The sequence below is a fragment of the Streptomyces sp. NPDC101110 genome, assembly GCF_044759525.1.
Taxonomy (GTDB): domain Bacteria; phylum Actinomycetota; class Actinomycetes; order Streptomycetales; family Streptomycetaceae; genus Streptomyces.
Window position 1 is genome coordinate 1 of the sequence record NZ_JBIVZM010000015.1, and the last position, 227557, is coordinate 227557.

At 71.2% G+C, this 227557-nt stretch carries 195 protein-coding genes, 6 tRNA genes, 1 other RNA gene, 4 pseudogenes and 1 riboswitch (1 of these 207 cut by a window edge); of the genes and pseudogenes, 92 read left to right on the forward strand and 114 right to left on the reverse strand.

Going from position 1 to position 227557, the window contains the following annotated elements; translation table 11 throughout:
* Positions 1 to 338 precede the first annotated feature (338 nt).
* From desA to ACIQU3_RS29810, 4 genes are read left to right on the forward strand one after another with little or no spacing between them, the layout of a single operon-like run.
* Positions 339 to 1781 (forward strand): lysine decarboxylase DesA, encoded by a 1443-nt coding sequence (desA, locus tag ACIQU3_RS29795; RefSeq protein ID WP_403726606.1) that lies wholly within the window; start codon positions 339 to 341, stop codon positions 1779 to 1781.
* Entirely contained in the window at positions 1765 to 3042 is a 1278-nt protein-coding gene (locus tag ACIQU3_RS29800; RefSeq protein WP_403726609.1) for a lysine N(6)-hydroxylase/L-ornithine N(5)-oxygenase family protein, read from the forward strand. The genes desA and ACIQU3_RS29800 overlap by 17 nt, the downstream gene beginning before the upstream one ends.
* A complete protein-coding gene (locus tag ACIQU3_RS29805; protein ID WP_403726612.1) occupies positions 3039 to 3590 on the forward strand; it encodes a GNAT family N-acetyltransferase in 552 nt (183 codons plus the stop codon). Before ACIQU3_RS29800 ends, ACIQU3_RS29805 begins: the two co-directional genes overlap by 4 nt.
* The gene (locus ACIQU3_RS29810) at positions 3587 to 5356 is read left to right on the forward strand and encodes an IucA/IucC family protein (protein WP_403928654.1); all 1770 of its coding nucleotides are present in this window, start codon (positions 3587 to 3589) and stop codon (positions 5354 to 5356) included. Before ACIQU3_RS29805 ends, ACIQU3_RS29810 begins: the two co-directional genes overlap by 4 nt.
* 160 nt (positions 5357 to 5516) lie before the next feature.
* On the opposite strand, the gene ACIQU3_RS29815 is transcribed toward ACIQU3_RS29810, so the two are convergent.
* Complete coding sequence (locus tag ACIQU3_RS29815; protein ID WP_403928657.1) at positions 5517 to 7106, reverse strand: beta-N-acetylhexosaminidase; 1590 nt, start codon at positions 7104 to 7106, stop codon at positions 5517 to 5519.
* 94 nt (positions 7107 to 7200) lie between these two features.
* Between ACIQU3_RS29815 and ACIQU3_RS29820 the strand changes: the two genes are divergently transcribed.
* A complete protein-coding gene (locus ACIQU3_RS29820; RefSeq protein ID WP_403726622.1) occupies positions 7201 to 8082 on the forward strand; it encodes a DUF4429 domain-containing protein in 882 nt (293 codons plus the stop codon).
* A 9-nt stretch (positions 8083 to 8091) separates the two neighbouring features.
* Here the strand turns inward: ACIQU3_RS29820 and ACIQU3_RS29825 are convergent, their stop codons facing one another.
* Entirely contained in the window at positions 8092 to 9657 is a 1566-nt protein-coding gene (locus ACIQU3_RS29825) for a fibronectin type III domain-containing protein (protein ID WP_403928659.1), read from the reverse strand.
* 186 nt (positions 9658 to 9843) lie between these two features.
* Here ACIQU3_RS29825 and ACIQU3_RS29830 point away from each other — a divergent pair, with 186 nt between their 5' ends.
* Entirely contained in the window at positions 9844 to 10101 is a 258-nt protein-coding gene (locus tag ACIQU3_RS29830; protein WP_030838058.1) for a hypothetical protein, read from the forward strand.
* Positions 10102 to 10113: 12 nt separating this feature from the next.
* On the forward strand, positions 10114 to 11931 hold the full coding sequence (gene glmS / locus ACIQU3_RS29835; protein ID WP_403726631.1) for a glutamine--fructose-6-phosphate transaminase (isomerizing): 1818 nt from the start codon (positions 10114 to 10116) through the stop codon (positions 11929 to 11931).
* Between the two features lie 506 nt (positions 11932 to 12437).
* On the opposite strand, the gene ACIQU3_RS29840 is transcribed toward glmS, so the two are convergent.
* Complete coding sequence (locus ACIQU3_RS29840) at positions 12438 to 12965, reverse strand: universal stress protein (protein ID WP_403726636.1); 528 nt, start codon at positions 12963 to 12965, stop codon at positions 12438 to 12440.
* A 306-nt stretch (positions 12966 to 13271) separates the two neighbouring features.
* Here ACIQU3_RS29840 and ACIQU3_RS29845 point away from each other — a divergent pair, with 306 nt between their 5' ends.
* From ACIQU3_RS29845 to ACIQU3_RS29865, 5 genes are all read left to right on the forward strand, one after another.
* Positions 13272 to 13604 carry a hypothetical protein gene (locus ACIQU3_RS29845; protein WP_403726639.1) on the forward strand — a complete coding sequence of 111 codons (333 nt, stop codon included), beginning with the start codon at positions 13272 to 13274 and terminating at the stop codon, positions 13602 to 13604.
* 373 nt (positions 13605 to 13977) lie between these two features.
* A complete protein-coding gene (locus tag ACIQU3_RS29850; protein WP_366709056.1) occupies positions 13978 to 15222 on the forward strand; it encodes a helix-turn-helix domain-containing protein in 1245 nt (414 codons plus the stop codon).
* Positions 15223 to 15326: 104 nt separating this feature from the next.
* Positions 15327 to 15929, forward strand: coding sequence for an oligoribonuclease (gene orn, locus ACIQU3_RS29855; RefSeq protein ID WP_403726645.1), 603 nt, complete (start codon positions 15327 to 15329; stop codon positions 15927 to 15929).
* A 114-nt stretch (positions 15930 to 16043) separates the two neighbouring features.
* Positions 16044 to 16116: transfer RNA gene (locus ACIQU3_RS29860), tRNA-His, on the forward strand.
* A 101-nt stretch (positions 16117 to 16217) separates the two neighbouring features.
* Positions 16218 to 17408: an MFS transporter gene (locus tag ACIQU3_RS29865; RefSeq protein WP_403928664.1), complete on the forward strand. Its 1191-nt coding sequence runs from the start codon at positions 16218 to 16220 to the stop codon at positions 17406 to 17408.
* A 146-nt stretch (positions 17409 to 17554) separates the two neighbouring features.
* On the opposite strand, the gene ACIQU3_RS29870 is transcribed toward ACIQU3_RS29865, so the two are convergent.
* Positions 17555 to 18610: a LacI family DNA-binding transcriptional regulator gene (locus tag ACIQU3_RS29870; RefSeq protein ID WP_403928667.1), complete on the reverse strand. Its 1056-nt coding sequence runs from the start codon at positions 18608 to 18610 to the stop codon at positions 17555 to 17557.
* A 408-nt stretch (positions 18611 to 19018) separates the two neighbouring features.
* Here ACIQU3_RS29870 and ACIQU3_RS29875 point away from each other — a divergent pair, with 408 nt between their 5' ends.
* From ACIQU3_RS29875 to ACIQU3_RS29890, 4 genes are all read left to right on the forward strand, one after another.
* A complete protein-coding gene (locus tag ACIQU3_RS29875; RefSeq protein WP_403726658.1) occupies positions 19019 to 20347 on the forward strand; it encodes an ABC transporter substrate-binding protein in 1329 nt (442 codons plus the stop codon).
* A gap of 5 nt (positions 20348 to 20352) precedes the next feature.
* The gene (locus ACIQU3_RS29880; protein WP_403928670.1) at positions 20353 to 21363 is read left to right on the forward strand and encodes a carbohydrate ABC transporter permease; all 1011 of its coding nucleotides are present in this window, start codon (positions 20353 to 20355) and stop codon (positions 21361 to 21363) included.
* An 11-nt stretch (positions 21364 to 21374) separates the two neighbouring features.
* Positions 21375 to 22280, forward strand: coding sequence for a carbohydrate ABC transporter permease (locus ACIQU3_RS29885; protein ID WP_403726665.1), 906 nt, complete (start codon positions 21375 to 21377; stop codon positions 22278 to 22280).
* 93 nt (positions 22281 to 22373) lie between these two features.
* Positions 22374 to 23810: a GH1 family beta-glucosidase gene (locus ACIQU3_RS29890; RefSeq protein ID WP_403726669.1), complete on the forward strand. Its 1437-nt coding sequence runs from the start codon at positions 22374 to 22376 to the stop codon at positions 23808 to 23810.
* A 115-nt stretch (positions 23811 to 23925) separates the two neighbouring features.
* Here ACIQU3_RS29890 and ACIQU3_RS29895 read toward each other — a convergent pair whose 3' ends face one another.
* The 5 genes from ACIQU3_RS29895 to ACIQU3_RS29915 form a co-directional block, all read right to left on the reverse strand.
* The gene (locus tag ACIQU3_RS29895; protein ID WP_403928673.1) at positions 23926 to 24813 is read right to left on the reverse strand and encodes a carbohydrate ABC transporter permease; all 888 of its coding nucleotides are present in this window, start codon (positions 24811 to 24813) and stop codon (positions 23926 to 23928) included.
* A complete protein-coding gene (locus tag ACIQU3_RS29900; RefSeq protein ID WP_403726675.1) occupies positions 24810 to 25793 on the reverse strand; it encodes a carbohydrate ABC transporter permease in 984 nt (327 codons plus the stop codon). Before ACIQU3_RS29900 ends, ACIQU3_RS29895 begins: the two co-directional genes overlap by 4 nt.
* A gap of 32 nt (positions 25794 to 25825) precedes the next feature.
* Positions 25826 to 27139, reverse strand: a complete 1314-nt coding sequence (locus tag ACIQU3_RS29905; RefSeq protein ID WP_403726678.1) for an ABC transporter substrate-binding protein — start codon at positions 27137 to 27139, stop codon at positions 25826 to 25828.
* Between the two features lie 187 nt (positions 27140 to 27326).
* Positions 27327 to 28724 carry a sensor histidine kinase gene (locus ACIQU3_RS29910; RefSeq protein WP_403726681.1) on the reverse strand — a complete coding sequence of 466 codons (1398 nt, stop codon included), beginning with the start codon at positions 28722 to 28724 and terminating at the stop codon, positions 27327 to 27329.
* Positions 28721 to 29419 carry a response regulator transcription factor gene (locus tag ACIQU3_RS29915; protein WP_403726685.1) on the reverse strand — a complete coding sequence of 233 codons (699 nt, stop codon included), beginning with the start codon at positions 29417 to 29419 and terminating at the stop codon, positions 28721 to 28723. Before ACIQU3_RS29915 ends, ACIQU3_RS29910 begins: the two co-directional genes overlap by 4 nt.
* Positions 29420 to 29550: 131 nt before the next feature.
* Here ACIQU3_RS29915 and ACIQU3_RS29920 point away from each other — a divergent pair, with 131 nt between their 5' ends.
* Positions 29551 to 30060 (forward strand): hypothetical protein, encoded by a 510-nt coding sequence (locus tag ACIQU3_RS29920; protein WP_403726688.1) that lies wholly within the window; start codon positions 29551 to 29553, stop codon positions 30058 to 30060.
* A gap of 43 nt (positions 30061 to 30103) precedes the next feature.
* On the opposite strand, the gene ACIQU3_RS29925 is transcribed toward ACIQU3_RS29920, so the two are convergent.
* Entirely contained in the window at positions 30104 to 30973 is an 870-nt protein-coding gene (locus ACIQU3_RS29925; RefSeq protein WP_403726691.1) for a spermidine synthase, read from the reverse strand.
* Between the two features lie 66 nt (positions 30974 to 31039).
* Entirely contained in the window at positions 31040 to 31441 is a 402-nt protein-coding gene (locus tag ACIQU3_RS29930) for a hypothetical protein (RefSeq protein WP_403928676.1), read from the reverse strand.
* A 296-nt stretch (positions 31442 to 31737) separates the two neighbouring features.
* Between ACIQU3_RS29930 and ACIQU3_RS29935 the strand changes: the two genes are divergently transcribed.
* The gene (locus ACIQU3_RS29935; protein WP_403928679.1) at positions 31738 to 33189 is read left to right on the forward strand and encodes a hypothetical protein; all 1452 of its coding nucleotides are present in this window, start codon (positions 31738 to 31740) and stop codon (positions 33187 to 33189) included.
* 4 nt (positions 33190 to 33193) lie between these two features.
* Here ACIQU3_RS29935 and ACIQU3_RS29940 read toward each other — a convergent pair whose 3' ends face one another.
* Entirely contained in the window at positions 33194 to 33787 is a 594-nt protein-coding gene (locus tag ACIQU3_RS29940; RefSeq protein ID WP_403726700.1) for a histidine phosphatase family protein, read from the reverse strand.
* A 187-nt stretch (positions 33788 to 33974) separates the two neighbouring features.
* On the opposite strand from ACIQU3_RS29940, the gene ACIQU3_RS29945 reads away from it, so the two are divergent.
* The 8 genes from ACIQU3_RS29945 to ACIQU3_RS29980 all read left to right on the forward strand — a co-directional run bounded on the left by ACIQU3_RS29945 (position 33975) and on the right by ACIQU3_RS29980 (position 40695).
* On the forward strand, positions 33975 to 34985 hold the full coding sequence (locus ACIQU3_RS29945) for a phosphatase PAP2 family protein (RefSeq protein WP_403928682.1): 1011 nt from the start codon (positions 33975 to 33977) through the stop codon (positions 34983 to 34985).
* A complete protein-coding gene (locus ACIQU3_RS29950; protein WP_403928868.1) occupies positions 34936 to 36108 on the forward strand; it encodes a hypothetical protein in 1173 nt (390 codons plus the stop codon). Before ACIQU3_RS29945 ends, ACIQU3_RS29950 begins: the two co-directional genes overlap by 50 nt.
* On the forward strand, positions 36099 to 37691 hold the full coding sequence (locus ACIQU3_RS29955; protein ID WP_403928685.1) for a hypothetical protein: 1593 nt from the start codon (positions 36099 to 36101) through the stop codon (positions 37689 to 37691). Before ACIQU3_RS29950 ends, ACIQU3_RS29955 begins: the two co-directional genes overlap by 10 nt.
* Complete coding sequence (locus ACIQU3_RS29960) at positions 37688 to 39022, forward strand: AAA family ATPase (protein ID WP_403928688.1); 1335 nt, start codon at positions 37688 to 37690, stop codon at positions 39020 to 39022. The genes ACIQU3_RS29955 and ACIQU3_RS29960 overlap by 4 nt, the downstream gene beginning before the upstream one ends.
* Positions 39019 to 39153, forward strand: coding sequence for a hypothetical protein (locus ACIQU3_RS29965; protein ID WP_403726711.1), 135 nt, complete (start codon positions 39019 to 39021; stop codon positions 39151 to 39153). Before ACIQU3_RS29960 ends, ACIQU3_RS29965 begins: the two co-directional genes overlap by 4 nt.
* 188 nt (positions 39154 to 39341) lie before the next feature.
* Positions 39342 to 39710 (forward strand): hypothetical protein, encoded by a 369-nt coding sequence (locus tag ACIQU3_RS29970; protein ID WP_234847858.1) that lies wholly within the window; start codon positions 39342 to 39344, stop codon positions 39708 to 39710.
* Positions 39711 to 39842: 132 nt separating this feature from the next.
* Positions 39843 to 40628 carry a bifunctional DNA primase/polymerase gene (locus ACIQU3_RS29975; protein WP_403928691.1) on the forward strand — a complete coding sequence of 262 codons (786 nt, stop codon included), beginning with the start codon at positions 39843 to 39845 and terminating at the stop codon, positions 40626 to 40628.
* A tRNA-Lys gene (locus ACIQU3_RS29980) sits at positions 40619 to 40695 on the forward strand. Before ACIQU3_RS29975 ends, ACIQU3_RS29980 begins: the two co-directional genes overlap by 10 nt.
* Before the next feature lie 82 nt (positions 40696 to 40777).
* On the opposite strand, the gene ACIQU3_RS29985 is transcribed toward ACIQU3_RS29980, so the two are convergent.
* Positions 40778 to 42073: a M6 family metalloprotease domain-containing protein gene (locus ACIQU3_RS29985; protein WP_403726717.1), complete on the reverse strand. Its 1296-nt coding sequence runs from the start codon at positions 42071 to 42073 to the stop codon at positions 40778 to 40780.
* Positions 42074 to 42350: 277 nt separating this feature from the next.
* On the opposite strand from ACIQU3_RS29985, the gene ACIQU3_RS29990 reads away from it, so the two are divergent.
* On the forward strand, positions 42351 to 44216 hold the full coding sequence (locus ACIQU3_RS29990; RefSeq protein WP_403726721.1) for a putative bifunctional diguanylate cyclase/phosphodiesterase: 1866 nt from the start codon (positions 42351 to 42353) through the stop codon (positions 44214 to 44216).
* On the opposite strand, the gene ACIQU3_RS29995 is transcribed toward ACIQU3_RS29990, so the two are convergent.
* The 4 genes from ACIQU3_RS29995 to ACIQU3_RS30010 form a co-directional block, all read right to left on the reverse strand.
* The gene (locus ACIQU3_RS29995; protein WP_403726724.1) at positions 44129 to 45298 is read right to left on the reverse strand and encodes an LLM class flavin-dependent oxidoreductase; all 1170 of its coding nucleotides are present in this window, start codon (positions 45296 to 45298) and stop codon (positions 44129 to 44131) included. The two genes, ACIQU3_RS29990 and ACIQU3_RS29995, sit on opposite strands and share 88 nt — an antisense overlap.
* Positions 45299 to 45388: 90 nt before the next feature.
* Positions 45389 to 45658: a hypothetical protein gene (locus ACIQU3_RS30000; RefSeq protein WP_403726726.1), complete on the reverse strand. Its 270-nt coding sequence runs from the start codon at positions 45656 to 45658 to the stop codon at positions 45389 to 45391.
* A 341-nt stretch (positions 45659 to 45999) separates the two neighbouring features.
* On the reverse strand, positions 46000 to 46731 hold the full coding sequence (locus ACIQU3_RS30005; protein ID WP_403726729.1) for an aspartate/glutamate racemase family protein: 732 nt from the start codon (positions 46729 to 46731) through the stop codon (positions 46000 to 46002).
* Entirely contained in the window at positions 46728 to 47543 is an 816-nt protein-coding gene (locus ACIQU3_RS30010; RefSeq protein ID WP_403726731.1) for a decarboxylase, read from the reverse strand. The genes ACIQU3_RS30005 and ACIQU3_RS30010 overlap by 4 nt, the downstream gene beginning before the upstream one ends.
* Positions 47544 to 47740: 197 nt before the next feature.
* Here ACIQU3_RS30010 and ACIQU3_RS30015 point away from each other — a divergent pair, with 197 nt between their 5' ends.
* The gene (locus tag ACIQU3_RS30015) at positions 47741 to 48688 is read left to right on the forward strand and encodes a D-2-hydroxyacid dehydrogenase (RefSeq protein WP_403928694.1); all 948 of its coding nucleotides are present in this window, start codon (positions 47741 to 47743) and stop codon (positions 48686 to 48688) included.
* A gap of 17 nt (positions 48689 to 48705) precedes the next feature.
* Positions 48706 to 50124 carry an amidase gene (locus ACIQU3_RS30020; protein ID WP_403726736.1) on the forward strand — a complete coding sequence of 473 codons (1419 nt, stop codon included), beginning with the start codon at positions 48706 to 48708 and terminating at the stop codon, positions 50122 to 50124.
* On the opposite strand, the gene ACIQU3_RS30025 is transcribed toward ACIQU3_RS30020, so the two are convergent.
* Positions 50105 to 50599 (reverse strand): DUF3830 family protein, encoded by a 495-nt coding sequence (locus ACIQU3_RS30025; protein ID WP_403726740.1) that lies wholly within the window; start codon positions 50597 to 50599, stop codon positions 50105 to 50107. The two genes, ACIQU3_RS30020 and ACIQU3_RS30025, sit on opposite strands and share 20 nt — an antisense overlap.
* Positions 50600 to 50706: 107 nt before the next feature.
* Here ACIQU3_RS30025 and ehuB point away from each other — a divergent pair, with 107 nt between their 5' ends.
* From ehuB to ACIQU3_RS30060, 7 genes are all read left to right on the forward strand, one after another.
* Positions 50707 to 51636, forward strand: a complete 930-nt coding sequence (gene ehuB / locus ACIQU3_RS30030; protein WP_403726743.1) for an ectoine/hydroxyectoine ABC transporter substrate-binding protein EhuB — start codon at positions 50707 to 50709, stop codon at positions 51634 to 51636.
* Positions 51633 to 52349, forward strand: a complete 717-nt coding sequence (gene ehuC, locus ACIQU3_RS30035; protein ID WP_403928697.1) for an ectoine/hydroxyectoine ABC transporter permease subunit EhuC — start codon at positions 51633 to 51635, stop codon at positions 52347 to 52349. The genes ehuB and ehuC overlap by 4 nt, the downstream gene beginning before the upstream one ends.
* Positions 52346 to 52996: an ectoine/hydroxyectoine ABC transporter permease subunit EhuD gene (gene ehuD, locus ACIQU3_RS30040; protein ID WP_403726750.1), complete on the forward strand. Its 651-nt coding sequence runs from the start codon at positions 52346 to 52348 to the stop codon at positions 52994 to 52996. The genes ehuC and ehuD overlap by 4 nt, the downstream gene beginning before the upstream one ends.
* On the forward strand, positions 52986 to 53783 hold the full coding sequence (gene ehuA, locus ACIQU3_RS30045) for an ectoine/hydroxyectoine ABC transporter ATP-binding protein EhuA (RefSeq protein ID WP_403928700.1): 798 nt from the start codon (positions 52986 to 52988) through the stop codon (positions 53781 to 53783). The genes ehuD and ehuA overlap by 11 nt, the downstream gene beginning before the upstream one ends.
* Before the next feature lie 208 nt (positions 53784 to 53991).
* Entirely contained in the window at positions 53992 to 54750 is a 759-nt protein-coding gene (locus ACIQU3_RS30050) for an IclR family transcriptional regulator (RefSeq protein WP_403726761.1), read from the forward strand.
* 130 nt (positions 54751 to 54880) lie between these two features.
* A tRNA-Lys gene (locus ACIQU3_RS30055) sits at positions 54881 to 54954 on the forward strand.
* Between the two features lie 67 nt (positions 54955 to 55021).
* Complete coding sequence (locus ACIQU3_RS30060) at positions 55022 to 59731, forward strand: caspase family protein (protein ID WP_403928703.1); 4710 nt, start codon at positions 55022 to 55024, stop codon at positions 59729 to 59731.
* Here ACIQU3_RS30060 and ACIQU3_RS30065 read toward each other — a convergent pair.
* The 5 genes from ACIQU3_RS30065 to ACIQU3_RS30085 form a co-directional block, all read right to left on the reverse strand.
* Positions 59621 to 61303: a long-chain-fatty-acid--CoA ligase gene (locus tag ACIQU3_RS30065; RefSeq protein ID WP_403928871.1), complete on the reverse strand. Its 1683-nt coding sequence runs from the start codon at positions 61301 to 61303 to the stop codon at positions 59621 to 59623. The genes ACIQU3_RS30060 and ACIQU3_RS30065 overlap by 111 nt on opposite strands.
* 150 nt (positions 61304 to 61453) lie before the next feature.
* Positions 61454 to 61948, reverse strand: coding sequence for a hypothetical protein (locus tag ACIQU3_RS30070; RefSeq protein ID WP_403726770.1), 495 nt, complete (start codon positions 61946 to 61948; stop codon positions 61454 to 61456).
* A gap of 98 nt (positions 61949 to 62046) precedes the next feature.
* Entirely contained in the window at positions 62047 to 62652 is a 606-nt protein-coding gene (locus ACIQU3_RS30075; RefSeq protein WP_403726773.1) for a lytic polysaccharide monooxygenase, read from the reverse strand.
* A 101-nt stretch (positions 62653 to 62753) separates the two neighbouring features.
* The gene (locus tag ACIQU3_RS30080; protein WP_403928705.1) at positions 62754 to 63875 is read right to left on the reverse strand and encodes an SPFH domain-containing protein; all 1122 of its coding nucleotides are present in this window, start codon (positions 63873 to 63875) and stop codon (positions 62754 to 62756) included.
* A 143-nt stretch (positions 63876 to 64018) separates the two neighbouring features.
* Complete coding sequence (locus ACIQU3_RS30085) at positions 64019 to 65332, reverse strand: peptidoglycan-binding protein (RefSeq protein WP_403726779.1); 1314 nt, start codon at positions 65330 to 65332, stop codon at positions 64019 to 64021.
* A 198-nt stretch (positions 65333 to 65530) separates the two neighbouring features.
* Here ACIQU3_RS30085 and ACIQU3_RS30090 point away from each other — a divergent pair.
* The 4 genes from ACIQU3_RS30090 (at position 65531) to ACIQU3_RS30105 (ending at position 70693) form a co-directional block, all read left to right on the forward strand.
* Positions 65531 to 65604: transfer RNA gene (locus ACIQU3_RS30090), tRNA-Lys, on the forward strand.
* A 112-nt stretch (positions 65605 to 65716) separates the two neighbouring features.
* Complete coding sequence (locus tag ACIQU3_RS30095) at positions 65717 to 66430, forward strand: FadR/GntR family transcriptional regulator (RefSeq protein ID WP_403726783.1); 714 nt, start codon at positions 65717 to 65719, stop codon at positions 66428 to 66430.
* Positions 66431 to 66755: 325 nt separating this feature from the next.
* A complete protein-coding gene (locus ACIQU3_RS30100; RefSeq protein WP_403726786.1) occupies positions 66756 to 68756 on the forward strand; it encodes a glycosyltransferase family 2 protein in 2001 nt (666 codons plus the stop codon).
* A complete protein-coding gene (locus tag ACIQU3_RS30105) occupies positions 68753 to 70693 on the forward strand; it encodes a galactose oxidase-like domain-containing protein (RefSeq protein WP_403726789.1) in 1941 nt (646 codons plus the stop codon). Before ACIQU3_RS30100 ends, ACIQU3_RS30105 begins: the two co-directional genes overlap by 4 nt.
* A gap of 127 nt (positions 70694 to 70820) precedes the next feature.
* Here ACIQU3_RS30105 and ACIQU3_RS30110 read toward each other — a convergent pair whose 3' ends face one another.
* The 7 genes from ACIQU3_RS30110 to ACIQU3_RS30140 form a co-directional block, all read right to left on the reverse strand.
* Entirely contained in the window at positions 70821 to 71858 is a 1038-nt protein-coding gene (locus tag ACIQU3_RS30110) for a glycoside hydrolase family 6 protein (RefSeq protein ID WP_403726792.1), read from the reverse strand.
* A gap of 164 nt (positions 71859 to 72022) precedes the next feature.
* Positions 72023 to 72598, reverse strand: a complete 576-nt coding sequence (locus tag ACIQU3_RS30115; RefSeq protein WP_403928708.1) for a hypothetical protein — start codon at positions 72596 to 72598, stop codon at positions 72023 to 72025.
* Positions 72599 to 72844: 246 nt separating this feature from the next.
* A complete protein-coding gene (locus ACIQU3_RS30120) occupies positions 72845 to 73630 on the reverse strand; it encodes a class F sortase (protein WP_403928711.1) in 786 nt (261 codons plus the stop codon).
* A 2-nt stretch (positions 73631 to 73632) separates the two neighbouring features.
* Positions 73633 to 74307, reverse strand: coding sequence for a hypothetical protein (locus tag ACIQU3_RS30125; RefSeq protein ID WP_403726801.1), 675 nt, complete (start codon positions 74305 to 74307; stop codon positions 73633 to 73635).
* Positions 74308 to 74434: 127 nt separating this feature from the next.
* Positions 74435 to 75214 (reverse strand): HAD-IIA family hydrolase, encoded by a 780-nt coding sequence (locus ACIQU3_RS30130; RefSeq protein WP_344454027.1) that lies wholly within the window; start codon positions 75212 to 75214, stop codon positions 74435 to 74437.
* 162 nt (positions 75215 to 75376) lie between these two features.
* A complete protein-coding gene (locus ACIQU3_RS30135; protein ID WP_403928714.1) occupies positions 75377 to 76162 on the reverse strand; it encodes an LPXTG cell wall anchor domain-containing protein in 786 nt (261 codons plus the stop codon).
* 139 nt (positions 76163 to 76301) lie between these two features.
* Positions 76302 to 77624 carry an ROK family protein gene (locus ACIQU3_RS30140; protein WP_403928873.1) on the reverse strand — a complete coding sequence of 441 codons (1323 nt, stop codon included), beginning with the start codon at positions 77622 to 77624 and terminating at the stop codon, positions 76302 to 76304.
* Between the two features lie 96 nt (positions 77625 to 77720).
* Here ACIQU3_RS30140 and ACIQU3_RS30145 point away from each other — a divergent pair, with 96 nt between their 5' ends.
* From ACIQU3_RS30145 to ACIQU3_RS30155, 3 genes are all read left to right on the forward strand, one after another.
* A complete protein-coding gene (locus ACIQU3_RS30145) occupies positions 77721 to 78812 on the forward strand; it encodes a Gfo/Idh/MocA family oxidoreductase (RefSeq protein WP_403726807.1) in 1092 nt (363 codons plus the stop codon).
* On the forward strand, positions 78809 to 79348 hold the full coding sequence (locus ACIQU3_RS30150) for a heme-degrading domain-containing protein (protein WP_403726810.1): 540 nt from the start codon (positions 78809 to 78811) through the stop codon (positions 79346 to 79348). Before ACIQU3_RS30145 ends, ACIQU3_RS30150 begins: the two co-directional genes overlap by 4 nt.
* Positions 79349 to 79422: 74 nt before the next feature.
* Positions 79423 to 80289: an LLM class F420-dependent oxidoreductase gene (locus ACIQU3_RS30155; protein ID WP_403928716.1), complete on the forward strand. Its 867-nt coding sequence runs from the start codon at positions 79423 to 79425 to the stop codon at positions 80287 to 80289.
* 97 nt (positions 80290 to 80386) lie between these two features.
* Here ACIQU3_RS30155 and ACIQU3_RS30160 read toward each other — a convergent pair whose 3' ends face one another.
* From ACIQU3_RS30160 to ACIQU3_RS30170, 3 genes are all read right to left on the reverse strand, one after another.
* Positions 80387 to 81244 carry a fumarylacetoacetate hydrolase family protein gene (locus tag ACIQU3_RS30160; RefSeq protein WP_403928719.1) on the reverse strand — a complete coding sequence of 286 codons (858 nt, stop codon included), beginning with the start codon at positions 81242 to 81244 and terminating at the stop codon, positions 80387 to 80389.
* Positions 81245 to 81384: 140 nt separating this feature from the next.
* Positions 81385 to 82095, reverse strand: a complete 711-nt coding sequence (locus ACIQU3_RS30165; RefSeq protein WP_403928721.1) for a YidC/Oxa1 family membrane protein insertase — start codon at positions 82093 to 82095, stop codon at positions 81385 to 81387.
* Positions 82096 to 82186: 91 nt separating this feature from the next.
* Complete coding sequence (locus ACIQU3_RS30170; protein WP_403726824.1) at positions 82187 to 82498, reverse strand: DUF6412 domain-containing protein; 312 nt, start codon at positions 82496 to 82498, stop codon at positions 82187 to 82189.
* A 223-nt stretch (positions 82499 to 82721) separates the two neighbouring features.
* On the opposite strand from ACIQU3_RS30170, the gene ACIQU3_RS30175 reads away from it, so the two are divergent.
* Complete coding sequence (locus ACIQU3_RS30175; protein WP_403928724.1) at positions 82722 to 84197, forward strand: beta-1,6-galactanase; 1476 nt, start codon at positions 82722 to 82724, stop codon at positions 84195 to 84197.
* Between the two features lie 145 nt (positions 84198 to 84342).
* Positions 84343 to 85359 carry an SEC-C metal-binding domain-containing protein gene (locus tag ACIQU3_RS30180; protein WP_403726830.1) on the forward strand — a complete coding sequence of 339 codons (1017 nt, stop codon included), beginning with the start codon at positions 84343 to 84345 and terminating at the stop codon, positions 85357 to 85359.
* 341 nt (positions 85360 to 85700) lie between these two features.
* Here the strand turns inward: ACIQU3_RS30180 and ACIQU3_RS30185 are convergent, their stop codons facing one another.
* On the reverse strand, positions 85701 to 86291 hold the full coding sequence (locus ACIQU3_RS30185) for a hypothetical protein (protein ID WP_403727222.1): 591 nt from the start codon (positions 86289 to 86291) through the stop codon (positions 85701 to 85703).
* Between the two features lie 29 nt (positions 86292 to 86320).
* Positions 86321 to 86713 (reverse strand): annotated as a pseudogene (locus tag ACIQU3_RS30190) (MrcB family domain-containing protein); the annotation flags it as partial.
* Between the two features lie 283 nt (positions 86714 to 86996).
* Between ACIQU3_RS30190 and ACIQU3_RS30195 the strand changes: the two are divergent.
* Positions 86997 to 90161 (forward strand): DUF3427 domain-containing protein, encoded by a 3165-nt coding sequence (locus ACIQU3_RS30195; RefSeq protein ID WP_403928876.1) that lies wholly within the window; start codon positions 86997 to 86999, stop codon positions 90159 to 90161.
* Positions 90162 to 90239: 78 nt separating this feature from the next.
* On the opposite strand, the gene ACIQU3_RS30200 is transcribed toward ACIQU3_RS30195, so the two are convergent.
* Positions 90240 to 90830, reverse strand: coding sequence for an ATP-binding protein (locus tag ACIQU3_RS30200; protein ID WP_403726835.1), 591 nt, complete (start codon positions 90828 to 90830; stop codon positions 90240 to 90242).
* A gap of 198 nt (positions 90831 to 91028) precedes the next feature.
* Between ACIQU3_RS30200 and ACIQU3_RS30205 the strand changes: the two genes are divergently transcribed.
* Positions 91029 to 91874 (forward strand): helix-turn-helix domain-containing protein, encoded by an 846-nt coding sequence (locus ACIQU3_RS30205; RefSeq protein WP_403726838.1) that lies wholly within the window; start codon positions 91029 to 91031, stop codon positions 91872 to 91874.
* Complete coding sequence (locus ACIQU3_RS30210) at positions 91874 to 92089, forward strand: DUF397 domain-containing protein (RefSeq protein ID WP_403726841.1); 216 nt, start codon at positions 91874 to 91876, stop codon at positions 92087 to 92089. The genes ACIQU3_RS30205 and ACIQU3_RS30210 overlap by 1 nt, the downstream gene beginning before the upstream one ends.
* Positions 92090 to 92101: 12 nt before the next feature.
* Here the strand turns inward: ACIQU3_RS30210 and ACIQU3_RS30215 are convergent, their stop codons facing one another.
* The 5 genes from ACIQU3_RS30215 to ACIQU3_RS30235 all read right to left on the reverse strand — a co-directional run bounded on the left by ACIQU3_RS30215 (position 92102) and on the right by ACIQU3_RS30235 (position 94991).
* Positions 92102 to 92452 carry a hypothetical protein gene (locus tag ACIQU3_RS30215; RefSeq protein ID WP_403726844.1) on the reverse strand — a complete coding sequence of 117 codons (351 nt, stop codon included), beginning with the start codon at positions 92450 to 92452 and terminating at the stop codon, positions 92102 to 92104.
* Between the two features lie 106 nt (positions 92453 to 92558).
* A complete protein-coding gene (locus ACIQU3_RS30220) occupies positions 92559 to 92963 on the reverse strand; it encodes a VOC family protein (RefSeq protein ID WP_403928727.1) in 405 nt (134 codons plus the stop codon).
* A 124-nt stretch (positions 92964 to 93087) separates the two neighbouring features.
* Positions 93088 to 93888: an alpha/beta fold hydrolase gene (locus ACIQU3_RS30225; RefSeq protein WP_403928730.1), complete on the reverse strand. Its 801-nt coding sequence runs from the start codon at positions 93886 to 93888 to the stop codon at positions 93088 to 93090.
* Between the two features lie 94 nt (positions 93889 to 93982).
* A complete protein-coding gene (locus ACIQU3_RS30230; RefSeq protein WP_403726856.1) occupies positions 93983 to 94441 on the reverse strand; it encodes a DUF2267 domain-containing protein in 459 nt (152 codons plus the stop codon).
* 124 nt (positions 94442 to 94565) lie between these two features.
* Positions 94566 to 94991 (reverse strand): Hsp20/alpha crystallin family protein, encoded by a 426-nt coding sequence (locus tag ACIQU3_RS30235; RefSeq protein WP_403726859.1) that lies wholly within the window; start codon positions 94989 to 94991, stop codon positions 94566 to 94568.
* Positions 94992 to 95160: 169 nt separating this feature from the next.
* Between ACIQU3_RS30235 and ACIQU3_RS30240 the strand changes: the two genes are divergently transcribed.
* Positions 95161 to 95463, forward strand: a complete 303-nt coding sequence (locus tag ACIQU3_RS30240) for a hypothetical protein (protein ID WP_403726862.1) — start codon at positions 95161 to 95163, stop codon at positions 95461 to 95463.
* Positions 95464 to 96346: 883 nt separating this feature from the next.
* Here the strand turns inward: ACIQU3_RS30240 and ACIQU3_RS30245 are convergent.
* The 6 genes from ACIQU3_RS30245 to ACIQU3_RS30270 form a co-directional block, all read right to left on the reverse strand.
* Complete coding sequence (locus ACIQU3_RS30245) at positions 96347 to 96679, reverse strand: DUF2752 domain-containing protein (protein ID WP_403928733.1); 333 nt, start codon at positions 96677 to 96679, stop codon at positions 96347 to 96349.
* Between the two features lie 92 nt (positions 96680 to 96771).
* The gene (locus ACIQU3_RS30250) at positions 96772 to 97197 is read right to left on the reverse strand and encodes a CD225/dispanin family protein (protein ID WP_403726872.1); all 426 of its coding nucleotides are present in this window, start codon (positions 97195 to 97197) and stop codon (positions 96772 to 96774) included.
* A 28-nt stretch (positions 97198 to 97225) separates the two neighbouring features.
* The gene (locus ACIQU3_RS30255; protein ID WP_403726877.1) at positions 97226 to 97657 is read right to left on the reverse strand and encodes a hypothetical protein; all 432 of its coding nucleotides are present in this window, start codon (positions 97655 to 97657) and stop codon (positions 97226 to 97228) included.
* On the reverse strand, positions 97638 to 99614 hold the full coding sequence (locus ACIQU3_RS30260) for a CHAT domain-containing protein (RefSeq protein ID WP_403726879.1): 1977 nt from the start codon (positions 99612 to 99614) through the stop codon (positions 97638 to 97640). Before ACIQU3_RS30260 ends, ACIQU3_RS30255 begins: the two co-directional genes overlap by 20 nt.
* 408 nt (positions 99615 to 100022) lie before the next feature.
* Positions 100023 to 101519 carry an MFS transporter gene (locus tag ACIQU3_RS30265; protein ID WP_403726882.1) on the reverse strand — a complete coding sequence of 499 codons (1497 nt, stop codon included), beginning with the start codon at positions 101517 to 101519 and terminating at the stop codon, positions 100023 to 100025.
* Between the two features lie 67 nt (positions 101520 to 101586).
* Complete coding sequence (locus ACIQU3_RS30270; RefSeq protein ID WP_403928736.1) at positions 101587 to 102960, reverse strand: DUF445 domain-containing protein; 1374 nt, start codon at positions 102958 to 102960, stop codon at positions 101587 to 101589.
* Positions 102961 to 103125: 165 nt separating this feature from the next.
* Between ACIQU3_RS30270 and ACIQU3_RS30275 the strand changes: the two genes are divergently transcribed.
* Positions 103126 to 104460 (forward strand): SGNH/GDSL hydrolase family protein, encoded by a 1335-nt coding sequence (locus tag ACIQU3_RS30275; RefSeq protein ID WP_403928739.1) that lies wholly within the window; start codon positions 103126 to 103128, stop codon positions 104458 to 104460.
* 108 nt (positions 104461 to 104568) lie between these two features.
* Here the strand turns inward: ACIQU3_RS30275 and ACIQU3_RS30280 are convergent.
* The 4 genes and pseudogenes from ACIQU3_RS30280 to ACIQU3_RS30295 all read right to left on the reverse strand — a co-directional run.
* Positions 104569 to 105258: pseudogene (locus tag ACIQU3_RS30280) on the reverse strand (DUF1707 domain-containing protein); the annotation flags it as partial.
* Positions 105259 to 105291: 33 nt separating this feature from the next.
* Entirely contained in the window at positions 105292 to 106329 is a 1038-nt protein-coding gene (locus ACIQU3_RS30285) for an ATP-binding cassette domain-containing protein (RefSeq protein ID WP_403928742.1), read from the reverse strand.
* 1 nt (position 106330) lies between these two features.
* Positions 106331 to 107152 (reverse strand): ABC transporter permease, encoded by an 822-nt coding sequence (locus ACIQU3_RS30290; protein ID WP_403726901.1) that lies wholly within the window; start codon positions 107150 to 107152, stop codon positions 106331 to 106333.
* Entirely contained in the window at positions 107145 to 107945 is an 801-nt protein-coding gene (locus ACIQU3_RS30295) for an ABC transporter permease (protein ID WP_403928878.1), read from the reverse strand. Before ACIQU3_RS30295 ends, ACIQU3_RS30290 begins: the two co-directional genes overlap by 8 nt.
* A gap of 470 nt (positions 107946 to 108415) precedes the next feature.
* On the opposite strand from ACIQU3_RS30295, the gene ACIQU3_RS30300 reads away from it, so the two are divergent.
* Positions 108416 to 110824 carry a transglycosylase domain-containing protein gene (locus tag ACIQU3_RS30300; RefSeq protein WP_403928745.1) on the forward strand — a complete coding sequence of 803 codons (2409 nt, stop codon included), beginning with the start codon at positions 108416 to 108418 and terminating at the stop codon, positions 110822 to 110824.
* Positions 110825 to 110836: 12 nt separating this feature from the next.
* Here ACIQU3_RS30300 and ACIQU3_RS30305 read toward each other — a convergent pair whose 3' ends face one another.
* The 3 genes from ACIQU3_RS30305 to ACIQU3_RS30315 all read right to left on the reverse strand — a co-directional run bounded on the left by ACIQU3_RS30305 (position 110837) and on the right by ACIQU3_RS30315 (position 112044).
* Positions 110837 to 111157 (reverse strand): DMT family transporter, encoded by a 321-nt coding sequence (locus ACIQU3_RS30305; protein ID WP_403726907.1) that lies wholly within the window; start codon positions 111155 to 111157, stop codon positions 110837 to 110839.
* A gap of 34 nt (positions 111158 to 111191) precedes the next feature.
* A riboswitch (guanidine-III (ykkC-III) riboswitch) is annotated at positions 111192 to 111258 on the reverse strand.
* A 55-nt stretch (positions 111259 to 111313) separates the two neighbouring features.
* Positions 111314 to 111670 carry a co-chaperone GroES gene (locus ACIQU3_RS30310; RefSeq protein ID WP_104779699.1) on the reverse strand — a complete coding sequence of 119 codons (357 nt, stop codon included), beginning with the start codon at positions 111668 to 111670 and terminating at the stop codon, positions 111314 to 111316.
* A gap of 44 nt (positions 111671 to 111714) precedes the next feature.
* Complete coding sequence (locus ACIQU3_RS30315; protein WP_366714917.1) at positions 111715 to 112044, reverse strand: DUF3618 domain-containing protein; 330 nt, start codon at positions 112042 to 112044, stop codon at positions 111715 to 111717.
* Between the two features lie 95 nt (positions 112045 to 112139).
* Here ACIQU3_RS30315 and bcp point away from each other — a divergent pair, with 95 nt between their 5' ends.
* The 4 genes from bcp to ACIQU3_RS30335 all read left to right on the forward strand — a co-directional run bounded on the left by bcp (position 112140) and on the right by ACIQU3_RS30335 (position 113949).
* Complete coding sequence (gene bcp / locus ACIQU3_RS30320; protein WP_403726912.1) at positions 112140 to 112607, forward strand: thioredoxin-dependent thiol peroxidase; 468 nt, start codon at positions 112140 to 112142, stop codon at positions 112605 to 112607.
* A 155-nt stretch (positions 112608 to 112762) separates the two neighbouring features.
* Positions 112763 to 113368, forward strand: coding sequence for an HNH endonuclease (locus tag ACIQU3_RS30325; RefSeq protein WP_403726916.1), 606 nt, complete (start codon positions 112763 to 112765; stop codon positions 113366 to 113368).
* Entirely contained in the window at positions 113365 to 113859 is a 495-nt protein-coding gene (locus ACIQU3_RS30330) for an HNH endonuclease (protein ID WP_403726921.1), read from the forward strand. Before ACIQU3_RS30325 ends, ACIQU3_RS30330 begins: the two co-directional genes overlap by 4 nt.
* Positions 113860 to 113874: 15 nt before the next feature.
* Positions 113875 to 113949 (forward strand) — tRNA-Leu (locus tag ACIQU3_RS30335).
* 44 nt (positions 113950 to 113993) lie between these two features.
* On the opposite strand, the gene rdgB is transcribed toward ACIQU3_RS30335, so the two are convergent.
* The 4 genes from rdgB to ACIQU3_RS30355 form a co-directional block, all read right to left on the reverse strand.
* Positions 113994 to 114596 (reverse strand): RdgB/HAM1 family non-canonical purine NTP pyrophosphatase, encoded by a 603-nt coding sequence (gene rdgB / locus ACIQU3_RS30340; RefSeq protein ID WP_403726925.1) that lies wholly within the window; start codon positions 114594 to 114596, stop codon positions 113994 to 113996.
* A 137-nt stretch (positions 114597 to 114733) separates the two neighbouring features.
* On the reverse strand, positions 114734 to 115132 hold the full coding sequence (locus ACIQU3_RS30345) for a hypothetical protein (RefSeq protein ID WP_104779695.1): 399 nt from the start codon (positions 115130 to 115132) through the stop codon (positions 114734 to 114736).
* A gap of 156 nt (positions 115133 to 115288) precedes the next feature.
* Positions 115289 to 116026, reverse strand: coding sequence for a ribonuclease PH (rph, locus tag ACIQU3_RS30350; RefSeq protein WP_403726932.1), 738 nt, complete (start codon positions 116024 to 116026; stop codon positions 115289 to 115291).
* 104 nt (positions 116027 to 116130) lie between these two features.
* The gene (locus ACIQU3_RS30355) at positions 116131 to 116364 is read right to left on the reverse strand and encodes a glucose PTS transporter subunit EIIB (RefSeq protein WP_221756120.1); all 234 of its coding nucleotides are present in this window, start codon (positions 116362 to 116364) and stop codon (positions 116131 to 116133) included.
* A 227-nt stretch (positions 116365 to 116591) separates the two neighbouring features.
* Between ACIQU3_RS30355 and ACIQU3_RS30360 the strand changes: the two genes are divergently transcribed.
* Complete coding sequence (locus ACIQU3_RS30360) at positions 116592 to 117905, forward strand: PTS transporter subunit EIIC (RefSeq protein ID WP_403727215.1); 1314 nt, start codon at positions 116592 to 116594, stop codon at positions 117903 to 117905.
* Between the two features lie 177 nt (positions 117906 to 118082).
* Complete coding sequence (locus ACIQU3_RS30365; RefSeq protein ID WP_403928748.1) at positions 118083 to 119345, forward strand: PTS transporter subunit EIIC; 1263 nt, start codon at positions 118083 to 118085, stop codon at positions 119343 to 119345.
* A gap of 98 nt (positions 119346 to 119443) precedes the next feature.
* Here ACIQU3_RS30365 and ACIQU3_RS30370 read toward each other — a convergent pair whose 3' ends face one another.
* On the reverse strand, positions 119444 to 120196 hold the full coding sequence (locus ACIQU3_RS30370) for an MBL fold metallo-hydrolase (protein ID WP_403726939.1): 753 nt from the start codon (positions 120194 to 120196) through the stop codon (positions 119444 to 119446).
* Between the two features lie 213 nt (positions 120197 to 120409).
* Between ACIQU3_RS30370 and ACIQU3_RS30375 the strand changes: the two genes are divergently transcribed.
* A complete protein-coding gene (locus ACIQU3_RS30375) occupies positions 120410 to 120856 on the forward strand; it encodes a type II toxin-antitoxin system PemK/MazF family toxin (protein ID WP_403726942.1) in 447 nt (148 codons plus the stop codon).
* 108 nt (positions 120857 to 120964) lie between these two features.
* Here ACIQU3_RS30375 and ACIQU3_RS30380 read toward each other — a convergent pair whose 3' ends face one another.
* The 7 genes from ACIQU3_RS30380 to clpS all read right to left on the reverse strand — a co-directional run bounded on the left by ACIQU3_RS30380 (position 120965) and on the right by clpS (position 125833).
* Positions 120965 to 121915, reverse strand: coding sequence for a PLP-dependent cysteine synthase family protein (locus ACIQU3_RS30380; protein WP_403928751.1), 951 nt, complete (start codon positions 121913 to 121915; stop codon positions 120965 to 120967).
* A gap of 6 nt (positions 121916 to 121921) precedes the next feature.
* Entirely contained in the window at positions 121922 to 122200 is a 279-nt protein-coding gene (locus tag ACIQU3_RS30385) for a MoaD/ThiS family protein (RefSeq protein ID WP_403726948.1), read from the reverse strand.
* Positions 122201 to 122324: 124 nt separating this feature from the next.
* Complete coding sequence (locus ACIQU3_RS30390; RefSeq protein WP_403928754.1) at positions 122325 to 122420, reverse strand: putative leader peptide; 96 nt, start codon at positions 122418 to 122420, stop codon at positions 122325 to 122327.
* Positions 122421 to 122529: 109 nt separating this feature from the next.
* A complete protein-coding gene (locus ACIQU3_RS30395; protein ID WP_403928757.1) occupies positions 122530 to 122952 on the reverse strand; it encodes a Mov34/MPN/PAD-1 family protein in 423 nt (140 codons plus the stop codon).
* Positions 122953 to 123084: 132 nt separating this feature from the next.
* Complete coding sequence (locus ACIQU3_RS30400) at positions 123085 to 124509, reverse strand: amino acid permease (RefSeq protein WP_403726959.1); 1425 nt, start codon at positions 124507 to 124509, stop codon at positions 123085 to 123087.
* 365 nt (positions 124510 to 124874) lie between these two features.
* Positions 124875 to 125483 (reverse strand): DUF2017 domain-containing protein, encoded by a 609-nt coding sequence (locus ACIQU3_RS30405; RefSeq protein WP_403928760.1) that lies wholly within the window; start codon positions 125481 to 125483, stop codon positions 124875 to 124877.
* Positions 125484 to 125515: 32 nt separating this feature from the next.
* Positions 125516 to 125833: an ATP-dependent Clp protease adapter ClpS gene (clpS, locus tag ACIQU3_RS30410; protein ID WP_010039975.1), complete on the reverse strand. Its 318-nt coding sequence runs from the start codon at positions 125831 to 125833 to the stop codon at positions 125516 to 125518.
* Between the two features lie 185 nt (positions 125834 to 126018).
* On the opposite strand from clpS, the gene ACIQU3_RS30415 reads away from it, so the two are divergent.
* A complete protein-coding gene (locus ACIQU3_RS30415) occupies positions 126019 to 127365 on the forward strand; it encodes a nicotinate phosphoribosyltransferase (protein ID WP_403726969.1) in 1347 nt (448 codons plus the stop codon).
* A gap of 133 nt (positions 127366 to 127498) precedes the next feature.
* The gene (locus tag ACIQU3_RS30420) at positions 127499 to 128089 is read left to right on the forward strand and encodes a nicotinamidase (RefSeq protein ID WP_403726972.1); all 591 of its coding nucleotides are present in this window, start codon (positions 127499 to 127501) and stop codon (positions 128087 to 128089) included.
* A gap of 24 nt (positions 128090 to 128113) precedes the next feature.
* Here ACIQU3_RS30420 and ACIQU3_RS30425 read toward each other — a convergent pair whose 3' ends face one another.
* A complete protein-coding gene (locus ACIQU3_RS30425) occupies positions 128114 to 128458 on the reverse strand; it encodes a hypothetical protein (RefSeq protein ID WP_403726975.1) in 345 nt (114 codons plus the stop codon).
* Positions 128459 to 128580: 122 nt separating this feature from the next.
* Positions 128581 to 130929, reverse strand: coding sequence for an immune inhibitor A domain-containing protein (locus ACIQU3_RS30430; RefSeq protein WP_403726978.1), 2349 nt, complete (start codon positions 130927 to 130929; stop codon positions 128581 to 128583).
* Positions 130930 to 131406: 477 nt separating this feature from the next.
* Between ACIQU3_RS30430 and ACIQU3_RS30435 the strand changes: the two genes are divergently transcribed.
* Complete coding sequence (locus tag ACIQU3_RS30435; protein WP_403726981.1) at positions 131407 to 131679, forward strand: hypothetical protein; 273 nt, start codon at positions 131407 to 131409, stop codon at positions 131677 to 131679.
* Positions 131680 to 131723: 44 nt separating this feature from the next.
* Here the strand turns inward: ACIQU3_RS30435 and ACIQU3_RS30440 are convergent, their stop codons facing one another.
* Both ACIQU3_RS30440 and ACIQU3_RS30445 read right to left on the reverse strand, forming a co-directional pair.
* Entirely contained in the window at positions 131724 to 132458 is a 735-nt protein-coding gene (locus ACIQU3_RS30440; protein WP_403726984.1) for an RDD family protein, read from the reverse strand.
* A 61-nt stretch (positions 132459 to 132519) separates the two neighbouring features.
* Positions 132520 to 134313 carry an RDD family protein gene (locus tag ACIQU3_RS30445; RefSeq protein WP_403726989.1) on the reverse strand — a complete coding sequence of 598 codons (1794 nt, stop codon included), beginning with the start codon at positions 134311 to 134313 and terminating at the stop codon, positions 132520 to 132522.
* A gap of 246 nt (positions 134314 to 134559) precedes the next feature.
* Between ACIQU3_RS30445 and ACIQU3_RS30450 the strand changes: the two genes are divergently transcribed.
* Positions 134560 to 134970 (forward strand): SsgA family sporulation/cell division regulator, encoded by a 411-nt coding sequence (locus ACIQU3_RS30450; RefSeq protein ID WP_403726991.1) that lies wholly within the window; start codon positions 134560 to 134562, stop codon positions 134968 to 134970.
* Between the two features lie 5 nt (positions 134971 to 134975).
* On the opposite strand, the gene ACIQU3_RS30455 is transcribed toward ACIQU3_RS30450, so the two are convergent.
* Positions 134976 to 136391, reverse strand: coding sequence for an FAD-binding oxidoreductase (locus ACIQU3_RS30455; protein ID WP_403726993.1), 1416 nt, complete (start codon positions 136389 to 136391; stop codon positions 134976 to 134978).
* A 92-nt stretch (positions 136392 to 136483) separates the two neighbouring features.
* On the opposite strand from ACIQU3_RS30455, the gene ACIQU3_RS30460 reads away from it, so the two are divergent.
* Positions 136484 to 137920: a tetratricopeptide repeat protein gene (locus ACIQU3_RS30460; protein ID WP_403928763.1), complete on the forward strand. Its 1437-nt coding sequence runs from the start codon at positions 136484 to 136486 to the stop codon at positions 137918 to 137920.
* A 165-nt stretch (positions 137921 to 138085) separates the two neighbouring features.
* Here ACIQU3_RS30460 and hppD read toward each other — a convergent pair whose 3' ends face one another.
* Positions 138086 to 139231: a 4-hydroxyphenylpyruvate dioxygenase gene (gene hppD, locus ACIQU3_RS30465; RefSeq protein WP_366714874.1), complete on the reverse strand. Its 1146-nt coding sequence runs from the start codon at positions 139229 to 139231 to the stop codon at positions 138086 to 138088.
* 122 nt (positions 139232 to 139353) lie between these two features.
* On the opposite strand from hppD, the gene ACIQU3_RS30470 reads away from it, so the two are divergent.
* The 7 genes from ACIQU3_RS30470 to ACIQU3_RS30500 are packed head-to-tail and all read left to right on the forward strand — an operon-like array spanning position 139354 to position 144321.
* Entirely contained in the window at positions 139354 to 139824 is a 471-nt protein-coding gene (locus ACIQU3_RS30470) for an Lrp/AsnC family transcriptional regulator (protein WP_053669862.1), read from the forward strand.
* 19 nt (positions 139825 to 139843) lie between these two features.
* A complete protein-coding gene (locus tag ACIQU3_RS30475; RefSeq protein ID WP_234845622.1) occupies positions 139844 to 140491 on the forward strand; it encodes an ABC transporter permease in 648 nt (215 codons plus the stop codon).
* Positions 140484 to 141746 carry a betaine/proline/choline family ABC transporter ATP-binding protein gene (locus ACIQU3_RS30480; protein WP_403726999.1) on the forward strand — a complete coding sequence of 421 codons (1263 nt, stop codon included), beginning with the start codon at positions 140484 to 140486 and terminating at the stop codon, positions 141744 to 141746. Before ACIQU3_RS30475 ends, ACIQU3_RS30480 begins: the two co-directional genes overlap by 8 nt.
* Positions 141743 to 142543: an ABC transporter permease gene (locus ACIQU3_RS30485; protein ID WP_403727001.1), complete on the forward strand. Its 801-nt coding sequence runs from the start codon at positions 141743 to 141745 to the stop codon at positions 142541 to 142543. Before ACIQU3_RS30480 ends, ACIQU3_RS30485 begins: the two co-directional genes overlap by 4 nt.
* Positions 142540 to 143505 carry a glycine betaine ABC transporter substrate-binding protein gene (locus ACIQU3_RS30490; RefSeq protein ID WP_403928765.1) on the forward strand — a complete coding sequence of 322 codons (966 nt, stop codon included), beginning with the start codon at positions 142540 to 142542 and terminating at the stop codon, positions 143503 to 143505. The genes ACIQU3_RS30485 and ACIQU3_RS30490 overlap by 4 nt, the downstream gene beginning before the upstream one ends.
* Positions 143506 to 143552: 47 nt before the next feature.
* Complete coding sequence (locus ACIQU3_RS30495) at positions 143553 to 144140, forward strand: ArsR/SmtB family transcription factor (RefSeq protein ID WP_403727218.1); 588 nt, start codon at positions 143553 to 143555, stop codon at positions 144138 to 144140.
* A 10-nt stretch (positions 144141 to 144150) separates the two neighbouring features.
* Positions 144151 to 144321 carry a hypothetical protein gene (locus ACIQU3_RS30500; protein ID WP_403727007.1) on the forward strand — a complete coding sequence of 57 codons (171 nt, stop codon included), beginning with the start codon at positions 144151 to 144153 and terminating at the stop codon, positions 144319 to 144321.
* Here ACIQU3_RS30500 and ACIQU3_RS30505 read toward each other — a convergent pair.
* The 5 genes and pseudogenes from ACIQU3_RS30505 to ACIQU3_RS30525 all read right to left on the reverse strand — a co-directional run bounded on the left by ACIQU3_RS30505 (position 144318) and on the right by ACIQU3_RS30525 (position 150520).
* Positions 144318 to 145109, reverse strand: coding sequence for a S16 family serine protease (locus ACIQU3_RS30505; RefSeq protein WP_403727009.1), 792 nt, complete (start codon positions 145107 to 145109; stop codon positions 144318 to 144320). The two genes, ACIQU3_RS30500 and ACIQU3_RS30505, sit on opposite strands and share 4 nt — an antisense overlap.
* Before the next feature lie 289 nt (positions 145110 to 145398).
* Entirely contained in the window at positions 145399 to 146040 is a 642-nt protein-coding gene (locus ACIQU3_RS30510) for an IclR family transcriptional regulator (RefSeq protein ID WP_031106728.1), read from the reverse strand.
* 363 nt (positions 146041 to 146403) lie between these two features.
* Positions 146404 to 148203 carry a DEAD/DEAH box helicase gene (locus ACIQU3_RS30515; protein WP_403727013.1) on the reverse strand — a complete coding sequence of 600 codons (1800 nt, stop codon included), beginning with the start codon at positions 148201 to 148203 and terminating at the stop codon, positions 146404 to 146406.
* Positions 148204 to 148340: 137 nt separating this feature from the next.
* Positions 148341 to 148607 (reverse strand): annotated as a pseudogene (locus ACIQU3_RS30520) (type II toxin-antitoxin system death-on-curing family toxin); the annotation flags it as partial.
* Between the two features lie 92 nt (positions 148608 to 148699).
* Positions 148700 to 150520 (reverse strand): MFS transporter, encoded by a 1821-nt coding sequence (locus ACIQU3_RS30525; protein WP_403928768.1) that lies wholly within the window; start codon positions 150518 to 150520, stop codon positions 148700 to 148702.
* Positions 150521 to 150846: 326 nt separating this feature from the next.
* On the opposite strand from ACIQU3_RS30525, the gene ACIQU3_RS30530 reads away from it, so the two are divergent.
* Positions 150847 to 150918 (forward strand) — tRNA-Cys (locus ACIQU3_RS30530).
* A gap of 87 nt (positions 150919 to 151005) precedes the next feature.
* On the opposite strand, the gene ACIQU3_RS30535 is transcribed toward ACIQU3_RS30530, so the two are convergent.
* Positions 151006 to 151494 (reverse strand): DUF6083 domain-containing protein, encoded by a 489-nt coding sequence (locus tag ACIQU3_RS30535; protein ID WP_403727018.1) that lies wholly within the window; start codon positions 151492 to 151494, stop codon positions 151006 to 151008.
* 161 nt (positions 151495 to 151655) lie between these two features.
* Here ACIQU3_RS30535 and ACIQU3_RS30540 point away from each other — a divergent pair, with 161 nt between their 5' ends.
* A complete protein-coding gene (locus tag ACIQU3_RS30540; RefSeq protein ID WP_403928771.1) occupies positions 151656 to 152948 on the forward strand; it encodes a hypothetical protein in 1293 nt (430 codons plus the stop codon).
* Between the two features lie 37 nt (positions 152949 to 152985).
* Here the strand turns inward: ACIQU3_RS30540 and ACIQU3_RS30545 are convergent, their stop codons facing one another.
* The 10 genes from ACIQU3_RS30545 to ACIQU3_RS30590 form a co-directional block, all read right to left on the reverse strand.
* Positions 152986 to 154152, reverse strand: coding sequence for an SUKH-4 family immunity protein (locus ACIQU3_RS30545; protein ID WP_403727024.1), 1167 nt, complete (start codon positions 154150 to 154152; stop codon positions 152986 to 152988).
* Positions 154153 to 154550: 398 nt separating this feature from the next.
* A complete protein-coding gene (locus tag ACIQU3_RS30550) occupies positions 154551 to 156869 on the reverse strand; it encodes a xanthine dehydrogenase family protein molybdopterin-binding subunit (protein WP_403727026.1) in 2319 nt (772 codons plus the stop codon).
* Entirely contained in the window at positions 156866 to 159172 is a 2307-nt protein-coding gene (locus tag ACIQU3_RS30555; RefSeq protein WP_403727028.1) for a 2Fe-2S iron-sulfur cluster-binding protein, read from the reverse strand. The genes ACIQU3_RS30550 and ACIQU3_RS30555 overlap by 4 nt, the downstream gene beginning before the upstream one ends.
* Positions 159169 to 160062 (reverse strand): FAD binding domain-containing protein, encoded by an 894-nt coding sequence (locus ACIQU3_RS30560; RefSeq protein WP_403727030.1) that lies wholly within the window; start codon positions 160060 to 160062, stop codon positions 159169 to 159171. Before ACIQU3_RS30560 ends, ACIQU3_RS30555 begins: the two co-directional genes overlap by 4 nt.
* Positions 160063 to 160321: 259 nt before the next feature.
* Entirely contained in the window at positions 160322 to 161944 is a 1623-nt protein-coding gene (locus tag ACIQU3_RS30565) for a beta-N-acetylhexosaminidase (protein ID WP_403727033.1), read from the reverse strand.
* 1 nt (position 161945) lies between these two features.
* Positions 161946 to 162791 (reverse strand): carbohydrate ABC transporter permease, encoded by an 846-nt coding sequence (locus ACIQU3_RS30570; protein WP_403727035.1) that lies wholly within the window; start codon positions 162789 to 162791, stop codon positions 161946 to 161948.
* Complete coding sequence (locus ACIQU3_RS30575; RefSeq protein ID WP_403727220.1) at positions 162788 to 163735, reverse strand: carbohydrate ABC transporter permease; 948 nt, start codon at positions 163733 to 163735, stop codon at positions 162788 to 162790. The genes ACIQU3_RS30570 and ACIQU3_RS30575 overlap by 4 nt, the downstream gene beginning before the upstream one ends.
* A gap of 56 nt (positions 163736 to 163791) precedes the next feature.
* Positions 163792 to 165090 carry an extracellular solute-binding protein gene (locus ACIQU3_RS30580; protein ID WP_403928774.1) on the reverse strand — a complete coding sequence of 433 codons (1299 nt, stop codon included), beginning with the start codon at positions 165088 to 165090 and terminating at the stop codon, positions 163792 to 163794.
* A 210-nt stretch (positions 165091 to 165300) separates the two neighbouring features.
* Positions 165301 to 165576, reverse strand: coding sequence for a DUF3039 domain-containing protein (locus ACIQU3_RS30585; RefSeq protein ID WP_362038518.1), 276 nt, complete (start codon positions 165574 to 165576; stop codon positions 165301 to 165303).
* A gap of 29 nt (positions 165577 to 165605) precedes the next feature.
* Positions 165606 to 166178: a YqgE/AlgH family protein gene (locus ACIQU3_RS30590; RefSeq protein ID WP_403727043.1), complete on the reverse strand. Its 573-nt coding sequence runs from the start codon at positions 166176 to 166178 to the stop codon at positions 165606 to 165608.
* 252 nt (positions 166179 to 166430) lie between these two features.
* Between ACIQU3_RS30590 and murA the strand changes: the two genes are divergently transcribed.
* Complete coding sequence (murA, locus tag ACIQU3_RS30595; protein ID WP_234845601.1) at positions 166431 to 167771, forward strand: UDP-N-acetylglucosamine 1-carboxyvinyltransferase; 1341 nt, start codon at positions 166431 to 166433, stop codon at positions 167769 to 167771.
* A 283-nt stretch (positions 167772 to 168054) separates the two neighbouring features.
* On the opposite strand, the gene ACIQU3_RS30600 is transcribed toward murA, so the two are convergent.
* From ACIQU3_RS30600 to ACIQU3_RS30670, 15 genes are all read right to left on the reverse strand, one after another.
* On the reverse strand, positions 168055 to 168336 hold the full coding sequence (locus ACIQU3_RS30600) for an HU family DNA-binding protein (RefSeq protein ID WP_003990598.1): 282 nt from the start codon (positions 168334 to 168336) through the stop codon (positions 168055 to 168057).
* 345 nt (positions 168337 to 168681) lie between these two features.
* Positions 168682 to 170115 carry an NAD-dependent malic enzyme gene (locus ACIQU3_RS30605; RefSeq protein ID WP_403928777.1) on the reverse strand — a complete coding sequence of 478 codons (1434 nt, stop codon included), beginning with the start codon at positions 170113 to 170115 and terminating at the stop codon, positions 168682 to 168684.
* Positions 170116 to 170446: 331 nt separating this feature from the next.
* A complete protein-coding gene (locus ACIQU3_RS30610) occupies positions 170447 to 172744 on the reverse strand; it encodes a HelD family protein (protein WP_403928779.1) in 2298 nt (765 codons plus the stop codon).
* Between the two features lie 125 nt (positions 172745 to 172869).
* The gene (locus ACIQU3_RS30615; protein ID WP_403727053.1) at positions 172870 to 173700 is read right to left on the reverse strand and encodes an anti-sigma factor family protein; all 831 of its coding nucleotides are present in this window, start codon (positions 173698 to 173700) and stop codon (positions 172870 to 172872) included.
* Positions 173700 to 174221 carry a sigma-70 family RNA polymerase sigma factor gene (locus ACIQU3_RS30620; protein ID WP_010039908.1) on the reverse strand — a complete coding sequence of 174 codons (522 nt, stop codon included), beginning with the start codon at positions 174219 to 174221 and terminating at the stop codon, positions 173700 to 173702. The genes ACIQU3_RS30615 and ACIQU3_RS30620 overlap by 1 nt, the downstream gene beginning before the upstream one ends.
* 352 nt (positions 174222 to 174573) lie before the next feature.
* Positions 174574 to 175167, reverse strand: coding sequence for a CGNR zinc finger domain-containing protein (locus ACIQU3_RS30625; RefSeq protein ID WP_403928782.1), 594 nt, complete (start codon positions 175165 to 175167; stop codon positions 174574 to 174576).
* A 248-nt stretch (positions 175168 to 175415) separates the two neighbouring features.
* Positions 175416 to 176564 (reverse strand): uroporphyrinogen-III synthase, encoded by a 1149-nt coding sequence (locus tag ACIQU3_RS30630; RefSeq protein WP_403727060.1) that lies wholly within the window; start codon positions 176562 to 176564, stop codon positions 175416 to 175418.
* Between the two features lie 194 nt (positions 176565 to 176758).
* Entirely contained in the window at positions 176759 to 178144 is a 1386-nt protein-coding gene (locus ACIQU3_RS30635; protein ID WP_403727062.1) for a nitrate/nitrite transporter, read from the reverse strand.
* Positions 178145 to 178302: 158 nt separating this feature from the next.
* Positions 178303 to 179265 (reverse strand): hypothetical protein, encoded by a 963-nt coding sequence (locus ACIQU3_RS30640; protein ID WP_403727064.1) that lies wholly within the window; start codon positions 179263 to 179265, stop codon positions 178303 to 178305.
* Between the two features lie 85 nt (positions 179266 to 179350).
* Positions 179351 to 180550, reverse strand: coding sequence for an acyltransferase (locus tag ACIQU3_RS30645; RefSeq protein WP_403928785.1), 1200 nt, complete (start codon positions 180548 to 180550; stop codon positions 179351 to 179353).
* Complete coding sequence (locus tag ACIQU3_RS30650) at positions 180547 to 182739, reverse strand: bifunctional polysaccharide deacetylase/glycosyltransferase family 2 protein (protein WP_403727069.1); 2193 nt, start codon at positions 182737 to 182739, stop codon at positions 180547 to 180549. The genes ACIQU3_RS30645 and ACIQU3_RS30650 overlap by 4 nt, the downstream gene beginning before the upstream one ends.
* Before the next feature lie 334 nt (positions 182740 to 183073).
* Positions 183074 to 183943: a hypothetical protein gene (locus ACIQU3_RS30655; protein ID WP_403727071.1), complete on the reverse strand. Its 870-nt coding sequence runs from the start codon at positions 183941 to 183943 to the stop codon at positions 183074 to 183076.
* A 318-nt stretch (positions 183944 to 184261) separates the two neighbouring features.
* Positions 184262 to 185227 (reverse strand): LysR family transcriptional regulator, encoded by a 966-nt coding sequence (locus tag ACIQU3_RS30660; RefSeq protein WP_403727073.1) that lies wholly within the window; start codon positions 185225 to 185227, stop codon positions 184262 to 184264.
* Positions 185228 to 185277: 50 nt separating this feature from the next.
* A complete protein-coding gene (locus ACIQU3_RS30665) occupies positions 185278 to 186129 on the reverse strand; it encodes a hypothetical protein (RefSeq protein WP_403727076.1) in 852 nt (283 codons plus the stop codon).
* Positions 186130 to 186141: 12 nt separating this feature from the next.
* A complete protein-coding gene (locus ACIQU3_RS30670; protein ID WP_403727078.1) occupies positions 186142 to 186387 on the reverse strand; it encodes a hypothetical protein in 246 nt (81 codons plus the stop codon).
* A 248-nt stretch (positions 186388 to 186635) separates the two neighbouring features.
* Between ACIQU3_RS30670 and ACIQU3_RS30675 the strand changes: the two genes are divergently transcribed.
* Complete coding sequence (locus ACIQU3_RS30675) at positions 186636 to 187844, forward strand: MFS transporter (protein WP_403727080.1); 1209 nt, start codon at positions 186636 to 186638, stop codon at positions 187842 to 187844.
* Between the two features lie 76 nt (positions 187845 to 187920).
* A pseudogene (locus ACIQU3_RS30680) lies at positions 187921 to 188358 on the forward strand (alpha-xylosidase); the annotation flags it as partial.
* 61 nt (positions 188359 to 188419) lie between these two features.
* On the opposite strand, the gene ssrA reads toward ACIQU3_RS30680, so the two are convergent.
* The 5 genes from ssrA to ftsE all read right to left on the reverse strand — a co-directional run bounded on the left by ssrA (position 188420) and on the right by ftsE (position 192321).
* Positions 188420 to 188808, reverse strand: a transfer-messenger RNA (tmRNA) gene (gene ssrA, locus ACIQU3_RS30685).
* Positions 188809 to 188907: 99 nt separating this feature from the next.
* Positions 188908 to 189390 carry an SsrA-binding protein SmpB gene (gene smpB, locus ACIQU3_RS30690; RefSeq protein ID WP_403727082.1) on the reverse strand — a complete coding sequence of 161 codons (483 nt, stop codon included), beginning with the start codon at positions 189388 to 189390 and terminating at the stop codon, positions 188908 to 188910.
* A gap of 45 nt (positions 189391 to 189435) precedes the next feature.
* Positions 189436 to 190605, reverse strand: coding sequence for a S41 family peptidase (locus ACIQU3_RS30695; protein WP_403727085.1), 1170 nt, complete (start codon positions 190603 to 190605; stop codon positions 189436 to 189438).
* 68 nt (positions 190606 to 190673) lie between these two features.
* Positions 190674 to 191591, reverse strand: a complete 918-nt coding sequence (gene ftsX / locus ACIQU3_RS30700) for a permease-like cell division protein FtsX (protein ID WP_403727087.1) — start codon at positions 191589 to 191591, stop codon at positions 190674 to 190676.
* A gap of 40 nt (positions 191592 to 191631) precedes the next feature.
* Positions 191632 to 192321, reverse strand: coding sequence for a cell division ATP-binding protein FtsE (ftsE, locus tag ACIQU3_RS30705; RefSeq protein WP_003990615.1), 690 nt, complete (start codon positions 192319 to 192321; stop codon positions 191632 to 191634).
* A 269-nt stretch (positions 192322 to 192590) separates the two neighbouring features.
* Here ftsE and ACIQU3_RS30710 point away from each other — a divergent pair, with 269 nt between their 5' ends.
* The gene (locus tag ACIQU3_RS30710) at positions 192591 to 192782 is read left to right on the forward strand and encodes a hypothetical protein (RefSeq protein ID WP_266456471.1); all 192 of its coding nucleotides are present in this window, start codon (positions 192591 to 192593) and stop codon (positions 192780 to 192782) included.
* A 128-nt stretch (positions 192783 to 192910) separates the two neighbouring features.
* Here the strand turns inward: ACIQU3_RS30710 and ACIQU3_RS30715 are convergent, their stop codons facing one another.
* The 4 genes from ACIQU3_RS30715 to ACIQU3_RS30730 form a co-directional block, all read right to left on the reverse strand.
* Complete coding sequence (locus ACIQU3_RS30715; RefSeq protein WP_403727090.1) at positions 192911 to 193582, reverse strand: hypothetical protein; 672 nt, start codon at positions 193580 to 193582, stop codon at positions 192911 to 192913.
* A gap of 291 nt (positions 193583 to 193873) precedes the next feature.
* Entirely contained in the window at positions 193874 to 194980 is a 1107-nt protein-coding gene (prfB, locus tag ACIQU3_RS30720; protein WP_403727092.1) for a peptide chain release factor 2, read from the reverse strand.
* Positions 194981 to 195039: 59 nt separating this feature from the next.
* On the reverse strand, positions 195040 to 196287 hold the full coding sequence (locus ACIQU3_RS30725; RefSeq protein WP_403928788.1) for a serine/threonine-protein kinase: 1248 nt from the start codon (positions 196285 to 196287) through the stop codon (positions 195040 to 195042).
* A 122-nt stretch (positions 196288 to 196409) separates the two neighbouring features.
* Positions 196410 to 198113, reverse strand: coding sequence for a serine/threonine-protein kinase (locus ACIQU3_RS30730; protein WP_403928790.1), 1704 nt, complete (start codon positions 198111 to 198113; stop codon positions 196410 to 196412).
* 362 nt (positions 198114 to 198475) lie between these two features.
* On the opposite strand from ACIQU3_RS30730, the gene ACIQU3_RS30735 reads away from it, so the two are divergent.
* From ACIQU3_RS30735 to ACIQU3_RS30775, 9 genes are all read left to right on the forward strand, one after another.
* Entirely contained in the window at positions 198476 to 202546 is a 4071-nt protein-coding gene (locus ACIQU3_RS30735; protein WP_403928793.1) for an FtsK/SpoIIIE domain-containing protein, read from the forward strand.
* Between the two features lie 176 nt (positions 202547 to 202722).
* The gene (locus tag ACIQU3_RS30740) at positions 202723 to 204135 is read left to right on the forward strand and encodes an ABC transporter substrate-binding protein (protein WP_403727100.1); all 1413 of its coding nucleotides are present in this window, start codon (positions 202723 to 202725) and stop codon (positions 204133 to 204135) included.
* A gap of 4 nt (positions 204136 to 204139) precedes the next feature.
* Entirely contained in the window at positions 204140 to 205486 is a 1347-nt protein-coding gene (locus ACIQU3_RS30745) for a carbohydrate ABC transporter permease (protein WP_403727102.1), read from the forward strand.
* Between the two features lie 91 nt (positions 205487 to 205577).
* The gene (locus ACIQU3_RS30750; protein WP_403727104.1) at positions 205578 to 206438 is read left to right on the forward strand and encodes a carbohydrate ABC transporter permease; all 861 of its coding nucleotides are present in this window, start codon (positions 205578 to 205580) and stop codon (positions 206436 to 206438) included.
* A gap of 142 nt (positions 206439 to 206580) precedes the next feature.
* Positions 206581 to 208842, forward strand: a complete 2262-nt coding sequence (locus ACIQU3_RS30755; RefSeq protein ID WP_403928795.1) for a CDP-glycerol glycerophosphotransferase family protein — start codon at positions 206581 to 206583, stop codon at positions 208840 to 208842.
* Between the two features lie 180 nt (positions 208843 to 209022).
* Positions 209023 to 211221 carry a CDP-glycerol glycerophosphotransferase family protein gene (locus ACIQU3_RS30760; RefSeq protein ID WP_403928798.1) on the forward strand — a complete coding sequence of 733 codons (2199 nt, stop codon included), beginning with the start codon at positions 209023 to 209025 and terminating at the stop codon, positions 211219 to 211221.
* Positions 211222 to 211229: 8 nt separating this feature from the next.
* The gene (locus ACIQU3_RS30765; protein ID WP_403928801.1) at positions 211230 to 213470 is read left to right on the forward strand and encodes a CDP-glycerol glycerophosphotransferase family protein; all 2241 of its coding nucleotides are present in this window, start codon (positions 211230 to 211232) and stop codon (positions 213468 to 213470) included.
* A complete protein-coding gene (locus ACIQU3_RS30770) occupies positions 213467 to 215266 on the forward strand; it encodes a hypothetical protein (protein ID WP_403928803.1) in 1800 nt (599 codons plus the stop codon). The genes ACIQU3_RS30765 and ACIQU3_RS30770 overlap by 4 nt, the downstream gene beginning before the upstream one ends.
* A 276-nt stretch (positions 215267 to 215542) precedes the next feature.
* A complete protein-coding gene (locus ACIQU3_RS30775) occupies positions 215543 to 217123 on the forward strand; it encodes a hypothetical protein (protein ID WP_403727116.1) in 1581 nt (526 codons plus the stop codon).
* Here the strand turns inward: ACIQU3_RS30775 and ACIQU3_RS30780 are convergent.
* The gene (locus tag ACIQU3_RS30780) at positions 217113 to 217526 is read right to left on the reverse strand and encodes an organic hydroperoxide resistance protein (RefSeq protein WP_062927183.1); all 414 of its coding nucleotides are present in this window, start codon (positions 217524 to 217526) and stop codon (positions 217113 to 217115) included. The genes ACIQU3_RS30775 and ACIQU3_RS30780 overlap by 11 nt on opposite strands.
* 122 nt (positions 217527 to 217648) lie before the next feature.
* Between ACIQU3_RS30780 and ACIQU3_RS30785 the strand changes: the two genes are divergently transcribed.
* The 3 genes from ACIQU3_RS30785 (at position 217649) to galE (ending at position 222520) form a co-directional block, all read left to right on the forward strand.
* Positions 217649 to 218167 carry a MarR family winged helix-turn-helix transcriptional regulator gene (locus ACIQU3_RS30785; RefSeq protein WP_403928806.1) on the forward strand — a complete coding sequence of 173 codons (519 nt, stop codon included), beginning with the start codon at positions 217649 to 217651 and terminating at the stop codon, positions 218165 to 218167.
* Positions 218168 to 219770: 1603 nt separating this feature from the next.
* Complete coding sequence (locus ACIQU3_RS30790) at positions 219771 to 221453, forward strand: glycosyltransferase family 2 protein (protein WP_403928809.1); 1683 nt, start codon at positions 219771 to 219773, stop codon at positions 221451 to 221453.
* Positions 221454 to 221539: 86 nt separating this feature from the next.
* Entirely contained in the window at positions 221540 to 222520 is a 981-nt protein-coding gene (galE, locus tag ACIQU3_RS30795; RefSeq protein ID WP_403727122.1) for a UDP-glucose 4-epimerase GalE, read from the forward strand.
* Between the two features lie 22 nt (positions 222521 to 222542).
* Here the strand turns inward: galE and ACIQU3_RS30800 are convergent, their stop codons facing one another.
* Positions 222543 to 223169 carry a TetR/AcrR family transcriptional regulator gene (locus ACIQU3_RS30800; RefSeq protein ID WP_403727124.1) on the reverse strand — a complete coding sequence of 209 codons (627 nt, stop codon included), beginning with the start codon at positions 223167 to 223169 and terminating at the stop codon, positions 222543 to 222545.
* A gap of 184 nt (positions 223170 to 223353) precedes the next feature.
* Here ACIQU3_RS30800 and ACIQU3_RS30805 point away from each other — a divergent pair, with 184 nt between their 5' ends.
* The 4 genes from ACIQU3_RS30805 to ACIQU3_RS30820 all read left to right on the forward strand — a co-directional run.
* Positions 223354 to 224274: an ABC transporter permease gene (locus ACIQU3_RS30805; RefSeq protein ID WP_403727126.1), complete on the forward strand. Its 921-nt coding sequence runs from the start codon at positions 223354 to 223356 to the stop codon at positions 224272 to 224274.
* A complete protein-coding gene (locus tag ACIQU3_RS30810; RefSeq protein ID WP_403928812.1) occupies positions 224267 to 225199 on the forward strand; it encodes an ATP-binding cassette domain-containing protein in 933 nt (310 codons plus the stop codon). Before ACIQU3_RS30805 ends, ACIQU3_RS30810 begins: the two co-directional genes overlap by 8 nt.
* 79 nt (positions 225200 to 225278) lie before the next feature.
* Positions 225279 to 227480, forward strand: coding sequence for a CDP-glycerol glycerophosphotransferase family protein (locus ACIQU3_RS30815; RefSeq protein WP_403928815.1), 2202 nt, complete (start codon positions 225279 to 225281; stop codon positions 227478 to 227480).
* On the forward strand, positions 227477 to 227557 hold the 5' end (the start) of the coding sequence (locus tag ACIQU3_RS30820; RefSeq protein WP_403727134.1) for a glycosyltransferase family 2 protein. Its footprint extends 1566 nt past the window's final position; only the first 81 of its 1647 coding nucleotides appear in the window; the start codon lies at positions 227477 to 227479; the stop codon falls past the right edge of the window. Before ACIQU3_RS30815 ends, ACIQU3_RS30820 begins: the two co-directional genes overlap by 4 nt.

The following is a 227557-nucleotide window of genomic DNA, read 5'->3' on the forward strand; positions in this document are numbered from 1 at the left end:
GCTGGACTGGTACAACTACCACCGACCCCACACCGGAATCAGCGGCCACACCCCAGCCAGCCGCGTCACCAACCTGTCCGGTCAGCACACCTAGGACCTGTCGTTTGGATCATGCCGGCCCGAGCGGGGCGGCACAGCCACTCTCGGCCGACCTGATCCAAGCGACAGGCCCTCACCGCAACTCGCCGCGGCTACGCCGGGGCTGGAGTGACACGAGTGACCACAGTCACGGCGGAGCCCGCCGACCCCTCGATCAACTTAGGTTAGGCTTACCTAAGTTCTGGACGCCGGAGATCCGCCCGTCCCACACCGGACTGTCCCCACCGGAGGACCCCCACATGCGCTCGCACCTGCTCAACGACACCACCGCGGAGCAGTACCGCCGCTCCGTGACCGACGGAGTCGAGCGGGTGGCCGCCAAACTCGCCGCCACCGACCGGCCGTTCACCGGCATCAGCGTCGACGCCCTCTCCCCCCGCATCGACGAGATCGACCTCGACCGGCCGCTGCACGACACCGCCGCGGTGCTCGACGAACTGGAGGACGTCTACCTCCGGGACGCGATCTACTTCCACCACCCCCGCTACCTGGCCCACCTGAACTGCCCGGTCGTCATCCCGGCCGTGCTCGGCGAGGCCGTCCTGTCCGCCGTGAACTCCTCCCTCGACACCTGGGACCAGTCGGCCGGCGGCACCCTCATCGAGCGGAAACTGATCGACTGGACAACCGGCCGCATCGGTCTCGGCCCGGCGGCCGACGGCGTGTTCACCTCCGGCGGCACCCAGTCCAACCTCCAGGCGCTGCTGCTCGCCCGCGAGGAAGCCAAGAGCGACAGCCTGGCGAAACTGCGCATCTTCGCCTCCGAGGTCAGCCACTTCAGCGTGAAGAAGTCCGCGAAGCTGCTCGGGCTCGGCCAGGACGCTGTGGTCTCCATACCCGTCGACCACGACAAGCGCATGCAGACCGTCGCGCTCGCCCGGGAGCTGGAGCGCTGCGCGAAGGACGGCCTCGTCCCCATGGCCGTCGTCGCCACCGCCGGCACCACCGACTTCGGCTCCATCGACCCGCTGCCCGAGATCGCCGAGCTGTGCGAGCAGTTCGGCACCTGGATGCACGTCGACGCCGCCTACGGCTGCGGCCTGCTGGCGTCCCTGAAGCACCGGGACCGCATCAGCGGCATCGAGCGCGCCGACTCGGTCACCGTCGACTACCACAAGTCCTTCTTCCAGCCGGTGAGTTCCTCGGCCGTGCTCGTCCGGGACGCCGCCACGCTGCGCCACGCCACCTACCACGCCGAGTACCTCAACCCGCGGCGCATGGTGGAGGAGCGCATCCCGAACCAGGTCGACAAGTCCCTGCAGACCACCCGCCGTTTCGACGCCCTGAAGCTGTGGATGACCCTGCGGACCATGGGCGCCGACGGCATCGGGCAGCTCTTCGACGAGGTGTGCGACCTGGCCCGGGAGGGCTGGCGGATGATCGCCGCCGACCCGCGCTTCGACGTCGTCGTGGAGCCGAGCCTGTCCACCCTCGTCTTCCGCTACATCCCGGCGGCCGTCACCGACCCCGCCGAGATCGACCGCGCCAACCTCTACGCCCGCAAGGCCCTGTTCGCCTCCGGTGACGCCATCGTCGCGGGCACCAAGGTCGGCGACCGCCACTACCTGAAGTTCACCCTGCTCAACCCCGAGACGCAGGCGTCCGACATCGCCGCCGTCCTCGATCTGATCGCCGGCCACGCCGAGCAGTACCTGGGAGAGTCCCTTGACCGCGCGTCCTGAAAACCCGACCGCTACCCATGACTTCGTGGGCATCGGGCTCGGCCCCTTCAACCTCGGCCTGGCCTGCCTGACCGAGCCGATCGACGAGCTCGACGGCGTCTTCCTGGAGTCGAAGCCCGACTTCGAGTGGCACGCCGGCATGTTCCTGGACGGTGCCCACCTCCAGACGCCGTTCATGTCGGACCTGGTCACCCTCGCCGACCCCACATCCCCGTACTCCTTCCTCAACTATCTGAAGGAGAAGGGCCGGCTCTACTCGTTCTACATCCGCGAGAACTTCTACCCGCTGCGCGTCGAGTACGACGACTACTGCCGCTGGGCCGCGGGCAAACTGAGCAGCATCCGCTTCGGCACGACGGTCGCCGAGGTGACGTACGAGGACGAGCTCTACGTCGTGAGCACCACCGCCGGCGACACCTACCGGGCCCGTCACCTGGTCCTCGGCACCGGCACCCCGCCCCACATACCGGAGGCCTGCCGGGATCTGGGCGGCGACTTCCTGCACAACTCCCGCTATCTCGCCCACAGGGCGGAGCTGCTGAAGAAGGACTCGATCACCCTGGTCGGCTCGGGCCAGTCGGCGGCCGAGATCTACTACGACCTGCTCAGCGAGATCGACGTGCACGGCTACCGGCTGAACTGGGTGACCCGTTCGCCGCGCTTCTTCCCGCTGGAGTACACCAAGCTCACGCTGGAGATGACGTCCCCGGAGTACGTCGACTACTTCCGCGAGCTGCCCGAGGCGACCCGCTACCGCCTCACGGCCGAGCAGAAGGGCCTGTTCAAGGGCATCGACGGCGACCTCATCAACGAGATCTTCGACCTGCTCTACCAGAAGAACCTCGGCGGTCCGGTCCCCACCCGACTGCTCACCAACTCCACGCTGCACAGTGCGCGGTACGAGAACGGCACGTACACGCTCGGCTTCCGCCAGGAGGAGCAGGGCAAGGACTTCGAGCTGGAGTCACAGGGCCTGGTCCTGGCGACCGGCTACAAGTACGCCGAGCCGGAGTTCCTGGCCCCCGTCAGGGACCGCCTGGTCTACGACTCGCAGGGCAACTTCGACGTCGCCCGCAACTACGCGATCGACGTCACCGGCCGGGGCGTCTTCCTGCAGAACGCAGGGGTCCACACGCACAGCATCACCAGCCCCGACCTGGGCATGGGCCCGTACCGGAACGCGTACATCATCCGCGAGCTGCTCGGCAGCGAGTACTACCCGGTGGAGAAGACGATCGCCTTCCAGGAGTTCGCCGTATGAGCACCGGAACCGGCATCGGAACGCTCACCGTCCGCCCCCTCGACCCGCTGAAGGACGCCGAGCTGCTGCACGCCTGGGTCACCCACCCCAAGGCGGCCTACTGGATGATGCAGGACGCACAACTCCAGGACGTCGAGCGCGAGTACATGCGGATCGCCGCGCACGAGCACCACGACGCCTTCATCGGCCTGCACGAGGGCCGGCCCGCGTTCCTGATGGAGAAGTACGACCCCCGGTACGTGGAACTGGTCGGACTGTACGACCCGGAGCCCGGGGACGTCGGCATGCACTTCCTCGTCGCGCCGACCGACCGGCCGATCCACGGCTTCACCCGGGCCGTCATCACCACCGTGATGGAGGAACTGTTCGCCGACCCGCGCACCCGCCGGGTCGTGGTGGAGCCCGACGTCGCCAACAAGGCAGTACACGCGCTCAACGAGGCCGTCGGCTTCGTGGCCGAGCGCGAGATCGACAAGCCGGAGAAGCGCGCGCTGCTCAGCTTCTGCACGCGTGCACAGTTCCTGGCCGCCCGAGGAGTAGCCGTATGACCCTGTCCGACGCCGTAGCGCATCTGTCCCCCCACCGCTGGGCGCGGGCCAACCGCCTCCTGATCCGCAAAGCTCTCGCCGAGTTCGCGCACGAGCGGCTGATCACCCCCGAGCAGGACGGGGAACAGTACGTCGTCCGCAGCGACGACGGCCTGACGAGCTACCGCTACACCGCCACCCGCCGGGCCCTGGACCACTGGCAGGTCGACGCCGACTCGATCACCCGCCACCGGGACGGCACCGAAGTCCCGCTCGCCGCACTGGACTTCTTCATCGAGCTGCAGAAGTCCCTCGGCCTGAGCGACGACATCCTGCCGGTCTACCTGGAGGAGATCTCTTCCACCCTGTCCGGCACCTGCTACAAGCTCACCAAGCCGAAGGCCACGGCGGCCGAACTGGCGCGCGCCGGCTTCCAGGCCATCGAGGCGGGGATGACGGAGGGCCACCCCTGCTTCGTCGCCAACAACGGCCGGCTCGGCTTCGGCATCCACGAGTACCTGTCCTACGCGCCGGAGACGGCGAGCCCCGTCCGCCTGGTGTGGCTGGCCGCGCACCGGTCGCGCGCCGCGTTCACGGCCGGTGTCGGTATCGAGTACGAGTCGTTCCTGCGTGACGAACTCGGCGCGGAGACCGTCGAACGCTTCCACGGCGTTCTGCACGAGATGGATCTGGACCCCGACGACTACCTGCTGATCCCGGTCCACCCCTGGCAGTGGTGGAACAAGCTCAGCGTCACCTTCGCCGCCGAGGTGGCCCGCCGGCACCTGGTGTGCCTGGGCGAGGGCGACGACGAGTACCTGGCGCAGCAGTCCATCCGGACCTTCTTCAACCGGACCAGCCCCGAGAAGCACTACGTCAAAACGGCGCTGTCGGTCATCAACATGGGCTTCATGCGCGGCCTCTCGGCCGCCTACATGGAGGCCACGCCGGCCATCAACGACTGGCTGGCCCAGCTCATCGAGGGCGACCCGGTGCTCAAGGCCACCGGCCTGTCGATCATCAGGGAGCGCGCGGCCGTCGGCTACCGGCACCTGGAGTACGAGCGGGCCACGGACCGCTACTCGCCGTACCGCAAGATGCTCGCCGCGCTGTGGCGGGAGAGCCCGGTGCCGTCGCTGAACGAGGGCGAGTCCCTGGCCACCATGGCGTCCCTGGTGCACGTCGACCACGAGGGCGCGTCCGTCGCGGGCGCACTGATCGAGCAGTCGGGCCTCGCCCCGGCGGACTGGCTGCGCCGCTACCTCCAGGCGTACTTCACGCCCCTCCTGCACAGCTTCTACGCCTACGACCTGGTGTTCATGCCGCACGGCGAGAACGTCATCCTGGTGCTGAAGGACGGGGTCGTGCAGCGCGCGATCTACAAGGACATCGCCGAGGAGATCGCGGTCATGGACCCGGACGCGGTGCTGCCGCCGGCGGTCGAGCGGCTCCGCGTGGAGGTCCCGGAGGACAAGAAGCTCCTGTCGATCTTCACGGACGTCTTCGACTGCTTCTTCCGCTTCCTGGCGGCGAACCTCGCCTCCGAGGGGATCCTGGAGGAGGACGACTTCTGGCGCACGGTCGCGGAGGTCACCCGCGGCTACCAGGAGTCGATGCCCGAGCTCACCGACAAGTTCCGGCAGTACGACATGTTCGCACCCGAGTTCGCCCTCTCCTGCCTCAACCGCCTCCAGCTCCGCAACAACGAACAGATGGTCGACCTGTCGGACCCGTCGGGCGCCCTCCAGTTGGTGGGCAACCTGAGGAACCCGATCGCCGAGTTCTGACCCCACGGACGGACGCGCACCCCCGGTGTACGGTCCACCGGGGGTGCGCGTCTCTTGGGAACGCGGGGAACGGCGCAACCTTTTGGGGGCGCGGGGAACGTCGCAATCTTTTAGGGGCGCGGGGAACTGCGCGACCAGCCCCCACGCACCCGCAGACGACTCACCGCCCGCCGGCCCCCCAAGGAACCTGCGGCGACCGATACCACTCAATCCCCAGCGCATCCCACCGCTCAGCCTGCGCAGCAAGCCGCCCCTTGTACCGCTCCCAGTCATGCGACGAAGCCGGCGACCACCCCAGCTCGGCGACACCGGGCAACCGCGGAAACGCCATGAACTCCACATGCCCGGAGTTCTCCAGCGTCTCCGACCACATCGGCGCCTCAACCCCCTTCACCGCACCGCCCGGCACCCCCGGCAGATACGCCCCCGGATCCCAGTCGTAGGACCGCCGCACCTCGACGTACCCCGCCCAGGACAGCCCCAGTGGCGTCTCCTTCGTGTACTTCATGTCGAGGTACACCCGGTCCGCCGGGGACAGGATCAGCCCGGTCCCGATCTGAGCGGCCCTGGCGACCTGTGCCTTCTCCTCGGCACTGGTGCCGTCCAGCCCCCAGTACTGCGCGAGAGCCCCCTTCGCCGGGGTCGCCCCCGTCAGCTGGTGCCAGCCGACGACCGTCTTGCCGTACTTCGCGACGATCGGCTGCACCCGGTCCATGAACGTCACGTAGTCCTCATGGCTGGTGGAGTGCGCCTCGTCGCCACCGATGTGCAGGTACCTGCCCGGGGTGAGCGCGGCGATCTCGCGGATCACGTCGTCCACGAAGTCGTACGTGACCTCCTTGCCGACGCACAGCGAGCTGAAGCCGACCTCGGTGCCGGTGTAGAGCGGGGGCGCGACGCCGTCGCAGTTCAGCTCGGCGTACGAAGCCAGCGCCGCGTTGGTGTGGCCGGGCATGTCGATCTCGGGGACGACCTCCAGGTAACGGGAGGCGGCGTAGCGCACGATTTCCTTGTAGTCGGCCTTGGTGTAGAAGCCGCCCGGGCCGCCGCCGACCTCCGTGGAGCCGCCGTAGGTGGCCAGGCGGGGCCAGGAGTCGTTGGCGATGCGCCAGCCCTGGTCGTCGCTGAGGTGCAGATGCAGCTTGTTGATCTTGTAGAGGACGAGCTGGTCGATGTAGCGCTTGACCTGCTCGACGGTGAAGAAGTGCCGGGAGACGTCGAGCATGGCGCCGCGCCAGCCGTAGCGCGGGGTGTCCTTGATCGTGCCGCCCGCGACCAGCCAGGGGCCGGGCTGGACGGAGTCCTTCTCGACGGCCGCGGGCAGGAGCTGACGCAGGGTCTGCACGCCGTGGAACAGCCCTGCGGGTCGCGCGGCGGTGACGGTGACGCCGCTCCGGCCGCTGTCGAGCCGGTAGCCCTCGGTGCCGAAGGGGCCCTCGCTGAGGCGCAGCCGGATGCCTCCGGCTCCCCGGGTGGTGACGGGGAGGGGGTAGCCGGTCGAGGGGCGCAGGATCGTCGCGAGGTACTCGCCGACGCCCCTGGCCTCACGAGCCCCGTCGACGCGGATGTGGGTGCCGCGGGTGATCCGGTACGCGGATCCGCCCGGGACGGTGGAGGCGGGCGCGGGGACCACCCGGTCGAGCGGGGTGGGCGATGCCGCCGGTGCTGGGGCGGCCCCGGTCACCGAGGCGGCCAGCGCGACCAGCAGCAGGGGACCGAGCAGGCGGAGCGTTGTGCGGTGCTGTCTCACACGGCCATCTCTCACAAGCGTGTCCCTTCACGAGCCGTTGAGCTCCAGGAGGTCTGGACCACTCTCTCGTGAGTCGGGTGGAACAATCCACCCCATGGCGGAAATCATCCAGAAGGACGGCACGTGGGCCTTCGACGGGGACGCGCTGCGACTGACTCCCGGGCGGGACAAGAACGTCGGTCTGCTGCGCAGGGAATTGGGTGAACTGGTAGTTCCCTTAGGGGCGTTGGCCGGCATCTCCTTGGAGCAGGGCAAGAAGTCGGGACGGCTCAGACTGCGGCTGCGCGACGGTGCCGACCCCCTGCTGCACGCCACCGGCGGCCGGCTCACCGAGCCGCACGACCCGTACCAGCTGGTCGTGGAGTCCGACCGGTACGGCGTCGCCGAGTACTTCGTGGACGAGGTGCGCAGCGCCCTGCTGCTCGACCAGGTCCCCGCCGGCCCGGTCGACACGTATCTGTTGCCGGGCCCGTCGGTCCCCCTGTCGGTCTCCGCCGGGGACGGCACCGCCGGCTTCGACGGAGAGCGCATACGCCTGGAGTGGAACTGGAAGACGGAGGACGCCAAGGCCGCGGCCGGCACCCGCACGCTCGCCCTCACCGACATCACGGGCGTGGAATGGCACCCGGCGGCCGGTCTGGAGAACGGCCACCTGCGCTTCACCGTGCGGAACGCGCCCACCAAGGCCCCGCCCAAGTACGACCCCAACGCGGTGGAGCTGTGGGGCTTCAAGAAGGACCCGCTGATGGCGCTGGTCGCGGCGGCGGTCCAGGCCAGGCTCCCGCACCCGGCCCGGGCCGCCGCCGACCCGGAGAACGCGCGACCGGAGCCCCCTTCCGCTTCGGGCGCGTCGTCCGAGGCCGACCACGACGCCCTGCTGCGCCGCCTGCGCGAGCTCGGCGAGCTGCACCGCTCGGGGGTGCTGACGGACGAGGAGTTCACCCTGGCCAAGCAGGCGATCCTCAAGCGGATGTAGCGCTCGCGGCTACTTCGCCCGGCGCGCCACCGTGAAGTGGTCGACCCGGTCACCGCTCTCGGCGATGCCGCGCACCGTCAGCGTGGCCAGGTGCCCCTTCGGGGCGGGGGTGACGTCCACGCGCAGGAAGGAGTAGTCGAGGTAGCGGACCCGGGACCAGGCGACGGTCTCGTCCTGCTTGCCGCCCTCGACGTTGACGAACGAGGCGACGGAGTCCACGTCGTGTTCATGGCCCTCGTACGACAGCGGGGCGCTGAACGCGTAGAGACCGCGGCCGGCCGCACCGGCCGTCACGTACACCACGCCGTCGGTCTCGGGGTAGGCCGTGCCGCCGATCGGGAGTTTCCTGGCGACCTTGTTCGCCTTGATGACGTCGGTGCGCTCGTACTGGTGGTTGTGGCCGTTGATGACCAGGTCCACGGTGTACTTCTCGAACAGCGGCACCCACTCCTGCCGGACCCCTCCCTCGGAGGCGTGGGAGGTGGAGGTGCAGTAGGCGCAGTGGTGGAAGAACACGACGATGAAGTCGACGTCGCGGGAGGCCCGGTACTTCTTGAGCCGGGCCTCCAGCCAGGTGGTCTGGGTGCCGCCGGAGATGCCGAGGTTGGCGGGGATCTCGAAGGAGATGTCGTTGGCGTCGAGCGAGATGACGGCCGTGTTGCCGTAGGTGAAGGAGTAGACGCCCGGCAGGTTCTTCTTGTCGGGGCCGTTGTCCGGCAGCGTCCAGCGGGCCTCCTCGCCGCCGTAGCCGTTGGGCGAGTACCAGGCCTCCATGTCGTGGTTGCCGTAGGCGGGCATCCACGGCACGGATTTGGCGACGGACTCGGTCTGGGCGAGGAACTGGTCCCACACACGCGAGTCGAAGCCGGTGTCGTCGGTCCTGCCCTGGCCGGCCGGGTCGCCGTACGCGATGTCGCCCGCGTGCAGGTGGAACGCCGGGTTCTGGCCGAGCAGCAGGCTGTTGTTGGCGAGCGCGTGGTAGCTGACGCCCTCGTCACCGAAGGCCGTGAAGGTGAACGGCGCCTTGTGCGCGGGGGCGGTGGTGAACGTGCCGAGCGTGCCCAGCAGGTGCGGTGCGGCCGGGTCGAAGCCCTGGTGGCCGACGCCGTAGTAGTAGGTACGGCCCGGCTTCAGGCGACTCAGCCTGGCGTGGACGTAGTACTGGGTGTGGTTGCCGCTCGCGCCGACACCGGCGGGCGTGAAGAGGGTGCGGACCTCGGCGTCGATCCTGCGGGAGAGGTCCAAGGGGTGGGCGCCGATCCGGATGAAGGGCTTCTTGACGGCGACCGGGACCTGCCAGGAGACGGTCATCTCCGTGCGCGGGTCGGCACCGTAGGCGAGGTGGCGGCCGAAGGGGGCGACGAGCGCGCCGTCGACGGCCTCGGCCGCCGGGGCGGTGCGGGGAGTCGGCACGGCGGCCCGGGCGGTGGCACCGGGCACGAACGCGCCACCCGCCACGGCACCGAGCGTGACGCCACCGCCCCTGATCATCGTGCGCCGGGAGAATCTTGCGCGCAGGTAGTCGTGCTGCTCGGCCATGCTCATGCGCTCGGCGAGCCGCTGGGGTACGCCCATACGAGGAGTGTCCATGGCGCCCAAAAATCGACGCCCCGGGCAACGGGCTGCCGGACGTCCGGTGGACTTGTCACGAACAAGCACTCATGACACGTTCAACGTTCCCCCAAGGACTCCCCACAGACATCTGCCCGAAATCGGGCAGGAATCTTGCGAAAGCGTCCTCGGTACCTCAGGATCTAGCGAGTGCACGACGAACTCGTTGATCACCTGACGCGGTCCACCGCCCTCGGCCGGGGCGAGGCGCTGCGTGTGATCCAGGACGTGCTCGCCTACTTCGACGAGACGACCGAGGAGTACGTCCGTCGCCGCCACCGCGAGCTCCAGGCCCAGGGCCTGGTCAACGCGGCGATCTTCGAACGGATCGAGGCGGACCTCAAATACCGCGCCGTGGCCCCGCCGGAGCTCTCGCTCCGGCAGCTGCGGCGCATCGTCTACGGCTAGGAATACGTATACATGTGCGGAATCGTCGGTTACATCGGGAAGCGTGACGTCGCGCCCCTGCTCCTGGAGGGCCTGCAGCGCCTGGAGTACCGCGGCTACGACTCCGCGGGCATCGTCGTCACGTCCCCGAAGACGTCCGGCCTGAAGATGGTCAAGGCCAAGGGCCGCGTCCGCGACCTGGAGGCCAAGGTCCCGGCCCGCTTCAAGGGCACCACCGGCATCGCCCACACCCGCTGGGCCACCCACGGCGCCCCGTCCGACGTGAACGCCCACCCGCACCTGGACGCCGAGGGCAAGGTCGCCGTCGTCCACAACGGCATCATCGACAACGCCTCCGACCTGCGCCGCAAGCTGGAGGCGGACGGCGTCGAGTTCCTCTCCGAGACCGACACCGAGGTCCTCGTCCACCTCATCGCCCGCTCGCAGGCGACCAAGCTGGAGGACAAGGTCCGCGAAACCCTGCGGGTCATCGAGGGCACGTACGGCATCGCCGTCATGCACGCCGACTTCCCCGACCGGATCGTCGTCGCCCGCAACGGCTCCCCGGTCGTCCTCGGCATCGGCGAGAAGGAGATGTTCGTCGCCTCGGACATCGCCGCGCTGGTCTCCCACACCCGGCAGATCGTCACCCTCGACGACGGCGAGATGGCCACCCTCAAGGCCGACGACTTCCGCACCTACACCACCGAGGGCACCCGCACCACCGCTGAGCCCACCACCGTGGAGTGGGAGGCCGCCTCCTACGACATGGGCGGCCACGACACGTACATGCACAAGGAGATCCACGAGCAGGCCGACGCCGTGGACCGCGTGCTGCGCGGCCGCATCGACGACCGCTTCTCCACCGTGCATCTTGGCGGCCTGAACCTGGACGCCCGCGAGGCCCGGCGGATCCGCCGCGTGAAGATCCTCGGCTGCGGCACCTCGTACCACGCGGGCATGATCGGCGCCCAGATGATCGAGCAGCTGGCCCGCATCCCCGCCGACGCCGAGCCGGCCTCGGAGTTCCGTTACCGCAACGCGGTCGTCGACCCCGACACCCTCTACGTCGCGGTGTCCCAGTCCGGCGAGACCTACGACGTACTGGCCGCCGTGCAGGAGCTCAAGCGCAAGGGCGCGCGCGTCCTGGGCGTGGTGAACGTCGTCGGCTCGGCGATCGCCCGTGAGGCGGACGGCGGCATCTACGTGCACGCCGGACCCGAGGTCTGCGTCGTCTCCACCAAGTGCTTCACCAACACCACGGTCGCCTTCGCCCTGCTCGCCCTCCACCTGGGGCGCACCCGCGACCTGTCGGTCAGCGACGGCAAGCGGATCATCGAGGGCCTGCGCAAGCTGCCCGGCCAGATCGCCGCGATCATGGAGCAGGAGGAGGAGGTCAAGAAGCTGGCCCTGCAGTTCGCCGAGGCCCGCTCGATGCTCTTCATCGGCCGTGTCCGGGGCTACCCCGTGGCCCGCGAGGCCTCCCTGAAGCTCAAGGAGATCTCCTACATCCACGCCGAGGCCTACCCCGCCTCGGAGCTCAAGCACGGCCCGCTGGCCCTGATCGAGCCGGCCCTGCCGACGGTGGCGATCGTGCCCGACGACGATCTGCTGGAGAAGAACCGCGCCGCCATGGAGGAGATCAAGGCCCGCAGCGGCAAGATCCTCGCCGTGGCCCACCAGCCCCAGGAGAAGGCCGACGAGACGATCGTCGTCCCGAAGAACGAGGACGAGCTGGACCCGATCCTGATGGGCATCCCGCTCCAGCTCCTGGCGTACCACACGGCGCTGGTGCTCGGCCGCGACATCGACAAGCCGCGCAACCTGGCCAAGTCGGTGACGGTTGAGTAGGTGACCCCCTTTTAGGGGCGCGGGGCCGTATCGATGTGCGGCTCCGCCGCGTGGGCGCGAAAGGCACCCGGGCACCCGCGCATGCCGCTCAGGAAAACGGACCCCCACGTGCTGCCACCATGCACGGGGGGTCCGTTTCATCGCCGGGAAGCCGCCCGACTCCCCGGCGTCGGCTGCCGACTCAGCCGGTGGCCGTCACACCCCGGCCGGCAGCCCGCCGCGGCCGACTCCGGCCGCGCGCTGGGCGATTGACACGGCGTCAACACCTGACACGCCGTCGATCGGAGCGGTGCGGCTCGGCCAGAAGGCCAACAGGGCGACGTCCAGGGCGAGTCGACCGGCCACGGTCGTGATTCCGCTTCCCGCGGAGACCTCTTTGTTCACGGCGGGCTCCCCTCGCGCATGCAGTGGTGCGCTGTTCCGTATATGCCCTTCACAAGGGCACAAACACCTCTGCGCGTAGGGGAATCCGCGCGACGCACAAGGGAGTTGCTGCTGCGTGAACGTCAGGGGATGACGATGACGGGCCGCTGCGCCCGCTTGGCGAGCCGCCCCGCGACCGAGCCGAAGATGCGGCCGACGATGCCGTGGGTGGAGCCGACGACGATCGCGTCGGCCTCGTACTCGCGGCCGACCTCTTCGAGTTCGTGGCAGATGTCACCGCCGCGCTCGACCAGGATCCAGGGCACCTCGGTGAGATAGTCCGCACAGGCCAGCTCCAGACCGAGCACCTCGGTGCGGTGGTCCGGCACGTCCACGAACACCGGCGGCTCACAGCCGGCCCACACCGTGGTCGGCAGCCGGTTGGCGACGTGGACGATGATCAGGCCCGATCCGGAACGATGGGCCATCCCGATCGCGTAGGCCAGGGCGCGCTCACTGGACGTGGAGCCGTCGAAGCCGACGACGACCCCGTGCTTGAAGGCGGGATCGCAGGAATGGCGTGGCTCTTCCGCCGCCAGGGGCTCGGCCGCCGTGGGATCGGCGACGGGCCGCTTGCGGTCCGCTGGTTCGAAGAATTCGTGACCGGCCATGGCTGTCTCGGCGTCGTGATCCTTATACGGGAGGGACAACATGTGCGGCGGAGCTGTGTCCGGGAATGGTCTTCCCAACCCCATACCCCCAAGGGTACGGCGGCACGCCTCCTTAGCCCAGATCCCGCTTACTGTGCGTGCGGGTTCCAGGGAGCATGCACGAGGCACCGCCCGTAACGCAATGGTTGCTGCGCTGTACAGGCGGTTTGCACGGGATTCAATGACCCGTGGCGACGATCGGCGCAGGCAGTGACCGACGCCGGGGCCGCGCGTTGAACCCCGTGAGTCACGCCACAGGGAGCCCGCATGTCCGCACCACGCCCCGCCGCCGAGGCGGACCGCGCGACCCCGCCGCCGCGGGACACCGTGACGGATGTGGTTCGCTGGGCCGCCTTCAGTTGCCTGCTCGTCCCGGTGGTGCTCCTCGGCTACGGCACCTCGCTCGCGGGTGCCGCGGGCACCGCCCTCGGGCTCGCGGCCGTCACGGGCGCCTGCCGGGTCCTGCTGCGCCAGTCCGAGCGCGGCGCGGCCCGCCTCGCGGCGGAGGACCGGGCACCCCACCGGGGCCGGCGTCACCGCACGGGAACCGGGTCACACCGTGGCGGACGGCACACCGGCGGAGATACACCGGTCAGCTGACCGGTTTCCGCGCACACACACAGCGGTTTTCAGCCAACTTCCCGCACCTGTGCATCACCCCGTCCGACCACCCCTCAACCCCCGTTTGACCTGCACGGAAAGGGCCTCGGGGGGTCGGCGCACCCTACGTGGATTGGCCACTGCGACAAGGCGCACTTCCCTGCACGCCCCACGAGTGCAACGCTTCGTGATCGAATGCTTCACGCCAAGTTGCCAAGTCGACAATGCGCCGAGGGCCGAACCGGCCACTCCGGCACAACGGCACACAGTAGATTCGATCTTGACCACGGCGGGGGACTCGTGCAGGACCGAGGGGAAACGTGCAGGAGCGACACAACCGAGGAGCCGCGACCACCGAGGGGGGCTTAGCAGTATGAGCCACGACTCCACTGCCGCGCCGGAAGCCGCGGCCCGGAAGCTTTCCGGGCGACGCCGCAAGGAGATCGTCGCGGTGCTGCTGTTCAGCGGCGGCCCCATCTTCGAGAGTTCCATACCACTGTCGGTGTTCGGGGTTGACCGCCAGGACGCCGGCGTACCGCGCTACCGACTATTGGTGTGCGGAGGCGAGGAAGGCCCGCTGCGGACCACAGGGGGCCTCGAACTCACCGCACCACACGGCTTGGAAGCGATCTCGCGCGCGGGCACGGTCGTCGTGCCCGCCTGGCGCTCGATCACTTCGCCGCCACCGGAGGAGGCGCTCGACGCGCTGCGCCGCGCCCACGAGGAGGGCGCCCGCATCGTCGGACTGTGCACCGGCGCCTTCGTCCTCGCGGCGGCCGGCCTGCTGGACGGCCGTCCCGCGACGACACACTGGATGTACGCACCGACGCTGGCCAAGCGCTATCCGTCGGTGCACGTGGACCCGCGTGAGCTGTTCGTCGACGACGGCGACGTGCTCACGTCGGCGGGCACGGCCGCGGGCATCGACCTGTGCCTGCACATCGTGCGCACGGACCACGGAAACGAGGCGGCCGGGGCCCTGGCCAGGCGGCTCGTCGTGCCACCACGCCGCAGCGGCGGGCAGGAGCGCTACCTCGACAGGTCTTTACCAGAGGAGATCGGCGCCGACCCGCTCGCCGAGGTCGTCGCCTGGGCGCTGGAGCACCTCCACGAACAGTTCGACGTGGAGACGCTGGCGGCACGCGCGTACATGAGCAGGCGTACGTTCGACCGCCGCTTCCGCTCGCTGACCGGGAGCGCTCCGCTGCAGTGGCTGATCACGCAGCGGGTCCTCCAGGCGCAGCGCCTGCTGGAGACGTCGGACTACTCGGTGGACGAGGTGGCGGGGCGCTGCGGCTTCCGGTCGCCGGTCGCCCTGCGCGGGCACTTCCGCCGGCAGCTCGGCTCCTCCCCCGCCGCGTACCGGGCGGCGTACCGCGCCCGGCGCCCGCAGGGCGAGCGGCCGCAGGAGACCGAGAGCGCACCGGGCGGCCCCGGACCCGGCATGCCGGGCCATCCGGGCCACGCGGGGCACCCGGGCCAGCCCGGCCAGGCGCCCGCCCCGCTCCACCCGGAGCACCCGGTCCCGCTGCAGTCCCGCCGTACGGCGGCGGCGAGCGCGGTCGGCCAGTCCCCGGCCCTGTCGGGGAGCCTGCCCGGGCAGCGCAGCGCACCGTGATCCGGTAGCCGCGGGGCCCGCCGGGAGCATGCCTCCCGGCGGGCCCCGCGGCTTTCACGGTACGGGCCGCCCCGCCGGAGGCAGCGGGCCGTAAGGTTAGACACATGAACGATCGCATGGTGTGGATCGACTGCGAGATGACCGGCCTCTCGCTGTCGGACGACGCGCTCATCGAGGTGGCCGCCCTCGTGACCGACTCCGAGCTGAACGTGCTCGGGGACGGCGTGGACATCGTCATCCGGCCGCCGGACCAGGCGCTGGAGACGATGCCGGACGTGGTGCGTCAGATGCACACCGCCTCCGGGCTGCTCGAGGAGCTCGCCGCCGGGACGACCCTGAAGGACGCCGAGGACCAGGTCCTGACGTATGTGAGGGAGTTCGTCAAGGAACCCGGCAAGGCCCCGCTGTGCGGCAACTCCGTGGGCACCGACCGCGGCTTCCTGCTGCGGGACATGCCGACGCTGGAGAACTACCTCCACTACCGGATCGTCGACGTGTCCTCGGTCAAGGAGCTGGCGCGCCGCTGGTACCCGCGGGCCTACTTCAACAGCCCGCAGAAGAACGGCAACCACCGCGCGCTCGCCGACATCCGCGAGTCGATCGCGGAGCTGCGGTACTACCGCGAGGCCGTGTTCGTCCCCCAGCCCGGCCCCGACTCGGACACCGCGCGGACGATCGCCGCGAAGCACGTCCTGCCTGCTCAGTAGGCGCGACAGAGGCCCGCCGGGGAGCGCCGTGAAAGGTGGGCGCGAGCACCCCTTCGGACCCTGTACACTTTTTCTCGGCCGGTCAGGAAGTCACGGACCTCCAAGCCGGTCATGGTGGGTGTAGCTCAGCTGGTAGAGCACCTGGTTGTGGTCCAGGAAGTCGCGGGTTCAAGTCCCGTCACTCACCCTGAAGTATTCAGCCGGTGGCCTCGAAAGAGGCCACCGGCTGAAGCGTTTTCAGCGTGCCGGTCGGCGAGGCGTCGGTGGGCCGGGGCTACCGTCGGCGGCATGGACGGTGGGCGGACGGGATGGCGTGCGTGTGAGCTCGGCGGGGCGGTGTTCGCCGTCTGTATGGCCGGCACCACGCTGCCGACTCCCCTCTATCCCCTCTACCAGGACAAGTTCGGCTTCTCCGAGCTGACGGTGACCGTGGTGTACGCCCTGTACGCCTTCGCGGTGATCGGTGTGCTGCTGCTGGTCGGCAACGCCTCGGACGTCGTGGGCAGACGACCGGTGCTGCTGTGCGGCCTGGCGTGCGCGGCGGTGAGCGCCGTCTGCTTCCTCAGTGCCGGGGGCCTCGGCTGGCTGTACGCGGGGCGGCTGATGTCGGGGCTGTCCGCCGGGCTGTTCACCGGGGCCGCCACGGCGTACGTGATGGAACTGGCGCCGCCGGGCGGTGCCTCCCGGGCCACCTTCGTGGCGACGGCGGCCAACATGGGCGGCCTCGGCTGCGGTCCCCTGCTCTCCGGGCTGCTCGCGGAATACGCCCCCTGGCCGCTGTACCTGCCGTTCGTCACCCACCTCGCCCTGGTCGCCGCCTCGGCCGCCGTGCTGCTGTGGCTCGCGGAGACCGTACGGGAGCGGCAGCCGCTGCACACCGTACGGCCGCAGCGGCCCGCGCTGCCGCCGCAGGTCCGGGCCGTGTTCGGCCCCGCCGCCACCGCCTCTTTCGTCGGATTCGCCCTGTTCGGGGTGTTCACCTCGGTCAGCCCGGCCTTCCTCGTGGAGTCCCTGGACGTGACCGACCACGCCGTGAGCGGGCTGATCGTCGCGCTGGCCTTCTTCTCCTCCACAGCCGGGCAGCTGGCGGTCGGCCGGGTCGGCGTACGGCGTTCCCTGCCGCTGGGCTGCGCCGGGCTCCTCGCCGGGCTGGCGCTGCTCGCCGGTGCACTGCGGTGGGACCAGATGGCCCTGCTGATCGCCAGCGCGCTCGTCGGCGGGATCGGCCAGGGCCTGGCGTTCCGCGGCGCCCTGTCCGACGTGGCCGAGGCCTCCCCCGCGGATCAGCGCGCGGCGGTGATCTCGACCCTTTTCGTGGTGGCCTACGCGGGCATCTCCCTCCCGGTGATCGGCGTCGGCCTCCTGACCGGCCCGATCGGCCTGGAGGGCGCGGGGCTGGTCTTCATCGCATGCATGGCGGCCCTGGTCGTGGTCGCGGGACTGTACCTGGTACGACGCCCGACACCGGCTCGGGCGTGAGGGCGTGCGCTCGCGGCACCCATGGGCGAACCGGTGGAACGGAGCTCACGGGCCGCCGCCACGGCCCCGCCAACTCCCCCGGGTCGGTGAGCCGTTCACCCGAGTGCGCAGGAACGGCTCCGGTCGGGGGCCGCGGGCACTGAGGGTCACGACGACGACCGCGACACCAGCTCCGTGGCCAGGACCATCTGGCGGCGTTCCAGGCCCCGGGATGCCAGGGGGCGGCGGTCGGCGACCTCGGTGAGCAGGAGGTCTATCATCCGCCGGCCCATCTCCTCGATGGGCTGCCGCACGCTGGTGAGCGGCGGCTCCATGTGGCGGGCGATGGCGGAGTCGTCGTAGCCGACGAGCGCCACGTCCTCCGGGATACGGCGGCCCGCGTCGCGCAGCGCCCGGCGGGCGCCGGCCGCGGTGACGTCGGAGGCGGCGAAGACCGCGTCGATGTCCGGGCGGCGTTCCAGCAGGGCCGTCATGGCCCGGTGCCCGCCCTCCTCCGTGAAGTCCCCCGCCTCGATCAGCCCCTCGTCCACCCCGAGGCCGGCGTCGCTGATGGCCTCGCGATAGCCGTCGACACGCCGCTGGGCACCGTAGACGTCGAGACGGCCGGTGATGTGGGCGACCCGGCTGCGGCCCCGGGACAGCAGGTGCTCGACGGCCTGGCGGGCGCCGCCGTAGTTGTCCGAGTCGACCGAGGGCAGGGTCTCCGCCGCCGAGCGCGGACCGCTGATCACCGCCGGGATCTCCAGCTGGGCCAGCAGGTCGGGCAGCGGATCGTCGGCGTGCACCGAGACCAGCAGGACGCCGTCCACACGGTGGGCCGCCAGGTACTGGGCGAGGCGGGCGCGTTCCCGGTCGCTGCCCGCGAAGATCAGCAGCAGCTGCATCTCCGTGTCGGACAACGCCGCCCCGACACCCTTGAGCATGTCCGAGAAGTACGGCTCCGCGAAGAACCGGGTCTCCGGCTCGGGCACGACCAGCGCGATCGCGTCCGTACGGTTGGCGGCCAGGGCACGGGCCGCGGTGTTGGGGACGTAGCCGAGCTCCGCGACCGCCGCCTCGACGGCGGCCCGGGTCGCGTCACTGACCCGGGGCGAGCCGTTGATCACCCGCGAGACGGTGCCGCGGCCGACACCGGCGCGCGCCGCCACCTCTTCGAGGGTGGGCCGGCCACCACTTCGGCCCCGCGCTCCGTGGGTTGCCATGGGCTCCGCCTTCCCGTCCACACCCGCACTCTGCGACTGGCCTGGAATTTAACAGGCCCGCCGGCCGTGACGACCTTCGCCGGGGACGCGCTGCCCCGGCCTTCCGTTTCGGCCGGACGAGCCGTGCCACCAGCGGTCGACTGGCTCGATTCAACCGGCCCGGGCTCCAACCGACGTCGGTCCGGGTCCAGTTAACAGGCAGATAACTGAACGCATCTCTCCCTGTCCGGTCCCTTGACACCCCCGCCGCGACCGGGGACTCTTCAACACATCACTGGTGGGAGCGCTCCCACACTACCTGACACATACACAACCCGCACGTTCCCCGCCCGAGCCTTAAGCGCGTAAAAACGGTCCGACACAGCAGTTGGCCGGGGGGTCGGCACGTCAGGGCAACAGGAGGACGACATGCGAGCACGCATCCGAACCGCCCGCAAGGCGATGGTCGTCGCGGCCGTCGCGTCGCTGGGCGCCGGGCTGCTGGCCGGCTGTGCCGACGACGGCAAGGACGACGGCTCCGGTTCCTCGTCGGGCGGCGACAGCGGCGGCAGGACCACGATCTCGGTCGGCCTCTTCGGCACCATGGGCTTCAAGGAAGCCGGCCTCTACGCCGAGTACGAGAAGCTCAATCCGAAGATCAAGATCGCCGAGAACGTCGTCGAGCGCAACGAGAACTACTACCCGGCGCTGCTGAACCACCTGACCACCAACAGCGGCCTGCTGGACGTCCAGGCCGTCGAAGTCGCCAACATCGCCGAGGTGACGGCCACCCAGGCCGACAAGCTCGAGGACATGTCCAAGGTGTCGGGCGTGGACAAGAGCAAGTGGCTGGACTGGAAGTGGCAGCAGGCCACGACCAAGGACGGCAAGACGGTCGGCCTCGGCACCGACGTCGGCCCGATGGCGATCTGTTACCGCACGGACCTCTTCAAGCAGGCCGGTCTGCCCACGGACCCCGCCGAGGTCGGCAAGCTGTGGTCGGGTGACTGGGCCAAGCTCGTCGACGTCGGCGAGCGGTACAAGAAGAAGGCACCCAAGGGCACCTTCTTCATGGACTCCCCCGGCGGTCTGATCCAGGCGATCCTCGGCAGCGAGAAGGAGAAGTTCTACGACTCCTCCGGCGAGGTCATCTACAAGACGAACCCGGCCGTCAAGGCTGCCTTCAACCTGACCGCGGACGCCGCCAAGAAGGGCCTCGTCCAGTCGCAGACGCAGTTCCAGCCGGGCTGGAACTCCACGATCGCCAACAGCAAGTTCGCCGCGATCGCCTGCCCGCCGTGGATGCTGGGCACGATCAAGGGCAACGCCAAGCCCGACGCCGCCGGCAAGTGGGCCGTGGCCGTCGCGCCCAAGGGCGGCAACTGGGGCGGCACCTTCCTCACCGTGCCCAAGAGCGGCAAGAACGTGAAGGAAGCCCAGAAGTTCGTGACCTGGCTGACCGCGCCGGAGCAGCAGGCGAAGCTGTTCAAGGTGCAGGCCAGCTTCCCGAGCGCCCCGTCCACCTACACCATGCCCGAGGTGACCGGCGCGACGAACGAGATGACCGGTGACCAGAAGATCGGCCCGATCTTCGCGGAGGCCGCCAAGGCCGCCCCGGTCCAGGTGATCGGCCCGAAGGACCAGATCATCATGCAGGGGCTGACGGACAACGGCGTCATCCTCGCAACGAAGGGCAAGTCCGCCAAGGAGGCCTGGGACTCCGCGGTCAAGACCATCGACAACAAGCTGGACCAGTGACCCGGATGACCACCCGTCACGACACCGCCGCGCTCCCCGTGAAGGGGGGCGCGGCCCCGGGCCGCCCGCCGGAGGACGCCGCCGCTGAGAAGGCGCGGCGGCGCCGGGACAGGTTGTCCCGGCGCTGGCAGCGGGACATCCGCTGGAGCCCGTACGCGTTCGTGTCACCGTTCTTCCTGCTGTTCGTCGCGTTCGGCCTGTTCCCGCTGCTGTACACGGGCTGGGCCTCGCTGCATCAGGTGGAGCTGACCGCGCCGACCGACATGAACTGGGTGGGGCTGCGCAACTACACCCGGATCTTCGACGACGAGTTCTTCTGGAACGCGGCGAAGAACACGCTGACCATCGGCATCATCTCCACCGTTCCGCAGCTGCTGATGGCGATGGGCATCGCCCACATCCTCAACTACAAGCTGCGCGCCTCGACCTTCTTCCGGGTGGCGATGCTCGCGCCGTACGCGACGTCGATCGCCGCCGCGTCGCTGGTGTTCGTGCTGCTCTTCGGCCGTGACTACGGCATGATCAACTGGGTGCTCGACATGGCCGGCATCAACCCGGTCGACTGGCAGAACGACAAGTGGCCCTCGCAGATCGCGGTCTCGTCGATCATCATCTGGCGCTGGACCGGCTACAACGCGCTGATCTACCTGGCCGCGATGCAGGCGATCCCGCAGGACCTCTACGAGTCCGCCGCCCTGGACGGGGCCAACCGCTGGCAGCAGTTCATCCATGTGACGCTGCCGTCGCTGCGTCCGACGATCCTGTTCACCTGTGTGGTCTCGACGATCGGGGCGAGCCAGGTCTTCGGTGAGCCGCTGCTGTTCGACGCCAACAAGGGCACGTCCGGTGGCGCGGAGCACCAGTTCCAGACGCTCGGTCTGTATCTGTACGAGCAGGGCTGGGTCGCCCAGCACCTGGGCCGTGCCTCGGCGATCGCCTGGACGATGTTCCTCATGCTGATCGTCATCGGCATCGTCAACTACGTCATCTCGCGCCGGCTGCGCGCCAGTAGTTAAGGAGTGTGGCCGTGACGACGACTGTGACGCCCCCGGACACCAAGTCCGTCGATTCGCCCAAGCGCCCCCGGCTGCCGAAGTCCGCGCGGGCCGGTGGGCAGTTGCACGGCGGCCCGATCGCGTACGCGATCCTGATCGTGTTCACGCTCGTGTCGCTGTTCCCGCTGGTGTGGACGGCGATCGCCGCCTCGCGTGACAACCAGCGGCTGGCGCAGACGCCGCCGCCCTTCTGGTTCGGTTCCGGCCTGTTCGACAAACTGGAGATCGCCTGGAAGGACGCCAACCTGGGCGAGGCGTTCTTCAACACCACGATCGTGGCGGGCACGTCGGCGCTGACCATCGTCTTCCTGTCGACGATCGCCGGTTTCGCCTTCGCCAAGCTGCGCTTCAGGGGCCGCGGCGCGCTGATGCTGATCGTGATCGGCACGATGATGGTGCCGCCGCAGCTGAGTGTGATCCCGCTGTACATGATGGTCGCCAAGCTCGACTGGACGGACCAGTTGCAGGCGGTGATCCTCCCGTCGCTGGTGAGCGCGTTCGGTGTGTTCTTCATGCGGCAGTACCTGATCCAGGCGCTGCCGGACGAGATCATCGAGGCCGCCCGGGTGGACGGCGCGAGCAGCTGGCGTGTGGTGTGGCACGTCGTGTTCCCCGCGGCGCGGCCGGCGATGGCCGTGCTCGGGATGCTGACGTTCGTGCAGACCTGGAACGACTTCATGTGGCCGTTCCTGGTGCTGACCCAGATGGGCAACCCGACCGTGCAGGTCGCGGTCGCGGGTCTGGGCCGCGGCTACACCCCCGACCAGTCCCTGATCATGGCGGGCGCGCTGCTGGGCACGCTGCCACTGCTGCTGGTCTTCGCGATCTTCGGCAAGCAGATCGTGGGCGGCATCATGCAGGGCGCCGTCAAGGGCTGAGCCCTGCTTTCCCGGGGGTCGAGCCATTGCCGCCTCGGCCCCTTTCCCCCCATCCGCTCGTCGGTCCACACGACCCCTCTTGGGAGCGCTTCCATGCCTGACTCCGAGAACCCGGCCACTCCGGTGACCTTCCCGCCCGCCTTCCTGTGGGGCGCGGCGACGTCCGCGTACCAGATCGAGGGTGCGGTGCGGGAGGACGGCCGGACGCCGTCGATCTGGGACACCTTCAGCCATACGCCGGGCAAGACCGTCGGCGGCGACCACGGTGACATCGCTGTCGACCACTACCACCGCTACCGCGACGACGTGGCGCTGATGGCGGAGCTGGGCCTGGGCGCCTACCGCTTCTCCATGTCGTGGTCGCGGGTGCAGCCGACCGGCCGGGGCCCCGCCGTGCAGAAGGGTCTGGACTTCTACCGGCGGCTGGTGGACGAGCTGCTGGCGAAGAACATCAAGCCCGCCATCACGCTCTACCACTGGGACCTACCGCAGGAGTTGGAGGACGCGGGGGGCTGGCCGGAGCGCGACACGGCGTACCGGTTCGCGGAGTACGCGCAGATCGCCGGGGAGGCGCTGGGCGACCGGGTCGAGCAGTGGATCACGCTCAACGAGCCGTGGTGCAGCGCGTTCCTGGGGTACGCCTCGGGGGTGCACGCCCCGGGCCGTACGGACCCGGCAGCCTCACTGCGTGCCGCGCACCATCTGAATCTGGCGCACGGCCTGGGCGCGTCCGCGCTGCGCTCGGTGATGCCGGCCCGCAACACGGTCGCGGTGAGCCTCAACTCCTCCGTGGTGAGGCCGCTTTCGCAGGACCCGGCGGATCTGGACGCGGTCCGCAGGATCGACGACCTGGCCAACGGTGTGTTCCACGGGCCGATGCTGCACGGTGCCTACCCGGAGTCGCTGTACGTCGCGACGGCGGGCCTCACGGACTGGGACCACGTCCTCGACGGCGACCTGGAGCTGATCAACCAGCCGTTGGACGCGCTGGGCCTCAACTACTACACGCCGTCGCTGGTGTCGGCGGCGGACGTGTCGGCGAAGGCACCGCGCGCCGACGGTCACGGGGCGAGCGACCACTCGCCGTGGCCGGCCGCGGACGACGTCGCGTTCCACCAGACGCCCGGCGACCGCACGGAGATGGGCTGGACGATCGACCCGACCGGCCTGCACGAGTTGATCATGCGCTACACGCGTGAGGCCCCGGGCCTGCCGCTGTACATCACGGAGAACGGCGCGGCCTACGACGACAAGATCGACTCGGACGGCCGGGTGCACGACCCGGAGCGGGTGGCCTACCTGCACGGCCACTTGTCGGCGGTCCGCCGTGCCATCGCCGACGGCGCCGACGTCCGGGGCTACTACCTGTGGTCCCTGATGGACAACTTCGAGTGGGCGTACGGCTACGGCAAGCGCTTCGGCGCGGTCTACGTGGACTACGCGACGCTGGAACGCACGCCGAAGACGAGCGCCCGGTGGTACGGGCGGGCGGCGCGGACGGGGACGCTGCCGGAGACCGAGACGGTCTGACCGACGGGGGGCGGGGGCGGGGCGCGGCACGATTAGGGGAGTGCCGCGCCCCGGCCGCACCTCAACGGTGGACGCGTCTCCACCGGCCGGGCGGCGCATTTGCCGAGGGCGGACGTCAGCCCTTGTTGGCGCCCAGGGTGAGGCCGCTGACGAACTGGCGCTGGAGGGCGAAGTACACGATCAGGGTGGGGATCGCGGTGAGCAGGGCGCCCGCGGCGACCAGGTTGGGGTCGGTGAAGTACTGGCCGGAGAGGTTGTTCAGCGCCGAGGTGATCGGCATGTTCTCGCCGGTGGAGATGAGGACGATCGCCCAGAAGAAGTCGTTGTAGATCCAGATGGAGAGCAGGGTGGCGAGGGCGGCCATCGCCGGTTTGCACAGCGGCAGCACGATCTGCCAGTACAGCCGCCACACGGAGGCGCCGTCGACGAGGGCGGCCTCGGTGAGTTCGTGCGGCAGGGAGCGCATGTAGTTGCTGAGCACGAAGGCGCAGAAGCCGGACTGGAACGCCACGTGGATCAGCACCAGGCCGAGCGCGGAGTCGTAGAGTTTGCCGCTCATGGTGATGCCGGGCAGGTCGATCAGCAGGTAGAGCCGGTACAGCGGGGTGATGATGACCTGCTGGGGCAGCAGGTTGCCGGCCGTGAACACCAGCAGCAGGAACAGGTTGAGCCGGAAGTCGAAGCGGCTGACGTAGAAGGCGACCATCGACGACAGCAGCAGGGTCAGCAGCACGGCCGGGACCGCGATCAGCAGCGTGTTGCCGAAGTAGTGCAGCATGTCCGACTGCTGGAAGGCGCCTGTGAAGTTGTCGAAGGTGAGTTTGTCGGGCCAGGAGACGTAGCCCCTGGTGCTGGTCTCCGCGTACGGCCGCATCGCCGCGAGCAGCGCCCACAGCAGGGGCGCGAGCCAGGCCAGAGCCGTGACCACGAGGAAGGTGTGCAGCAGGATCCGGGCGGGGCGGATGGGGGTGCGCCGCTTGCGCGGGACACTCAGGGTGCTCATGCGCGCCGCTCCTTCCGGAAGGTCGCGATCAGATACGGGATGATCACCGCGAGCGAGATCACCAGCAGGACGACGGCGATGGCGGAGCCGTAGCCGATGCGGCTGGACTCGCCGATGATGTTGTTGGTCACCAGGATCGACAGCAGCTCGGTGCCCTGTGCGCCCTTGTTGAAGACGAAGACCAGGTCGAAGGCGCGCAGGGCTTCGATGATCGTGACGACCAGGACGACGGTGTTGGTCGGGCGCAGGGTCGGGAAGATGACGTTCTTGAACGTCTGCCACTCGCTCGCGCCGTCCAGGGCGGACGCCTCGCGCAGGGCGGGGTCAACGCTCTTCAGTCCGGCCAGGTAGAGGATCATCATGTAGCCGGCGTGCCGCCAGGACGCGGCGACCAGGATGGCCCACAGATTGAGGTCCGGGTCGCCGATCCAGTCGATGTAGTGGCCGGGCTCGTTGGCGCCGATGATGCTGTTGATCAGGCCCGTGTCCGGGTTGTAGATCAGCTGCCAGACGAAGCCGATGACCGCCAGCGACATCACGACCGGCAGGAAGTACGCCGTCTGGTAGACGCGGCTGAAGCGGATCTTCTTGTCCAGCTGCACGGCGAGGAACAGGCCGAAGGGCGTGGGCAGCAGGATGAGCACCACGAACCAGATGACGTTGTGCTCGACGGCGGGCCAGAACTGCGGGTTGCTGGTGAACAGTTCACGGAAGTTCTGCAGTCCGACCCACTGGATGGAGTCGAAGCCGATGCCGTCCCAGGTGGTGAAGGCCAGCGCGATCGAGGCGAGGGCCGTCAGCCAGACCAGGGCGACGTGCAGGACCGTGGGCACGCCCGCCATCAGGCCGAGCGTGACGCGGTCACGGCGGGTGAGCAGCCGCCGGTGCCCGTGGGGCGTCGGGGCGGGCGGGGACACGGGGGCGGGCCCCGGAGCCGGGGGGAGGGCCGGCTCCGGGGCCTTCGCGGGGGTGGTGGTCATGTTCGGATCCGAGTCGTCGGGTCTCCGTTCGGTCAGGAGGAGGCGAAGATCGTCTTCTTCTGGCGTTCGATCGACGAGAGGATGCCGTCGATGTTCCTGGGGTTGCGGACGAAGTTCTGCAGGGCCGGCTGCATCACCGTGGACGTGAAGTCCGGGCGGGAGTCGCGGTCCATGAACTGGGTGAGGCTCTTCGCGCCGGAGATCATCTCGTAGGACTTCTTCTGCAGCGCGGTGTAGGGGGAGGTGTCGGCCTTCGTGGAGGCGGCCACCACGCTGGAGTCGGCCTTGAGGTAGATCTGCTCGGCCTCGGGCGTGCCCAGGTACTCGAGGAGCTTGGCCGCGCCGTCGCGGTTCTTGGGGGCCTTGGAGAGCATGAAGCCGTCGGTGGGCGCCTCGACGGTGTCCTGCCCGAACTGCGGGTCGATCTCCGGGAAGGCGAAGAAGTCCAGGTCGTCCAGGTCGGCCTTGTCGGTGAACTGCTGGCCGACGAATGTGCCCAGCAGGTACATGCCGGCCTTCTTGGCCACGAGGGTCTGCGCCGCGTCCTGCCAGGTGCGGCCCACCGCACCCTCCTGGTGGTAGGGCAGGATCTCCGTCCAGTGGTCGAAGACCTTGCGCACCTTGGGGTCGGTCCAGGAGGCCTTGCCGCCCATCAGCTCGACGTGGAAGTCATAGCCGTTGGTGCGGAAGTTGATCTGGTCGAAGGTGCCCATCGCGGGCCAGGCGTCCTTGTCGCCGAAGGCGATCGGGACCAGCCCGTCCTTCTTCATCCGCTTGCACAGGGCGACGAAGTCGTCCCAGGTGGCGGGGACCTTGTAGCCGTGCTGCGCGAAGACGCTCTTGCGGTAGAAGACGGCCCACGGATACGTGTACAGCGGCACGAAGTAGTACTTGCCGTCCTCTCCCTTGCTGAGCTTCTGCATCGCCTCCGGGAAGTTTCCGCCGATCTTCTGCCACACGTCGTCGATCGGGGAGGCGAGCTTCTTCGCCGCGAAGAACTGCATGCGGTAGCCGGCGAACCAGGTGAACACGTCGTCGGGCGTCCCCTGGAGGTAGGAGTTGATCTGCTCCTGGAACGTGTTGTGGTCCTTGGTGTTCACGTCGACCTTGATGCCGGACTTCTTGGTGAAGGCGGCGTAGATCTCGGCGAACGCCTTCTTCGGCACGGCGTCGGACGAGTTGGAGCCGAGACTGACCGTCTTCGGGTCGGCGGACGAGCCACTGCCGCCGCAGGCGCTCAGCAGGGGTATGCCGGCGCCGAGCAGGGCCGCGCCGCCCATTCCGCGCAGCAGGGTGCGGCGGCTGGGAGCGGAGAGGGAGAGACCGGAGGGAGAGAGGTCGTGCATGGACTGCTCCTGAAGGCAGGGTTCGGCCACGAGGGGTGTGGCGTGAAATCCAGTCGCAATCGACCAGAAATCAACTTGACCGAACACGGTGGCGCAATGACAGCCGTAGGTCCGGTCACCCGTCAAGAGCCGTTGCCTCCATTTGTCGAAACGTGACCGTCCCGTGAAGGCGCGAGGTCGGGAGGGCTCAGCGGGACCGGGCGCGGTTGTACACGGTGGCGAGCCGGCCGGGGCGGCGGCGCCGCAGCTGCCGGTGTCCCCCGCCGGCCGGGGCGCGGCCGTCCAGCTGGATCCAGATCCGCACCTCGGTCCCGCCCAGCACCGAGGAGCCGATCCGTACGTCCCCGCCGGTGGACTCCGCGAGGCGGCGCACGATGTCCAGGCCGAGCCCGGTCGAGCCGTCGTTCCCGGAGCCGCGGCCGCGCGCCATCGCCGCCTCCGGGTCGGGTATGCCGGGGCCCGCGTCGGAGACGAGGACGATCACCGCGTCCTCGCCGTTGTGCACGTCGACCGCGAAGGCGGTGCCCTCCGCGGTGTGCCGGAAGACGTTTCCGAGGAGCGCGTCGAGCGCGGCGGCCAGGTCGGCGCTGGCCACGGGGATGCGCACCGGCCGGTCGGCCCCGGCCACCCGCCACTTGCGGCCCTCGTCCTCGGCGAGCGCCGACCAGAACGCCATCCGCTCGCGGACCACCTCGGCCGCGTCGCACCCGGCGCCCGGCCCGGCCGCGGCCGTCTGCGGCTTGGCCTCCCGCGCCGTGCGGATGATGGTGTCGACCTCGCGCTCCAGCTGCTCGACCGCGGTCCGGGTCTGGTCGGCGGCCGGCCCCTCACCGAGCGAGGCGGTGTTGAGCCGCAGCACGGTCAGGGGCGTGCGCAGCCGGTGGGACAGGTCGGCCGCGAGCTCCCGCTCGTTCGCCAGGAGCTGGACGACCTGGTCGGCCATCGAGTTGAACGCGACCGCCGCGAGGCGCAGTTCGCTCGGGCCCTCCTCGGGCACGCGGGCACCCAGCCGGCCCTCCCCCAGGTCGTGCGCCCCCTCGACCAGGCGCTGAGCGGGCCGGACCATGCGCACGCCCAGCCGGTCGGCGACCGCGACCGAGCCGAGGATCAGCGCCACCCCGACCCCGGTGAGCACCGCCCAGGCCGTCCCGACGCCGTTGGTGACCTCGGACTCCGGCACGTACACCTCGACGACCGCGATCCGGCCGGTGCTGAGGGCGACCGGCTGGAGGAGTGTCCAGCCGCCGGTGACGCCGGTGGTGGAGGCGCGGCCCAGCTCGCGCACGGCCGCGATGTCCTCGTCGGCGGCGCGAGGGCGGCCCAGTTCGAGGGCGGCCCGGCCGTCTCCCGCGGGGAGGTGCACGGCCATCCCGGCGTCGGAACCGGCAGCGGCGACGACGCGTTCGAGCTGGTCGCGGTCGGTGGTGATGGACAGGGCGGGGGCGACGGCCGCGGCCTCCCGCTCGGCGTTGGAGAAGGCACGGTCGCGGGCCAGCTCGCGGATGACGAGTCCGAGCGGAACCGCGAAGGCGACCACGACCATGGTGGTCACCGCCAGCGACACCTTGACCAGGGCCCACCTCATCGCGGCGCCCCCGGTGGTTCGAGCTTCACGCCGACGCCCCGAAGGGTGTGCAGATAGCGCGGGTTGGCCGCCGTCTCGCCCAGTTTCCGGCGCAGCCAGGACAGATGGACGTCGATGGTCTGGTCGTCGCCGTAGGACTGCTGCCACACCTCGGCGAGCAGTTCCTTGCGGGGGACGACGACGCCGGGCCGGCGGGCCAGGAAGGCGAGCAGGTCGAACTCCCGGCGGGTGAGGTCGAGTCGGGTGCCGTCCAGCTCGGCCTGGCGGCGCAGCGGGTCGACGGTCAGGCCGCCGACGCGGATCGCGGGGGACGGCTCCCCGTCGGCGGCGCCGGAGCGGGCACGGCGCAGCACGGCCGCCATGCGGGCCGAGAGGTGCTCCACGGAGAAGGGCTTGGTCAGGTAGTCGTCCGCCCCGGCGTTGAGCAGCCGGACGATCTCCGTCTCGTCGTCCCGGGCGGTGGCGACGATCACCGGGACGTCCGTGATCCCGCGCAGCATCTTCAAAGCCTCGGACCCGTCGAGATCGGGCAGTCCGAGGTCAAGGATCACCACATCGAAGCGGACATGGGCGACCTCGCGCAGCGCCTCCAGCGCCGTCCCGACACTGCGCACGGTGTGCGAGGCGTCGGTCAGGTGCCGGATCAGCGCGGAACGTACGAACTGGTCGTCCTCGACCACGAGCACACTTGCCATGCGCCGCACCGTACGCCATCTCGAACAACCGGGTGCGGGGCTGTGGACAACTCCCCGGCTGTGGGCAACTTGCCCTCGGGGGACTGCGTTTGCGGGCGACGTGTGGGGCGCGTGAGGCAGTATGGCCCGCGATGCGCAGAGGACTCGTACACGTACTGGCATGGCTGCTCGCCACGGGCGCGGCGGTCACGCTGTCGTGGTGGGGCGTCCACACGGTGATGGCGGGAACGGCCTACGACCCGCCGCGCGCCCTGCCCGTCAAGGCCGCCGACACGTCGTCCACGCGGGAGCCGAAGGCGTCGGCCGCACCGCCGGAACGGACGCCTCCGCCGAAGCGGCGGCAGCCCGGCACGTCGGCCGCGTCCGAGAAGCCGGGTTCCGCCCCCTCGCCGCCGCCCGGCACCGCCCCCGCCGCCTCCGGCCGGGTCAGGAGCTATGACACCGACGGCGGCCGGGCGGTCTTCGACCTCGGGAGGAGGTCCGCCTCGCTGGTCTCGGCGACGCCCGGGGCGGGCTGGTCGATGCAGGTGTGGAAGACGGAGTCGTGGATCCGCGTGGAGTTCTCCTCGGGCGCGGACCGGGTGTCGGTGTTCTGCACCTGGCACGACGGGCCGCCGCGGGTGGACGTGGGGACCTACTGAGCGCTGTGCGCTGCCGTCGGCGCCCACGAGCCGTCATGGCCGGTCATGTGAACACCGATGCGGGCGGTGCCGGTGACGCCACCGCCGCGAGGTCCGTGACGGGCACGGCCCCGCCGGTGAAGTCGGTGAGCGTCCTGCCGTGCTCGACCCGGGCCGGGTGCGGGTCGGAGGCGGCGAGGCGGGTCAGCTCGGCGACGGGCAGTGGACGGTCGGAGGCGACCAGGACGGCGTTGCCGAAGCGCTTGCCGCGCAGCACCGCCGGATCCGCGACCAGTGCGAGCTGCTCGAAGCGGGCGGCGGCGGTGGCGATCTGGCCGCGCAGGTGGGCGAGCGGCGGTCCGTCGGCGAGGTTGGCGGCGTAGACACCGCCGGGTGCGAGGGCCCTGCGCACGTCGTCGAGGAACTCGGTGGAGGTCAGGTGGGCCGGGGTCCGGGCGCCGCTGAACACGTCGGTGATGACGAGGTCGGCCCAGCCGTCCGGCACCTTGGCGAGGCCCGCGCGGGCGTCCGCGGAGCGCACTCGTATACGCGCGTTCGGATCCAGCGGCAGCTCCCGGCGGACCAGGTGCACGAGGGCGCCGTCCCGTTCGACGACCTGCTGGGTGGAACGGGGCCGGGTCGCGGCGATGTAGCGGGCGAGGGTGAGGGCTCCGCCGCCCAGGTGCACGGCGCGCAGGGGCCTGCCGGGCGGTGCGACGAGGTCGATCATGTGGCCGAGGCGGCGCTGGTACTCGAAGGACAGGTACGCCGGGTCGTCCAGGTCGACGTGCGACTGCGGGGCCCCGTCGATCACCAGGGTCCAGGCCCGGGCCCGCTCGCGATCGGGGATGAGCTCGGCGAGCCCGCCGTCGACGCTCTCCACGACGGGCTGAGCGCCGGCCTGTCTGCGTCGGCCGCCCTTGGACTTTCCCATGGGGTCATTATCGGGGTCGTCTGTTAAGGGGGGCGTACGCTCCTGCCGCCTCGTGGACGAGGAGCCTCAGCGGCAGCTGTCCGCCGCCTTGATCATCCGGGCGGCCTCGCCCAGGGCCTCACGCAGCACCGCGGGGTCGGTCGCGAGGTCCGCCTCGCCGGGTGGCAGCAGCCAGTCCGAGCCGGCGACGGGAGGCCCGGGCGTCAGGGCCGGTCCGCTCAAGTCTCCTTCGGTTTCCGTGCAGGTGCTTCCCGGCACGTCCCACGCGGCGGCCGTCCCCGGCGGCACGAGGAAGCCCAGGGTGTCGCCGCCGCCATCGTGCAGGACGGGTCCCACCGCGTCCGCCGGCCCGCGGCGCAGGATGTCGACCGCCTCCAGCCCGTGCCGCGCAGGCACCGTCACCACATCGCAGCCGGCCGCCGGTGCACCCGGCGGCGTACGAGGATCGTTGATCCGGCTGGTCTCCATCCGGCCTCCACCACGAGAACCCCTGCTTGGACGAGCGGTCGGGAGCGGGGGCCTCCCGGTCCGGGAAGTTCAACGCGGCGGAGCGTCAACGGCTACGGCGGAAGTCAGCCACAAAGGATGGCACTTCATGGCAGATCACGGATGAGATATCCGGTTTGTAGCCAAACGCTGCGTGGTGGCTCCATCACAGCAGGTACGTTCTTGCTCGCCGGACACGGGGCGGATCCTGTGGTCGATCCATCACAAGTCACCCCCGGTCCGGCATGGTTCGACGGTTCGCACGGGAGGACCCGGCCATGGCGTCGTCAACGGTGACCTCGTCTCAACCCAACCGGCCGCCACGGCCCAATCTCGTCTTCCGGCGGCTACGCGGACAGCGCTCGCCGACCGAGTTCGCCGCGGCGATCCGGCGCGCCGGACTCGAGATCGGTGAACAGGTCAGCTGTGACGCTCGCTACATCGGCCGGGTCGAAGCGGGCGAGATCCGCTGCCCCAACTACGCGTACGAACGGGTGTTCCTGCACATGTTCCCCGGCCGCACGCTGACCGACCTGGGGTTCGCGCCCCGCTCGTCGGTACGCGGACGCCGGGCGCGCGACCCCGAGGACGCGCCCCTGCCGCGCGCCGTGAACCCGGCGAATGCCACGAGTGAGACCAGCAGGGCGTGCGAGCCGTATGAAAGACGGAACCCGTACGACCCGTACCACCCGCACGACACCTACGAGGAGAGCGACGTGCTACGTCGCGCGTTCATGACCGGCGGAGGCGCCACGGTGGCCGCCGCCTCACTGGGGCCCGTCGGCCTCGCCCTCGACGCCGCGGCGGCGCAGCGCCCCGTGCACCGCGCCGGGGCGAGCGACGCGGGGGCCCTGGAAGAAGCCGTCCGCCGGATCAGGCTGCTCGACGACCGGCACGGGGCCGACGGTCTCTACCGGCGCGCCGCCGCCCCGCTGCGGGCCGCCTACGCCCTGCTGGACGCCGGGGCCACCCGGCAGTCGACGGCCGACCGGCTCTACTCCGGCGCCGGTGAACTGGCCATCTCCGTGGGCTGGCTGGCCCACGACTCGGGGCGCTTCGACGACGCCCGCTCGCACTACGCGGAGGCGCTGGCGACGGCCCGGATGACCGGGGATCCGGGTGTGGAGGCGCACGCCTTCTGCAACACCGCGTTCCTGGCGCGTGACGCCGGCCGGCCGCGTGAGGCGGTCCGGGCGGCCCAGGCCGCGCAGCGCGTCGCCCGGCCCGTGGGATCGGCCCGGCTGATGTCGCTGCTCGCGCTGCGCGAGGCGGGCGGCTGGGCCGGACTCGCCGACCGCGTCGGCTGCGAGAAGGCACTGGCCCGGGCCCAGGCCTTCTTCGAACGGGGCCCGTCGGACGCCGACCCGGAGTGGATGAGCTTCTACGGCGAGGCGGAACTGGAGGGCCTGGAGGCGCAGTGCTGGTCCGCCCTCGGGGACTGGCCCCGGGCGGCACGGCACGCGCGCCGGGCGGCCGGGCTGCAGGACCCGCACTTCACGCGGAACATCGCCCTGTACACGGCGGAGCTGGCCGACGACCTCGCGCGCGGGGGCCGGCCGGACGAGGCGGCGGTGGCGGGCATGCAGGTGCTGGACCTGCTGGAGGAGGTCCAGTCGTCCCGCGTGCAGACCATGCTGGCCGCGACGGCCCGGGTGCTGCTGCCGCACCGCCGTGCCTCGGGGGTGTCGGCGTTCCTGGACCGGCACGCCTCGGCGCCGCGCAGGGCGTGAGACCTCATGCGAGGTGCCCCAGGTCGTTCCAGCTCTCGATCGCCGGCTCCCCGTAGGCCCAGCCCAGCACCGACAGCGACGTCGGGTTCAGCCGTATCCGGGCCGCGAAGTCGATTCCGAGGCCGAGCCAGCGGGCTCCGATGGAGCGCAGGATGTGCCCGTGGGCGAAGACCAGGACGTCGCGGTCCTCGGAGCGGGCCCACGAGACCACCTCGTCGGCCCGGGCCGTGACCTCGGCGAGCGACTCCCCGCCCGGGACGCCGTCGCGCCAGATCAGCCAGCCGGGCCGGACGGCCTGGATGTCCGCGGGGGTCATGCCCTCGTACGCCCCGTAGTCCCACTCCAGCAGCGCGTCCCAGGTGTGCGCACGGTCACCGAAGCCGGCGATCTCGCAGGTCTCCCGCGCGCGTGCCAGCGGGCTGGTCCGCACCTCGACGCCGTCGAGGCCGTCGTACGGCGCCCGGTGCAGGCGCTCGCCGAGCAGTTTGGCGCCGCGTCGGCCCTCCTCCAGAAGTGGCACGTCGGTCCTGCCCGTGTGCTTGCCGGACAGGGACCACTCGGTCTGTCCGTGGCGGGCCAGCAGGATGCGCGCGGCCATGGGGAACCTTTCCGGAAGAACAACGCAAGGGGAACTCCTCCATCATCGCGCACGCCCTGGGCGGGCAACCCGGGGGGCGATCCCTGCGTCTTCGAGGGCCGGAGGCGCACCCCGTGGCGCGCGCCCACACCGTAAAGTGACACGGCCGAACGGGTTACGCGTGATGACGAAGGGGGAGGACGATCGGATGCCGCACACCGATACACCGGGCACCGAGGCTGCCCCCGCGCCCAGGCTGCGCTGGTGGACCGAGCTGCCGCTGATCCTGCTGGTGTACGCGTGCTACTCGGCCGGCCGGCTCCTGGCCCGCGGCGACGTCTCCGGCGCCGTCGACAACGGTCTGACGATCCTGCGCTCCGAGAAGGCGCTGTATCTCAACTTCGAGCACCCGCTCAACCGTTTCTTCACGCGCGAGGCCTGGATAGGCATACCCGCCGACTTCTGGTACGCGTCGCTGCACTACCTGGTCACCCCGGCCGTGCTGGTGTGGCTCTTCCGCTCCCGGGCCGTGCGCTACCGCGCCGCGCGCACCTGGTTGATGACGTCCACCCTCATCGGTCTGATCGGCTTCACCCTGCTGCCGACCTGCCCGCCCCGGCTCCTCGACGCGAGCCACGGCTTCGTGGACACGATGGCCCAGTACAGCTCCTACGGCTGGTGGGGAGGCGCGGCGAGCGCGCCGCGCGGCATGGGGAACATGACCAACCAGTACGCGGCGATGCCGAGTCTGCACGTCGGCTGGGCCCTGTGGTGCGGCGTGATGCTGTGGCGCTTCGGCGGTACACGCGCGACGAAGGCCGCCGCCGTCGCCTATCCGCTGATCACGACGATCGTGGTCATGGGCACCGCCAACCACTACTTCCTCGACGCGGTCGCGGGCGCGGCCGTCATGGGCGCCGGGCTGCTGCTGGCGCCGCTCGTGATGCGCACCGCGGACCGGGTCAAGGCGCGGTTCGTACTGTCGGCACCGGTCGCGGCGGACACTCCGGCCGACCTCACCGCCGGCCTCCCCGCCTCGACCCCCACCGACTCCGCCGCCGCCTCTCCCGCCACGGGTTCCTCGATTGTCAGTGCCGGATGCCAGACTTCCGCGGGTGAGCGAATTCCACGGCAGCGCGAGTCGCGGCTCGGAGCGGGAGCCGAGCCGGGTGCCTCCCCCAAGGACGCGGGGGACGGCGCTCCGGCACCGGCTCGCTGAGCTGCGCGGCCCCGACGTACCCGCGAAGGCACTGGACGCGCGCGCCCTGGCGGCGCTGGCCGCCAACCCCGGTTGTGCGCGGCGCGCGATCCTCGACGGCGCCGGGGTGAACAAGGCCGCACTGGCGAGCGCGCTGGGCTCGCCGTCGGCCTTCGGGCAGTCGCAGTTCGCGCTCACCAGAGGCAACGCCTTCGAGGCGAAGGTCAAGGCCGACGGCGGGGCGGAGCTGCTGCGGCTGGTGCACGACAAGCTCGACCGGTCCGCCGAGCCGCCCGTCGCCGCGCGCGTACCGGACCTGACGGCGACCGGCCCCCGGGGGCGTACGGCCCGTACGGAGCTGGAGCTGCGGGAGGCCGCCGCGCACCCGGGCACATGGACGCTGCTCGACCATCCGATGCTGGCGCTGGACGTCGCGGGCTCCCCCGCGTTCCTGGAGCCGGACGCGGTGGTGGTCCATCCGGACGGCAGCTGGACGGTCGTGGAGATCAAGTCCTTCCCCCTGCTGGACGGTTCGGCCGACCCGGCGAAGGTCGGGGCGGCGGCCCGGCAGGCGGCGGTGTACGTCCTGGCCCTGGAGGAACTCGCCGCGCGGCTCGGCGCGGAGCGGGAGGGCGACGCCGGTGCCGCAGGGGCCGAGGGGGGTTCGGTGTCCGCCCCGCGTGTGCGGCACCGGATCCTGCTGGTGTGTCCCAGGGACTTCTCCAACCTGCCGGCCGCGTCCGCAGTCGACATCCGCAAGCAGCGGGCGGTGACGGCCCGCCAGCTGGCCCGGCTGACCCGCATCGAGGACATCGCCGACGCGCTGCCCGAGGGCACGTGCTTCTCGCCCGAGCTGCCCGCCGAAGCGCTGGCGGCGTCCGTGGAGTCGGTCCCGGCGACCTACGCGCCCGAGTGCCTGTCGGCGTGCGAGCTTGCCTTCCACTGCCGGAGCCGGTCCCGCGAGGCGGGCGCGGTGACCTCGCTCGGGCGCCCGGTGCGGGCGGAGCTGGGCGGTCTCACGACCGTGGAGGACGTCCTCGCCGCCGCGCGCGGCGAGGCGGGCGATCCCGGCGACCCGGCCGTGGCGGCCCTGCGGCGCGCGGCCGCCCTGCGTGCCGAGGCGCTGGAGGCGGCGTGTCGCTGATCTCCACCCTGGCCCGCCTCGAAGCCGTCAGCACGGGCCGCGCCCAGCCCTCCGCCACCGTCCGGCACCGGCATCTCGGGGACCGCCCGCTGGTGTTCGTGCCGCTGACCACCGCCGGTGAGGCCGGCGCCCCGCTCGGCGCGCTGGTCGGCACCGACCGGGACGCGCCCCGTCTGCTGGCCGTTCCGCAGCCCCGCGACCGCGACCTCAGGTTCGCGTTCCTGGCCGAACTGGCCGGCATCGTGCTGCCGTACATCGACTCCTACGCCGAGACCGTGGAGGCCGCCGAGCGCACCGAGACCGACCCGGAGACCGGCAAGCGCGTCAAGGTCGAGGTCGACCTGTGCGCGGACGCGCCGCAGCTGATCGTGCCGAGCCGGGCGGGCATCGACCTGGTGCGGCTGCTCGGGCGCTCGATGCGGTTCCGGCGTACGGCGGAGCAGGATCCGGAGGCGCCCTACCCGGCGCCGCCGCGGGTGCCGCTGCTCGGGCGGTGGCTGACGCACTTCGGGGAGCGTGCCCGGGTGCCCGGCTCCTCGCTGCTGCTGGCGATGACCGACGTGCTGGGCCGGCACTGGGTGACGGGCCAGTCCACCTTGGAGGACCAGCATCTGGGGGCGCTGCTCGCCTGGATCGACCCGCCGGAGGGTGTCACCGGTGCCGAGGCCGCGCTGCGGGCCGAGCTGGAGCGGGACGCGCAGGGGCAGCTGACCTGTCCCCCGGCCGGTCCGGCCACCGACCCGGCGTTCGACAACAAGCTGCTCGCCCCGGCCATCGAGCGTTACGACCGGGCCCGCACCGCCCTCGCCGCCGCCGAGGACGGCCTGGAGGCGGACGACCGGCTCGGTGCGCTGACCGCCGCCGAGCGGGAGATCCGGGAGCTGGTCCTCAGCCGCACCCGGCCCACCTGGGACGCGGTCTGGCGCGGCCTCGACCTGCTGCGGGAGCTGCCGGAAGGGGCGCGGGTCGAGGAGCGGTGGACCCGCGACCGCTGGTCGTTCACCGGCCACCGCGACCGCGTCCTGGCCGGCGAGCCGCCGCAGCCGCGCCGCGACGACGCGGTCACCGCGGCGAACAAGCTCGCCACGCGCGAGCGCGAGCAGGCCCGGCTGGAGGCGCAGGAAGCCCTCGACGACCCGCTGGTGATGGCGGGCCGGCGGCTGTCCGGGGAGGCGTTCGCCGGTGAGGTCACCGATGTCGCGATGGCGTACAGCGAGGGCAGGAGGCCGAGCCCCCGCCCCCTGGTCACGGTGCGCACGGACGACCGGCCGCATCTCGGCGAGCGCACCAAGGTGTACCGCTCGCTGGGCGGGAAGCCGCAGTCGGCGGAGTTCGTCGCGGCCGAGGAGGACGGTGCGGTCGTGGTGCTGCGAGTGCTCGACAAGATGGGCCGCGGCAAGGAGCCCGAGCCGGGTTCGGTGCCGGAGAAGGGCGACCGGGTCTGTTTCACGCTGTTCGAGCACGAGCAGCGGGGCGGCGCGAAGCTGCCCGACCCGGAGGAGACGCCGTGGACGCACGGCGGGCCGCCCGGTGAGGCGACCCTGGAGGCCGCCGACCCGGTGACCGAGGAGGATGTGCTGTGACCACGGTGTTCGATCCGTCGGCCGCCGCGGCGCAGGCCACCGACGCGATCCTGCACGACACGCTGCACGGCACCGCCCGCGGTGTCGTCGTGGACTCCCCGCCGGGTGCGGGCAAGTCGACCCTGGTGGTCCGGGCGGCCCTGGAACTGGCCGAGGCGGGCCACCCGCTGATGGTCGTCGCGCAGACCAACGCCCAGGTCGACGACCTGGTCGTGCGGCTCGCCGAGAAGAACCCCGACCTGCCGGTGGGGCGACTGCACAGCAGCGACTCCGACCCGTACGACAAGGCGCTCGACGATCTGGAGAACGTCCGCAAGTCCGCCAAGGCGGCCGACCTCGCGGGGCTCGCGGTGGTGATCTCCACGGCGGCGAAGTGGGCGCACGTCAAGGTCGACGAGCCGTGGCGGCACGCGATCGTCGACGAGGCTTACCAGATGCGCTCGGACGCGCTGCTCGCCGTGGCCGGGCTGTTCGAGCGGGCGCTGTTCGTGGGCGACCCGGGCCAGCTCGACCCGTTCGCGATCGTGGGCAGCGAGCAGTGGGCGGGGCTGGCGTACGACCCGTCGGCCTCGGCGGTGACGACCCTGCTCGCGCACAACCCGGACCTGCCCCAGCACCGACTGCCGGTGTCCTGGCGGCTCCCGGCCTCCGCGGCGCCCCTGGTCTCGGACGCGTTCTACCCGTACACGCCGTTCCGCAGCGGCACCGGCCCCGGCGAACGGACCCTTGCCTTCGGCGTGCCGTCGGACGGTTCGGGCCCCGACCGGGTGATCGACGAGGCGGCCGAGTCGGGCTGGGGCCTGCTGGAGCTGCCCGCCCGGCACACGCCGCGCACGGACCCGGAGGCGGTCCGGGCGGTGGCCGTGGTCGTACGGCGTCTGCTGGACCGGGCGGGCGCCGCGACCTCGGAGCGCTCTTCGGCCCCCTCACCCCTCACGGCGGACCGGATCGCCGTCGGTACGGCCCACCGGGACCAGGCGGCCGCGGTTCGCGCGGCCCTGGCCGGCCTCGGCGTCACCGACGTGGTCGTGGACACGGCGAACCGGCTGCAGGGCCGCGAGTACGACGTCACGGTGGTCCTGCACCCCCTCTCCGGCCGTCCCGACGCCACGGCCTTCCACCTGGAGACGGGCCGCCTGTGCGTCCTGGCCTCCCGCCACCGGCACGCCTGCATCGTGGTCTGCCGAGCGGGGGTGACCGGCCTCCTGGACGACTATCCGTCGACGGAGCCGGTCCAGCTGGGGACGGTGGTGAAGTTCCCGGACGGCTGGGAGGCGAACCACGCGGTCCTGGCGCACCTGGCGGAGCACCGCGTGAGCTGGCGGCCGTGAGCGGTGCCTCCCACGCGCACTCACCCCCTCGCCGGCCGGAGGCGGCCGATGAACACAGCCCGGACGGCTGGGAGGCGAACCACGCGGTCCTGGCCCACCTGGCGGAGCACCGCGTGGTCTGGCGGCCGTGAACGGTGCCTTCGCACCGTGCGGCGGCCTTGATGTGGCCGGAAAGCGACGTGTCCCCGACGCCCTGACGAACACCGGGTGGTGCGACAGCCGTACCCACTACCGCGATGCCCACTTGCGCGCCCGCGAGACAATGGACGGTGGCCCATCCACCGGGAGGGTCGTGCGCGACGTACGAGGAGGAGAAGACATGGCGGAGCCCACGCCGCGTCGGAACGAACCGCGGCTACGCCCCGCGCCCCTGCTCTTCGAGCCGGCGGAGGCGGCCTCCGACCCTGAGCACTTCTTCGACCTCGAGTCGATCGACGACCCCCGGGCGCTGCTGGCCCGGGCGACGGAGCTGACGCTGGCGTTCCGGGCCGCTGCGGACCGGGCGGTGGAGTTCCAGGCAATGGCGGCGGCGCAGCTGGCCGATCCGAGGAAGTTCGACCGGCTGACGACCGCCGACATCGCCGAGCGGGCCGAGTGGACCGAGGACTACGCCAAGAAGATGGTCGAGTTCGGGCGGGACCTGATGCGGGGCGGCGTCGAGGGCCGGGGACCCGGCGGCACCGTCTGAGACGCCCTGCGCGCCCCTTCCCGATCACCTGGCATATGCCAGGCGGGCAAGATACCCCCTCCCACCCGCTCCTGTCCCGATTTCCCGCAACCCTTGGGAACCGCACGCTCACGGCCGGTAGACCTGCACGTCATGAGCAGCGCATGGAACGCCTCCGATGTCACCCCGGACGGGGCCGCCTGGCTCGCCTCGGCAGGAACGTATCCGCGAAGCACGCTCGCCCTCTGGGAGGAGCGGCCGGACGCCCCGGTCGTGCTGCCCTGCGGGGCGGTCTTCGACGTGGTCAGCGCCCCCGCGCTGTTCGGCCGGCGCATGCTCGACCGGCTGTGGGACGACGGCCCCGGCTCCGGGCCGGTCGCGGAGTTCCGGGGCCGAATGCTGCTGTTCGCCGCCCCGGGGACGGCACAGCGACTCCCCACGCTGCTGGAGTGGGAGGAGTGGGGCACGCGCGGCCGGGGGGACCGCCGTACGGACTCCGTTCCGCCGCTGCTGTGCCACGGCACCGGCGACGCGGTGACCGTCCCGGCCCCGTCGCAGCGCACCCTCCCCACCGACCTGACCCCGACCCCGCCGGAGCGCACTTCCACCGCTGCACCGGCCCCCGCGGAGCGCACCCATCCCGCCACCCCGGCCCCGTCGCAGCGCACACACCCCGCCACCCCGGCCCCGTCGGAGCACACCCGCCCGGCCCTCGCGGACAGCCCCGTCCCGACCCATCCGGCGCCCGCCGGGGCCGCCGGCCCGGTCCGCTCCGCCTCCCGTTGGCTCGTCGCCCCCGACACCCGTCAGCCCTGGCTCCCCGGCCCCGAAGTACTGCTCTGGGCGGCCGTCCGGGCTGCCCGCTCGGCAGTGCGGATTTCGATTTTTCCTCCCCCCGACCAGGATGCTAAGGTCTACGACGTCAGCAGGCGCCGCTAGCTCAGTTGGTTAGAGCAGCTGACTCTTAATCAGCGGGTCCGGGGTTCGAGTCCCTGGCGGCGCACCAGACGGCGAAAGGCCCCTCGCGAGAGCGAGGGGCCTTTCGCATGCCCCGCAGAGCCTCAGCACCAGCAGAGCCCTCGGCGTCCTCAGCGCCCCACCGTGATCTTCACCGTCCACGCCCCCGAAGCCGTACGCCCCTCCACCTTCACCCGCACCTCTTCCCCCGGCACCGTGAAACTCTCCCCGATGCCGATCGGGGCGTCCGCGAGGGGCGGATAGACGGAGCTCTCCCAGCACGCCTCGGTGCTCGGGTGGGCGTCGATCACCTGGATGGGCCCGCCCCCGGACTGCGCGCCGCCCCGCACCCGGTACACGAGCACCCCCTGCCGGCACGCGGCCGCGTCGTTGCCGACCGGCCCCCGCGCCTCGAAGGCGAGCACGCTGTCGACCCCCGTCCGCACCACCGCGAGCTTGGCACCCCGCCCAAGGCCGAAGGCCTGCGCCCCCGCGGTCCCCGTCGCCGGGGCCCCCGGTCCCGCGGTCAGCGGCTCCAGGGTCAGCCGGGCGGGCCCGGCGTCCTGCACGCACCGCACCTGCCGGGAGTCCAGCCAGCCCAGCTTCCACTTGTGCCAGGCGAAGAGGTCGGGCGCGAGCCCGAACTGGCTGCCCATCAGGTCCCAGTCGCCCACGTGCGTGTCCCAGTCGCCCTTGCCGTCCACGGGCCGGTGGTACAGGTCGGGCAGGTCGAACACGTGCCCGGTCTCATGGGCGAGCACGAGCCGGTCCGGCGGGTGCTGTTCGAACACCGTGACGATCCGGCGCAGGTCGGTGCCGTCGGCCCGCAGCGGGCTCGTCAGGTTCACCACCTTGGTGGCGTCCGAGTCGACGCCGGGCGCGTCGGGGTCGGCGACGAAGTACACGACGTCGTAGCGCGAGAAGTCGACCCGGGGGTCGGCCACCGCGAGGGCGTCGCGCAGGTAGGCGGCCCGGCGCTCGGGGCTCCAGTCCCGCTTTATGTCGTACGCGGTGGACGGCTTCGGCATCCGGATCCAGTGCCGCAGCGCGTGCGGGCGCAGGGTGAAGCGGCCGTAGGAGGCCTGTTCGAAGAAGCGGGTGGTGGCCGGGAAGTGGTCGGCGGTCAGCTCCTGCGGGGTGGCCAGCGGGTGGGAGTCAGGGAAGGACAGGAAGACCATGACCGCGTCCAGGGTCCGGGCCGGGCGCGGGTAGGCGGCGTTCCAGGTGTCCAGACCCTCCGAGTGATGGGCGTCGGTCCGGGTCAGGGCACAGGGCGCCGCCGAATCGGGTTCGGCGGCCGAGGGCCCGGCACCGAGGGAGGTGGCGGCGAGCGCCGACATGGTGGTGAACACGGCCGCGGTACTGCGCAGTCGGGCGCGCGGAAACGGACGCGGCACGGGTACCTCCGGGTACGGTTCGCGGGACACCGCACCCAGCCTGTGTTGATTTGTCGTACTGCGCCCTGTTTGCCTGCACCGGTCGGGTGAAGGGGTCGAAAAATCACGGAAGGCGACACCCTCGAAGCACTCACAGAACGTCACAACTGGTCGGGGGCTTGAAGAAGGCGTCCAGGTGCGCGCAGAAACGATCTGGCAGAAGGGCCGGTTGGCCGGGAAGACTGGACACCGGCTGGAAGGCACTGGGGCCAGCCTCTATGATCGGCACACTTTCCTGACCTTTCCTGCACGGACAGAGATCGAATACATGCGGGAGCGAGCGGTGAGCGGAACCTTCGAAGGGCCGGCGCCCGCAGCAGACCTGGACCGGCCGGTCGTCACAGAGAGTGAGATCCATACGTCTCCCCGTACCGGGCCACCGTCCCGGCAGCCCTACCTCGCCGCCTTCACGGCCGCCCCGCTCGCGATGGCGGTCGTGGACCGCGAGGGCGCGGTCGTCAGCGCCAACGACGCGCTCGCCGCGTTGCTCGGCGGCGACCGGGAGGAGCTCGCCGGGTCCGTCGCCGCCGACCTGGTCGACCTCACCTCCGACGCCCGGACCTGGCACGCCTACCGCGAGGTGCTGCGCGGCCGGCAGTCCCGGCTGCGCTGCACACGCCGGCTCAAGCACCCCGACGGGCACTCGTTGTGGGTGCAGGTGACGGTCACCCCGCTGCCCGTCGAGGACAGCGGCGTCCTGCTGTCCGTCGCCGACATAAGCGACCGTCGGGAACTCCAGGCCCGGCTACGGCACTTGCAGATGCACGATCCGGTGACCCGGCTGCCCAACCGCACCCTGTTCTTCGAACGGCTGTCGGCCGCGCTGGAGGCGGAGTCGTACGAGGAGAGCGGCACGGGCCGGATCGGGCTGTGCTACCTGGATCTGGACGGCTTCAAGGCCATCAACGACACCCTCGGCCACCGGGTCGGCGACCGGCTGCTGGCCGCCGTCGCCGAGCGCCTCACGCGCTGTGCGGACGAGGCCGGCCACGCACGGACCAGCACCCCGCTGGTGGCCCGGCTCGGCGGTGACGAGTTCGCTCTGCTCGTCGAGGACTCCACGGGCACCGAACAGCTGGCCGAGCTGGCCGAGTCGGCGCTGCGCGCGGTCCAGGACCCGTTCGACATCTCCGGGCAGCGGCTGTCGGTCTCCGCGTCGATCGGGGTCGTGGAGCGGCACGCTGCGGGCACGACACCCACCGCTCTGATGCAGGCGGCCGACACCACGCTCTACTGGGCGAAGGCCGACGGCAAGGCCCGCTGGACGCTGTTCGACCCGGAGCGCAACGCCCACCGGATGACCCGCCAGGCCCTCGCCTCCACGCTCCGGCCGGCCATCGACCGCGGCGAGTTCCAGCTGGAGTACCAGCCGCTGGTGGGCATGGAGGACGACCGGCTGCACGGGGTCGAGGCGCTCATCCGATGGAATCATCCCCAGTTCGGCGTACTGACGCCGAATCGGTTCATCGGACTCGCCGAGGAGGACGGTTCGATCGTCCCGCTGGGCCGCTGGGTGCTGCGTACGGCCTGCGAGCAGGCCCGGCGGTGGCAGCTGGACCACCCGGACGAGCCGCCGATCTTCGTCAGTGTGAACGTGGCCGTGCGGCAGGTCTGGGACTCGGACCTGGTGGCCGACGTGGCGCAGACGCTGGAGGGGACGGGCCTCGCGCCGCACCTGCTCCAGCTGGAGCTGACCGAGTCGGCGGTGATGGGCTCCGCGGGGCGGCCCCTGCAGACCCTGAAGGCGCTCAGCGACATGGGGGTGCGGATCGCCATCGACGACTTCGGCACCGGCTACTCGAACCTGGCGTACCTGAGCCGGCTGCCGGTGTCGGTGCTGAAGCTGGACGGGTCCTTCGTGCGCGGCTTCCAGTACGACGACCGGGAGGCGGCGGCCCGCGCCAACCCGGCCGACGAGGTCGTCGTCGAGGCGATGATCCAGCTCGCGCACCGGCTCGGGCTGACCGTCACGGCCGAGTGCGTCGAGACCTCGGCGCAGGCCACTCGGCTGCGCAGCATCGGCTGCGACACCGGACAGGGCTGGCTCTACTCCCGTCCGGTGTCGCCGGACCGCATCTCCGAGCTGCTCGGCACGCCGGACGTGTCGGCGGAGGCGGGCGTCGGCAAACCGTAGGCGTCCGCGATGAGTTCGTAGGAGCGGAGGCGGACGTCGCCGCCGTGCGCGTTGGCCGTGATCATCAGCTCGTCGGCGCCGGTGCGCTTGGCGAGGTCGTCCAGGCCGGAGCGGACCTCGTCCGGGGTGCCGTGGATGACGTTGGCGTTCCAGGAGTCGACGAAGTCGCGCTCCATCGGGCTGAACTCGTAGGCCTCCGCCTCCTGCGGGGTGGGCACGAGGCCGGGGCGGCCGGTGCGCAGCCGGACCATGCTGAGGGCGGCGGCCAGCACCTGCCGGCGGGCCTCCCGCGCCTCGTCGGCGGCGAACGCGGAGACGCCGATGAGGGCGTACGGCTCGTCGAGCACGGCGGACGGCTGGAAGGACTCGCGGTACAGGTCGAGCGCCGGGACGGTGTTCTGCGCCGAGAAGTGGTGGGCGAAGGCGAAGGGCAGGCCCAGGGCGCCGGCCAGGCGGGCACTGAAGCCGGAGGAGCCGAGGAGCCAGAGCGGCGGGCGGTGCGGGGACTGGACGCCGCCTGGGCTGGTGGCCTGGACCGGACCCGGTACGGCATGGATACGGCGGTAGGGATGCCCGTCGGGGAAGTCGTCGTCGAGGAAGCGGGTCAGCTCGGCGAGCTGCTGGGGGAAGTCGTCGGCGCCCTCGTTCAGCCGGTCGGTGCGGCGCAGGGCGGCGGCCGTGGCGCCGTCCGTGCCGGGGGCGCGGCCGAGGCCGAGGTCGATCCGTCCCGGGGCCATGGCCTCCAGCGTCCCGAACTGCTCGGCGATCACGAGCGGGGCGTGGTTGGGCAGCATCACGCCGCCCGAGCCGAGGCGGATGCGACCGGTGTGGGCGGCGAGGTGGGCCAGGATCACGGCCGGGGACGAGGAGGCCACACCCGGCATGGAGTGGTGCTCGGCGACCCAGTACCGGTGGAAGCCGCGGTTCTCCGCGAGACGGACCAGGTCGACGCTGGTGCGCAGGGCGTCGGAGGCGGTGCGGCCGGCCCCGACGGTGACCAGGTCCAGTACGGAGAGGGGGACGGGGGCGCTGCCCTGCGCCGCGCCGCGTATCTCGTCGCCGCGTGTCTCGTCTGCCGCCACGGTGGGGTGCCTCCTGCTGTGGGCCGTGTGTTGTCGTTCCGGCTCTAACAGGGGACTGTCTCCGGTTGTTCCCGGGGTGCGGCAGGGTGGTCAGGCGGCCCGCTCCCAGTCGCTGCGCACGCTGTCACGCGGGGGCCTGCGGTCGGCCTTCTCGCGGGCGCGCAGGACGGTCCAGGCGAGGACGGCCGCGCCGGTGAGCCACCAGGGCAGCTGCCACACGGCACCCCACCAGCGGAACCGGGGATGGACGAAGGCGTCCACGGCGGCACCGGCCATGGCCGCGGCCAGGCTCCAGCACAGCAGGCGCCCGGCCAGCTGGACAGCGCTTGCAGAGGATCTGAACGGGACCGGTACGGCCATCGGGGAGTCCTTCACGGCACGACTGGCTGCGGACGTGGTCAGTGTGCACGCGATGGGCGAGAGAAGGGGAACGCGCTTTCGGTCAACCCACGGGTCGCGTGATGCGGCGGAGTTGAGCATTCCTCAGCATCGGGCGGGAAGTTGGAGCGCTTTTGCCCCGCTCCGCACCGAAGAAGGGGTGGGACCGATTCCGGCCCCCATGAAGGAGACGCTCCTGGGCAGGGTGCCCTTTCCCGGCCGCCCCGGGGCACACGGGTTCCATGGACCCCGGTCGGGATCCATGGAACCTCACCTCGCCGCCCGCGGCAGTGGCCACCGGGGCGAGGATCAGGCCGTGGGGCTCACACCTGGACGATCGGCTCCCTCGTGAAGAGCGCGCCCAGCTCCGGCGCGTTCACCCGTCGGTCCGCCAGGCGCAGCGCCTCCCAGACCGTGACCTGGTTGGCGGTGAGGACCGGCTTGCCGAGTTCCTTCTCCAGGGCCGGGATGTGGGCCGCCGTGTGGAGGGCGGTGTCGGGCAGGAGCAGGGCCTCGGCGTCGGGGTGGTCGGAGTTGCGGGCCAGGGCGAGGAGTTCGGCCTCGCCCCAGGTGCCGACCTCGGCGGCGGTGATGATGCCGGAGCTGCTCACCGACACGACCTCGAGGCCGGCCGCGCGGAGGAACTCGGCGAACAGCTGCGCCACGTCCTCCGGGTAGGTCGCACCGATCGCGACCCTGCCCGCCCCCACCTCCCGCACGGCGTGCGCGAACGCGAAGGACGTGGACGACGCCGGCATGCCGGCCGTCTGCGCCAGGGCGCGGACCTGCTCCTGCGCGCCGTCCCAGCCGTAGACGAAGCTGCCGCTGGTGCAGGCCCACACCACCGCGTCCGCACCGGCGTGCCGCAGTTCCTGGACTCCCGCCGCGAGCCGGCCCGCCGAGCCCATCTCCAGCAGCGCGTCCACCCGGTGCGCGTCCTCACCGATGTCGGTGTGCACCAGGTCCACCCGGATGTCGCTGCCCAGCAACTGCTCGATGCGCGGATAGTCGTCCTCGGCGGAGTGGCCCGGGTAGAGAAATCCCAGTGCTGTCATGTCCAGCCTTCCTGCTGCTGCTCTTCTTCCGGCAGTACGGGACCGGGGTCCGCCCCCGGCGCTGCGGGACCGGAACGCGCCGCCGGATTGATCAGCGCTTGGTACGGCCCCACCGCACGGGTACCCAGTCGGCGCAGTGCCGCCCACATCGTCACTTGGTTGGCCGAGATCACGGGGATGCGCAGCTCCGCCTCCAGCTGGGGGATCACGTCGTACGTGGGCAGGTTGGTGCAGCTGATGAACAGCGCGTCGGCGTCGGCGCGGACGGCCCGCCGGGCCATGTCCACCACATCGCGGTAGGGGACCTTCCAGATGTGCCGGGTCAGCCCCATGAAGGCGCAGCCGGAGATCGTCACGCCGGCCTGGGCGACGTAGGCCTCCAGTGACTGCGTCACCGAGACCGTGTACGGCGTCACCAGCGCCACCCGGCGCACGTCCAGTTCCACCAGGGCCTCCAGCAGCGCGCCGGAAGTGGTGATCGCGGGGACGGCACCGGCCCGGCTCATCGCCTCGCACATGGCCCGCTCGCCCATCATGCCGCCGACGAAGCTGCCCGATGTGCAGGCGTAGGCGACGACCTCGGGGGCGATCGCGGTGAGCGTGCGGACCGCCTCGCTCAGCGTCTCGTGCTCGCTGACCAGGCGGGCCAGGTCGAGACTCACCTCGACCGGCACGAACGGTGTGCGGGTCACATGGAGGGAGACCTCGTCCGGCACCCAGCGCCACAGCTCGCGGTCGAGTGCGAAGTCGAACGGGGCGACGACGCCGACCCCGCGCTGCGGGCCGGGCCCGCCGAGAAATGAGACGTCCATGGCAAGCACCGGCCTCACGCTGGGCAACTAGTGTGCAACGGATCGTGGGAACGCCCGTGTTGACGACGGTAGGTTCGGGTGCGAGCGTGGTCAATCCGCCCGGATCACTCCCTGGTCAACACCGGGTTAACTCGTCGTCACCGACCGGCGCCACGGGGCCGGCCGGCCCCGCCGAACGGCTGGAGAAACGGCTGCTCATGTCCACCCCCACGCTCCTCGTCCTGGACGCCGAACCCCTCCCCCGCCTCGGCCGCCTCACCGGCCGCGCCCGTATCGAACACACCGACGCGGCGCATTTGGCCGAGCGCCTCCCGCGCGCGGACGTACTCCTGGTGTGGGATTTCACCTCGCGCGCCGTGCGGGACGCCTGGCCGGGCGAGGGTCCGCGGCCGCGCTGGGTGCACACGGCAAGCGCCGGTGTGGACCATCTGATGTGTCCGGAACTCGCCGCCTCCGACACGGTGGTGACGAACGCGCGCGGTGTCTTCGACCAGCCGATCGCGGAGTACGTCGCCGCGCTCGTACTGGCGATGGCCAAGGATCTGCCGAGGACGCTGGAGCTGCAACGGGAGCGGACCTGGCGGCACCGCGAGTCGCACAGGATCGCCGGGAGCCGTGCCGTGGTGGTCGGTTCCGGTCCGATCGGCCGGGCGATCGCGCACACCCTGGGGGCGCTGGGCATCACGACCGCGCTCGTGGGCCGAGCCGCGCGCTCCGGCGTGCACGGCCCGGAGGACCTGGACCGGCTGCTGGCGCGCGCCGACTGGGTGATCGCGGCGGCGCCGCTCACGGACGAGACGCGGGGGATGTTCGACGCCCGCCGCTTCGGCCTGATGCAGCCGTCGGCCCGGTTCGTCAACATCGGCCGCGGTCAGCTGGTCGTCGAGGACGCGCTCGCCAAGGCCCTGGCCGAGCGCTGGATCGCGGGTGCCGCCCTGGACGTCTTCGAGGCCGAACCCCTGCCCTCCGGCAGCCCGTTGTGGCGGGCGCCGGACCTGATCGTGTCCCCGCACATGAGCGGCGACACCATCGGCTGGCGTGACGAACTCGGCGCCCAGTTCGTGGAGTTGTTCGAACAGTGGGCGGCGGGGGAGCCGTTGAGGAACGTGGTCGACAAGCAGCGTGGGTACGTACCTGGTCACTGACGTTCCTGGGAGGGTGGATGACCGAGCTCACCGAGCTGACCGCCGTACGGCTCCTCGAGGGGTACCGCAAGGGCGAGTGGAGTCCCGTGGAGGCGACCCGGGCGGTGCTGGAGCGGGCCGAGGCGATCCAGCCGGAGGTGAACGCCTTCGTCCGGCTGACCGCCGAGGACGCGCTGGAGCGGGCCCGGGAGTCGGAGGAGCGATGGCGGCGCGGTGAGCCACGGGGGCTGCTGGACGGGGTACCGGTCACCGTGAAGGACATCCTGCTGCAGCGCGGGGCGCCGACCCTGCGCGGCTCCAAGGCCGTGGACCCGGCGGCGGGGCGCTGGGACGAGGACGCCCCCTCCGTGGCCCGGCTGCGGGAGCACGGGGCGGTGTTCATCGGCAAGACGACGACGCCCGAGTTCGGCTGGAAGGGCGTGACGGACTCGCCGCTCAGCGGGGTGACGCGCAACCCGTGCGGCCCCTCACGCACGGCGGGCGGGTCGAGCGGCGGCAGCGCGGCGGCCGTGGCGCTCGGGGCGGGGCCGCTGTCGCTGGGCACGGACGGCGGCGGCAGTGTCCGCATCCCGGCGTCGTTCTGCGGGATCTTCGCGCTGAAGCCCACGTACGGGAGGGTGCCGCTCTACCCGGCGAGTGCGTTCGGCACGCTGGCGCACGTCGGGCCGATGACCCGGGACGCGGCCGACGCGGCGCTGCTGATGGACGTCATCGGTCACCCGGACGCACGCGACTGGTCCGCGCTCGCGGCCCCGGCCGGTCCGTACACGGACGGTCTGGCGGGCGGGTCCGGCGTACGCGGGCTGCGGGTGGCGTACTCGCCGTCGCTGGGCGGGCAGGTGGCGGTGCAGCCGGCGGTCGCGAGGGCGGTGCGGCGGGCGGTGGAACGGCTCGCGGAACTCGGCGCGTACGTCACGGAGACGGACCCGGACCTCACCGACCCGGTGGAGGCCTTCCACACCCTGTGGTTCAGCGGGGCCGCCCGGGTGACCCAGCACCTGGGCCCGCGGCAGAAGGAGCTGCTGGACCCGGGCCTGCGGGAGATCTGCGCGCGGGGTGCCCGCTACTCGGCCCTGGAGTACCTGGCCGCGGTGGACGTCCGGATGGACCTGGGCCGCCGGATGGGCCGCTTCCACGAGGGCTACGACCTGCTCGTCACGCCGACCATGCCGCTCACGGCCTTCGAGGCGGGCGTCGAGGTACCGAAGGGTTCCGGCCATCGGCGGTGGACGGGCTGGACCCCGTTCACCTACCCGTTCAACATGACGCAGCAGCCCGCGGCGAGCGTGCCGGTCGGCTCCGACGCGGACGGTCTGCCCATCGGGCTGCAACTCGTGGCCGCCCGGCACCGGGACGATCTGGTGCTGCGGGCGGCCCACGCGCTGTACGAGGCGGGGCTGGCCTCCGCCGTCCGGCCTACGCCCGCCGGAAGCTGAGCGACTCCCCCGCCGCCCCCGACCTCCACAGGTCGTTGCACGCCTCGGCCATGCTGTCCAGGCCGTCGACGACCTGGCCCCAGACGATGCCGGGGACCCAGCCGACGTCGCCGTTGAGCAGGAGGTTGTTGCGCTCGTAGAACAGGGCCAGGTCGACGAGGGTGGTCCCGGCGCGGACCTCACGGTCGTAGCCGTACGCCTTGGTCCCCAACTCCGCCCCGGCGAAGGTGAAATAGCACAGATCGCCGGGGATCGGAGTGATGGTGGGGTTCTCCAGGGGTGGCTCGGCTCGGGCGAAGGGCGGGAAAAGCGCGTAGATCTCGTTGCGTGCGTACTTCGCGTGGTAGACGTCGCCGGCCAGCGGAAGGGAATCCCAGACGGCCGCGCAGGTGATCGGCGCGCGGTCGTCCAGCAGCCTGGCCGTGCAGGTCACGTCACGCTTGACCAGCGAGACTTCGATGTAGCGATCAGCCATGCCCTCCATGGGAGTGCCCGCCGCCGCTGGGGTCAAGAGCGCACGGGGTACGTGGGGGGCTTGAAAAGATCGGCATAACCCGGAGGCGGTCGGGTAGCCGCGCGCCCATGGCTCCACCACAGAGAAGCCCACTCAGAGGTCCTGAACCCATACCCCGGCCCGGCTCCGGGCCCGCCCGCCGGTCGCTGCTCGCGGGGGTGGCGGCGCTCGGCGCGCTGGGCGCCGCCGGATGCAGCAGGGTCGCCACCGCGTCGGACGCCAAGGGCGGTGACCTGCTCGCCCGGCTCCGGGCGGCGGGCGTAGTCCGGCTCGGCATCGCCGGCGAGATCCCGTTCGGTTTCATCGACAAGAACGGCGAACTGACCGGTGAGGCACCGGAACTGGCCAAGGTGATCTTCAAGCGGCTCGGTGTCGACCGGGTACAGCCCGTGCCGACCGAGTTCGGCTCGCTCATCCCGGGCCTGAACTCCCAGCAGTTCGACGTCGTGGCCGCCGGGATGTACGTGAACCCCGAGCGCTGCGAGCAGGTCATTTTCGCCGACCCCGACTACCAGATGCTCGACGCGTTCATCGTGCGCAAGGGCAACCCGAAGGGGCTGCACAGCTACAAGGACGTCGTCGGGAAGGGGGCGAAGTTCGCCACCGGGACCGGCTACGCCGAGATCCAGTACGCCGTGGACGCGGGGTACAAGGAGAGCGACATCCTCATCGTGCCGGACCAGGTGGCGGGGCTGAACGCCGTCGAGGCGGGGCGCGTGGACGTGTTCGCCGGTACGGCGCTCACCGTGCGCGAGGTGGTGAAGAAGTCCGCCAAGGCGGAGGCCACCGATCCGTTCAAGCCGATCGTCGACGGCAAGCCGCATGTCGACGGAGGCGCCTTCGCGTTCCGGCCGACCGAGACGAAGCTGCGCGACGCGTTCAACGTGGAGCTGCGGAGACTCAAGAAGAGCGGCGAACTGCTCCGCATCCTCAAGCCGTTCGGTTTCACCGAGGCCGAGATGACGGATCTGACCGCGAAGGAGCTCTGCGGCGGATGACCTCGGGACTCTGGGAACTCGTACTCAAGGGCGTCTGGGTCACGGTCCAGCTGCTCGTCTGCAGTGCCCTGCTGGGCGCCGCGGTCTCCTTCGTCGTCGGCGTGGCGCGCACCCACCGGCTGTGGATCGTCCGCTTCCTCGCGGGCGTCTACACCGAGGTGTTCCGCGGCACGTCGGCGCTGGTGATGATCTTCTGGGTGTACTTCGTGCTGCCCATCGCCTTCGGCTGGCAGCTGGTGCCGCTGTGGGCGGGCACCCTCGCGCTCGGCCTGACGTACGGGGCGTACGGCTCCGAGATCGTGCGGGGGGCGCTGAACGCGGTCGACCCGGCGCAGAAGGAGGGCGGTATCGCCCTCAGCTTCACGCCCTGGCAGCGGCTGCGGCTGATCCTGCTGCCGCAGGCGGTGCCGGAGATGATCCCGCCGTTCTCCAACCTGCTGGTCGAACTGCTCAAGGGCACCGCCCTGGTGTCCATCATGGGCATGGGTGACCTGGCGTTCAGCGGCAACCTGGTGCGTCTGGCGCTCCAGGAGAGCGCGGAGATCTACACGATCGTGCTGCTGATCTACTTCGTGATCGCCTTCGTCCTGACCCGCGGCATGCGCGGCCTGGAGCGCAAGCTCAAGACCGGCACCGGCAAGCCCGTCGGGAGCACGCCCGACCAGGAGCTGGACCGTCCGCAGACCACCGGTGTGGGAGGTGCCGTCGCATGAAGTGGGACTGGAGCGCTGTCAGCGGCTTCATGCCGCACCTCTGGGACGGTCTGCTGGTCACCCTGCAGATCCTGGCCCTCGGTTCGCTGATCTCGTTCGCGCTGGGACTGGTGTGGGCGCTGCTGATGCGGGTGCCCTCGCGCTGGGTGACCTGGCCGGTCGGCGTGGTCACGGAGTTCGTCCGCAACACCCCGCTGCTGGTGCAGTTGTTCTTCCTCTTCTACGTGCTGCCCGAGTGGGGCCTGACGTTCTCGGCGCTGACCACCGGCGTCTTCGCGATCGGGCTGCACTACTCGACGTACACGATGCAGGTCTACCGGGCCGGCATCGAGGCCGTGCCGGTTGGCCAGTGGGAGGCGGCGACGGCACTGAACCTGCCGCTGCACCGGACGTGGACCGCGGTGATCCTGCCGCAGGCCGTGCGCCGCGTCGTGCCGGCGCTCGGCAACTACGTCATCTCCATGCTCAAGGACACGCCGATGGTCATGGCGATCACCGTGCTGGAGATGCTCGGCCAGGCGCGCCTGTACTCGCAGGAGCACTTCCAGTTCACCGAGCCGCTGACGGTGATCGGCGTGGCCTTCATCGTCATTTCCTACCTGGCCTCCCTTGCCCTGCGAGCCCTGGAGCGACGCCTTGCCCACTGACACTCTCCCCAATCCCGGCACCGATCCCGAGAAGACGCCCGCCCGGGGCAGCGGTGAGCTGATCCGGCTGGAGCAGGTCACCAAGCGGTTCGGGAGCAACACGGTCCTGGACCACCTGGACTTCTCGGTCGACGCCGGCAAGCACGTCACCCTGATCGGGCCGTCCGGATCCGGCAAGACCACGATCCTGCGGCTGCTGATGACCCTCCTCAAGCCCGACGAGGGCACGATCACGGTCGACGGGCAGCAGCTGTTCCCGGCCTCCGACAAGCAGGTCCGCGAGGTCCGCAAGAAGATCGGGATGGTCTTCCAGCAGTTCAACCTGTTCCCGAACATGACGGTCCTGCGGAACATCACCGAGGCGCCGGTCACCGTCCTCGGCCTCTCCAAGGACGAGGCCGTGGAACGGGCCAAGGAGCTGCTCGACATGGTGGGCCTGGCCGACAAGTGCGACGCGCACCCGGCCCAGCTCTCCGGCGGCCAGCAGCAGCGGGTGGCGATCGCCCGGGCCCTGGCGATGCGCCCGCAGGTGCTGCTCCTGGACGAGGTGACCTCAGCGCTCGACCCCGAGCTGGTCGCCGGTGTCCTCGACGTCCTCAGGGACATCGCCCGCTCCACGGACATCACGATGCTCTGTGTGACCCACGAGATGAACTTCGCCCGGGACATCTCCGACCAGGTACTGATGTTCGACCACGGCCGCATCATCGAGTCGGGCACCCCGGAAAAGATCTTCAGCGACCCGGAGCTGGACCGGACACGGGAGTTCCTCAGCGCAGTTCTGTGACTACACCGCGTGAGCAGGGAGAACTCCCCTCCTTGCGACGAGGGTCGGACTGGGGCATGCGTCTGGCATATGCCAGGGTGTCATTGCCCCAGTCCGGGGCCCCGGGAATCTTGTCAACCCCCGCTCCTGACAAGCCCGTTGCCGGTTAACCTGGAACAGGTTCACTGACCGGATTACGGCCCTACAGCAAGCGCAGGGGGAGACCACCGTGGCGCTGAAGCACGAGCCGACCACCCCGTACCACTCGGCCCAGGAAGCCCTGCGCGTCCTGGAGACGGTGGCGCGGAGCACCAGCGGTGTCGCCGACGCCGAGCTGGCCCGGCGCACCGGCATCACCCCGGAGCGGCTGACCACACTCCTGCGCATGCTGCGCCGCGAGGGCTACGTCGAGCAGATCGCCGACGGCGCGTACGTCACGGGCGAGACGCTGGACCGCCTCGGCTCCGCCCACCACCGCGAGCAGGCCCTGCGCGACAAGCTCCAGCGCGCCCTCGACCGGCTGCGCGACTCCGTCGGCGCCGCCGTCTACATGAGCCGGTACGTCGACGGCGAGATCAGCATCACCCAGTACGCCGACAGCCCGTCCGCGCCCAAGGTCAACGAGTGGGTCGACTTCCGCTCCTCGGCCCACGCCACCGCCATCGGCAAGAGCCTGCTCACCCAGCTCGACCACGCCGGCCGCCGCGACCACCTCGCCCGGCACAAGATGGCCCGCCTCACCTCGCGCACCATCACCAGCGACCGGCTCCTGCTCTCCCGCCTGGAGGCCCAGCCGCCCACCGTGCCGGTCCTGGACCTCCAGGAGTACGCGGTCGGCACGGTCTGCGCGGCCGTCCCGATCACGGCCGGCTCCTCCGTCGGCTGCCTGGCCCTGTCCCTCCCGGTCGAGCACGCCCACCGCCTGCGCCAGGCCGCGGACACCCTCAACCGCCACGCGGCGCCGATGCTGCTGTCCATGGCGATCTAGGCCTCCCGCGGCATCTCCCCGGCGCCGCCCCCGGCCCTCGCCGGGGTGGTCAGGAGCACCCCTCGGCATTGGGTAGTATTTTCTCCGTCGCCCGCCGAGGAACACGGTTCCACCGGCAGGCGAGAGTCATGCGCCGCTAGCTCAGTTGGTTAGAGCAGCTGACTCTTAATCAGCGGGTCCGGGGTTCGAGTCCCTGGCGGCGCACGGATGAGGGGCCTCTCGTGGGAGCGAGGGGCCCCTTCTCGTCGTAGGCGGACGTCGGGGAGGGATCTTGGCGGGACCCACGGAGCAAAGCTCCGGAGCGAGGCGGTTCCTGATCGCCGCCGGGACGCGTTCCTACCGCGAGCTCGGCGAGCTGCCCCAGGCGCACGAGGACGTACGGCGCATCGCCACCCTCTTCGAGGGCATGGGTTACGAGCGGATCCTGCACGAGGTGTCCCTCGACCCCGACGCGGCCGCATTAGAGGACGCGGTGGCGGACTGGTGCGCGGGCGCCGACCTCACCCCTGACGACGTGCTCGTCCTGTACTACGCCGGTCACGGCGACCGCCCGGACACCGGCGGCTACCGCCTCGCCTGCCCCGACAGCACCGCACGGCGACCGCGCTCCTGGCTCTCCCTGGAGAACCTCACCTCCACGCTGTCGGCGTCACCGCTGCGGAACGTGCTGATCGTCATCGACGCCTGCCACGCCGGCAAGGGCGCCGCCGGGATCGGCGCCGTGGCCGACGCCCACGTGGCGGTCCGGCCGCGCGCTGACTCCGCCGGCTCGGGCACGTGGGTGATGGTGTCCGCACGCCATCGCGACCTCGCCCAGGACGGTGTGTTCCCGGCGGAACTGGAGCGGGCGTACGCCCTCGGCGACGGCCCCTCCCAGCGCTACCTCGCGCCCGCCAAGCTCGCCGACCGGATCACGCGGGCGTTCGAGCAGGCCGGACGGCGGCAGCACTGCGCCTGCTCCGTCACCGACCAGACGGTCCAGGCGCCGTTCTTCCCCAACCCCCGCCACGATCCCCGGGCGGAGGCAGGCGCCGATCAGGGGCCCGGCGCTGACGCCGGCGACCTCACCTCCCACTTCAGCCCTCGTGGCCGTGGGGTGGAGCAGGTGCACGACTCAGGCTCCTACTTCACCGGCCGCAAGCGGGCCCTGGACGCCCTGCGGACCCGCCTGGCCGGCCCGGGCGGCAACGGACCGCTCGTCGTCACGGCCGCGCCCGGCTCGGGCAAGTCGGCGGTGCTGGGGCGCCTGGTGCTCGACGCGACGGCGGACGGCGCGGAGCATCGCATCGACGTGTCGATCAACGCCCGGCACCAGACGATCGACGACCTCGTGGCCCGGCTGGCGGCCGCCGCCGACCTCACCGCGGCCGGCCCCACGGAACTGCTGGCCGGGCTCGCCGACCGGGAGAGCCCCTTCCGCGTCGTCATCGACTCCCTGGACGAGGCCGGCCCGGCCGGGGACAAGGCGGAGGCCCGCCGTATCGCGTGGGACCTGCTGCGCCACCTCGCCACCGTCCCCTGTGTCCGCCTCGTCGTCGGCGTCCGCCGCGAACTGCTCCTGCACCTCGGCGACCGCCTGCCCGTCATCGATCTCGACAGCGCCGACTACAGCGAGGACACCAGCACGGCGGAGTACGTGGAGCGCATCCTCACGGACGCCGGTTCTCCCTACGAGACGGACCCCGCGACCGCCCGGGTCGTCGCCGAGGGCGTGGCGCAGCGGGCCGGGCGCTGCTTCCTGGTGGCCCGGATGACCGCGACCGCGCTGTGCCGCGGCGAGCGGGTCGACGTCACCGTGCCCGGGTGGGCGCGGCAGTTGCCGTCGGACACGGCCAGCGCGTTCCAGGCGTACCTGGAGCGCATGCCCCGGGACGCGCGCACGAGCGCCCTGCCCCTCCTGACCACCCTGGCCTTCGGTGAGGGCCACGGCGTCCCCCGCACGGGCGTCTGGACACGGGTGGCGTCCCGTCTCTCCGGCATCAACCTCACCGAATCCGATGTCGACGCGCTGCTGGACGAGGACGGCTCGTACCTGACCGCGGTCGAGGTCGAGGGGCGGAAGTACTTCCGGCTCTACCACCAGGAGCTGGCGGACCATCTCAAGACGCGGGCGCTGCGGTACCGGGACTTGAGCAGTGTGCAGGAGTGCTTCGTCAGCACGCTGCTGGACCTGGTGCCGTCCGGTGGGGCCGGTGGCCGAGACTGGAGCCGGGCCGAGCCGTATACCCGTGACCACCTGGCCACCCATGCCGCGGCGTCCGGTGCGATCGACGAGCTGATCGAGGATCCGTCCTTCGTACTGGCGGCGGCAGCCGCGGGGCTGGTTCCGGCGGTGCAGCACTCGAAGCGGAACCCGTTGCTGGCGATGGTGGTGGAACGCTGCGCGGACCTGCTGACCGGCCGCCAGGGACCGCACCCGGATCCGGCAGCCGAGCTGGCCTTCGTGGCACGCACCCACGGAGCGGCGGACTTCGCCCGCAGGGCGGTCGAACTGTCGGGCGCAGTGGAGCGCCTGTGGGTGGAGCCGCGCCGGGTGACACCGCACAGGATCGTGGGGCGGCATGGCCAGGGCACGTATTCCACGACCTCGGTCTGGTACGGGTGGACCATCCGGGACCTGGTGACCGAGCAGGGTCGACACCTGGTGCTGGCCACCTCTTTCCAGTCGACGGAGGTGCGGGTCTGGCCACTCGACGACCCGTCCCAGGCCATGGTGCTCCCCCACGCGCGTCCCGTCGTCGGCCTGCGGGTCCTGTCCCACCGGGGTCGTTCGCTGGCGGTGACCCTCGACAACGCCGCGGAACTGCGGATCTGGGATCTCGCCGACCTGTCGTTGTCGGGCCGGTACGCGCTGCCCGGTTGTGCGGAGATGGGTGACCTGGGTGTCCTCGCCGACGGGACCGCGGTCGTCGTCGGCCAGGGACCGGGCAAGGTGGTCGTCCTCGAGGTGCTCACCGGAGAGTCGCGGCTCGAGGTGCCCTGCGCCGTGTTCGGAGGGGCGGCATGGCGAAACATCCCGAGTGCCTTCCTCGCGCACTGTGGCGGTCCCGGCGGGTGGCTGGTCGTGTGCGACAGAGCAGGCGGAACCATCTCGCTGCATCCGTTGGAGAAGCAGCTCGGCGGCGGTGTGCTCATGGAGGGCCTCAGCGTTCCCCGTCTGACGGACAAGGCGGAGGAGCCGGACGGCTCAACAGTCGTCGCCTTCTTCGAGCAGGGCGGCAAAGACACGAAGGAATCCGTTCGCTTCACGCTCCTCAACGTCATGACCCGGCAGACGACGTCGATCAGTGGTGCCGATTCGAGACCGGTCGGCGGCTTCACCGTCGACGACGATCTGCGCGCCCTCTACGTGGGGTTCGACCGCACCCTGGTCACGCTCAGGGCGGGAGCCGAGCCGAGTACCCTCCCGCTCGACACCGGCTCCAGCACATTCACCGTCGCCCCTCGCGCCCGGGGTGGGCGGACACACGCCGTGACAACCGGATTCAGCGGCCTCCAGGTGGTTGACTGCGCGACAGGCCGTCCCGTGGGTCCCGAACTGCACGGGCACGAGAGCGCGGTGTGCGCCATCCACCTGCTCGGCACATCGACCGCCGACCGTCTGGACATCCTGTCCGCGGGGAACGACGGCACCGCCCGTCTCTGGCAGTGGGACCGCTCCTGCTCCGCGGCGATCGAGGACCGTGTGGACCCACCCGGTGAGGACGTGGCAGGCCTGTCCCACACCCAGTTGCTGCGGGTGTGGCCAGGCAGTGCCACGCAGGTGATCGCCAGCTCGTGGGCCGGCATCCGCACCGTGGACTCCCGCGTGCTCGATGCGCCCGACGGCACGGAGACGTCGGCGGGTGCCCGGTTCGTGGCCGACATGCCCGCGTGGACAGGCCATCGGTGTCTCGAAGATGATCCCGGGCGGGAGTTGCACGTTCTGCTGAAGGAGACCGAGAGAGACGAGAGCAGCGGCCGCGCAGCGAGCGCGACCTTCTCCGTCGCCTCGCTCCGCCCCGGCGACCAGGTCAACACCTTCGGTCACCCGGCTCTGCGCCAGGTCCCGGCACGGACGGGCGCACATCTACTGCCGGGACGGGGCGGGCCTCGTGTCGTCTCCTACGAACCGAAGAGCGGCACCGTCGTCGTGGTGAGCGGTACCACGGACCCCGGCGAGACCATGACCGTTCCGTGGCGCCTGGAGGACAGCGACACGGTCGTCACCACCGCCTACGTGTCCACCGACGGCGCATCCGTGCTCATGGTCGTGCCCAGGAAAGCGAAGGGCGGCGACACCCGGATCGACGGCGTATTCCTGTCGAACACCATCGCCGACGATCCGGACGACGACGGCGGCAGCCGAGCGTACCTGTGGGACCTGACGGCACGACGGCTGCGCACACGCGAGCCGCTTCTGCTGCCGCCCGAGGTCAGCACGCTCGTTCCGCACCGCACTCGGAAAGGCAGCTCCCTCGTCGCCCTGACGACCCATCGTGGGCTGGCCGAAGTGCTCGACGTCGACTCGGGACAGCGTCACACCGTCCACGCCGGACAGCCGAACCCTCGCCGAGCCTTCCACACACGCTTCCGCGACCTGTCAGGAGGCCACGGCTACTTCGTCCGCTGGGCCGAGACGCCCGAGGGTGAACCGCTCCTCCTGTACATGGATCCCGCCGGTGAGGATGACAGTGCGCTGGCTCCCGTGACCGTCTGGAGCCCGGAATCCGTCCGGCTCCTCCCTCTGGCGGCGGCACGCATCTTGTGGACCGGCCAGGCCCCGAACGGCGAGACTCTCGTGGCCGTGAGCGACAGACACGGAGTCGCCCTGTGCCACCTGCCCAGTTGCGAGCTGGTCTGGAGTGCCCCCATCCCCGCCCTGGTCACCTCACTCGTCGTACTGCCCACCTTCGACATCGCCGTCAGCACCCAGCAGGGCGTCGTGCTGCTGCGCCCCCGACTCTCCCCCGTCTGGCAGCGGCTCACCCGCGCCGTCTAGAGCCCGCAGACGGTATGCCCGCTCCCCCGGCCCCCGCCACCACACCGGGTCCGCGCAGGTGAGGCCCTCTTTGCGCAGCTCCGCCCGGTGGATCTTGTTCGTCGCGGTCACCGGCATCCGCTCCACCACCCGGACGAACCGCGGCGCCATCTTCGTCCCCAGGTCGGGCTGGGCGGCGAGGAACGAAGCGAAGGACTCAGGGTCGAACGAACCGGCGATCGTCGCCATCACCTGGTCGCCGGTGACCGGGTCCGGTACGGCGTACACGCAGACCGCATCCGCACCCTCGTAGCGGGCCAGGATGTTCTCGATCATCGCGGCCGCCAGGTTCTCCCCATCGACGCGGAGGCGGTCGTCGGTGCGGCCGGCGAAGTAGAGGTAGCCGTCGGTGTCGCGGTAGAAGAGGTCCCCCGTCCAGTACCCGCCGTCCCTGACACGTTCCGCCTCCGCCCGCGGATTGCGCCAGTAGCCCTCGAAGGGGCTGGGCCCCCGGTTGACCAGTTCGCCGATCGCCGCGTCCCCGTTGCGCAGTCGACCCGCCCCGTCGAACACGGCCGCCGGACACTCCTTCCCCGTCTCCCGGTCGAGGACGACGAGCCCCGGTGCCGCCCGGCCGACCGCGCCCGACGGCGTACCCGGTGACCATGTGATCGCCGCCCCGCCCTCCGACGAGCCGTAGCCCTCCACCAGCCGCACCCCGAAGCGCCGTTCGAAGGCCGCCGCGTCGACCGCGCCCGCCTCCGTGCCGAAACCCAGGCGGAGCGGGGTGTCCCGGTCGTCCGGGCGCGGCTCGGTGGCCAGGACGTACTGGATCGCCCGGCCCACGTACGTGAAGTACGTCGCCCCGTACCGCCGTACGTCCGGCAGGAACCCGGACGCCGAGAAGCGGCGGCGCAGCGCCACCGTCGCGCCGGTCACCAGCGCGGGCGCCCAGTCTGCGATCACCGCGTTGCCGTGGAACATCGGCATGCAGACGTAGTGGACGTCGTCCGGGGACAGGGCGAACTGTTCGGCGAGTGAGCGGCCGGCGGCTGCCAGGCGGCCCTGGGAGCAGAGCGCGGCCTTCGGGGCGCCGGTCGAGCCGGAGGTGAAGTAGAGCAGGAGCCGGTCGCCGGGGGTGGCCCGGCACGGGTCCGGGCGGGCGCCGGCGTACGTGGCGAGGAACTCGGCGTACTCCGCCGTGTCCGTCACCAGGAGGCGGACTCCCGGCAGGTCCAGGCCGTCGAGCAGCGGCAGGTGAGCCCGCTCGGTGATCAGCACGCGGCACTCGGTGTGGAGGATGTCCCGGGCGAGTTCCGCGCCGCGGCGCGTGGGGTTGATCCCGGCGACCGCCGCCCCGGCCAGGGCGGCCGCGCCCAGCCACAGCGGGAACTCGGGGCGGTTGTCGAGCAGCACGCCGAGGTGGGGTTCGGCGGTCGGCGGGAGGAGGTCCGCGAGGAGTGCGGCCCGGGCCGCGGCACCCGCCGCCATCTGGTGGTGCGTCAGGGTCCGGTCCTCGCAGCGCAGGCCGGGGCGGTGGTCGTCCCACCGGGCGGTGATCAGTTCCGCGACCGTGCTCACCCTGGAGCCCATGGAGTCCATGGCCGGGCACCGTAATTGATGCCCCGTCAGATGTGGAGGGCCGCGGCACCACGGGTCCCGGCACCACGGAGGATCACGGCATCACGGCACCACAGGTACCCGCACCGCGGATCCCGGCACCACAGGTCCCCGCACCACGGATCACGGTGTCACCGACGTCTGGCTGTCGACGCTGAAGACGACGTCGCCGTACTCGCCGAAGGCCTGCCCGTACGCGGCGATGAAACCCGCGCAGAACACCACGACCACCCCGAGGAACGCCAGCATGCCGACGGCGCTCACCGCCTGCTTCGCGCGGCTCGGTGCCTGGGCCGTGGCCACGACCTGGCGGCCGTCGGTGTAGTACACCGTGACGTAGTCGCCCTCGACGGTCGTCGCGGGGCCGCCGTCCTCCTCGAAGCGGATGACCCGGCCGTCGCGCGCGATGAACTCGTAGACGTGGTGGAGGGTGGTGCGCACGGCGGTGCCGCCGTGGCCGCCGCCGACCGTGGTGAAGGTGCGCAGGCAGCGGCCCTCCGCCGTCAGCCCGCTGTTCCAGGCGCCACGGATCTGCAGCCAGCGCCGCACGACCCGGCCGGCCATGAAGAGGGCCAGGGCCATGATCAGGCCGGGCACGACGTAGAAGACCACGTCCATGACGCATCCCCCGAGGTCGGTGCGCCGGCCCGAGCGGCCGGCGTGGGAGGAACCTACCCGCGCCGGCCGCAGCGGTGACTCAAGGGAACCTCAGAGGTTCAGAACGTCACGTCCGAGCAGGCGTAGAACGCGTTGGCCGTGTCGGCGATCGTCCACACGGCCACGATGACGTGCCGGCCGCTCAGCCCGGTCGGCAGCCTGCCGCTGTGGGAGAGCGTGGACGGCGGGCGCTGCCCGTTGTACGGCACCGTGAAGAACGGGGTGAGGTTGAGGTCGGACCGGGCCAGGTTGTGGTTCTGGTTCCAGCCCGGCTTGGTGACGTAGTACTTGAAGTCGGTCGTGGCGTGCATGGCCGTGAACTGCCAGCGGAACGTGTAGTTCTGGCCGCCCGTCACCCTGGTCGCGGGCCAGGCGGCGCCGGACGGTGTCCGCGGGGCGCTGAGCTGGCCGAAGTGGCCGAGCCCGGCGTTGCATATCTGCCCGTCGGCCGGGCCGGAGGCGGGGAAGCCCTTCGGGCCCTCGACGCTCTGCGGCTCCCACTGGATCGAGCCGCAGTTGGTCACGGTGCCGTTCTGGCAGAGCTTCTGCCTGCTGATGGGGAGGTCGGTGTAGCCGTGGCCGCTGGCACCGCCGGAGGAGAGCACGAGGGCTCCGGTCGTGGCCAGTCCCACCGCGGCTGCGGACAACTTGGTCCTTCTACGCATGCTGCCGCTCCTGGAGAACGTGGGGGAAGTTCGGTGAGCCGTGCGTGTAGGTCTAGACCAAGTTCGAGATTATGGGCGCGCGTTGAACATGTCCATACCAATCACGGGGTCGTTTCCCCACGGCCCGCGCAGAACGCCACCGTCAGGTCCTTCACCAGCGCCTTCCGCTCGTAGTCGTCGAGTTCGACCAGACCCCGTGTGGTCAGCCGGGTCACCGTGTCCTCCACCGAGTCGACGACCGAGGTGAGCACACTCGCCCGGTGCCGCGCGTCCAGCGCCGCGATCCGGCGACGGTGCATCGCGGCGGCGATCTCGGGGGCGTACTCCACGCGGACCGGCTGCACGGAGAACACCTCCAGACCGACCGGGGCCGCGTCCGCCGCCACCAGCCGGGTCAGCGTCTCGCCCGCCGCCTCCCCGGCCCCCCGCGGCCCGCCCGGCATCTCCACCGGCACCCGGGCCAGCGCCGCCTCGACACACTCGCGCAGATACGTCTCGTGGTCCTCGACACCCAGCACGGCCCGCGCGGTGTCCCGCACCCGCCACACCACCAGGACGACCACGCGCAGCGTGACCCCGCCCGCGTCGGCCGCCGGCACGGGCTCGCTGCGCCAGTGCCGCAGCCGCACGTCCACCCGCCGGCGCAGCAGCAACGGGTTGATCCACAGCAGACCGGAGCGCCGGACGGTCCCCCGGTAGCGCCCGAACAGGCCCAGCACCCAGGCGCGCCCGGTACGGCCCCGGGCCAGCCCGCCGAGCCCGAACAGCCCGAGCGCCCCGGCCCCGGCGTACGCGGCCCACTGCGCGGGCCCGAGCCCGGCCCCGGCGTACGCGGGCAGCCGCAGCGCCTCCAGCGCGAGCGGCGGCAGCACCCCGGCCCACCAGGAGGTGGCCACACAGCCGGCCGTGCCACAGGCCCCGGCCAGTACGCCCGCCGCTCCGGGCAGCACCCGGGCCGGCCGCTCCACCAGGTCGGGATCGACCTGCGGCACCGGGGACTTCGGCGTGACCGCCGGGCGCCGCAGCCGCGGCTGCTCCCCCGTCCCCTGCCTGCGGCCGACGACCGCCGGTCTCAGCGGCACCGGGGCCGGATCGGGGTCGTCACGGAACAGCAGGTGGACGGGGATCTCGGTGGTGGCCTCGTTCTGGATGAGCCGGGCGGGCCGGGACGGCCCGTCGGCCGGCCCGTCGGGCTCGGACGTGTGGGAAGTGGTCGTACTCATGCGTGCCTCCAGCCTCCGCGCCAGATGCGTCACAACGGTGGTCCCGGGTGCGGGGCCCGAGGACGGGTCCGGCCGGGGTGCGGGGCCCGCCCGAGGGGGGCCGATCAGGAAGAACCGGCCGGGGGCCGGTCAGGGGCCGGGCCCTACGCGAAGAGGCGCCGCCAGGTCTCCGGCCCCGGGTAGCCGTCCGCCGCGCCGCCCCGCCAGCCCTGGGCGCGCTGGAAGGCCTCGACGGCGCGCCGGTCCGCCTCGCTCCAGACCGGCCCCGGCCCGACCCGGTAGAACCTGCCGTACCCCTTGCTCACGAGCTGCTTGCCCAGCTGGGTGACGTAGGTGTTGTTCGCACCGGGGCGGAACAGCGCCCGCCCCGGATAGCCGGGGACGCCGTGGGAGGCGGGCGGCGGGCCGACCGCCCCGTCCTTCACGTCCTTGCCCTTGCCGGTGACGAGCAGCTCCCAGGTGTGCGGGCCGGGCAGGCCGTCGGCTTCCGCCCCCGTCCAGCCCTGTGCCGACTGGAACGCCCGGGTCGCCCGCCGGTCGGCGTCGGTCCAGCGCGGCCCCGGCCCCGACGCGTACGAGCCGCCGGCCCCGCGCGCGACGAGCATGGTCCCGAGCTGCGTGACGTACTTGTTGTTCGCGCCGGGGCCGAAATACGCCGCTCCCGGGTACGGCGTGACGGCCGGTGCGCCCGGTGTGCCGCCGCCCGGCTGGGTGGCCGGCTCCTCCGGGAGGACGCCCTTGTAACGGTAGGGGACGTACCGGGCCGAATTGCTCCAGTAGGCGTACGGGGTGGACTGGCGGCTCGTGTGCGGGCGGGTCTGCTCATAGGCGGTGTACGAGGTGTGCGCGCTGTCCGTCCAGCCGCCGAAAATGGTGACGTGCGAGCCGTTCTCGGGGTCGGACGCATTGTGGAACAGCAGGATGTCGCCCGGCTGGAGCTCCTCTTTGGAAATTCTTTCCCCGTACTGGGCGAGGCTGCCCGTCCATTCGTTTCGCGGCAGATTCCAGGCCATCGACACATAGCCGGAGCAGTCCTGCCGGTATCCGTCGGACCAGTAGGCGCTCATGCTGTACGGCACCTTCGCGGCGACCCAGGTCCTGGCCCGGTTGATGATCTCCGTGCGGGTGATGGAGGTGGGCTTGGGGGCGACGGAGAGCGTGGCCGGACTGCCGCCGGGGCCGTACAGCGCGGTCATCGCCCCCTGGGGGCTGTCAGGCTCTTCACCTGCGGAAACACCGGGACGGTGGGGGACGTACGCAACTGCCGCGGCCGGTACGGCGTGGCCGGCGCCGACGGCCGCGGAGGCCACAGCGGCCAGCGCGAGGGCCCGGTGGGCGGCCGGGTGACCGCTGGTACGGCCCGCCCAGGAATGCGGCAGGACGCGGCGCCAGTGGACACAGCCGGGGCAGTCGCAATCGCTCGCGGGGTCGATTTCCTCGAATACCGGAGACACCATGCGATTCCCCTCACACTTCCGGCGGAAAAATGCGGCGCCCGTGCACCGGAGGGCGCGCGTCGCCAGTTTCGCAACTGTCTTCCGGACGCGCATGCTGACGGTCCGAATGATGTACGCGGCCGCCGGAACGGGCGGCTCGCGCCCCGGCAGGTGGTCAGGAGCACCCATCGGCGTCCTGTAGGGTTACGACGTCAGCAGGCGCCGCTAGCTCAGTTGGTTAGAGCAGCTGACTCTTAATCAGCGGGTCCGGGGTTCGAGTCCCTGGCGGCGCACCGACCGGAAGGCCCCTCGCAGCAGCGAGGGGCCTTCCGTCTGTCTTGGCCCGTCCGTCTTGGTTCGCCCTTCCGAGGCCCCCCTCCGGGCCTGGCCGGATACCCTCTGGCCATGGCAGCGCGTGACCTACAGGAGCGGATCAAGAAGCTCATCATCGACCGCAGGCTGGCCTCCGGGGCCCCGCTGCCGACCGAGCCCGAGCTGATGGAGCACCTCGGCGCGAGCCGGAACTCCGTGCGGGAGGCGCTGAAGGCGCTCCAGGCGATGGGCATCGTGGAGATCCGGCACGGCTTCGGCACCTACGTCGGCCCGATGTCCCTGGCCCCGATGATCGAGGGCCTCGCCTTCCGCACCGTCGCCGGGCACTACCGGGGCGAGGACTCCCTGCTCCAGCTGCTGGAGCTGAGGGAGGCCGTGGAGACGGGGCTGGTGTCCGGGCTCGCCGGGCGGATGCCGGAAGCGGACCTCGTTGAACTGGACGCGCTCGTCGACCGTATGGAAGAGCAGGCCGCGCGCGGAGCCGGCCTCGCCGAGACCGACCGGGCCTTTCACGCCACCCTCTACCGGGGGCTGGACAACGTGCTGCTGTGCGAGGTCCTGGAGGCGTTCTGGGACGCCTTCCACCGGGTCCGCACGGACCTCGGGGGCGAGCCGCAGGACCCGAAGGTGACCTGCCGGCAGCACCGGGAGATCCTCGACGCGGTGCGGTCCGGGGACGCGATGCGGGCGGAGGAGGCCATAAGAGAGCACTTCGGGAACATCCGCGCCCGCCTGTCGACAACGGCTCCACAGGCCCCCCACACCCGCCACAATGAACGCGTATGACCGGTTACCACCGCGTTCCCATCTTGCGATCATGATGGACGCCGTAGAACCTTGGTCTTCTCGTTTTACAGGATGCTGCGTTTTCGCGGCAGTTGGGGGGATTCGGAACCGGTTGCGGGCCGGGCGGGGGTAGGGGCCCCGTTCGGTGAACCGATGCCGTGGGGGGCATCATGCAACCGGAAGGTCGCGTTGCCGTGTCTATAGGGTGTGGATGACGTGGTGACTGCGATCCACCACTGATACGTCTGTGAAGGTCGAGGGGGACCTGCACCAGACGGTACGAAGCTACGAAACACGCGGCTTTCCGCGTGTGGGGGGATGACTCATGACGTCGAGGCCCACGGGTGCCCGGCAGGAAAACGACCCGTCCCAGACCACCCAGCTCAGGGTGCCGGCGCACCGGATGAGCACCACGGGGACCTTCCGGCGGATCAAGAAGACGCTGCCGAGATACGACTACGAGCACTACAGCCGGCTCGCGGGTCCCCTCACCCAGCCGGATCCGAACAAGCCGTACAAGGTGCAGTACCGCTCGCTCATCTCACAGGAGCCGCACCGCATCCGGGTCGCGCTGATGCTGGCCGCGGCCCCGGTGCTGTCCCTGGTGCTGCTGTTCTGGCTGCTCCAGCCCGAGCACTGGACCGAGCGCGACTACCCCGCCTTCGACTGGCTGCCCGCGCTCGACATGGTCATGCTCGTCTCGATCGGTCTGATCGAGTTCTTCCGCTGCATGAACGTGCTGTCCAACGCGCACGCCACGCTGGTGGCACGCGACCCGATTCCCGTGGTGCCCGAGACCGGCACCAGAGTGGCCTTCCTCACCTCCTTCGTGCCCGGCAAGGAGCCGCTGGAGATGGTGACGAAGACCCTGGAGGCGGCCGTCAGGATCCGCCACCGCGGTCTGATGCACGTGTGGCTGCTCGACGAGGGCGACGACCCCGACGTGAAGGCGGTCTGCGAGCGCCTGGGCGTGCACCACTTCTCCCGCAAGGGCGTCGCGAAGTGGAACCAGGCCAAGGGCCCGCACCGCGCCAAGACCAAGCACGGCAACTACAACGCCTGGCTCGAGGCGCACGGCGACGACTACGACTTCTTCGCCTCGGTCGACACCGACCACGTGCCGCTGCCCAACTACCTGGAGCGGATGCTCGGCTTCTTCCGCGACCCGGACGTCGGCTTCGTCATCGGCCCGCAGGTCTACGGCAACTACGACAACCCCATCACCAAGGCCGCCGAGTCGCAGCAGTTCCTCTTCCACGCGCTGATCCAGCGCGCCGGCAACCGCTACGGCTCCCCGATGTTCGTCGGCACGTCCAACGCGGTGCGCATCAAGGCGCTGAAGCAGATCGGCGGTCTGTACGACTCGATCACCGAGGACATGGCGACCGGCTTCGAGATGCACCGCCACAAGAACCCGGCGACGGGGAAGAAGTGGCGTTCGGTGTACACGCCGGACGTGCTCGCCGTCGGTGAGGGCCCGAGCGCCTGGACGGACTTCTTCACCCAGCAGATGCGCTGGTCGCGAGGGACGTACGAGACGATCATCGGGCAGTACTGGAAGGGCTGGTACTCGCTGCCGCCGAGCAAGCTCTTCAACTACACGATGATGATCATCTTCTACCCGATGTCCGCCCTCAACTGGATCCTGGCGGCGCTGAGTTGCGCGCTGTTCCTGGGCCTGGGCGCCTCAGGTGTGAACATCGACCCGGCCGTGTGGCTGATGCTCTACGGCAACGCCTCCGCCCTGCAGATCGGCCTGTACGTCTGGAACCGCCGGCACAACGTCTCGCCGCACGAGCCGGAGGGCTCCGGCGGTGTGGCCGGCATGGTGATGTCCGCGCTGTCGGCGCCGCTGTACGCGAAGGCGCTGATCGACTCCGTGCTGCGGCGCAAGAGCAAGTTCGTGGTGACGCCCAAGGGCGACTCGGCGAGCCCGGACCGCTGGTTCGGCACGTTCCGCTACCACTGGTACTTCATCGCGATCTTCGGTGCGTCGATCGCCGCCGGCTTCGTCTACGGACACTCCCACCCCGCGATGATCATCTGGGCCACGTTCGCGCTGCTGATCACCGCATCGCCGGTGTTCGCCTGGCGCTGGCAGTTGCGGCAGGACGCGAAGAAGCCCGCCGCCCACGCCGCGGGACAGCCGCAGGACCCTGCGGGTCCTAACCCGACGCAGCCGCTGCCCATCCCGCAGCAGCCGTCGGCTCACACCCCGCAGCAGAAGCCCACTTGGGCCGCATCCCCGGGCGCACACGGGGAGGTCGGGGGATCCGACCAGACCATGCAGATCGCCCTTGGTGGACTTGGGGGACGTAAGGAATGAACGACCGTGCAGGCCGCCGCCGGGCCCGTCGACTCGCGATCGGCACGGCGGTGGTACTCGCGCTGGCCGGGATGAACGGGCCGTGGCTCTACCGCTTCAGCACCGAGAAATACCACCAGTACACAATCAACAAGCCGGAGTACAAGGCCGCGAACGGCAAGTGGGAGATCGTCGATTTCCCCGAGGAGTACCGGCAGAACACCATCCACGCGGCGCTGCTGCGCACCGGCAAGGTGCTGCTCGTCGCGGGGTCGGGAAACAACCAGGACAACTTCGACGCGAAGAGGTTCGACACCCGCATCTGGGACCCGGTGAAGGGCACGATCAAGAAGGTGCCCACACCGGCGGACCTGTTCTGCACCGGACACACCCAGCTCGCCAACGGCAATCTCCTGATAGCCGGCGGCACCAAGCGCTACGAGAAGCTCCAGGGTGACGTCACCAAGGCCGGCGGCCTGATGATCGTCCACAACGAGAACCCGGACGAGCCGATCACCCTGCCCGCGGGCACCACGTTCACCGGCAAGAAGAACGGCAAGACCTTCGTCTCCAAGGACCCGGTCCTCGTGCCGCGTGCCAAGAAGGTCTTCGACAAGGCGACGGGCAAGTTCCTGCGCAACGACCCCGGTCTCGGCCGGATCTACGTCGAGGCGCAGAAGCGCGGCAAGAAGTACGAGACGGGCACGCAGGACAACTACCGCGTGCACGGCCTGAAGGGCACCGCCGCCAAGAACACCTACGGCATCGCCCAGAAGCTCGCTCTCGACAAGAAGGACTTCCAGGGCATCCGGGACGCCTTCGAGTTCGATCCGGTCGCCGAGAAGTACATCAAGGTCGACCCGATGAAGGAGGCCCGCTGGTACCCGACGCTCACCACCCTGAGCGACGGGAAGATCCTCAGCGTCTCCGGCCTCGACGACATCGGCCAGCTGGTCCCGGGCAAGAACGAGATCTTCGACCCGAAGACCAAGAAGTGGGCCTACACCGGCAAGGTCCGGCAGTTCCCGACGTACCCGGCGCTGTTCCTCATGCAGAACGGCAAGGTCTTCTACTCCGGGTCCAACGCGGGCTACGGGCCGGACAACGTGGGCCGTGAGCCGGGCGTGTGGGACGTCGACACCAACAAGTTCTCGAAGATACCCGGCCTGAGCGACCCCACCCTGATGGAGACGTCCGGCACGGTGCTGCTGCCGCCGGCGCAGGACGAGAAGTACATGGTGGTCGGCGGCGGCGGTGTCGGCGAGTCCGAGAAGTCCAGCGAGAAGACCCGGATCGTCGATCTGAAGAAGGCGAACCCGCGCTTCGTGGACGGCCCGTCCCTGGACAAGGGCACCCGCTACCCGAACGCCTCGATCCTGCCCGACGACAGCGTGCTGATCTCCGGCGGCTCGGAGGACTACCGCGGTCGCGGCGACTCCAACATCTTCGAGGCGCGGCTCTACGACACGGAGAAGAACGAGCTCAGGCGCGTCGCCGACCCGCTCGTGGGCCGCAACTACCACTCCGGTTCGATCCTGCTGCCCGACGGACGCGTGATGTTCTTCGGCTCCGACTCGCTCTACGCCGACAAGGCCAACACCAAGCCGGGCGAGTTCGAGCAGCGCATCGAGATCTACACGCCGCCCTACCTGTACGGCGACAAGGAACAGCCCTCGTTGTCGGGCGGTCCGCAGACCATCGAGCGCGGCGGGACGGGGACGTTCACCTCGTCGGACGCGGCGAAGGTCAAGAAGGTCCGGCTGATCCGGCCGAGCGCCGCCACGCACGTCACGGATGTCGACCAGCGGTCGATCGCCCTGGACTTCAAGGCGTCCGGCGACAAGCTGAAGGTGACCGTGCCGGAGAACCGGAACCTGGTGCAGGCGGGCTGGTACATGCTCTTCGTGACGGACGCCGACGGCACCCCGAGCAAGGCCCAGTGGGTCAAGGTGCCGTAGCGACGGACGAGGAAGCAGACGACAAGGGGGCGCTCTCCGTGAGGAGAGCGCCCCCTTTGTCTTGAATTTGTCTTGACTTGTCTTGAGCCGGCAGGCACCGGTTTTTGTGCGGCGCCGGTCCGGTCCGTCAGCCGGTGGCCTTGGCGAGCTTCAGGGCGTAGTCCGCCCACCACTCGCCCGCCTTGGGCCCGCCCTTGCACTCGCCGTCCGACTCGCCCGGACGCTTCACCCACAGGTAGGCGTCGACCAGCGGGTCCGCCGTCTTCGTCGTCGGGGTCTCGCCCAGGGAGCGGCCCGGCGGGTTGCACCAGCGCTCGTCGGGCTTGCCGTCGCCGTAGGGGCCCTTGCCGTTGCGGCTGGTGTCGATGACGAAGTGCTTGCCGCCGACCTTGGCGGAGAGCTGCTTGCCGTAGGCGATGGAGTCCTTGGTGGAGTAGAAGTTCGAGACGTTGACCGAGAAGCCGTCGGCCTGGGCGATGCCCGCGCGGTTCAGCGGCTCGAAGATCTGGTCCGGGTTCTGCCATCCGGCGTTGCCCGCGTCCAGGTAGACCTTCGTGTTCTTCAGGGACTTCAGCTTGGTGACGGCGCCCTTGAGGAGGTCGTAGCGCTCCTCGTGGAACTTCTCCGGGGTGCAGCCGTCGACCAGGTGCAGCAGGGCGTCCGGTTCCAGGACGACCATGGCGGGGCGGTCGCCGATGCCCGCGGCGACGCCGTCGACCCAGTCGCGGTAGGCGTTGCCGTCGGCAGCGCCGCCCTGCGAGTACTGGCCGCAGTCGCGGTGCGGGATGTTGTAGAGGACGAGCAGTGCCGTGCGGCCGGCCTTGTCGGCGGCCTCGGTGAAGCCCCGGGTCTGCCCCTCCGGGTCGTCGGGGCCGACCCATTCGGCGACCGGCTGCTCGGCGATCTTGCGGATCTGCTCGGCGTCCTGCTTCTTGCCGGATTTCTCCAGCGCGGCGACCTCCTGGGCCGCCGTCCCGTCCGGGTTGACCCAGAAGGGCGCTTTGTCCTTGGGTTGTTGGGTGATCCCGGCGCCCGCGTCACCGCTGCCGTCCGAGCCGTCTCCTCCGTCGGAGGAGGAGCATCCCGTCACCAGCAGTGCCGCCCCCAGCACCACTGCGGACATCCGCCTCCCGGCGAACGCCCGAACCCCCCTGCTGCCGTACATCCAACTCCCCCTTGGGTGCACCGTTCCAAGTCTCAATCCTGACATACGTCCCGCGACGCGGTCCTCGCCGGCCATCCGGCCCTCGAAAGCGTTCCCTTCCCGGCTGTGCGTGTGCGGCTCGACCGTCTGGCCCTGTTCGCCTGCAAGAAGATTCCTCAGGGGACTCACGGTCGCTTCGGCTGCTTCAGCAGCCGCTCCAGAACAGCCTCCCGTTCCTGTGGCTTGGGAGTGGATCGCGGACCGTCGGACCGCCACCACTCCGTGAGCACCGACGGGCTCAGCTCGCCCGCGACGAATCGGGCCAGAAGCTGTTCGGAGAGCTCGACTTCCCGTTCGGTGTAGGCGGGCGCGGCGGCCGAGAGAACGGGGTACTCGCTCCGTCCGTCGGTGTGGGTGACACACACGGTCATCCCGTGCCCGCCGTCCGGACCGCCGAAGCCCGCCATGTTCATCGCCACGTCCAACGCGAGGCTCAGGCCACGGCGGAAGCTCGAACGGGCAGGAGCATCGGGCACGGTCACCTGTTCCGTCGCGGTCCAGCTCAGCGCGTCGGCCGCGGGCAATCCCACGGGCGTCAGCCCTTCAGGGGTCAGCCGTACGCCGGTTCCCTCCGCACCGGCAGGGGCACCCAGCCAGCACCCGTCCCGGTCGATCCAGAAGAGCCCGGCCATCGCGCCCGCGCCCGGTGACTCGCCAGACCGTTCGTTCGGCGCCGTGACCGGCCCGCTCTGTTCCGCCACTGATAGAGCCCATCTTCTCGGAGGTACGCGTGCAGACCCCAGTGTTGCCGGTGTGACCGGCCACGACGGGCGGGGGGGCCATGTCCGGCCCCCTCTCCGGTCCTGTCCCGGACGCCGGGCTCGGCAGCGGCTCCATGACGATCACCACGTCCGGGTCGCTCACCACACTCTGCCCGTGCGCCCGGCCGTTCTCAGGAGAACGAACAAGGACCACGACACCGTCGACACGGCCCACACCGGCGGGGATCAGCCCGTCCCCGCGAAGGCCCCGGCTCCCGGCACGGGCAGCAACCCGGACCGGCTCTCCTGAGCCTGCCCACGACGCTCTTCTGCGTCGGGGTCACGGACGGCACCCCCGCCCGCAGCGCCCGTCAGGTATGCCGAGACGACCACGTTCGCCGTGTATCTGCGGGTCGTACGGTCGAAGCTGCCGCCGCAGGTGACCAGCCGCAGTTCCGCCCGCCCCGACTCGCGGGACCCGTACGCCTGGTGGGCGTCGAAGTGGTCGCGGGTGAGCACCTGGACCGACTCGACGGTGAACTCGGCCACCTTGGCGTCGGCCCTGACCACCCGGATCGTCTGGCCCGGCCGCATGGCACTGACCCGGTAGAAGACGGCGGGCCGGGTCTCGGTGTCGACGTGACCGACCATCAGCGCGGTGCCCGGCGCCCCGGGCGCGACCCCGCCCGCGTACCAGCCGACCACACCCGGCTGGTCGTAGGGCGGCGGGTCGGGGGCCCCGCGCGCGTCGAGACCGCGTGCCACGACAGGGGCCTGCACGCCGAGCCCGGGGATGTCGATCCGCTGCGGCAGCGCGTCGCGCAGCGGGCGGTGCTCCGGCGGCAGCTTGATGTCCGGGGGCCGCCCGGCCGCCGCCATGTCACCCGTGGCGGGCGCCGCGATGCCGTGCCGCATCTCGGTCACCTCGCGGCCCCACAGCCACAGCCCGAGCAGCAGTACGACCCAGGCCATGCCGGTCAGCAGGCGTCCGGTGCCCGAGAAGCGTCTCAGGGCGCGATCGTGATCGTGCATGGTCAGTCCGTTCCGCGGCCACGGCGGACACCGCGCAGCGCGACGACCACCACCGCGGCCACCCCCGCGAGCACCAGTCCGGTCACGCCCTGCGCCGTACCGGGGCCGTCGCCACGCTCCTCGGCGGCGACGGCGGCACCGCCACCGCCCGCGGCGACGGGGGCGACCGGCGAGGCGGGCGCCCCGGGCGGGCGGGAGGGGGGCGTTTCGCCGTCGCCGCCGGGTGTCGCGGTCGGCCGGCCGCCCTTCCCGGGCACGGGCGGCTGTCCGCCCATTCCGGGGGCCGGCGGCTGTCCGCCGGCCCCGGGCACGGAAGCCCGCGGGGACCCGGACGGTCCGGCCTCGTCGTCCCGGACGGTGAGCGTGGCGGTACGCCGCACGGCACCGCAGGTGATCCGCACGGTGTACGAACCCGCCTCGAGCGTGGAGCGGACGCGGCTGTCACCGGCGACTTCGTCCGCGCCGGTGGCGGTGAGGCGCGCGTCCGCGACGAACGCCGGTGAGGCGGCCAGGGCCGTGCGCTGGGCGCAGCCGCTCACGCGGAGCGAGACGTCACTGCCGGGTGCGGGGGCCGCCGGGGTCACCGACACGCTCCCCGCGTCCGCCGCGTACGCCGCCGGTGCGAGGGCGACGACGGCCAGGACGCTCGTACAGACAGTGACTTTCAGGGAACCCATCGTGAACCTCCAGACGCCTGGAGCCTCCCCCGCCCGATGGGCCGCCGCATCCTCAGGGACGCGGCGGCTGCTCCGTACGGGTGACCGAGGGTTTGAGCTCGAGCCCTTCCCGCCGCAGGGCCGGGGCTCAGACCCGGTCGACGAGGTCCGCGATCGAGTCCACGACCTGCGACGGCCGGTACGGGAAGTCCTCGACCTGCTCGGGCCGGGTCAGGCCGGTGAGCACCAGGAACGTCTGCATCCCGGCCTCCATGCCGGCCAGTACGTCGGTGTCCATGCGGTCGCCGATCATCGCGCTGGTCTCGGAGTGCGCGCCGATGGCGTTCAGCCCGGTCCGCATCATCAGGGGGTTCGGCTTGCCCGCGAAGTACGGCTTCTTGCCGGTCGCCTGGGTGATCAGCGCCGCCACCGCACCGGTCGCGGGCAGCGGGCCCTCGGTGGACGGGCCCGTCTCGTCGGGGTTGGTGCAGATGAACCGGGCACCGCCGAGGATGAGCCGCACCGCCTTGGTCATGGCCTCGAAGGAGTACGTGCGGGTCTCGCCGAGGACGACGTAGTCCGGCTCGTGGTCGGTCAGGATGTAGCCGATGTCATGCAGCGCGGTGGTCAGCCCGGCCTCGCCGATGACGTACGCCGAGCCGCCCGGCCGCTGGTCGTCCAGGAACTGGGCGGTGGCCAGGGCCGAGGTCCAGATGGACTCGATCGGCACCTCCAGGCCCATGCGGCGCAGCCGGGCGTGCAGGTCGCGCGGGGTGTACATCGAGTTGTTGGTGAGGACCAGGAACGGCTTCCCGGACTCGCGGAGTTTCTTCAGGAAGGCGTCGGCGCCGGGGATCGGTACGCCCTCGTGGATGAGCACGCCGTCCATGTCGGTGAGCCACGACTCGATGGGCTTGCGGTCTGCCATGTGCGGGATCTCCTGCCGTACGCGGTCCAGCGTGCGACCCAGCCTAAACAGTGCCGGGATCTTGCGGAACGCTCCGCGTACGACGTCCCGGCTGCCGGGACGGCCCGCCAGGGGCTGGGGCGTGCCAGGTGTCGCGCGGCGGACGGGACTTCGGGACCCGGCCTAGCGGCGGCGGCGTGCCACGAACAGGGTCGCTCCGCCGGCCAGCAGGAGGGCCGCGGCGGCCGCGGTGACCTGGGTGCCGGTACCGGTCCGGGCCAGTTCCTGCGCGGACGGGAACCGGTCCTCGCGGGGCGGGACGGAGGCGTCGGAGTCGGGGCGGGATTCCTTGCCCGGGTCAGTGTCCGTGTGCGTGTCCGTGCCGGTTCCCGGCTCGTCGCCGTCGATCCGGAAGCGGTAGTCGTTCGACTGCCCGACCCAGTCGCCGTCGTCGTCGTGCCGCTGCACCACCGCCGCGTTGGCCGTGACCTCGTTGGGCCCGGTGTCCGAGGTGAGGGTGAGCCGCACCTTCACGGTGACGGTGTCGCCCGGTGCGACGGTGAACCCGGCGAAGCCGCCCTCCTCGTCGGCGAAGGCCGCGACGAGCTCGTCCTCGCCGGTCTTCTCGAACCGCACGGGGTGGGCCGTCTCCCCCTCGAAGAACTCGAGGCGGGGCTGGGACGGCTCCAGGGTCCGCTTGTCGTCGACGAGCACGACGACGGGGTGGATCCCGGCGCAGGTCCGGTCGGTCGTGTTGGTCAGGTCGACGGACCAGGTCCCGAACCCGCCGCCGGCCGTGTAGGACGCCGGCCCGCCGTGGATGCGGGTGGTGAGCGGGAAGGTGTGGTCGTCGGGCGCGGTACAGGCGGGCGCCGGGGCGTCCGCGAGCGCCGAAGGTGCACCGGCGAGCAGGACGGCGGTCGCCGCTGCCGCCGCCAGGCCGAGGTGAGCGGGCGTGCAGGTTCGCATGATGATGTGACATTCCGAGCGCAGGGGCTCGTGAGACGGCGACGCCGCGAACCGGCCCCGAACGGCGGCGCGGATCCGCCCGGTCGGCGGACAGCCCCGGCCGGCACCCCGGCGGCAGGGCCGGCCGCGCGGAAGCCCCCTAGCCTCCCCCGCGCCCGAACACCGGCCCCAGCACCAGCTGGGCGGCGCCCACCGCCACGGTTCCGTCTCCCCCGGCCGCGACGCGCACCGGCACGGCGTCCTGGCCCGTTCGGCGGGACCGGGCGAGCAGCACCGCACCGACCCCGTCGGTGAAGGCCCGCGGCGCCGCCGCCACCGTACGGCCGCCGAGCAGGACGACGTCGATGTCGAGCAGCCCGACGAGGTTCGCCGCCCCCGCCCCGAGCACCCGTGCCGCCTCGTCCAGATCGCCGCGCGCCACGGCACCGAGGCACAGGGCCTCGACACAGCCGCGGTTCCCGCAGGTGCACGGCGGGCCGTCGAGCTGGATCACCTGGTGGCCGAACTCCCCCGCTCCGGTCCTGGCCCCCCGGTGCACGCTGCCGCCGATGACGAGCCCGGCACCCAGCCCCGTGCCGAGGTGCAGGTACGCGAAGGAGCCGCCCTCGCCCCCGGCGGCGAGGCCCAGCGCCGCCGCGTTGGTGTCCTTGTCGACGACGACCGGCACCCCGAGCCGCTCCGCCAGCGCATCACGCAGCGGGAAGCCGTCCCACTCGGGGAATCCGGTCACGCGGTGCAGCACGCCCCGACCGTGATCGAGCGGCCCGGGCAACGCGACTCCGACCCCGAGCAGGGCCGGATCGCCCGGGGCGAGACCCAGCCGCAAGCCTGCATCCGCCCTCCCCGGCCCCCACCGCAAGCCTTCGCCCGCCCTGCCCGACCCCTGCCCCGGGCCCTCATCCACCCTGCGCCCCGAGGGTCCCTCATCTCCGCCCCGCAGCACCCCCGCCACCGTCTCCCGCACCGCCCCCAGCACGGCCCGTGACCCCGCGCCCAGATCCAGCGCGGCCCGCCGCTCCCCGACCACGGTCCCCCGCAGGTCCACCAGCACAACCCGCACCTCGTCCCGGTCGAGATGGACCCCGACCGCGTGTCCGGCCTCCGGTACCAGCCGCAGCACCGTGCGCGGCTTGCCCCCGGTCGACGCCCGGCGCCCGGCCTCCGCCGCGAGCCCGGCCTCCCGCAGCCGGGCCGTGATCTTGCTGACGGCCTGCGGGGTGAGCCCGGTCCGCTCGGCGAGTTCGAGCCGGCTGATGCCCGCCTCCCCGGCGGTCCGCAGCAAATCGAGCACCAGCGCGGCGTTATGGCTGCGCAGGGCCGGCAGGTTCACCCCGCCGCCCCCTGACCCACCCGCTCCCGCACGCGCGTCGGCCCCACCCGCTCCGGCCCCGCGTGCGCCCACCACACTCGCTCCGGCCCCATCCGCCGTACCGGCCGCTCCCGCGTCTGGCGCCCCGCGCATGCCGCCCACTCCGCCCGTACGGTCGTCCGCCCTGTCCACGCCCCCCATTGTCCCCGGCGCTTGCACTTTGGCAACAGCGTTGCGAAAGTGGGTGGCATGACTGGCACACCCCTCGGCACAGCCCCCGGCTCGCCCCTCCGCGTCGGCCTCGTCGGCTATGGCCTCGCCGGCTCCGTCTTCCACGCCCCGCTGATCGCCGCCACGGAGGGCCTCGTCCTCGACACGGTGGTCACCTCGAACCCGGAACGGCGGCAGCAGGCCCGTGCCGGGTTCCCGGACGTACGCCTCGCCGCCACACCGGACGAGCTGTTCGCCCGGGCCGCCGAGCTGGACCTGATCGTCGTCGCGTCCCCGAACAAGACGCACGTGCCGCTCGCGAGGACCGCGCTGGAGGCCGGCCTGCCGGTCGTCGTCGACAAGCCCGTCGCGGGCACGGCGGCCGAGGCCCGCGAGCTCGCCGCCCTCGCCGAGGAGCGCGGCCTGCTCCTCTCCGTCTTCCAGAACCGCCGCTGGGACAACGACTTCCTCACCCTGCGCAAGCTGCTCGCCGAGGGCGAGTTGGGCGACGTGTGGCGGTTCGAGTCCCGCTTCGAGCGCTGGCGCCCGAAGCCGAAGGGCGGCTGGCGGGAGTCCGGCGACCCCGCAGAGATCGGAGGTCTGCTCTACGACCTGGGCAGCCACGTCGTCGACCAGGCCCTGGTCCTCTTCGGCCCGGCGGCCTCCGTGTACGCGGAGACGGACATCCGCCGCCCGGGCGCCGAGACGGACGACGACACGTTCATCGCGATCACCCACACCGGTGGCGTCCGCTCCCACCTGTACGTCTCCGCGACGACGGCCCAACTCGGCCCCCGCTTCCGCGTCCTGGGCTCCGCCGCCGGTTACGTCAAATACGGCCTCGACCCCCAGGAGGCCGCCCTCCGTGACGGCCTGCGTCCCGGCCCCGACTGGGGCGCGGAGCCCGAGTCGCTGTGGGGCCGGGTCGGCTCCGGAGAGTCCCCGGTGACCGGCGGGGGCCGCCCCGAACCCACCCTCCCGGGCGACTACCCCGCTTACTATGCGGCCGTGGCGAAGGCCCTGCTGGAGGGCGCCCCGAACCCGGTGACCGCACGCGAGGCGGCCGCCGCCCTGGACGTCCTGGAGGCCGCTCGCCGTTCGGCCCTCGAGAAGGTGACGGTGACGCTGTGACCCACAAGAGCAACCCCTCCCACAGCCAGGGGCTCACCCCGAAGTTCCACCCGGAGCTCACTCCGAGCCTGGAGGAGCTGGAGAAGCAGGAACGGCGGCTGGTGTTCCGCCAGTTCACGCACGACGACGCCTGGGCGCTGGGCTCGCTCCTGGTCGAACTGGCCCGGGAGCGGCAGGCCCCGGTCGCCATCGACATCCACCGCGCCGGCCAGCAGCTCTTCCACGCCGCGCTGCCCGGCTCGACACCGGACAACGACGCCTGGATCGCCCGCAAGCGCCGGGTGGTCGAGCGCTACGGCTCCGCCTCCTACCTGGTCGGTGCCCGCTTCCGCGCCAAGGGCAGCACCTTCGAGGAGTCCTCGCGCCTGGACCCCGACACCTACGCGGCCCACGGCGGCTCCTTCCCGATCACCGTCGAGGGCGTGGGTGTGATCGGCGCGGTGACGGTCTCGGGACTGCCCCAACTCCAGGACCACCGGCTCGTGGTGGAGGCGCTGGAGCGGTTCCAGGACCTCCAGGTCTCCCACCCGGAATGACCGGAGACTCCCTCCGGTTGGCACCCGCGTACGCGTGATCAAGCGCGGCGCCCCAACCGGAGGGATCCCCCCTGATGACCAGCCCCCTGAAGGAGACCGTCGGCCGGTACGGCATCTGGAGCGCAGGCCTGCGCTCGGAGGACGCGGACCGGCGCGGCGAACTCAGCGAGGCCGCCGCCGAACTGGAGGAACTCGGCTACGGCGCCGTATGGCTGGGAGGCAACAGCTCCGCCGCCAACGCCGCCCCGCTGATCGAGGCGACCTCGACGCTCACGGTCGGCACCAGCATCCAGAGCATCTGGCAGCACGAGCCGGACGCCGCCGCGGCGGCCTTCGCCGAGCTGGAGTCGGCCCACCCGGGGCGTTTCGTGCTGGGCCTCGGGGTGAGCCACGCCAAGCGGGTGGAGCAGTACGCCCGTCCCTACTCGGCCCTGGTCGGGCACCTGGACGGGCTGGACACCGCCGGAGTGCCGGCGGACCGGCGTCTCCTGGCCGCGCTGGGCCCGAAGTCGCTGCGGCTGGCCCGGGACCGGGCGGCGGGCTCGATCCCGTACCTGGTCACGCCGGAACACACCGCGCACGCCCGCGAGATCCTCGGCGAGGCCCCGCTGCTGGCCCCGGAGCTGGGCGTCATCCCGGAGACGGACCCTGCCCGCGCCCGTGCGCTGGCCCGCGAGTTCCTGGAGCTGTACCTGCCCCTGCCGAACTACACCAACAACTTCCTCCGGCACGGCTTCACCGAGGAGGACCTGGCGGACGGCGGCAGCGACCGCCTGGTCGACGCCCTGTTCGCCTGGGGTGACGACACGGCGATCCGCGCGAAGATCGACGCGTTCTTCGAGGCGGGCGCGGACCACGTCGCCCTCCAGGTCCTGACCGGAGAGCCCCGCGACGCCCTCCCGAAGAAGGCGTGGCGGGACCTGGCTTCCACACTGGCGTGAGGGGAGCGCCCCGAGGGGCGCGGGGAACCGCGCGACCAGCCGCGGACTGCCGCAGCCGGAAACGGACCGGAGTTCCCCGCCCCTCCCAGCGGAGCGCCTACGCGTCCTTGAACTCCTGCCGCTGCCGCCCGAGCCCCTCGATCTCCAGCTCCACGACGTCCCCGGCCCGCAGGAACGGCTTCGGCTCGGGCGCCCCCAGCGCCACCCCCGCCGGCGTCCCCGTGTTGATCACATCACCCGGGTACAGCGTCATGAACCGGCTGAGGTAGCGCACGACCTCCCCCACCGGGAAGATCTGCTCGGCCGTCGTCCCGTCCTGCTTCAGCTCGCCGTTGACCCAGAGTTTCAGGGACAGGTCCTGCGGGTCCGGCACCTCGTCCGCCGTCACCAGCCACGGCCCGAGCGGGTTGAACGTCTCGCAGTTCTTCCCCTTGTCCCACGTGCCGCCCCGCTCGATCTGGAACTCCCGCTCGGACACGTCGTGCGCCACGGCGTACCCGGCGACGTGCGCGAGTGCCTCCTGGGCGGACTCCAGGTACCTGGCCGTACGCCCGATGACGACGGCCAGCTCGACCTCCCAGTCGGTCTTGAGGGACCGGCGCGGCACGAGGACGGTGTCGTTCGGGCCGACCACGGTGTCCGGTGCCTTCATGAAGACGACCGGCTCGGCGGGCGGCTCGGCGCCGGTCTCGCGCGCGTGGTCGTGGTAGTTCAGCCCCACGCAGACGATCTTGCCGATCCGGCCCAGCGGCGGCCCGATCCGCAGCCCGGTGGAGTCCACAACGGGCAGCACCCCGGAGTCCGCGGCGGCCCGGACCCGGTCGAGTGCCTCCTCGTCGGCGAGCAGCGCGCCGTCGATGTCCGCCACGATGCCCGACAGGTCCCGCAGGCCGCCCTCGGTGTCGAGCAGTGCCGGCCGCTCGGCCCCCGCCGTACCGACTCGCAGCAGCTTCATGATCAGTCTCCCTCTGTCGCGGGCGCCCGACTGATGAGCGCGACCCGGATGCGGCGGGGCAGCCATCGGAGGACTGGTCGATCCTCCAAGCTGCCCGTGCCCTCCGCAATACCCCGTTCACGTACTGGACCGGCCACCGGTCACCGGTACAGCACGGCCCGCTCGACGGCACTCCACGTCGTACTGGTGACGACGTACAGCGCGGCGGCCAGCGGCACCACGGCCACGGTGACGAGCGTGAAGAACGACATGAACGGCATCACCTTCGACACGGCCCCCAGGCCGGGCAGCTGCTCCCCGTCACCGGCCTGTGCGGCCGGGTTCGCGGCCATTATGCGCTTGCCGGTCCGGTAGCTGAACGCGGCGACGCAGGCCACGACCACGAACAGCGCGGCATGGACGAGCCCGGCACCACTGAGAACACCCCCGTGGAGCGCGTCCGTCCACCGCTCCCCGAGCGGCGCCGCGAACAGCCGGTGGCCGAGCAGCCCGTTGGCCTCGCCGCCGATCGTGTCGCTGGAGAACAGGTGGTAGAGCAGGAAGAACGCGGGGATCTGGAGCATCCCGGGCAGACAGCCGGCCAGCGGCGACACCTTCTCCTGGGCGTGCAGCTCCAGCACGGCCCTCTGGAGCTTCTCGGGGTCCTTGCCGTGCTTCTTCCGCAGCTCGGCGATCTTCGGCTGGAGCGCGGTGCGGGCCTTCTGGCCGCGCGCGGCGGCCCGGGACAGGGGGTGGACGAGGAGGCGTACGAGCGCGGTGAACAGGACGATCGCCGCGGCGACGGCCGAGGCGCCGAACAGCGGCTGGAGCAGGTCGGCAAGATGCTCGACCAGGGTCGCGAAAACGGACATGAGTGAGCCCTCCGGGGGTCTCGTCGTGCCGGAAGTGGGTCATGGCGGCATGACGACCCGCGCGGGGTCACTCACAGGTGTGGAGGTGCCCCTACGCGACGGTCGCCCGGAGGGCGTGGCCGGGTGCCCGGGGCCGGGTGCGTCCCCGGGCGTCGGGATCGCGCTGGGGCAGGAAGGCCGTACGCCGGTCCCGGTCGCGGATGGCCGTACGCACGCGGGTGCGCGGCACGGTGGGCACGCAGCGGGAGGCGGCGACGGCGCAGAGCGCGAGGGCGGACGAGGCCGCGGCGGTGGCGGCGAGGGCGACGGTGGCGGAGAGGCTGCCGGTGTCGAGCAGCGCCACCTCGACGAGCAGGAAGAGCAGTGCGAGGGCGGGACGCAGGGTGGCCCAGCTCCGGTTCACGGCTGCCCCTCCCCTCGTACCGCGCGTATGTCCTGTCGTCCGTTATACAGGACCCCTCCCCCGCCCGGGGCAGCGACTTCGTACACGGGTTTGAGGAAGGTTCGTCAGAACTCTCGACAACCCACCCGCCGCACCCGATGCTTCTCGTCACCCGACAACGGGCCCCCTGTGCGACGCCGGGCCGGGGACCGGCGTGCGCCCTCATCTCCCTTACGGAGGAGCCGTGATCCGACGCAGAAGCCTGCTGGCCGCAGCAGGCGGAACGTTCCTCGGCAGCGCCCTGGCGACGGGCACCGCGCACGCGGACGCCACCATCGCCGTCAACCCGTCGACGACGTACGGCACCTGGGAGGGCTGGGGCACCTCCCTCGCCTGGTGGGCCAACGTCTTCGGCGCCCGGGACGACTTCGCCGACCTGTTCTTCACCACCAAGTCCGTCACGTACAACGGCCGTTCCCTCCCCGGCCTGGGCCTCAACATCGCCCGCTACAACCTCGGCGCGTGCAGCTGGAACAGCGTCGGCGGCGAGACGATGGTGAAGTCGCCCAACATCCCCGCCTTCAAGCAGATCGAGGGTTTCTGGCAGGACTGGAACAACGAGGACCCCGCCTCCTCGGCGTGGAAGTGGACGGCCGACGCCAACCAGCGCGCGATGCTGGTGAAGGCGACACAGCGGGGCGCGATCACCGAGCTGTTCGCCAACTCCCCCATGTGGTGGATGTGCAGCAACCACAACCCCTCGGGCGCCGCGGGCGGCGGCAACAACCTCCAGACCTGGAACTACCGCCAGCACGCGAGCCACTTGGCGGCGACGGCCCTGTACGCGAAGACCAACTGGGGCGTGAACTTCGCGACGGTCGACCCCTTCAACGAGCCGGCCTCCAGCTGGTGGACCGCGACCGGCACCCAGGAGGGCTGCCACATGGACCCGGCGGTCCAGGCGGCCGTCCTCCCGTACATGCGCAGCGAACTGGACAAGCGCGGCCTCACGGGCCTGCGCGTCGCGGCCTCGGACGAGACGAACTACGACACGGCCCGCTCCACCTGGGGTTCTTTCGGTACGTCGACGAAGGCCCTGGTGTCGCAGGTGAACGTGCACGGCTACCAGGGCTCGGGGGGCCGCCGCGACCTCCTCTACACGGACGTGGTCACCACCTCCCGCAAGAAGCTGTGGAACTCCGAGACGGGCGACAGCGACGGCACGGGCCTGACGATGGCCTCGAACCTCTGCCTCGACTTCCGCTGGCTGCACCCGACGGCCTGGTGCTACTGGCAGGTCATGGACCCGTCCACGGGCTGGGCGATGATCGCCTACGACGCGAACACCCTCCAGCCCACCACCGTCCAGACCAAGCACTACGTGATGGCCCAGTTCAGCCGCCACATCCGCCCCGGAATGACGATCCTGGACACGGGCGTCGACTACGCGGTGGCGGCGTACGATGCGACGGCCCGCCGCCTGGTGATCGTCGCGGTGAACACCTCCGCCTCCGCACAGACCCTCACCTTCGACCTCTCCCGCTTCGCGACGGTGACGGGCGGCTCGGGCGGCCTGGTCCCCCGCTGGAACACGGTCACGACGGGCGGCGGCGACCTCTACACGGCACGCTCGGACATCCGCCTGTCGGGCAAATCCGTAGGCGTCCCCTTCGCGGCGAAGTCCGTGCAAACCCTGCACATCGACGGTGTGACCCCGTAGTCCCGGTTGTCCTGGGCCGGTCCGGCGGCGGCGGTTCGGGACGAACCGTGAAGCCCGGGTGGCGAGCGGGGGAAAGTCGGTGGGCCGAGTGGTCTGGCCTGCGCATCTCTCACGCTCGTCACCTCCCGGCAGTACGGTGTCCCCCATGCGCCCCGACACGCCTGCCGAAAACGTCGACCACACCGCCGAGGCGGCACGCCTGGAGCGGACCGCCGGCCTGTATCCCGAGGACGCCGAGGCCCTGCTGCTGCGGGCGGCGGCCCACCTGGAGCTGGCCGGCGACCGCCCCACCGCGACCACCCTCTACGACCGCCTGCTGTCCTCCACCGAGGGCCTGGACAACCCCCACCTGGTACGGGCGCTCAAGGCCTCGAACCTGTGGGAGTACGGCCACGAGGCCGAGGCCCGCGCGATCATCGAGGGCGTCCGGGCGGCGTCCCCCAAGGACCCGGCCCCCTGGGTGATCGTCGCGGAGTCCCTGGAATCCCACGACGAACTGGAAGCGGCCCACGAGACATTCACGGAGGCCGTGCACCGCCTCCTGACGGACGTCGAGGAGCCCCCCTACGCCACCCACCCCCTCCTCTTCGGCCGCCACCGCGTACGGCGCATGCTCGGCAGGTCCCACGACGAGTGGGACGCCCTGGCGGACACGGTCCACTCCCTCCCGATCACCCTGGACGAACTCCACGACCCCAAGCGCGTGTGGTCCCTGGGCTCGGAGAACCCCGCGGAACTGGAGGCGGAGATCCTCCGCCTCCGAGCGGAACTGGGCGCGTACCGGGAGGCCCTCTCCCGCCCCTTCCCGGTGGCGATCCTGCACTGGCCGGCGGACGAGCTCACGGAACTCCTGGAGGCGTATCCGTCGCTCACATCGGAGTACCCGACCCACGAGGAACACCTCTCGACCATAGAGACGGCCCTGCGGGAACTGTCCGCCTCCGGCACCCCGAACCTGGGCATCGTCACCGGCACGGTCCCGTCCTACGAGGCCTTCGCAGCCTCGGAACTCTCCTCCCCGACGGACCCGACCCTCCTCCCCCAGTACGCGACGACACTGGCGGCGAGGGGGCGGGCGGTGGCGTGGCCGCCGCAGCAGGGGGCGGCTTGCTGGTGCGGGTCGGGACGAACGTATGGGGAGTGCCACGGCGGCGGGGCCTGAGGGCCCGCTGCCCTTGATCAAGCGGACCACCGGCAAGTCGCCGCTGAGCCGACCCGGCGTGCACGGAACCGCTGACGCGCCCGTCACGCCGGGCACCTGCACAGCGCACGGCGCCGCCACCACCCCGGACCACCGCTTCCCCGGGCCGCCCGCTCGCTTCTCTCCCGCGCCGGAGCGACCCGGGTCAAGGATGGCCCGCAGGGCCATCGGCGCAGCCGACACGGAACGCAGCGCAACGGAGTGAGAGCGCCCTTGAGGCGGGGCGCGGAGGCACGACACTGGTCGGGAAGCGGGCGGCCCCAACGGCAACTAAGTGTCGCCGGGGTTCGTACGCGGCCTGGTTAGGCTCCTACGGCCAGACCCCATGAGATGGCTGTGGGAGAACCCGCCCAACCCCCGCCCTCAGTCCTCCAGATCGACGCGATGCCGTGTGCCTCTAGGTACTCGGCGTAGTGCCCTATGTCTTCCGTGAAGAGAGCAACCAGATAGGGCTTTGGCTCGCCCCGCTTCTCGTGCCAGTAGTAGCTGTACTCGAAAAGCTGCCCCACTGCCTCACGGACGGCCTGGGTCGCGTTGCCCTTCTTAACAGCCTTGCCCTCTACGAGCCAGGCACGCTGCTGATCCACGGTAGGACGACGTAGGACTAGATCCCTGGGGTACATGCCTAGCGTTATCGGCTGATACCCGCGCATCACAGCGTGAAGGCCGAAGTCCTTGATGAGCGCTTCGTGGTGTCGTTCCCTGCGTCGGCGGCCGCCTCTGATGTGGACGTAGTAGTCGCTGCTGTCGTTAGGGCGAAAGCCGTCGAGGGGGTCATCGGCGGGAAGCGAGGCATGGCCCTGACCCTCGTAGAGAATGGGCTCGTTCTCCGACGGCTGCTGGAGCCAGACCCGATGGCTCGCGGCTGCGTCCCGGAGAAGCAGAGATGCCACACGGAGTTCCTCTGCGAGCGCTCCTCAGTTGGCATGCTGGCAATCTCGTACCGCCGCGCTGCCACACTCGCGGCCTCGTACGCACGGGGTCGCTCGAGCTTGGAGGCGAAGACCGGCGTGTGAGCCCAATGCATGGCCAGCTCGGGTTCCATCCCCGCCCTAAGGTGCCTTGCTCGCCGCTTCAGTTCGCTCAGCCGATCGCCCAGCTTGGGGTAGGCGTCCGAAAGCTTCGTCACGCCCTGCTGCAAGGTCAGGGTGACGGAGGTACGAGTCGAGTCGAAGATGTAGGCGAGATACAGCCCCTCTTGGGCCTGGACATTGATCGATTCAGCGAAGACGCCGATCCATGGAGTGCTGCTCGCGCCCCCCTTACCGCCGTACCCCGATGCTACGAAGCCACGGGGTAAGGGCAGATCGGTCATCGTCTCGACCTCCCGAAGGAGGTCCTGAGCTGGCACGCCGTGAGCCGTACCGGCCTTGGGGTCGTAGAGCTCCGCTATACGTATGAGCAGATCACGTAAGTGCACGCTCAAAACGTAACCTGTTGCGATCAATTGCGGTGCAGTAGAGATCAATCTCGTGCACGTGGGCGGGCTCGTCCAGCGCAGCCGGAACTAGCGTCTGACCGTGGCCGGGGCCCTGTCAGTGCCTCTTGATAGAACAGCCTCATCGTCGATCGTCGCGATCAATCGGGGGATCCTGCCAGTGCCTGAGAGCCGCCGCACCGAAGCGTCTGCCCCAGTCGATGGACTGTACGAACAGCTGATCACGCTCCGCTTCGAGCAGCAGTTGAAGGAGCTGGCCGGCCTCGGATGGCATCCCATCAGCGAAGCGGTGGGGCCCGAGTCCGTGCCACACGTCCTAGCTCGGCACATCGGGGGCACGGTTCGGCAGGTCTTGCAGAACCTCCACCCAGAGGAGCGGGTCCACGCAGCGAACCACATCTTGGAGTCCCTCAGCACGCTGCAAGGCGCCAAAGAGTGGGGGGATTTGATTGCCGAGGGACCACGCCAACTCCTCGCGATCACCCGGCAGGCAGCACCAGGCGTCTTTGCCGTACGTCCGGGCATCCCGCTGTCCGATGCCGCTCTGATCACCAACTCCCCCGAGGACCCGAGCCTCGGCTTCGAACTACGCACAGAACTCGCCACCGCTGACCGCGTGGACCTGCTGTGCGCCTTCGTGAAGTGGCATGGGCTACGGATCATTGAGCAGTCGCTGAAGGCTGCACATGCACGAGGGGTGCCGATACGGGTCATCACGACGACCTACATCGGTGCCACTGAGCGACGTGCGTTGGATCGACTCGTGGAAGAGTTCAATGCGCAAGTCAAGGTCAATTACGAGACCCGCTCGACGCGGCTGCATGCCAAGGCGTGGCTGTTTCGCCGTAGCAGCGGATACGACACGGCGTATGTGGGCAGCTCCAACCTGTCCAAGGCAGCGCTCCTCGACGGCCTGGAGTGGAACGTCCGGCTCTCGTCGATCGCCACACCTGACGTGATGCGCAAGTTCGAGGCCACCTTCGATGCCTACTGGAGCGACCCGTCGTTCGAGACGTACGACCCTAAGGCGGATGGCGAGCGTCTCCGCGACGCCCTCGCGATTGCGGGCGGTACATCATCGACGTCCGCGGCCCAGCGTGGGATCACCTTGTCGGGGCTGGAGGTAAGACCGTACCCGCACCAGCGCGACATGCTGGAGCGGCTCGAAGTCGAGCGGGAGGTGCACGATAGGCACCGAAACCTGCTAGTGGCAGCCACCGGCACGGGCAAGACCGTGATGGCAGCGCTCGACTACAAGCAACTACGTAGGAAGCATGGCCGTGACCTGCGGCTCCTCTTCGTCGCCCACCGCAAGGAAATCCTTGAGCAGTCGATGAGGACGTACCAAGACGTGTTGGTGGACGCGAACTTCGGCGAATCGCTACACAGCGGAGAGATCCCAGAACGCTGGTCACACGTCTTCGCCAGCGTGCAGTCGCTGAGCGCCAAGGGCCTGGACCGTCTCGCTCCTGATCACTTCGATGTAATCGTCATCGACGAGTTTCATCACGGAACCTCACCGACGTACCGTAAGATCCTCGATCATTTCCAGCCGCTAGAACTGCTAGGCCTCACCGCCACGCCTGAGCGCATGGATGGCAGAAACATTCAGGACGAGTTCTTTGAAGGCCGGATCGCAGCCGAGATGCGCCTGTGGGAGGCGCTCGAAAACGATCTACTCAGCCCCTTTCACTACTTCGGCATCAGCGACTCCACAGACCTCAGCACAGTGGAATGGAAGCGCGGGGCATATGACCCAACCGCGCTGAGCAATGTGCTGTCGAGCAACGCCAGGCGTGCCCGGCTGGTCGTGAACGCCGTCCGAGAAAAGCTGTCCGATCCCAGCACCATGCGAGCGTTGGGCTTCTGTGTATCAGTAGCACACGCCCACTTCATGGCCGAGGTTTTCCGAACGGCCGGCCTTGAGGCCATCGCTCTGTCTGGGCAGACGCCGGCGGAGCAGCGCAGGCAGGCGCTGAACGACTTGGCATCCGGCTCGCTCCAGGTGATCTTCTCGGTCGACCTCTTCAACGAAGGCCTCGACCTCCCAGACGTAGACACACTGTTGCTTCTGCGCCCCACATCGAGCGCCACGGTCTTCCTGCAGCAGCTCGGCCGCGGGCTCCGCCGGTCTGAAGGCAAGGCGGTTCTCACCGTGCTCGACTTCATCGGACAGCATCGCAAGGAATTCCGTTTCGAGAACCAGTTTCGAGCGCTCACCAACCTGACACGCAAGAGGCTGCTCGATCACATCGAACACGACTTCCCCCAGCTCCCCTCCGGCTGCCAGATCATCCTTGAAGAGAAAGCAAAAAAGGCGATTATCGCCAACATCAAGGATCAGATTGGCGTCAAGGTCACTGCACTAGCGCGCGAGGTTGCAGACTATGCAGAGCCGAGACTCAGCCGCTACCTAGAAGAGAGCGGCCGAGAACTGAAGGAGCTCTACCGAGGAAACGGCAACTCTTGGACGGGCCTCCTACGCCGAGCAGGACTCCTCAAGGGCGATCCACCTGAAGGCGAGGCGGCGCTTCTCAAACGCATCCCAGCGTTTCTGCACGTGGATGATCCGCTGCGTGTAGCTGCATACACCCGAATGTTGGAAGATGACGCGCCTACCTACAGCGAGCTCGACCAGCAGGGGCAGGCGTATGCCCGCATGCTCTTCTTCCAGCTCTGGCCCCTCGGCGGTGCAACCCGCAAGAGCTTCGCCAGCTACGACTCCGGCTTCGCGTCACTCCGCAAACAGGAGGAAGTGCGGAGTGAAATCTGCCAGATGTTGGCGTACAACCTCGCTCACACGGAGCACGTCCCGATTCCCCTCCTCGGGATCGGAGACAACGCGGGGGTGCCGCTGACAGTCCACGCCTCATACAGCCGTGAGGAGATCCTGCCTGCCCTGGGTGCGTCCGCCATCGGAGGATTTATGCCGGGCGACTCTCGCGAGGGTGTGAAGTGGTGCGAGTCCATGAAGACGGACGCCCTCCTCATCACCCTGGAGAAGGACGAGAAGGACTTCTCCCCTCAAACCCGCTACCGCGACTATGCCCTCAGCGAGACCCGTTTCCACTGGGAGTCCCAACACCAGATCTCGGAGACCTCTCCCACAGGTCTGCGGTACCAACGCCACGCTACTGATGGCAGCAAGGTCCTGCTCTTCGTACGTCGCTACAAGAGCACAGACATCGGGGGTGCCCAGCCATGGATGTTGCTGGGCCCTGCTGATTATGTGGAGCACACAGGCAGCAAGCCGATGGCCATCACCTGGCAGTTGAAGCATCCGCTCCCGGCTGACGTGTGGACGTACTCAGCAATCGCTGGGTGATGCCTCACAGCCCCCTGTGTGAGAAGCGGATTCGGCCTCAAAGCGCATCTGCGCTCGGTCGAGCATGTCGTCCGCGTTTCAACCGTGGGCTCGGAACCAGTGGAGGAAGTCGGTGATCGCCGCGATCACGGTCTCTTCCACCATGGTCGAGGTCAATCTGCTCATGCCCACTGTGGGTCGGGGCTGCGCAGCGGCGACGTAGTGGTGCAGCAAGGTCTCGGCCCGCATCACGCTGGAGGCTTGAACATGTCCGTCGGCCGTGGCGATCCGTGTGGCCAGCTCGCACCAGGTGACTTTGCGATCCGGGCGTAGCAGCACACCCCACTGGTCGGCGAGGGCGTCCACGAGAGCCATCCCGCGCCCCTCCTCGGCGTCCGTGTCCGGGTCACGGAGAGTGGGAAGGGCGCGCGCGTCAGGGTCGTGCACCTCGATGCGCAGGCGCGTGCCCTTCATCGAGACCGCCAGTGTTGCAGGGGTGCCCGGTCCCACGTGAGTGATGACGTTGGAGACAAGCTCACTGACGCACAGTTGGGCTTCGTCGGCCATGTGGTGCAACCCCCAGAGCCCTAGATGCAGCCGCGTGATCCGGCGCAGGGACGCCAATTCCGCTGCTTCGGCCGTGAAGGCGATGTCCCATGGCTTGCGTGGCACGCAGGCTTCCTGACTCACGCGGACCCCTTTCATCGCGGTTGGCACCGCATCGACAGCGCAACGTCACGGATGTTCACGGTCAGTTGCGTTGGAGACCAGAGTGCGGGGAACACATCCCATCTTGCAATGTGCAGGAAGGGATTCCCACTTCTGAGTGATTGGCAAGCACACCCCTTGGCGCGAGACTGAACGCTCGCTATTTGAAAGAGGGTTGAGATGGCCGGATCACCCACGGCACGCCGACGGCGCCTCTCGATCGAGCTGAAGAAGCTCCGCGAGGGGAGCGCCCTGACCTGCGCTCAGGTCGGCGAGGCCCTGGATTGGAGCGGCTCCAAGGTCAACCGGATGGAGACGGGCAGCGGACGCGTCCAGCCCTCGGACATCGACGCCCTGTGCCGCTTCTACGACACCAGCGACGAGCTGCGTGAGTTCCTCAAGTCCCTGGCTAGGCAGGCGAAAGTACGCGGTTGGTGGCAGGTCCACGGCGCTGGCGTACCTGAGTGGTTCAACATCTACATCGGCCTGGAGCAGGACGCTTCGACCTTCCGGCAGTACCAGTGCGAGGTGGTGCCTGGCCTCATGCAGACCGAGGTGTACGCCTCCGAGCTTCACAAGGCTGGGGCACACATGTCCGTAGAGGACATCGCGAAGGCGGTGCAGGTACGGATGGAACGCCAAGCCATGCTGCGACAGGCGGAGGCTCCAGACGCGTGGTTCATCGTGAACGAGGGCGCGCTGCGCCACGTTATCGGTGATCGCGCCCTGATGCGGGAGCAGTTGGCACGCGTTCTGGAGACAGCCGCTCTGCCGACCGTGACCGTGCAGGTCCTTCCCTTCGACTCAGGGACCCGTCCCACTACCGGTTCGTTCACCATGCTGGGCTTTCCCGCCCCCGAGGATCCGGACATCGTGTACCGGGACGGCATCACGGATGCTGTGTACCTGGAGGGCGAGCATCATGTACGTGAGTACACGAGGGCATTCGACGGCCTGCGAGCGGCAGCCCTGAGTCCTCAGCGCTCGGCCCTGTTGATCGAGTCGATCTTGAAGGATTACGCGTAGTGATATCGCCTGAGTCCGACGCCAGCAGCCGTCTCGTCTGGTTCCGGTCGTCCTACAGCAACGGTGCCGGAGGCGAGTGCGTGGAGTGTGCGCTCACGAGTCATGGCGCTCTTGTTCGGGACTCGAAGAGGGTTGACGCGCATTCGATCGCTGTCGGCGGCGATGCGTGGCGCTTCTTCATCCAGTCCATGACGTGCGCCAGCACAGGGCGCTGACGCGGACGAGACCTAGCCCAGCCCCCTCTCGAACCGATACTGCTCCACCAGTTCCTCCCACTCCCCGGCCTCGCCCTCGCTCACAGCGACGGTCCGCGTGCCGCCCGCGAGCGGGCGTACCCGGTCTGCCAGCTGCATGGCCCGGCCGCTGGACGTATACACGCCCAGGACGAGGGCGGTGGACGGGTCGTCGTCCCCGGCGGTGAGGGTGAAGCTCCAGGGGATCTCGCACGGTGGGGCGTGGTCGGGGTCCGGGCACAGGAGGCCTTCGATCGGGGCCTGGAGGGCGAGGGCCTCCTGCGCGGTCGGGTAGCCGTCGATCCGGATCTCGTACACCCGTGGTCGGTCTTCAGCCGATGACACGTACCCCTCCTGGTTCAAGCCTGGGCCTCCGACCGTAGGGCCGCCGCGTGCTGAATGCATCGGGTTGTCGGGCCGGACTCGGTGCAGTCGCGCCCGCCCCACCGCCTCAGCCCAGTTCTCCCCGTTCGATACAGAACTCGTTGCCCTCCGGGTCCGCCATCACCACCCAGCCCCGGCCGTTCGGGAGGGTGCGGTCCGTGAGGACGTGGGCGCCCAGTGACACGGCGCGTTCGACCTCCTCGGCGCGGGTGCGGCCGGTGGGTCCCAGGTCGAAGTGGATGCGGTTCTTCGTCGCCTTGGCGTCCTCGACTCTGACGAAGAGGAGGCCGGGCGCACCGTCCGGCAGTTCCACCAGGACCTCGTCGTCCCCGGGTTTGTCGATGTCGGAGATGGAACGGCCCAGGAACTCGGCCCAGAAGCGGGCCAGTTCGTAGGGCTCGCGCGTGCAGTCGAAGGTGATGTGGCGGATGGTGGGGTTGGGATTGGGATTGGGATTCGGGCTGGGGTGCAACGGTCGTCTCCCTCACGTCGTCCGGCGCGCCGGTGGCGCTTCGCAGGATGAGCGGGGAGGCCGGGGCCTGTCGAACCATTTGGCGTTCTCGGTCCCACGCACTTCCTTCCCGCCCCGCGCCGCCTCAGCCGGGCAGGACGGAGGCGACCGCCTCGTGGAGGCGTCCCGGCTGGTCCAGATGGACGTCGTGGGCCGCGCCGGGGATGCAGATCAGGCGGGTGGCCGGGCGGCGGGCGAGCATTGTGGACGGCTCGTCGGGTCGCATCGTGCCGTGTTCGCCCTGGACGAGGAGCGTGGGGCAGGCGACGCGGGACCACTCGTCCCAGTAGGCGGTGGTGGCGAGTTCGGCGACCGTGTCGATGATCGTGGTGCGGTCCATGGTGGAGTGCCAGCCGTCGGCCCGCCGCTCCAGCGTCCTCGTCCATGCCTCGTGACCGAGGAAGGCCTCCGCCTCCCGGAGGGACGGGAACGGGGTCGGCCAGCTGTCCAGCCAGGCCGCGATCTGCGCCGGGAGGCCTGGGGACGGGCCGGCCGGGCCCGCTTCGACCAGGATCAGGGACTTCACCAGGTGGGGGTGGGCCGCGGCCAGCAGCATCGCCGTGTGGCCACCGAGGGACTGGCCCAGAAGGGTCACGGGGGCGAGCTCCAGTGCCTCGATCAGGGCTGTGGCGTCCTGGACGTGGGCCTCGCGGGTGGTGGACGCCGGTGTGCGGGTGCTGGCGCCGTGCCCGCGGGCGTCGTACGTCACCACGCGGTGGCCGTCGGCGGACAGTCGCGCGGCGAGGGTGTCCCACTCGCCCTGGTGGCCGGCGAGGCCGTGCAGGAGGAGGAGCGTGGTCACGGGATCGGCTGCGGGGTGGTGGGTCCGGTGGGAGAGGCGGGTGCCGTCGGGGGTGGTGAGGGTTCCGGATGTCGTGCGGGTCAAGGAGCCCCCCTCGTCGTCGGCTCGGCCGGCCTCCGTGCCGACGGCCACCCCCGGTGTGACAAGGGGTGGCCGTCGTACGGCTGGTCCCAGGAGCCTACGACGCCGGGGTCAGGTCCGCGCGGCCGAACAGGAGGGCGTAGCCGGCGGGGAGTTGGGCCAGGATGCGGGTGACGAGGTCGTCGCCGACGAGGGGCGGGAGCGCGCCCAGGACCGAGCTGACGTCCCAGCGGGCCGTGGCGGACGTGGCTCCCGGCGTGCGGGACGCGACCTCGTCGACGAACCGTGCGGCCGTCAGGCGCTGCGTGGCCGGGATCTGGGAGGCGATCAGCCGGGCGGCCTCGGAGGGCAGGGCGCGGGCCAGGTCGACCCGTTCGTCGCCGGTGACGTGCGTGCCGAGGGCGGCCAGGACGGTACGGGTGACCTGTTCCGCCTTCGACCGGGTGGGGTAAAGGCCCGACTCGCGGACCGTTTCGATCAGTTGGGACCAGCCGTCGTCGGCGGCGGCGTGCGGGGCGCGTCTCGTCGTCACACGGGGCACCGTCGTCGTGCTCATGTGTGGGCTATTCCTCCTGATGCTCTGAGGGGGCGAGCTGATGCTTTGAGGGGGTGAGCCGGGTCGCGCCGCCGGGAGCTCGTTCCGGCGGCGCGACGACGTACCTCTGGTGGTGCGGGTGGGGTCAGCTGCTGAGCTGCTTGCGCGTGTCGCCGCCCGAGATCTGGATGCGGCGCGGCTTGGCCTGCTCGGCCACCGGGATGCGCAGGGTCAGGACGCCGGCCTCGTAGGAGGCGTCGATGCGTTCCGTGTCGAGCGTGTCGCCGAGGAACAGCTGGCGCGTGAAAGTGCCGGTGGGACGCTCGGCGACGAGGGGCTCCGCGCCTTCGGGGGCGGGGGACCTGCGCTCGGCTCGGACGTTCAGCACGTTGCGTTCGACGTCCAGGTCGATCGTCTCGGGGTCGATGCCGGGGAGGTCGAAGTGGACGAAGAAGTCGTCCCCCGAGCGGTAGGCGTCCATCGCCATCGCCGTCGGGCGGGCGGTGGTGGGGCCGAAGACCTGCTGGGTGAGCCGGTCGAGCTCACGGAAGGGGTCCGTGCGCATGAGCATCACTGGTCACTCCTCTCTTCAGGTGCAGCGAGTGCGATGCCATACGGTCTGCGTCTTCTTATATAGCTCGGAGGAGGAAACTTGACAAGCCCAGACTCAGGTTCGGGTTTCCGGGGCCTGCGGGCTAGCCTCAAGATCCCGAGCAGGGTGTAGGACGCAGGAGGCACGTATGGCGAAGGTTCCCAGCGCGGTGGTCGCCGCGAGCGGGCTCGTGGGCGGGTACGGCGTGGCCCGCTGGACCCGGCAGCGGCCGCTCGGCGGGGTCGTACTGGCCGCGGCCGGGGTGGCCGCGGCGCGGCAGTGGCGGCAGCAGGCCGGTGGGCCGGCCGCGGGGGCGTTGTCGGCCGCGTATGTCGCCGCCTTCGCCGGGTCGCATCCGCTGGCGAAGAAGGTGGGGGCCTGGCCGGCCGTGTTCGGCGTGGCGGGGGCCGTGGCGCTGGCGTCGTGGGCGGTCGCGGACCGGCGGGGCTGATCGGATGGTCCCGGTGCGCCGGTCCGGCTGATCGGACGATCCCGGTGCGCCGGATCGGCTGATCGGATGATCCGGGGGCGTCGGGTCGGCTGATCCCGGGATCGGCCGACCGGATGTTCGCGGGCGCCGGATCGACTGACCGGCCGATCCCGGTGCGCCGGAACAACCACCGGCCGACCCCAGCACCTCGGAACGACGACGACCGGTCGACCCTCGTACGTCGGATCGGCTGATCCGGTGAGCCCGCGCGGCCGACCGGCTCACCCTCGCGGGCACAGCAAAGAACCCGGCCCTGAATCCCAGGGCCGGGCTCTTGATCGGAGCGCCGGGCAGGCCTTGCACCTGCATCTCCCCACAGGAAGTGGGGCGTCTTTCCTTGGACCACCAACGCATCGTCTGCCCGCCGGAGTTCCGACGACTGGACGCAGATCAACTATAGCGCAGTTTCTGTTATCCCCCGCACCACCAGGTTGTCTCCTCACTGGCCCCCACAGGTAACCGACTTATGACGAGCAGTACGTGGCCAAGTGGAGCCTGGGCGGGGATGCCGTACGCGGCGAAGACGCGGCGGATGGAGGGCGGTCGGGGGCTTGTCGGGGAGTGGAACGGCGTCCGAACGTCGCGGGCACGGATCCGGGGATGACACGGCCCATCTGGGCGGTGATCGCCAACCACTGCACCAAGCGGCGGGTCTGCCGACGTCGTACATCACGCGGGCGGCGCCAAGGCCGCGCCCGAGGACGGGGGCGGGGACTTCGGGCCAAACAGCGGGGGTTCGCCCAGCTGGGTTCGGGACGCCGGCGTTCGCCCGGGACCGGGCGACGGGCCCGGCACAGGAGCCGTCGATGGGTGCTCGCGCGGCCCGACACCAGCGCAGCGCTGTTCAAGCGCCCAGCACTCCCCCGAGCACGGGCAGATTGCGGATCACGGTCCAGACGACGAGCACGATGATCGTCGCCGGCACAGTCCACCGGGGAAGATGGCGTGGGCGGACTCTGCCCGTGACGGTGCGAAGCCACACCGCCGCGGCGCACGGCAGGAACGCGACCAGCAGCAGGTTGTAGTCCGCTGCGGCCGTCAGGTGGCCGTGAGTGAGCTCGTGCAGCGTGCGCAGGCTGCCACAGCCCGGACAGTCAAAGCCCGTGACGGTCCGGATGGGGCAGGCGGGGAAGCGACCGGCACGTGTGGGGTTCACGAGGGCGGTGACGACGCACAACGTCGCGAAGACCCCGGCACCCGCCCAAGCGTCGCGGACGGGATGCGCCGTCGGAGCCCACTGCGGCGGTCGAGCCCGGGTTCGCAGTGGATTCACGGCGTCGGCACGAGGGCCGTGGTGCTGGACGAGGACAGGGAGACAGCCATGATGACGATCCAGGCGAACACGCCGGCCGCCAGACTGACGATGACCCAGAGCCGGGCTTTCCGTGAGGCTTCAGCAGCTCCTGCGATGTCGCCCGCATTCGTCTTGGCTGAGACCTGCGAGGAGAAGACTATGGCGGCGATCCCGGTCGGGAGGAAGCAGAAGAGCGTGACGAGGATGGCCCCCACCATGTAGGTGGGCGGAGTCGTTCTCTGTCCCGGATACGAGCCTTGCCACGACTGCTGACCGAACTGCTGTTGCCCTTGCGGCATTTGTGATTGCTGATGTTGCGACGACGTGGGCGGCGCCTGCCAAGGAGTCTCCGATTCCCATGGCCCGTCGTCGGACGACTGCGGTGGGCGATTGTCTGTCATGGCCGGTTGTCTCCCTCCGGATTTTCGTTCAGACGGGGACCCACATGACGCGTTGCGCGTCCCAGGCCCAGCGTCCGTCGCGGGCATCCAGGTCGACGGCCTGCTGGTACGCCTGGTCCGGAAGACCTGTGGTGAACGTGATGCGACCGCCCTCGGACACTTGAATGACCAGTTCTTCCGGCGCCTGCCGGCCTTTCGACGGTCCCGCCAGCAGCCGGTCGACAAATTTCCTCAGGCCTCTGTGAGCCTCCTCGGCGAGCCCCTGGAAAAGAGTGCGGAGAAACGGCTCAAGGACAGCGGTGGTCACCAGCACGAGCACCACATCGGCCGCCCCTCGCCGCGCAGGACGCAACATGCAGGTGGTGTGGATTCCGGCCTCGTGCAGCAGGCCCTGCGCCTCCGTGGCCGGATCGGCCGGGAGGGACGAAGGCCAGAAGATCTCAACCTCCGGGTCTGTCATGATGCTCTCCCAGTTCCTCGATCCACTCGGGCAGCGCCCAACGCTCGATCACACCCGTGCGTGTACCGGTCACGAAGCCCGTGCCATTTCCGAGGAACGCCACTCCTGCGGGCTGACTCCCGAGCTTCGCCGCAACGGACGATTTCCCACTGTTCAAGTCGCGGCAGGTTACGGTGCCTTGTTCATCGGCGACGGCCAGCACCGGGAAACCGGTGGAGAACGCCAGGTGCCGGGCGGGTTCTCCATATCCTGTCCGGCGGAGGAGCCGGCCCTGCCAGGACCAGAAACGCACCTGCCCGTCCAGGCAACCGGTAGCCACGAGGTCCCCCGTGCATGCAAGGGAGACCACGGCTTGGTGGTGCGGCAAGGTCATGACGGTTTGCCCGTGCCCGTTCAGCTGTCGCACCGAATTGTCACCGCAGGCTACGAGTACGTGCCGGTCACCCGGTGCAAACGTCACGGGGCCGGGTGTCGCTTTCTCACCCGTGGGCAGCATGCCGCCCTTCTTCGCCGGCCAGGCCTGAAGGTCGCGCACTCGCGCTCCCCGCGCGTCGTAGACCTGGAGACGATTGCCCACGGTCAGCGCCAGCCAGCGGCCGTCCGCGCTGAAGGCGAGGGTGTCGCTCTGCCCGCCAGGGCTGATGACACATACCGCGGATTCGGATTGCAGGTCCCAGACCACCACCGTGCCGTCCTCATGCCGACTGGCCACATGCCGTCGCCAGGGGCTCCAGGCCAGGGAAACGGGATGTTCCCTCTGCACGGGCGGGCATTGGGCAACCAGTTGCCCGTCCGTGGCCGCGAAGATCCGGATCAGGCCGTCCTCACAGGCCGTGGCGAGCAGATTCCCAGGCCCGAGTGCCAGGCGGGAACACGGCCCGACTTCTGCGAGTACACCGATCCTCTCGGGCGACTGCTCCTCGATCGTCGGCTTGGTCAGGGTGATCGGATCTGTCGTGAAGTCCTGCCGGGAGGGCGGGGTTCTGGGGCGCTGCGTCGGGTCGTCGGCCGAGGCGAACACCCGGGTCTGATCGGATGCGAGGAACAGGACGGGAGTGGCCCACTCCAGACTGCCCTGGCGCATCTTCACTTCCTCGCGGGCACGTGTGACCGCCCGGTCCACGGGAAGCCCGTCGGCTATGCGCTCGTAGAACGACGAAGCGAAGACGAGAGCGGCCTGGTCGGTGATTTCGTACTGCATCGCGACCACGGCCGGCACTCCGGCGTGCACGAGGCTGGCAGCGGTACTCGTGAAGACGTCCTCGGCTCCGCTGACGGCGGAGTCGCAGGCGTTCAGGACGATAAGACGCAGATGCGGACTGTCCGCGATGAGCCGTTCGAAGTCGCCGGCGAGGAGGCGCATCGCATATCCGTCGTCGCCCGAGAGCTCTATGTATCCCTCGTTGAGATCCTCGTCGAAGCCGCCGTGGCAGACGCAGTGGAGGACGTGCCACGTGTCGGATCGCAAAGCTTGCGCGAGATCCTGCCAGCGATCTCCGGGGAGCCAGTGGACGTCCACGTTGTCGGAGCTGTTCCGCTGAAGAGCATGCGCTATCCGATCACGTTCCCGTTTCTCTTCCAGAGGCGGGAGGTCGCTCGGACGCGCCGATATGCCAAGCACTCGAAGCGGAAGCGTGAGCGTCAGGGGCGGCACGGGGTCCATCAGTCGCAGGTCGCGCACGACGGGCACCCGGAGGGCCAAATAGTCCTTTCGGGAGGGGTCCACGAGATATTCCCAGGGAATACGACTCACATGTGGGCCATCCGTACGCAACAGTATGCGCAACGACCTGTTCTGCGTTCTGGATCGATTTATGCACCGATCCAACTGGAGGGATATCGCGTCCCGGATGACCGCCTCGGTGAGGCGTTTTCCGAAATCCCGAACCGATCTCTCGGGTGTGACGGTGCCGCGGGTCACCACCGGGCTGTACGACTTGGTCAGCGACGCTTCCACACGGATCAGAGTGGCCTCGAGCTCCCTTTCCGAATAGGGAGGCTCGACACGTACGCTCGCTTCGCCGCACTCAGATGAGCACCGGACGATCCATTCCGTAGCGCCTTCAATGATTTCGAGTCGAAATGGTAGCCCTTTCATCGTTCCACCTCCACCCCAGATATCCAGTCCACACCCGTTACGGGGTGACGTCCAATCGAATACTTGGAGTGGTGAGGTGGGCAGGAAGGGGCAGACGAATGGCCTTGGAGTCGCCGTTCGGCGCCATGGCCCGGGGCGGTTGTGAGGGAATTCCGCAACCTGCCGCAGCTCCGGCGGCGGGTGGTCGACGCGGTGCTCGGCCGACCGCTGTCCGGGCTGTGGCGGGGAGACTCGCGCCAACCCTGGCGGCGTCGGCCGAGGTGTCCTTCAGGCCGTCGCCCGCCTCTGCCCCGCGCTGCCGGAGGGGTCAGCCTCAGCCGCCGTCAGCGGCTTGGCGATGTCCTCCAGGGAGCGGCGTTCCGCCTTCACCGCGAGGAGGGCCGCCACCAGGCCGGCCAGGCACATCAGCGTCGCGCCGATCGAGAAGGCGAGGACCGTGTCGCCGACGACACCGGTCTCCGTGAGCTTGGCGAACAGCAGCGGGCCGCTGATGCCGCCGGCGGCGGTGCCGAGAGCGTAGAAGAACGCGATCGACATCGCCCGGGTCTCCATGGGGAAGACCTCGGAGACCGTCAGGTAGGCGCTGGACGCGCCGGCCGAGGCGAAGAACAGGACCGCGCACCAGCAGGCCGTCATCGTGGTCGCGCTCAGGGAGCCCTGGTCGAAGAGCCAGGCCGTGCCGAAGAGCAGCGCGCCGGACAGGATGTACGTGCCGGAGATCATGATGCGGCGGCCGACCGTGTCGAAGAGCTTGCCGAGGACCAGCGGGCCGCAGAAGTTGCCGATGGCGATGACCGCGAAGTAGTAGCCGGTGTTGCCGCTCGGGACGTCGAAGAACGTCGTCAGGATCGCGCCGAAGCCGAAGGTGATCGCGTTGTAGAGGAACGCCTGGCCGATGAAGAGGGAGAAGCCGAGGATCGCGCGCTTGCGGTAGTCGGAGAAGACCGTGCGGCCGATCTCCAGGAAGGAGACGCTGCGGCGCTGGTGGATGGTGATCTCGCCCTCGGCGCGGGGCAGCGGCTCGCCCCGCTCCTCCTCGATCTTGTCCTCGATGGAGGAGACGATGCGTTCCGCTTCGTCGTCGCGGCCGTGGATCAGCAGCCAGCGCGGGCTTTCGGGGACGTGCCGCCGGACGAGGAGGATCACCAGGGCGAGGACGGCGCCGAGCGCGAAGGTGAGGCGCCAGCCGACGTTCGCGGCGAAGATGTCCGTGTCCAGGGCGACGATCGACAGCAGCGAGCCGAAGACCGCGCCCAGCCAGAAGCTGCCGTTGATCATCAGGTCGGTGCGGCCGCGGTACTCCTTGGGGATCAGTTCGTCGATCGCGGAGTTGATGGCCGCGTACTCGCCGCCGATGCCGAAGCCGGTGAGGAACCGGAAGAGGAAGAACCACCAGGTGTCGAAGGAGATCGCGGTGAGGGCCGTGGCGGCCAGGTACACCGCCAGGGTGATCATGAAGAGCTTTTTGCGCCCCCACTTGTCGGTCAGGCGGCCCCAGAAGAGGGCTCCCAGGCAGGCGCCCGCCACGTACAGGGCGGCCGCCATGCCGGTGACCTCGCCGGACGTGATGGGCAGGCCGCTGCCGGGCTCCGACAGGCGGCTTGCGATGTTGCCCACGACGGTGACTTCGAGTCCGTCGAGGATCCACACGGTGCCGAGACCGATGACGATCGTCCAGTGCCAGCGCGACCACGGGAGGCGGTCGAGGCGGGCCGGTATGTCGGTGGTCACGGTGCGGCCGGTGTCGGCCTGGGCGGTGGTCATGGGCCCCCTCCTCTTCGAGCGGAACCCGGATCGAGTGCCCTGACCGGCTTCTCTTACGCCCGAAGCTTTATGCCCCCAGCGCGTGCGACACCGTGTGGATCAGCAGGCCGGCCAGGGAGCCGACGACCGTGCCGTTGATGCGGATGAACTGGAGGTCGCGGCCGATGTTCGCCTCGATCTTCTTCGTGGTGTGCTCGGCGTCCCAGCTCGCCACCGTGTCGGTGATCAGGGAGGTGATCTCCTTGCGGTAGGTGGTGACGACGTAGACGGCCGCGTCCTCCACCCACTTGTCGACCTTGTCCTGCACCTTGCGCTCACCGGCCATGCGGGTGCCCAGCGACAGCAGCGACGCCCGTACCCGCAGCCGCAGCTCGCTGCGCTCGTCCTCGGCGGCCGAGACGATCATGGACCGTACGGCCGTCCAGGCGCTGGCGATGAGGTCCTGGACCTCGCCGCGGCCCAGCACCTCGCCCTTGAGCCGTTCGACGCGGGCACGGGTGTCGGTGTCGGACTGGAGGTCGCCCGCGAAGTCGGTGAGGAAGCGGTCCAGGGCGCTGCGCGCCGGGTGCCCGGGCATGTCGCGCATCTCGGTGGCGAAGCGCAGCAGTTCCCGGTAGACCCGCTCGCCGACCTTGCGGTCGACGAACTTCGGCGTCCAGCCCGGGGCGCCGCCCTCCACGGCGTCCATCACCTCGTCGCGGTGCAGCACGAGCCAGTCGTGCGCCCGGCTGACGATCAGGTCGACGACGCGTTTGTGGCCGCCGTCGGCGACGACCTTCTCCAGCATCTTGCCGATGCCGGGCCCGATCTCCTGGGCGTTCGCACGGCGGGTGATGGCCTCGCCGACGACGGCCTGGACGTCGGAGTCGCGCAGGACGGTCAGGGCGCCGCGCAGGGCGGTGGACAGCTCGGCGGTGACCCGGTCGGCGTGTTCGGGGACGGCGAGCCAGGCGCCGAGGCGGCTGCCGATGCCGACGGCGCGCAGCCGCTGCCGTACGACGTCCTCGGAGAGGAAGTTCTCCCCGACGAACTCGCCGAGGGAGACGCCCAGCTGGTCCTTCTTGGTGGGGATGATCGCCGTGTGCGGAATGGGGATGCCGAGAGGGTGGCGGAAGAGGGCGGTGACGGCGAACCAGTCGGCGAGCGCGCCGACCATGCCGGCCTCGGAGGCGGCGGCGACATAGGCCGCCCAGGCCCCGGCGCCGGAGTTGTGCGCCCAGGTGGACAGAACGTAGACGAGCGCCACGAACACCAGAAGTCCGGTGGCGGTGAGCTTCATTCGGCGTACGCCGCGCTGTTTCTCCTGGTCCGCCGGGCTGAACGTCGTCATCGCACGGTTCACCGCGGCGCCGGAGCGGGCATGCTGCGCTCCGGCACCGGCACCCTTTTCTGCTGCTTTCGTCTGTTCCATCCGCTCCACCCGCTCGGTGATCCCGCACACACATTGTCCCTTCCTGACCGACTCCTGGAACGGAACAGGAGTTCCCGGCGTCTGTCGGAGGGGGTAATGCCACGGGGTGCTGTGAGCTTCCCCCGGCCCATGCCGCATCATGGGCACATCAGATCGGAGCCTTGGGCTCCCATCGCCCGAGGAGAACTGAACAGCATGACCCGAGGACGTGGCTACGCCCTCCTGGCCCTGGTCGTCGCAGCGATCGTTGGCCTTTCCACCGCCATATACGTCGGCGTGGCGTCCGACGACGGCCTGCGCATCCGCAACGCCCTCGGCGACGGCCGCGCCCCCCACAACTCCGCCGCCCCCGCCTCCACCGGCACCTGGGTCGGCACCTGGTCCGCATCTCCCTCCGCCGCCGAACCCGGCACCGAGACCACGGGCATGGCGGACCGTTCGGTACGCAACGTCGTCCACACCAGCGTCGGTGGTACGAGTGCCCGCGTCACGCTGTCCAATCTCTACGGCCAGTCGCCGCTGAGCATCACGCGGGCGACGGTCGCCGTCTCCGCGGGCAGCGGTACGCCGGCCGCACTCGCCGACACCATGCGGCAGCTGACCTTCGGCGGTGGCCCCACGGTCGTCATCCCGCCCGGCCGGCAGGTCATGAGCGACGCGGTACGGATCGTCGTCCCGCACGACTCCGACGTCCTGATCACCACCTACACGCCCGCCGCCTCCGGCCCGGTGACCTACCACCGGCACGCCCGGCAGATCTCCTACGTCGCCCAGGGCGACCACGCGCAGGACGCAACGGGCACGCCGTACACCGAGCGGATCGGGTCCTGGCGGTACCTGACCGCGCTGGACGTGCTGAGCAACGAGTCCGACGGCACGGTCGTCGTCCTCGGCGACTCCCTGACCGACGGCATCACCTCCACGCCGGACACCAACAGCCGCTGGACCGACGTGCTCTCCGACCGGTTGCGCACCGAGATCGCCGCCGGGCGGGACCTGCCCCGCTACAGCGTCGTCAACCAGGGCATCAGCGGCAACCAGGTCCTCGCCGACGGCCTGGGCCGCCCCGCGGACAACCCCAGCGGCCTGAACCGCTTCCAGCGGGACGTGCTGGAGCGGACGAACGTCAAGGTCGTCGTCATCGACCTCGGCGTCAACGACATCCTGCGCAACCCCCGCCTGGCCGACCCGAACGCGATCCTCACCGGGCTGCGCACTCTGGTGGGACAGGCCCACGCGCGCGGCGTGAAGGTCGTCGGCGCGACGCTGATGCCGTTCCAGGGACACCGCGGGTACACGCAGGCGCGAGAGCAGGTCCGCCAGACGATCAACGCCCAGATCCGCGCCGGACGGGTGTACGACGCCGTGGCCGACTTCGACCAGGCGCTGCGTGACCCGTACGACCCGCGGCGGCTGCGGCCCGAGTACGACTCGGGGGACCATCTGCACCCCAGCGACGCGGGGTACGCGCGCATGGCGGAGTCCTTCGACCTGACGACGCTGAAGGGTTCGGCGCCGGCGAAGCTGTAATCCCCGCCCGCACCGTTCTCGTCCCGTGCCCGCCGCCCGACCACGGGCGGCGGGCACGCGGCTGCCGGGGCCCGGTGCCGCCCGCGCCCGCGGAGCTCAGCGCTCCTCGCCCAACTCCCGCCGCCCCGCCCTGCGCTCCAGCTTCTCCTGGCGGCGCTCCTCACGGATCCGCAGCCTCTCCGCCCGGGTCAGCTTCCGCTGCACCCCGACGCCGCCCCACAGCGCGAACCCGGTCACGATCACCCTCGGCGCGCCCGGCTCCCCCGGCACGCCCTCCTCGCGGTGGTCGAAGCCGCCCATGACACCGATGCCGCGGACGACGACCTCGACGCCGGGCGGCACGATCACATCCACCCCGCCCATGATCGCGAAGGCGTTGATCTCGACCTCCCGGTCCGCGAAGTCCGCCTCGCGCAGATCGATCTCCCCGCCGCCCCAGAAGGCGAGGCAGGTGAACCGCCGGGGCATCGTCCAGCGCCCTTTGCGCTGGAAGCCGGACATCACGGCGACGGCCCACGTGGAGCTGCCCTCGCCGCCGACGATGCGCCCGGACCACCCCGGGCCGGAGGCCGGTTCCTTCGTCAGGGACACCGAGGGCGCCGTGACGCCCGCGGCCGGCAGGTCCCGGGTGATCGGCGCCAGCTCCCCGTAGGTGCGCGCCTTGTACGTCGCGTCCAGCCGCTCCTCGAACTCCTCCATGTCGAGGCGCCCTTCGGCGAGGGCGTCCCGCAGGATGCCGGCGACCTGCTCACGGTCGGCGTCGGAGGCACGGAGGTCCGGGACGGCGTCGTCGGTCATACACAGCAGACTACGAGCTCACCCCGCCGGGGGCTACGAGATCGCCCGCTCGGCCTGCTCCGGCGGGGGCCCGGGGGTGTCCCCCGACGGATGCAGCATCTTCGCGATCACCGCCTCGATGTCGGGCTCCCGCACCGAAAGGTCCACCAGCGGATACTCGGCCGCGATCCGCGCCACCAGCGGCGCCGCCGACTCCCCCGCCGGGAACGCCAGCCACTGCCGCGGACCGTCCACGCGGACGACCCGCGCGGGCGCCGGCGCGTCGATCGGCGGCAGCTCCCGCTCCAGGTCCACCACCAGGGTCCGCTCGCTCTCACCCGCCTCGTGCAGCCCGGCGAGCGGCCCGTCGTACATCAGACGCCCGTGGTCGATGACCATCACCCGCTTGCACAACTGCTCGATGTCCTGCAGATCGTGCGTCGTCAGCAGCACCGTCGTACCGCGCTCGGCGTTCAACTCCCGCAGGAACTCCCGCACCTTCGACTTGGACACGACGTCCAGGCCGATGGTCGGCTCGTCCAGGTACAGCACCTCCGGGTCGTGCAGCAGCGCCGCCACGATGTCGCCGCGCATCCGCTGCCCGAGGGAGAGTTGCCGCACCGGGACGTCCAGCAGGCCGCCCAGGTCGAGGAGTTCGACCAGACGGTCGAGGTTCTCCCGGTAACGGGCGTCCGGGATCCGGTACATGCGGTGCATCAGCCGGTAGGAGTCCAGCAGCGGCAGGTCCCACCACAGCGTCGTACGCTGGCCGAACACCACACCGATACGGTGCGCGAGGCGTCTCCGCTCCGCGGAGGGGTTGATCCCGGCCACCCGCAGCCGGCCCGCGCTCGGCGTGAGGATGCCGGTCAGCATCTTGATCGTGGTCGACTTGCCCGCGCCGTTCGGCCCGATGTAGCCGACCATCTCGCCGCGCTCCACCCGGAAGGAGATCGCGTCGACAGCCCGCACCAGCCGCCGCTCCCGCCTCATGAAACCGGACTTCCTGCGCACCTCGAAGACCTTCTCGACACCGTCGAGTTCGATGAACCCGCTCCCCGGTCCGATGATCCCGCTCTCCGACCCGGTCAACTCAACTCCCTGTACTCCGGTACGAACGAAGCCCTGTCCGCCACGCCAGCCCGGCCAGAAGACAGCACGCCACCGCCACCAGCGGCGAGACGAACGCCGTCCAGCCGGGCAGCCCGACCGGGTAGGGCCGCCCCAGCACACGGGCGGCGGGCACCCAGTTGACGAAAGCCAGCGGCAGCACGAAGGTCACCCCCCGCACCAGCTCCTTGCCGAACACCGTCGGCGGATACTGCAACAGCGTCGTCCCGCCGTAGGTGAAGGCGTTCTGCACCTCGGCGGCGTCCTGCGCGTAGATCTGGAAGGCCGCGCCCGCCACGAACACCGCCGAGAAGATCGCCGCACCGCTGACCACCGTCACCGGCACCAGCAGCACCTCGGACACGCTCCAGTCGACGTCCACCGACACCAGCGCCCAGCCCAGCACCACCGCACCCTGCGTGATCCGGCCCAGCCGGCGCAGCGCGAACCGGTCGGCCCCGACCTGGGCCAGCACCGGCCACGGCCGCACCAGCAACGTGTCGAACGAGCCGTCCCGCATCCGGGCGCCCAGCACATCCATCGAGCCGAGCACCAGATCGGCGATCCCGAACGACGTCACCGACAGCCCGTACAGGAACGCCACCTCCGGCAGCGACCAGCCGCCGAGCGAGTCGACCTGCGAGAACATCAGCAGGATGCCCACGAAGTCCAGCCCGGTCACCGTCAGGTTCCCGAACACCGTGACCACGAACGACGTGCGGTAGGCCATGCTGGAGCGCACCCACATCCCGGCGATCAGCCGGTAGGCCCGCAGGCCCTCCCGCAGGACACCGCGCTCAGCCACCCTGCACCACCACCCGCCGCGTCGCCGCCGACTGCAGCAGCCGCCCCGCGGCCAGCAGCGCCACCGCCCAGCCCGCCTGGAAGGCGACCGCCCGCAGCGGATCCGTCTCCCCCATCAGCACGTCCGCCGGCATCTGGATCTGCGCCGCCCACGGCAGCACCCGCACCACCTCGCCGAACACGCCCGGGAAGGCGTTCAGCGGCAGCACCATCCCCGAGAAGAAGATCCCCGTGACCACAAGGACCTGGTTGACGCCCGTGCCGTCCAGCAGCCAGAACACGCTCAGCGCCGCCAGATAGCGGATCGCGAAGCTGACGAGCGTCGCCAGCAGCAGCGTGACCGCGAAAGCCGCCCACGGCGTCACCGACGTCGGCAGCGCCATCGGGAAGAAGAGCGCACCGAACAGGAACGGGACCACGCCCCGCCCCAGCATCTGGAACAACGCCCGCCCCACGTCCCCCGCCAGCCACCACAGTTGAAGATCGGCCGGCCGGTACAGGTCGACGGCGATCTCACCGGTGCGGATGCGCTCCATCAGGTCCTTCTCGGCGCCCCCGCCCTGGATCGCCAGCGTCGCGTAGAGGCACTGCCCCAGCCAGACGTAGGTCACCGCCTGCGCCTGGTCGTACCCGCCCAACTGCGGCTTCTGGTCCCACAGGGCCAGGTACGTGTGGACGAGGATGACGCCGAAGACCGTGTTGGTGAACACCCCGGCCACCGTGGCCGCCCGGTACGTCGCGTACCGCCTGAAACCACCCGCCGCGACGGCCCCGTACAACCGCCCCGAGCCCACGTCCACACCCCTCCTCGCCGCCCGGCACCGAAGCGCAGGAGCCTAGTGCTCCGACGAACGGGCGTGCCACGCAATTTCGGGGAGAAGCGGGAGCGCCGCGGTGCGGGCGCGCACCGGCCCAGACGGTACGATCCGTTGGGTCCGCGTGGGCCGAGGCGCCCGTGGCCAGGGCGAGCAGCGGGACGGCCGTGCCGGCCGGGTACGAGCCGTCGCGATCCACGGTCGTAGCCACCTTCGGGCGAATGCCGCGCGGCGAGATCACGATTCGGGCAGGCGTGCGCAGCAGCACGTTTCACCCTGTGCCCGCCCGCGCACCCGCCCGCACGCGGCCCGCCTCACCACACGGCCCGCAGCCCGGCCCTCGATCAGGGAACTGATCAACGGATGGGACAGTCTTCATCACAGGGGCGCAAGAGCGAGCAGAGACGTACGGAACGACGTACGACGCGAAACAGGAGTCCGTGCACGACATGAGTGACGAGCCTCAGCCGCAGCAGCCGAATCCGGGCTGGGCATCGAGACAGCCGCAGGGGGACGCCGACGGCGACACGGGCACGCCCGAGGCCACGGCGGCCGGGAAACCGAAGCGGACCGGCTGGCGCCGGATGATCCCGACCTGGCGCATGACGCTCGGCGGCTTCATCGTCGTCGTACTGCTCCTGGCCGGCGGCTTCTTCCTGGGCTACTCACTCGTGAAGATCCCGCCCGCCAACGCGCTCGCCACCAAGCAGGCCAACGTCTACCTCTACGCGGACGGCTCCGTGATCGCCCGCGACGGCGAGGTCAACCGGGAGAACGTCACCCTCCCGCAGATCTCCAAGGACGCCCAGCACGCGATCCTGGCCGCCGAGGACCGCGACTTCTACACCGAGTCCGCCGTCGACCCCAAGGCCATGGTCCGCGCCGCCTGGAACACCGCCCTCGGCAAGGGCAAGCAGTCCGGCTCCACGATCACCCAGCAGTACGTGAAGAACTACTACCTGCGCCAGGAACAGACCGTCACGCGCAAGGCCAAGGAGTTCTTCATCGCGATCAAGCTGGACCGCGAGGTCAGCAAGGACCACATCCTCGAGGGCTACCTCAACACCAGCTACTTCGGCCGCAACGCCTACGGCATCCAGGCCGCCGCCCAGGCCTACTACGGCAAGGACGCCAAGGATCTCGACCCGGCCCGCGCCGCCTACCTCGCCGCGCTCGTCAACGCGCCCAGCCAGTACGACGTCGTCGCCCACCCCGAGAACCGCAAGGCCGCCGAGGCCCGCTGGAACTACGTCCTGGACGGCATGGTCACGAAGGGCTGGCTCAGCGAGTCGAAGCGGGCCGGCATGAAGTTCCCCGTGCCGAAGGAGTCCACCCTCTCCACCGGCATGTCCGGCCAGCGCGGCTACATCGTCCGGATCGTCAAGGACTACCTCGTCCAGAACAAGATCGTCGAGGAGAGCAAGCTCGACGCCGGCGGCTACCGCATCACGACGACCCTGCAGAAGGGCAAGCAGGACGCGTTCGTGAAGGCCGTCAACGACAAGCTGATCTCCAAGCTCGGCAAGAAGAACAAGGTCGACAGCTACGTCCGCGCCGGCGGCGCCTCCGTCGACCCCAAGACCGGCAAGGTCGTGGCGATGTACAACGGCATCGACTACGTCAAGCAGTACACCCCCAACGCCACCCGCCGGGACTTCCAGGTCGGCTCCACCTTCAAGCCCTTCGTGTTCACCGCGGCCGTCGAGAACCACTCCGAGACGCAGGACGGCCGCGTCATCACCCCGAACACCATCTACGACGGCACCAACAAGCGCCCCGTCCAGGGCTGGACCGGCGACCCCTACGCCCCCGAGAACGAGGACCAGCGTTCCTACGGCGACATCACCGTCACCGAGGCCACCGACAGCTCCGTGAACTCGGTCTACGCGCAGATGGCCGCCGACGTCGGCCCCGCCAAGGTCAAGCAGACCGCGATCGACCTCGGCGTCCCCGAGGCCACCCCCGACCTCGCCGACGGCCCCGCCATCGCGCTCGGCACCGCCACCGCCAGCGTCCTCGACATGGCCGAGGCCTACGCCACCCTCGCCAACCACGGCCGGCACGGCACGTACACGATGGTCGAGAAGGTCACCAAGGGCGGCACTCCGATCGACCTGCCCGAGCGGCGCACCCGGCAGGCCGTCAGCCGCGAGGCCGCCGACACCACCACCTCCATGCTGCAGAGCGTCGTCCAGAACGGCACCGCCTCCGCCGCACAGGCCGCCGGCCGGCCCGTCGCCGGCAAGACCGGCACCGCCGAGGAGGACACGGCGGCCTGGTTCGCGGGCTACACCCCCGACCTGGCCACCGTGGTCTCCGTCATGGGCCAGGACCCGGTCACCGCCGCCCACAAGTCGCTGTACGGCGTCATGGGCCTGCCGCGCATCAACGGCGGCGGCGCACCCGCCGAGATCTGGACGCAGTTCACCCAGGACGCCCTCAAGGGCAAGCCGGCCAAGGAGTTCGACCTCAGGCTCCAGCCCGGCTCCGACGTCTCGCAGGCGCCGAGCAGCGACGCCCCGGCCGACCCGAGCGCCGACCCCACCGTCGACGACGGCACGACCACCGGCGGCGAGGAGACCGGCACCCAGACGCCCGAGCAGAGCCCCAGCACCCCCGAGGGACAGACCGAGGGCCAGACCGACGGCGGCACCACCGACGGAAGCACCGGCGGCGAGTCCCCCACGGGCGGCGGCACCGCGGACGGCGGCACCACCGACGGCGGCACCACCGACGGGGGCACGACCGACGGCGGGACGACGGAGGGCGGGGGCGGAGACGCGAGCGACGGCGGCGCGACGGGCGGCCCGACCAGCCCCGGCTGGGGCGTGGCCCCGCAGGGCGCCCGCCGCGAGTAGCGGGCCGACGGCTCAGTGACCGCTGGTCGCCTTCAGCCCCACCACGGCGACCAGCAACAGGCACACGAAGAAGATCCGGGCGGCGGTCGCCGGCTCACCCAAAACCACCATGCCGAACACCGCCGCCCCGGCCGCACCGATCCCCACCCACACGCCGTAGGCCGTACCGATCGGCAGGGTCCTGGCCGCCTGCGACAGCAGCAGCATGCTCGCGACGATGCCGGCGCCCGTGAGCACACTGGGCAGCGGACGCGTGAACCCCTCGGTGTACTTCATGCCGACGGACCACCCCACCTCGAGCAGACCGGCGACGACGAGCAGAACCCAGGCCATGACGGGCACCTCCGGGAAACGGGCTGACGGTGTCGGTGCGTCGTCTTTGCCTTGATCCCGGTACGGCGCGTCTCGTCGGGGTGCCTCCAACGTAGCAAAGCCCATGACGAAGGGGCCGGTGACAACCGTCACCGGCCCCTTCGCCCCACCTGGGCCCTACAGGTACAGGCCCGTCGAATCCTCGGCACCCTCGAAACGGTCCGCGGCCACCGCGTGCAGATCACGCTCGCGCATCAGCACGTACGCGATCCCCCGCACCTCGACCTCGGCACGGTCCTCCGGGTCGAACAGCACCCGGTCACCCGCCTCCACGGTCCGTACGTTCTGACCCACCGCGACGACCTCGGCCCACGCCAGCCGCCGCCCGACCGCCGCCGTGGCGGGGATCAGGATGCCGCCGCCGGAACGCCGCTCGCCCTCACTGGTGTCCTGCCGCACGAGTACGCGGTCGTGCAGCATCCGGATGGGCAGCTTGTCCGGATGGGTGCTCTGCTCGTTTCTCTTGGCGCTCACGCCCTGAAACCTACCTGTCTTCCCCGGATTCCTGCGCAGTCGGGTCAGCCCTTGCGCCGCCGCGTGCTGAACGCGAGCAGCCCGACCACTCCCACGACGACGAGCGCGACCGGCACGACCCGCTCCAGCCGGGGCGCGCCCTCCTCGTCCACGAACCGGGCCCGCACATCCGTGACGGCCCGGTTCACCCCCACGTACGCCCGCCCGAGCGTGTGGTCGATGTTGGAAGCGACCTTGGCCTTGGCATCCCCGACGATCGTCTTCGGGTGCACCCGCACCCCGATCTCGTCGAGGGTCTCGGCCAGGGTCGCGCGGCGGCGCCTGATGTCCGCCTCGATCTGCGCCGGGGTCCTGGTGTCCGCCGTGTCCGCCACCGTGTCGCCTCCGAAGTCGGTGTGAAGCCTGTGCTGGACAGTCTGTCAGCTCCACGGCCCACCGCACTGCCTCGACCCCCGGTTAGGCTGGTGCGATGAGCGAGCGACTCCAGCCGGGGGACGTGGCCCCCGCCTTCACCCTGCCCGACGCCGACGGCACCGAGGTGTCCCTGGCGGACCACAAGGGCCGCAAGGTCATCGTGTACTTCTACCCGGCCGCCCTCACCCCCGGCTGCACCAAGCAGGCCTGCGACTTCACGGACAACCTGGAGCTCCTGGCGGGCGCGGGCTACGACGTCATCGGCATCTCCCCCGACAAGCCGGAGAAGCTGGCCAAGTTCCGCGACAAGGAATCCCTCAAGGTCACGCTCCTGGCCGACCCGGACAAGCAGGTCCTGGAGTCCTACGGCGCCTTCGGCGAGAAGAAGCTGTACGGCAAGACGGTCGTCGGCGTCATCCGCTCCACGGTCGTCGTGGACGAGGAGGGCAAGGTCGAACGCGCCCTGTACAACGTCAAGGCGACGGGTCACGTAGCGAAGATCATCAAGGACCTGGGGGTCTGAGCCCCCCCCGGCTCCTGCTCCGAGCGGCTCGTACCGGTGAACCCCGGTACGAGCCGCTCCGCATTCCGCACGCATTCCGGGCGTGACGGTCCGATAAACGGTTCGTTACTCCGTACGAGACCACGAACGGGTGGTCGGGGACGGAGGGGTGATCCATGGGGGCCAGTCCATACACCAGAGAGCGGCTGGAGGAGGCGGCTCGGGGGGCTCGGTCGTTGTCGGAGGCGTTGGAGACGCTGGGGGTGGACACCGCTCACTTCGAGCGGGAGGGGAGCAGGTGGACTCGGAAGGTTCTGCAGGCGGCCGTGTCCGCCTCGACCAGCATGAACGACGTGCTTCGGCACGTCGGGCTTGAGCTGGTGGGGGGACACCACACTCACATCAGCCGCCGCATCAAGGCATACGGCATCGACACGTCGCACTTCGTGCCTGTGGTCCGCACGGAGAAGATGAGGCACAACCGGCGCCGCCGAACCGCCGAGGAGATCCTGATCGAGGACACCTCCCCGCACCCCAGACGGGTTCCGAGCGCCCGCCTCAAGAGAGCGATGCGTGAGCTGGGTGTCGAGGAGCGCTGCGCGATGTGCGGCATCGGAGCCGCCTGGCAGGGGGAGCAACTGCCCCTGGAGGTCGACCACATCGACGGCGACTGGCGCAACAATCGGGTGGAGAACGTTCGGTTCCTGTGCCCCAACTGTCACTCCACGACGGACAGTTACCGAGGACGTGGCAGTCGACGCGTGCGGAGGCGGGCCTCATGAGCGGGCGCCGTGCCTGGCCCGCCTCCGAGGAACTGCGCGCCGCGGTCGCCACGTCCTTCTCCCTCGCCGAGGTGCTGCGTCGGCTGGGGCGGCCGGACAACGGCGGACAGCGGTCGGTGTTGCGTCGGCGCATCGCACAGGAGCACCTCGACACGGCGCACTTCCTCGGCCAGGCGCACAACCGGGGTAAGCCGGGCACCGTCCCGGCCAAGCGCCCCGAGGAGATCCTGATCCGTCATGACGGCAGGCCCAGGACCGCGACCACGCTGTTGCGTCGAGCGCTCAGCAGCGTCGGCGTACCCGAGCAGTGCGTGCGGTGCGGCACCGGCCCTGAGTGGCTGGGCAGACCCATGACGCTGGAGGTGGATCACATCAACGGGGACTGGAGCGACGACCGGCGCGAGAATCTGCGGATGTTGTGTCCGAATTGCCACGCGATCACCAAGACATGGTGCCGAGGAGGCCGTCGAGCGATCCGCGCGGCCCAGTAGAGTAGGCGGCGCTGTGGGCCCGTACCCCAGCTGGCAAGAGGGCGCCGGTTTAGGTCCGGTGTGTCGTGGGTTCGAGTCCCACCGGGCCCACCCAGGAAGGGCGCACCACTTCAGTGGGCGCCCTTCTGCACGCGTCAGCCCAACAGCTCCCGCACCACAGGCACCAGTGCCCGGAACGCCTTGCCCCGGTGGCTGATCGCGTTCTTCTCCTGGGGGGTCAGTTCCGCGCAGGTGCGGGACTCGCCCTGCGGCTGGAGGATCGGGTCGTAGCCGAAGCCGCCCGTGCCGGTCGGCTCGTGGCGGAGGGTGCCGGGGAGCCGGCCCTCCACCACCCGCTCCGTGCCGTCGGGCAGGGCCAGGGCCGCCGCGCAGGCGAAGTGGGCGCCGCGGTGTTCGTCGGCGATGTCCGACAGCTGGGCGAGGAGGAGGTCCAGGTTGGCCTTGTCGTCGCCGTGGCTGCCGGACCAGCGGGCGGAGAAGATGCCGGGTGCGCCGTTGAGGACGTCGACGCAGAGGCCCGAGTCGTCGGCGACGGCCGGGAGTCCCGTGGCCCGGGCCAGGGCGTTGGCCTTGAGGAGGGCGTTCTCGGCGAAGGTGACGCCCGTTTCCTTGACGTCGGGGATGTCCGGGTAGGCGTCGGCGCCGACGAGTTCGTGGGGAAGCCCGGCTTCGGCGAGGATCGAGTGAAGCTCGGTGATCTTCCCGGCGTTGCGGGTGGCGAGGATCAGGCGGGTCATGGCCCCCAGTATGGCCGGGGGCGCGTGTCCTCAGGGGTGCGGGGAACTGCGCGACCAAACCCCGCGGACCCGAACCCGCGCACCCGGCCGGCGGCAGAAACCCGGCACACGAGAAGCCCGGCCCGGCCCGCGCAGCGTTACGGCGTGCAGACCTTCGTCAGTTCGCCCGCCGCGTCCGTGACCGGGCTGATGTCGGGCGTCTCGTCGCCGTTCTTGATCGACGTGCGGACGTTGTCGACGGCCTTGTTCAGGTCGTCCACGGCCTTGCCGACGTCCGCGTTGTCGGTCTTGTCGCCGATCTCGCCGAGGTTCTTGTCGATGGAGTCGAGGGACTCGTCGAGCTGCGTCGGGTCGTTCGACGCGCTGTCGACCGCCTGCTGGAGTTCCGTGACGCTGTCGGCGATGGCGTCGGCGGTCTGGACGCAGTCCAGCGCCTTGTCGACGGCGGCGCAGCCGGTGGTGAGTCCGGCGGTCAGCGCGACGGCAGCCAGGGTGGCGGCGACGGCTGCGGTGCGGCGTCGGCGGCTCGCGGCCATGGAGCGGTCCCTCTCGTTCGGTCGGGCCGGTCGGGCCCGCGTGGCTGGCCGGGCGCACAGGGATGAGCCGTGCGCCCGTACTCCTTCAGACGCGAGTGTGCTCGGTGCGGTTGCCCGTGCCGAGCACCGTTCTTGGCGTGCCTTTTACTTTCGGGGTTACTTCTCGAGGAGGGTTTCGAGGGCGGTGCGCTGGTGGGCGGCGAGTTCGTCGCAGCCGGCGACGGCGAGGTCGAGGAGGGCGTTGAGTTCGTCGCGGGCGAAGGGTTCGGCTTCTGCGGTGCCCTGGACTTCGACGAAGCGGCCGTCTCCGGTGCAGACGACGTTCATGTCGGTGTCGGCCTTGACGTCCTCCTCGTAGCAGAGGTCGAGGAGGGGGACGCCGCCGACGATGCCGACGGAGACGGCGGAGACGGTGCCGGTGAGGGGCTTGCGGCCGGCCTTGATCAGCTTCTTGCCCTGGGCCCATGCGACGGCGTCGGCGAGGGCGACGTAGGCGCCGGTGATGGCGGCGGTGCGGGTGCCGCCGTCGGCCTGGAGGACGTCGCAGTCGAGGACGATGGTGTTCTCGCCGAGGGCCTTGTAGTCGATGACGGCGCGCAGGGAGCGGCCGATGAGCCGGCTGATCTCGTGGGTGCGGCCGCCGATGCGGCCCTTGACGGACTCGCGGTCGCCGCGGGTGTTGGTGGAGCGGGGCAGCATGGAGTATTCGGCGGTGACCCAGCCTTCGCCGCTGCCCTTGCGCCAGCGGGGGACGCCTTCGGTGACGGAGGCGGTGCAGAAGACCTTGGTGTCGCCGAAGGAGACGAGGACGGAGCCTTCGGCGTGCTTGCTCCAGCCGCGCTCGATGGTGATGGGGCGGAGCTGCTGGGGGGTGCGGCCGTCGATTCGAGACATGCGGCTGAGCCTATCCGTACCGCGGAAGGGGCCCTTCCCGTGGTGGGAGGGGCCCCGGTGGCGGGGGGCCTCAGGGGGGTGAGGCCCGGGATGATCCCCGTCCTTCACATCATGTCTTCGATGTCCGCCGCGATGGGGTCGGCGTCGGTGCCGATGACGACCTGGATGGCGGTGCCCATCTTGACGACGCCGTGGGCTCCGGCGGCCTTCAGGGCGGCCTCGTCGACCTTGGCGGGGTCCACGACCTCGGTGCGCAGGCGGGTGATGCAGCCTTCGACCTCTTCGATGTTGTCGATGCCGCCGAGCCCGGCAACGATCTTCTCAGCCTTGGTGGCCATGTTCGTTCTCCCTGATCCGAACCGCTTTGTCGCAGTAACCCACAGTTGGCCCATCTTCGCGAGCGGCCCTGTCGTGTGTGCCGAAGGATGGCGTCACGTTCGTGCGACCGTCGAACGACTGGTCTACACCACGAGCATGCCTCTCGACAAAAGTCTCTGGCCGAAAGCCCGGGGCCCGGAGCCCGAGCCCGGAGCCCGGGGCCCGGAGCCCGACGAAGGGGACGGGGATGAGTGCCGACAGCCCCGCCGGTGCCGCGCCGGCCGTGAGCCCCGGGCGGGCTCGCTGGAACCGGTTGTTCCAGGGGTTGCAGAAGATGGGCCGGAGTCTTCAGTTGCCGATCGCGGTGCTGCCGGCGGCGGGGATCCTGAACCGGCTGGGGCAGCCGGATGTGTTCGGGGACGACGGGCTGGGCTGGACGAACGTCTCGAAGGTGATGGTGGGGGCGGGCGGGGCGCTGCTGGACGGTTCGCTGGGACTGCCGCTGCTGTTCTGCGTGGGCGTTGCGATCGGGATGGCGAAGAAGGCGGACGGTTCGACGGCGTTGGCGGCGGTGGCGGGGTTCCTCGTGTACTGGACGGTGCTGCGGCAGTTTCCGGAGGATTGTCCGCAGGGGTCGGTGGCGGTGCCGAACGTCGGGTGTCAGGTGACCGACGGGGAGCGGGAGGTGACGTCGTTCGCGTTCCAGAATCCGGGGGTGTTCGGCGGGATCGTGATGGGGTTGCTGGCCGCGTTCTTCTGGGCGCGGTTCCACCGGACGCGGCTGGTGGACTGGCTGGGGTTCTTCAACGGGCGGCGGCTGGTGCCGATCATCATGGCGTTCGTCGCGATCGTGTTCGCGGCGGTGTGTCTGTGGGTGTGGCCGCCGGTCGGTGACGCGTTGGAGAGTTTCAGCGACTGGATGGACGGGCTGGACGCGTGGGGCGCGGGTGTGTTCGGGGTGGCGAACCGGGCGTTGCTGGTGGTGGGGCTGCATCAGTTCCTGAACGTGCCCGTCTGGTTCCAGTTCGGTTCGTTCACGAAGCCGGACGGGACGGTGGTGCACGGTGACATCAACATGTTTCTGGCGGGCGACCCGGACGCGGGGCAGTTCACCTCGGGGTTCTTCCCGATCATGATGTTCGCGCTGCCGGCGGCGGCCCTGGCGATCACACACTGTGCGCGGCCGGCCCGGCGCAAGGAGGTCGGGGGGCTGATGCTGTCGGTGGCGCTGACGTCGTTCGTCACGGGCATCACGGAGCCGATCGAGTATTCGTTCCTGTTCGTGGCGCCGGTGCTGTACGGGGTGCACGCGCTGCTGACGGGGGTGTCGATGGCGGTGACGTGGGGGCTGGGGGTGCACGACGGGTTCAGCTTCTCGGCGGGGCTGATCGACTACGTCATCAACTGGAATCTGGCCACGCGGCCGTGGCTGGTCATTCCGATCGGGCTGGGGTTCGGGCTCCTCTATTACGTGATCTTCCGGTTCGCGATCAGCAGGTTCGATCTGCGGACTCCGGGGCGGGAGCCGGAGGAGGACGTGGAGGACAGCGCCAGGGTGTGATCGTCGGAAGCGGGCGGAATTGGCGGGTTCCACTCGTTCGGCCTACCGTGCTACAACTGGTCTACACCACTCACTGGTGGAGGTCGCGCGGTGGATACCGCGCTCCCCTTTCTTTGAGACGCCGCCGTCCCCCTTCGCATGCTTCCTGGGCGGCGCCGTGCCCCCTGGAGGAAGTTCATGTCCACAGACACAGCCGCGCCCGCGAGCCCGAGCAAGGGCTCGGCCGTGATGGCCGTGATGCAGCGCATCGGTCGCAGCCTGATGCTGCCGGTCGCCGTACTGCCCGCCGCCGCCCTGCTGGTCCGCCTCGGCAACACCGACATGCTCGGACGCGAGTCGTTCCCCGCCTTCATCACCAAGATCGCGGGCTTCATGGCGGCCGGCGGCAACGCGATCCTCGACAACATGGCGCTGCTGTTCGCCGTGGGCATCGCGATCGGCTTCGCCAAGAAGTCGGACGGCTCCACGGCCCTGGCCGCCGTGGTGGGCTACCTGGTCTTCAAGAACGTACTGGCCACGTTCACCGACAAGAACCTGCCGAAGGTCGCCACGGCCGTCGACGGCAAGGTCGTCATGGTCGACGCACCCGTGGACGCCAAGGTCCTCGGCGGTGTGGTCATGGGCATCGTGGTGGCGCTGCTCTACCAGAAGTTCTACCGGACCAAGCTGCCGGACTGGGCGGGCTTCTTCGGCGGCCGCCGCCTGGTGCCGATCCTGTCGGCCTTCGCGGGCCTGGTCATCGGCATCGTCTTCGGCTACATCTGGCCGGTCCTCGGCACGGCTCTGCACAACTTCGGCGAGTGGCTGGTCGGTTCGGGGGCGGTCGGCGCGGGCATCTTCGGTGTCGCCAACCGTGCGCTGATCCCGATCGGCATGCACCACCTGCTGAACTCCTTCCCGTGGTTCCAGGCCGGCACCTACGAGGGCAAGAGCGGCGACATCGCCCGGTTCCTCGCGGGCGACCCGACCGCCGGGCAGTTCATGACCGGCTTCTTCCCGATCATGATGTTCGCCCTGCCGGCCGCGTGCCTCGCGATCGTCCACTGCGCCCGGCCCGAGCGCCGCAAGGTCGTCGGCGGCATGATGTTCTCCCTCGCGCTGACCTCGTTCGTCACCGGTGTCACCGAGCCGATCGAGTTCACCTTCATGTTCATCGCCCCGGTGCTGTACGCGATCCACGCGCTGCTCACCGGTGTCTCGATGGCCCTGACCTGGGCGCTGGGGATGAAGGACGGCTTCGGCTTCTCGGCCGGCGCGGTCGACTTCGGTCTGAACCTGGGCATCGCGACCAACCCGTGGGGCCTGGCCCTGGTGGGTCTGTGCTTCGCAGCGGTCTACTACGTGGTCTTCCGCTTCGCGATCACCAGGTTCAACCTGCCGACGCCGGGCCGGGAGTCCGACGAGGAGCTCGCCGAGTTGCAGAAGGCCGAGGCGAAGTAGCCCGCCGACACGCGAAGGGCCCCGGAACCGAGTGGTTCCGGGGCCCTTCGCGTGCGCTCCGGGGCCTCGCGGGTACGCGGGGCCTTCGGGCCGGGACCTCAGATCTCGTACGTCTGGCCCGGCGCGGCCAGGTCGACCCGGCCGTCGTAGACCTCGCGGGCGTCGACCAGGTTGACCTGGGGGTCCGTCCACGGCGGGATGTGGGTGAGGACCAGGCGGCGGGCACCGGCCCGGGCCGCCGTCTCACCCGCCTCGCGGCCGTTGAGGTGCAGGTCGGGGATGTTCTCCTTGCCGTGCGTGAACGCCGCCTCGCACAGGAACAGGTCGGCGTCCCGGGCCAGTTCGTCGAGCGCGGGGCTCACTCCGGTGTCGCCGGAGTACGTCAGCGTCCGGCCGCCGTGCTCGATCCGGATGCCGTACGCCTCCACGGGGTGGGCCACCCGCTCGGTGTGCACCGTGAAGGGGCCGAGTTCGAACGTGGACGGCTTGACCGTGTGGAAGTCGAAGACCTCGCTCATGGAGGAGGCGGAGGGGGTGTCCGCATAGGCGGTGGTCAGCCGGTGTTCCGTGCCTTCGGGGCCGAAGACCGGCATCGGATCGCAGCGGCCGCCGTCGTGGCGGTAGTAGCGCGCGACGAAGTACACGCACATGTCGATGCAGTGGTCGGCGTGCAGATGGCTGAGGAAGATCGCGTCGAGGTCGTAGAGACCGCAGTGGCGCTGCAGCTCGCCCAGGGCACCGTTGCCCATGTCGAGAAGCAGCCGGAAGCCGTCGGCCTCGACGAGGTAGCTCGAGCAGGCCGATTCCGCGGACGGGAACGACCCCGAGCAGCCGACGACGGTGAGCTTCATGAAGCAGAAACCTCCGCTGGCGGGATAAGTCTGAGAGGGGCGTCGGGGGTCGTGCGGTCCGTCGAGCGTAAGGCGCAAAACCTCCGGTAGCTCCTCCGCCAAGGCCTGTTGTGGGCGAACTCACCTGTGGTGTCACCGGTTCGGCTGGCAGGGCCGGGGGGTGATCCTCGTGAGGGGGGCGCGTGGCAGGGGTGGCGCCGGTAACGTCTCAGTATGGACACGTCCTGGTGGCTGGCGCTCGCCGCGGTGGTACTGCTCGCGCTCATCGCCACGCTCGTCGACGGCTGGGGCCGGGGCCGGCGGCCCTCGGCCCGGCGGAGCCGGGCGCCCGGCCCGGTGCTCACGGAGAGCCGGCCGCAGCCCGCGGAGATCTGGTGGGCCGACGTGCCCTACGAGGACGAGGACCGTACGAAGGACCGGCCCTGCCTGGTGCTCGCGGTGCGCGGGGAGCGGGCGACGGTAGCGAAGATCACCACCCGGTTCCGCGACGAGCGCAGCGGGGTGATCCCGCTGCCGCCGGGCTCGGTCGGCGACGCCCGGGGCCGTGCGAGCTTCCTGGAGACGGACGAGTTGCGGGAGGTCCCGGTGTGGGGCTTCCGGCGGCGGGTCGGCGTGGTGGATCCGACGCTGTGGGACCAGGTGCGGTACCTGGCTGGATGATCCGCACAAGCGAAGGGGCTGGAGTCGCGACTCCAGCCCCGATGCCGCGGCGGGCAGCGTCGCCCGTCGGGGAGCGGCGTCCGTTGCGTGCTCTCGGCGTGCCGGCCGTCACGCCCAGAGCTGGCCCTGGAGCGTGTCGATGGCCTCCTCCGTCGTGGCCGCCGTGTAGACGCCGGTCGAGAGGTACTTCCAGCCGCCGTCGGCGACGACGAAGACGATGTCGGCCGGCTCCCCGGCCTTGACGGCCTTCTTGCCGACGCCGATCGCGGCGTGCAGCGCGGCGCCCGTGGAGACGCCGGCGAAGATGCCCTCCTGCTGGAGCAGCTCGCGGGTGCGGGTGACGGCGTCCGCGGAGCCGACGGAGAAGCGGCTGGTGAGGACGGACGCGTCGTACAGCTCGGGGACGAAGCCCTCGTCCAGGTTGCGCAGGCCGTAGACCAGGTCGTCGTAGCGCGGTTCGGCGGCGACGATCTGGACGTCCGGCTTGTGCTCGCGCAGGAAGCGGCCGACGCCCATGAGGGTGCCGGTGGTGCCGAGGCCGGCCACGAAGTGCGTGATCGACGGCAGGTCCGCGAGGATCTCGGGGCCGGTCGTGGCGTAGTGGGCGCCCGCGTTGTCGGGGTTGCCGTACTGGTAGAGCATCACCCAGTCGGGGTGCTCGGCCGAGAGCTCCTTGGCGACGCGCACGGCCGTGTTGGAGCCGCCCGCCGCCGGGGAGGAGATGATCTCCGCGCCCCACATGCCCAGCAGGTCCCGGCGTTCCTGCGAGGTGTTCTCGGGCATCACGCAGACGATGCGGTAGCCCTTGAGCTTCGCCGCCATCGCCAGGGAGATGCCGGTGTTGCCCGACGTCGGCTCGAGGATGGTGCAGCCCGGGGTCAGGCGGCCGTCCTTCTCCGCCTGCTCGATCATGTGCAGGGCCGGACGGTCCTTGACCGATCCCGTGGGGTTGCGGTCCTCCAGCTTCGCCCAGATGCGGACGTCGGCGGACGGCGACAGCCGCGGCAGGCGCACCAGGGGGGTGTTGCCGACCGCGGCCAGGGGGGAGTCGTAGCGCATCGTCGATCAGACCATGCCGCCGGCCACGGCCGGCAGGATCGTGACGTTGTCGCCGTCCGACAGCTTGGTGTTGATGCCGTCGAGGAAGCGGACGTCCTCGTCGTTCAGGTACACGTTGACGAAGCGGCGCAGCTGGTCGCCGTCCACGATGCGGGCCCGGATGCCCGCATGCCGGGTCTCGAGGTCGGTGAACAGCTCGGCGAGGGTGTCCCCGGTGCCCTCCACGGCCTTCTGGCCGTCGGTGTAGGTGCGGAGGATGGTGGGGATGCGGACCTCGATGGCCATGGCGTAGGGCTCCTGTCGGAAGGTGTCGTCGGGTGGTGGCGCGCGGCGGCGCGGGGTGTGCGTGGTCGTACGCAGGCGGAGCGGTGCGCCGCGGCTCACTGGCCGTACGGCGGCAGGTGCCGCGTCAACAGATGGCGCTGGCGAGCCTGCACAGGTCGACGTGCAGCCGCGCCACGAGCAGATCGCCCAACGTCCTTTCGCTCACGTCGTGGAGAACCATGGGCTCATCGTATCGATTCCCGCCCGGCCCCCCGGAGTGTGATCCCACACTTCGGACGGAATTCATCCGCGTGTCGAGATGAGGGAGTTCAGCGCGGTCTCAGACGAGGTCAGTACGCCTGGACGATCTCGACGTCCTCCTCCGTGACCTCGCCCTCGACGATCCGGAAGGAGCGGAACTGGAACTCGCCGGCCCCGTCGGTGTCGGCGGTGGAGACCAGGACGTAGTGGGCGCCGGGCTCGTTGGCGTAGGAGATGTCGGTGCGCGAGGGGTAGGCCTCGGTGGCGGTGTGGGAGTGGTAGATGACCACCGGCTCCTCGTCGCGGTCGTCCATCTCGCGGTAGAGCTTGAGCAGGTCGCCGGAGTCGAACTCGTAGAACGTGGGCGACATGGCCGCGTTCAGCATGGGGATGAAGCGCTCGGGGCGGTCCGAGCCGGCCGGTCCGGCGACGACGCCGCACGCCTCGTCGGGGTGGTCCTTGCGCGCGTGGGCGACGATCTGGTCGACGAGGGCCTGGGTGATGGTCAGCATGCTCGCCAGGATAAGCAGAAGGGCCGTTCCGTACCGAGGGTTGGTACGGAACGGCCCATATGCCGGACGCCCTGAGCGGCGGCCGCAGGGAGTGCCACGAGTACTCCCTGCGGCGGGCGTCCCGCGGGTTGGTCAGCCGACCTGCTCGAACTCCGGGTCGCGGCGCTCGGTGAGCTGCGGGTTGCGGCGCTTGAGGAACGCCCAGCCGACGCCGAGGGCGACGGCCCAGCCGGCGGCGACGTACAGGCAGACCCGGGCGTCCTTGTCATAGGCGATCATGCAGGTCACGCCGATGAGGAAGAGCAGCGCGACCCAGCTGAAGAGCGCTCCGCCGGGTGCGGGGAAGGACGAGGCGCGCAGCCGGCCCGCGTCGACCGCGGCGCGGTAGCGGATGTGGCTGACGAGGATCATCATCCAGGTCCAGATGCCGGCCGCGGTGGCGACGGAGGTGACGTAGAGGAACGCCTTCTCCGGGACGACGTAGTTCAGGACGACGCCGATGCCCATGAGCGCCACGGAGACGGTGATGCCGACGGCGGGCGTCTTGCGGGAGTTGAGCTTGCCGAACGCCTGCGGGGCCTCGCTGTTGGCGGCCAGGTCGCGCAGCATGCGGCCGGTGGAGTACATGCCCGAGTTGCAGGACGACAGGGCCGCGGTGAGCACGACGAAGTTGACGATACCGGCGGCGAGCGGGATGCCGATCTTGCCGAAGGCGTGCACGAAGGGGCTCTCGCCGGCGGAGAACTCGGTCCACTTGACGACGGAGAGGATCACCAGCAGCGCGCCGACGTAGAAGACGATGATGCGCCAGGGCAGGGTGTTGATGGCCTTGGGCAGGGTCTTCTCGGGGTTCTCGGACTCGCCCGCGGTGACGCCGACGAGCTCGACGGCGAGGTAGGCGAACATGACGCCCTGGAGCGTCATCAGGCTGGAGCCGATGCCGTTCGGGAAGAAGCCGTCGTGCGACCAGAGGTTGGAGACGGCGGCGGTGTCACCGGCGTCGGAGAAGCCGAGGGTGAGCACGCCGAGACCGATGACGATCATGCCGATGATGGCCGTGACCTTGATCATCGAGAACCAGAACTCGACCTCGCCGAAGATCTTGACGGAGATCAGGTTGACGCCGAAGAGCACCACCAGGAACACCAGGGCGCTGACCCACTGCGGGATCTCGGGGAACCAGAAGTGGATGTAGATCGCGGCGGCCGTGAGTTCGGCCATGCCGGTGACCACCCACATGAGCCAGTACGTCCAGCCCGTGACGAACCCGAAGAACGGGCCGAGGAACTCGCGGGCGTACTCGGCGAAGGAGCCGGAGACCGGACGGTAGAGCAGCAGCTCGCCCAGGGCTCGCATGATGAAGAAGATGATCACGCCCGCGAGGGCGTACATGAGGATGATGCTGGGCCCGGCCTTGGCGATGTTCGCCCCGGCGCCCATGAACAGACCGACGCCGATGGCGCCGCCGATCGCGATCATCTGGACCTGACGGCTGCCGAGTCCGCGCTCGTAGCCCTCTTCAGGTGCTTTCTCCGTGTCGACCTGCGCAGAGGTCATGTGTGGTGCGCCTTTCTCCATGCCGACCCGGGCCTCTCGTCGGCCTCGGATCGGGTTTCGATCCCCCCGGAATGATGGAGCTGAGCGGGCCCGCGAGCCCGCTCGTGCCTGGCCGGCGGTTGCCGGCTCGGTGGCGCACCCGGCCGAACATTCGGGTGGTGTTCTGCCGGGCGGTCGTGAAGATTTATCACGCCCGAAACACTGATCACGACGGCGCGATGTGGCACACCGCACAGGGAAAAGCAGACAAAGCGCACCCGAAGTGGCCATAGAAGGCGGGTGCGGTGATGCGATCGTTATCCGGATTTGAGTGTCCTCTGAGCGAACACCAATCGGTCACCCGCCGGTCACAGAACCTGCACCGATCAGGGCATAAGGGTTCCGACCAGCGTTTCCTGGAGTCCACCCAGCCACAGATAGGCCATCACCATCGGCTTGCGCGGGTCGTCGTCCGGAAGGCGGTAGAGGAGGTCGGTGTCCGCGTCGTCGGCGATCTCCAGCCGGGAGCCGATCGCGAGCCGCAGGTCGTTCAGAGCCCCGAGCCACTGCTGGGACTCCGCCGGCGACAGCTTCAGCACCGCGCCGCCCTCACCGGCCGAGGCCGAGGAGAGCGCGTCGAGGGAGCGGATCACGGCGAGGGCGCTGTCGCGCTTGCCGGCCCGCAGGTCGTTCTCGGTGTAGCGGCGGAACTCCGCGGAGAGCGCCCGCTGCTCCTCGACGTCCCGCGGCGAGGAGGGCTGCTCGGGGTCGCTGTAGGCGTCCGGGAAGAGCCGCCTGAGCACCGGATCGCTGGGCGGCTCGCTCGGCCCCTCGGCGAAGAGCTCGGCGAGCGGGTCGTCCGGGGCGTCCTCGGCGGGGCCCGGGCCGATGAGCTCCAGGAGCTGGACGGCCAGCGACCGGATGATGGAGATCTCGACGTCGTCGAGGGCGACGGCCGCGCCGCCGCCGGGGAGCGGTTCGAAGGTTCCGGGCATGAACGCCTTTTCGCTGCTGGGCGGGATGCTGGCTACTTGCGGTCCTGCTGGAGGGTCGCCCACAGGCCGTAGCCGTGCATGGCCTGCACGTCGCGCTCCATCTCCTCGCGGCTGCCGCTGGAGACGACCGCCCGGCCCTTGTGGTGGACGTCAAGCATGAGCTTGGTGGCCTTGTCCTTGGAGTAGCCGAAGTACGTCTGGAAGACGTACGTCACGTAGCTCATGAGGTTGACCGGGTCGTTGTGGACGATCGTGACCCACGGGACGTCCGGCTCGGGGACGGCGAAGACCTCCTCCGCCGACTCGGTGCGTTCGATCTCCAGGGGCGCGGGTGACGTCACACTGCCCATGCTGCCACCCGAGGGGGGTAGTCGCACAAACGGGCCTGGCCGCAAGGCGATCGCGTGTCCGAGGGCCGCAATCGTCAGATTGACGAAATGGGGGTACGCTCCTCTCCATACCGCGGACACCGGGGGACCGCCCCGAAACCCCCGGCCGACAGGCAACCCGGCGACGAACGGCGAGGAGAGCTGAAGTGGACGTAGCGGACCTTGGGCTGCCGGTGGACGTTCCCTCGACGGCGCTCTTCACGGACCAGTACGAGCTGACGATGCTGCGGGCCGCCCTCGAGGCGGGCACGGCCGAGCGGCGGAGCGTGTTCGAGGTCTTCACCCGGCGGCTGCCGAACGGGCGCCGCTACGGCGTCGTGGGAGGCACCGGCCGGGTGCTGGACGCGGTGGAGAACTTCCGCTTCGACACGGGTGTGCTGACCTTCCTGCACGAGCGGGGGATCGTCGACGAGGAGACCCTGCGGTGGCTCTCCGGCTACCGGTTCAGCGGCGACATCTGGGGCTACCCCGAGGGCGAGGTGTACTTCCCGGGCTCGCCGATCATGCGGGTCGAGGGCACCTTCGCCGAGTGCGTCCTGCTGGAGACGGTGATCCTGTCGATCCTCAACCACGACTCGGCGATCGCGGCTGCCGCCTCGCGCATGTCGGCGGCCGCCGGTGACCGGCCGCTGATCGAGATGGGTGCCCGGCGCACCCACGAGCTGGCGGCGGTGGCGGCCTCCCGGGCCGCGTACGTCGGCGGCTTCGCGACCACCTCCGACCTGGCGGCCGGCTTCCGCTACGGCATCCCCACCGTCGGCACCTCCGCGCACGCCTTCACCCTGCTGCACGACAGCGAGCGGGACGCCTTCCAGGCCCAGGTGCGCACACTGGGCCGCGGCACCACGCTGCTGGTGGACACCTACGACGTCGCCGAGGCGGTCCGCACGGCCGTCGAGGTCGCCGGGACCGAGCTGGGCGCGGTGCGGATCGACTCCGGCGACCTGCTGCTGGTCGCCCACCGGGTGCGGCAGCAGCTGGACGAGCTGGGCGCGAGGGACACGAAGATCGTCGTGACCTCGGACCTGGACGAGTACGCGATCGCCTCGCTCGCCGCGGCGCCGGTGGACGCCTACGGCGTCGGGACGCAGCTGGTGACCGGCTCCGGCCACCCCACCTCCTCGATGGTCTACAAGCTGGTCGCGCGGGCCGAGTCGTCCGACCCGAAGGCGCCGCTGGTGCCGGTGGCGAAGAAGTCCACCGGCGGCAAGACGTCGGTCGGCGGACGCAAGTGGGCCGCGCGGCGGCTGGACTCCTACGGGGTCGCCGAGGCCGAGGTGATCGGCACCGGACCGGTACCGGGCGACCTCGCGGACCGGCAACTCCTGGTCGAGCTGGTCAAGGGGGGCGAGGTGGTGGCGCGTGAGCCCCTGGACGCGGCGCGCGAGCGCCACACGAGGGCGCGCGCGGGGCTGCCGATGTCGGCCACACAGCTCTCGCGCGGGGAGCCCGTCCTGCCCACGGAGTACCTGCACGACAGCTCGGGTAGCTAGGTGGGGTGTGCCGTGATGCGCCGAGTCGCGACCCCTCCCGCCCGCTCCTCCCTGTCCATACGCTCGGTGGTTCACCGGCCGGGCTTGCCCACCTCACCGACCTCACAGACCTCATAGCCGAAGGACACCGACCATGCGCCGCGCCCTGATCGTCGTCGATGTGCAGAACGACTTCTGCGAGGGGGGCAGCCTCGCGGTGTCCGGCGGTGCCGACGTGGCCGCCGCCGTCACGGAACTGATCGGGCAGGCCGCCGGGTCCGGCTACCAGCACGTCGTGGCCACCCGTGATCACCACATCGCCCCCGGCGGCCACTTCTCCACCAACCCGGACTACGCCCGCTCCTGGCCCGCGCACTGCGTCGCCGGCACGGAGGGGGTCGGCTTCCACCCCAATTTCGCCCCCGCGGTCGCCTCCGGCTCGATCGACGCGGTGTTCGACAAGGGGGCTTACTCCGCCGCGTACAGCGGCTTCGAGGGCACCGACGAGAACGGCACGCCCCTGGCCGACTGGCTGCGCTCCCGCGAGGTCACCGAGGTCGATGTGGTCGGCATCGCCACGGACCACTGCGTACGGGCCACGGCCCTGGACGCCGCCCGTGAGGGCTTCCGTACGCACGTCCTGCTGGACCTGACGGCCGGAGTGGCCCAGGAGAGCACCGAGCGGGCCCTGGAGGAGCTGCGCGGGGCGGGTGTGGAGCTGTCGGGCAAGCCGGTCGTGCAGTAGCCCCGCGGCCCGGCCCCGGGTCGGTCAGGTGTGGGCCGGCGGGCGCCGCAGGAGGGCTCTGATCGGGCGCCACAGCTCCTGGACCAGGTCGGGGCCGGCCGCGACACCGTTGTCGGGGGCCGTGCGCCATATGAGGCCGTCCGGGTGGTGCAGGACCGCGGTGATCTCGTCGGGGGTCGGCGGGGCGGCGTTGCCGCGCAGGTAGACCGATCGCAGTCCGAGGTTGCGGAGCCTGGTCAGGGCCCGGGCGCGGTTCACGGAGTGGACGAGGACACGGACGGCGCCGGGACCGTCGGCTGCGGGGCTGGGCAGGTTCAGTGCCACCACCACCGTGCCGTTCGGCAGCTTGCAGAAGCCTCCTGCGGCCATGCGCTCATCCCCCCGTGTCGGTCGGTGTCAATAAGAGAGCCACAGGACGCACCTAAACACGGATCGGCGGTGACCCGCCAGTGGGTCACCGCCGATCATGTTCTGACCTGCAAGGATGCGGATTACCTACCCGCGGCGCCGACCTCCAGCTCGATCGTCGAGCCGTCCTTGGCTTCCTTGAGGATCTTGATCTTCGTGTTGGTGTCAGTGATCTTGACACCCGCGGTCGGGTTCGACTCGTCGTAGTAGTCGTTCTTCCGGTCGTTGAAGACCGAGACGCCCTTCGAGCCCGGGATGTACTTCGCCACGTCCGCCTTGTGCAGCGTCATGCCGTCGGTGCGGTAGAGGCTGAACGGCGAGTCGTAGGCCTGGATGCGGTTGCGCATCAGCGTGCCGTCGGCCCACTTCAGCTGGGCCGGGTGCGAGTCGATCGGCAGGACCAGACCGGTGCCCTGGTGCTGGCTGGTGTTGTTGTCCGCCTGGGAGGTGTCCCACTTCCAGATCAGCAGGCCGTTCTGGTACGCGTAGTGCTCCACCCAGTCCGGGCGCGCCGTGAAGCCGAAGTTGTACGGGCCGACCTTCAGCGTCTTGTCGTACGAGACGTACTGCCGGTTCTCGGCGATGTAGTACTGCGCGTAGTCCTTGGTGAAGGACGCGCCGATGCGGGAGAAGCCGTTGGCCTTCCACGCGGCGTCCGCGCTCTCGGCGTTGTCGGAGAAGACCGGCGTGCCGTCGGCGGTCACCGTGATCGAGTCGGCCGCGAAGCCCTTCTGGGCGACGCCGCCGTCGGTCTGGTAGCGGAAGCGCAGGTCGACCTTCTTGCCGGCGTAGGCGTCGAGCGAGAAGGCGAGCTTCTTGTAGCCGTCGACCGTGCCGGTCAGGACCGGCTTGTCGCTGCCGTCGCGCGGGATCGGCTGGCCGTCCACCGTGCCGTCCAGAGCGGTCCAGTTGGCGCCGCCGTCGGTCGAGACCTCGGTGTAGAGGTAGTCGTAGTTGGCCTCGATGTCGTACCAGCCGTCGAGGGTCAGCTGCGCCTTGGACTTGCCGGTGAGGTCGACCGAACGCGTCAGCGTGTTCTTGAGGTTGTCACCGCTGCCGCTCCACCACTGGGCCTTGCCCTCGGCGGGGGCGACGATCTCGGTGGTGACCGCCTTCTTGGGCAGGTCGACGACCAGGGCCTGCTTGTGCTTGGTGTTGTACTCGGCCACGCCCAGCTTGTGCCAGGAGTTGACGCCGGCCTTGGCCTTGTCGTAGTTCAGCCAGCCGAGCTGCAGCTTGTCCCAGGCGGTCATGTCGCCGGGCAGGTCGCCGATCTCGTTCTTGCCGGTGCCGAGCCAGGAACCGGACGACATCAGCGTCCAGAAACCGGTGGAGTTCTCGCCGCCCGAGGTGTCGTAGTGGTCCGGCAGACCGAGGTCGTGGCCGTACTCGTGGGCGTAGACGCCGAGTCCGCCGTTCTCCGGCTGGACGGTGTAGTCGCCGACCCAGATGCCGGTGTCGCCGATCTTCGCGCCGCCGAGCTTGTTGTTCGCGGGGCCGGTGGCGCCGGCGTCGGTGCCGAAGGCGTACCAGCGGTGGGCCCAGATCGCGTCGGTGCCCTGGGCGCCGCCGCCCGCGGACTCGTCCTCGCCCGCGTGCACGATCTGGAAGTGGTCGATGTAGCCGTCGGGCTCGTTGAAGTCGCCGTCGCCGTCGAAGTCGTAACGGTCCCACTCGTCGAACCGGGCGACGTCCGCCTTGATCTGGGCGTCGGTGCGGCCCGCGGCCTTCTGCTGGGCGACCCAGGAGTTCAGACCGTCGCTGACGACGTTCCACACGCTCGGGCAGTTGGTGTCACCGCAGGAGTTGTTGCCGTAACGGGCCTCGTTGTAGGGGACCTTGACCCAGTCGGAGACCTCGCCGTCGACGGAGTAGCGGCCCGAGGACTGCTTCTCGTAGTAGGTCTTGACCGAGTCGACGCCCTTGCCGTGACCGAAGTACAGGTCCTGGAAGTACTCCTGGTCGTAGTCGGCCCTCCACGCCGTGGAGTTGTCCTTCTTGCGGTCGGGCTTGGGTATCGCGTTGTGCAGCGGGCCCGCGGTGCCGCCGTAGCGGCTGTCGACCTTGTCTCCGAACTCGACCAGGATCGTGAAGATCTTGTCGGTCTTCTCACGGCCGAGCTCGACGTACTTGTCGTCGCCCTTCTTGCCCTTGAGCTGGACGACCTTCGAGCCCTCGCGGTTCTTGACCTTGCTCTTGCCCGATATGACCTGCTTCAGGGCCTCCTGGCGCTGAGCGTCCTGCGTCTTGCTCAGGGGGCCTTCGAGGTCGTGCTCGTCGTGGTGACGATCCGCCGGGTCGTGCCGGTCCACGGTGGTGGACCGGGGGGCCGAGGCGTCGTCGGCCACCGCGTACGTGGAGGCGGTGGCAGTGGCCGCCGCGAGCGCCACGCTTATGGCGGCCGCTCTGAACGTCCAGGGTCTACTGGTCACTTGAGATCCTCCCCCGCGTTCGGGCGCGCGGCAGGCAGGGTCCCGGTCATGGAAATCCGCGCGCGCGTGATCAACGCGTGTAGTCAAGTGACGACATTTGACTAGAGGTTTAGAAGAAAAGACAGACCTTGACTTGGACAGGTCAAGTGCACTATGCGGAGGCAACGTTCGTTTTACGGACAACCAAACGGTTGTCCCACGACCCTCCCCCGACCCTCCCCACCGGCCGTGTGGGGCCGCCCCGTCGGCCGTGCCGGGCCTGCCCAGCGGCCATGCGGGCGCGTGCGCCTGTCCACTGGATGGACGTCATGACTCCGTGCGCCCCCTGTGCACCGCCCTTGTTGGTTAGGTCACGCTTACCGCCGGTTCCGGTCGGGCACCCTGCCCGAGAGAATGTCGTTCGGCAGAACGCCCGGAAGCCGGCGGAATGCCGGGCCGACACCCCCGTGGACCCCCACTTTCGAGGACATGATGGCCATGCCCCGTCCGACTGCCGCACAGCTCGCCTACGGCTCGTGCACCGTGATCTTCTCGACCCTCGCCATGCTGCTGCTGTCCCGGACGAGTTCGGGTGCGGGGATCGCCATCATCGCCCTCGCGGCGCTCGCCCTGGGACTGCTGGTCGCCATGACGGTGCCACTGCCCGGGAAACGCCCGGCCGCGGTGGAACAGCCCGCACCCCCCGAGCCGCTCCGGGCCTCGGTCCCGGCGCAGGCCCCGGAGCCGGTGCGCGAACGGGCGGCCTCCTGACCGCCCGCTGACCCTTCATCACCGCCTGCCGTTCGCCGGCTGCCTCATCTGGTGCTCACCACGACCGTCTTGGCCGCCTTGTCGTGCAGGCCCTGCTTGTAAGGCCGGTCGAAGTAGCTCCAGCCGCCCGAGATCGCGGTCCAGAAGCAGAAGCAGCAGAAGGCGAACGGGATCCACAGCACCGCGGCCCGCAGCAGCGCCGTCTGTACGGAGGGCGTCGCACCGTTGTCCAGGTTCGCCACACGCATGCGCAGCAGCCGCTTGCCGAGGGTCTGGCCGTTCCGCGCGGTCATGGCCGTGTCGTAGGCGATGTAGAGGACGGCGGCGACGGCAGCCTGCCAGAGCGACTTGCCGACCTCGATACGGTCGCTGTCCACGTCGTACTCGTCGACGTTCAGGGCCCATGTGAGCAGCCAGACGACGGCACCCACCAGGATCATGTCGATGATGCGCGCGAGCGTGCGCAGGGCGCTGTCGCCGAGCGGGGGCATGCCGGCGAGGGGGTCGGCGGCATAGGGGCCACCGCCGTAGGGGCCACCGCCGGGGGGAACGCCACCGCCGGGGGGACCGCCGCCGCCAGGGGGGCCAGTTCCGAAGCCGTCGCCCGGGCCGCCGGCAGGACCGCCGGGACCGCCCGGGCCGCCACCCCCGTACGGCGGGGGTTCGCTGCCGTGGGGCGGCCCCGTGCCCTCGTCCGGAGGCTCGTTCGGGGGACGCTTCCGGAACGGGTCGTCTTCCGGGGGTTCCTGATCGGGGCCGGGGGGCGGTTCACTGCTCATGGCCCGAGTCGACCGCGATCCCCCGGGCTCCGCATCCGGCGGACGGCTGTCCGAGGGAGCCTCAGCCCGCCACGAACGTGTGTGCCGCCTTGTCGTGCCAGCACTGGCGCCAGGGCCGGTCGAACAGGCACCAGGCGACGCCGACGATCCCCACGACGAGGAGCCCGGGCACGCTGTAGACCAGCCAGCGGCGCAGGGCCGCGCCGAACTCCGGGGAGTCGTGCGCCTCGATGTCCCGCACTTCCAGGCCCATCAGCTTCTTGCCGAGCGTGCGGCCCCACTTGGCGGTCGGCAGCACCTCGCACAGGACACCGGCGAGCAGCAGGACGGCCAGGATGATGCCGAGGTAGACGGAGGTGGTCCCGTCGAGCAGCCAGACCGTGACGGTCTCACCGGAGAGCCTGGCCGCGTCGATCTTCTCGTCGACGTGGTCGATCGCCGCGCTGCCGAGCGGCACTGCGGCCGTGGCGGTGAGGGCCGCGAGCACGACGGTGTCCAGCAGCCGGGCGGCCAGGCGCTTGCCGAGCCCGGCGGGGCGTGCCTCCGCCTGGCGCCGGGCGGCCGCCTGGAACACGTCCTCGACCGGCGGTTTCCAGGGCGCGACGGGCTGCTCCTCCCCGCCGCCGGCTCCGGCCAGCCGGTGCACCTGCTGCGCCCAGGAGGACTGGCCGCCGCCGGGGCCAGGGCTGAGCGGGGTGCCGGACGGGGAGGCGGCGGTACCGGGCCGGGCGGTGCCGGGGCCGCCGGACTGCGGAGGGACGGTGGGTGCCGCCTGGGGTCCGGACAGTGCGGTCGGGGCGGCCCCTGAGGCCGGTGCGCCGGCGCTCCCGGCCCCCGCCTGAGCGGCGGAGGCCCGGGCGGCGGCCGCCTTGCCCGCACCGAAACCGGGCCCCGCAGAACCGCTCCCCGGGCCGGTGGGCCCGGCCTGCGGGCCGAACGTGGGTCCCGACGGGCTCCCTCCGGAGTCCGCCGAACCGGGCGGGCCCGCGAAGGCGGACGCCGCACTGCCCGGGGCGGGCCCGAAGCCACCGCCGGGCGCCCCGGCCTGCGGGCCGAACCCGGAAGCCGCCGGGCCGCTGCCCGATCCGCCCGCGCCCGCCGGTCCGAAACCCGGAGCCGGAGAGCCGCCCCCGGGGCCACCGGCGCCGCCCTGCGCGCCGCTCCCTGCCGCGCCACGGCCCCCGGCCCCCGGTCCCCCGGCCGGTTCCGCCCCACCGGCCGGGCCCGTGCGCGGGGACACCGCGCGGAACGTCATCGTGCCGTCGTCGGGCGCGTCGGCCGGCGCCCCTCCCCCGGACTTCCCCGTGGGGCGGCGGAACACGAACGTGCCGCCCCCCGCCGCGGCGTTCGCCTCCCGGTCGGCCGGGGAGGCGTCCGCCGTGCCGTCGGTGCGTGCGGACTCCCCGTCGGGCCGCCGGTCGGTGTGCGGCAGCCTCGGGTCGGCGCCCTGGGCGCCCTGTGGGGCCGCGGCCTGTGCCCCCTGCGGCGCACCCCACGAGACACGGCGGTCCTGACCGCCGCCGAAGCCGGACTGACGGGAACGGTCGGCGCCCCAGGCCGAGGCCGGTTCGGGACGGCTGCCGTGCTGGGCGTCGGCGGCGGACGGCGACTCGGACGGCTCCTCGACCGGGTCCTCGTCGAAGAAGTGCGGGCCGGTCTCCTCGACCGGAGCCGGCTGCGCCGCGCCCGCTCCGGGCGGCGGCGCGAGCGACTCGCCCTCCCCGGGGGCCGGACGGCTGGTGCCCGGCACCCAGGAGGCACCGTTCCAGTACCGGACATATCCAGGAATGGAAGGGTCCGGGTAATACCCTTCGCGGGGCCTGTCGTCACCGGGGGCCGGGGTTGGGGCGCTCATGTCCGTCGTCCCGTATCTGCTCGGGGGCCAAATGGGGGCCTCCACATCTATCAGACCCGCGCAAGCCCCACGGCCGCTCCCACGGGACCCGACCCTTTCGAGCACCGATGTGCTACGCACCGCACCGCCGCCGCGGATCCCCCTGTGGCAAAACTCCCCGCAAGTCGCGTAATGCCGCGGCCGTGGCCCGCTCTCTCCTTCCGAGCGGCCCGCAACGGGCAGCCGTCAGGGGAAGGGAAGACCGTCATGCACACCGTCGTGGAGCGGGAACTGGAGCTGAAGCTCGTCCTGTCGCCCGAACGCAGGGTCCCGGTGCCCGCCCGGCTCGGGTACCTCACCGACGACCCCTACGCCGTCCACGTGACCTTCCACATCGACACCCGGCACCCGGTGTACTGGACATTCGCCCGGGACCTGCTGGTGGAAGGCGTCTTCCGGCCCTGCGGGCAGGGGGACGTGCGGGTCTGGCCGACGAAGACGGAGGGGCGCAGCGTCGTCCTGATGGCGCTGAGTTCACCCGCCGGGGACGCCCTGCTGGAGGCTCCGGCGGCGGCGGTGTCGGCCTGGCTGGAGCGCACGCTGCGGGTGGTCCCGCCGGGGACGGAGGGCGAGCGGCTGGGGCTGGACGACGAGCTGGCCCAGTTGCTCGCCCAGTGAGGGCTTCAGAAGAGCTTGCCGGGGTTCAGGATGTTCAGCGGGTCGAAGGCATGTTTGACGGCCCGTTGCATCTCCATGCCCACGGGGCCGATCTCGCGCGCCAGCCACTCCTTCTTCAGGACGCCGACGCCGTGCTCGCCGGTGATGGTGCCGCCGAGTTCCAGGCCGAGGGCCATGATCTCGTCGAAGGACTCGCGGGCGCGCCGGGACTCGTCGGGGTCCGCCGGATCGAAACAGACCGTCGGGTGGGTGTTGCCGTCGCCCGCGTGGGCGACCACACCGATGGTGAGCCGGTACTTCTCGGCGATCCGGTCGACCCCTTCGAGCATCTCGCCGAGCCGGGACCGCGGCACGCACACGTCGTCGATCATGGTCACGCCCTTGACCGCCTCCAGCGCGGTGAGCGACAACCGCCGTGCCTTGAGCAGCAGTTCGGACTCGGCCACGTCGTCGGCGGGCACGACCTGGGTGGCGCCGGCCGCCTCGCACAGGGCGCCCACGGCGGCGAGGTCGGCGGCCGGGGCGGTGGTGTCGAACGCGGCCAGCAGCAGGGCCTCGGTGCTCTCGGGAAGGCCCATCTGCGCCATGTCGTTGACGGCCTTGACCGTCGTACGGTCCATGAGTTCCAGGAGTGACGGGACGTGGCCGCCCTCCATGATGCGGCAGACGGCGTCGCAGGCCGCCGCGGCGGAGGCGAACTCGGCGGCCAGCACCAGCTGCTCGGGCGGCTTGGGACGCAGCCCGAGGACGGCCCGTACGACGATGCCGAGCGAGCCCTCCGAGCCGACGAACAGCCGGGTCAGGTCGTAGCCGGCGACGCCCTTGGCGGTGCGGCGGCCGGTGGACATGAGCCGCCCGTCGGCGAGCACCACGTCCAGTCCGAGAACGTACTCGGCGGTGACCCCGTACTTCACGCAGCACAGGCCGCCGGACGCCGTGCCGATGTTGCCGCCGATGGTGCACATCTCCCAGCTGGAGGGGTCCGGCGGGTAGTAGAGGCCGTGTGCGCCGACGGCCCGGGACAGGGCGGCGTTGATCACTCCCGGCTCGACGACGGCGATGCGGTCGACCGGGTTGATCTCCAGGATCCGGTCCATCTTCGTCAGGGAGAGCACGACGCAGCCGTCGGAGGCGTTGGCGGCGCCGGACAGTCCGGTGCGGGCGCCCTGCGGGACGACGGGGACGCGCAGGGCGGTGGCGGTGCGCATCACATGCTGGACCTGCTCGGTCGTGCGGGGCAGCACGACCACGGCCGGGGTGCCGGCCGGGCAGAAGCTCGCCATGTCGTTGGCGTAGGAGGCCGTGACGTCCGGGTCGGTGAGGACCGCTTCGGCGGGCAGGCCGCCGAGCAGCAGGTCCACCAGGGTGCCGGTCGCCGCGGTGTCCTCGGAGCGGGGCGCTTCGATACGGCTCATGATCACAGGTTCGCACCCGGGGCCATCGGTGTGAACCCCGTCGGCGGCACCCTTCGGCTGCCCGGGTGGGGTCGTCGTACTGACGCACAGTGAGGCCCATGGAGAACCAGCAGGAGGGCCCGGTGGGGCCGGAGAGCGGCTGGAAGCGCCGCGTGCGCTCGCGGCCGGTGCTGATCGCTTCCGTCGCGGGGTGTGCCGTGCTGGGCGGGGTGCTGGTGCTGGTGCCGTGGGACCGGCCGGCCGGACCCGCGGCGCCGTCTCCGGGGGCACCGGCCATGGTGGCGCTCGACAGCGGGGTGCCGGCCGGGCTGCCCGACCTGGCGAAGCTGATCGAGGAGCGGGCCGGGGCCGTACGCGAGCGGCCGCGGGACGCGGCGTCCTGGGCGGTGCTCGGGACGGCCTATGCGGAGCAGGGGCGGCGCCTCGCGGACCCGGCGTACTACCCCCGTGCCGAGAAGGCGCTGCGGACGTCGCTGAGGGTGCGGCCGCAGCGCAACACCCGGGCCCTGGCGGGTCTTGCCGCACTGTCGCTCGCCCGCCGGGACTTTCCTGCCGCGCGCCGGTGGGGCGAGGCGGCGCTGGAGCTGGAGCCGCGGCGGTGGGCGACGTATCCGCTGCTCATCGACGCGTACACCGGGCTCGGTGACCAGAATTCGGCCAAGCGGACGCTGGACCGGCTGACCGCGTCGCGCTCCGGCCCCGCCGTGCTGGCGCGGGCGGCGGCCGTCTACCGGGACCGGGGCTGGCGGGAGGACGCGGCGGCCTCGCTGGCGGACGCGGCGGCGGGCGCGCGGGCTCCCGCCGAGCGGGCCGCCTATCTGGAGCAGGCCGGTCAACTGGCGTTCGAACGGGGGGATCCCGGCGTCGCGCTGCGGCACTTCCGGGAGGCGGTCCGCCTCGACGCCGACCAGCGGGCGGCGCAGGCCGGGCAGGGCCGTGCCCTGGCGGCCCTCGGCAGGCCGACGGAGGCCCTGAGCGTCTACCGGGCGGCCCTCGCCGGGCAGCCGTGCCCGCGGTACGCCCTGGAGCTGGGCGAGTTGTACGAGTCACTGGGCATGCCGGAGGAAGCCCGGGTGCGGTACGACCTGCTGCGGGAGCGGGTACGGCACGCCGCCGCGGGCGGCGCCGACGAGGAGCTGGTGCTGGGGCGGTTCGAGGCCGACCACGGCGATCCGGGGACGGCGGTACGGCGTCTGCGGGCGGAGTGGAGGCGCCGGCCTGCGACGGAGGTCGCGGACGCGCTGGGGTGGGCGCTGCACCGGGCCGGGGAGTCCGCCGAGGGCCTGCGGTTCGCACTGGTGGCGACGGATCCCGTGCGCGGGGGCGGGACGAAGGACGCGGTGGCCATGTACCACCGGGGCATGATCGAGCGGGAGCTGGGGCGCGACGGCGCGGCCCGCCGGCACCTCACGGAGGCACTGCGGATCAACCCGCACTTCTCCCCGCTGGGGGTGCCCGCGGCGCGGGCGGCACTGCGGGCGCTGGGCGAACCGCCGGACGAAGGAGTGCCGCAGCTGGACGGCGGGGCGGGATAGCCGGGCGGCGGCGCACCCACGGCCACGGCCGAGCCGCCGCCCGGCGGGACACGGACCCGCACTGCGCCTACGGATGGCAGCGGGCGGCCCCGGCGGGGGGCCGGCGCGGCGTCGGCGGGTCGTGCGGGTGCCCCGTGACACCCGCACGACCCGGGGTTGCGGCGGCTACAGGTTGCCGCGGCGGTCCTGCTCGCGTTCGATCGCCTCGAAGAGGGCCTTGAAGTTGCCCTTGCCGAAGCCCATCGAGCCGTGGCGCTCGATGATCTCGAAGAAGACGGTCGGGCGGTCCTGGACCGGCTTGGTGAAGATCTGCAGCAGGTAGCCGTCCTCGTCGCGGTCGGCGAGGATCTTCAGTTCGCGCAGGGTGTCGATCGGGACGCGGGTCTCGCCGACCCACTCCCCCAGGGTGTCGTAGTAGGAGTCGGGCGTGTTGAGGAACTCCACGCCGGCCGCGCGCATCGTGCGGACCGTCTGGACGATGTCGCCCGTGTTGAGGGCGATGTGCTGCACGCCCGCGCCGCCGTAGAACTCCAGGTACTCGTCGATCTGGGACTTCTTCTTGGCGACGGCCGGCTCGTTGATCGGGAACTTGACCTTGAGCGTGCCGTCGGCGACGACCTTCGACATCAGGGCGCTGTACTCGGTGGCGATGTCGTCGCCCACGAACTCCTTCATGTTCGTGAAGCCCATCACCTTGTTGTAGAAGCCGACCCATTCGTTCATGCGGCCGAGTTCGACGTTGCCGACGCAGTGGTCGATCGCCTGGAAGGTGCGCTGGGCGGGCGGCTCCACGATCGGCTCGGCGGCGACGTAACCGGGCAGATAGGGGCCGTCGTAGCCGGAGCGTTCGACCAGGGTGTGGCGGGTCTCGCCGTAGGTGGCGATGGCGGCCAGGACGACCGTGCCGTGCTCGTCCTTCAGCTCGTACGGCTCGGCGACCGAGCGGGCGCCGTGCTCCAGGGCGTAGGCGTACGCGGCGCGCGCGTCCGGGACTTCGATGGCGAGGTCCACCACACCGTCGCCGTGCTCGGCGACGTGCTGCGCGAGGAAGTGGCCCCAGTCGGTGGTGGGCTTGATGACCGAGGTGAGGACGAAGCGGGCGGAGCCGTTCTCCAGGACGTACGCGGCGGTCTCGCGGCTGCCGTTCTCCGGTCCGGAGTAGGCGACCAGCTTCATGCCGAAGGCGGTGGAGTAGTAGTGCGCCGCCTGCTTGGCGTTGCCCACGGCGAAGACGACCGCGTCCATTCCCTTGACCGGGAAGGGGTCGGCCTGCCGGGCGGTGTCGGGAGTGTGGTCTGTGGTCTGCGTCATAGCCGCAGGGTCTCCCTGCCCCGCAAGGTGCGCAATAGTTTGTATTTTGACTGGGCAATCTGTTCAGCGATACGGCCGTATCGGCGGCCCTTCTGTACATGATGACCATGCCGGAGGCTGCTGTGGCGATCGATCATCTGGACGGCCGGATCATTCTGCTGCTCGCCCGCGAACCGCGGATCGGGGTGCTGGAGATGTCCCGGCGGCTGGGGGTGGCCCGGGGCACCGCGCAGGCGCGGCTGGACCGGCTTCAGTCGAACGGAGTCATCCGCGGATTCGGTCCGCAGGTGGATCCGGCCGCGCTCGGCTACCCGGTCACGGCGTTCGCCACGCTCCAGATCCGGCAGGGGCAAGGGCCCGACGTACGGGCCCACTTGGCGACCGTGCCGGAGGTGCTGGAACTGCACACGACCACCGGCACCGGGGACATGCTGTGCCGTCTCGTGGCCCGCTCCAACGCCGATCTCCAGCGTGTGATCGACCGGGTCGTCGGTTTTGATGGCATCGTCCGGGCCTCCACGGCGATCGTCATGGAGAACCCCGTTCCGCTGCGGATCATCCCGCTCGTGGAGCAGGCCGCGGAGGAGACCTGACGTGGAGGGGTGAGCCCGTGTGAACTTCTGGGAGTACCTGGTCAACCGGCACCAGCAGCTGCTCACGGACGCCTACCAGCACGCGAGCGTGGTCTTCCAGTGCATGGTCGTGGCGACCGCGCTCGGGGTGCTGATCGGTGTGGTCACGTACCGCAGCGAGTGGGCCGGGAACCTCGCGACCACGACCACCGCCACCATCCTGACCGTGCCGGCGCTCGCCCTGATCGGTCTGCTCATCCCCCTCGTGGGCCTCGGCGTGCCGCCCACGGTGATCGCACTGACCCTGTACGGGCTGCTGCCGGTCGTGCGCAACGCGATCGTCGGGCTGCGCGGGGTCGATCCCGCGCTGGTGGACGCGGCGACGGGCATCGGGATGTCCCGGCCGGCCCGGCTGCTGCGGATCGAGCTGCCGCTGGCCTGGCCGCCCATCCTGACCGGGATCCGCGTCTCCACCCAGATGCTGATGGGCATCGCTGCCATCGCGGCCTACGCCTCCGGCCCCGGACTCGGCAACGTCATCTTCCGCGGCCTCGCCTCGCTGGGCAGCGCCAACGCGCTCAACCAGGTCCTCGCGGGCACGCTCGGCATCATCATCCTGGCACTGCTGTTCGACGCCGCGTACGTCCTGATCGGACGGCTGACCATTCCCAGGGGGATCCGTGCCTGAGACCGGCGACCACGGCGCCTCGATCGAGCTGGAGAGCCTGACCAAGCGCTACCCGGGCAGTGCGCAGCCGGCCGTGGACAACGTGAGCATGCAGATCAAGGCGGGCGAGGTCGTCGTCTTCGTCGGCCCCTCGGGCTGCGGCAAGTCGACCACGCTCAAGATGATCAACCGGCTGATCGAGCCGACCGGCGGCCGCATCCGGATCGGCGGCGAGGACGTCACCGACATGGACCCGGTCAAGCTGCGCCGCAAGGTCGGCTACGCCATCCAGTCCGCCGGGCTCTTCCCGCACATGACGGTGGCGCAGAACATCGGGATCGTCCCCAGGATGATCGGCTGGCCGAAGGCGCGGATCAAGGAGCGCACCGAGGAGCTCCTCGATCTCGTGGGCCTCGACCCCGGGGAGTTCCAGGGCCGCTACCCGCGTCGGCTGTCCGGCGGGCAGCAGCAGCGCGTGGGCGTGGCCCGGGCACTGGCCGCCGACCCGCCGGTGCTGCTGATGGACGAGCCGTTCGGGGCGGTGGACCCGATCACCCGCGACCACCTCCAGGACGAGCTGATCCGCCTCCAGCACGAGCTGCACAAGACGATCGTCTTCGTCACCCACGACTTCGACGAGGCGATCAAGATCGGCGACCGGATCGCCGTGCTGCGCGAACGGTCGCACATCGCGCAGTTCGACACCCCCGAGGCGATCCTCACCAACCCGGCGGACGACTTCGTGTCCGGGTTCGTCGGCGCCGGCGCGGCGCTGAAGCGGCTGAACCTGACCCGCGTACGGGACGTGGAGATCACCGAGTACCCGACGGTCACGGTCGACGACCCGCTGCAGCAGATCTTCAACCTGCTGCGGACCAGCGGCAGCAACGAGATCCTGCTGCTCGACCGGCGCCGTCGCCCCTACAAGTGGCTGCGGCGCGGCGATCTGATGCGGGCCCGGGGCTCGCTGGCCCGCGCCGGGACCCTGGTGAGCGACACGGTCACCCGGGACGCGACCCTGCGGGACGCGCTGGAGGCGGTGCTCACCGACAACGCCGGGCGGGTGGCGGTGACCGGGCGGCGCGGTGAGTACACGGGCGTCGTCGACATGGAGACGCTCATGAACTCCGTGCACGAGATGCTGGAGGCCGACCGGCTCGACGCGATGGAGCACCAGCACGAACTGGAGTCGCTGCGGGCCTCGCAGACGCACGCGGAGCAGGAGGGGGCCCAGGGCCCGGCGGGCGTGGGCGGCGGCCCGGGAGGGGAGCGGTGACGGCGACGGGGGTCGAGGAGACCTCCGAGCCCGTCCCGCAGGCGCCTTCGGCACAGCGCCCGCCCGCCCGTGTGACCTGGCAGAAGCTGACGTTCCTGCCAGTCGCCCTGATCGCCGTGCTGCTCGCCACCTGGCTCTGGTTCCAGCAGGCCGACCTGGACGCGCTCACCCGCAACGCCCTGTCGGGCGGCCAGGTCACCAAGGCGCTGTGGCAGCACATCCAGCTGACCGTGATCTCCACGTTCTTCGTGCTGATCATCGCGATCCCGCTGGGCATCCTGCTGACCCGCGGGGCGATGAGCAGGGCCACGCCGGTGGCGATGGCGCTCGCCAACACGGGCCAGGCGACCCCGGCGATCGGCCTGCTCGCCCTCCTGGTGATCTGGCTGGGCATCGGCCGCAGGGCCGCCCTGATCGGCATGATCATCTACGCCATCCTGCCGGTGCTCGCCAACACGATCACGGGCCTGAAGGCCAACGACCCGACCCTGCTGGAGGCGGCCCGCGGCATCGGTATGTCGCCCTCGGGGGTGCTGCGGAGGGTGGAACTCCCGCTCGCGGTCCCGCTGATCCTCGCGGGTGTGCGCACGGCCCTCGTCCTGAACGTCGGCACGGCGACCCTGGCGGTCTTCGGCGGGGGCGGCGGCCTCGGTGTGCTGATCACGACCGGGATCACCAACCAGCGGATGCCGGTGCTGGTGCTGGGTTCGGTCCTCACGGTGGTGCTGGCGCTGCTGGTGGACTGGATGGCGTCGATCGTCGAACTGCTGCTGCGGCCGCGGGGGTTGCAGCCATGAGGGAGCGTACGTGCCTGGCGGCCGCGGGTCTGCTGCTGACGGCCGCGGGTTGCGGCCTGACCAGTGGCTCTCCCCTGACCGACGATGTGAAGCCGGGCTCGATCGGCCGGGGCGAGCCGCTGAAGGGGGCGCATCTGACGGTGACGTCGAAGTCGTTCACCGAGCAGCTGATCCTCGGCTCGATCATGGGCATCGCGTTCGAAGCGGCCGGCGCGGACGTGATCGACCGCACCGGCATCCAGGGGTCCATCGGCAGCCGCGAGGCGGTCCGCAAGGGCGACGCGGACGCCGGGTACGAGTACACGGGCACGGCCTGGATCACCTACCTCGGGCACAGCGAGCCGATCACCGATCCGCAGGAGCAGTGGGAGGTGGTGAAGAAGGAGGACGCGGGCAACGGGCTGGTCTGGCTGCCGCCGTCGAAGCTCGACAACACGTACGCGCTGGCGATGAACCAGCAGAACGCGAAGAAGTACGGCACGAAGACCATGTCGGACGTGGCGAAGCTGGCGAAGTCCGACCCCGGGGCCGTGAAGCTGTGCGTGGAGGTCGAGTTCGCCAACCGGGCGGACGGGCTGCCGGGCATGCAGAAGGCCTACGGCATGGACGTCCCGGCGCGGAACATCACGCAGATGGACACCGGGATCATCTACACGCAGACCGCGAAGGGCAACTGCACGTACGGGGAGGTGTTCACCACCGACGGGCGTATCAAGTCGATGAACCTGGTGGTGATGGACGACGACAAGAAGTTCTTCCCCAACTACAACGCCGCCCCGATGATCAACGCGAAGTCCCTGGAGGAGTGGCCGGCGATCGCGGAGGTCCTGAACCCCGTGACGGCCAGGCTGAACAACTCCGTGGCGCAGACGCTGAACGCGAAGGTGGACGTGGACGGTGAGGATCCGCACCAGGTGGCGCTGGACTGGATGGTGCAGGAGGGGTTCGTCAAGGAGGGGTGAGTTACAAAGAGACGGTTGCAAAGAGAGCTTTGCAACGCTACCTTTGCATCGTGAGCGAGACCGAGAAGACACCCGTACGGCAACTCGACGCCCGGTCCCTGCGGGGGCTGGCGCACCCTCTGCGCATGCAGCTGCTGGACGCCCTGCGATTCGGCGGCCCCGCGACCGCCTCCCAACTGGCCCAGAAGCTGGGCGAATCCAGCGGGGCCACCAGCTACCACCTGCGTCAGCTCGCGGAGTACGGCTTCGTGGAAGACGCACCCGAGCACGGCAAGGGGCGCGAGCGGTGGTGGAAGGCCGTCCACAGCGGCCTCCGCTTCGACGACTCCCTGCTCGCCGACTCGGACCCGGCCGTACGCGGGGCGGCGGACATGTATCTGCACGAGGTCGCCACCACGCAGACCCGGGCTCTGTCCACCTGGCTGGGCAATCGCGACTCCTGGACCGAGGAGTGGGGCCGCTCCTGGGACATGAGCAGCGCGACGCTGAGCCTCACGCCCGAACTGACGCGGGAACTCGTCGAGAAGATGCACGCCCTGGTCGAGACCTACCGCGACCGTGCCGTCACCGAGGACTCACCCGGCGCCGAGCAGGTCCGCATCCATACGCACGCCTTCCCCATCCAAACCGACTGAAGGGTCTGCCATGCACCCGGACATCCACCTCACCCTGCACCACGCCCGCGCCGCCGAGCTGCGTGCCGAGGCCGAACCCCGTCCGGCGCACCGCCACGCACTCCGTACGCGACTGGGCTGGACCCTCATAGAGGTCGGGCTGAAGCTCGCCACCCGGCCGGGGCCGCTCCCCGCCCACTAACAACTCGGCACGGAGCCCTTCCCCGTCTCCAGGGCCACCAGGGAACTGACCGTGCTCTTCAGAGTGGTCACCGGGATCAGCCGCAGCCCCTTCGGAAGCTCGGCGCGGGCGTCCCCGCACTCCGCCTTGGGGACCAGGAACACCGTCGCCCCGTCCCGCTTCGCGGCCTGCGTCTTGAGGGCGACGCCCCCGACCGCGCCGACCCGCCCGGCCGCGTCGATCGTGCCCGTACCGGCGATCACCCGGCCACCGGTCAGATCCCCACCCGTGCCGTCGCCGTCGAGCTTGTCGACGATGCCGAGGGAGAAGAGCAGCCCCGCACTGGGCCCGCCCACGTCCGCGAGCTTCAGGCTGACCTCGACGTCCTTGTCGTCGAGGCCGAGGTACCCCAGCGCGGCCTGCGTCGCCGCGTCCTGGGACTCCTTCATCTGCTTCTCGTTGTGCCGCTCGATCTCCTTGACGCTGTCCCCGCTCGGGTAGACGGAGTCGCGCGGCATGACCGCCTGGTCGGTGCGGAACCAGCTGTCGATGACGTCGGGGAGCGAGACCCGGGTGTCCGGGGAGGTCGCCTCGATGGTGGTCATCCGCAGCTGCCCGCGGGTGTCCCGGACCGGAGCGCCCGAGATGGTGATCACCTGCGTGCCCTTGTTCTCGCCGAGCACGTTCGCCGTCAGGCCCGGCTGCGCCACCGAGAACGGCAGCGGCGCGAACACCGCCGTCGCGAGCAGGGCCACGACGGGCAGGGCGCAGACGGCGACGGCCTGGGGGCGCGTGAGGCGAGAGAACACGGGATCAATCTAACGCGGAGGCGCGATACCACCGGGACCAGGGCGTCGGGGGCCGGTGCGGGGAGACCGCACGGCGTCGGCGCAGGGCTCCCGGACGGCCGGTGCGGTGAGGGCGCAGGCGTCGCGCAGGGCTTCCAGAGGGTCGGCGCGGTGAGTCGCAGGCGTCGAGCAAGGTTTCCCGACGGCCGGTACGGGGAGGCCGCAGGCGCCGCGCAGGGCTTCCAGGCCGCCGGGGCGAGCAGGCCCGGGGGCGAGGAGGCCCGGGGGCGAGGAGGTCGTAGGCCGAAGGTCAGCGGAGGGCCTCTGCGACCTCGCGGGCCGCGTCGACGACTCGGGGGCCCACTCGTTCCGGTACCGCCTCGGCCAGCATCACCACACCCACGCTGCCCTCGACGCCCGTCACGCCCAGCAGCGGCGCCGCCGCCCCCCAGGCGCCCGCCTCCAGCTCGCCGTGGGTCAGCATGTAGCCGGGGTCGGTCATCGGGTGCTGCCGGGCCGCGAGTATCGCCTTGCCGGCGGCGCCCCGGTCCAGCGGGTGCCGGAAACCGGCGCGGTAGGCGACGTGATAGTCCGTCCAGGTCGGTTCCACGACGGCCACGGCCAGCGCGTCCGCCCCGTCGACCAGGGTCAGGTGCGCCGTCGCGCCGATGTCCTCGGCCAGTGACCGCAGCGCCGGCATCGCGGCCTCCCGCACCAGCGGATGGACCTGGCGCCCCAGCCGCAGCACGCCGAGCCCGACCCGGGCACGTCCGCCGAGGTCACGGCGTATGAGGGCGTGCTGTTCCAGCGTGGCGAGCAACCGGTACACGACGGTCCGGTTCACGCCCAGCCGGAGGGAGAGTTCGGTCACGGTCAGCCCGTGGTCCGTGTCGGCGAGCAGCTTGAGGACCCGCAGTCCCCGGTCGAGCGTCTGGGAGGTCTCCGCGGTCACGACGCCCACTCCTTAGTGGTGAGGTCGGCGGCTCCCCGGTCGGCGAATGCGTCACCGAGTCCCGTCGGTCACGCGCTTCAGAGGCCGCCGATCGGTCGGCGGCCCGGCCTGTCCGGACCGCGTCGCTTCACGGCTGCGCTCCGCGGCGGCGCTGCCACGGGGCGTGTGCGTAGCCGGACAGTAGCGAAGCAGGTTCGCTGAGCGGAAGTCTCCGTCCAGAATCCGGGCACGGGTCAGGGCGTACTGCTGGACTTTGCGGCGGTATGCGCACCCGGGCAGAGGAACGCGGGGCTGTGCCGGTGTACGCCTTCCGCCGGGGGCGCGACCGGCCGCACACCACCACGCGGGCACCGCACGACGGCCTCACTTCATCCGCGTGGCCCACTCCTGGACCTTGGTGATCCGCTGCCGCAGCTGCCCGGCCGTCGCCTCGGCCGCCGGAGGCCCCCCGCACACGCGGCGCAGCTCCGTGTGGATGACCCCGTGCGGCTTGCCGCTCTGGTGGACGTACGCGCCGACCATGGTGTTGAGCTGCCGCCGCAGCTCCATCATCTCCTTGTGGGAGACCACGGGCCGCCGTTCGGCAGGCACCTCCAGCAGGTCGGCCTCCGCGTCCGGCTTCCTGCGGCTGTGCGAGATCTGCTTGGCCTGCCGCTTCTGCAACAGCAGCTGCACCTGGTCGGGCTCCAACAGCCCGGGGATGCCGAGGTAGTCCTGCTCCTCCTCGGAACCGGGATGGGCCTGCATGCCGAACTCGGCGCCGTTGTACATGACCCGGTCGAAGACCGCGTCGGACTCCAGCGCCTCGAAGGGCAGCATGTCCTGCTCGCCGGTGTCCTCGTCCTGCTCCCGGTTCGCCTCGTCCATCTCCTTCTCGGACTCGGCGTACGGGTCCTCCTCGCCCTCCTTCTTGGGCTTGTCGAGGACGTGGTCGCGCTCGCGCTCCATCTCGTTGGCGAAGCCCAGCAGGTCGGGCACGGTCGGCAGGAACACGGACGCGGTCTCGCCGCGCCGCCGGGACCGCACGAAACGCCCGACGGCCTGCGCGAAGAACAGGGGCGTCGAGATGGTGGTGGCGTACACCCCCACGGCCAGCCGGGGTACGTCGACGCCCTCGGACACCATCCGCACGGCGACCATCCACCGGTCGTTGTTGCCGCTGAACTCGTCGATCCGCTCGGAGGCCCCGGAGTCGTCCGACAGCACGAGGGTGGCCTTGCTGCCGGTGATGTCCCGGATGAGCTTGGCGTAGGCACGCGCCGAGTCCTGGTCGGAGGCGATGACGAGGGCACCCGCGTCCGGGATGGCCTTCCGTACTTCCGTCAGGCGCTGGTCGGCGGCACGCAGCACCGACGGCATCCACTCACCGCGCGGATCCAGCGCGGTCCGCCAGGCCTGGCTGATGGCGTCCTTGGTCATGGGCTCGCCGAGCCGGGCGGCGATCTCGTCACCGGCCTTGGTGCGCCAGCGCATGTTGCCGCTGTAGGAGAGGAAGATGACCGGTCGGACGACGTTGTCGGCGAGGGCGTTGCCGTAGCCGTAGGTGTAGTCGGCCGCCGACCGCCGGATCCCGTCGTTGCCCTCCTCGTACGTCACGAAGGGGATGGGGTTGGTGTCGGACCGGAAGGGCGTACCGGTCAGCGCGAGCCGCCGGGTGGCCGGCTCGAAGGCCTCCAGGCAGGCCTCGCCCCAGGACTTGCTGTCACCTGCGTGGTGGATCTCGTCGAGGATGACGAGCGTCTTGCGCTGCTCGACCCGGTTGCGGTGCAGCATGGGCCGCACGCCGACACCGGCGTACGTCACGGCGACACCGTGGTACTCCCGGCCGAGCGGCCCGGCGCTGTACTCCGGGTCGAGCTTGATCCCTATGCGGGCCGCGGCCTCCGCCCACTGCTTCTTCAGGTGCTCGGTTGGGGCCACCACGGTCACCTGCTGGACGACGTGGTGGTGCAGCAGCCAGGAGGCGAGCGTCAGCGCGAAGGTCGTCTTGCCGGCGCCGGGGGTGGCGACCGCGAGGAAGTCCCGCGGCTGCTCCTGGATGTACTTGTCCATCGCTCCCTGCTGCCAGGCACGCAGCTTGCTGGCGGTACCCCAGGGGGCACGGCCGGGGAACGCCGGGGACAGGTGGTGCGAGGCAGAGCTGGTGCCGGCGGTGGTAGTCACGGTCTCCGTTGGGGGTCGGGCGGCTCGTTCGAGGGAGCCTGACGGCTCGGCTACGTATGACAACCGGGCCACCCTACCGGCGCCCCGGGCCCGTCAACGCGCGGACCGGGCCGGGGCAGCCGGGGGTGGGACCGACGTCACAGCTCCCTCAGCCGCCCCGCGATCCTGCCGACGTCCCCCTCCACCCCGGACACCACGTCGACGACCAGCGTGTACGCCACGTCCTGGTCCACCCCGGCCAGGTCGACGCCGTTGAGGGCGAGGAAGGTGGCCGCGGCCAGCCAGGCGGTGCGCTTGTTGCCGTCGGCCTGGGGGTGGTTGGCGGCGACGGCATGGAGAAGGGCGCCGGCCTGCTCGTACAGGTCGTCGTAGGCGACCGTCCCGAACATCCGGGCACGGGGGCGGCTGGGGGGCCGAGGCTATGACCGGGCGAGGACGGCAGGCGACCGTCTTACGGCCGTCGCTCCCGCAGACGGGGACGGCGGGCGGGACCAGTTCAGGTCCGTCGCTCCCGCAGGCGCGTCGACACCCAGGCCCCGGCCAGTGCCACCGCCGCCATCGGGAGGAACACCGCGGTGAAGGCGGCCGGGTGGGAACCGGAGGCGTGGGCGGAGGCCGTATGGGCCACCGTGCCGCCGCCCAGCGCTGCGAAGGCGGCGCCCCCGGCGGACAGGAGGACGACGTTGGAGAGGCCGTCGGAGATCTGGAGAGCGGCGGAGTTGGTGCCGGCCTCCTCGGGGGCGGACAGCTTGAGCAGCAGCACGCTCGTGGAGGAGATCACGAGGCCCATCCCGAAGCAGCCGAAGGCCCAGGCGACGGCGACGGTCCACACGGGCACGGAGTCGACGAGCACGCTCGGCGCCGTGGCGATGGCCGCGGCGACCAGGAGCATGCCGACGGTCGTCAACCGCTCCCGGTACGGTTCGAGCCGCGGCCGCGACTGGACCCAGGAGCCCAGCGCCCACGTCCCACCACCCGCGGCGAGCGAGAACCCGGCCAGGGTCGGACCGAGCCCGCGCTGGGTGACCAGCATCAGCGGCACGAAGGACTCGGCGGCGATGAACGACCCGGCGGCGACGCCGCGCAACAGCACGACGGACGGCAGCCCGCGAGCGGCCCGGTAGGTGCCGCGCGGCAGCAGCCCGAGCACGGCGGGCACGAGCAGGGCCACGCCGAGCGCACCCGGCAGGAGCGCAAGGGGGCGCAAGTCCTGCGCTGCGTACTGGAGGAGACCGGCGCCGAGGGAGATGGCCAGGGCGAGCCGGATACGCCGACGGTCGAAGGAGCCGGGCGGGGCGGACCGGTCGCTCGACTTCGCCGGGCCCGGCGGGGCAGGCCGGTCGGTCACCCCCGCCGGGCCCCGCCTCGCAGACCGGTCGGTCACCCCCGCAAGGTCCCGCCTCGCAGACCGGTCGGTCACCCCCGCCGGGCCCCGCCTCGCAGACCGGTCGGTCACCCCCGCAAGGTCCCGCCTCGCAGACCGGTCGGTCACCCCCGCAAGGTCCCGCCTCGCAGACCGGTCGGTCACCCGCGCCGGGCCCGGTGTCGCAGGCCGGTCGGTTGTCCGTACCGGGTCCGGTGGGGCAGGCCGGTCGGCGAGGGCTGTCCGTTCCGCGGGGACGGGCAGGTCGGGGCTCGGCACCGCGCCGGCATCGGCAGCGGTGTGCACAGCCGGACCGGACGCCCGCCGCCGTATCTGCGGCAGCGCGAGCGCGAGCGGGAAGACGACGAGCACGGGTATCCCCACGAACACCCACCGCCACCCCAACCGCTCGGTCACCGTGCCGGCGGCGAGCGGGCCGACGATCGACGGAAGCACCCAGCTCGCGGCGAACGCGGCCATGATGGCGGGCCGCAACCGCTCCGGATAGGCCCGCCCGACGACGACGTACAGCGCGACGATCACCAGCCCACCGCCGAACCCCTGCACGGCCCGGCCCAGGATGAACACCCACATCGTCCCGGCGGTGCCGGACAGCAGCAGCCCCGCCCCGAAGGAGGCGATGCCCGTCGTCAACGACCCGAGGGGGCCGTGCCGGTCCGACCACTGCCCGGCGAGCACCATTCCGAACAGGCTCGTCGTGAAGTACCCGGAGAACGCGAACGCGTACAGCGAGACCCCGTCCAGCTCCCGGGCCGCGACAGGCATCGCCGTCCCCACGGCGGTCGCCTCGAAGGCGATGAGCAGCACGACGGAGACGATCCCGACGCTCAACGCCCGGTAACCCGGCCCCAGCACACCCTCGTCCCTCTCGGCGAGGGCGGGCGGGACGGCAGCACCCACGACATCGACGTCACGCGGCTTGGAGTCAGGCATGCCCGCCAGCGTAAGGTCCACGCGACCCCTTGACCCCTGTCGCGAGACGGTCCCGGCCTGAGACCTTGGTCGTACGCCCTCCCCTTCACCCACCGCCTTTCATGAACGGCGTATGGCAGTCGCGTTGCACCCCACCGGATGCCCTTGAGCCGCCCTTCGAGGGGCCCGTACGGTCACTGCATCGAGTTCGACGCGAAGTCCGAACAAGGCCGTGTGCTCGAGTGGTTCAGGGGCTCGCCTGCGCTGTATCCATCAGCGAGCTCCGCTCGCAGGGAGTTGCGCGGGTTCGAATCCCCTCACGGCAGTAAGCAGTCGAACTCGGTCACGGCCGTGTGCCCGAGTGGTTCAGGGGCTCGCCTGCAAAGCGAGTTACGCGGGTTCGAATCCCGCCACGGCTTCAACTTGTCCGACCAGGTCAAACACATGGGTGGCACCCCTCCAGGGTGCCACCCGTTCTGGTACCCCGAGGGAGTGGGTGCGCGGGGTCAGCCGGTGTCGGGGAGGGCGGTCCGGTCGGTGTCACCGTCGGCATGTCGACGGGCCCTGCGCGTGTTCTTCTCGCGGACGGCGTCCAGCCATCGCCAGAGGCCCGCCTCCTCCGGGCTCAGACCGGGGCAGGCGATCCGGTGCGCGACGCGGCACACCGCGCCGGGTTCGGGCTCGTCCTCGCGACTGTTCCACGCCGTGCCGTTGGAGTCCACGTACCAGCGGTGCCAGACCGGCACCATGTGCGCGGGGGCCTCCATGCCCGGTTCGAGAAGGACATGGGCGCCGTAGTAGGTGACGTGCCGTTCGCTCACCAGGCCGCAGTCGGGGCACTCGGGCGGAGCGGGTGGCTCCGGGCCGGTGGCGCCTTCCAGTGCTGCCTGGGCGCGGTCCGTCTTCTCCCAGGGGCGTGGCGCGTCCGGTGGGCGTTGTCGGTGTCCGTCGGGGTCGGGTAACGGGATGATGCTCGATTCGGTTGTGTCCCCCATGGTCCGAGCATGTGCGAGGACCCGGCCGCGGGGAAGGGCGCGTTCAGGGCGCGGCGGGGCAATACGGCCGAAGTCGCAGGCTCTTGCGGTCTTTGTGAGGTTTCTCGGGCCACCCACGGGACATCCCGCACAACCCCGCGTGCCCCTCAGGTGTCCAGGACATGACCGGTAGCCGATGCTCCGGTCCGTCCACCCCCTGTTTCGACGAGGAGAACCCCGTGCACCTCCGCCCCTCGGCAGCCGGTCTGGCCGCCGTCGTGCTCGCCGTCGCCGGTCCCGCTGTCGCCGCGCCGCCGGCGCACGCCGAGGAGGGCGCGCCCGAGTTGGTCGTGTCGGCCCTGCCGTCCGCGGCCCCCAAGCCGGGCGATGTGTACGACAGGACCGTCACCCTGACCAACCAGGGCACGGCAGCCGTCGACGGGGTCACCTTCCGGGTGCGTCTGACCCGCGGGCTGGACTTCCCCGAGCAGGTGAAGGGCTGCACCTACTCGACCGTCAAGGACCAGGTCCGGCAGGCGGTCTGTGAACTCGACAAGGTCATCGAGCCCGGCGGTTCCGTGACCACGTCCGTCCGGTTCAAGGCCCTGGACAACGCCTTGATGGAGGCCGTCGAGTACGGCACCGGCGCGACCGGTGACGCCCCGGGCGAGGGGTTCGACGACAGCTACCGGCGGCTCACCCTGACCGCGGACAGCACCGCCGATCTCGTCGCCGTCGGCGAGGAGATGGAGGCGCTGGCCGGCGGGGAGCAGTCGGTCACGGCGACCCTGCGCAACGACGGTCCGGGCTGGGTGCAGAACCAGGAGAGCGACGACCTCCCCGGCCTGCTGGTGCAGATCCCGCCGGGCACCACCGCCGTCGAGGTGCCGAAGGACTGCGCGCCGTTCGGGATCGACGGGCCGAGTGGACCGCAGGGGACCCCGGGCAAGCCCAAGTACGTCTGCTGGCCGCAGAACGGGACGATCGACGCCGGTCAGTCCCTGGCGTACACCTTCATGCTGAAGATCGAGAAGTCCGTGCAGGACACCGAGGGCGAGATCAAGGCGTCGTCCGTCTACGGCATCGCCCCCGCCTACGACACGAACCGCGCCAACAACACCGCTGTCATCGGCATCGACGTACCGAGCGACTACGAGCCCGGGCCGAGCCCCTCGGGCGGTGCGGACGGCGGCTCCGGCAACGGAGGGAGCGGCAACGACCCAGAGGGCCAGGCCGCCGGCGGCACGGGCGCCACTGCCTCTCCGTCCGCCTCGGCGGGCACCACGACCGGCGGCTCCACCGGTACCACCACGGGCGCGACGACCGGCAGCACCACCGGGGGCAGCCTCGCCACGACCGGCTCCGACGGCACCCCGCTCCTCGCCGGTGCCGCTGCCGCCGCCGCGGTGATCGGCGGCGGTCTGGTCCTCGCCGTACGTCGCCGGAGCGCCGCCAGGTCCACCGGATCTGCCTGATACGCCTGATACGCCGGGTCCGAATGACGGCAGTCCGTCAGAGCACTCCGCCGGCCTCGTCCTGGAAGGCGTCCGTCCAGTAGTGACGCGCCGTTCTGTCCGGGGTGACGCCGGTGGGGTCCACCGTCGAGAGGACCTGCAGCATCGTCATGGCCAGCTGGTCGTAGGTGTCGGTGGTCAGCTCGTGGGACGATCCGGCGTCTATCGCGCGCTCGCGGTGCAGGAGCCACAAGGTGAAGGCGAGGGTCGACACGTCCGTGTTGAGCGGGTGCAGGGTCCCCTCGGGTTCGCTCCAGTTGAGGACCGCGCCCGTCGCGCCGTCGACGACCAGGCTGTTGCCCTCGACGAGGAGGCCGAGGCGGATCAGGCGCTGGGCCCCGGCCGGGAGTTGCGCCGGGGCGTCGATGTCGGCGCAGTACTCGGCGAGCGTCGCCAGGGGGACGTCGGTGTCCAGGGAGAAGACGTGGGCGTCCTCCGGCAGTCCCACCTCGCGCAGGAAGCGGCGGGTCGGTTCGTGCGTGAGGGTCGCGGGGAAGTCGACGTCCTCGAAGCGCGCCACCTTGCCGGGGCCGAACTCCTGGTCCAGGAGGCGGTGCGGGAGGTCCAGGGCGAGGCCGGACGCGCCACCGCGGCCCGCCACCAGGGACAGCGGGCGGATCAGTGCCGCCATCTTCCAGAACGGGGCCGGTTCACCGTCCGTGCCGTCGCGGAACACCGCCAGCAGGTGCTGGGACGCCTCCGCCACCGCCTTGGGGCCGTAGCGGCCCGCGTAGGAGGCGAACTGGCCGCGCAGACCTGCCAGTTCATCTGTGGCCTCGGCGAAGCGGACCAGCGTCCGCAGCGAGGGGGCCAGGGGGCGGCGGTCCATCAGGCCCGGACGGTCGTGCAGGACGTACGCCGTCGAGATCTCGCCCGTCGCGCCGTCCAGCAGGACCGACTCCGTCTCCAGGCCGCCCGGGCCCAGCAGGCCGCCTATCACCAACTGCTCGCGCAGCTCGGCCGGGAGGCGGTCGTCCGGGTCGCCGGTCGAGTCGGCGACCGTGCGCAGGCCCTCGCGGCTCAGCTCGGCGAAGCTCAGCACACCGCTGTCACCGGGCAGTCCGGGGCCGGTCAGCCAGTGCCGCGTGGACGCGTGCGTGACCCACGGGTCCAGGTCGGACTCGGTCAGGGTGATCACCGCGCAACCGGCGTCGGTCGTACTCATGGACTCCCCCGCATGTGCTCGCTCACCGTCCCCGGCGGGGCACGGCGGAATCGCCCGGCCCAGCCCGGCAGCCGTTCCCCACTGCCCAGAACAGTACGCCCCACCACTGACAACGCCCCGGACCAGCGATGCGCGCCCGGCGACGCGGCGCGCTCACCTCGGAAGACGCTCGGAGCACCCTCTCGCGTTCCCTCTTCGCGCACTCAACTCCCGTTTTCAACCAACGGGCTTGGGACGCCGCGCCCCGGGCCTCAAGAAGAGCGCCAGGCAACAGGCCTCGACATCAGGCGTCCAGACGTCGGCGTCAGACCTGAGGCCTCAGGCGTCAGGCGTCAGGCGTCAGACCACAGGCCTCAGGCGTCAGACCTCAGGCGTCAGGCGCAAGAAGCGAGTCCAGCTCAGCCCCGTTCCGTGACCACCGCCGCCTGAGGGCGGATCGGGAGGCGGTTCACGGGGCGGCCCGTCGCGGCGCGGACGGCGGACGCGATGGCCGCCGGGGACGTCACCACCGGCACCGCGCTGACCGCCTTGGCCCCGAAGGGTGCGACCACGTCCCGTTCCTCGACCAGCCGGACGATGCGGATGTCGGGGGCGTCGAGCGCGGTCGGCAGGGCGTAACCGGTCAGGTCGGGGTGGCGGATCAGGCCGCGCGGCGTGCGGAGGTTCTCGGTGAGCGCGATACCGACGCCCTGGGTCACCCCGGCCTCGATCCGGGCGTTGAGCTGGGCCGGGTTCAGCACGCGGCCCACGTCCTGCGCGACGGCCAGTTCCACGACCCGTACGGATCCGATCTCGATGTCGACGTCCACCACCGCGCGGATCGCGCAGAAGGCCATGCCCACGAAGGCGTCGCCCTGGCCGTTCGCGTCCAGCGGCTCGGTCGGGTGCGGGCGGCACTGCGCGGTGGCCCACAGCTCCTTGCCGTCCAGTGCCTCGGTGACGGTCGTGGAGAGGACCCCGTCGTACGACGTGATCTTGCCGTCGGTGATCTGGAGCAGCTCCGTCGACATGCCGAACTTGTGCGCGAGCGGCTGCAGGAGCTGCGTGCGGACCATCTTCGCCGCGCGCTCCACCGCCCCGCCCGAGACCCAGGTGTGGCGGCCGCGGCAGCCCGCGCCCGCCGGGGGCTGGTCGGTGTCGACCGGCGCCACGTGGACCTCGTCGATGCCGAGGGTCTCCTGGACGATCTGCCGGGCCAGTGTCGTGAAGCCCTGGCCGGTCTCGACGGCCGCGCACAGGACCGTCGCGACCCCGTCGTGGACCTTCACGGTCGCCGTGGAGACCTCGTCCGCGCCCTCCGCGCCGAGCATGTGCACCATGCCCACGCCGTAGCCCACGCCCCGGCGCACCGCGCCCGGCTCCCCCGCCCCCTCGGGTCCGCCGGGCAGCAGCCACTCGTCCTCGGGCGTGTCCTTGGGCAGTGGCGGCAGCTCGAAGTCCCGTACGGCCTGGAGCAGTTCGGCGACCGGGGCCGGGCAGGTCACGGTCTGGCCGGTGGGCAGCACGTCGCCGGTCGCCAGGGCGTTGCGCAGCCGCACCTCCGCCGGGTCGATGCCGAGCTTCCGGGCGATCTTGTCCATCTGCGCCTCGTAGGCGGCGCAGACCTGCATGGCGCCTTCGCCGCGTACGTGACCGGACGGTGGGTTGTTGGTGCGTACGGCCCAGCCCTCGATGAAGGCGTTGGGGACGACGTACGGGCCGCAGGCGAACGCGACGGCGGCGGCCAGGGCCTCGGAGGAGGTGTCGGCGTAGGCGCCCGCGTCGAGCAGGATCTGCGCCTCGACCTTGACGAGTCTGCCCTCGGCGTCGGCGTGGTGGCGGTAGCGCAGCAGGGTGGGGTGCCGGTGGACGTGGCCGAGGAACGACTCCTCGCGCGTGGCGGTGAGCTTCACCGGGGAGCCGGTGCGCAGCGCGAGCAGGCCGAGGGGGAGCTGGATGCCCTGGTCCTCACGGTCGGCGGTGGCGCCGGGTACGCCGGTGACGACGATCTTGACGCGCTCGGGCTCCAGGGCGAAGGCGGCTGCGGCGGCGTCGCGGTCGGCGTGCGGGTCGGTGGAGGCGAGGTACAGCTCCACCCCACCGTCCGGGCGCGGTACGGCCAGACCCGCCTCGGCGCCGATGGGCGCGGGGTCCTGGCGGCCGATGCGGTACAGGCCCTCGACGACGATCTCGCCGGCCGCCTCCGGGTCGCCGTGGCTCAGCGGGATGTGCCGGATCAGGTTGCCGTCGGGGTGCAGCGGCTCGGCCTCGAAGGCCTGTTCCGGGTCGGTCACCGGGTCGAGCACCTCGTACTCGACGATGACGGCGGCCGCCGCCATGCGCGCGGTGTCGGGGTGGTCGGCGGCGACGGCCGCGATGGGCTCGCCGTGGTGGCGCACGACGTCGGAGGCGAAGACGGGTCGGTCGGCCGTGCCGCGGCCGTGCAACGTGACGCCGGGGACGTCCTCGTGGGTGACGACGGCGCGGACGCCGGGCATCTCGCGCGCGTGGGTGGTGTCGACGGACAGGATGCGCGCGTGCGGGTGCGGTGAGCGCAGCACGGCGGCCCACAGCAATCCCTCGGCCCACAGGTCGGCCGCGTACGGGAAGGTGCCCTCCGTCTTGGCGGGGGCGTCGGCGGGCGGGAGCGAGGCGCCGATGCCGTGCGGGAGGGGTTCCGGGACGGGGGCGGCCTCCGCGGCCTGCGCGGCCTGTGCGGTGGCTGCTTCGTTACTCACGCGGGGCCTCCGTCCTGGCCGTAGGGCTGGTCATGCGCTTCAGGAGAGTGCGGCCCGGGGGTGTGCGGTTCCGGGGGCGCCCCGAAGGCCGACGGGTTCACGCCACCGGCGCCCGGGCCCGCCTGGTGCGGGATGCGGGCCTCGTCGGTGTCGCCGTCACCGGGCGCCGAGTGGGTCTCGCGTTCGGCGACGACTTCCTTGACGGCGTCCACCACGCCCCGGTAGCCCGAGCAGCGGCACAGGTTGCCGCACAACGCCTGCCGGGTCTCCAGCTCGGTGGGCGCCGGGTTGCCCTCCAGCAGGTCGTGCACGGTCATCGCCATGCCGGGGACGCAGAAGCCGCACTGCACGGCGCCGCAGCGGGCGAGCGCCCGCTGCACGTCCGACGGCTGCCCGTCCTCGGCCAGGCCCTCGACGGTCCGGACCTCGCTGCCGGCCGCGGTGACGGCCGGGACCAGGCAGGACGCCACGAGCCGTCCGTCGACCTGGACGTTGCACGCGCCGCACTCGCCCTGTGAGCAGCCGTCCTTGGCTCCCGCGAGTCCGAGCCGCTCACGCAGCACGTACAGCAGGGACTCGCCGATCCACGCCTCGGTGACGGGGCGGTCGGTGCCGTTGACGCGCAGGACGTAGGAGGCGAGGGGGTGTTCCTCCTGAGGGGCCGCGGGGGGTACGTCGTGGGGGGCGGCCGCGGACGGGGTGGCCGGGTGCTGGTCCGGGGCCGGGTCGTCGGCCGGGGTCTCGCCGTCGACGGTCTCCGGGCGGGCGCCGGTGTCGGTGTCCGCGAGATCCGGGCGGGGCCCGGCAGCGGGCTCGGAGGGGCTGTCGGCGGCCTCTGGGGCCCCCGAAGTGTCCTCGGTCGACTCGGAGGGTGTACCGGCCTCACCGAGGCCGGGAGCGGCCTGTGAGGCGTCCTGGGTGTCCGGCGCCGGCGCGGTGGATTCCGGGTGCGTCTCGGGCACGGGCCGCCCGGGGAACCCGTCAGGAGCCTCGCCGTACGGCTGCCCGGGCGCGTGGCCGGCGGCGCCGGGCCCCTCGTGCCCGTGCTCGGCGAAGTCCGGGTGCCCTGGCCCGTGCTCGGCGAAGTCCGGGCGCTCGGGGCCGTGCTCGGCGAAACCTGACGGCTCGGCTCCGTGCTCGGCGAAGTCGGACGGCTCGGTCCCGTAGTCGGCGTAACGGGACCGGTCTGCGGCGTGACCGGCCGTCCCGGGCTCCCCCGGCGCGTACGCGGTGGCCTCCGCCGGATGCGGCGCGTGGCCGTCGCCCGGCGTCTGCGGCCCGTGGCCGGCGTTCCCGAGGGACTCCGGCCCGTGGCCGAACTCCCCGGGCCGGTGCGCGTGACCGTGACCGGTGTCCTCCTGGGCGCCCGGCGCGTGGACGTCCTGCGCGTGGTGCCCGGGCCCGGCCTCCGGGCCCGCCTCCTGCGGCAGTGGTCCGGCGGTCTGCTGCTCCGGGGCGTATCCGGAGTCCGGGGCGTACCCACTGGCGGGGGCGGTGTCGCCCTGGTCGTCCCCCTGCTCGTGAGGGAAGCCCGGTCGGGCCTCCTCCTGCCCCTCCGTGTTCTGCGGGTCCTGCGGGTCCTGCCCCCACGGCCGCCCCGCGGCCTGCGTCGCCCAGGGGGCGGGCGCGCCACCGGGCAGTGTGGCCGGTGGGGTGCCGCCCCACTGCTCGACCAGAGAGGACGTGGTGAATTCGCCCGACTCGTCCGGAAGGTCGCCCCCGGCGACGGGAATCGACCACTGCCCGGTCACGTCATGGCCGGGCGCCGCCTCGCCCGCCGCCGCGGTCTCCTCGAAGTTCCACTGACCGGTCATCCCGGGTTCGTACGTGAACCGGTCGCCCCCGCCGGGCTGCCGCGCGCTCGCGTCGGACCCGTAGGGGATCCCGGAGTCGTACGGCGCCTCGGAGCCGGGGTAGGGCTGCTCGGGCACGTCGTGGCCCTGCTGGTGGGCGCCGTGCCCGGGACCGTGCTGCCGGTGCGCGCCGTGCTCGTGACCGTGCTGCCGGTGTGCGGCGTTCGGGTCGTGCCACTGCGCCCCGTCGGCCGGCGCGCCGGGCACCGGCCAGGCGCCCGTGGCCGCGGGGTCGGTTCCGGCCGTCGTCGCGGGGCCGACCGTTATCTGCGGCGGCACGTAGCCGTGGCCGGGCGCGGCGAGGGGGCTGTCGGCGGCCAGCAGGGCGTCGACGCCCCCCTCGGGCAGTTCGACGAAGGCGGTGGCGCCGTCGTCGTACTCGCCCTGGGGCAGCGGATCCCAGCGGCTCCCGCCCCGGGGCGTGCCCTCTCCGTGCTGGTCGTCGGTCACGACAGCGCCCTCCCCAGTGCTCGTCGGGCCAGCGCGGCGACGGTGCGCCGCAGGTGCAGTACGGCGGGCGGCAGCTGCGGGACCGAGCCGTCCTCGGCCGGCGCCGCGTCGGGGATGCAGGCCGCGGCGACGTACTCCCCGAAGGCGTTCAGCGCCTCCGGGACGAGGGCGCGGTTGTTGTCCCAGTCGATGAGGCCGGCGACCCACTGCTCCGCCTCCAGGGGCCGCAGCGGCATCGGCGCGATGGCGCCCACCGCGCAGCGCACGCCGCGGCGGGCGGGGTCCAGGACCAGGGCCACGGACGCCACCGCGCGCCCCGGGCCGGTCCGGCCGGTCGCCTTCAGGAACACCTGCGGGGCGTGCAGCAGCGGCACGCGCACGAAGCCGATGAGTTCACCGGCGCGCAGCATGTCCATTCCGGCGAGCAGGTGCGAAACCGGGATCTCCCGGCGGGCTCCGGCCGGCCCCGCGACGATCAGGGTCGCCTCCAGGGCGGCCAGCACCGGCAGTGCGTCGCCGGTGGGGGCGGCCGAGGCGATGTTGCCGCCCAGGGTGCCCGCGTTGCGGATGTGCGGCGGGCCCGCCGCGCGCGCCGCGGCGGCGAGCGCCGGGATGAGGGCCGCGAAGTCGGGGCGGCCCATGCGCGCGTGCGTGAGGCCCGCGCCGAGCAGCGCGTGGCCGTCCAGGTACTGCCAGCCGCGGATCTCGCTGATCCGGCCGAGTCCCACCAGTGCGGCGGGCCTGAGCTGCCCGGAGTTGACGGCGGCCATCAGGTCGGTTCCGCCCGCGACGGGTACGGCGGCGGGCACGGCGGTGAGCGCCGCGACGGCCTCGTCCAGCGTCGTGGGCAGCGTGACGGCCTGCGCCGCCTGCGGTGCGTGCGTGGTCAAACCGGCTGCCCCTTCCCGCTGCCCCACCTGGTCCCACCTGTGCTGCCGTACGGTACGTGCTGACAGGGCGGACGTGGCAACTCTGGCACATCTTGGCGAGAGCCGAAGACACGGGTCCGGTAGGAGGCATTCGCCCACCTCACCGGCGAGATGGTCCGTTTTCGCACAGGTTCGATAGTGCATGTCGATTGGCACTTTCGGTGACCCTTGTGCGCTTTTTCCGTGGCTTGTTCGAGCTGTTCGGTCGCGTCCGGTCCGGCTACCTGCCGGGCGGCGGGCCGTCGCTCGGGCGGCCGGGCACCCCGGGGCGCCGTTGCCAGGGCAGCGGGCCGGTGGGCGGCCGGTAGGCGACGCCCAGGGCGTCGAGGCGCCGGTAGTGCGCGGCCATACGGCGCTGGAAACCGGCGAAGTCCCGTTCCGCCGGAGCCGGCAGGGCGCTCCAGGCGACCTCGGCGAAGGCCGCGAGGCGGGGGAAGGCCTGGTAGTCCACGCGCGCCTGGTCCTCCATCACCTCGGTCCACAGGTTGGCCTGTGTGCCCAGCACGTGGCGGGCCTCCCCGGGCGTCAACTCCTGGGGAACGGGTTCAAACCGGAAGACGTCCTCCAGGGTGCGCACCCACCCGATCGGTACCGGCTCCTCGGGGCCGGGGTCCTGACGGTGGTCCAGGTACACGTGCTGCTCGGGGCACATGACGACGTCGTGTCCGGCCCGGGCGGCGGCGATGCCTCCGGCGTAGCCCCGCCAGGACGACACGGCCGCGCCCTTCGCCAGGCCGCCCTCCAGGATCTCGTCCCAGCCGATCAGCCGCCGCCCGCGCGCGGCGAGCCAGGTGTCGAAGTGCCCCACGAACCAGGACTGGAGCTCGTCCTCGTCGGCGAGCCCGAGTTCCCTGATGCGCGCCTGGGCCGTCTCCGACCGCCGCCACTGTTCCTTGGGGCATTCGTCGCCGCCGATGTGCACGAACTCCGAGGGGAACAGCCGGAGCACTTCCTCGAAGACGCCTTCGTAGAAGCGCAGGGTGTTGTCGGTGGGGGCGAGTACGTTCGGGTTGATTCCCCAGGTGTCCCAGACGGAGAGGGATGTGGTGTCGATGACGTCGGTGTTGCCGAGTTCCGGGTACGCGGCGATGGCGGCCTGTGAGTGGCCCGGTACGTCGATTTCGGGGACGACGGTGATATGCCGGTCGGCCGCGTAGGCGACGATCTCCCGGATGTCGTCCTGGGTGTAGTGGCCGCCGTGCGGCTTGTCCTCCCACAAGGGCGAGGCCCGGTGGCCGGTTTTCGTGCGGTCCCGCCAGGAGCCGATCCCGGTCAGCCGCGGATACCGCTCGATCTCGATGCGCCAGCCCTGATCGTCCGTCAGATGGAAGTGGAAGACGTTGAGTTTGTGCGCCGCCATCAGATCCAGGTAGCGCAGCACGCCTTCCTTGGGCATGAAGTGCCGCGCGACGTCGAGCATCAGGCCGCGCCAGCGGAATCGGGGGGCGTCCTCGATCGTGCCGTGGGGCACGGTCCAGACGCGCTCGCGATCGAGCGGGGCCCTGCGGTACGCGTCGGGGCCGAGGAGCTGACGCAGGGTCTGGGCACCCCAGAAGACGCCGGCCGCGTCGCCGCCCTCGACGAGGACGCCGGAGCCGTCGCTGACGAGGCGGTACTCCTCGGGCCCGAGGCCGGGACCGAGTCGCAGACCGATGCCGCCCTCGGCGTCGTCGGGCTCCCGGCCCTCGCGCAGCGGCAGGCCGGTGGCCTGCCGGAGGGCGGCGCCCAGCCAGCGGGCGACGCCTTCCGTCGCGGTGTCGGCGCAGAGCCGGGAGCGGCGCGTCAGCCGTACCTCGCCGGAGCCGGCGGTTGCGTTGCGGGGCGCCGGGATCAGTTCGGTCACGTCAGTCCTTAACCGCTCCGCCCAGTCCGGAGACCAGGCGCCGCTGTACGAGTACGAAGAAGACCAGGACCGGGATCGTCATGACCGTGGAGGCGGCCATGACTCCGCCCCAGTCGGGGTCGTCGGGCTTGTAGAAGACGAGCAGGGCCATCGGCAGCGTCGACTGCGAGGTGTCGCTGATGATGAACGACTTGGCGAACAGGAAGTCGTTCCAGGCGGAGATGAACGAAAACACGCTGGTGGCCACGAGACCCGGCAGGACGAGCGGGAAAAGGATCTGCCAGAGGAATCGCCCCCGGCTCGCCCCGTCGATGTACGCGGCCTCCTCCAGCGCCTCCGGAACGGCTTTCACGAACCCCCGCAGCATCCAGATCGCGAAGGGCAGCGAGAAGGCGATGTGGGGCAGGATCAGCGAGCTCAGTGTGTTCAGCTGACCGGCGTCCCGCATGAGGAAGAACAGGGGGATCGTGAGGGCTTCCACGGGCACCGTCTGGGCGATCAGAAACATGATCAGAAGGCTGGTGCGAAGGCGGAAGCGGAATCGTGCGACGGCGGTCGCGGCGAGAAACGCGATCAGCCCGGAGACGATCACGACACAGCCCGCCACGACGAGGCTGTTGAGGAAGTAGCGGCCGAATTCCTGCTGCCCGAAGACGCGCCGGAAGGAATCCAGGGAGGGCGCGAGCGTCCAGGGCCTGGCTTCGCTCGACTCGATCTCCCCGGCCGGTTTGAAGGCGCTGAGCACCATCCAGTACAGGGGGAAGGCGACGACAACCGCGATCAGCAGGGCGAAGGCCTCGGCGGCCAGGCGACTCGGGCGGCGCACACGGGGGCGCAGCGGATTCACAGTTCCTCCCCCTGCCGGCGCAGCAGCCGCAGGTACACCAGCGTGACGGCGAGCAGGATCAGCAGCATCACGATCCCGATGGCCGAGCCCAGGCCGTACTGCGAGGACGCGAAGGCCTGCTGGTAGGCGTAGACGTTCAGGACCAGGTTCTGGCCGGCGATGCCGCCGCCGTTCGTCATGACGTAGATCTGGGTGAAGACCTTGAAGTCCCAGATGACCGACTGGATGGTGACGACGACCAGGATCGGCCGGAGCATCGGGGCGAGTACGGAGCGCCAGACGCGCCACTGCGAGGCGCCGTCGAGGGCGGCGGCCTCCAGGACCTCGCCGGGTACGGCGCGGATCCCCGCGTACACGGTCACCATCACGAACGGGAAGGAGCACCACACCACTTCGAGCAGCACCAGGAAGAACGCGCTGAGCCGGCCGTAGGTCCACGAGTGGTCGCCGAGGCCCAGCATCCGGTTGACCGGGCCGAAGTCCGGGTCGAAGAGGAACAGCCACACCGTGGAGCCGGTCACGGCCGGGGTCGCCCACGCGCCCAGGGCGGCCAGCATCAGCGCGAGCCGCGGCACGGCCCGGACGCGTGTGAGGAGCACGGCCAGCGCGCAGCCCACGGCGAGCGTGGAGACGACACAGGCCGCCGCGAACAGCACGGTGGCGAGCAGCACCTGCCAGAACCGCGGGTCCCCGAACAGTTCGCCGTAGTTCCCGAATCCCTGGAAGGTGGCCGGCTCGCCTCCGCTGACCTGTGCCTGGGTGTACTCGAAGAAGGAGATCAGCCCGAGCTGGTAGATCGGGTAGACGAGCAGCGCCCCGAGGACGAGGAGCGCGGGCGCGAGATACAGCCAGGGGGTCCAGCCGCCCCTGCCGCGTGCGGCTGACCGCGGGGTGTGTCCGCCCCGGGTTTCAGCGGTCCTGCTCGGGGACCGGGGGGCGCTCACGCTCGCCGGGGCGGCCGCCGCGGGGGTTTTCACGGCACCGCGGCCGTTCACCGGGCTCACCCCGCGGAGCCGAACGCGGAGTTCATCTTCTTGGCGGCGTCCTCGGAGGCCTGGGTGACGTCCTTCTTGCCGCTGATGACCTCCTGGAACATCGTCGGCAGGACGAGGGAGGAGTCGATCTGCGCCCAGGCGGGCGACGCGGGGACGAACTCGGTGCCGGCGGACAGGGTCCGCACGAACGGCTTCACGAACGGCTCCCGCCGCGCGGCCTGCTGCCGGACGTCCGTGAAGGTCGGCAGGAAGCCCATCGCGTCGAAGAGTTCGCTCTGCGTCTTCTTGGAGGCGAGCCGCTCCATCAGCGAGACGGCGAGCGTGCGGTGGGACGTGCTCTTCAGGACACCGATGTTGTTGCCGCCCGCGAAGGCCGGGGCGATCGAGCCGGCCTTCACCCCCGGCAGCGGGACGACGGCGTACTTGCCCTTGACCTTCCCGGCCTCGACGGCGGTGTGGCTGAAGTCGCCGCCGATGGCCATGCCGGCCTTCCCCGCGGCGAACGCGGACACCGTGTCGTTGCCGCCCATGCCCGCGCACTTGGCGGCGGGGCAGTTGTCGTCGCCGAAGAGGGACGTGTACGCCTTGATGCCCTTGCGGGCCTGCGGGCTGTCGATGCCGGACGCGTAGGAACCGCCCTTGCCGCTCGCGAGCGCGCCGCCATTGGCCCACACGAACGGCATCGCGCCGTAGGTATAGGCACCGCCGACCACCAGCCCGTACAGCTCGGGCCGGGCGGCGCGGATCGCGCGGGCGGTGGCGGCGAGTTCGTCCATCGTCCGCGGGACGGACAGGCCGAGCTCCTCGAACACGTCCGTGCGGTAGTAGAGGGCGCGGACGCCCACGTAGAACGGGGCGCCGTAGAGCCTGCCGTCCACCGTCACGGACTGTTTCGCCGTCGGGTCGGTGTCCTTCGCCTCGCTCCAGTCGCCGAACTCCTGCGTGACGTCGAGGAGTCCGCCGTCCTTCACGTAGCCGGCCGTGTCGGTGTTGCCGTACTCCATCACATCGGGCGCGGAAGCCGGGTCGTTGAAGGCGGCTTTGACGCGCTGGGCGCGGGTGTCGACGGGGATGTACTCGACGTCGACCTCGGTGCCCCGGTGCGTCTTCTCGAAGTCGGCGACCACACGGTCGACGACCTTCTCCTTGGGGGCGTTGCCGACCTCCCGGAAGAGCCACACGCGCAGCGTGCCGGTCTTCTCGTCCTCGTCGGAGGAGGAGTTCGAGGAGGTCTGGGGCGCGCAGGCGGTGGCGAGCAGGGCGGCGAGCGCGGCGAGCCCGGCGGTACGGACGGACAACTTCATGGAGTGCTCCTCCGAAGGAGTGTTGCAACATGCGCAATGACAGTTTCGCTGTGCACAACACATCGGAGGCTAGGGACTGCATGAACATGCCCACAAGAGGTCTCAACCACTCTGTGACCGGGGGACGCACCCTGCGCAACGCCCGGACACACAAAAGCCCCCAGGGCGCGCAAAACGCACCCTGGGGGCCTCACGCCCCGCGGGCAGGACCTACTGGTCGCCCTTGCCCTCGTCCCCGGAACTCATGGACTCGTAGATCTCCTTGCACATGGGACACACGGGGTACTTCTTCGGGTCGCGGCCCGGTACCCAGACCTTGCCGCACAGCGCCACGACGGGAGTGCCGTCGAGGGCGCTCGCCATGATCTTGTCCTTCTGGACGTAATGGGCGAAGCGCTCGTGGTCACCGTCACCGCGGGAGGTCTGCGGCGTCGGCTCGACGAGGGTCCCCGTACCAGTCCCGCGCTCGGGCTCGAGAGTGCTCATACGGCCAAGGGTACTGAAGCTCACACGCATCAGTTGAGCGAAGGGTCGTCCGGGTACGTCGCCACCATCGCCAGCTCGTTGCGCTGACGGCGCAGCACCTCGCGCCAGAGCCGCTCGGGAGACGGGCACGAGACGTCACCGGGCTCCGACTCGACCACGTACCACGCGCCGTCCACCAGCTCGTCCTCCAGCTGGCCCGGGCCCCAGCCGGCGTACCCGGCGAAGATGCGCAGGGAGCCGAGGGCGGAGGCCAGCAGCTCGGGCGGGGCCTCCAGATCGACCAGACCGATCGCACCGTGCACCCGGCGCCAGCCCAGCGGGGCCGCCTCCCCGGCCGCGCCACCGGGGACGACGGCGACACCGAGGGCCGAGTCCAGTGACACCGGGCCGCCCTGGAACACCACACCGGGCTCACCGGCGAGGTCCCCCCAGCCCTCCAGGATGTCGCCCACGCCCACCGGGGTGGGGCGGTTGAGGACGACGCCGAGCGAGCCCTCCTCGTCGTGGTCGAGGAGCAGCACCACCGCGCGGTCGAAGTTCGGGTCCGCCAGGGCGGGGGTGGCCACGAGCAACCGCCCTGTGAGCGAGGACACCTCGGTCATGGCAGACATGATCCCGCATTCTCCCCGCGCGTGGGGAGGCAATGCGGCACGGAGAGGGAACGCAGCTCAGGGCGCAGTGAAGCGCCCCGCGCGCACGAAACCGGCCGTGACCCCATGTGTCCGGTACGGAACGGTTCGTGTTGTGACAGAGCTGGGACGTGGCTGGGTCCGACTCAGGCATACAGAAGGGGGGTGGAGGGCGATTACCCTTTCCCTCCTGGCCCCTGCCCGACTCCATGGAACGCGAGATTCATGACCGTCAACGACGATGTCCTGCTTGTCCACGGCGGAACCCCGCTGGAGGGCGAGATCCGTGTCCGCGGTGCGAAGAACCTCGTACCGAAGGCCATGGTCGCAGCGCTGCTGGGCAGCGCTCCGAGCCGGCTGCGCAATGTTCCGGACATCCGCGACGTCCGAGTCGTGCGGGGTCTGCTGCAGTTGCACGGCGTGACGGTCCGTCCGGGTGACGAGCCCGGCGAACTGGTGATGGACCCGACGCGCGTGGAGAGCGCGAACGTCGCTGACATCGATGCCCACGCCGGTTCCAGCCGTATCCCGATCCTGTTCTGCGGACCGCTGCTGCACCGCCTCGGCCACGCGTTCATCCCCGGCCTCGGCGGCTGCGACATCGGCGGCCGGCCCATCGACTTCCACTTCGAGGTGCTGCGGCAGTTCGGCGCGAAGATCGAGAAGCGGGCGGACGGCCAGTACCTGGAGGCGCCCCGGCGGCTGCGCGGTACGAAGATAGCGCTGCCGTACCCGTCCGTCGGCGCGACCGAGCAGGTGCTGCTGACGGCCGTCCTCGCCGAGGGCGTCACGGAGCTGTCCAACGCGGCCGTCGAACCGGAGATCGAGGACCTCATCTGCGTGCTGCAGAAGATGGGCGCGATCATCGCGATGGACACCGACCGGACGATCCGCATCACCGGTGTGGACCAGCTCGGCGGCTACAACCACCGCGCCCTCCCGGACCGCCTGGAGGCCGCGTCCTGGGCGTCTGCGGCGCTGGCGACCGAGGGCAACATCTACGTCCGCGGCGCCCAGCAGCGCTCGATGATGACGTTCCTGAACACCTACCGGAAGGTGGGCGGGGCGTTCGAGATCGACGACGAGGGCATCCGCTTCTGGCACCCCGGCGGCCAGCTGAAGTCCATCGCGCTGGAGACGGACGTCCACCCCGGCTTCCAGACCGACTGGCAGCAGCCGCTGGTGGTGGCGCTCACGCAGGCCACGGGCCTGTCCATCATTCACGAGACGGTCTACGAGTCCCGGCTCGGCTTCACGTCCGCGCTGAACCAGATGGGCGCGCACATCCAGCTCTACCGCGAGTGCCTGGGCGGCTCGAACTGCCGCTTCGGCCAGCGCAACTTCCTCCACTCGGCCGTCGTCTCGGGCCCGACCAAGCTGCAGGGTGCGGACCTGGTCATCCCCGACCTCCGCGGCGGCTTCTCGTACCTGATCGCGGCCCTGGCGGCCCAGGGCACGTCCCGCGTCCACGGCATCGGCCTGATCAACCGCGGCTACGAGAACTTCATGGAGAAGCTGGTGGAGCTGGGCGCGAAGGTCGAACTGCCCGGCAAGGCGCTCGGCTGATCCCGCCTCCGCGACCACGCCCGTCCGGCTGGGGGTCCGGGGGTCATCCCCCGGGCGAGCACAGCATGGAGAAGCTGGTGGAGCTGGGCGCGAAGGTCGAACTGCCCGGCAAGGCGCTCGGGTAGCCGGGCAGCGCAGACGCCGAGGGGCGGCCACCTGGAATCAGGTGGCCGCCCCTCGGCATGTGGTGCGACTGTGCGTGGCGCGCCCGAAGGGGCGCGGGGAACTGCGCGGCCGGCCACTGGCGGGCCCGCAGTCGCCCACGGCGCACGCAACGGGCCGCTTACTTACCCTTGGCCGCTTCCTTGAGCTTCGAGCCCGCGGAGACCTTCACGCTGTAGCCGGCGGGGATCTGGATGGGCTCGCCGGTCTGCGGGTTGCGGGCGGTGCGAGCGGCACGGTGGGTGCGCTCGAAGGTCAGGAAGCCGGGGATGGTGACCTTCTCGTCGCCCTTGGAGACGATGTCGCCGACGACGTCGGCGAACGCGGCCAGCACGGCGTCGGCGTCCTTGCGGGTCACCTCGGCGCGGTCGGCCAGCGCGGCCACCAGCTCACTGCGGTTCATGTTGTTACTCCCGTGTTCATCTTGCCGTTGAGGCGTCAGATCGAAGCCGATGCTGCCAGGGTCCTCGTTGAGTCCCCGGACCCGGGTCCGTCGTCAGACCCTCGCGCCCAGGGACGCATCCTGCCCCTACCTGCGGCGGGAAAGCCAATCCGGCACCCGCCGGAGTCGTGAGAACACCCTTGGGGAGTCACACGAAAAGAGGGCCTGAGCCTTGCGCCACGATAGCTCCGCTGCTGACAGGGTTCTTGCGACGCGCCGGGTTCCAGGCTGCCGTGGGGTTACTCACAGTCCGGGCCCCCGGGTCGCCCGGGCCCCCGCCCCGGGGGGCCCGGCCCTGCCCCGGCCTCAGACGCCGGCCGGGCTGCCCGTCGTCGCGCCGACCGCCCTGGCGGCCTCCCGCACGGCACCGGCGACCGCACCCGCGACCTTGTCGTTGAAGACGCTCGGGATGATGTAGTTCGGGTTCAGCTCGTCCTCGGTCACCACATCGGCGAGGGCCGTCGCCGCGGCCAGCATCATCTCGGTGTTGACGGTCCGGGACTGCGCGTCCAGCAGACCGCGGAAGACGCCCGGGAAGACCAGCACGTTGTTGATCTGGTTCGGGAAGTCCGAGCGGCCGGTGGCGACAACCGCCGCGGTCTGGCGGGCGATTGCCGGGTCGACCTCGGGGTCCGGGTTCGCGAGCGCGAACACGATGGCGCCGTCGGCCATGGCGGCCACGTCGTCGCCGTCGAGGACGTTCGGGGCGGAGACGCCGATGAAGACGTCGGCGCCGCGCACGGCCTCCTTGAGGGTGCCGGTGAGGCCCTCGGGGTTGGTGTTGTCGGCGATCCAGCGCAGCGCCGAGTCCTGGGCGGCGTCGACGAGGTCCTCGCGGCCCGCGTGCACGACACCGTGGATGTCGGCGACGACGGCGTTCTTGACACCCGCGGCGAGCAGCAGCTTCAGGATGGCCGTACCGGCCGCGCCGGCGCCGGACATGACGACACGGATGTTCTCGATCGCCTTGCCGGTGACGCGCAGCGCGTTGGTCAGTGCGGCGAGGACGACGATGGCGGTGCCGTGCTGGTCGTCGTGGAAGACGGGGATGTCGAGGGCCTCACGCAGCCGGGCCTCGATCTCGAAGCAGCGCGGGGCGGAGATGTCCTCGAGGTTGATGCCCGCGAAGCCCGGGGCGATCGCCTTGACGATCTCGACGATCGCGTCGGTGTCCTGGGTGTCGAGGCAGATCGGCCAGGCGTCGATGCCGGCGAACCGCTTGAAGAGGGCCGCCTTGCCCTCCATGACGGGCAGCGCGGCCTTGGGGCCGATGTTGCCGAGGCCCAGCACCGCGGAGCCGTCCGTCACGACCGCAACGGAGTTGCGCTTGATGGTGAGGCGGCGGGCGTCCTCGGGGTTCTCGGCGATGGCCATGCACACGCGGGCCACGCCCGGCGTGTAGACCATGGACAGGTCGTCACGGTTGCGGATGGGGTGCTTGGACGCCATCTCGATCTTGCCGCCGAGGTGCATGAGGAAGGTCCGGTCCGAGACCTTGCCCAGGGTGACGCCCTCGATGCCGCGGAGTTCCTCGACGATCTCGTCCGCGTGCGCGGTCGACGTCGCGGCGATGGTGACGTCGATACGGAGCTTCTCGTGACCGGATGCGGTGACGTCGAGGCCGGTCACCGAGCCTCCGGAGGACTCCACGGCGGTGGTGAGCTGCGAGACGGCGGTTCCGCTCGCGGGCACCTCCAGCCGGACCGTCATCGAGTAGGAGACGCTGGGCGCCGTTGCCATGGCCGACTTCCTCTGCTTTCACCTGAGCCTGAGTTGTGCCGTCCGATCGTCGCACCTACCGCTGAGTAGCAGGTAGCCGCCCTGGATTGCGAACGTTTTGTTCGCGGAATGGGGCAGCAAAAAGAGACCCACGTCACGTGGACGTGGGTCTCTTCACGGATAAGCGGCACCGACCCGCCATGCTCGCCTCGCGGCAAGTGGTCGCTCGTAGCGACGAAGGTTGGGCCCGGGGGCTTGGATCGGGCCGGTGCCACATCCAGGCTAACAAACAGATCCCGTAAGGCCATTCCCGTACCGGTAGTTCATTTCGGCGGTAAGTGGGTATCGGGCCTCAGTCCCTGAGCAGGTCCGGAACTCCCGCCGCGTCGGGCTCGTCCCGGTCGGCCGAGACGACCGTGAGCTGCTGGGTGGCCCGGGTCAGCGCGACGTAGAGGACGCGCAGGCCGGCCGGGGACTCGTCGGCGATCTCCGCCGGGGAGACCACGACCGTCGCGTCGTACTCCAGGCCCTTGGCCTCCAGGCTGCCGAGGGCGACGACCCGGTCGCCGAGGCCGGTGAGCCAGCGGCGGGCCTCCTCGCGGCGCTGCATGGCGACGACCACGCCGACCGTGCCGTCGACGCGCTCCAGCAGCCGGGCCGCCTCGTCGCGGACGGTGGTGCCCAGCGTGTCCTCCACGACGGTGAAGCGGGGTTCGAGGCCGGTGGAGCGGACCGCCTTCGGCGACACGGAGCCGGGCATGGCGAGGGCGAGGACCTTGGCGGCGAGCTCGGCGATCTCGGCCGGGTTGCGGTAGTTCACCGTGAGTTCGAAGCGGCGGCGGGGGCGGGTGCCGAGGGCCTCGTCGCGGGCCTCGGCGGCCTCGTCCGGGTCGGACCAGGAGGACTGGGCCGGGTCGCCGACGACCGTCCAGGTGGCGTGCCGGCCACGGCGGCCGACCATCCGCCACTGCATCGGGGTGAGGTCCTGGGCCTCGTCGACGATGACGTGGGCGTACTCGACGCGCTCCTGGGCGAGGCGTTCGGCCCGCTCGCGCTGCGACTCCTCACGTACCGGCATCAGCTCCTCCAGCCCGGTGAGCTGGTCGAGCGGGTCGAGTTCACGCTTCCTGCGGGGGCGGGCCGGGGCGCCGAGGACGGCCTGGAGCTCGTCGAGCAGGGCGATGTCGTGCACCGAGCGGCCCTCGCGCCTGAGCGAGCGGGCGACCTTGCGGACCTCGCCGGGGTTGAGGATCCGGCGGGCCCAGCGGCCGAGGCGGCGTTCGTCGGCCATTGCGTCCAGGACGGCGGCCGGGGTCAGCTCCGGCCACCAGGCGTCGAGGAAGGCGATGAAGTCGTCCTCGGAGGTGATGTCCTCGTCGAAGGAGGAGCGCAGCTCGGCGGCGAGTTCGGGGTCGGAGTGCCGGCCGGCCGCGCCGGACCGCTCCCACAGGGCGTCCAAGAGGAGCTTGCGGGCGCGGGGGCGCAGCAGGTTCACGGGCGCGGTGCCGCCGAGGGCGGAGCGGCGGATGCCGTCCAGCTCCCGGGCCTCCAGCTCCAGGCGACGCCCGAAGGCGACCACGCGCAGCCGGGCCGGCGGGTCGTTCAGCTCAAGGGCGCCGCGCGCGGCCTTGCGCAGCACCTTGAGCATGCGCGAGGAGCCCTTGGCGCGGGCCACCGACGGGGAGTCGTAGAGGGTGGCCTCGCTGCCCTCGACCAGGGAGCCGATGGCGCGGATGGCGACCTGGCCCTCCTCGCCGAGGGAGGGCAGCACGCCCTCGGTGTAGGCGACGAGCAGCGGGGTCGGGGAGACGATCAGGATGCCGCCCGCGTAGCGGCGCCGGTCCTGGTAGAGGAGGTAGGCGGCGCGGTGCAGGGCGACGGCGGTCTTGCCGGTGCCGGGGCCGCCCTCGACGTACGTCACGGAGGCGGCGGGGGCGCGGATGACCAGGTCCTGCTCGGCCTGGATGGAGGCGACGATGTCGCGCATCGTGTGGCTGCGGGCCTGGCCCAGCGCGGCCATCAGGGCACCGTCGCCGATGACGGGCAGCTCGCCGCCGTCGAGGTACGCCGTCAGCTCGGGGCGCATCAGGTCGTCCTCGACGCCCAGCACCCGGCGGCCCTTGGAGCGGATGACACGGCGGCGGACGACTCGGCCGGGGTCGACGGGGGTGGAGCGGTAGAAGGGGGCGGCGGCCGGGGCCCGCCAGTCGATGACCAGCGGTGCGTAGTCCTGGTCGAGGACACCGATGCGGCCGATGTGCAGGGTCTCGGCGATGTCGGCGGTGTTGTCGGGACGTACGGCGCCCTCCGCCGGCTCGACGGCGGTGTACGCCCCGTCCGGGCCCTTCTTGCCGTCCTTGCCGGTCAGGAGGTCGATACGGCCGAAGAGGAAGTCCTCGAACTCGTTGTTGAGCCGGCTGAGGTGGATGCCCGCGCGGAAGACCTGCGCGTCCCGCTCGGCGAGTGCGCCGGGGGTGCCGACCTGGCCGCGCCGGGCCGCGTCCTGCATCAGGAACTCCGCCTCGTGGATCTTCTCCTCGAGACGCCGGTACACCCGGTCCAGGTGTTCCTGTTCGACGTGGATCTCCCGGTCACGAACCGTGTCGTGCACCGAACCGACCGCGTCTTGTCTGTGAGCCTGAGCGGCCACCGGGCCCCCTTCTGACGTGCTGGGCAGCCGTCAACCGTACGCGAAGGGGACCCCTGGAAGCTACGGGCCGGCGGCAGGCGCGGGGCTGTTGCCCCCAATGGCGCCTGCCGGACGACCGGACAGCTCTACGCGTCGACCTCGACCAGCCGCTTGCCGTCGAAGGTCACGACCTCGAAGTGGTCGATCTCGTTGGGGTCGAAGGCGGCGCCGCCCTGGACGTACAGGGGCTCCTTGGCCTTGTCGGACTTGGCGTCCGGGAGGCCGTAACCCCACTCCGGGACGGACCAGGACGACAGGGTTTCGCGCTCGCCGTTCTTGCCGACCGCGACGAGGGCGCACTTGAGCGGGCCCTTGACGTTCTTCAGTTCGGTGACCACACCCGTCCCCCAGTCCTTCTTCTGGAGGGCGACCGTCGCGGTGACCTTGGTGGACGGGTCGGTGGCCGAGATCTTGTCGGAGATGCCGTCGAAGGCCGCCTTGGCGGGACTCGCCGCGAGCGGGCGGTTCTCGGCACCGCCGCCGCTGTCGCCGCCGTTCGTCGCGACCGCGACGAACGGGCCGCCGATGATCAGCGCGCCGGCCGCGGCCACCATGTAGAAGCTGCGGCGGCGCTTCTGGGCGCGGCGGTCGGCGACCTCGTCGACCAGCTTCTCCACCAGGCGCGGCCGGGGCTTCGCGGACAGCGAGTCGCCGATCGCGGGTGTGCTGCCGGAGCCGGGCAGATCGGCGAGGGCGGCGAGCATGGGCTCCATGCCGGCCAGTTCGTCGAGCTGCTGGGCGCACCATTCGCAGGTCGCGAGGTGGGCCTCGAATGCGGTCGCTTCGGCGTCGTCGAGGATGCCGAGGGCGTAGGCGCCGACGGTCTCGTGCTCGTTCGGCACCGGAGATTCCTGCATGGGTCCAGACATACCCATGCCTCCCGTGCCGAACCCTTGGTTACCCCCGTAAACACTCATCACGCCGTCACCCCCCGCTCCTCCAGTGCCAGCTTCATCGAACGCAGGGCGTAGAACACCCTGGAGCGGACGGTGCCGCTGGGTATGCCCAGGGTCTCGGCCGCCTCATTGACGGTACGCCCCTTGAAGTACGTCTCGACGAGCACCTCCCGGTGGGCGGGGGTCAGGTCGTCGAGTGCGTCCGAGAGAGTCATCAGCCACAGCGCCTTGTCGATCTCGTCCTCCGCGGGGATGACCTCCAGCGGCGACGGGTCGACCTCCTGCGGCCGGGCCTGCCGGCTGCGGTGGCCGTCGATGACGATGCGCCGGGCGACCGTCACCAGCCAGGGGCGTACCGATCCGGTCGCTCTGTTGAGCTGACCGGCGTTCTTCCAGGCACGGATGAGCGTCTCCTGCACGACGTCCTCGGCGCGCTGCCGGTCTCCGGCGACCAGGCGCAGGACGTATGCCAGCAGGGGTCCGGCGTGTTCGCGATAGAGCGCACGCATCAGCTCCTCGTCGGGTTCCGAGGGCTGGGACATGCGATGTCGGGCCCTCGGTGCACGTTCATTGGCCACGACGGAATCCTTGCGCACGCCCACCTCCGATGTCCGGGGGTTCCCCCAGTCGGTCGCTCCACATGCCGTACGCAAACGAGGGGTTGGGCGTTCAAAGGGACCCGACATATTTCTTCGAGATGACGTGACGAGCGGGACATGGGGTCACATTCCAACCCCGCGTTCTTTACATTTCCGCCACATCGGCAAGATCAAGCCAGGCCTTCCCTACGGTGGCGTAGGTAAACGGCATGTAACCGAAATCACTTTGGCGGTGCGGTCGCAGAAGTCGCATTTAGGACAGGGAAATTGAGTGCACGGACCACTCAATTCCGTTTCACGCGCGCGTGAGTGCCGCGCGGCGGCGATGCCGGGCGACGCGCTCGCGGTTCCCGCAGACCTCACTGGAGCACCAGCGCCGTCTGCGCCCGCGTGAGGTGTCGAGGTACACGATGGGGCAGTTGTCGCCTTCGCACTGGCGCAGCGCCGCGCGGGCGACGGGGTCGGTCAGCAGGTCCACGGCGTCCCGGGCGACGACCGCGAGCAGGGCGGCACAGCCGGGCGGTCCGTCCAACCGCCGCAGCAGCTGGCCGTCTTCACCGCGGACCGCGCGCGGGGCCGGGGGCGCGGTGCGGGCCAGGTCGTTGACCCGGGCGAGGGCGAGGTCGTTCGCGGCGGCCCCCGGTCTCGGCCGGCAGCGCACCAACCGGTCGACCTGGGAACGCAGTTCACGGAAGGCGAGCAGCCAGCCCGTGTCGGCGTGGGCCAGATCGGTACCGGCCGGGACGAGCCCGGAGCCGGTGATCCAGGCGCGCAGCACGTCCACGGAGTCGAGCCGCTCCTCGGGGTGCGTGGTGGAGAGCAGGTCCAGACAGATCCGCCCGGCGTCGAAGCGCAGCTCGTGGGAGGCCGTGGCCGTACTCAGTGCCATGTGCCTGTCACCGCCTAGGGGTTCACCCCGGTCGCGAGGGCATCGGTGGGACGCCGGTGAGAGGGCCGGTGGACCGTTCCCTCTTACAGTGCCTGCCCGCGGCGGAGCCGGAAACCCCTCGCACACACCTGCGCGGCACGCGTTCCGGCCACGCCGGCGCATTGCGTCACGCCCCCGCTGAGTCCCCGGACGGGCCCCGCACTCTGCGACATCAGATCGGCGGTTTCCGGCTCAACCCCGGGGCGCCCTCACGCGTCCGCGTACTTCGTCTCCGCGCTCGGGTCCAGCGCCAGGCGATACCCCCGCTTGACCACCGTCTGGATCAGCTTCGGGGTGCCGAGCGCCGTGCGGAGGCGGGCCATGGCCGTCTCCACCGCGTGTTCGTCACGGCCGGAGCCCGGCAGGGCGCGCAGCAGGTCGGCGCGGGCGACGACCCAGCCGGGGCGCCGGGAGAGGGCACGCAGGAGGGCCATGCCGGCGGGCGGGACCGGTTTGAGATCGTCGTCGACCAGGACGGCGTGACCGCGGATCTCCACGCGGTGCCCGGCGACGGGCAGGGAACGCGCCCGCCCGGGGAGTTCCTGGCAGAGGAGCTGGACCAGCGGGCCGAGCCGGAAGCGCTCCGGCTGGATCGTGTCGATGCCGCGGGACTGCAGGGGCAGGGCGGTGACCGGCCCCACGCAGGCCGGCAGGACGTCGTGGCTCAGCGCCGCCAGGACCTCGTCGAGCAGTCCGCGGTCCTTCGCCCGGGACAGGAGGGAGGCCGCGGCGGGGGCGCTGGTGAAGGTGACCGCGTCCAGGGCCCTGGCGACCGTAGCGTCCAGCAGCCGGTCGACCGGGGCGATGTCCTCCGGCGGCATCCAGCGGTAGACCGGCACCCCGACCACCTCGGCCCCGCCCTCCCGCAGCGCCTCCACGAACCCGGGCAGCGGCTCACCGTGCAGCTGGATCGCGATCCGCAGCCCGTCGACGCCCTCCTCCAGCAGCCGGTCCAGCACCTCCGCCATGGACTCCGACGACGGCGACCACTCCTCCGTCAGCCCGGCGGCCCTAACCGCGCCCTTGACCTTCGGCCCGCGCGCCATGATCCGTACGTCGCGCAGCCGCGCCAGCAGCTCCTCCCCCAGCCCCCAGCCGTCGGCGGCCTCGACCCAGCCCCGGAAGCCGATCGCGGTCGTGGCCACGACGATGTCCGGCACCTGCTCGATGATCTCCTTCGTCGCGGCCAGCAGCTCACTGTCGTCGGCGAGCGGCACGATCCGCAGGGCAGGGGCGTGCAGGACGGCGGCACCGCGTCGCTGCAGCAGCACGCCGAGCTCGTCGGCCCGGCGCGCTGCCGTCACACCCACGGTGAAACCCGCCAGGGGGCCGTGGTCCGGTCGCTGTTCTTCGTACATGGCTCTCGTCCCGCACTCGAGTCGTCGTACTTCATGGGTACGGCGTACCTACATGCCGATCGAGCCTGTCAACGGCTCGTGACAGGCTCGGATCGGTGTGATGTCCACGGTGTTACCGATGCCGTTTTCCGCTGCACCGACGGCCACGGGCTTCGGCCGGGGGCCCGGGGGTCGTCCCCCGGATCAGCACAGCGTCACACCTCGGCGTAGCTGAGCTGCGGCTTCGCCTCCGAGGTCGTCGTGGTGACGGGTACCCGGGGAGCCGTACGGCGAAGGTATACGGCCCAGGTGACCACGAAGCAGACCGCGTAGAAGGCGAGGAAGGCGACGAACGCCCCGGTGCCCGAACCGTAGGAGAGGAAGGACTGGCGGAAGGCGAGGTTGATGCCGACACCGCCGAGCGCGCCGACCGCACCGATCAGGCCCATGGACGCCCCGGACAGCCGTCGCCCGTACGCCGCCGCCTCCTCGCCCTGCAGCCCCTTGGCCAGGGCCTTGTTCTGGAAGATGCCCGGGATCATCTTGAACGTCGAGCCGTTGCCGAGCCCGCTGAGCACGAACAGCACCACGAACGCCCCGGTGAACAGCGCCAGCGACTTCTCCATGGAGGCGCCGATCAGCACCGCCGTCGCCGCAGCCATGGCGACGTAGTTCCACAGGCTGATCCGCGCGCCGCCGAAGCGGTCGGCGAGACGGCCGCCGACGGGGCGGATCAGGGAGCCGAGCAGCGGACCGAGGAACGTGACGTACGCGGCCTCCAGCGGGGTCCGGCCGAACTGGTTCTGCAGCACCTGGCCGAAGGCGAAGCTGTAGCCGATGAAGGAGCCGAAGGTGCCGACGTAGAGGAGGGACATGATCCAGGTGTGGCCGTCCCGCGCCGCATCCTTCGCGGCGCCGGTGTCGTTCTTGACGTTCTCCAGGTTGTCCATGAACAGCGCGGCCATGACGGCGGCCACGACGATCAGCGGGATGTAGATCCCGAGCAGCACGCGCGGCCCGCCGCCGGCGCCGATGATCGCCAGCGCGATGAGCTGGATGACCGGCACGCCGATGTTGCCGCCGCCGGCGTTGAGGCCGAGGGCCCAGCCCTTCTTCCGCAGGGGGAAGAAGGCGTTGATGTTGGTCATGGAGGACGCGAAGTTGCCCCCGCCGATACCGGCGAGCAGGCCGACCAGCAGGAACGTGGAGAATGAGGTGCCCGGCTCCATCACGGCGAACGCCGCGACGGTGGGGATCAGCAGCAGGGACGCCGAGATGATCGTCCAGTTCCGCCCGCCGAAGATGGCCACGGCGAAGGTGTAGGGGACCCGGACGACGGCGCCGACCAGCGTGACCATCGAGGTCAGCATGAACTTGTCGGCGGGGGTCAGTCCGTACTCCGGGCCCATGAACAGCACCAGCACGGACCACAGGGTCCAGATCGAGAAACCGATGTGCTCGGACAGCACGGAGAAGAAGAGGTTCCGGCGGGCGACCTTCTCCCCGGTCTCGTTCCAGAACGTCTCGTTCTCCGGATCCCAGTGCCGGATCCAGCGTCCGCCCCTGCTCGGGGGTGCGGTTGCCGTGCCAGGGCCTGTCATGACGCCTCCACTGTGCTCCGGGGCTCGGTCGTACTTCCGGTGACTGATCCCGAAGGTAGGGAGGGCTCGTTTCCTGCCTGTGGCAGCGAATGACCGCGAGGGAACTTTGCTCTCACCCCGCGCTCGGGCGGGATGAGAGGTTCCGGGCGGTTTCCGTGTCAGTGCTGCGGGGGCTGCCAGTGGGGGTTCTGCTGAGGCGGGGACTGCGGCTGGTGGTACGGCTGACCGTACGGCCCCGGGGGCTGCGCACCGTAGGGGCCGGGCGCGGCCTGGCCCGGATACGGCGCCGGGGCGGGCTGACCCGGGTACGGAGCATGCGCGGGCTGACCGGCGTAAGGGCCCGGGGCGGGCTGGCCGGGGTAGGGGCCGGGCGCGGGCTGACCGGGGTACGGGCCGGACGCGGGCTGACCGGCGTACGGCGCCGGGGCGGGCTGAGCGGCGTACGGGCCGGACGCGGGCTGGGCGTACGGGCCGGGGGCCGGCTGGGCGTACCCGCCGCCCGCGAACGGATTGCCCTGCCCGGGCAGCTGTGCCCCCGGCGGCAGATACCGCAGCCGCCCGTCCTCGTCGTGCACCGGCGTGAAGCCCGCCGCCTGCAGCCGGCCGGAGAACTTGGCGTTGCGCTTGCGCGTCACCACGAGGCCGACGCCGAAGACCGCCATGAGCAGCAACCACACCACACCGGCCGCGACGAAGTCGCCCGGCCGCCCGCCGAACCGGAAGGCGAGGATCACGCAGCCGACGCTGACACCCAGGGCTCCGTACCCCATGCGCTTCTCGGCGTTCTTGCCCGTGAGGTCGAAGTTGATGCGGGCCTTGAGGAGTTCGAACGCCTCCGGCACCAGGGGCGGCAGGGAGACACCGTCCGCCGCATTGGGGTACTGCGCCCAGTTCTGCCCGGCCCGGGCCCTTGCCTGCGGGCTCGGGTCGGGCACGAGCAGCATGGTGAGCGCGCCGCTGCGGCCGTTGCTCTGGCGGACGTCGGCGTACTCGTAGCCGAACTGCTGGGCCACGAAGGCCAGTCGGGCGAGCTTCTTCACGGACGCCATCGGACTGGTCAGCTCGACCGGCTCCCCGCCCGCCATCAGCCGCAGCATCTTCCGTGTCTGCCGCTTGCTCATTCCACCACTCCCCCGGGCCACCCTGTTCACAACCGCAACTCGGGCAGTTTTGCACACCGGGTGAGCCCGGGGGAAAGGGGTCCCGTCAGGCGCGCCTCCGGCTTCCGCGGGACTTCGCCCGGGACTCCCCCGTCGGCCACAACCGGGGCTTCTGCTTCGCCGCCAGGTCCTCCGCCCAGCCGAACGCCAGGACGCAGCAGCCGATCAGGATCCAGACCAGGACCAGCACCGGCCACACGCTCTCCAGCAGCCCGGGCACGTTCTGCTCCAGCAGGGGGAAGCCCCACAGCTGGTCCCAGAGGGTGGCGGCGATGAGGATGCAGGTGTTGTGCCACAGGTAGATGGTCACGGCCCGGGAGTTGAGGAGCGTGATCGTGCCCGCGAAGGGGCGCAGCCGGCGCGGCCATTCCGTCCAGGACGGGCTGAGGTGCAGCAGCAGGAACACCGTCCCGAAGGACCACAGGGCCTGGGCCAGCGGCATGCTGTCGAGGTCGTTGCCGGTGCCGAAGTCGTGGTGCAGGGCGTACCAGAGGCCGGCCAGGGCGATGACGGGTGCGACGGACGGCACGATGTAGCGCGGCAGCCGCCGCAGGATGCCCTCCTGGTGGGCCATACCGAGGATCCAGCAGGCGCCGAAGGTGGAGAAGTCGGTGAGCGCCGAGGGGATGCGCTCGCCGGGCAGCGTGATCCAGCCCTGTTCGAAGGCGACGGCCAGGACGATCGGGGAGAGGATCGTGAGGACCGGCAGGGCGCGCAGGGCCTTCAGCAGCACCGGCGACAGCAGGACGTACCAGAGGTAGGCGCGGATGTACCAGAGCGGACCGGCGAGGTCGGCGGCCCAGTTCTCGCCGATGAAGCCGTGGACGCCGGGCAGGCCCTCCGCGTACGGCGGGTCGCTGAGCGGGACGATCCAGAAGGTGAGGTGGAGCAGCCACCAGCCGGGGTGACCGTCCTCGTCCGGGCCCCAGCCCTGGAGGACCATGCCGGTGACGCCGACGACGCCGAGCAGCCACAGCGGGGGCAGCAGCCGCCGCATCCGGCTGCGGATCACCTGCACGGCCGGGCGCTTCAGGGAGCGGGCCATGAGGTTCCCGGCGAGCGCGAACATCACGCCCATGGACGGGAACACCAAGGGCAGCCAGGCCCAGCCCGTCAGGTGATAGAGCACCACACGGAACAGGGCGAGGGCGCGCAGCAGGTCGAAGTACCGGTCGCGGCCGGGCTTCTGGACGGGGGCCGCCTCGCTGGGCGCGGCCTCGGTGACGGGAGTGGCGTGCGTGGTCATCCGACCGGCCTCCCGTCCATCTGCGGCTGGGGCGCGGCGGTACCGGCCCCGGGCAGGCCCACCGCGCCGGTGCGCCGCAGCTTCTGCCAGCGCAGCCGGCCGCCGGTGAGGGCGGTGATCCACGACTGGAGCAGGACGACGTACATGAGCTGGCGGTAGAGGAGTTGCTGGAGCGGGAGTGAGATCAGGTGGGTCATGCGTTCCTTGTCCAGGTGGAACGCGTAGGCCGCGCACACCCCTTGCACTGCGAGGACGCCCAGCCAGGCGCCGATGGTCTTCTCCGTGGGCCCGAACACCAGCCCGTACAGCAGGAACACGTCGATCAGCGGGGCCAGCAGCGGCGCCACGACCATGAACATCGACACCAGCGGCATGCCCACCCGGCCGAAGCGGCCCGAGGGTCCCCGCTCGATGACGGAACGGCGGTGCTTCCAGATCGCCTGCATGGTGCCGTACGACCAGCGGTAGCGCTGGGACCACAGTTGCTGTACGGACTCCGGGGCCTCGGTCCAGGCGACGGCCTTCTCGGCGTACACCACGTGCCAGCCGTCGCGGTGCATGGCCATGGTGATGTCGGTGTCCTCGGCGAGCGTGTCGTCGCTCATGCCGCCGACGCGTTCCAGTGCGCTGCGCCGGAACGCCCCGACCGCGCCGGGGATGGTGGGCATGCAGCGCAGCACGTCGTACATGCGGCGGTCGAGGTTGAAGCCCATCACGTACTCGATGTGCTGCCAGGCACCGATGAGCGAGTCGCGGTTGCCGACCTTGGCGTTGCCCGCGACGGCGCCGACGCGCGGGTCGCCGAAGGGCTGGACGAGTTCGCGGACGGTGGTCGGCTCGAAGACGGTGTCACCGTCCATCATCACGATCAGGTCGTACTTGGCGTTGGCGATGCCCCGGTTGAGGGCGGCGGGCTTGCCGGCGTTGAGCTGGCGTACGACGCGTACGCCGGGCAGGCCCAGGTTCTCGACGATGCGGGCGGTGCCGTCGCTGGAGCCGTCGTCGATGACCAGCACCTCGATGGGGTGGTCGCTGGCGACGAGGGAACGGACCGTCTGCTCGATGCACTTGGCCTCGTTGTAGGCGGGCACGAGGACGGAGACCGGTTCCGTGACGGGGTCGCCCCAGCTGAAGCCGCGGCGCCGGACCCTGCGGGCGTGTGCCACGGAGAGGATCAGCATCAGCCCGAGCCGCGCGAAGACCAGTACGCCGACGACGGCGAGGCCGGCGACGAGGAACCCGGTCATCTTCTCGGAGGCCTGCACCAGGAAGACCCACGCCTCGCCCTTCAGCGACTCCAGTCCGGCGACCCGGGTGTGCGCGCTCGGGGCGTCGAGTGCGCCGGTGAGGGTGTGGAAGCGGTAGCCCTTGGCCTGCAGTCCGGAGACGTACCGGTCGAGGGCGGCTACGGTCTGGGAGCGGTTGCCGCCGGAGTCGTGCATCAGCACGACGGCACCGTCGCCGTTCTTCGGCGTGGCGTTGCGGATGATCTGCTCGACCCCGGGCTTGCGCCAGTCCTCGCTGTCGGTGTCGTTGACGATGGTGATGTAGCCCTTGCTGCCGATGTACTCGGTGACCGGCCAGGTGTTGTTGTCCATGTTCAGGGCGAACGACGAGTAGGGCGGGCGGAACAGCGAGGTGCGGATGCCGGCCGCGCCGGCGAGCGCGAGCTGGTTCTGCGACAGCTCCCAGTCGACCCGGCTCTTGCTCTGCAGCGACAGGTCGGGGTGGTTGAAGGTGTGCAGTCCGATCTCGTGGCCCTCGTCGACCATGCGCTGGACGAGGTCCGGGTAACGGGAGGCCATGGTGCCGGTGATGAAGAAGACGGCACGGGCGTCGTGCTTCTTCAGCACGTCGAGGACCTTGGGCGTCCACATCGGGTCGGGGCCGTCGTCGAAGGTCAGCACCAGTTCGTGGTCCGGGAGGTCCAGGCTGGTCGCCTTCCCGCCGCGGGTGTCGATGACCGGGCCGCCCTTGAGGATGTCCTTCGGGACGCGGTCGTTCGCCGCGGGCGGTCCGACGCGGTGGTCGGCGAGGACCTCGCTGTGCACGTAGCCGCGCAGCATGAGCATCGCCCCCAGCGCGACGAGTACGAGCAGGGGCAGCAACAGACGCATGGGCAGGCGCCGGCGCCTGGAGCCGCCACGGGCTCGCGGCTCGGGCCCGGAACGGCGGATTCGGGATGCCATGGGTGGTGGTACTCCGGGTGGTGCGGATGGGGTGGCACGGGGACGTGGCGGGCGGACGGTGTGGTGGCGTCCGGCCGGCGGGGACGTCGCGGTTGCGCGCGGTGTCCGCGACGTCCTGGGGTCCCGCCGGATGAGCGGGGCGGGACGGTGGGAGCGGCTGCCGGTGAGGTGGCCCCGGTCTGGGTTTCGGTCTCTCCGGTCGGCCGGGCCCGTCGGGAGACGCGCCCGGCCGGCGGAGAGGGGTGCGGCGCCCGGAGCGGCGGGCGCCGCGTCGCGACGCGACCGGGCGGCGACGCGGGTTCAGGCGGCGACGCGACCCGGGCGGCGGCGCGGTCTAGGCGGCGGGCGTCTCGGCTGTGGGCTGCGGCTCGGCCGGGCCCTCCGCCACGGGCTGCGGCTGGGCCGGGCCTTCCGCGACAGTGCCGCCGTCGCCGTCGGTGCCCGTCGTCTCCGTGGGCAGCGGCGAGGGCTCACCCGTCGGTGTCGGGTCGGTGGCCGGCGTGCTCGGCGGGTCCGCCGGCTTGCTGGGGGCGGGGTCGGTGGCCTTGGTACCCGGCTTCGGGGTGGTCCGGGTCGCCGTCGGCGAGGGCTTGGCCGACGCGTCGGGACGGCTGCCGGGGCCGGCGGTCGCGTCGGGCGCGGCGGCGTCGCCGCCGGTGCCGGGTGCGGGTGCCGTGGCGTCACCGGTCGCGGGCGTGCTGCCCGGGGCGGTGGCACCGGTGTCTTCGGGCGGTGCCGACTCGGCGGTCACCGGCGGGGAGTCGACCTGCCCGGCCGGAGCGCTGTCCTCCTTCGTCGGCACGGGCAGCCAGGGGGCGTTGGAGTTGCCCGACAGCAGCGTGGCGACGATGACGACGGCGTAGACCCCGCAGGCCAGCGCGACGGCCATGCCGATCCGGCGGTAGCGGCGGCTGCGGCGGCCGGACTCGTCGACGAAGACGGGCCGGTCGGCCTGGGCCTCGGCGTCCGTGCCCGCTTTGACCTGGCGCAGGAAGCCGTCCCCGAGTTGCACGGCGTCGAGCTGGACGGTGACCTCGTGCGGATCGTGGGTCTGACCGTCCGGGTCGGGCGCGTGGCCCGACGGGTCCGGCTCGTCCCTCTCCTGCCAGGGGTCCTGGACCGCGGTCCGGCTCCCCGGTTCCCGGGCGAGCGCGTCGGCCTCACCGTCGCTCTGGCGGGGAATGCCGCCCAGTACCTCGGTCACGGCGGCCGGCCCCTGGCCGGTCGTCCGGACGTCACCGGTGGGAAAGAACTGCGTCGCTCTTCTGCTCCGGACTCCGCCGTCCGACGAGAATTCGCCGGTAGTGGTAGCGGCCTCGGGCCACTCGGGTTGGGCGTCTTCTCGCCACTGTTTCACGCGCACGCACTTCCCCCCAGGGATGGTTCAGGTGCGCTTGCCGACCTGAGCACCCGCCGTCGGACCGGGCCCCCACCCGTCCGAGCGCCCCCTCTTACCACACCGTGCTCAGACGTCGAATGTAGCGCACGCGCAGGTTCTGTGTGTGCGCCGTATCGAATCGTGTCAGCGGTGAGACAGCATGAGGACATCGTCCACGGCCGGAATCCAGGCCCCCGCAGGCCTGCTCAGCCACCCCTCCGCCCTGGTCAGCCGGGCTGCCGCCCGGCGCAGCGCGTCGAAGGCGGGGTGGGTCAGGCCCTTGCGCCACACCAGGGAGACGGGGGACAGCGGAACCGGGTCGACCAGGGGCCGCACCACCGTCGACGGCAGGGCGGGGAACTCCACGACGGCGAGGATCGGATTGCGCGTCCGGGCCATGATCCGCTGGAACTCCTCCTCCCCCACCGCCAGCGGCGCGGGTGGCGCGATATCGATGCCCCGGTCCTCGAACAGCAGCCGTGCGAGCCCGGTCCACTCGGGCGTGCGGGAATTGCCGGCGCCCGCGTAGACGCTCTCGCCGGCCAGCTCGGCGAGCGGTACGGCCTCCCACGCGGCCAGCCGGTGGTCCTCCGGCAGTACGACCGCCATCGGCTCGAAACGCACCGGCTGGTGGTCGAGTCCGGCCCGCAGCGCCGGGTCCAGTCCGGCGAACCGTCCGAACGAAGCGTCCAGCCGGCCCGCCAGCAGTTCACCGGCGGCTCCGGTCAGGCCGCTCTCGTAGCGGGCCATGAGCTCGTGCCGGGGGGCGAGTTCACGCGCCGCGTGCAGCACCCGGCGCGGCGTGGCCAGGCCCGGGGAGTTGAGGTCGACCAGCAGCGGCCGGGCCTGGCCGAAGGCGGCGAGCAGTTCGTCCTGCGCCCCCAGCACCCGGCGGGCGTACGGCAGGAGCCGCTCCCCGTCGGGAGTGAGCGTCACCTGCCGGGTGGTCCGCACGAACAGCTCGGCCCCCAGCTCCCGCTCCAGCCGCCGCACGTCGCGGCTGAGCGCCTGCTGAGCCACGTGCAACCGCACCGCGGCACGCGTGAAGTGCAACTCCTCGGCGACGGTCACGAAGCCACGCAGGAGGCGGGGGTCGAGGTGGACGGGCATGCGGTGAACCTACAGCGGCCCGGGGCGGGGCACGCGGGGGTGCCGGCCGGTCAGAAGCCGGGAGGCCTCCGTGGCGTGCCGCCCCGGGCTGTGCGCGGGTCCTCTCCCCTCAGGCCCGCCACGCCCAAGCGGCCCTCCGCGCCGGCCGTCGGCGCGCCCTGGCCCACCCGGTGCCGGGGTACCGAGCGCATCGGCGGTCTGGTCAGGGTGATCTGGCGGACGACCTGCTGGAAGCACGCCAGGGCGGCGAGCCCGGGCAGGGCCGCCGCCGCGGTGCCGAGGACGGTCCGGGGCGCCTGGACGACGCACAGCATGACGGCGATGCAGGAGAAGACCAGGACCACGAACCAGGAGTGCACGGCACGGCGCTGGTGCAGCGCGGCCCGCAGGACGGACAGGGAGCCCACCAGCCAGGGCCCGTACACCAGCAGGGGCCACCACGTGCGCAGTCCATGCGCCGCCGGGGACACGGCGACCAGGCGCAGCGGGTCGTAGGCGACGATGCCACTCAGGACGCTCACCGCGGAGGCGATGACGGCCGCCAGCGCCGCGACGAGGCAGCTGGTGGTGCGGAGCACACCGGCGGCGTTGCGGGGCCTGACCTTGCGGTGGCGCCGCGGGAGGTCCCGCACGGGCGGCAGTTCCTCGGTGATGTCCTGGAGGCGCCGCATGTGGGACCCGTGGACGGAGGCCGACGCCGGGTCCTCGGCCGGAGCCGGGGCCGGGGCCAGATCCTCGTCACGGGGGGAGGGGATCCGCGCCGCCTGTTCCCCGAGTGCCTCCTCGAGAATGAACGCCAGTTCCTCGGCGGGGTCCCAGGTCGGGTCCGGCGGGGTCAGGGGCGTGATGAAGTCCCGGGCCGGAGCCCGGTGCCGGCCGGTGCCCTCTACTTTGTCGTACATGGCGTGCCCCGCTTATTCCGCGAGCGCGAAAGCGGGCCAATCCGTCGCACTGATCCACCGCCGGGCAAGATCTCTTTCCAGCGTGCTCATGACGTCGATGAAATCGCGCAGCACCGCCTCGGTCGCCTTCAGTGCGACCGGGCAACCCCCTTTGGTGAGCGTCCCGTTGGCTGTCGCCGACGAATGCGCTGGAGCGGGAATGTAGGTGTACGGGCCGAGCGTTACCGCCCAGCCGTCTTTCCTGGTCGCCTCGGTCATGTACCGACTAACCGTCGGCCCACTTCACCGGATGCGCGGCAAACGAGTGAAGGATTTTCGCGAATGAGCATCTTTTTCATGCGCCATGAGAAGCATCCGTAATCTCCATATTTCTATATGAAGAACAAGGGGCGCATATTTCTCGCCATGGATTTCCGGCCACGTGCCACGGATCCACAACCCAGGTGCGTGAGTGTGCACGGAACAGGTGTTGGACCGCTTGATCGCTCCCGGGCGACGGTGGACGCATGCCGCAACTCTCCCCGTACCGCCGCCTGTTCCGCCTGCCCGGTGCCCGCGCGTTCACCGCCGGAAACCTCGTCGCCCGGCTGCCGATGGGCATGTTCAGTGTCAGCGCGGTCGTGATGATCGCCGGGAGCCGGGGCTCGTACGCCCTCGCCGGTGCCGTCACGGCGACGGGTCTCGCGGCGACCGCGCTGGTCGCGCCGTGGATCGCACGGTTCGTCGACCGCCACGGCCAGGCCCGGGTGGCCCTGCCCGCCACGGTGGTCGCCGTGCTCGGCTCCCTGTCCCTGCTGCTGTGCGTGCGCCACGGCGCCCCGGACTGGACCCTGTTCGCCTCCTACGCGGCCACCGCCACGACACCCAACACCGGCGGCATGTCCCGGGCCCGCTGGGCCCATCTGCTGGCCGGCGACGCGAAGGCGCTGCACACCGCCAACTCCTTCGAGCAGGCCGTGGACGAGCTGTGCTTCATGCTCGGCCCGGTCCTCGCGGCCTTCCTGTGCGGGACGTTCTTCCCCGAGGCGGGCACCCTCGTGGGCGCGGTGCTGCTGCTGACCGGCATGGTCCTGTTCACGACCCGGCGCGCCACGGAGCCCCCGGTCCGCGCACGCATACCCGGCAAGGCGCCGTTGCGCGCCCCCGGCATCCCGCAGCTGCTCGCGGTCTGCCTGGCGATGGGCGGCGTCTTCGGTGCGACGGAGGTCGTCACGCTGGCCTTCGCCGATGCGCAGGGGCGGCAGTCGGCGGCCGGGATCGTGCTCGCGCTCCAGGCCGCGGGCTCGTGCGGGGCCGGCCTGCTGTACGGCGCCGTGAAGCCCACCGGACCGGCCGCGGCCCGGCTGCCCTGGTGCGTGGCCGCGATGGCCGCGCTGCTGACCCTGCCGCTGCTGGCCGCGGCCCTCACCGGTTCGCTGCCCCTCCTGGCCGCCGCGCTGCTGGTCGCCGGGATGGCCACGGCCCCGACGATGGTCACGACGATGACGCTGGTCCAGGAGCGCACCCCCGCGGGCCGGCTCAACGAGGGCATGACGCTCGCGGTGACCGGCCTGCTGGGCGGCATCGCCGGCGGCAGCGCGCTCGGCGGCTGGACGGTGGAGCACCTCTCGCCGACGACGGGCTACGCCCTGCCGGTGACGGCGGCGGCCATGGCCCTGGCCCTGTCGCTGCCCACGGCTTCGAATCGCTTCACCAAGATCCTCACGTCCCATTGACGCACTTACGCCGCCCGCTTACGTTCGATCGTCGAAGCGCTTCGACACCAGGAGCCGGGAGAGTGGGGACGCTCACATGAAGTTCACCGACGGCTACTGGCTCCTGCGTCGAGGGTGTCACCGCGGCCCACCCGGCCGAGGTCCTCGACGTCACCGAGGCGGACGGCGCCCTGGAGATCCACGCCCCGACCCGGCCCATCCGCTCCCGCGGCCACCTGATGACCGGCCCGCTGCTCACCGTCAGGGCGCACTCCCCCATGCCCGACGTCATCGGCCTGACCCTCACGCACTTCACCGGCGGCCCGCCCCGGGCTCCGAGTTCGAGTTCACGACGTCAGACGGTGCCGCGGAGATCTCGTACGGCGACGAGCACGCGACGCTGACCTCCGGCGCCCACCATCTGCGCGAACAGCTGGTGTTGACGGTCGGCACATCCGTCTACGGCCTCGGTGAGCGCTTCGGCCCGCTGGTGAAGAACGGGCAGGTCGTGGACATCTGGCAGGCCGACGGCGGCAACGGCCCCATGACAAAGGCCCCGCCGCTCGGAAGCGGCGGGGCCTTCGCCCACATGGGATGAGTGGAGATGGCGGGAATCGAACCCGCGTCCAACGGTGCAGAATCAGGGCTTCTCCGTGTGCAGTTCGCTGCGATTTTCTCGGCCCCGGCGATCACGCGAACAAGTCGCCGACGGGCCCAGTCACTGTTTGATTTCCCATCGAACCCCGTGACCGGGCTCGATGGTTTAGTTCCCTAGCTTATGCCAGGATCCGGGCCGGGAACGCTCCCGGGCTGACACCCATTTAGGGTCCTTCAGTCACTGCTTATCAGGCAGCGAGGGCGAAGGACTGGGAATCGCGCTTGGTATTGGCGATTATTTTTTGCGACATATGGTTTACGAGATCATTGCCGCTTCCTCGACACGCTTCCCCTGCTTCGACAGCCGCTGTCGAAACCGATCATCCCCATGTTGTGTTGACAAATCCCTCCGGAGAGGGGCGCGCACCCTCCGTGGGGTGCAGTCACCATCGTACGTGACCAACGCAGGTCGGTGCCAGCGTATTCCCTACGCCCCGCGCTGGCGCCGCCGCACCGCGGCGATCGCGCGGTCGGTCTCGCGCCGGTCCTGCTTCTCGCGGAGCGTCTGACGCTTGTCGTACTCCTTCTTGCCCTTGGCCAGCGCGATCTCGACCTTGGCCCGGCCGTCCTTGAAGTACAGCGCGAGGGGCACGATGGTGTGGCCCGTCTCGCCCGTCTTCGACGCCAGCTTGTCGATCTCGGCGCGGTGCAGCAGCAGCTTCCGCTTGCGCCGGGCGCTGTGGTTGGTCCACGTGCCCTGGCTGTACTCCGGCACGTGCACGTTGTACAGCCACGCCTCGTGCTGGTCCAGCTGCACGAAACCGTCGACCAGCGACGCCCGTCCCTGGCGCAGGGACTTCACCTCGGTCCCGGTGAGGACCAGGCCGGCCTCGTAGGTGTCGATGATGAGGTAGTCGTGCCGCGCCTTCTTGTTCTGCGCGATCAGCTTGCGCCCTTTTTCCTTAGCCATAGTCCGACCATTTTCGCACTACGGAGGGGCTCCGCGGAAAGTCGATTACGAGGGGCTCGCGAGACCGCGCAGCACGGTACCCGCCCGCTGGAGGGCGTCCTCGTCGGTCTCCAGGTCGGGCGTGATGCCCCGGCCGTCGACGCTGCGGCCGGAAGGGGTGCGGTAGTGCCCCACGGTCAGCTCGGCGACGGAGCCGTCGGGCAGCCTGCTCGGCATCTGGACCGAGCCCTTGCCGAAGGTGCGGGAGCCCACGACGAGCGCCCGCCCGCGGTCCTGCACGGCGCCGGTGAGGAGCTCGGCCGCGCTCATCGTCCCGCCGTCGACGAGCGCCACCAGCGGTCTCGTGGTGTCGCCCCCGGATTCGGCGTGCAGGGCTCGCTGCTCGCCCTCGACGTCGTAGGTGGCGACCAGGCCGCCGTCGAGGAAGGCGGAAGCGGCGGTCACGGCCTCGGCGACCAGACCGCCGGAGTTGCCGCGCAGGTCGAGGACGATCCCGGCGCCGGGCGAGGACTGCCGGACGGCTTCGCGGACCCGGTGGCCGGAGCCCTTGGTGAAGGTGGCGACCTTGATGAGGGTGACCCGGCCGGCGAGTTCCCGGACGGTGACCGAGTCCGTGGACAGCTGGGCCCGGCGCACGGTCTCGGTCCACGTGCGTGTGCCGCGCTCAAGGCCGAGACGGACGGTGGTGCCCACGGACGCGTCGGTGGCGTCCCCGCGCAGTAAGGAGACGACCTCGGTGACGGGCCGCCCGTCGGTCCGCTCCCCGTCGACGCTGCGCAGCAGGTCACCGGCGCGGATCCCGGCGGTGGCCGCGGGCGACCCGGCGCGCACCTTCGTCACCTCGATACGGCCGTCCCGTTCGCTGCGGGCCCACAGGCCGACGCCGGTGTACTGGCCGTCGAGCGACTCCTCGAACTCCTCGTACTCGCCCTGCGAGTAGACGGCGCCCCAGCGGTCTCCGCTGCGGCTGACGGCGCGCTTGGCGGCCTGGAGCGGGGACTTGCCGTCGGCCATGGCCTCCTCGGCGGCCCGCTCGACCTCCGCGTGGTGCCCGGCCGTACCGGACGAACGGACCTCGTCCGGGGCGGACTTCCCCTGGCCCTGCGGCAACGCCCCGGTGGCCGCGCCGGCGGCGAGCACGCCCGCGAACACCAACGTCAGGGCGGCCCCGCGACGGATGCGACGGGGCTGACAGAACGGGTCACGACCTGACATGCCGGTGAGTCTAGGACAAGCGGACGGGCCGTACGGTCGGTTGACCGCACGGCCCTTCTTGGCATGCGTCACACCTTCAAGTACTTGCGCAGCGCGAAGAACGCGGCCAACGCGGGCATCAGAAGGCTCGTCGCGAGGATGAGCGGCAGCTTGGTGAGGACGGCGTCCCAGCCGATGAAGTTGATCAGTGTCAGCTGGTCGGCCAGGGCCAGTCCGTGGTCGATGAGGAAGTAGCGCGCGATCAGCAGGAAGCCGCACGCGAGGGTGCCGCCGATGAGACCGGCGACCGCGGCCTCCATGATGAACGGCGCCTGGATGTAGAAGCCGGAGGCGCCGACCAGCCGCATGATGCCCGTCTCACGCCGGCGGCTGAACGCCGAGACACGCACGGTGTTGACGATCAGCATCAGCGCCACGACCAGCATCAGCGCCATCACCGCCCGGGCGGCCCAGTTCATGCCGTTCAGCAGCTTGAAGAGGTTGTCCAGGATGCCCTTCTGGTCCTGCACGGACTGCACGCCGTCCCGGCCGTTGAACGCGGTGGCGATGACCTGGTACTTCTCCGGGTCCTTCAGCTTGATGCGGTACGACTCCTGCATCTGGTCCGGCGTGAGGGAGCTGGCCAGCGGGGAGTCGCCGAACTGCTCCTTGTAGTGCTTGTACGCCTGGTCCTGCGACTCGTACGCGACCGCCTGGACGACGTTCATCTTGTCGAGGTCGGCCCTGATCTGCTTCTTCTGGTCGTCGGTCACCGCCCCCTTGGCGCAGTTGGGGTCGGACTCGGCGTCGCTCTTGTTGCAGAGGAAGATCGAGACGTTGACCTTGTCGTACCAGTAGCCCTTCATGGTGTTGACCTGGTCGCTCATCAGGAGCGACCCGCCGAACAGGGCGAGCGACAGGGCGACGGAGACGACGACGGCGAAGGTCATCGTCAGGTTGCGGCGGAGACCGACACCGATCTCCGACAGGACGAACTGGGCGCGCATGGCGACTGGTTATGCCTTTCCGTGGATCTCGGGTGCGGTATCAGTGCTGGTAGCCGTAGACACCGCGGGCCTGGTCGCGGACGAGGCGGCCCTTCTCCAGTTCGATGACGCGCTTGCGCATCTGGTCGACGATGTTCTGGTCGTGCGTGGCCATCACCACGGTCGTGCCCGTCCGGTTGATGCGGTCGAGCAGCTTCATGATGCCGACCGACGTCTGCGGGTCGAGGTTGCCGGTGGGCTCGTCGGCGATGAGGAGCTTCGGCCGGTTGACGAAGGCCCGCGCGATGGCGACGCGCTGCTGTTCACCACCGGAGAGCTCGCCGGGCATCCGGTCCTCCTTGCCGCCGAGCCCGACGAGGTCGAGCACCTGCGGCACGGACTTGCGGATCTCGCCGCGCGACTTGCCGATGACCTCCTGCGCGAAGGCGACGTTCTCGCCGACCGTCTTGTTCGGCAGCAGGCGGAAGTCCTGGAACACCGTCCCCAGCTGGCGCCGCATCTGCGGCACCTTCCAGTTGGAGAGGCGGGCGAGGTCCTTGCCCAGAACGTGCACCTGACCGTGGCTGCACCGCTCCTCGCGGAGGATCAGCCGCAGGAAGGTGGACTTTCCGGAGCCGGAGGACCCCACGAGGAAGACGAACTCGCCCTTCTCGACCTCCAGGGAGACATCCCTGAGGGCGGGGCGGGTCTGCTTGGGGTAGACCTTGGACACGTTGTCGAATCGGATCACGGATGCACCACGGGTCGCCGGGGGTAGATGAGCGTGACCATACGCGAACCGGGTGGGGCACCGCAGTCACCGACCGTGGTTGCGCCACGGATGTGCCATTTGTTCCGAGCCCCGAGCCGAGCGCCGGAGGGCACGCGGGCACTGTGCGTACAGCCACAGAAATCGCGCAGCCGCGCGACGGCCGGCGGAACCTGGCAGAGTGGAGGGGGGAACATTCCCACCACCACGGACGTTGGACACCGTGGAACCGGTGCAAGGAGGGCAAGCGCATGACGTACGACCGGCTGGTGTGCGCGAACTGCGCGTCCCCCGTGAACGAGGGCCGCTGCCCCGTGTGCCGCGCGAACCGCGAGCGGCTGCAGCAGGAGAACTTCCTGGCGGGCCTGAACCCGATGACTCTCATCGCCCTGCTGACCGTGCTGATCGCGGCAGTGGCCCTGCTGGCGCACCAGACCGCGTAGGGGCACAGGCCGCCCCGTTCCTCAGGGCGTAAGCCCCCCTGCCGACCATGGCCGAGGGCCCGGAGCGTGTCGCTCCGGGCCCTCGGCGTGTCGCTCAGCGCGCACGGTCCGTACGGACGTGGCTACCGTCAGGCGGCAGCGCCGCCGCGGCCGCTCGCGAGGCGGGGCAGCAGACGGAAGCCGACACCGCCGGCGATCATCGTGGCGGCACCGATCACCAGGAAGGTGGTCTGCGCGGCACCCGTCTCGGCGAGCTCCTTGCCGTTGCCCTGGGCCTGCGGGGCCGGGGTCGAGTCCGAGCCGGTGTCGGTGAGGGCGGAGGAGCCCTCCTCCTGCGGCGAGGTGCCGCCGTCGGGGTCGGCGTTGTTGCCGCCACCGGTGCTGCCACCGTTGGCGTTGCCGTTACCGCCGCCGTTACCGTTACCGCCGCCGTTGCCGTTGTCGCCACCGTTGCCGCCGCCGGTGCCGTTCCCGTTGCCCGGGTCGGACGGGGTGTCGGTCGGGTCCTCGGTCGGCTCGGTGGGCTCTTCCGTCGGCTCGGTCGGCTCCTCGGTGGGCTCCTCGGTCGACGGCGGGTCCGTCGGGAGGTCCGTGGGCGGGTCGGTCGGGAGCTCGGTCGGCGGGTCGGTCGGCTCGTCGTCGCCGGCGCTCACGCCGACACCGACGCCGGTGTCGCCGAGGCCGACGCTCACACCCAGGTCGAGAGCGGATGCCGCACCGGCGGCGGTCAGCGAGGCGCCGGCGGCGATCACGGCACCGGCCGCTATCCGCGCGACACGGATCCGCGTCTTCTTCGTCATGTGGTTGCTACCCCCAGTAGCTCATCGTCATTAGGCAGCGCTCGGGGCTGTGCTCGACGGGGACGGCTGCGGTGAAAAGGCGCCCCGGTTCACATGCGCCCCAGAGACACGCATGCCGCGCTTTACCCTTCCCATTTTTCAAGAACACGTCAAGGCCGTTTGCGGCCACCGTGTCCAACTACGGGAGTTTTGCCGGGAGTCCAGGGCTGTGAGTGTGATGTAAAACCCGGACATGGGGGTACGCAAAAGGCAACTGCCGCCCGGAAGGCGGCAGTTGCCTTGTCGACAAACTTACTTCTCCTGCTGCTTGCGCCAGCGAATTCCGGCTTCGAGGAAACCGTCGATCTCGCCGTTGAACACGGCCTCGGGGTTGCCGACCTCGAACTCGGTGCGCAGGTCCTTCACCATCTGGTACGGGTGCAGGACGTAGGAACGCATCTGGTTGCCCCAGGAGTTGCCGCCGTCGCCCTTGAGGGCGTCCATCTTGGCCTGCTCCTCCTGGCGGCGCCGCTCCAGCAGCTTGGCCTGGAGCACGTTCATGGCCGTGGCCTTGTTCTGGATCTGCGAGCGCTCGTTCTGGCAGGAGACGACGATGCCGGTGGGGAGGTGGGTGAGGCGCACCGCGGAGTCGGTGGTGTTGACGCCCTGGCCCCCGGGGCCGGACGAGCGGTACACGTCCACGCGCAGCTCGGACTCGTCGATCTCGATGTGGTCGGTCTGCTCGACCACGGGCAGGATCTCCACGCCCGCGAAGGACGTCTGGCGCCGGCCCTGGTTGTCGAAGGGCGAGATGCGCACGAGCCGGTGCGTGCCCTGCTCGACGGAGAGCGTGCCGTAGGCGTAGGGCGCCTGGACGGCGAAGGTGGTCGACTTGATGCCGGCCTCCTCCGCGTACGACGTCTCGTAGACCTCGGTCTTGTAGCCGCGCTGCTCGGCCCAGCGCAGATACATGCGCTGGAGCTTCTCGGCGAAGTCGGCGGCGTCGACGCCCCCGGCCTCGGCGCGGATGTTGACCACGGCCTCACGGGAGTCGTACTCGCCGGACAGGAGGGTGCGGACCTCCATCTCGTCCAGCGCCTTCTTCACGGCTGCGAGCTCGGACTCGGCCTCCGCGCGGGTGTCCGGGTCGTCCTCCTCCTCGGCCATCTCGAAGAGGACTCCCAGGTCATCGATACGACCACGCAGGGCCTCGGCCTTGCGCACCTCGGCCTGGAGGTGGGACAGCTTGCTGGTGATCTTCTGCGCCTCATCGGGGTTGTCCCAGAGGGACGGCGCGGCCGCCTGCTCCTCGAGCACGGCGATGTCTGCCCTCATCTTGTCGAGGTCCAGAACGGCCTCGATCGACTCCATGGTCGAGGAGAGGGACTTGAGCTCTTCGGATACGTCGACGACTGCCACGCCCTCCAGCGTAACGGCTCCGCCCGCCGGCCATCGCAGGGCGGCCCGGGCCGCCGGGCTCAGGGGGTCTGCGGGGCCGAGTTCTTCGTGTCCTCGGGCGGTGCGCTCCCGTCGTCGCCCGACGTGGTCAGCCAGGCTCCGACGCCGATCGCCGCCGCGAGGGCGACCGCGCACGCTCCCAGGGTCACCCGGCGGCGCCGGGTGGCGGCTCGGTTGCGGGCCGAGCCGGGGCGCGGGGCACCCGGGGTGCGCGGGGCCCGGGCCGTGCCGTGGGCGCCCCCGGCCAGCTCGTCGGGGGCGGGGACGCGCATCGAGGTGTGGGTGTCCCGGTTGGAGTCGGTGGGCTTCGCGCCCGGCACCAGCGGGACCGCGCCCCGCCGCCGGACCCGCTCGCCGGCCGGCGCCGGTCCGGCGGGCTGCTCCTCCCGGCCGGACTCCTCCGCGGTCTCGGTGTCCGGCTCGTCGACCTCCAGCGGGGGCATGCCCTCCAGCATCGGCAGCAGCTCCCGCAGCCGGACCCCGAGCTCCGAGGCCCGCAGCCGCGAGGCCGGGGCCTTGGCCAGGCACTGCACCAGCAGCTGCCACAGCTCGTCGGGGATGCCGGGCAGCGGGACGACCGTCTCCGTGACGTGCCGGCGCAGGACCGCGCCCGGGTGGCCGCCGCCGAAGGGGGTGAAGCCGGCCAGCAACTCATAGAGGACCGTGGCGAGCGCGTAGATGTCGACGGACGCGCGCGGGGGCAGGCCCTCGACTATCTCCGGGGCGAGGTAGTCCGGGGTGCCGATGATCTTGGTGGCCTTGGTGCGGCGCGGGGTGTCGATGAGCTTGGCCACGCCGAAGTCGGTCAGCAGCGCGCGGTGGGAGCCGCCGGGGCCGAGCGGGCCCTGCATGTCCAGGAGCACGTTCTCCGGCTTGACGTCCCGGTGCACCACGCCCGCGGCATGCGCGGCGGCCAGTCCGTCGGCGATGTCGGCCGCGATCGCGACGGCCGCCTCGGGGGCCAGGCGCCGGTCCCGGTCCAGCCGGGTGCGCAGGTCCGTGCCGCGGACGAGGTCCATGACGAGCGCCAGGTCGTTGCCGTCGACGACCAGGTCGCGCACGGACACCATGTGCGGGTGCTCCAGGCCGAGCAGCGCCGTGCGCTCCTGGACGAAGCGGCCGACGAGTTCCTGGTCGGACGCGAGGTCCTCGCGCAGCAGCTTGATGGCGACGGGGCCTTCGGGACCCTCGCCCAGCCACACCGTGCCGGCGCTGCCCCGCCCGAGGATCTGGTGGGCGGTGTACCGGCTGCCGATCTTCCGTGCCAAGGCTGCTCCTACCGACGCGTGTTGTCGCTAAAACTACGCGTCCGGAGAGCCAACCTTCACCGGGGAGGCGGAAATCACCCCCCGGGTGTCGACAAATCACCAACCCCGCAGGGCGGTTCCGGTCAGTTCGTGCCGGAACCGCTCCCGCCGAGCTTCTCGAACCAGCCGGTCACGGTGGAGAACCAGTCGGTGAGCTGGTCCCAGTAGCCCTTGCCAGTGCCGATCCACTCCTGGAGCGGGCTCAGTTCCCACACCAGCCAGCCCGCGACGAACAGGATGACGATCGTGAAGAGGCAGCCCTTCAGGCAGCCCAGGCCGGGGATCCGCATCGGGTTGGCGCTGCGCTGGCGCGGCTGCCGGGGCTCACGCTGAGGCCGCTGCGGCTGCTGGGGCTGGGCCGGGGGCGCGGGCGGGGCGTAGCGCTGTGGCGGCTGGGGCCGCTGCGGCTGCGGGGCGTACTGCTGGGGCTGGGGCTGGGGCTGGGGCTGCGGGTGGCCGTAGCCGGGCCCGGGCGGGGGGGCCTGGCGGCGCGGCGGCTGCTGGGGCCGGGCGACCTGGCGCTGGGGGCGGCGGCGCAGCGGATCCTCGTTCGGGTCGAGGTACTGGACCTGCGTCTGCTCGTTGCGGTCGCGGGCCGCCCGCAGCTGGTTCTGCCAGGGGTGCGGGTCCTCGGGCCCGCCCTGCTGGTTCTGCCCGCCGGGGTGGCCGGGCGAGCCCGGCGGGACCGGGGGCATGACGGCGGTCGGGTCGGCCGCACCCCGGTGGTTCATGACGGCGGTGGGGTCGGCGGCGCCGGCCGGGCCGGCGGTGTGCGGCATGACGCTGGTCGCGGCGTTCGGGTCGTACGAGCCGGCGCCCTGCGGGAGGACCTGGGTGGGGTCGGCCGCGCCGGGCGTGTCCGGCACCGGCGCGGGGGCCGGGTCGGGCACGAGGAGCATGCCGACGCCCTCGGCGGCGGCGATCTGCGCGGAGTTCGCGTGCACCCCGATGCCCTCGGCGACGACGCGCAGGCCGCGGGCGAGGTTCTCGGCGCTGGGGCGCTCGTCCGGGTTCTTGCGCAGGCAGCGCTCGATGACCGTCCACAGGGGGTCGGGGACCGTGGAGGGGCGGCGCGGCTCGGAGCTCAGGTGCTGGTGCAGCACCTCGAGGGCGGAGCCGCCGGAGAACGGCGGGCGGCCGGTGACCAGCTCGTACAGCAGGATGCCGGCGCCGTAGATGTCGACGGCGGAGGTCTGCGGGCGGCCCTCGGCGGACTCGGGGGCGACGTACGCGGGCGTGCCGACGAACTCCTGGGTGCGGGTCAGGCCCGGGGAGTCGGCCAGCCGGGCGATGCCGAAGTCGGTGAGCAGCGGGTGCATCTGCCCGTCGTACTGCTGGAGCAGGACGTTGGCCGGCTTGAGGTCGCGGTGGACCACGCCGTCGGCGTGGCTGGCGGCGAGCGCGTCGGCGATCTGGGCGGTGAGCAGGGCCGCGGCGACCGGGGTGAAGGGGCCGTTCTCGCGCAGGTAGCGGTGCAGGTCGGGACCCTCTACGAGGTCCATGACCAGCGCCAGCAGCTCGCCCTCGACGACCAGGTCACGGACCCGGACGATGTTCGGATGGGTCAGCCGCAGCAGGACGGACCGCTCACGCAGGAACCGCATGACGATGTCCGGGTCGCCGGCCAGCTCCTCCTTGAGGACCTTGATCGCGACGGTCTCGCCGGGCTGTCCGGGCACGGCTGCCTCGGCGCCCGCCGTCTCGCGCTGGCGGGCTCGCCAGACGGTGCCCGTGGCGCCGCGTCCGAGCGGCTCCTCGAGCAGGTACTTGCTGCCTACCGGCCGCACGTCATGCGCTCCCTGGTGCTTGCCTTGCCTGCTGGCCTGTCCGACCCACTGTAGTGCCGGGGGGCCGGGGACCGGTGTGTCGTCTTTCTGTGGGTCTTACGTAGCGCCCCTCACACTCGTTCTAAGGAAAGACGCTCACCTCGGTCTCGTGGTTGCCGCAGGGGAACGTGAGTGATCTCAAGCGATCGCCTGTGGGTCATCTCTCAGGCACTTTTGCGGGCAGAGCCGACCAATCAAGATCACCTTTTCCGGAGCGAGGGGCGCACTGTCAGTGGCAGGTGCGAGGATGCTGCCAGTACTGGCCGACGTGCTGGGGCGGGGTGGGGGACTCCGCGCCCGGGCAGAAGGGACCGCTGACGGCGATGCAGATCCGGCTGACCGTCGTAGATCCGCTGGGCCCGTCGGCGCCGGCGCGGGACCGCGCCCCGCGCAGCGACGTGCTGGTCACGGCCCCCGCCGGTACGGCGCTCGCCGCGGTGGCGTCGGCGCTCGCCCAGGCGGTCACCGGCGGTGACGGTTCGGGCGCGCCCGTGCTGTACGCCGGGGAGCAGCGGCTGGACGCCCAGCGCTGCACGCTCGGCGAGCCGCCGCTGACCGACGGTGCCGTGCTGTCCGTCGGCGCGCCCGGCGAGCCGGAGCCGCACCCGGAGCTGGCGGACGCCCCGGCCCAGCTCCAGGTCGTGGCCGGTCCCGACGCCGGCGGAGTCCATCTGCTGCACGGCGGCGAGATCCGCATCGGCCGTTCCGCGGACGCGGACGTACCGCTCGACGACCCGGACGTCTCCCGGCTGCACTGCGCGGTGACGGTGGGCGCGGACGGCCGCGTCGCGGTCGCCGACCTGGACTCCACGAACGGCACGACGGTGAGCGGCGCGCGAATCGGCGGCCGGGCGGTCCCGTTCGTGCCGGGTGCGCTGCTGCGGATCGGCGAGTCGGCGCTGCGGCTGGCTCCGGCCGGGGGGCCGGGGGCCCGGGTGGAGACGACTCCGGACGGGGAAGGGCACGTGCGCGTGGCCGGGCCCGCCGGGGTACCCGGGATCGACGCGGCGGCTCCGGGTCCGGCCGGCCCCGCGGGCCCCGCGCACTACGCTCACGGCGCGGCTGCCTGGGGCGTGCCGGGTGCCACCGGTCATGGCCCCGCGGATCCCGCCGTGGTGCCGGGACAGGGCGCTGCGCCCCGGATCGAGGGCGAATCCGCGGGCGGGGCCGCGCACGCGCCGCGGAGCGGGAGCGAGGGCCCGGACGCGGCGTCGGAGGCGCCGCGGAAAGAGGACAGGGGCGCAGGGTCCGAAGCGCCGCGGGAGCGGGGCCAGGCCGTGTCGCAGGAGCGGGGCCAGGCCGGCGAAGCGCTCGCTGCGAGCGGCGGGGGCACGGCCCCCTCCGGAGACCGCCGGAGCGTGGTGCCGTCCCCGGGAGCCGGGGGCGACCTCTCGGCGGGGAGCCGGAAGCAGGTGCGGTCCCCCGGTGCTGCGGGCACGGCCCCTGCGGGAGACTCCCGGGGCGAGGTGCCGACCCCGGGAGCCGGGGGCGACCTCTCGGCGGGGAGCCGGAAGCAGGTGCGGTCCCCCGGTGCTGCGGGCACGGCCCCTGCGGGAGACCGCCGGGGCGAGGTGCCCTCCCCCGGCCCCGGAGGCGCGGCGCACGCGGGGGACGGGTGGAGTGATGTGCCGACCGGCGGCACCGGTGAGACGCGTCGGCAGTCGGCCGCCGGGGCCGCGCAGCGGTCCGCGGAGGCACACGCACGGCGCACCGGTTCACCGGCGGACCCCCGCAGGACCACCCGGCAGCACGACGCCGCTCCGGCCGAGGCCGCACGGCAGAGCGACGCGGGCCGGCCGGCGGACGGCGCCGGGGACACGCACGCCGGCCGTTCCATGGCCGGGGCGTTCGGCGACGCGGTCCCTGACCGCACCGCACCGGCGTACGGCGCCGGCGCCACGGACGGAAACGATCACCGCCCCTGGGGCGCGGACGCCGGCCCCGACGACGCGGCCCTCGCCGACCAGCGTGCCGGTCGCGGACGCAAGGGCACTCCCCTGCGCGGCACCGACCTGCCCCCGCAGACCCGCAGGCGAGGCGGGCTCGGCGCGTGGGCCCGGCGGCTGACCGGGGGGCGTGGCGAACAGACGGCGGAACCACGCGAGGCATACGAGGACGAGTCGGTCGCGGTGGCGGCCGCGGAGCACCACCCGGTCGTCGTGCCGGGCGTGCCGGAGACCTGGCCGGACCCGGCCACGCTGCTGCTCACCGCGCTGGGGCCCGGCCCCAGGCTGTGGGAGCGCGGCCCCGGCCATCCGGAGGCCCTCGCCATACGCCTGGGTACGGCCGACCGGGCGGCGCCGGACGGCTCGGGCCTGCTGCCGGCCGTTCCCGTGACGGCCGGGCTGCGCGAGGTCGGCGCCCTGGGACTGGCCGGGCCGCGGGCGCGGCTGACCGGGCTGACCCGTGCCGTCCTGGCCCAGCTCGCCGCGCTGCACTCCCCCGACATGCTGGAGATCGTCCTGATCGCCGCGGACCGCTCCCGTCCGTTGGAGGAGCGCACCGCCGAGTGGTCCTGGCTGGGCTGGCTGCCGCACGTGCGCCCGGGGCACGGGCAGGACTGCCGACTGCTCCTGGCGCACGACCGGGAGCAGGCCGCCGCCCGTGTCGACGAGCTGACCCGCCGGCTGGAGGACCAGCTGGCGGACGCGGGGCTCGGCGGTCCGCCGCCGAGTGCCTCGGCGAGCGGCGGCTCACAACTGACCGGCGCCGTGCCCCGGAGCCGGACCGTCCCCGGTCCCCGCCGCCCCTCCTGGGCCCTGGTCGACGACGCCGGCAGCGACACGGCCGGCGGTTTCCCGGGTCCGTACACCGTCGTGGTCGTCGACGGCGACCCGGGCGGTGCCGACCTGCGCGGGGCCCTCGGGCGGCTGGCGCTGGAGGGCCCCCGCGCCGGAATCCACGTGGTCTGTCTGGCCGAGACGGCCGCCGCCTCCCCGGCCTCGCCGGTGACGGACACGTACGAGGCAGCCTGTTCGGTCGCGCCGGCCTTCCGGCAGTGCGGCGCGGTCGCGCTGCTCAGCGGGGACGTGGCGACGGCCCTGCGGCTGATGCGGGTGGCCCGGGCCGGTGGTGACGACTCGTCGGCCGGGCCCGTCGGGCACGGCACCGTCGCCACCGTCGACGCCGTCTCCGCGGCCTGGGCGGAGCGGTTCGCCAGGGCGCTGGCGCCGCTGCGGACGGACGGCCGGGCGAGCGAAGGGCAGCCGCGGGTCTCCGCGCCGCTGCCGCAGGCGGCCCGGCTGCTGGACGAACTGGGGCTGGCCCGCGCCACCCCGGCGTCGCTGATGGCGCGCTGGGCGGATGCGGCCGACGACGCCGAGGCGCTGGGCGGACGCGTGCGCGCGGTGCTGGGCGCCGGTCCGCGCGGCCCGGTCGGTGTGGACCTCGCGGCCCAGGGGCCCCACCTGCTGATCGAGGGCCCCCCGGGCAGCGGCCGTACGGAGCTGCTGCGGTCGGTCGTCGCGTCCCTGGCCGCCGCCGAGCGGCCGGACCGCCTCGGCATCGTGCTGGTCGACGGCCGGGGCGGCCCCGGCGCGGGCGGCGGCCAGGGCGAGGGACTGCGGGTGTGTACGGACGTCCCGCACGTCACCACCCTCCTCATGGCGCACGACCCGGTCCGGATGCGGGAGTTCGCGCAGTCCCTGAGCGCCGAGCTGAAGCGGCGCGCCGAGCTGCTCGGGCGGTCCGACTTCGCCGAGTGGCACACCGGCCGCGAGCTGTCGGGCCGTATGGTCGCGCAGCGCACGGCGACGGCGCGGGGCGGCGCCCGGACCGAGACGACGTCCGCCGCGGGGTCCGGCGACCTCGAATCCCCGTCGAGCTCCACCATGCGGCTGCGGCCGGGAGCGGCCCGGCGGCAGACGGAGGGGGCCGCACCGCCGCTGCCCCGGCTCGTCGTGGTCGTGGACGATCTGGACGCGCTGGTCTCCCCCGCGCTCGGCTCGACCGGGCGGCCCGCGGCCGGGTCGGTGATGCGCGCCCTGGAGGCCGTGGCCCGGGACGGCGAGCGGCTCGGTGTGCATCTGGTCGCGGCCACCGGCCTGTGCGCCCGTACGGCGGAGACGGAACCGGCGCGCCGGGCCACGCTGCGTGTCGCGCTGGACGCCCCGGCACCGGGCCCGGAGGAGCCCGCGCCCGGCCGGGGGCGGCTGACGGGGGCGGACGGGCGGGTCACCCCGTTCCAGGGGGGCCGGGTCACCGGCCGGATACCCCGGACGGCGACGTTGCGTCCCACGGTCGTCCCCCTGGAATGGCACCGCATGGGTGACCCTCCGGCGCGGCGCCCGGTGCGGGAACTCGGAAACGGCCCGACCGACCTGGCACTGTTGGCCAGCGCGCTGGAAAGGGCGGCACGGGAGGTCGCGGCTGCGAAGGTGCCGTCGCTCCTGTGAGCGGGGAGGGCCTTCGGCCCCCGCCGGGTCATGGGGCCGCGTCGCTGGTCACGAGGGAGTCACGATCCCCCGCTTGACAGCCGACGCCATCTTGCCGCCCCCGCACACCCGGGCGTAGACCAGATCGCACGGGAGCGCGCTCGACGTTCGACGAGGAACGAAGAAGCGGGGCAGTCATGCGCATGACGAGCAGCACCATCCGTACACGCTGGTCGCCCGAGCGGGACACGGCGACCCCCCGGAGCCGCAGAGCCGTCAAGGCCGCGGCCGCCGTCGCGGCGGGAGCCCTCGCGCTCTCGCTCTCCGCCTGCGGAAGCAGCGACAACGACAGCGGTGGAAGCACGGGCGACACCACGGGATCCGCAGACAACGTCACCCTTCCCAAGCTCGACGGGACGAGCCTGGAGATCGCCGCCGTGTGGACCGGCACGGAACAGGCCAACTTCAAGAAGGTCCTGCAGGAGTTCGAGAAGCGCACGGGCGCCAAGGTCACCTTCGTGCCCGCACAGGACCCCATCATCAACTTCATCGGCTCGAAGGTGGCCGGCGGGCAGCCGCCGGACATCGTGATGCTGCCGCAGCCCGGCGCCATCAAGCAGGCCGTCGACAAGGGCTGGGCCAAACAGCTGGGCTCCGACGCCGTCAAGGAGCTCGGCGAGAACTACTCGCAGGGCTGGCAGGACATCGGCAAGGTGAACGGCAAGCCGTACGGCGTGTACTACAAGGCCGCCAACAAGTCCCTGATCTGGTACAACAACCAGGTCTTCGAGAACGCTGGGGCCAGTGAGCCCGAGACGTGGCCGGACCTGCTGAACACCGCGCAGACGGTCTTCGACTCCGGCGTCACTCCGTTCTCCATCGGCGCGGCCGAGGGCTGGACGCTGACCGACTGGTTCGAGAACGTCTATCTCTCCCAGGCCGGCCCGGAGAAGTACGACCAGCTGGCCAAGCACGAGATCAAGTGGACGGATCCGTCCGTGAAGGACGCCCTGACCACTCTCGCGCAGGTCTGGGGCAAGCCCGACTGGATCGCCGGCGGGGCGAACGGGGCGTTGCAGACCGACTTCCCGGCCTCCGTCACGCAGGTCTTCACCGGCGGGGACCAGCCCAAGGCGGCCATGGTCGCGGCGGGTGACTTCGCGCAGGTCAACATCCCGTCGAGCATGAAGATCGGGACGGACGCGAAGGTGTTCCCGTTCCCGGCCGTGGGTGACCAGGGCCCGGTGGTCTCGGGCGGCGACGCGGCCGTGATCCTGGAGGACTCGAAGGGGTCGCAGGCCCTGGCGACCTGGCTCGCCTCCCCGGACGCGGCGTCGATCCAGGCCAAGCTGGGCGGCTACCTCTCGCCCAACAAGAACGTGCCGAACTCCGACTATCCGAACGCGGTGCAGCAGAAGATCGCCAAGGCGCTCATCGACGCCGGTGACGACTTCCGCTTCGACATGTCCGACCAGGCCCCGCAGGCCTTCGGCGGTACGCCCGGCAAGGGCGAGTGGAAGATCCTCCAGGACTTCCTGAAGAACCCGAAGGACATCGCGGGGACGCAGGCGAAGCTGGAGGCCGAAGCGGCAGCGGCCTACGGGAACTGACGTCATGACGTCGGTTCCGGCGGCAGGGGGCGACAAGCCCCCTGCCGCTCCCAAGTCGCGCAAGAGTGTGACCGGCACCCGCAGGACCGTGGCGGCGCTGTTCCTGCTGCCCGCGCTCGTCCTGCTCGGCGCGCTCGTGGTGTACCCGATCGGGTACTCGGTCGTGCGCAGCTTCTACGACCAGTCCGGTGACGGCTTCACCGGAATAGACAACTACAAGGCCCTCTTCACCGACGAGGGCATCCGCACCGCGCTGAAGAACAACATCATCTGGGTGGTGTTCGCGCCGACGGTCGCGACGGCGCTCGGCCTGATCTTCGCGGTGCTGACCGAACGGGTGCGCTGGGGCACGGCGTTCAAGCTGGTCGTCTTCATGCCGATGGCGATCTCGATGCTGGCGGCGGGCATCATCTTCCGCCTGGTGTACGACCAGGACCCGGACAAGGGCGTCGCGAACGCGGTGTGGGTGGGCGTGCACGACACGTTCGCCCAGGCGTCGGCGTTCCCGAAGGCCCACCCGGGCCGCGACTCGCCGCTGAAGCCGGCCGGCGGGGGCGCGTTCGTCACCACGTCGCCCGTCCGCACGGGCGAGGCGGTCTCCCTGCCCCTGGTGGGTGTGGCGCCTGATCAGATGCCCGACGGAGCGAAGGCCGCGGCTGTGCCGGAGCCCGAGCCGGACAAGGTCACGGGCACGACCTGGCAGGACTTCACGCGCGGCAAGGGCGTGGGCAAGCTCAACGGTGTCGACCCGGGCGAGCTCGGCTACGCCGGCATGAGGATCGAGGCGGTGAAGGACGGCAGGGTCGTCGCGTCGACGACGGCCGCGGGCGACGGCACCTTCACCCTGCCCGCCTCGGCCGACGGGGCCCAGCTCCGGCTCCCGGCGAGCAACTTCAAGGAGCCGTACAACGGCCTGGACTGGCTCGGCCCGTCCCTGGTCACCCCGGCCATCATCGGCTCGTACATCTGGATGTGGGCGGGCTTCGCGATGGTGCTGATCGCGGCCGGGCTCGCGAGCGTGCCCCGGGAGCTGCTGGAGGCGGCCCGGGTCGACGGCGCGAGCGAGTGGCAGGTGTTCAGACGGGTCACGGTGCCGCTGCTGGCGCCGGTCCTCGCGGTCGTCACCGTCACTCTGATGATCAATGTGCTGAAGATCTTCGACCTGGTCTTCATCATCGCTCCGGGTTCGTCCCAGGACGACGCGAACGTCCTCGCCCTGGAGCTGTACCGCAAGGGCTTCTCCGAGGACCAGCCGGGCATCGCGAGCGCCATCTCGGTGTTCCTGCTGCTGCTCGTGGTCCCGGTGATGTGGTTCAACGTGCGTCGGCTGCGGCGGGAGGTCAGGCGATGACAAGGGCCCGGTCCTCCCCCTGCCGGGGGCTCGGGGGTCGTCCCCCGGAAAAGCACAGTAACGTGCGTCGGCTGCGGCGGGAGGTGCGGCGATGAAGGCCGGGCGGTCGCTGGGATCGCGGCTCGCGGAGGGGGTCAGCGGCGGGCTGCTGCGGGTGTTCCTCATCGTCGTCGGGGTGTTCTGGCTGGTGCCGACCATCGGGCTGCTGCTGTCGAGCCTCCGCGCGCCGGAGGACATCGCGGCGAGCGGCTGGTGGAAGGTGTTCACCGAGCCCTCCCAGATCACCTTCGACAACTACTCGAAGCTGCTGGAGAACGAGGACATCACCAGCTCCCTGCTGAACACGGTCTGGATCACCGTGCCGGCGACGCTGCTGGTCGTGGTCATCGGCTCGCTCGCGGGCTACGCCTTCGCCTGGATGGAGTTCCCCGGCCGGGACTGGTGGTTCCTCGGCGTGGTCGGCCTGCTGGTCGTGCCCGTGCAGGTGGCGCTGATCCCGATCGCCGAACTCTTCGGCAGCATCGGCCTCTTCGGCTCGGTGCTCGGCGTGGTGCTCTTCCACGTCGGTTTCGGCCTGCCGTTCGCGGTGTTCCTGCTGCGGAACTTCTTCGCGGAGATCCCGAGGGAACTGCTGGAGGCGGCGCGCCTGGACGGGGCGGGTGAACTGCGCCTGTTCTTCCGTGTCGTGATGCCGCTCGGCGCCCCGGCGATCGCGGCCCTCGGCATCTTCCAGTTCCTGTGGGTGTGGAACGACCTGCTGGTCGCGCTGATCTTCTCGGACTCCGGGAGCCAGCCCATCACGGTCGCACTGCAGACGCAGGTACGGCAGTTCGGCAACAACATCGACGTACTGGCACCCGGCGCGTTCATCTCGATGGTGATTCCGCTGGCCGTCTTCTTCGCGTTCCAGCGGCAGTTCGTGTCCGGTGTGATGGCCGGCGCGGTCAAATAGCTTTCAGAGCACGGCAGTTGGAGGGGCGGGCCGGGGGCGGGCCGCCCCTTTGGCGTTCCCCCGTATGCCGTAGCCGCCGTAACCAAGTCGGCCCATCGGCCGTTCCCGGGCCGAACGCCCGCGCCGACCGATGGATGGCCTCTTGCCCAGGTTCAGTGTCATTGTCCCCGCGTACCAGGTTCAGGCGTACCTGCACGAGTGCCTCGAATCGGTGCTCTCCCAGTCCTGTCCCGATCTGGAGCTGATCGTCGTCGACGACTGCTCGCCGGACGGGTGCGGTGCGATCATCGACGAGTTCGCCGCCCGTGACACGCGCGTCCGTCACGTCCACCTGCCGGAGAACGTCGGCCTGGGCCGTGCGAGAAACGCCGGCGTGGCGCACGCGAGCGGCGACTACCTGCTGTTCCTCGACGGCGACGACACCCTCACGTCCGACGCGCTGCGCTCGATCGCCGACCGGCTCAAGGAGACGGGCGAGCCGGACGTGCTGGTCTTCGACTACGCGCGCACGTACTGGACCGGGGAGGCGATCCGCAACCAGGCGGCCCCGCAGCTCACCGAGCGGGGCCCGGCGCCGTTCCGCCTGGAGGACCGGCCGGCGCTGCTGCGGCTGCTGATGGTCGCCTGGAACAAGGCCTACCGGCGGGAGTTCGTCGAGGAGGGGGGCTTCGTCTTCCCGCCCGGTGTCTACGAGGACACACCGTGGACGTACCCGGTGCTGATGACCGCCGAGTCGATCGCGACCCTCGACCGGGTCTGCGTGCACTACCGGCAGCGGCGGCAGGGCAGCATCCTGCGCACCACCAGCGAGCGGCACTTCGACGTCTTCGAGCAGTACGACCGGGTCTTCGCGTTCGTCGACGAGCATCCCGAACTCGCGCGGTGGCGGCCGGTGTTGTTCCGCCGCATGGTGCACCACCTGGTGATCGTGTACTCCCGGCGGGACCGGCTGCCCCGGGGCTCGCGCGCCGACTTCATGCGCCGGGCCCGCGCCCACTACCGGCGCTACCGCACCCCCGGCGTCCCCGCCTCCCTGCGGTACCGGATCCATCACGTCCTGATCCGCTTCGGCCTGCACCGCACCTACCGCACCCTCCAACTGGCGTCGGCGCTGCACCGCGCCACCACCCGGAGCGCAGGGAAGCTGCTGCGGGGCCTGCGCTCGGCCGCCCTCAGGACCCACTACCGCGTCCAGCGCTGCCTGCCGCTGCGCGCCGACCGTGCCGCCTTCGCCGCCTACGACGGCCGCGGCCACGGCTGCAACCCCGGCGCGCTGGAGGCGGCCTTCCGCGACCTCGCGCCGCACATCCGCACGGCGTGGATCGCCCGCCGCGAGCACCACCACACGATTCCGCCCGGCCCGCGCCGCATCGTCCCCGGGACGGCCGCCTACTGGACGGCGCTCGCCCGCTCCCGCTACCTGGTCAGCAACACCGGCTTCGACGACCGGCTGGCCAAGCGCCGGGGCCAGGTCCTGATCCAGACCGGGCACGGCACCCCGCTCGGGCACATCGGCCTCGACCTCCAGGAGCGCCCCGCCGCGGCCCGCGGCCGGGACTTCACCCGGCTGCTGAAGGACGTCGACCGCTGGGACTACGTGCTGTCCGCCAACCGCCACACCACGCTCACCCACGAGCGCGTCCACCCCGGCCGCTACACCACGCTGGAGTACGGCTACCCCCGCAACGACGTGTTCCGGACCGCGACCCCGGCGGACGTGGCCCGGCTGCGCGCCTCGCTCGGCATCCCCCGGGGCGCGGTGGCGATCCTGTACGCGCCGACCCACCGCGACTACCGCCGCTCCCAGCGCCACGCTCTCGACCTCCAGCGGATCGCGCGCCGCCTCGGCCCGCGCTTCGTCGTCCTGGCCCGCGCCCACCACGCCTACGACGCCCCGCTGACCACCACCTGCGGCCGGGTCGTCGACGTCTCCGGCCACCCGAGTGTGGAGTCGCTCTGTCTGGCCTCGGACGCCCTGGTCACGGACTACTCGTCGCTGATGTTCGACTACGCCAACCTGGACCGGCCGATCGTGGTCCACGCCGACGACTGGGAGGCGTACGACGCGGCCCGGGGCACCTACTTCGACCTGCTCGACTTCCCGCCGGGCGCGGTCGCCCGCGGCGAGGACGAGCTGATCGACATCTTCGCCACCGGTCACTGGCACGGCGCCCGCTCGGGCCGGCTGCGGGCGGCGTTCCGCGAGCGGTTCTGCACCTACGACGACGGCCGGGCCGCCGAGCGGGTGGTGCGCCGGGTCGTCCTCGGGGAGTCGGAGCTGCCGCCGGTCGTGCCGCTCGGCGAGCGCCGCCCGGTGCCGTCGGCGGCGGCCTCGCTGACGCGTGAGCCGCTCACCACGGTGCCGTTGCCGGCCGGTCCGCCCGTCGTCACCGACCGTCTCTGACCACGGTTCGCACTTCGGGGAGTCCGCATGCCCTCCAGCCCGTCGCGGCCGACGCCCAGCAGACCGCCCTCGTGGCGTCCGTCCGGGCGGCCGGGCCGCCCGCGCACCGGATGAGACGGCCCGCCTCCACCACCTTGTGAAGACCGCCCCGGGCGGACCGCCCTCGACAGAAAGAGCAGAATGCCCCGCTTCAGCATCGTCGTCCCGTCCCATGGGGTCGCGGGCCGGCTGTCCCTGGCCCTGGACTCGGTCCTCGCCCAGTCGTTCGGCGACTTCGAGCTGATCCCGGTGTGCGACGCGCCCGACGCGCCGGCGGCGGACGTCGTCGCCGGGTACGCCGAGCGGGACTCCCGGGTGACGCCGGTGCACTCGCCGCCGTCGGACGGCCTGGCCGGGGCCCGCAACGCCGCGCTGAAGGCGGCGGTCGGCGGCCACGTGCTGTTCCTCGACGGCGACGACGTCCTGGTCCCAGGGGCGCTGGCGGCGCTGGACACCCGGCTGGGCGAGACGGGCGACGTGGACGTCCTGTACTTCGAGCACGAGCGCACTCCCTGGTGGGAGGGCGAGCCGACCAACCCCGCCGCTCCCCTGCTGGCCAGGACACCGGACAGGGCCTTCTCCCCGAGTGAGGCCCCCCGGCTGACGGGCGTGACGCTCCCCGCGTGGAGCGCGCTCTACCGGCGGGCCTTCCTCACCGAGCAGAACCTCGCCTTCCCCGGCGAGCACTACACGGACATCGGTTTCGGCGGGCTGGTCGCCCTGCGGGCGGAGCAGATGGCGGCGCTGCGCGCGGTCGTCGTACGGCATCTGCTGCGCCGGCAGGGCAACCGGCTGGGGCTGCCCGGCGAGCACCACACCGAACTGCTCGACCAGTGCGCACGGGTGCTGGCGCAGGCCGCGGAGCAGAACCTGGCGGCGGACCGGCTGACGCCGCTGTTCGAGCAGCTCTTCGCGGCCGTGCTGAAGACGGCCGCCCACCCCCGGCGGCTGACGTGCGGGCGCCGAGCGTTCTTCCGGCGGGCGAGCGCGCTCTACCGGCGGCACCGCCCCGCCGGGTACCGGGCGCCCGGCGGCAGCCTCGGCGTCCAGCACCGGCTGCTCGCCTCCGGGTCGTACGCGGCGTTCCGTGCCCTGCGCGCCGCCCACCGGACGGCGTCGCGGGCCGCCGCGCTGCTCCCCCGCCCGCGCGGACTGCGCACCCGGCTGCGGTACGCGGTGGGTCTGCGCCTGCCGCTCGACGAGAACCTCGTCGTGTACTGCGCCTACTGGGGTCGCGGCTACGCCTGCAACCCGGCCGCGATCCACGCCAAGGCCCGCGAACTGGCGCCGCACCTGCGCGCGGTGTTCCTGGTGGAGCCGGACGCGGTCGGCAGCGTGCCACCGGACGTGGAATACGCGGTGCTCGGGAGCCGGAAGTACTGGGAGGTACTGGCCCGTGCCAAGTACCTGGTCAACAACGCCAACTTCGCCGACGCCGTGGTCAAGCGGCCCGGCAGCGTGCACCTGCAGACCCAGCACGGCACGCCACTGAAGACGATGGGCGCCGACCAGGCGACGTATCCCGTGGTGGCCGCGGCGACCGGCAGCTTCGCCAGGCTGCTGGCCCGGGTGGACCGCTGGGACTACAACCTCACCTCCAACCGGCACTCCACCGAGATGTGGGAGCGGGCGTTCCCCAGCGCGCACGAGACCCTCGAGTACGGCTATCCGCGCAACGACGTCTACTGCACGGCGTCCGCCGAGGACGTGGCCCGCGTCCGCAAGGAACTGGGCGTCCCCGACGGCAAGAAGGCCCTGCTCTACGCGCCCACGCACCGCGACTACGCCACCGGCTTCGAGACGGGCCTGGACCTGGCGGAGTTCTGCGAGGCGATCGGCGACGACTACGTGGTGCTGCTGCGCACCCACTACTTCTACGACAAGGGGGCGAGCCGGGGCGGCGGGCGGATCATCGACGTCACCGGGCACCGCTCGTCGGAGGACGTGTGCCTGGCCGCGGACGCGCTGATCACGGACTACTCGTCGATCATGTTCGACTACGCCAATCTGGACCGGCCGATCGTCGTGTACGCCGACGACTGGGACGTCTACCGGGAGACCCGTGGCGTCTACTTCGACCTGATGGAGCTCCCGCCCGGCCGGGTCGCCCGCACGCCCGAGGAACTGGCGGCCGTCTTCCGCGACGGTTCCTGGGCGGACGCGTCCGCCGCGTCCCTGCGGGCCGCGTTCCGGGAGCGCTTCTGCCAGTTCGACGACGGGCGGGCCGCCGAGCGCGTCGTGCGCCGGGTGCTGCTGGGGGAGCCGCCCGAGTCGATCCCGCACGTGGTGCCGCTCGCGGAGCGCGTCCCGGCCCCCGCCGCCACCCTCACAAGGAGCTGATCGAAGACGTGCCCCGCTTCAGCATCATCGTCCCCGTCTACAAGGTGCAGGGCTTCCTGCGCGAGTGTCTCGACTCGGTGCTCGGCCAGTCCCACGGCGACTTCGAGGTGATCGCCGTGGACGACCGCTCGCCCGACGGCAGCGGGGCGATCCTCGACGAGTACGCCGCCCGCGACGACCGGGTGCGGGTGCTGCACCTGTCCGAGAACGTGGGCCTCGGCCGGGCCCGCAACGCGGGCCTCGCGCAGGCGGCCGGCGACTACGTGCTGTTCCTGGACAGCGACGACCGCTACACGCCGGGCCTGCTGGCCGCCGTCGCCGCCCGACTGGCGGTGACCGGCGACCCGGACCTCCTGGTCTTCGACCATGTGCGCACCTACTGGTGGGGCCGGGGCGGGCGCAGCGAGGCGGCTGACCTGCTGGCCGCGGCGGGCCTGGAGACGTTCGGCATCCGGGAGAGTCCGCAGTACCTGAACCTGTTCCTGGTCGCCTGGAACAAGGCCTACCGGCGGTCGTTCCTCCTGGAGCACGGCCTGCGGTACGCGGCGGGACTGTACGAGGACGCGCCGGTCACCTACCGGTCGATGGTGCTGGCCGAACGCATCGCGTGCCTGGACCGGATCGGCGTGGAGTACCGGCAGCGCCGGCAGGGCGCGATCACCAGAACACCCGGGCGGCGGCACTTCGACATCTTCCCGCAGTACGAGGGCCTGTTCGCGTTCCTGGAGCAGCGCCCCGACCTCGGCTGGGCGCGGCCGCTGCTGCTGGAACGGGCGCTGGATCACATGCTGTTCGTGCTGGCCCGCGAGGACCGGGTGCGGCCCGCCGACCGGGGCGACTTCTACCGGGAGATCCGCTCCTTCCACCGCCGGCACCTCCCCGAGGGCGGCTTTCCGCTGCCGGAGGGCTGGCGCGGGGCCGAGATGCGGTTGCTGGCCTCGGCGCCCTACGCGTCGTACGCGGCGGCGCGCGGGCTGCGGGACCTGCGGGCCGCCGTCCTGGGCGGGCGGCGCAAGGTGGCCGGGAAGGCGTCGGAGACGGCCCGGCGCGCCTGGTACGCGACCCAGTCGAAGCGTCCCCTCGATCCGCACCTGGCCGTGTACTCGGCGACCCACCACCGGGGCGTGAGCGGTGATCCGGCAGCGATCCACGCGAAGGCGTGCGAGATCGCCCCGCACATCCGGGGCGTGTGGGTGGTGCGGGAGGACGCGGTGGACGCGCTGCCGCCCGGTATCGACCATGTGACGCCGGGCTCGCGGCGCTACCACGAGGTCATGGCCCGGGCCACGTACTGGGTGAACAACGTCAACTGGCCCGGCACCCTGGCCAAGCGGCCCGGCAGCGTGCACATCCACACGCACCAGGGCACCCCGCTCAAGTACATGGGCGCCGACCTGCTGACCAAGCCGGGTGCCCGGCACGGGTTCGACGTGCCGCAGATGCTGCGCCGCGCCGACCGCTGGGACTACAGCCTGGTCGCGGGGCGGCACGCGGAGCGGGCGTGGGAGCGGGCCTTTCCGTGCCGCTTCACCTCGCTGCGGACCGGCAGCCCGCGCAACGACGTGCTGGTCGGCGCCGGTCCGGAGCGGGGCCTGGAGGTGCGCGAGCGGCTCGGCGTCCCGGCCGGTGACACGGTCGTGCTGTACGCGCCGACCCGCCGCGACTACCGGCGGGGCGGCCATGTCGACCGGTTCGATCTCGCCCGCTTCGCCGAGGACCTGGGCCCCGGGCACACGCTGGTCGTCCGGCTGCACCCGTCGCTCGCGGCGGGCGTCGCGCGCGGTCTCGGCCTGTCCGACCTGCACCGGCGGGGCGTGCTGGTGGACGCGACGGACGAGCTTCATGTCGAGGACGTGATGCTCGCCTCCGACGTGCTGGTCACCGACTACTCGGCCCTGATGTTCGACTACGCCCTGCTGGACCGGCCGATCGTGGTCCACGCCGACGACTGGGGCGCGTTCGCGGCCAGCCGGGGCGCCTACTTCGACATCACGGCCGACGCGCCGGGCCATGTGTCGCGTTCGTACCGGGAGCTGGCCTGGCTGTTCGCGTCCGGCACCTGGCAGGACGCGGAGGCGGCGCGGCTGCGCTCCGGTTTCCGTGAGCGGTACTGCGAGTTCGAGGACGGGCGGGCCGCCGAGCGGGTCGTCCGGCTGCTGATGCTCGGCGAGCGGGGCGGGGCGCTGCTGCCCGCGGCCCGCCGGACCGAGGGTGTCCGCATCCGACCCGAGGCGCTGATCGAGAGATGAGAACTCCCGCGACCCCCGAGGCCGTTCCCTCCCTGCCGGGTCAGCGGGCGTCCTCGGCCCGGCCCGCCGGCGCCGAGCGGCTGCTGCCGGTGCGGTGGTGGCACGCCGCGCTGGTCGCCGTGCCCACCGCGGCCCTCTTCGTCCTGGGCTACCGGCGCCGCTGGATCTGCGACGACGGGCTGATCTACCTGCGTCCGGTCCGGCAGATCCTGGCGGGCAACGGGCCGGTGTTCAACGTCGGGGAGCGGGCGGAGAGTTCGACGGGCACCCTCTGGCAGTGGCTGATCGCGCTGACCACCTGGGTCACCGGCGAGGACCCGGCGTTCCTCGCGGTCGGACTGGGGCTGCTGCTGAGCACCGCCGGATTCGCGTTCGCCCTGCTCGCCACGTGCCGACTGCACCGGGGTGCCGGGCTGCTGCTCCCGGCGGGTGTGTTCGTGCTGCTGGCGGTGCCGCCGTTCTGGTCGTACATGACGTCGGGTCTGGAGAGTGGCCTCAGCGTCTTCTGGACCGGCCTGTCGTGGTGGCTGCTGGTGCGGACCCGGCGTGGCCAGGAGGGCCGTGAGACGTGCGCGGCGGCCTTCGTGTTCGGGCTGGGTGCGCTGGTGAGGCCCGATCTGGCGGTGGTCACGGTGTGCTTCCTGGCGGCGCAGTGGTGGGTGCTGCGTCCCACCCTGCGGGGCACGGCGGCGACGCTGGCCTCGGCGGGCGCGGTGCCGCTGGCCTACGAGGTCTTCCGGGCGGGGTACTACGGGATCCTGGTGCCGCTGCCCGCCGTCGCCAAGGAGGCGAGCGCCAGCGACTGGAGCCGGGGCGCCGGGTACGTGCAGGAGACGCTCGGGCCGTACTGGCTGTGGCCCGTCGTGCCGGTGCTCGGGGGGCTCGCCGTCCTGCTGGGGCGGCGCGCCCACCGGGAGCAGCGGGGCCGTGTCCCGGGGCGGGCCTCGCTCGCGGTCCTGTCGGCGCCGCTCGCCGCGGGCCTGCTGCTGGCCGGGTACGTGGTGCGCGTCGGCGGCGACTACATGCACGCCCGCATGATCCTGCCGGCTCTGCTCCTGCTGCTGCTGCCGGTGCTGGTCGTGCCCGCGACCAGGGTCACGGCTGTGGCGGGCGCGCTGCTGGTGGTGTGGCTGTGCGCGACGGTCAGCCCGCTGCGGGCGCCGTTCGACGTGCGCAGCACACCCGGGTCGTTCAACGTGCGCAGTTCCGACGTGGAGAGCCTCCGCGACCACAACCCGGTGCGCACCGCCACCTGGGTGTCCGGTTGGCCTGCCCTGCCAGAGGGGCGCGCCATGCTGGCCCGGGCGGAGCGGGCGGACGGGCCCACGCTGCTCTACTTCGACGCCGGGCGGCGGCTGCACGCGACGCCGATGCGCCCGGACGCCCCGTACCGGGTGGTGATCGTGGGCCGTCACCTCGGAGTGACGGGAGCGGCCGCGCCGCTGGACGCCTACGTCAACGACGCCTGGGGGCTGGCCAGTCCGATCGGTGCGCATCTGGCGCTGGAGCGGTGGAGCTGGCCCGGGCACGAGAAGTTCCTGCGCAACCACTGGATCTTCGCCGAGTGGGCGGCGGAGCACCCGCCGCAGCGCGATCTGCTGCGGGCCGGGGCCTCGCGGGAGGCGGTCGCGGCGGCCCGGGCGGCGCTGAGCTGCGGCGAACTGGCCGAGCTGCGGGAGTCGGTGCGCGCGCCGCTCACCGCCGAGCGGTTCTGGCGGAACCTCACCGGGTCGGTCGAGCGGACGCAGTTCCGGTTCGCGCGCTGGCCGGCGGCGGCGCAGCGGGCGCTGTGCTAGTGCCGCGGCAGGCGACGTCTGCCCGTGAAGGAGCGGCGTCCGGTGCGTTCTCTCGGCGTGCCGGCCGCGAGCCCTCGTACTGGACGTACTCGGGCTTGCGGCGGGGGCGGCGAGAGGGCGTGCCGGGCGTCGCGACGGGGCGAACGTTGCCTGCCGCGGCACTGGTGACGGTCGGCAGGTGGGGGCAGTGGCTTCACCCGATGAAGTGATCCGGGGTCAGGGCCTGCGTAGGGGCGGGAACATTCGGCGCATGCCCCAGACCCCTTCCGCCCTCCGGTGAGCGCCCCCGCCCTCGCCCGGCGGGCCGTGCGCGGCGCGACGGCGCTGCGCGGCGGCCGTGCCGGACGGCTCACCCCGTACCAGTTCTACGGCGCCCTGTTCTGGCTGGTGATGACACTGGCGTACTGGAGGGTCCCGCTGTGCTGCGACGCCGGGCAGCACGCGGCGGTCGTCGAGCGCCTCAAGGACGACCTGCTCCACCCGGCCCACACCATGGCCGACCTGCCGGGTGAGGGCAGCCCCTACTACGGCCCGTACGCGGTCGCCCAGGGCCTGCTGGCGCGGCTGACGGGGCTGTCCGGCTGGGAGGTCGTGAAGCTCGCCGGACCGGTGCACCTGGTGGTGCTGCTGACGGGCCTCGGCCGGTTCGTCAGGTCCCTCACCCCGCGCCCCTGGGCGCCGGTGTGGGCGCTGCTGTTCATGACACTGCTGTGGGGCAGCACGCGGATCCTGTGGAGCGGCTACCTCGGGCTGATGTCGATGACGGCGAGCCTGGGCTATCCGTCCGCGCTCGCCATCGGCCTGACGTTCTGGGCGTGGGCCTGGACGGGCAGGCACGCGGGGGACGACGCCCCCACTGTGCGATTCGTCGGCCCGAGCGGGCTCGCCGGCTGGTGGGGGTACGCCGGGATCGGCGTGCTGTACGCGCTGGTCCTGCTCACCCATCCCGTCACGGCGGCCTCGGCGCTGACCGGGGCGGTGGCGCTCGTGGCGGCCCGGCAGCGCGGGTGGCGCCGCCCGGTCGTGGCGCGCTGGGTGCTGGCGGGGTCGGCCTGCGCCGCCGCCGCCGTGGCGTGGCCGTACTACGACGTGCTGACGCTGGTGGGCGACACCGGCATGGACGCGATGCACCGTCAGCTGTACGAGAGGATGCTCGCCAACTCCTGGCTCGCGCTCATCGGTCTGCCCGCGCTGTGGGTGCGGGCCCGCAGGTCGGCGCGTGATCCGCTGGTGTGGATGTTCCTGCTGGAGTGCCTGCTGGTGGCGTACGGCTGGGTGAGCGGGCACTACACGTACGCGAGGGCCCTGTGGGCCGTGCTGGTGCCGCTCCAGTTCGCCCTGGCGGTGGAGCTGGCGGCACCCCGGCCGTGGCGACGGGCCCGGCGGGTGCTGGGCGGTGCGGCGGCGGCCGGGGTCTGCGTCGGGTTCGTCACCGTGCACGCCGGGGCGGTGGTGCCGCGCTCGGTGGACCCGGTGGGCTTCGCGCAGCCGACGCGCTGGCCTTCGTACGACTGGGCGGCCCGGCACATCGGGCGCGGCGAGGTGGTGATCACCGACGGGTACCTGGCCTCCCACGCCATCGCCGGGTACGGGCCGAACCTCGCCGCGCCGATCTGGCCCGACCCGGCCCTGGACGAGCGGGAGCGGCAACGCCGGGCGGCCGACGTCCGCGCGTATCTGGCCCCCGGTTCGACCCGCGCCGAGCGGTCCGCCCTCGTCCGCCGCTACCACGTGCGCTGGCTGCTGCTGACGCGCTGGCACCCGGTGCCCGAGGAGGCCGTGGTGGTGGCGTGGAGCAGACGGACGGGGGAGGTGCTGGCGCGGGTCGGGGGTGGTGGCCGGGTGGTTACTCGATGACGAGGTCGACCTCGATGTTGCCGCGGGTGGCGTTGGAGTACGGGCAGACCTGGTGGGCCTGCTCGACGAGCTTGCGGCCGGTCGCCTCGTCCACGCTGTCGGGCAGCTCCACGCGGAGGGTGACGGCGAGGCCGAAGCCCTCGCCCTGCTTGCCTATGGAGACCTCGGCGGTCACCGCGGCGTCGCTGACGTCGACCTTGGCCCCGCGGCCGACCAGGCCGAGGGCGCTGCCGAAGCAGGCGGCGTAACCGGCGGCGAAGAGCTGCTCGGGGTTGGTGCCCTGGCCGTTGCCGCCCAGTGCCTGCGGCATGCCCAGGGCGAGGTCCAGCACGCCGTCGGAGCTGACGGCCCGGCCCTCGCGGCCGTGGGTGGCGGTGGCGACAGCGGTGTAGAGCGCGTCCATGGAAAACCTTCCCTCTCATGTCAACGTTCGGCGGCCCGCTTCCGGGCCGCCCGACCTCCAGAATTAGAGCACACAATTAAGTTGTGCGCAATTGAATGGTGGGCGCGAGCTATCCTGGGAGCATGAACACGCCGGACGACGACTGGCTCCGCCTGGACCAGCAGATCTGCTTCTCCCTGCACGCGGCCTCCCGCGCCTTCAACGGCGTCTACCGCGGCATCCTCAAGGACCTCGGCCTCACCTACCCGCAGTACCTGGTGATGCTGGTGCTGTGGGAGCACGACGAGCTGCCCGTGAAGAAGCTCGGCGAGCACCTGCGTCTCGACTCCGGCACGCTGTCGCCGCTGCTCAAGCGGCTGGAGGCGGCCGGTCTGGTGCGCCGGGAGCGCAGTGCGCGCGACGAGCGGTCGGTGGAGGTGCGGCTGACCGAGGAGGGCCTCGCGCTGCGCGCGCGGGCGCTTCAGGTGCCGCGCCGGATCGCGTCCTCGACCGGCTTCGGGGCCGAGGAGATCCGCACGCTGCGCGCCCGCCTCGACGAGCTCACCACGGCACTGGACGCGGCCGCGGCACTCGCGGAAGGGCAGGGCCCGTCCGCCGCCGAGCAGCCGTCCGGCGTGTCTTCGGGGCGGCGCCGGACGTAGAGGCGCAGGAGTACGTCGTCGCGGACGCGTTCCCGCCGGACGTGCTCCTCACGGACGGTGAACTCACCGGCCAGGACGGCGAGCTTGGTCCGCTCCACCGGGTCGGAGGGGGGCCGGCGCGAATCCAGAGCGTGCGCCTCGGCGACGACCCAGACGCGGTCCACCGAGGCCAGTCGCCGCCGCAGCTCACCGGGGGTCGCCTCACGGCCCCACAGCGTCCCGGAGCGGGGCACGGGACCCCGCAGCGCGATGTCCCGCACCCGCCGGAACCCCTTCGGGTAGGCCAGCGCGGCGAGCCTGCCGACCGACGGCACGAACAGCACCGGGTCGCCGGGGCGCATCTGGCGGACGGCGAGCGCGGAGACCGCGGCGAGGTTGTCCGGGCGATGGGCGGCGGAGCGGTCCTGGCGGAGCACGGGCAGCTGGGCCAGGAAGGTGACGGCGAGCACGAAGACACCGGTGAGCCCCACCGGGACGGGCACGTGCCGGCCGCGGACCCGCAGCCGCCGCCCGTCGAACCGCACCCGTCCGAGCACCGCGGCGACCCGCGCCGCCCCCGCCGCGACCAGCAGGGACGCACCCGCCAGCGCGTAGAGCACATACCGGTCGTGGTAGAGCGGCCGGACCTGCGACACCGTCATCAGGATCCCGGGCGGCACGAGCAGCAGCGGCCCGGCGACCGCGGCCGTGCGCCGCTCCCGCAGCCCCACGGCCATCAGCAGCAGCGACCCCCAGAACACCGGCCCCGCCGGGCCGGGGGTGAAGTTCCGGGCGAGCCGCTCGACCCGGTCCCAGCCGGGTGACACCAGCCACGCCACCTGCCCGGCCTGCCCCTGCGACACCCACACCAGCGGCAGCAGAAGCAGCACCACCGCCCCCGCCGCCCGCACCCAGCCGGACCACACGCTCCCCGGCGCCCGCAGCAGCGCCAGCGTCACCGCGTGCGCGCCCAGCATCGGCACCGCCAGCTCGTGCAGCGCGCAGGTCACGGCGACGACCGTCCCGTACACCCACCAGCCGCCGCGGGCGTCCGCCCCGTCGACGGCTCTCAGGAGCAGCAGGGCCGCCCCCGTCACACCCGCCGCGACCAGCGCGTACGACCGCCCCTCCTGGGCGTAGTGGCCGGTCATCGGGGTGATGGCGTAGAGGACGCCGGCGCACAGGCCGACCCGGGGCCCGGCCAGCCGGACGCCCAGGGCCCCGACCAGGCCGGCGGTCGCGGTCGCCGCGCACACCGACGGCAGGCGCAGCACGACCTCGTCCGGGTGGACGGCGAGGACGGCGTGCATGAACAGGTAGTACAGGCCGTGCACCGCGTCCACGTCGTGCAGCAGCCGCCAGATCTGCGGGACCGTGCGCTGCGCGACCTGGAAGGTGACGCTCTCGTCCCCCCACATCCCGCCCCGGTCCAGCCCCCACAGCCCGATGGCGAGCATCACCGCCATGGGGACCGCCACGGGCACCGCCCTCGTGGCGAACCGGCCGCTCCCCCTCGACTGTCCGCTCTTCACGGCCTCGATTCTGTGCCGGATAGAATACTTCGCCCGGTTTTGATGGTGTGTTATCACTTTCATGTCATTCGCCCGGCTTACGATCCGCCGTGATGAATGCCGAGAATGAGACCGGGAGCCAGACCGGCAGCGAGACCGAGCGGGCGACCCGGGAGCCGCGTTCCCGGGTGGCCGTCGTGGTGATCGGTTACGACGACGCCGCCCACGTGACGGACGCCGTGCGCTCGGCGCTCGCACAGGGACCGGCCGTGCGCGAGGTGGTGGCCGTCGACGACTGCTCGAAGGACGGCAGCGCCGCCCTGCTGGAACGGCTCGCCGCCTCGGAGCCCCGTCTGAAGGTGATCCGCCGCCGGGTCAACAGCGGCGGCTGCGGCACCCCGCGCAACGCCGGCCTGGGTGCCGTGACGTCGCCGTACGTGATGTTCCTGGACAGCGACGACGTCCTGCCGCCCGGTGCGGCCGAGGCGCTGCTCAAGGCGGCCGAGGGCGCGCACGCGGAGGTCGCGGGCGGTCTGTGCGTGCGCCGGGAGCTGCCGTCGGGGCGCGAAGTGGCCTGGCAGGAGCGCCTCTACGCGCTGCACACCGTGGTCCCGCACCCCGCGCAGCGCCCCCGCCTGGTCCACGACACGCTCTGCGTCAACAAGCTCTACCGCACCGACTTCCTGCGCGCGCACGGCATCCGCTTCCCCGAGGGCCGCTTCCCGTACGAGGACGTCGTGTTCACCGCGCGCGTGCTGGCCGCGGCCCCGCGCATCGCTCTGGTCCCGGACCGGGTCTACCTCTGGCACGTGCGCCGTTCGGCCGGGCGGCTGTCGATCTCCCTGGACCGGGCCGGCGTCGAGAACTGGCGGGCCCGCACGGAGGCGTGCCGGCAGGCGTACGAGGTGCTGCTGGGCGCCGGGCAGAAGGAACTCGCGCGGGCCGTGCGCGCCAAGTTCCTCGACCACGACCTGCGGATGTACGTGCGCGAACTGGGACTGCGCAACGCCGCCTACCGGCGGACATGGTGGGAGCTCACGCGGGCACACCTCGCGGAGTACGACGCCGACGACTGGGCCCGCAACCCGGCCGCCCCCGGCCGGCTGGTCGGGCAGGTCGTCCTGGCCTCCCCGGAGCCGTGCGACCTGCCCCGGCTGCGCGAGCTCGCGGCCCGCCCGGCCCGGCTGTGCCCGCCGTACGCACGCGGCGCCGACGGCACGCCCGTCTGGTCGGACGGCCTGCCGCAGATCTCCCTGGAGGCCCTGCGGACCAGGCCGGTGCGCGCGCTGCCCCTCGCCGTCGACGCGGAGCTGCGGCCGGGCGCGCGGGGCACCCGGCTGCGGCTGCGCCTGCACGAGCTGTACGGGCGGGTGGCGCAGGCGGGGCCGGCGGCGGTGGAGGTGGAGTGGCGCCACCGGGACGACGGGGACGTGGTGGTGCCCGGTGCGGCCGTGGCGTTCGCGCCGTGCGCCGCGGGCTCCCACGCCGCCGGGGCCGTCGGCACCTGGTCGGCGGAGACGGCCGTCGACCTCCCCGCCCTGGCCGCGCTCGGCACGGGCACCTGGGACCTGCGCCTGCGCCTCCGCTTCCGGGACGGCGCGAGCCGCGACGTCACGGCGCACGCCGACCGGGGCGCCGGTCTGCTGCGCCGCAGGGCCGTCCCGAGCGCCCGGCACGGCGTGGTTCTCGTACAGCCGTACACCACTCACTCCGGCGCGCTGGCGCTGCGGGTGGCCCCCGGCGTACGCGGTGTGCTGTCGGTCGTACGCGCACGACTGCGCCGCCTGCTTCACTGAAGGCACGACGACAGCGAAGACGACCGCGACGGATCAGCGCGCGCAGCACCACCACCACGGGCCAACTGACGAGGGGACGGCCGCACATGACCTGGTTGATCACCGGCGGCGCCGGCTACATCGGTGCGCACGTCGTACGGGCGATGACCGCGGCCGGCGAGCGAGCCGTGGTGTACGACGACCTGTCCAGCGGCATCGCCGAGCGCGTGCCCGACGGGGTGCCGCTGGTGGTGGGCTCGACGCTGGACGCCGAGCGGCTCGCCCGCACCCTCGCGGACCACGCGGTCACCGGCGTCGTCCACCTCGCGGCGAAGAAGCAGGTGGGCGAGTCCGTCGAACGGCCGCTGCACTACTACCGGGAGAACGTCGAGGGGCTGCGGGTCCTGCTGGACGCCGTGACGGCGGCGAAGGTGCCGTCGTTCGTCTTCTCCTCCTCGGCGGCGGTGTACGGCAGCCCGGACGTGGACCTGGTCACGGAGGAGACGCCGTGCGCGCCCATGTCGCCGTACGGCGAGACCAAGCTGGCCGGTGAGTGGCTGGTGCGCGCGACCGGCCGGGCCACCGGGCTCTCGACGGCGTCCCTGCGCTACTTCAACGTGGCGGGCGCGGCGGGCCCGGAGCTCGCGGACACCGGCGTGTTCAACCTCGTGCCGATGGTGTTCGAGAGACTCACGGAGGACGCGCCACCGCGTGTCTTCGGCGACGACTACCCGACTCCGGACGGCACCTGCGTACGCGACTACATCCACGTGGTGGACCTGGCCGAGGCGCATGTCGCGGCGGCCCGGGTGCTGCGCTCCTCTCCCGGCCGCGACCTGACGCTCAACATCGGCCGGGGGGAGGGCGTCTCCGTCCGGGAGATGATCGACCGCATCAACGCGGTCACCGGCCACGACCGGCCGCCGACGGTCGTCCCCCGCCGCCCCGGCGACCCGGCCCGTGTCGTCGCCTCCGCCGACCGCGCGGCGACGGAGCTGGGCTGGAAGGCCCGCCTGGACGTATCGGACATGATCACGTCCGCGTGGGAGGGGTGGGTACGGCTGCACCCGGAGGCGGGCCGGGCCTGACCGGCCGAGCCGCTCGCGCTCCTTACAGCGCCTTCAGCCCCTCGGACGTGGCCCGGGCCAGTGCGGCCAGGTAGCCCTTCGGCAGTTTCGGGTTGCGGATCACCACCGAGCGCCAGTACAGCGGGCCCGAGATCAGGTCGAGGGCCAGGTCGTGGTCGATGCCCTCGCGGAGTTCGCCGCGGCGGGCCGCCGCCGTGACGATGCCGGTGGCGACCCCGTCCTGGCCTTCCCGCAGGGCCTTCTGCATGGCCTCGGCGATCTCCGGGTTGCGGGCGGCCTCCGCCTGGAGGTCGGGGATGATCTGCGAGGCGATCGGGTGGCGCAGGGCGCGGGACGTCACCTCGTAGAGGAGCCGCAGGTCGCCCTCCAGGGAGCCGGTGTCCGGCGCCGGCAGGCCCTGCACGGCGAGTGCCGAGACGATGTCGAGCACCAGGTGCAGCTTCGAGCGCCAGCGGCGGTACACCGCCGTCTTCCCGACGCCCGCCCGGCGCGCGATGCCCTCGATGGACATCCGCGCGTAGCCGACGGCCGCGAGCTCCTCGAAGACGGCGGCCCGGATCGCTTCGGTCACGTCCTCCCGCAGTACGGCCGCCCCCGCGGGGGCCCGGCGGCGCGGTGGCTGCTGGGGCTCGTCGGGCTTCGTCGTCATGCCGACAGCATAGGGCGTCACGACGAAACGGTTGCGTTCCGACGTTCGCTCGTCGTACGCTCCCGTTACGACGATACGGTCCCGTCCCGACGTAAGAGTTCGTGAAGAGTCCGGTGAGAAACCCTCCTTCCGGACTCCTCGGGCCCCGGGTCCCACGCCCCTCCCCCGAGCGAAAGCAGCGGATGTGAGTACGGTCCTCCACACACCGCCCCAGCCCCAGGCCCCGGCCCCGGCCGGCCACGACCTCGCGGCCCTCGCCGCCCGCCACGGCCTCTCGGTCAGCGGCGCGCGGCCCTCCCTGCCCGAGTACGTCCGCCAACTGTGGGCCCGCCGCCACTTCATCACCGCGTTCGCCACCGCCAAGCTCACCGCCCAGTACAGCCAGGCCAAGCTGGGCCAGGTCTGGCAGGTGATGACCCCGCTGCTGAACGCGGCGGTCTACTACTTCATCTTCGGCGTGCTGCTCGGCACCAAGCACGGCGTGCCGGACTACATCCCCTTCCTGGTCACAGGCGTGTTCATCTGGACGTTCACGCAGAGCTCGATCATGGCGGGCACCCGCGCGATCTCCGGCAATCTCGGCCTGGTGCGGGCCCTGCACTTCCCGCGCGCCGCGCTGCCGATCTCCTTCTGCCTGCAGCAGCTCCAGCAGCTGCTGTTCTCGATGGGCGCGCTGGTCGTGATCCTGCTCTGCTTCGGCGTGCCGCTCTCCGCCTCCTGGCTGCTGGCACTCCCGGCGCTGGCGCTGCAGTTCACCTTCAACGCCGGCGTCTCGATGGTCATGGCCCGGTGGGGCGCCAAGACCCCGGACATCGCCCAGCTGATGCCGTTCGTCCTGCGCACCTGGATGTACGTCTCGGGCGTCATGTGGAGCCTCGACAAGCTGGCGCAGAACGACCACCTGCCGCATGCGCTCAAGGTGGCGCTGGCGGCCAATCCGGCCGCGATCTACATCGACCTGATGCGCTTCGCCCTGATCGACAGCTTCCACGCGAGCCAGCTGCCCGCCCACGTCTGGGCGATCGCCGTCGGCTGGGCGCTGCTCGCCGGCGTCGGCGGCTTCATCTACTTCTGGAAGGCTGAGGAGACCTACGGCCGTGGCTGAGCACCCGAGCGAGAAGATCCCCACCGTCGTCGCCGACGGCGTCGACATCGTCTACCGCGTCAACGGCACCGGCGCCGGACGCGGCTCCGCGACCGCCGCCCTCAACCGCATCGTGCGCCGCAAGCAGACCGAGAAGGCGTCGGGCGTGCGCCGGGTGCACGCCGTGCGGAACGTGTCCTTCGTCGCCCACCGGGGCGAGGCGATCGGCCTGATCGGCACCAACGGCTCCGGCAAGTCGACCCTGCTGAAGGCCGTCGCCGGCCTGCTGCCCGTGGAGAACGGCCGCATCTACACCGACGGACAGCCCTCCCTGCTCGGCGTCAACGCGGCCCTGATGAACGACCTCACCGGCGAGCGCAACGTGCACCTCGGCGGCCTGGCCATGGGCATGTCCCGCGAGCAGGTCAGGGACCGCTACCAGGAGATCGTCGACTTCTCGGGCATCAACGAGAAGGGCGACTTCATCACGCTGCCGATGCGCACGTACTCCTCCGGCATGGCCGCCCGGCTGCGGTTCTCCATCGCCGCCGCCAAGGACCACGACGTGCTGTTGATCGACGAGGCACTGGCCACCGGCGACCGCTCCTTCCAGAAGCGCTCCGAGGCGCGCATCCGCGAGCTGCGCAAGCACGCGGGCACGGTGTTCCTGGTCAGCCACAACAACAAGTCGATCCGCGACACCTGCGACCGGGTGCTGTGGCTGGAGCGCGGTGAGCTGCGCATGGACGGGCCGACGGACGACGTCCTCAAGGAGTACGAGGCGTTCACCGGGGAGAAGACACCGAAACCCAAGCCGAAGCCCGAGCCAAAATCCAAGCCGAAGCCCGAGCCGCAGTCCGAGCCGAAGCCCGACCCGCAGTCCAAGCCGAAGCCCGACCCGCAGTCCAAGCCGAAGCCCGAGCCGAAGGACGCCGTTCCCTCGTGAGGCCCACCCGGTCGGCCCTTTTGCCCCATTGATGGCAGCATGACCGCATACGGTGCAGCTGTGAGAGGGGGCCCCAGGCATGGCCGAGCTGAGTGTGATCGTCCACGGGCCGAACGTCCAGGACCATCTGACGGAACTCCTCGACTCCCTCGCCGCCCACCCCCTCGCGGACGCCGAGGTGATCGTGGCCGCGGTGGGCGACTGGGCCCGGGAGACGGCCGAGCGGCACACTGCGGACGGCGCGGTCGACGTAGTGCCGCTGCCGGATGGCACCGGTGACGCGGCGGCCAGGGCGGCGGGCGCGGCCCGGGCCTCCGGCCGCTGGCTGCACTTCGTCCACGCCAAGGACGGCCTGCCCGCCGGCGCCCCGCGCACGGTCGCGGAGCGGGTGGCCGAGCTCCCCGACGAGGTCGACGTCCTCGTGCTCGACCACGTCCGCAGCACCTGGCACACCTCCGGCATGCCCTCCCCGGACGGCCCGCTCCTGGCCCGGGCGGGCCGCGCGGATGTCGTCCTCGACGACTGCGCGCCCCTGCTGCGGCTCACCCCGCTGCTCGGCACCAGGGTCCTGCGCGCCGACTTCTGGCGGTCGCACGAGTCGCGGATCAGCACCGACGACGAGCCCTACGCCGCCCTGGCCGCCCTGCTGCTCGCCGACCGCGTCGCCTGCCTGCCGCACGTCGCCTACGAGGACCGCCGGCTGCGCCCCGCGAGCCTGCCCCCGGTGACGCCCGAGCAGCGGTACGCGCTCGTCGACCGCTACGAGTCGCTCCTCGGCCTCACCCGCGACCGGCGCGCCGCGCACACCGTGCTCTACGACCTCATGGTCCGCGACTGCCTGCGCACCTTCGCCCGCGGCGGCATGCCCGAGGACGTCGCGCGGGAGTTCTTCCGCCGGGCGTCCCTGGCCGCCCTGCGCCGCCGCCCCGAGGGCCACCGACGCCCGGCGGGGCTCGAAGGCGTCCGCCGCTCCCTGCTGGAGGAGGGCGCCTACGCGAAGTACCGGGCCTTCCAGGCCGTCAACCGCACCCGCCGCGAAGCCAGGTCGGCCCTACGGGCCAGGAAGCGCCAGGCCGGGGCCAGGCTCCGCGACCATCAGTACCGCAGGGCGCTCGGCCGCCCCGTCAACCCGCACCTCGCGGTGTTCGCGGCGTACTGGAACCGCGGCGTCGCCTGCAACCCCGCCGCCATCGCCGCCAAGCTCGCCGAACTCGCCCCGCAGATCCACGCGGTGTGGGTGGTCACCGAGCAGAACGCGGCCCTGCTGCCGCCCGGCACCGACCACGTGGTGCCCGGCAGCCGCCGCTACTGGGAGGTGCTGGCCACCGCCAAGTACCTCGTCAACAACGTCAACTTCCCCAACGCCGTGGTCAAACGCCCCGACGCGATCCACGTCCAGACCCACCACGGCACGCCCCTGAAACGCATGGGCCTCGACCAGCTGGCGTTCCCGGCCGCCGCACAGGGCCTGGACTTCCGGGCGTTGCTGGAACGCATCGACAAGTGGGACTTCAGCGTCTCGGCCAACAGCCACACCACTCGCATGTGGGAGCGGGCCTACCCGTCGCGCTACGTCTCCCTGGACCACGGCTATCCGCGCAACGACGTCTACTACACGGCCGGCGCCGACGTCATCCGCGCGGTCCGCGACCGCCTCGGCATCGCCCCGGGCCGCCGTGCCGTCCTGTACGCGCCCACCCATCGCGACTACGAGGCCGGCTGGACCCCGCGCCTGGACCTCGCCGCCCTCGCCGACCGCCTGGGCGAGGACACGGTCCTGCTGGTGCGCGGCCACTACTTCTACGGCGGCGCCGCCTCTCCGCTGACCAGCCTGCGCCGCACGGGCCGGATCATCGACGTCTCCTCCTACGAGCCCGTCGAGGAGTTGTGCCTGGCGGCGGACGCCCTGGTCACGGACTACTCCTCCATCATGTTCGACTACGCCAACCTCGACCGGCCGATCGTGATCCACGCCGACGACTGGGAGACGTACCGCACCACCCGCGGCGTCTACTTCGACCTCATGGCCCAGGCCCCGGGCCCGGTCGCCCGCACCCAGCAGGAGCTGACGGAGATCCTGACCACCGAGGCCTGGCGCGACGAGAGCGCGGCCAAGTCCCGGGCGGCCTTCCGGCGCCGGTTCTGCGAGTACGACGACGGGCGCGCCGCCGAACGCGTCGTCCGCCGGGTCTTCCTCGGCCAGGAGGAACGTGACCTGCCGCCTGTGCTGCCGATCGAGGAGCGCACACCGGCCCCGACCCCGCAGGAGGCGACCGCATGAGCACCCCCGACGTCACCGTGACGGTCATCGTCTACAACGACGCCGAACGCCTCACCCGCGCGGTCGAATCGGTCCGC

Coding starts and splice junctions, on each gene's coding strand:
- murA (WP_234845601.1), top strand. CDS start 166,431: ATGACCGTCAACGACGATGTCCTGCTTGTCCACGGCGGAACCCCGCTG.
- clpS (WP_010039975.1), bottom strand. CDS start 125,833: ATGGGCAGTGTGACGTCACCCGCGCCCCTGGAGATCGAACGCACCGAG.
- ACIQU3_RS30250 (WP_403726872.1), bottom strand. CDS start 97,197: ATGACAGACAATCGCCCACCGCAGTCGTCCGACGACGGGCCATGGGAA.
- ACIQU3_RS30535 (WP_403727018.1), bottom strand. CDS start 151,494: ATGGGGGACACAACCGAATCGAGCATCATCCCGTTACCCGACCCCGAC.
- ACIQU3_RS30790 (WP_403928809.1), top strand. CDS start 219,771: ATGAATGCCGAGAATGAGACCGGGAGCCAGACCGGCAGCGAGACCGAG.
- ACIQU3_RS30435 (WP_403726981.1), top strand. CDS start 131,407: ATGCCCCGTCCGACTGCCGCACAGCTCGCCTACGGCTCGTGCACCGTG.
- ACIQU3_RS30405 (WP_403928760.1), bottom strand. CDS start 125,483: ATGCCCGGAACCTTCGAACCGCTCCCCGGCGGCGGCGCGGCCGTCGCC.
- ACIQU3_RS29880 (WP_403928670.1), top strand. CDS start 20,353: ATGACCACCCGTCACGACACCGCCGCGCTCCCCGTGAAGGGGGGCGCG.
- ACIQU3_RS30080 (WP_403928705.1), bottom strand. CDS start 63,875: ATGAGTACGACCACTTCCCACACGTCCGAGCCCGACGGGCCGGCCGAC.
- ACIQU3_RS30255 (WP_403726877.1), bottom strand. CDS start 97,657: ATGACAGACCCGGAGGTTGAGATCTTCTGGCCTTCGTCCCTCCCGGCC.
- ACIQU3_RS30075 (WP_403726773.1), bottom strand. CDS start 62,652: ATGCGTAGAAGGACCAAGTTGTCCGCAGCCGCGGTGGGACTGGCCACG.
- ACIQU3_RS30450 (WP_403726991.1), top strand. CDS start 134,560: ATGCACACCGTCGTGGAGCGGGAACTGGAGCTGAAGCTCGTCCTGTCG.
- ACIQU3_RS30715 (WP_403727090.1), bottom strand. CDS start 193,582: ATGACGAAGAAGACGCGGATCCGTGTCGCGCGGATAGCGGCCGGTGCC.
- ACIQU3_RS30390 (WP_403928754.1), bottom strand. CDS start 122,420: ATGGTTCTCCACGACGTGAGCGAAAGGACGTTGGGCGATCTGCTCGTG.
- ACIQU3_RS30670 (WP_403727078.1), bottom strand. CDS start 186,387: ATGACCGAGGCGACCAGGAAAGACGGCTGGGCGGTAACGCTCGGCCCG.
- ACIQU3_RS30130 (WP_344454027.1), bottom strand. CDS start 75,214: ATGGCAGACCGCAAGCCCATCGAGTCGTGGCTCACCGACATGGACGGC.
- ACIQU3_RS30600 (WP_003990598.1), bottom strand. CDS start 168,336: ATGAACCGCAGTGAGCTGGTGGCCGCGCTGGCCGACCGCGCCGAGGTG.
- ACIQU3_RS29845 (WP_403726639.1), top strand. CDS start 13,272: ATGTCCGCACCACGCCCCGCCGCCGAGGCGGACCGCGCGACCCCGCCG.
- ACIQU3_RS30745 (WP_403727102.1), top strand. CDS start 204,140: ATGACGTCGGTTCCGGCGGCAGGGGGCGACAAGCCCCCTGCCGCTCCC.
- ACIQU3_RS30345 (WP_104779695.1), bottom strand. CDS start 115,132: ATGGCCGCGAGCCGCCGACGCCGCACCGCAGCCGTCGCCGCCACCCTG.
- ACIQU3_RS30375 (WP_403726942.1), top strand. CDS start 120,410: ATGGACACGTCCTGGTGGCTGGCGCTCGCCGCGGTGGTACTGCTCGCG.
- ACIQU3_RS30490 (WP_403928765.1), top strand. CDS start 142,540: ATGAGGGAGCGTACGTGCCTGGCGGCCGCGGGTCTGCTGCTGACGGCC.
- ehuB (WP_403726743.1), top strand. CDS start 50,707: ATGGCTCCACCACAGAGAAGCCCACTCAGAGGTCCTGAACCCATACCC.
- ACIQU3_RS30385 (WP_403726948.1), bottom strand. CDS start 122,200: ATGGCCATCGAGGTCCGCATCCCCACCATCCTCCGCACCTACACCGAC.
- ACIQU3_RS30180 (WP_403726830.1), top strand. CDS start 84,343: ATGCGCCCCGACACGCCTGCCGAAAACGTCGACCACACCGCCGAGGCG.
- ACIQU3_RS30770 (WP_403928803.1), top strand. CDS start 213,467: ATGAGAACTCCCGCGACCCCCGAGGCCGTTCCCTCCCTGCCGGGTCAG.
- ACIQU3_RS30580 (WP_403928774.1), bottom strand. CDS start 165,090: ATGAAGTTGTCCGTCCGTACCGCCGGGCTCGCCGCGCTCGCCGCCCTG.
- ACIQU3_RS29840 (WP_403726636.1), bottom strand. CDS start 12,965: ATGGCCGGTCACGAATTCTTCGAACCAGCGGACCGCAAGCGGCCCGTC.
- ACIQU3_RS29805 (WP_403726612.1), top strand. CDS start 3,039: ATGAGCACCGGAACCGGCATCGGAACGCTCACCGTCCGCCCCCTCGAC.
- ACIQU3_RS29940 (WP_403726700.1), bottom strand. CDS start 33,787: ATGGCCGCGCGCATCCTGCTGGCCCGCCACGGACAGACCGAGTGGTCC.
- ACIQU3_RS30400 (WP_403726959.1), bottom strand. CDS start 124,509: ATGACCTCTGCGCAGGTCGACACGGAGAAAGCACCTGAAGAGGGCTAC.
- orn (WP_403726645.1), top strand. CDS start 15,327: ATGAACGATCGCATGGTGTGGATCGACTGCGAGATGACCGGCCTCTCG.
- ACIQU3_RS29915 (WP_403726685.1), bottom strand. CDS start 29,419: ATGGCAAGTGTGCTCGTGGTCGAGGACGACCAGTTCGTACGTTCCGCG.
- ACIQU3_RS30445 (WP_403726989.1), bottom strand. CDS start 134,313: ATGAGCGCCCCAACCCCGGCCCCCGGTGACGACAGGCCCCGCGAAGGG.
- ACIQU3_RS30735 (WP_403928793.1), top strand. CDS start 198,476: ATGCAGATCCGGCTGACCGTCGTAGATCCGCTGGGCCCGTCGGCGCCG.
- ACIQU3_RS30365 (WP_403928748.1), top strand. CDS start 118,083: ATGTCCACAGACACAGCCGCGCCCGCGAGCCCGAGCAAGGGCTCGGCC.
- ftsX (WP_403727087.1), bottom strand. CDS start 191,591: ATGCGCGCCCAGTTCGTCCTGTCGGAGATCGGTGTCGGTCTCCGCCGC.
- ACIQU3_RS30135 (WP_403928714.1), bottom strand. CDS start 76,162: ATGCGAACCTGCACGCCCGCTCACCTCGGCCTGGCGGCGGCAGCGGCG.
- ACIQU3_RS30460 (WP_403928763.1), top strand. CDS start 136,484: ATGGAGAACCAGCAGGAGGGCCCGGTGGGGCCGGAGAGCGGCTGGAAG.
- glmS (WP_403726631.1), top strand. CDS start 10,114: ATGTGCGGAATCGTCGGTTACATCGGGAAGCGTGACGTCGCGCCCCTG.
- ACIQU3_RS30010 (WP_403726731.1), bottom strand. CDS start 47,543: ATGGACGTCTCATTTCTCGGCGGGCCCGGCCCGCAGCGCGGGGTCGGC.
- ACIQU3_RS30395 (WP_403928757.1), bottom strand. CDS start 122,952: ATGCTGACCATCACCCAGGCCCTCGTCGACCAGATCGTCGCCCACGCG.
- ACIQU3_RS30240 (WP_403726862.1), top strand. CDS start 95,161: ATGGCGAAGGTTCCCAGCGCGGTGGTCGCCGCGAGCGGGCTCGTGGGC.
- ACIQU3_RS30585 (WP_362038518.1), bottom strand. CDS start 165,576: ATGAGCACTCTCGAGCCCGAGCGCGGGACTGGTACGGGGACCCTCGTC.
- galE (WP_403727122.1), top strand. CDS start 221,540: ATGACCTGGTTGATCACCGGCGGCGCCGGCTACATCGGTGCGCACGTC.
- ACIQU3_RS30325 (WP_403726916.1), top strand. CDS start 112,763: ATGGGGGCCAGTCCATACACCAGAGAGCGGCTGGAGGAGGCGGCTCGG.
- ehuD (WP_403726750.1), top strand. CDS start 52,346: ATGAAGTGGGACTGGAGCGCTGTCAGCGGCTTCATGCCGCACCTCTGG.
- ACIQU3_RS30205 (WP_403726838.1), top strand. CDS start 91,029: ATGGCCGGATCACCCACGGCACGCCGACGGCGCCTCTCGATCGAGCTG.
- ACIQU3_RS29975 (WP_403928691.1), top strand. CDS start 39,843: ATGAGCAGCGCATGGAACGCCTCCGATGTCACCCCGGACGGGGCCGCC.
- ACIQU3_RS30750 (WP_403727104.1), top strand. CDS start 205,578: ATGAAGGCCGGGCGGTCGCTGGGATCGCGGCTCGCGGAGGGGGTCAGC.
- desA (WP_403726606.1), top strand. CDS start 339: ATGCGCTCGCACCTGCTCAACGACACCACCGCGGAGCAGTACCGCCGC.
- ACIQU3_RS30440 (WP_403726984.1), bottom strand. CDS start 132,458: ATGAGCAGTGAACCGCCCCCCGGCCCCGATCAGGAACCCCCGGAAGAC.
- ACIQU3_RS30605 (WP_403928777.1), bottom strand. CDS start 170,115: ATGGCAACGGCGCCCAGCGTCTCCTACTCGATGACGGTCCGGCTGGAG.
- ACIQU3_RS30370 (WP_403726939.1), bottom strand. CDS start 120,196: ATGAAGCTCACCGTCGTCGGCTGCTCGGGGTCGTTCCCGTCCGCGGAA.
- ACIQU3_RS30710 (WP_266456471.1), top strand. CDS start 192,591: ATGACGTACGACCGGCTGGTGTGCGCGAACTGCGCGTCCCCCGTGAAC.
- rph (WP_403726932.1), bottom strand. CDS start 116,026: ATGTCTCGAATCGACGGCCGCACCCCCCAGCAGCTCCGCCCCATCACC.
- ehuC (WP_403928697.1), top strand. CDS start 51,633: ATGACCTCGGGACTCTGGGAACTCGTACTCAAGGGCGTCTGGGTCACG.
- ACIQU3_RS29865 (WP_403928664.1), top strand. CDS start 16,218: ATGGACGGTGGGCGGACGGGATGGCGTGCGTGTGAGCTCGGCGGGGCG.
- ACIQU3_RS30650 (WP_403727069.1), bottom strand. CDS start 182,739: ATGGCATCCCGAATCCGCCGTTCCGGGCCCGAGCCGCGAGCCCGTGGC.
- ACIQU3_RS30620 (WP_010039908.1), bottom strand. CDS start 174,221: ATGTCCCAGCCCTCGGAACCCGACGAGGAGCTGATGCGTGCGCTCTAT.
- ACIQU3_RS29870 (WP_403928667.1), bottom strand. CDS start 18,610: ATGGCAACCCACGGAGCGCGGGGCCGAAGTGGTGGCCGGCCCACCCTC.
- ACIQU3_RS30265 (WP_403726882.1), bottom strand. CDS start 101,519: ATGACCACCGCCCAGGCCGACACCGGCCGCACCGTGACCACCGACATA.
- ACIQU3_RS29920 (WP_403726688.1), top strand. CDS start 29,551: ATGCGCAGAGGACTCGTACACGTACTGGCATGGCTGCTCGCCACGGGC.
- ACIQU3_RS29945 (WP_403928682.1), top strand. CDS start 33,975: ATGCCGCACACCGATACACCGGGCACCGAGGCTGCCCCCGCGCCCAGG.
- ACIQU3_RS30815 (WP_403928815.1), top strand. CDS start 225,279: ATGGCCGAGCTGAGTGTGATCGTCCACGGGCCGAACGTCCAGGACCAT.
- ACIQU3_RS30000 (WP_403726726.1), bottom strand. CDS start 45,658: ATGGCCGTACCGGTCCCGTTCAGATCCTCTGCAAGCGCTGTCCAGCTG.
- ACIQU3_RS30125 (WP_403726801.1), bottom strand. CDS start 74,307: ATGGGTTCCCTGAAAGTCACTGTCTGTACGAGCGTCCTGGCCGTCGTC.
- ACIQU3_RS29905 (WP_403726678.1), bottom strand. CDS start 27,139: ATGCACGACCTCTCTCCCTCCGGTCTCTCCCTCTCCGCTCCCAGCCGC.
- ACIQU3_RS29990 (WP_403726721.1), top strand. CDS start 42,351: ATGCGGGAGCGAGCGGTGAGCGGAACCTTCGAAGGGCCGGCGCCCGCA.
- ACIQU3_RS30015 (WP_403928694.1), top strand. CDS start 47,741: ATGTCCACCCCCACGCTCCTCGTCCTGGACGCCGAACCCCTCCCCCGC.
- ACIQU3_RS30025 (WP_403726740.1), bottom strand. CDS start 50,599: ATGGCTGATCGCTACATCGAAGTCTCGCTGGTCAAGCGTGACGTGACC.
- ACIQU3_RS30145 (WP_403726807.1), top strand. CDS start 77,721: ATGACTGGCACACCCCTCGGCACAGCCCCCGGCTCGCCCCTCCGCGTC.
- ACIQU3_RS30155 (WP_403928716.1), top strand. CDS start 79,423: ATGACCAGCCCCCTGAAGGAGACCGTCGGCCGGTACGGCATCTGGAGC.
- ACIQU3_RS30165 (WP_403928721.1), bottom strand. CDS start 82,095: ATGTCCGTTTTCGCGACCCTGGTCGAGCATCTTGCCGACCTGCTCCAG.
- ACIQU3_RS30360 (WP_403727215.1), top strand. CDS start 116,592: ATGAGTGCCGACAGCCCCGCCGGTGCCGCGCCGGCCGTGAGCCCCGGG.
- ACIQU3_RS30110 (WP_403726792.1), bottom strand. CDS start 71,858: ATGTACGGCAGCAGGGGGGTTCGGGCGTTCGCCGGGAGGCGGATGTCC.
- ACIQU3_RS29875 (WP_403726658.1), top strand. CDS start 19,019: ATGCGAGCACGCATCCGAACCGCCCGCAAGGCGATGGTCGTCGCGGCC.
- ACIQU3_RS30695 (WP_403727085.1), bottom strand. CDS start 190,605: ATGTCAGGTCGTGACCCGTTCTGTCAGCCCCGTCGCATCCGTCGCGGG.
- ACIQU3_RS30275 (WP_403928739.1), top strand. CDS start 103,126: ATGACCCGAGGACGTGGCTACGCCCTCCTGGCCCTGGTCGTCGCAGCG.
- ACIQU3_RS30305 (WP_403726907.1), bottom strand. CDS start 111,157: ATGGCCTGGGTTCTGCTCGTCGTCGCCGGTCTGCTCGAGGTGGGGTGG.
- ACIQU3_RS30545 (WP_403727024.1), bottom strand. CDS start 154,152: ATGAGTACGACCGACGCCGGTTGCGCGGTGATCACCCTGACCGAGTCC.
- smpB (WP_403727082.1), bottom strand. CDS start 189,390: ATGGCTAAGGAAAAAGGGCGCAAGCTGATCGCGCAGAACAAGAAGGCG.
- ACIQU3_RS29925 (WP_403726691.1), bottom strand. CDS start 30,973: ATGGGAAAGTCCAAGGGCGGCCGACGCAGACAGGCCGGCGCTCAGCCC.
- ACIQU3_RS30380 (WP_403928751.1), bottom strand. CDS start 121,915: ATGCGCTACGACTCCCCCCTGGCCGCGGTCGGCAACACCCCCCTGGTG.
- ACIQU3_RS29970 (WP_234847858.1), top strand. CDS start 39,342: ATGGCGGAGCCCACGCCGCGTCGGAACGAACCGCGGCTACGCCCCGCG.
- ACIQU3_RS29930 (WP_403928676.1), bottom strand. CDS start 31,441: ATGGAGACCAGCCGGATCAACGATCCTCGTACGCCGCCGGGTGCACCG.
- ACIQU3_RS30645 (WP_403928785.1), bottom strand. CDS start 180,550: ATGACCACGCACGCCACTCCCGTCACCGAGGCCGCGCCCAGCGAGGCG.
- ACIQU3_RS30095 (WP_403726783.1), top strand. CDS start 65,717: ATGGCAGCGCGTGACCTACAGGAGCGGATCAAGAAGCTCATCATCGAC.
- ACIQU3_RS30625 (WP_403928782.1), bottom strand. CDS start 175,167: ATGGCACTGAGTACGGCCACGGCCTCCCACGAGCTGCGCTTCGACGCC.
- ACIQU3_RS30230 (WP_403726856.1), bottom strand. CDS start 94,441: ATGAGCACGACGACGGTGCCCCGTGTGACGACGAGACGCGCCCCGCAC.
- ACIQU3_RS30780 (WP_062927183.1), bottom strand. CDS start 217,526: ATGGACGCGCTCTACACCGCTGTCGCCACCGCCACCCACGGCCGCGAG.
- ACIQU3_RS30665 (WP_403727076.1), bottom strand. CDS start 186,129: ATGTACGACAAAGTAGAGGGCACCGGCCGGCACCGGGCTCCGGCCCGG.
- ACIQU3_RS29820 (WP_403726622.1), top strand. CDS start 7,201: ATGGCGGAAATCATCCAGAAGGACGGCACGTGGGCCTTCGACGGGGAC.
- ACIQU3_RS30355 (WP_221756120.1), bottom strand. CDS start 116,364: ATGGCCACCAAGGCTGAGAAGATCGTTGCCGGGCTCGGCGGCATCGAC.
- ACIQU3_RS30615 (WP_403727053.1), bottom strand. CDS start 173,700: ATGAGTGTTTACGGGGGTAACCAAGGGTTCGGCACGGGAGGCATGGGT.
- ACIQU3_RS30640 (WP_403727064.1), bottom strand. CDS start 179,265: ATGAGCAAGCGGCAGACACGGAAGATGCTGCGGCTGATGGCGGGCGGG.
- ACIQU3_RS30330 (WP_403726921.1), top strand. CDS start 113,365: ATGAGCGGGCGCCGTGCCTGGCCCGCCTCCGAGGAACTGCGCGCCGCG.
- ACIQU3_RS30105 (WP_403726789.1), top strand. CDS start 68,753: ATGAACGACCGTGCAGGCCGCCGCCGGGCCCGTCGACTCGCGATCGGC.
- ACIQU3_RS30420 (WP_403726972.1), top strand. CDS start 127,499: ATGCGCCGCGCCCTGATCGTCGTCGATGTGCAGAACGACTTCTGCGAG.
- ACIQU3_RS30540 (WP_403928771.1), top strand. CDS start 151,656: ATGACCGGTAGCCGATGCTCCGGTCCGTCCACCCCCTGTTTCGACGAG.
- ACIQU3_RS29900 (WP_403726675.1), bottom strand. CDS start 25,793: ATGACCACCACCCCCGCGAAGGCCCCGGAGCCGGCCCTCCCCCCGGCT.
- ACIQU3_RS29890 (WP_403726669.1), top strand. CDS start 22,374: ATGCCTGACTCCGAGAACCCGGCCACTCCGGTGACCTTCCCGCCCGCC.
- bcp (WP_403726912.1), top strand. CDS start 112,140: ATGAGCGAGCGACTCCAGCCGGGGGACGTGGCCCCCGCCTTCACCCTG.
- ACIQU3_RS30005 (WP_403726729.1), bottom strand. CDS start 46,731: ATGACAGCACTGGGATTTCTCTACCCGGGCCACTCCGCCGAGGACGAC.
- ACIQU3_RS30660 (WP_403727073.1), bottom strand. CDS start 185,227: ATGCCCGTCCACCTCGACCCCCGCCTCCTGCGTGGCTTCGTGACCGTC.
- ACIQU3_RS30630 (WP_403727060.1), bottom strand. CDS start 176,564: ATGTACGAAGAACAGCGACCGGACCACGGCCCCCTGGCGGGTTTCACC.
- ACIQU3_RS30070 (WP_403726770.1), bottom strand. CDS start 61,948: ATGGACGTGGTCTTCTACGTCGTGCCCGGCCTGATCATGGCCCTGGCC.
- ACIQU3_RS30800 (WP_403727124.1), bottom strand. CDS start 223,169: ATGACGACGAAGCCCGACGAGCCCCAGCAGCCACCGCGCCGCCGGGCC.
- hppD (WP_366714874.1), bottom strand. CDS start 139,231: ATGACGCAGACCACAGACCACACTCCCGACACCGCCCGGCAGGCCGAC.
- ACIQU3_RS30120 (WP_403928711.1), bottom strand. CDS start 73,630: ATGCACGATCACGATCGCGCCCTGAGACGCTTCTCGGGCACCGGACGC.
- ACIQU3_RS30760 (WP_403928798.1), top strand. CDS start 209,023: ATGCCCCGCTTCAGCATCGTCGTCCCGTCCCATGGGGTCGCGGGCCGG.
- ACIQU3_RS30425 (WP_403726975.1), bottom strand. CDS start 128,458: ATGGCCGCAGGAGGCTTCTGCAAGCTGCCGAACGGCACGGTGGTGGTG.
- ACIQU3_RS30590 (WP_403727043.1), bottom strand. CDS start 166,178: ATGACCGAGGTGTCCTCGCTCACAGGGCGGTTGCTCGTGGCCACCCCC.
- ACIQU3_RS30160 (WP_403928719.1), bottom strand. CDS start 81,244: ATGAAGCTGCTGCGAGTCGGTACGGCGGGGGCCGAGCGGCCGGCACTG.
- ACIQU3_RS30065 (WP_403928871.1), bottom strand. CDS start 61,303: ATGGGCTCCAGGGTGAGCACGGTCGCGGAACTGATCACCGCCCGGTGG.
- ACIQU3_RS30740 (WP_403727100.1), top strand. CDS start 202,723: ATGCGCATGACGAGCAGCACCATCCGTACACGCTGGTCGCCCGAGCGG.
- ACIQU3_RS30020 (WP_403726736.1), top strand. CDS start 48,706: ATGACCGAGCTCACCGAGCTGACCGCCGTACGGCTCCTCGAGGGGTAC.
- ACIQU3_RS29825 (WP_403928659.1), bottom strand. CDS start 9,657: ATGGGCGTACCCCAGCGGCTCGCCGAGCGCATGAGCATGGCCGAGCAG.
- ACIQU3_RS30675 (WP_403727080.1), top strand. CDS start 186,636: ATGCCGCAACTCTCCCCGTACCGCCGCCTGTTCCGCCTGCCCGGTGCC.
- ACIQU3_RS29850 (WP_366709056.1), top strand. CDS start 13,978: ATGAGCCACGACTCCACTGCCGCGCCGGAAGCCGCGGCCCGGAAGCTT.
- ACIQU3_RS29935 (WP_403928679.1), top strand. CDS start 31,738: ATGGCGTCGTCAACGGTGACCTCGTCTCAACCCAACCGGCCGCCACGG.
- rdgB (WP_403726925.1), bottom strand. CDS start 114,596: ATGACCCGCCTGATCCTCGCCACCCGCAACGCCGGGAAGATCACCGAG.
- ACIQU3_RS30635 (WP_403727062.1), bottom strand. CDS start 178,144: ATGACAGGCCCTGGCACGGCAACCGCACCCCCGAGCAGGGGCGGACGC.
- ACIQU3_RS29810 (WP_403928654.1), top strand. CDS start 3,587: ATGACCCTGTCCGACGCCGTAGCGCATCTGTCCCCCCACCGCTGGGCG.
- ACIQU3_RS30500 (WP_403727007.1), top strand. CDS start 144,151: ATGCACCCGGACATCCACCTCACCCTGCACCACGCCCGCGCCGCCGAG.
- ACIQU3_RS29910 (WP_403726681.1), bottom strand. CDS start 28,724: ATGAGGTGGGCCCTGGTCAAGGTGTCGCTGGCGGTGACCACCATGGTC.
- ACIQU3_RS30100 (WP_403726786.1), top strand. CDS start 66,756: ATGACGTCGAGGCCCACGGGTGCCCGGCAGGAAAACGACCCGTCCCAG.
- ACIQU3_RS30085 (WP_403726779.1), bottom strand. CDS start 65,332: ATGGTGTCTCCGGTATTCGAGGAAATCGACCCCGCGAGCGATTGCGAC.
- ACIQU3_RS30300 (WP_403928745.1), top strand. CDS start 108,416: ATGAGTGACGAGCCTCAGCCGCAGCAGCCGAATCCGGGCTGGGCATCG.
- ACIQU3_RS30785 (WP_403928806.1), top strand. CDS start 217,649: ATGAACACGCCGGACGACGACTGGCTCCGCCTGGACCAGCAGATCTGC.
- ACIQU3_RS30525 (WP_403928768.1), bottom strand. CDS start 150,520: ATGCCTGACTCCAAGCCGCGTGACGTCGATGTCGTGGGTGCTGCCGTC.
- ACIQU3_RS29895 (WP_403928673.1), bottom strand. CDS start 24,813: ATGAGCACCCTGAGTGTCCCGCGCAAGCGGCGCACCCCCATCCGCCCC.
- ACIQU3_RS30235 (WP_403726859.1), bottom strand. CDS start 94,991: ATGCTCATGCGCACGGACCCCTTCCGTGAGCTCGACCGGCTCACCCAG.
- ACIQU3_RS30140 (WP_403928873.1), bottom strand. CDS start 77,624: ATGCGCGGGGCGCCAGACGCGGGAGCGGCCGGTACGGCGGATGGGGCC.